The 191,584-nt window shown below is 50.4% G+C and carries 135 protein-coding genes, 2 tRNA genes, 1 rRNA gene and 1 pseudogene (1 of these 139 running past the window's edge); 82 read left to right on the top strand and 57 right to left on the bottom strand.

Going from position 1 to position 191,584, the window contains the following annotated elements; translation table 11 throughout:
* A 5S ribosomal RNA gene (gene rrf, locus EFB08_RS16050) occupies window positions 1-86 on the top strand; the annotation flags it as partial.
* Between the two features lie 266 nt (window positions 87-352).
* Here rrf and EFB08_RS16045 read toward each other — a convergent pair.
* The 6 genes from EFB08_RS16045 to EFB08_RS16020 all read right to left on the bottom strand — a co-directional run bounded on the left by EFB08_RS16045 (window position 353) and on the right by EFB08_RS16020 (window position 8,425).
* A complete protein-coding gene (locus EFB08_RS16045; RefSeq protein ID WP_123127925.1) occupies window positions 353-1,633 on the bottom strand; it encodes a M16 family metallopeptidase in 1,281 nt (426 codons plus the stop codon).
* A 6-nt stretch (window positions 1,634-1,639) separates the two neighbouring features.
* Window positions 1,640-2,830: a type IX secretion system outer membrane channel protein PorV gene (porV, locus tag EFB08_RS16040; protein ID WP_227006362.1), complete on the bottom strand. Its 1,191-nt coding sequence runs from the start codon at window positions 2,828-2,830 to the stop codon at window positions 1,640-1,642.
* 5 nt (window positions 2,831-2,835) lie between these two features.
* A complete protein-coding gene (gene porU / locus EFB08_RS16035) occupies window positions 2,836-6,693 on the bottom strand; it encodes a type IX secretion system sortase PorU (RefSeq protein ID WP_123127923.1) in 3,858 nt (1,285 codons plus the stop codon).
* A gap of 89 nt (window positions 6,694-6,782) precedes the next feature.
* A complete protein-coding gene (gene purS, locus EFB08_RS16030; protein WP_123127922.1) occupies window positions 6,783-7,034 on the bottom strand; it encodes a phosphoribosylformylglycinamidine synthase subunit PurS in 252 nt (83 codons plus the stop codon).
* Complete coding sequence (locus EFB08_RS16025) at window positions 7,031-7,735, bottom strand: CDP-alcohol phosphatidyltransferase family protein (protein WP_123127921.1); 705 nt, start codon at window positions 7,733-7,735, stop codon at window positions 7,031-7,033. Before EFB08_RS16025 ends, purS begins: the two co-directional genes overlap by 4 nt.
* 39 nt (window positions 7,736-7,774) lie before the next feature.
* Window positions 7,775-8,425, bottom strand: a complete 651-nt coding sequence (locus EFB08_RS16020; protein ID WP_123127920.1) for an MBL fold metallo-hydrolase — start codon at window positions 8,423-8,425, stop codon at window positions 7,775-7,777.
* A gap of 65 nt (window positions 8,426-8,490) precedes the next feature.
* Here EFB08_RS16020 and EFB08_RS23805 point away from each other — a divergent pair, with 65 nt between their 5' ends.
* Window positions 8,491-9,567 (top strand): NAD(P)/FAD-dependent oxidoreductase, encoded by a 1,077-nt coding sequence (locus tag EFB08_RS23805; protein ID WP_227006361.1) that lies wholly within the window; start codon window positions 8,491-8,493, stop codon window positions 9,565-9,567.
* A complete protein-coding gene (locus EFB08_RS16015; protein WP_227006360.1) occupies window positions 9,564-12,782 on the top strand; it encodes a hypothetical protein in 3,219 nt (1,072 codons plus the stop codon). The genes EFB08_RS23805 and EFB08_RS16015 overlap by 4 nt, the downstream gene beginning before the upstream one ends.
* A gap of 242 nt (window positions 12,783-13,024) precedes the next feature.
* Here the strand turns inward: EFB08_RS16015 and purQ are convergent, their stop codons facing one another.
* Window positions 13,025-13,717: a phosphoribosylformylglycinamidine synthase subunit PurQ gene (gene purQ / locus EFB08_RS16005; protein ID WP_123127918.1), complete on the bottom strand. Its 693-nt coding sequence runs from the start codon at window positions 13,715-13,717 to the stop codon at window positions 13,025-13,027.
* Window positions 13,718-13,849: 132 nt separating this feature from the next.
* Between purQ and EFB08_RS16000 the strand changes: the two genes are divergently transcribed.
* Window positions 13,850-14,734 (top strand): YicC/YloC family endoribonuclease, encoded by an 885-nt coding sequence (locus EFB08_RS16000; protein WP_123127917.1) that lies wholly within the window; start codon window positions 13,850-13,852, stop codon window positions 14,732-14,734.
* A 134-nt stretch (window positions 14,735-14,868) separates the two neighbouring features.
* A complete protein-coding gene (locus EFB08_RS15995; RefSeq protein ID WP_165864922.1) occupies window positions 14,869-16,893 on the top strand; it encodes a T9SS-dependent choice-of-anchor J family protein in 2,025 nt (674 codons plus the stop codon).
* 212 nt (window positions 16,894-17,105) lie between these two features.
* On the opposite strand, the gene EFB08_RS15990 is transcribed toward EFB08_RS15995, so the two are convergent.
* The 9 genes from EFB08_RS15990 to EFB08_RS23995 all read right to left on the bottom strand — a co-directional run bounded on the left by EFB08_RS15990 (window position 17,106) and on the right by EFB08_RS23995 (window position 33,056).
* Window positions 17,106-18,380, bottom strand: coding sequence for a M28 family metallopeptidase (locus tag EFB08_RS15990; RefSeq protein ID WP_123127915.1), 1,275 nt, complete (start codon window positions 18,378-18,380; stop codon window positions 17,106-17,108).
* Window positions 18,381-18,387: 7 nt separating this feature from the next.
* Window positions 18,388-18,786 carry a VanZ family protein gene (locus tag EFB08_RS15985; protein ID WP_165864921.1) on the bottom strand — a complete coding sequence of 133 codons (399 nt, stop codon included), beginning with the start codon at window positions 18,784-18,786 and terminating at the stop codon, window positions 18,388-18,390.
* Window positions 18,787-18,798: 12 nt separating this feature from the next.
* Window positions 18,799-19,179 carry a glycine cleavage system protein GcvH gene (gene gcvH / locus EFB08_RS15980; RefSeq protein WP_123127913.1) on the bottom strand — a complete coding sequence of 127 codons (381 nt, stop codon included), beginning with the start codon at window positions 19,177-19,179 and terminating at the stop codon, window positions 18,799-18,801.
* A gap of 58 nt (window positions 19,180-19,237) precedes the next feature.
* Window positions 19,238-26,302, bottom strand: a complete 7,065-nt coding sequence (gene sov, locus EFB08_RS15975; RefSeq protein ID WP_227006359.1) for a T9SS outer membrane translocon Sov/SprA — start codon at window positions 26,300-26,302, stop codon at window positions 19,238-19,240.
* A 103-nt stretch (window positions 26,303-26,405) separates the two neighbouring features.
* Window positions 26,406-26,999 (bottom strand): Holliday junction branch migration protein RuvA, encoded by a 594-nt coding sequence (gene ruvA, locus EFB08_RS15970; protein ID WP_123127912.1) that lies wholly within the window; start codon window positions 26,997-26,999, stop codon window positions 26,406-26,408.
* Between the two features lie 156 nt (window positions 27,000-27,155).
* Window positions 27,156-29,426, bottom strand: coding sequence for an NADP-dependent malic enzyme (locus EFB08_RS15965; RefSeq protein ID WP_193553976.1), 2,271 nt, complete (start codon window positions 29,424-29,426; stop codon window positions 27,156-27,158).
* Window positions 29,427-29,649: 223 nt separating this feature from the next.
* A complete protein-coding gene (locus EFB08_RS15960; protein ID WP_123127911.1) occupies window positions 29,650-31,230 on the bottom strand; it encodes a lytic transglycosylase domain-containing protein in 1,581 nt (526 codons plus the stop codon).
* Window positions 31,230-32,666 carry an Asp-tRNA(Asn)/Glu-tRNA(Gln) amidotransferase subunit GatA gene (gatA, locus tag EFB08_RS15955; RefSeq protein ID WP_123127910.1) on the bottom strand — a complete coding sequence of 479 codons (1,437 nt, stop codon included), beginning with the start codon at window positions 32,664-32,666 and terminating at the stop codon, window positions 31,230-31,232. The genes EFB08_RS15960 and gatA overlap by 1 nt, the downstream gene beginning before the upstream one ends.
* Window positions 32,667-32,669: 3 nt before the next feature.
* Window positions 32,670-33,056 (bottom strand): Sec-independent protein translocase subunit TatA/TatB, encoded by a 387-nt coding sequence (locus EFB08_RS23995; protein WP_123127909.1) that lies wholly within the window; start codon window positions 33,054-33,056, stop codon window positions 32,670-32,672.
* Window positions 33,057-33,293: 237 nt separating this feature from the next.
* On the opposite strand from EFB08_RS23995, the gene EFB08_RS15945 reads away from it, so the two are divergent.
* From EFB08_RS15945 to EFB08_RS15935, 3 genes are all read left to right on the top strand, one after another.
* The gene (locus EFB08_RS15945) at window positions 33,294-34,400 is read left to right on the top strand and encodes an endonuclease/exonuclease/phosphatase family protein (protein WP_165864920.1); all 1,107 of its coding nucleotides are present in this window, start codon (window positions 33,294-33,296) and stop codon (window positions 34,398-34,400) included.
* 645 nt (window positions 34,401-35,045) lie between these two features.
* Window positions 35,046-36,539 (top strand): cysteine--tRNA ligase, encoded by a 1,494-nt coding sequence (cysS, locus tag EFB08_RS15940; RefSeq protein ID WP_123127907.1) that lies wholly within the window; start codon window positions 35,046-35,048, stop codon window positions 36,537-36,539.
* Window positions 36,529-37,539, top strand: a complete 1,011-nt coding sequence (locus EFB08_RS15935; protein ID WP_165864919.1) for a M28 family peptidase — start codon at window positions 36,529-36,531, stop codon at window positions 37,537-37,539. Before cysS ends, EFB08_RS15935 begins: the two co-directional genes overlap by 11 nt.
* 115 nt (window positions 37,540-37,654) lie before the next feature.
* Here EFB08_RS15935 and EFB08_RS15930 read toward each other — a convergent pair whose 3' ends face one another.
* Entirely contained in the window at window positions 37,655-38,644 is a 990-nt protein-coding gene (locus EFB08_RS15930) for a S66 peptidase family protein (RefSeq protein ID WP_227006358.1), read from the bottom strand.
* A gap of 246 nt (window positions 38,645-38,890) precedes the next feature.
* Here EFB08_RS15930 and EFB08_RS15925 point away from each other — a divergent pair, with 246 nt between their 5' ends.
* From EFB08_RS15925 to rlmN, 3 genes are all read left to right on the top strand, one after another.
* Window positions 38,891-40,312, top strand: coding sequence for a T9SS type A sorting domain-containing protein (locus EFB08_RS15925; protein ID WP_165864918.1), 1,422 nt, complete (start codon window positions 38,891-38,893; stop codon window positions 40,310-40,312).
* Between the two features lie 153 nt (window positions 40,313-40,465).
* The gene (locus EFB08_RS15920) at window positions 40,466-40,894 is read left to right on the top strand and encodes an acyl-CoA thioesterase (protein WP_123127905.1); all 429 of its coding nucleotides are present in this window, start codon (window positions 40,466-40,468) and stop codon (window positions 40,892-40,894) included.
* Window positions 40,895-40,915: 21 nt separating this feature from the next.
* Window positions 40,916-41,998 (top strand): 23S rRNA (adenine(2503)-C(2))-methyltransferase RlmN, encoded by a 1,083-nt coding sequence (gene rlmN, locus EFB08_RS15915; RefSeq protein WP_123127904.1) that lies wholly within the window; start codon window positions 40,916-40,918, stop codon window positions 41,996-41,998.
* 94 nt (window positions 41,999-42,092) lie between these two features.
* Here the strand turns inward: rlmN and mscL are convergent, their stop codons facing one another.
* The 6 genes from mscL to EFB08_RS15885 all read right to left on the bottom strand — a co-directional run bounded on the left by mscL (window position 42,093) and on the right by EFB08_RS15885 (window position 51,325).
* On the bottom strand, window positions 42,093-42,518 hold the full coding sequence (gene mscL / locus EFB08_RS15910; protein ID WP_123127903.1) for a large-conductance mechanosensitive channel protein MscL: 426 nt from the start codon (window positions 42,516-42,518) through the stop codon (window positions 42,093-42,095).
* Between the two features lie 48 nt (window positions 42,519-42,566).
* Window positions 42,567-43,058, bottom strand: coding sequence for an RDD family protein (locus tag EFB08_RS15905; protein WP_123127902.1), 492 nt, complete (start codon window positions 43,056-43,058; stop codon window positions 42,567-42,569).
* Between the two features lie 230 nt (window positions 43,059-43,288).
* Window positions 43,289-46,477 (bottom strand): WD40/YVTN/BNR-like repeat-containing protein, encoded by a 3,189-nt coding sequence (locus EFB08_RS15900; protein WP_123127901.1) that lies wholly within the window; start codon window positions 46,475-46,477, stop codon window positions 43,289-43,291.
* 129 nt (window positions 46,478-46,606) lie between these two features.
* Window positions 46,607-47,857, bottom strand: a complete 1,251-nt coding sequence (locus EFB08_RS15895) for a DUF3999 family protein (protein ID WP_123127900.1) — start codon at window positions 47,855-47,857, stop codon at window positions 46,607-46,609.
* Window positions 47,847-50,315, bottom strand: a complete 2,469-nt coding sequence (locus EFB08_RS15890) for a DUF2339 domain-containing protein (protein WP_227006357.1) — start codon at window positions 50,313-50,315, stop codon at window positions 47,847-47,849. Before EFB08_RS15890 ends, EFB08_RS15895 begins: the two co-directional genes overlap by 11 nt.
* Window positions 50,316-50,416: 101 nt before the next feature.
* Window positions 50,417-51,325 carry an NAD(P)/FAD-dependent oxidoreductase gene (locus tag EFB08_RS15885; RefSeq protein ID WP_123127899.1) on the bottom strand — a complete coding sequence of 303 codons (909 nt, stop codon included), beginning with the start codon at window positions 51,323-51,325 and terminating at the stop codon, window positions 50,417-50,419.
* 157 nt (window positions 51,326-51,482) lie between these two features.
* Between EFB08_RS15885 and EFB08_RS15880 the strand changes: the two genes are divergently transcribed.
* Window positions 51,483-51,860, top strand: a complete 378-nt coding sequence (locus EFB08_RS15880) for a Fur family transcriptional regulator (RefSeq protein WP_123127898.1) — start codon at window positions 51,483-51,485, stop codon at window positions 51,858-51,860.
* A gap of 343 nt (window positions 51,861-52,203) precedes the next feature.
* Here the strand turns inward: EFB08_RS15880 and EFB08_RS15875 are convergent, their stop codons facing one another.
* The 4 genes from EFB08_RS15875 to EFB08_RS15860 all read right to left on the bottom strand — a co-directional run bounded on the left by EFB08_RS15875 (window position 52,204) and on the right by EFB08_RS15860 (window position 55,094).
* Window positions 52,204-53,013, bottom strand: coding sequence for a hypothetical protein (locus EFB08_RS15875; RefSeq protein ID WP_125077757.1), 810 nt, complete (start codon window positions 53,011-53,013; stop codon window positions 52,204-52,206).
* A gap of 260 nt (window positions 53,014-53,273) precedes the next feature.
* Window positions 53,274-53,885: a superoxide dismutase gene (locus EFB08_RS15870; protein WP_123127896.1), complete on the bottom strand. Its 612-nt coding sequence runs from the start codon at window positions 53,883-53,885 to the stop codon at window positions 53,274-53,276.
* Window positions 53,886-53,953: 68 nt separating this feature from the next.
* Window positions 53,954-54,400, bottom strand: a complete 447-nt coding sequence (locus tag EFB08_RS15865) for a nucleoside deaminase (RefSeq protein WP_227006356.1) — start codon at window positions 54,398-54,400, stop codon at window positions 53,954-53,956.
* A gap of 142 nt (window positions 54,401-54,542) precedes the next feature.
* Window positions 54,543-55,094: a hypothetical protein gene (locus EFB08_RS15860; RefSeq protein WP_125077756.1), complete on the bottom strand. Its 552-nt coding sequence runs from the start codon at window positions 55,092-55,094 to the stop codon at window positions 54,543-54,545.
* Between the two features lie 455 nt (window positions 55,095-55,549).
* On the opposite strand from EFB08_RS15860, the gene EFB08_RS15855 reads away from it, so the two are divergent.
* The 16 genes from EFB08_RS15855 (at window position 55,550) to EFB08_RS15780 (ending at window position 69,749) form a co-directional block, all read left to right on the top strand.
* The gene (locus tag EFB08_RS15855) at window positions 55,550-55,933 is read left to right on the top strand and encodes an NADH-quinone oxidoreductase subunit A (protein ID WP_123127893.1); all 384 of its coding nucleotides are present in this window, start codon (window positions 55,550-55,552) and stop codon (window positions 55,931-55,933) included.
* 104 nt (window positions 55,934-56,037) lie between these two features.
* A complete protein-coding gene (locus EFB08_RS15850; RefSeq protein WP_062543819.1) occupies window positions 56,038-56,592 on the top strand; it encodes an NADH-quinone oxidoreductase subunit B in 555 nt (184 codons plus the stop codon).
* A gap of 3 nt (window positions 56,593-56,595) precedes the next feature.
* Window positions 56,596-57,102 carry an NADH-quinone oxidoreductase subunit C gene (locus EFB08_RS15845; RefSeq protein WP_123127892.1) on the top strand — a complete coding sequence of 169 codons (507 nt, stop codon included), beginning with the start codon at window positions 56,596-56,598 and terminating at the stop codon, window positions 57,100-57,102.
* 72 nt (window positions 57,103-57,174) lie between these two features.
* The gene (nuoD, locus tag EFB08_RS15840) at window positions 57,175-58,389 is read left to right on the top strand and encodes an NADH dehydrogenase (quinone) subunit D (protein ID WP_123127891.1); all 1,215 of its coding nucleotides are present in this window, start codon (window positions 57,175-57,177) and stop codon (window positions 58,387-58,389) included.
* A 72-nt stretch (window positions 58,390-58,461) separates the two neighbouring features.
* Window positions 58,462-59,001 carry an NADH-quinone oxidoreductase subunit NuoE family protein gene (locus EFB08_RS15835; RefSeq protein ID WP_123127890.1) on the top strand — a complete coding sequence of 180 codons (540 nt, stop codon included), beginning with the start codon at window positions 58,462-58,464 and terminating at the stop codon, window positions 58,999-59,001.
* Entirely contained in the window at window positions 58,983-60,326 is a 1,344-nt protein-coding gene (gene nuoF / locus EFB08_RS15830) for an NADH-quinone oxidoreductase subunit NuoF (protein WP_062543823.1), read from the top strand. The genes EFB08_RS15835 and nuoF overlap by 19 nt, the downstream gene beginning before the upstream one ends.
* A gap of 116 nt (window positions 60,327-60,442) precedes the next feature.
* A complete protein-coding gene (locus EFB08_RS15825) occupies window positions 60,443-61,447 on the top strand; it encodes a 2Fe-2S iron-sulfur cluster-binding protein (RefSeq protein WP_123127889.1) in 1,005 nt (334 codons plus the stop codon).
* The gene (nuoH, locus tag EFB08_RS15820; RefSeq protein WP_123127888.1) at window positions 61,447-62,502 is read left to right on the top strand and encodes an NADH-quinone oxidoreductase subunit NuoH; all 1,056 of its coding nucleotides are present in this window, start codon (window positions 61,447-61,449) and stop codon (window positions 62,500-62,502) included. The genes EFB08_RS15825 and nuoH overlap by 1 nt, the downstream gene beginning before the upstream one ends.
* Window positions 62,503-62,610: 108 nt before the next feature.
* Window positions 62,611-63,072: a NuoI/complex I 23 kDa subunit family protein gene (locus EFB08_RS15815; protein ID WP_227006355.1), complete on the top strand. Its 462-nt coding sequence runs from the start codon at window positions 62,611-62,613 to the stop codon at window positions 63,070-63,072.
* A gap of 33 nt (window positions 63,073-63,105) precedes the next feature.
* The gene (locus EFB08_RS15810) at window positions 63,106-63,621 is read left to right on the top strand and encodes an NADH-quinone oxidoreductase subunit J family protein (RefSeq protein ID WP_123127886.1); all 516 of its coding nucleotides are present in this window, start codon (window positions 63,106-63,108) and stop codon (window positions 63,619-63,621) included.
* Window positions 63,622-63,718: 97 nt separating this feature from the next.
* Window positions 63,719-63,943 (top strand): DUF433 domain-containing protein, encoded by a 225-nt coding sequence (locus EFB08_RS15805; protein WP_123127987.1) that lies wholly within the window; start codon window positions 63,719-63,721, stop codon window positions 63,941-63,943.
* On the top strand, window positions 63,940-64,281 hold the full coding sequence (locus EFB08_RS15800) for a DUF5615 family PIN-like protein (protein ID WP_123127885.1): 342 nt from the start codon (window positions 63,940-63,942) through the stop codon (window positions 64,279-64,281). Before EFB08_RS15805 ends, EFB08_RS15800 begins: the two co-directional genes overlap by 4 nt.
* A 248-nt stretch (window positions 64,282-64,529) precedes the next feature.
* Entirely contained in the window at window positions 64,530-64,859 is a 330-nt protein-coding gene (nuoK, locus tag EFB08_RS15795; protein WP_123127884.1) for an NADH-quinone oxidoreductase subunit NuoK, read from the top strand.
* A 58-nt stretch (window positions 64,860-64,917) separates the two neighbouring features.
* A complete protein-coding gene (gene nuoL / locus EFB08_RS15790) occupies window positions 64,918-66,873 on the top strand; it encodes an NADH-quinone oxidoreductase subunit L (RefSeq protein WP_123127883.1) in 1,956 nt (651 codons plus the stop codon).
* An 11-nt stretch (window positions 66,874-66,884) separates the two neighbouring features.
* Window positions 66,885-68,333 (top strand): complex I subunit 4 family protein, encoded by a 1,449-nt coding sequence (locus EFB08_RS15785; protein ID WP_123127882.1) that lies wholly within the window; start codon window positions 66,885-66,887, stop codon window positions 68,331-68,333.
* 39 nt (window positions 68,334-68,372) lie between these two features.
* A complete protein-coding gene (locus tag EFB08_RS15780) occupies window positions 68,373-69,749 on the top strand; it encodes an NADH-quinone oxidoreductase subunit N (RefSeq protein WP_123127881.1) in 1,377 nt (458 codons plus the stop codon).
* A 125-nt stretch (window positions 69,750-69,874) separates the two neighbouring features.
* Here the strand turns inward: EFB08_RS15780 and EFB08_RS15775 are convergent.
* From EFB08_RS15775 to aspS, 5 genes and pseudogenes are all read right to left on the bottom strand, one after another.
* Window positions 69,875-70,483, bottom strand: a pseudogene (locus EFB08_RS15775) (DUF2625 family protein).
* A 197-nt stretch (window positions 70,484-70,680) separates the two neighbouring features.
* A complete protein-coding gene (locus tag EFB08_RS15770) occupies window positions 70,681-71,397 on the bottom strand; it encodes a LytR/AlgR family response regulator transcription factor (RefSeq protein ID WP_123127880.1) in 717 nt (238 codons plus the stop codon).
* Window positions 71,378-72,436 (bottom strand): sensor histidine kinase, encoded by a 1,059-nt coding sequence (locus EFB08_RS15765; RefSeq protein ID WP_123127879.1) that lies wholly within the window; start codon window positions 72,434-72,436, stop codon window positions 71,378-71,380. Before EFB08_RS15765 ends, EFB08_RS15770 begins: the two co-directional genes overlap by 20 nt.
* 14 nt (window positions 72,437-72,450) lie before the next feature.
* The gene (locus EFB08_RS15760) at window positions 72,451-73,317 is read right to left on the bottom strand and encodes an alpha/beta fold hydrolase (RefSeq protein ID WP_123127878.1); all 867 of its coding nucleotides are present in this window, start codon (window positions 73,315-73,317) and stop codon (window positions 72,451-72,453) included.
* A 392-nt stretch (window positions 73,318-73,709) separates the two neighbouring features.
* Window positions 73,710-75,464: an aspartate--tRNA ligase gene (gene aspS / locus EFB08_RS15755; RefSeq protein ID WP_123127877.1), complete on the bottom strand. Its 1,755-nt coding sequence runs from the start codon at window positions 75,462-75,464 to the stop codon at window positions 73,710-73,712.
* A 432-nt stretch (window positions 75,465-75,896) separates the two neighbouring features.
* On the opposite strand from aspS, the gene EFB08_RS15750 reads away from it, so the two are divergent.
* From EFB08_RS15750 to EFB08_RS15725, 6 genes are all read left to right on the top strand, one after another.
* A complete protein-coding gene (locus tag EFB08_RS15750) occupies window positions 75,897-78,371 on the top strand; it encodes a TonB-dependent receptor (protein WP_123127876.1) in 2,475 nt (824 codons plus the stop codon).
* 499 nt (window positions 78,372-78,870) lie between these two features.
* A complete protein-coding gene (locus tag EFB08_RS15745; protein WP_123127875.1) occupies window positions 78,871-79,434 on the top strand; it encodes a hypothetical protein in 564 nt (187 codons plus the stop codon).
* A gap of 265 nt (window positions 79,435-79,699) precedes the next feature.
* A complete protein-coding gene (locus EFB08_RS15740; RefSeq protein ID WP_123127874.1) occupies window positions 79,700-80,608 on the top strand; it encodes an ABC transporter ATP-binding protein in 909 nt (302 codons plus the stop codon).
* A 49-nt stretch (window positions 80,609-80,657) separates the two neighbouring features.
* Complete coding sequence (locus EFB08_RS15735) at window positions 80,658-84,287, top strand: M1 family aminopeptidase (RefSeq protein ID WP_123127873.1); 3,630 nt, start codon at window positions 80,658-80,660, stop codon at window positions 84,285-84,287.
* 793 nt (window positions 84,288-85,080) lie between these two features.
* On the top strand, window positions 85,081-85,710 hold the full coding sequence (locus EFB08_RS15730; RefSeq protein ID WP_165864917.1) for a tetratricopeptide repeat protein: 630 nt from the start codon (window positions 85,081-85,083) through the stop codon (window positions 85,708-85,710).
* A gap of 90 nt (window positions 85,711-85,800) precedes the next feature.
* On the top strand, window positions 85,801-86,193 hold the full coding sequence (locus EFB08_RS15725; RefSeq protein WP_123127871.1) for a hypothetical protein: 393 nt from the start codon (window positions 85,801-85,803) through the stop codon (window positions 86,191-86,193).
* Between the two features lie 103 nt (window positions 86,194-86,296).
* On the opposite strand, the gene EFB08_RS15720 is transcribed toward EFB08_RS15725, so the two are convergent.
* The gene (locus EFB08_RS15720; protein ID WP_123127870.1) at window positions 86,297-86,842 is read right to left on the bottom strand and encodes an RNA methyltransferase; all 546 of its coding nucleotides are present in this window, start codon (window positions 86,840-86,842) and stop codon (window positions 86,297-86,299) included.
* A 295-nt stretch (window positions 86,843-87,137) separates the two neighbouring features.
* Between EFB08_RS15720 and mutS the strand changes: the two genes are divergently transcribed.
* From mutS to EFB08_RS15705, 3 genes are all read left to right on the top strand, one after another.
* Window positions 87,138-89,735, top strand: coding sequence for a DNA mismatch repair protein MutS (gene mutS / locus EFB08_RS15715; RefSeq protein ID WP_123127986.1), 2,598 nt, complete (start codon window positions 87,138-87,140; stop codon window positions 89,733-89,735).
* Window positions 89,736-90,233: 498 nt separating this feature from the next.
* A tRNA-Gly gene (locus tag EFB08_RS15710) sits at window positions 90,234-90,306 on the top strand.
* 74 nt (window positions 90,307-90,380) lie between these two features.
* Window positions 90,381-90,464 (top strand) — tRNA-Leu (locus tag EFB08_RS15705).
* 155 nt (window positions 90,465-90,619) lie between these two features.
* Here EFB08_RS15705 and EFB08_RS15700 read toward each other — a convergent pair.
* From EFB08_RS15700 to EFB08_RS15685, 4 genes are all read right to left on the bottom strand, one after another.
* Complete coding sequence (locus EFB08_RS15700; protein ID WP_123127869.1) at window positions 90,620-91,765, bottom strand: hypothetical protein; 1,146 nt, start codon at window positions 91,763-91,765, stop codon at window positions 90,620-90,622.
* On the bottom strand, window positions 91,737-92,168 hold the full coding sequence (locus EFB08_RS15695; RefSeq protein ID WP_125077755.1) for a hypothetical protein: 432 nt from the start codon (window positions 92,166-92,168) through the stop codon (window positions 91,737-91,739). Before EFB08_RS15695 ends, EFB08_RS15700 begins: the two co-directional genes overlap by 29 nt.
* 741 nt (window positions 92,169-92,909) lie before the next feature.
* Window positions 92,910-93,770 carry a hypothetical protein gene (locus EFB08_RS15690; RefSeq protein ID WP_125077754.1) on the bottom strand — a complete coding sequence of 287 codons (861 nt, stop codon included), beginning with the start codon at window positions 93,768-93,770 and terminating at the stop codon, window positions 92,910-92,912.
* Between the two features lie 417 nt (window positions 93,771-94,187).
* Window positions 94,188-97,109 (bottom strand): PAS domain S-box protein, encoded by a 2,922-nt coding sequence (locus EFB08_RS15685; RefSeq protein ID WP_123127866.1) that lies wholly within the window; start codon window positions 97,107-97,109, stop codon window positions 94,188-94,190.
* A 364-nt stretch (window positions 97,110-97,473) separates the two neighbouring features.
* Here EFB08_RS15685 and EFB08_RS15680 point away from each other — a divergent pair, with 364 nt between their 5' ends.
* Window positions 97,474-98,232, top strand: a complete 759-nt coding sequence (locus tag EFB08_RS15680) for a sterol desaturase family protein (protein WP_123127865.1) — start codon at window positions 97,474-97,476, stop codon at window positions 98,230-98,232.
* 108 nt (window positions 98,233-98,340) lie between these two features.
* Here EFB08_RS15680 and EFB08_RS15675 read toward each other — a convergent pair whose 3' ends face one another.
* A complete protein-coding gene (locus tag EFB08_RS15675; RefSeq protein WP_123127864.1) occupies window positions 98,341-99,354 on the bottom strand; it encodes a glycoside hydrolase family 43 protein in 1,014 nt (337 codons plus the stop codon).
* Window positions 99,355-99,576: 222 nt separating this feature from the next.
* Window positions 99,577-101,118 carry an alpha-N-arabinofuranosidase gene (locus EFB08_RS15670; RefSeq protein ID WP_123127863.1) on the bottom strand — a complete coding sequence of 514 codons (1,542 nt, stop codon included), beginning with the start codon at window positions 101,116-101,118 and terminating at the stop codon, window positions 99,577-99,579.
* A gap of 625 nt (window positions 101,119-101,743) precedes the next feature.
* On the opposite strand from EFB08_RS15670, the gene EFB08_RS15665 reads away from it, so the two are divergent.
* From EFB08_RS15665 to EFB08_RS15600, 14 genes are all read left to right on the top strand, one after another.
* Window positions 101,744-104,812 (top strand): SusC/RagA family TonB-linked outer membrane protein, encoded by a 3,069-nt coding sequence (locus tag EFB08_RS15665; RefSeq protein WP_123127862.1) that lies wholly within the window; start codon window positions 101,744-101,746, stop codon window positions 104,810-104,812.
* Window positions 104,813-104,850: 38 nt separating this feature from the next.
* Entirely contained in the window at window positions 104,851-106,401 is a 1,551-nt protein-coding gene (locus EFB08_RS15660) for a RagB/SusD family nutrient uptake outer membrane protein (protein WP_123127861.1), read from the top strand.
* 175 nt (window positions 106,402-106,576) lie between these two features.
* Window positions 106,577-108,151, top strand: a complete 1,575-nt coding sequence (locus EFB08_RS15655) for an arabinan endo-1,5-alpha-L-arabinosidase (RefSeq protein WP_123127860.1) — start codon at window positions 106,577-106,579, stop codon at window positions 108,149-108,151.
* A 66-nt stretch (window positions 108,152-108,217) separates the two neighbouring features.
* Window positions 108,218-110,590 (top strand): glycoside hydrolase family 127 protein, encoded by a 2,373-nt coding sequence (locus EFB08_RS15650; protein WP_123127859.1) that lies wholly within the window; start codon window positions 108,218-108,220, stop codon window positions 110,588-110,590.
* A gap of 84 nt (window positions 110,591-110,674) precedes the next feature.
* Complete coding sequence (locus EFB08_RS15645) at window positions 110,675-112,720, top strand: alpha-L-arabinofuranosidase C-terminal domain-containing protein (RefSeq protein ID WP_227006354.1); 2,046 nt, start codon at window positions 110,675-110,677, stop codon at window positions 112,718-112,720.
* A 486-nt stretch (window positions 112,721-113,206) separates the two neighbouring features.
* Window positions 113,207-114,268: an arabinan endo-1,5-alpha-L-arabinosidase gene (locus EFB08_RS15640; RefSeq protein ID WP_227006353.1), complete on the top strand. Its 1,062-nt coding sequence runs from the start codon at window positions 113,207-113,209 to the stop codon at window positions 114,266-114,268.
* A gap of 81 nt (window positions 114,269-114,349) precedes the next feature.
* Entirely contained in the window at window positions 114,350-115,537 is a 1,188-nt protein-coding gene (locus tag EFB08_RS15635; protein WP_123127858.1) for an aldose epimerase family protein, read from the top strand.
* A 388-nt stretch (window positions 115,538-115,925) separates the two neighbouring features.
* A complete protein-coding gene (locus EFB08_RS15630) occupies window positions 115,926-116,633 on the top strand; it encodes an NUDIX hydrolase (RefSeq protein ID WP_123127857.1) in 708 nt (235 codons plus the stop codon).
* Between the two features lie 365 nt (window positions 116,634-116,998).
* Window positions 116,999-118,786 carry a ribulokinase gene (locus tag EFB08_RS15625; protein ID WP_123127856.1) on the top strand — a complete coding sequence of 596 codons (1,788 nt, stop codon included), beginning with the start codon at window positions 116,999-117,001 and terminating at the stop codon, window positions 118,784-118,786.
* Window positions 118,787-118,792: 6 nt separating this feature from the next.
* The gene (locus tag EFB08_RS15620) at window positions 118,793-119,491 is read left to right on the top strand and encodes an L-ribulose-5-phosphate 4-epimerase (protein WP_123127855.1); all 699 of its coding nucleotides are present in this window, start codon (window positions 118,793-118,795) and stop codon (window positions 119,489-119,491) included.
* Between the two features lie 77 nt (window positions 119,492-119,568).
* A complete protein-coding gene (gene araA, locus EFB08_RS15615; RefSeq protein WP_123127854.1) occupies window positions 119,569-121,068 on the top strand; it encodes an L-arabinose isomerase in 1,500 nt (499 codons plus the stop codon).
* An 84-nt stretch (window positions 121,069-121,152) separates the two neighbouring features.
* Entirely contained in the window at window positions 121,153-122,847 is a 1,695-nt protein-coding gene (locus EFB08_RS15610) for a sodium:solute symporter family transporter (RefSeq protein WP_123127853.1), read from the top strand.
* Window positions 122,848-123,118: 271 nt separating this feature from the next.
* Complete coding sequence (locus EFB08_RS15605; RefSeq protein WP_123127852.1) at window positions 123,119-123,835, top strand: 3'-5' exonuclease; 717 nt, start codon at window positions 123,119-123,121, stop codon at window positions 123,833-123,835.
* Window positions 123,832-125,739: a DUF294 nucleotidyltransferase-like domain-containing protein gene (locus EFB08_RS15600; protein ID WP_123127851.1), complete on the top strand. Its 1,908-nt coding sequence runs from the start codon at window positions 123,832-123,834 to the stop codon at window positions 125,737-125,739. Before EFB08_RS15605 ends, EFB08_RS15600 begins: the two co-directional genes overlap by 4 nt.
* Window positions 125,740-125,797: 58 nt before the next feature.
* Here EFB08_RS15600 and EFB08_RS15595 read toward each other — a convergent pair whose 3' ends face one another.
* The 3 genes from EFB08_RS15595 to EFB08_RS15585 form a co-directional block, all read right to left on the bottom strand.
* Entirely contained in the window at window positions 125,798-126,478 is a 681-nt protein-coding gene (locus EFB08_RS15595) for an HAD family hydrolase (protein WP_123127850.1), read from the bottom strand.
* A gap of 128 nt (window positions 126,479-126,606) precedes the next feature.
* On the bottom strand, window positions 126,607-127,575 hold the full coding sequence (locus tag EFB08_RS15590; protein ID WP_123127849.1) for a transketolase family protein: 969 nt from the start codon (window positions 127,573-127,575) through the stop codon (window positions 126,607-126,609).
* A gap of 100 nt (window positions 127,576-127,675) precedes the next feature.
* The gene (locus EFB08_RS15585) at window positions 127,676-128,539 is read right to left on the bottom strand and encodes a transketolase (RefSeq protein WP_123127848.1); all 864 of its coding nucleotides are present in this window, start codon (window positions 128,537-128,539) and stop codon (window positions 127,676-127,678) included.
* Window positions 128,540-128,814: 275 nt separating this feature from the next.
* Between EFB08_RS15585 and EFB08_RS15580 the strand changes: the two genes are divergently transcribed.
* Window positions 128,815-129,270, top strand: coding sequence for a GNAT family N-acetyltransferase (locus EFB08_RS15580; protein WP_123127847.1), 456 nt, complete (start codon window positions 128,815-128,817; stop codon window positions 129,268-129,270).
* 66 nt (window positions 129,271-129,336) lie between these two features.
* Here the strand turns inward: EFB08_RS15580 and EFB08_RS15575 are convergent, their stop codons facing one another.
* On the bottom strand, window positions 129,337-130,725 hold the full coding sequence (locus EFB08_RS15575) for an aldehyde dehydrogenase (RefSeq protein WP_123127846.1): 1,389 nt from the start codon (window positions 130,723-130,725) through the stop codon (window positions 129,337-129,339).
* A 278-nt stretch (window positions 130,726-131,003) separates the two neighbouring features.
* On the opposite strand from EFB08_RS15575, the gene EFB08_RS15570 reads away from it, so the two are divergent.
* Window positions 131,004-131,480, top strand: coding sequence for a hypothetical protein (locus tag EFB08_RS15570; RefSeq protein ID WP_123127845.1), 477 nt, complete (start codon window positions 131,004-131,006; stop codon window positions 131,478-131,480).
* Between the two features lie 213 nt (window positions 131,481-131,693).
* Here EFB08_RS15570 and EFB08_RS15565 read toward each other — a convergent pair whose 3' ends face one another.
* The gene (locus EFB08_RS15565; RefSeq protein ID WP_123127844.1) at window positions 131,694-138,035 is read right to left on the bottom strand and encodes a T9SS type A sorting domain-containing protein; all 6,342 of its coding nucleotides are present in this window, start codon (window positions 138,033-138,035) and stop codon (window positions 131,694-131,696) included.
* Between the two features lie 621 nt (window positions 138,036-138,656).
* On the opposite strand from EFB08_RS15565, the gene EFB08_RS15560 reads away from it, so the two are divergent.
* Window positions 138,657-139,028: a DMT family protein gene (locus EFB08_RS15560; RefSeq protein WP_123127843.1), complete on the top strand. Its 372-nt coding sequence runs from the start codon at window positions 138,657-138,659 to the stop codon at window positions 139,026-139,028.
* Between the two features lie 55 nt (window positions 139,029-139,083).
* Window positions 139,084-140,076, top strand: coding sequence for an AAA family ATPase (locus EFB08_RS15555; RefSeq protein ID WP_123127842.1), 993 nt, complete (start codon window positions 139,084-139,086; stop codon window positions 140,074-140,076).
* Window positions 140,077-140,312: 236 nt separating this feature from the next.
* Here EFB08_RS15555 and EFB08_RS15550 read toward each other — a convergent pair whose 3' ends face one another.
* Window positions 140,313-141,647 (bottom strand): T9SS C-terminal target domain-containing protein, encoded by a 1,335-nt coding sequence (locus tag EFB08_RS15550; RefSeq protein ID WP_123127841.1) that lies wholly within the window; start codon window positions 141,645-141,647, stop codon window positions 140,313-140,315.
* Between the two features lie 46 nt (window positions 141,648-141,693).
* Window positions 141,694-144,510, bottom strand: a complete 2,817-nt coding sequence (locus EFB08_RS15545) for a TonB-dependent receptor (protein ID WP_123127840.1) — start codon at window positions 144,508-144,510, stop codon at window positions 141,694-141,696.
* A gap of 485 nt (window positions 144,511-144,995) precedes the next feature.
* Here EFB08_RS15545 and EFB08_RS15535 point away from each other — a divergent pair, with 485 nt between their 5' ends.
* The 13 genes from EFB08_RS15535 (at window position 144,996) to recO (ending at window position 156,753) form a co-directional block, all read left to right on the top strand.
* Window positions 144,996-145,637 (top strand): heme exporter protein CcmB, encoded by a 642-nt coding sequence (locus EFB08_RS15535; RefSeq protein ID WP_123127983.1) that lies wholly within the window; start codon window positions 144,996-144,998, stop codon window positions 145,635-145,637.
* A 32-nt stretch (window positions 145,638-145,669) separates the two neighbouring features.
* Window positions 145,670-146,335 carry a cytochrome c biogenesis protein CcsA gene (gene ccsA, locus EFB08_RS15530; protein ID WP_123127838.1) on the top strand — a complete coding sequence of 222 codons (666 nt, stop codon included), beginning with the start codon at window positions 145,670-145,672 and terminating at the stop codon, window positions 146,333-146,335.
* Window positions 146,322-146,600 (top strand): CcmD family protein, encoded by a 279-nt coding sequence (locus EFB08_RS15525; RefSeq protein WP_123127837.1) that lies wholly within the window; start codon window positions 146,322-146,324, stop codon window positions 146,598-146,600. The genes ccsA (EFB08_RS15530) and EFB08_RS15525 overlap by 14 nt, the downstream gene beginning before the upstream one ends.
* A 139-nt stretch (window positions 146,601-146,739) precedes the next feature.
* Entirely contained in the window at window positions 146,740-147,165 is a 426-nt protein-coding gene (locus tag EFB08_RS15520; RefSeq protein WP_123127836.1) for a cytochrome c maturation protein CcmE domain-containing protein, read from the top strand.
* Window positions 147,166-147,307: 142 nt separating this feature from the next.
* Window positions 147,308-149,905, top strand: a complete 2,598-nt coding sequence (ccsA, locus tag EFB08_RS15515; RefSeq protein WP_123127835.1) for a cytochrome c biogenesis protein CcsA — start codon at window positions 147,308-147,310, stop codon at window positions 149,903-149,905.
* Window positions 149,906-150,101: 196 nt separating this feature from the next.
* Window positions 150,102-150,905 (top strand): Rossmann-like and DUF2520 domain-containing protein, encoded by an 804-nt coding sequence (locus EFB08_RS15510; protein WP_123127834.1) that lies wholly within the window; start codon window positions 150,102-150,104, stop codon window positions 150,903-150,905.
* Between the two features lie 95 nt (window positions 150,906-151,000).
* Window positions 151,001-151,330, top strand: a complete 330-nt coding sequence (locus tag EFB08_RS15505; RefSeq protein WP_123127833.1) for a 2Fe-2S iron-sulfur cluster-binding protein — start codon at window positions 151,001-151,003, stop codon at window positions 151,328-151,330.
* Between the two features lie 130 nt (window positions 151,331-151,460).
* Entirely contained in the window at window positions 151,461-151,700 is a 240-nt protein-coding gene (gene iscX / locus EFB08_RS15500; RefSeq protein ID WP_123127832.1) for a Fe-S cluster assembly protein IscX, read from the top strand.
* An 81-nt stretch (window positions 151,701-151,781) separates the two neighbouring features.
* Window positions 151,782-152,276: a KdsC family phosphatase gene (locus EFB08_RS15495; RefSeq protein ID WP_062543873.1), complete on the top strand. Its 495-nt coding sequence runs from the start codon at window positions 151,782-151,784 to the stop codon at window positions 152,274-152,276.
* A gap of 111 nt (window positions 152,277-152,387) precedes the next feature.
* The gene (locus EFB08_RS15490; RefSeq protein ID WP_062543874.1) at window positions 152,388-152,582 is read left to right on the top strand and encodes a cold-shock protein; all 195 of its coding nucleotides are present in this window, start codon (window positions 152,388-152,390) and stop codon (window positions 152,580-152,582) included.
* A 112-nt stretch (window positions 152,583-152,694) separates the two neighbouring features.
* On the top strand, window positions 152,695-153,540 hold the full coding sequence (locus EFB08_RS15485) for a geranylgeranylglycerol-phosphate geranylgeranyltransferase (protein ID WP_123127830.1): 846 nt from the start codon (window positions 152,695-152,697) through the stop codon (window positions 153,538-153,540).
* A gap of 101 nt (window positions 153,541-153,641) precedes the next feature.
* The gene (porZ, locus tag EFB08_RS15480) at window positions 153,642-155,957 is read left to right on the top strand and encodes a type IX secretion system anionic LPS delivery protein PorZ (RefSeq protein WP_123127829.1); all 2,316 of its coding nucleotides are present in this window, start codon (window positions 153,642-153,644) and stop codon (window positions 155,955-155,957) included.
* A gap of 85 nt (window positions 155,958-156,042) precedes the next feature.
* Window positions 156,043-156,753 (top strand): DNA repair protein RecO, encoded by a 711-nt coding sequence (gene recO, locus EFB08_RS15475; RefSeq protein WP_123127828.1) that lies wholly within the window; start codon window positions 156,043-156,045, stop codon window positions 156,751-156,753.
* 117 nt (window positions 156,754-156,870) lie between these two features.
* On the opposite strand, the gene EFB08_RS15470 is transcribed toward recO, so the two are convergent.
* Genes EFB08_RS15470 through EFB08_RS15460 form a run of 3 tightly spaced genes read right to left on the bottom strand, consistent with a single transcriptional unit; the run spans window position 156,871 to window position 159,461 of the window.
* Window positions 156,871-157,392: an FKBP-type peptidyl-prolyl cis-trans isomerase gene (locus tag EFB08_RS15470; protein ID WP_123127827.1), complete on the bottom strand. Its 522-nt coding sequence runs from the start codon at window positions 157,390-157,392 to the stop codon at window positions 156,871-156,873.
* Between the two features lie 11 nt (window positions 157,393-157,403).
* Window positions 157,404-158,417, bottom strand: coding sequence for an FKBP-type peptidyl-prolyl cis-trans isomerase (locus tag EFB08_RS15465; protein WP_123127826.1), 1,014 nt, complete (start codon window positions 158,415-158,417; stop codon window positions 157,404-157,406).
* A gap of 33 nt (window positions 158,418-158,450) precedes the next feature.
* A complete protein-coding gene (locus EFB08_RS15460; protein ID WP_123127825.1) occupies window positions 158,451-159,461 on the bottom strand; it encodes a DHH family phosphoesterase in 1,011 nt (336 codons plus the stop codon).
* A 190-nt stretch (window positions 159,462-159,651) separates the two neighbouring features.
* On the opposite strand from EFB08_RS15460, the gene EFB08_RS15455 reads away from it, so the two are divergent.
* Window positions 159,652-160,071 (top strand): nucleoside-diphosphate kinase, encoded by a 420-nt coding sequence (locus EFB08_RS15455; protein ID WP_123127824.1) that lies wholly within the window; start codon window positions 159,652-159,654, stop codon window positions 160,069-160,071.
* A 140-nt stretch (window positions 160,072-160,211) separates the two neighbouring features.
* On the opposite strand, the gene EFB08_RS15450 is transcribed toward EFB08_RS15455, so the two are convergent.
* Window positions 160,212-160,688, bottom strand: coding sequence for a hypothetical protein (locus EFB08_RS15450; protein ID WP_123127823.1), 477 nt, complete (start codon window positions 160,686-160,688; stop codon window positions 160,212-160,214).
* Window positions 160,689-161,130: 442 nt separating this feature from the next.
* Here EFB08_RS15450 and EFB08_RS15445 point away from each other — a divergent pair, with 442 nt between their 5' ends.
* Window positions 161,131-162,267, top strand: a complete 1,137-nt coding sequence (locus tag EFB08_RS15445) for a TonB family protein (protein ID WP_123127822.1) — start codon at window positions 161,131-161,133, stop codon at window positions 162,265-162,267.
* 34 nt (window positions 162,268-162,301) lie between these two features.
* Window positions 162,302-163,264: a TonB family protein gene (locus EFB08_RS15440; protein ID WP_123127821.1), complete on the top strand. Its 963-nt coding sequence runs from the start codon at window positions 162,302-162,304 to the stop codon at window positions 163,262-163,264.
* A gap of 95 nt (window positions 163,265-163,359) precedes the next feature.
* Here EFB08_RS15440 and EFB08_RS15435 read toward each other — a convergent pair whose 3' ends face one another.
* Genes EFB08_RS15435 through EFB08_RS15425 form a run of 3 tightly spaced genes read right to left on the bottom strand, consistent with a single transcriptional unit; the run spans window position 163,360 to window position 165,852 of the window.
* Complete coding sequence (locus EFB08_RS15435) at window positions 163,360-163,920, bottom strand: hypothetical protein (protein ID WP_125077753.1); 561 nt, start codon at window positions 163,918-163,920, stop codon at window positions 163,360-163,362.
* A 59-nt stretch (window positions 163,921-163,979) separates the two neighbouring features.
* Window positions 163,980-165,092 carry a lysylphosphatidylglycerol synthase transmembrane domain-containing protein gene (locus EFB08_RS15430; RefSeq protein WP_123127819.1) on the bottom strand — a complete coding sequence of 371 codons (1,113 nt, stop codon included), beginning with the start codon at window positions 165,090-165,092 and terminating at the stop codon, window positions 163,980-163,982.
* Entirely contained in the window at window positions 165,076-165,852 is a 777-nt protein-coding gene (locus EFB08_RS15425) for a segregation and condensation protein A (protein WP_193553975.1), read from the bottom strand. Before EFB08_RS15425 ends, EFB08_RS15430 begins: the two co-directional genes overlap by 17 nt.
* Window positions 165,853-166,245: 393 nt before the next feature.
* Between EFB08_RS15425 and dxs the strand changes: the two genes are divergently transcribed.
* The 4 genes from dxs to EFB08_RS15405 all read left to right on the top strand — a co-directional run bounded on the left by dxs (window position 166,246) and on the right by EFB08_RS15405 (window position 172,616).
* On the top strand, window positions 166,246-168,162 hold the full coding sequence (gene dxs, locus EFB08_RS15420; RefSeq protein ID WP_123127818.1) for a 1-deoxy-D-xylulose-5-phosphate synthase: 1,917 nt from the start codon (window positions 166,246-166,248) through the stop codon (window positions 168,160-168,162).
* 61 nt (window positions 168,163-168,223) lie between these two features.
* Window positions 168,224-168,604, top strand: coding sequence for a hypothetical protein (locus EFB08_RS15415; RefSeq protein WP_123127817.1), 381 nt, complete (start codon window positions 168,224-168,226; stop codon window positions 168,602-168,604).
* A gap of 55 nt (window positions 168,605-168,659) precedes the next feature.
* On the top strand, window positions 168,660-169,472 hold the full coding sequence (locus tag EFB08_RS15410; RefSeq protein ID WP_123127816.1) for an alpha/beta fold hydrolase: 813 nt from the start codon (window positions 168,660-168,662) through the stop codon (window positions 169,470-169,472).
* Between the two features lie 222 nt (window positions 169,473-169,694).
* Window positions 169,695-172,616: a VPS10 domain-containing protein gene (locus tag EFB08_RS15405; protein WP_227006352.1), complete on the top strand. Its 2,922-nt coding sequence runs from the start codon at window positions 169,695-169,697 to the stop codon at window positions 172,614-172,616.
* 117 nt (window positions 172,617-172,733) lie between these two features.
* On the opposite strand, the gene EFB08_RS15400 is transcribed toward EFB08_RS15405, so the two are convergent.
* The gene (locus EFB08_RS15400; RefSeq protein WP_123127815.1) at window positions 172,734-173,174 is read right to left on the bottom strand and encodes a response regulator; all 441 of its coding nucleotides are present in this window, start codon (window positions 173,172-173,174) and stop codon (window positions 172,734-172,736) included.
* 228 nt (window positions 173,175-173,402) lie between these two features.
* Here EFB08_RS15400 and EFB08_RS15395 point away from each other — a divergent pair, with 228 nt between their 5' ends.
* Window positions 173,403-174,533: a hypothetical protein gene (locus EFB08_RS15395; RefSeq protein ID WP_227006351.1), complete on the top strand. Its 1,131-nt coding sequence runs from the start codon at window positions 173,403-173,405 to the stop codon at window positions 174,531-174,533.
* 76 nt (window positions 174,534-174,609) lie between these two features.
* Window positions 174,610-180,099, top strand: a complete 5,490-nt coding sequence (locus EFB08_RS15390; RefSeq protein WP_123127814.1) for a phosphodiester glycosidase family protein — start codon at window positions 174,610-174,612, stop codon at window positions 180,097-180,099.
* A gap of 833 nt (window positions 180,100-180,932) precedes the next feature.
* Here EFB08_RS15390 and EFB08_RS15385 read toward each other — a convergent pair.
* Complete coding sequence (locus EFB08_RS15385) at window positions 180,933-182,450, bottom strand: RagB/SusD family nutrient uptake outer membrane protein (RefSeq protein ID WP_123127813.1); 1,518 nt, start codon at window positions 182,448-182,450, stop codon at window positions 180,933-180,935.
* Between the two features lie 18 nt (window positions 182,451-182,468).
* Entirely contained in the window at window positions 182,469-185,597 is a 3,129-nt protein-coding gene (locus tag EFB08_RS15380) for a SusC/RagA family TonB-linked outer membrane protein (RefSeq protein WP_123127812.1), read from the bottom strand.
* A 394-nt stretch (window positions 185,598-185,991) separates the two neighbouring features.
* Here EFB08_RS15380 and EFB08_RS15375 point away from each other — a divergent pair, with 394 nt between their 5' ends.
* A complete protein-coding gene (locus EFB08_RS15375) occupies window positions 185,992-186,339 on the top strand; it encodes a DUF6970 domain-containing protein (protein ID WP_123127811.1) in 348 nt (115 codons plus the stop codon).
* 84 nt (window positions 186,340-186,423) lie between these two features.
* On the opposite strand, the gene EFB08_RS15370 is transcribed toward EFB08_RS15375, so the two are convergent.
* Entirely contained in the window at window positions 186,424-187,413 is a 990-nt protein-coding gene (locus tag EFB08_RS15370; RefSeq protein ID WP_123127810.1) for an aspartate-semialdehyde dehydrogenase, read from the bottom strand.
* Between the two features lie 175 nt (window positions 187,414-187,588).
* On the opposite strand from EFB08_RS15370, the gene EFB08_RS15365 reads away from it, so the two are divergent.
* The 3 genes from EFB08_RS15365 to EFB08_RS15355 all read left to right on the top strand — a co-directional run.
* Window positions 187,589-190,159 (top strand): lamin tail domain-containing protein, encoded by a 2,571-nt coding sequence (locus EFB08_RS15365; protein WP_123127809.1) that lies wholly within the window; start codon window positions 187,589-187,591, stop codon window positions 190,157-190,159.
* Window positions 190,160-190,277: 118 nt separating this feature from the next.
* Window positions 190,278-191,045, top strand: a complete 768-nt coding sequence (locus EFB08_RS15360) for a sulfite exporter TauE/SafE family protein (protein ID WP_123127979.1) — start codon at window positions 190,278-190,280, stop codon at window positions 191,043-191,045.
* Window positions 191,046-191,181: 136 nt separating this feature from the next.
* Window positions 191,182-191,584 carry the 5' portion of a DUF6588 family protein gene (locus EFB08_RS15355; RefSeq protein WP_125077751.1) on the top strand. 701 nt of this gene lie beyond the right edge of the window, so the window shows 403 of its 1,104 coding nt (coding positions 1-403); its start codon is at window positions 191,182-191,184; the stop codon falls past the right edge of the window.

Below are 191,584 nucleotides of genomic sequence, written 5' to 3'. Positions count from 1 at the left end.
CCTCTTCCCATTCCGAACAGAGAAGTTAAGCCCCGCCGAGCCGATGGTACTGCGGTCACACGCGGGAGAGTAGGTAGCCGCCAACCCCCTTTTTTTAGCAAGAACCCCTCCCTGCAGCAGTGTAGCGAGGGGTTCTTCGCGTGGTAGAAGGAGGGAACCGGGGGAGGGGTTTAGATGGAACGGAACCGAGGAGGGAGATGGTTGCCGGGGCTTTAAGCTCAATTATAAGGAGTCCCTATTTGCTTAGACTAGAATTTTCTTTTTTGTTAGTTAATGGCTCTACAAAAATCATAGGCATAAAAAAGGCCGGCTAATTCTAAAATTAGCCGGCCTTTTTTATGCCTGTATCTACTTATTCCATCTTACCTCCGGTGACTACCTTCAGTAAGGTATCTTCTGGTAGGTGTTTATTGGCTGCTCTTGTAACTTCTTCAGGGGAGAGTTCCTGTACAGAAGCAAGCAACTGGCTGTAGAAGTCTGGCGGTAGACCTAGTAAGACATTAGACTTGTATTTGTCCATCTTGTCAAAGATTGTAGCATGGTCAGAGAGGAATTTTCCTGCCAGGTGTTTCTTAGCCGTCGCAAACTCTTCCTCATGAACCTCTTCAACCTTCAAGAGGTGAATCTCTTTGGAAATCTCCTCCAGAGTTTCCCTTATTTTGTCTCCTTTGATATCTGCCCCTATAAAGAACAGAGAATCTCGTTCTTTGTGGGAAAGAGAAGAGTAAATTCCATAAGTGAAACCTTTATCCTCCCGAATGTTCTTCATCAACCTTGAGCCAAAATAACCCCCAAGGATATGGTTTAATAAATAAAGAGCGGGATAATCAAGATGGATAGGCCGTATGATAGGTTTCCCCACCCGGATGGATGCTTGCATCTGGTTCTGAGTAGTTACGGGTAGTAAACCAACCTGAGGAATAGTATTGGATATGGTAGGTGATGGAGCGGCTGAAGTTCCATCTCCTGATAGCCCTGCAAGGATTGTGTTGATACCAGATTGATCAATATCACCAGTGATAAATACTTCGGCAGACGAGAAGGAATAAGCCTCATTATGAAAGCTAATAAGGTCTTTTACCTGTAATGCTGCAATCTCTTCCTCTGAGATTGAGGAAACGTACGGATGGTCTTTTCCATAGACCGCAATAGTAAAGGATTCGGTAGCTAAATAGCTGTTCTTTTGTTTGTCTACCGCCAAAGTTTGGATTACCCGTTGCTTCATGAGGGCGAACTCAGTCTCCGGGAAAGAAGGCTGCTGTATTATCTCGAAGGCAAGGGGGAGCAAGGAAGGAAGGAATTTTGATAAGCAATACAAGGTAACCGTAGCCCGATCAAACCCATGGTTCACTTCCAGCGAGGCACCATGGAAATCTATGGCATCGGCTAGTTCTTTAGCAGAGTTCAGTCGGGTGCCTTCCTTAAGCATTTTAGCCGTCAAGGATGCTACTCCTGGCTTTGTTTGAAACCACTTACCGGCTTTAAAAACAAATTCAACCCGTACTACAGGTTGAATGTTGTTTTCAAAGATATGTAAGCGGGCTCCTGAGGGGGTTATCTTTACTTCTGGAGTAATAGATAAATCTGATGAGAGTTCTGCTATGGCAGGAGCAATGGTGCGGTTTAAAAGCATATTGTTTTATTCGGCGGCGGGTTCGTCTAATCTGAAATGAAGCGAGAAACGGAAAGTTTGTGCTAAAGGGTTGTTTTGATCATTTGGGATCATGTAGGCACCGTCAAAACCGAATTTCTGATATCTGATACCCAGACCCATAGTGAAGTACTGACGGCCTCCTTTCAGCTCGTTTTCGTAAAAGTAGCCTGCACGGGCAGCAAACATATTGTCATACCAGTATTCTAGACCAGAGGATACCGTGATTTCTTTCACTTCTTCAGTACCGCCACCAGGAGCATCTGTGAAGGATTTGAAGATTCCTGAGAAGACGTTGGTTTGGTCATTGGCCGCCGGATCGTTTGATTGGGTGTAAGGCACCAAAAGTTTATTCCCGTCAACGGCAAGGGTAATCTTGTTATATGGATCCAGCTCCATAGTGAAGGCAGTGCCCAGTCTTAGGTTAGTTGGTAAAAAGTCTTTTCTGCCAGCAGTAGTATAGGAGATCTTGGCACCAATGTTAGACACGTTCCCGCCGAATGACAGATTGTAGTTTTTGCCTCCCATCGCTAAGTCTTTGGTGTAATACACACCTAAATCAACGGCAACAGAGTTGCCTGGCTGCGATTCCCCTATCACGTTTCCTCCGGAGCCTACGTTTACATTCCCTGAAAGATTAGAATGGATAAACCGAGCGCCAACTCCTAAGCTCAAATTTTCACTAAGTTTCTGACCATATCCTAAGCTGATAGCGTACTCTTTCGGGTTGAAGTTCTGAATGGCGTTTCCTGAAGCATCGGTGAAGTTCAACTCTCCCAAGTCAAAGTAGAGCAAGGATAAAGCGATAGAAGAGTTTTGCGTTACTTTCTTGTGCGCTGAAAGCTGGCTTAGGGACATGTCATTCACAATCTTCGACAGCCATGGAGTATAAGATAATGATACCCCCAGGTCATCTTCTATGAACCCAAGTTTTGCCGAATTCCAGAATAAGGTATTAGCATCTGGAGTAGTAGCTACCCCAGCGTCACCCATCCCGGCTGCGCGGGCATCTGGGGAAACCGATAAAAAGGGCACCGCCGTAGTGATAGGTCTATACTCTGTACTTTGCCCAATAGTGGTTTGGGCATTTGAGGAAAGACTAGCCCCGGAGACTAGAAACAGAACAAAGAGGGTAGATCTGAAGAAGGTGCAGTTCATGCGGTAGAGTTTGTGTATCAAGTGTGTTATTTAAGTAAAACTAGCTTTTCGTAACGAGATGTACTAGCTCCATCTAGACGAGAACGTACATTCACTTTATATATATATACGCCTTTGGCTAAAATATCATTGCTGTCATCCCGGCCATCCCAGGTAAGGTCAGAAAAATGCGCCTTCCCGTCGCTAAATCCGTGCATGGACTTCACCAGTTTCCCTGATACGGTAAAAACCTGAATAAGTATATCCAATTCCTGCCCCGGTCGATTATGGTCAAAGTGAAAGGTGGTTTTATTGATAAAAGGGTTAGGGATATTGAAGACATGGTCTAACGCTAATTTTTCAGTAGAAGCCACTATGAACTCAATTTTAGTGGTACTGGAGTTATTATGCGTGTCCCAGGCTTTTAAAGACAGGGTATGTGGTCCCAGTGCTACATCCTTTAAGGAGTACCGCACCTTACCTGATTGGTAGGAATCTACATCAGCGGTGTAGAACTCATTCAAAATGATGGGCTCAGAAGATTTCTCATCCAGAATGGCGGTAATCTCGTGTCCAATGCCTGCGCCTGCGGTATTAATGCCATTATCATCAAATAAGTGAGCCAGCAAGGTAGCATCGGTGCCGGTAGTGCCCCCAGACACAAAAGACTCATCGTTCATGTAAAGCGTCAATTGCGGAGGGGTATTATCGGCGGCTATATCTGTGTTGGCGCCTCCTACGGGAACAGTCGTTGCCCCGTGGCCATCCTGCGAAGAAGAGGAGGCATACAGATGAATGCTGCCAGCCCCAATCTGGTAGTTGATATCTTTCGGGATTACCAAGGTCACTTCAAAAACGCCATTCTTCACACTGGCTAGGCCATCATAAAGCACGTTGCTGCGGTTCAAGACCTGGCGCTTAGCATTCTGATCACCCAAAGTAGTAAGCGTTGCCTGTTTGTCATAAACGGTGATGTGGATCTGGCCCTGGAAATCTGCGACTATCTGTTGCTGATTGTTTTGCACGAATCCTTCTAATTTTACCTTGGAAAGCGCTTTAAGGGTATCTGTGGCTGCAACCGCAACAGGTTTCCCGTTCAGTTTGGAGAGTACCACCTGCAGAGCCGGGTACGCCAGTCGCATAGCGGGGTCACCTAACAGAGCGAAGTTCCGGTTATTGACCCCGAAAAGGCTCGCATTTTTGGTCTGTTGGGTAAGGTCACCTAACGTAGGCATGGAACCATCAGAAAGGGGAGTGAAAAGGAAATTGAAGAAGTTGGTATTCAAGGCTCGGTTCCCATCTGAGTACACCGGTCTCGTGGTCGTCAAGAGCCCGATGGCTCCTCCGTCTGGGTGGAACAAAGCAGTTTCTGCGCCTGAGTTACGTCTTGGGTCATCGTAGCGGCCAATCTCACAGGTCGCGGTTAGAAAGAACGTAAGCTTGTTCTGGTTTTTCCAGCTCTGGATTTCGTTGATGGTTAAGATCTGTTCATCGGCGAGGCTCAGGGCATTGCCATGACCCGTATAATTGGTCACCAAGGCACCTTTTTCAATGGCTTCCCGCAAAGCCCGGTTTGTTTCTGGCGAGCGCTGACCATTAGGCACCGAGATCTGCGGATACAAATCCAGGTAAATCTTCTGGGGTAAGTAGTTGGGGTTGTTGCGTTCCACATACTCGGCAAGGTAGTCTGCGTCGTTCAAGTGCTCGTTGGAATCGCCATCATCTGCTAGGAAAATAAGCCGTTTACGCCAGTTTCCCAGTGATTGCTCACCCTCGTACCGGATGATCTTATCAATCATCAAATCGGCTTCTGAACTTGTTTTAACAGGCAGTCTGCCAATGCCTACGTCTAGTAGATGAGCCAGCGAGAAATCTACCTCAGACCACTCACCTTCCTCTTCATCCAGAAACCCGATGTAGTCATCTGAAGAGTAAGACAGAATGGGGTCAAGCGATTGGCGCGACTCGTAAATCGGGATGAAGTTGGTGTTCTGCTGGAGCCTTCGTTTAGGGTCAAAGGAAGCATCTCCCAGCAACACTACCTGAATCAGGTCATCTCCTTGTTTGGCGCTGCGCTCATACAGCATCCTCAGTAAATCCCGAATGGCCGTAATGTCCTGCTTGCCGGAGGAGAACTCCTCGTAGATCTTGGGCAGCTCTATGACTTCTGCTTCCAGTCCGGAGAGCGTGCGCCGGTGCGCCGCCAACCGTTGAGCCTGCGGCAGAAAAGAGGTTGGGGTAATGACGACCAAATCCAGCTTGCCATCCAGATTAAGGCTGTGCAGGTTTTGATTTGCTACTTTTCCCAAGATGGCCGGTACAGGGAAAGAAGAGCCTTGAAAGGCAAGGTACTCGCGGAGTTGCTGACTGTTGGCCGAGAAACGGGCCGTTCCATTACTAAGGGAGAGAAGCTGTTTAACCGGTTTTAACGGATCCGTGATGTCCCAAACCTGTGCATCAGGAGCAGTAATTCCCCCCACCAGGAAAGTAGTGACTGCGTTCTGTTTACTGGCCAAAGATCGGAAACTGGTTTGGTTCTCGTACAGTTTCAACTGCCGCTGGGCAGACAAGGTGAAATAATTGAGATATCCTGCCGCCGAAGAACTGTTCCCAGGCTGGTAGGTGTAGGAGATATTCAATTCATTGGTATAGGCCAACGACGCAAGCTTGGGGGAAAAGTACAACACGTTGGTGACGCCTTCCGGATGATAATTGTAAGACCCTCGGCCCGGAACAAAGTGCGTGCCCTGCGCCGTGTTGTTCAACCGCACCGAGAAAGAACTGTTATCTGGCGAGTTGGCCATTACCGCCGAGGTAAACCAAACGGTGCTGTTGGGCACCAGGTCAGAGGCGGGCACGGCGAAGTTCTGCTGCAGCGCAAACGAGTTGAATTCTTCGCCAAACCATTCCCGGCCGGAGTTCACCATGTTGCGGAGGTCTACTTCATGGAACCAGCGCTCATCATAGGTATTTACCTCTGGAAAAGAACCGGGCAGAGGAGCCTGCTGATTGACTCTAAGTCCCGCTGAGGTGCCTACGGTGAGGTAGTAATAAGTGGTGTCTGAATACAGGTTAAGGGAATGGACAAACGGGGATTGCCCAATAATGAGGTTCTCGGACCAGGTGTGGGGGCCTTGGCCGTAGAAAAGGAGAAAGTCGTTGTTGTCAAAGGAGCCGTCCTGCTCGCCCTCTACCCAGACCGCGTTTTCTACCAGGTCATCATGGCGCGGTGCCGCATTGGCCTGCGGAAGCATTCCGCCGCCGTTCCCGAATAGCTGAAGTTTGCGTGGATCAAGGTTCTGCAGGTTCACGCCCATGGACTGCAGAGCGGCACGGTCCAGTTTGTACATGCCCGAGGCCGGAATCCCAATCTTAAACCAATCGCCGGAAGCCAGCACGGAGCGGGAAGCGTAGGCGCGGCGAACCGAAGATTGGCCCGGGCCTTTTCTGAGGTTGTTTCCGGAAATAGAACGAAAACTGAACTTGAGCAGTTTCTCTACGGCACCCGTCTGCGGGTTCAGCCGAAAGGGCTGGAAGGCCACCACCGAAGTGGGCACCCGGTTGGCCGTACCCGTACTGATAGAAGTCTGCAGTTCTGTTTTAAGGCCCTTTTTAGGAAAAGAGCGCATTTCTGCCTCGGTGAGTGGTCCAAACTCTAAGTTGGTAAACTCAAAGGAGGAAACCCGCGCATTGGGGAGAGACAAAATGTAGTAGGGAATCTCCTCGCGGCCAAGAAACGCAGCTTCTTCAAAACCCGGGAGGGCAGCCGCAGCCGTAGTCCCCGTAGAAGGACTAGCCGGTGCCGAACGCCAAGTGATGGTGCGCGTTTCAGGGGTTTGGGCCCAACCGGTAAAGGCTGCCACCCAAAGGCCCGCGGCCAGAAGAAGCTTTCTTACAAGATGCATGTACGCGGGTAAAATATTACGCCGCAACACAGTCCTTCTCTCATAGGTTCAGCTCAGGAAACGGAGAGGAGAACCTGCATGCAAGATGCTTAGTTGGCTGTGAGACGGTAAGAAAAAGACTCCATAATCATGTTGGCCAGTAACTTCTTACAAGCCTCTTCTACTTTCTGGGCAGCGGCAGTTTCATCTTCCGCTTCTAACTGTAAACGAATGTGCTTGCCAATTCTTACATCAGAAACCTGCTCCAGGCCTAAATGCTCCAAGCCCAACATCACGGCCTTTCCTTGAGGATCTAACAGTTCTGTGTGCGGCATGATGTCTATTTCGGCAGTGAATTTCATAAGGAAGAAGATTTATTGAAAAAGGATAAAATAATGTAAATCGCGAGATTTAAAGGAACTGCGGTAAAGTTAAGGATTGCCAGGAAAAGAATGGAAAGCCCCATGAAAATAAACCGCACCTCATTGCCTTTCCAAGAGGCGTTTTTGAATTTAAGCGCAAAAAGCGGCAACTCGGCAATGAGCAGATATGAAAACAGAACTGTAATCGCCAGCAGCACAAAAGGATTCATGATAATTGGCGATAAACCGAAATCATCATTTGCCAAAATCAACGGCAATGACATGATGAACAGCGTACAGGCCGGGGTGGGCACGCCAATGAAAGAAGAAATCTGACGCGTGTCAATGTTAAACTTCGCTAACCTGATGCAGGAAAAAATGGTGATCAAGAATCCAGAGTAAGGCAGGAATCCCGGTAAGTCATACCCGCCGGTTTCAATGGCCTGGGCGATCATCTGCACCATGGCTGCGCCGGGCACCACACCAAACGAAACCATATCGGCCAAAGAATCTAATTGCTTGCCGATCTCAGAATAGGTGTTGAGCACGCGGGCCACCATGCCGTCCATGAAATCCAGAGCGGCGGCAGCTACAATCCAGCCGGCAGCCGTGATCAGCTCCTGCTGAAAAACCGCTACCAGAGCAAGGCATCCACACAATAAGTTAAGGCAGGTGATGAAGTTAGGAATGTGTTTCTTCATAGAATTGTAAAGGTCTGTTTTGAGCCTGTTTTAAGAGAATTAGCTCAAAAACGGATTGCTGGCTTTTTCTTCCCCAATGGTAGTAGAAGGGCCATGGCCAGGGTATACGGTTACATCCTCGGGAAGGGAGAATAATTTGGTGCGGATGCTCTGGATAAGGGTGGCGTAATCACCTCCGGGTAAATCGGTGCGCCCAATGCTGCGCTGGAAAAGGACATCGCCGCCAATCAGGTTTTTGCTTTGTGGGTGGTAAAATACCACGTGACCGGGGGCGTGGCCGGGCGTGAACAACACCTCCAACTCGGTTTCCCCGAAGGTTACGTTTTCGCCCTCTTTCAGGAATTTCTCCGGTAAAACCTCCTGGTACTGCGGAAAGCCATAGGCAGCAGAATAGGTGGGCACGGCACGCAGCACAGCCAGATCTTCCTCATGAATCTCCAGCGGCACGCCATAGGTATCGGCTACGAATTTGTTTCCCAGCACGTGGTCAATGTGGCAATGCGTGTTCAGCAGACGCACCACTTTCAGGCCTTCTGTTTGTATAAATTGCTGTAGTTCCTGCTGTTCCTCTTTATCGGCGCAGCCGGGGTCAATGATCACGCACTCTTTGGTAGAATCATAAAGCACGTAGGTATTTTCCTGGAACGGGTTGAACGTGAAGAATTTTACTTGCAGACCAGTGGCAGCCATGGATCACATCTTATTTTGCAGGCTCTAAGTTACAGATTTCAGCGGCACAAGCCGTACCTTGGGACATGATTTATGATTATCTGGTAGTGGGGCACGGCCTGGCCGGCGCGATTTTGACGTGTTTTCTGGAAAAAGCCGGTAAAACGGTTCTGGTGATAGATGCCCGCAAAGAGAACTCGGCGTCACGGGTGGCGGCCGGCCTGATCAACCCCGTGGCCGGAAAGCGGTTCGCGAAAAGCTGGCAGGTAGACAACTTTCTGCCCGCTGCCGCGGCCTTTTACCAGGAGATGGAGGAGCGCTACCACGCAGAATTGTTCTTCCGGAAGCCTATTTTAAAGCTGTTTTCCACACCCGAGGAACAAAACAACTGGATGGGCAAAAGTGCCGATGCTTCCTGGGAAGGCTACATCGAGACCACGCACCTGCAACTCCCTCCGTCTGAATCCGTTCACCAGGAATTGGGTGGTTTGCTCATCCGGCAGGGCGGGTACGTGGCCCTTAAACTCTTTCTGGACGCTCGTCAGGTAGACCTCCAAAGCCGTGGTTTTTTCTTGCAGGAAGCTTTTGACCAAACGCAACTAGAATTGTTGCCAGACGGGGTGCGCTACGGTCAGGTACAGGCCCAGAAAATCATTTTCTGCGAAGGTGCGCAGGGGGCGAAGAACCCGTTTTTCAGCTGGCTGCCTTTCTCCTTGAACAAGGGCGAGATTTTAGACATAAATGTGCCTGATTTCGAGGCTTCATATATCTATAATAAAGCCGTTTACGTTGTGCCTTTAGGGAAATACCAATATCGGGTGGGCGCCACGTACAACTGGCGGAACCCAGATGAAGAACTTACCCCCGAGGCCAGGGAAGAACTGGAAACCAAGGCGCAGGACATCCTCAAAAAACCATTTGCCGTGGAAAAGCAGTATGTGGGAATAAGGCCGGCGGTACGAGACCGGAAACCTTTGATTGGGCAGCACCCAGCGCATGCACAGGTAGGAATTTTCAACGGCATGGGGTCTAAAGGAGTGTTGATGGCGCCGCTGCTGGCCCAGCAGTTCATTTCTTCCCTGGAGCAGGGCGCGGCTTTGTGGCCAGAGGTGAATATTACCCGGTATTTATCGTTATATTTAGCATCTACGTCAAACACATGAGTCAACTCTCTACTCGCTTCTTACATGTGTGCCGGTTTCTTGTGTTGCTCCTTTGCTTAGGAGTACCTAGCATGACCTTCGGACAGGCAACTGCCCCAGATGATTTCGGGCAGAACCGGATCCAGTACAAGCGGTTTAACTGGCAATACTACAGTACCCAGAACTTCAACATCTACTTCTCGCAGGACGGCCGCGAACTGGCCCGCCACGCCGCCGAGCACGCCGAGCGGGAACTGAAGCGCATTACCTCGCTCATCGGGTACTATCCTTACTCCAAAATCACCATCATCATGTACAACTCTGTCTCAGACATGAAGCAGAGCAATGTAGGGTTGATAGATGATCCGTATAAAGGCGGGAACGATGCCTTGTTTGTGAAAAGCAAGATTGAGGTGGCCTTTGAAGGCTCCCAGACTGAGCTGAAGCGCCAGATGACCTACCGTATCTCTGAGTTGCTGCTTTCAGACATGATGTACGGCGGTAGCCTTAAGGAAGTAATTCAAAGCAATTACCTGCTGCGCCTGCCCGAGTGGTTTGTGTCTGGTTGCGCCGCTTACCTGGCTGAAGGTTGGAGCGTGGAGATGGACGACTACATGCGCGACATGATTCAGAAAACGGGCGGAAGACGTCCCGATCCTCTGTTTGCCCGCAACCAGCGCGTCACCGGACAATCCATCTGGAACTACATCACTGAGCGCCACGGCACCGCAGCCATCCAGAACATCCTGAACCTTACCCGCATCACCCGCGACATTGAAGTTGGGATTGCCAGTAGCCTGAACATGCCCTACAAGCGGTTCATGCGCGACTGGTTTGCCTACTACACCCAGATGAACACCTTTGCCGAAGGCTCCATGGCTTCACCGAGCAAAGACAATAAGATCAAGAAAAGCAACGCCCGGCAGTTCCTGTACTCAGAGCCGGCCTTAAGCCCCAGCGGCCAAAAACTGGCTTTTGTTATTTATGACCGGGGTGCCTACAAAGTATACATCCGTGACCTGGCTTCTAAAAACCAACGCATGGTGTACCGGGGCGGCTATAAAATGCCCAACCAGGAAATTGACCCCACCGTGCCGCTGTTGTCCTGGCGAGCAGAGTCCCAGTTGGGTATTTCTGATGTGCGGCGCGGCAAACTGCAACTCAAATTGCAGGAGGCGGGCAAACGCTACATTCCGGGCGTAGCCACCGTGAAGAGTCTGTTGGGGAAATCCAACGATGTGCTTTCGCTAAACGCCTACAGTCAGGTAGCCGGGCTGGACTTCTCCGAAGACGGTCAACTGATGGTCTTGAGTGCTGTCAAGAATGGCCAGAGTGACCTGTTCCTGTACCGCAACGGTCGGTTGGTGCGCCAGTTGACCAATGATATATTCGATGACCTGAACCCTTCGTTTTTACCGGGAGCCAGCAATCAGATTGTGTTCAGCTCTAACCGGCTTGCAGATTCCTTGCAGTCCAGCCGGGCCAAGTTCACGGCAGTTACCAACAATTTCGATATTTACCTTTTTGACCCGAACAACACCCAAAGCCGTTTCTGGCAATTGACGTACACACCTTCCAACGAACTCATGCCCATCGGGATTTCCGAGGAAGAGATTATGTACCTAGGCGAGGAAACCGGTATCCGGTCGTTGTATCGGCATAATGTCAAAACCGGTGTCATCTCTAGGGTAACCGATTTCCGGCAAAACATCAAGACCTATGACTACAACGTGCGTACGGGCAACCTCACGTTTGTGGCCAATGACCGAGCCAAAGAATACCTGTATTGGTACCCTAACTCGCCATTGCCGCTCATCGGGCAGCAAGCCTTCAAAACGAAACGGCAACAAGTACTGGAAGGCCATCTGCAGCGCCGCATCCAGCAGGAGAACGCCCGGATAGCCGCGGCCCTTGCCGCCAGAGCCACCGCCGACTCTCTGGCGGCCGTACAGGCAAACCAAGTAGCCGGGGTTTCCACCGACAGTACTGCCACGGATAGTACCGTTGTTGCTACCGCACCCACCAAGCCGGCAACAACCCCTAAGCCTAAGACCATCATGGCCATGAACACACCAGACTCCCTGGTGTTGAATTACCCACGGCCTTATGATCTTCGGTTCAGCGTAAATAATCTCATTACCTCTATTCACGCAGATCCGCTGCTGGGCTTCGGGTTTGTGATGGAAGTGGGCATGGCCGATTTGTTTGAGGATTACCGCATAAGAGGTGGGGTGTTCGCCTTAACCGATCTCCAGACCACCAACTTCTACGCCGAGTACTCCAACCTAAAAAACCGCTATGATTACCGCATTGGTTATCAGAAGCAGAGTGTGTATCTGGCCAGCGGGGCTACCATCCGGCGGTTAGGCAAGCATGAGATTCTACCGGCCTTCAGCTATCCGCTGACCAATGCCCTGAGCGTGAAAATCCTGCCCCGTTATTCTAACATCCGCTATACTGTCATCGAGAACTTCTCTGAGCCAGATTTAGTGATGGACTTCGCCGGGATAGGAGGAGAGTTGGTATTTGATAACTCAGTGGTGACCGGCATGAACATGCGCGAAGGAACCCGCATGAAAGTAGGCATTACCCGCATGTACGGTATTGGGGAAAAGCAAAACGGATTCGGGAAATTCTACGTGGACTTACGCCACTACCAAAAAATCCACCGTGAGTTTGTGTGGGCGAACCGGTTAAGCTACGGTCATTCCTTCGGTCCGTCCCCAAAGAAATACTTGTTGGGTGGGGTAGACAACTGGATCAATGCGTCTGAGGACAGCACCGTGGTCTATGACAACAACTCCACCCCGGCCGATTTCTTCTACCTTGATTTCTCTACCCCGTTGCGCGGGTTCAACTACAACGCCCGTAACGGAACGCGTTATGTGCTCTGGAACTCAGAACTCCGCCTGCCGCTGTTCCAGTACCTGTTTGAAGGACCGATCAACTCGGGCTTCTTCCGGAACCTGGAAATGGTAGGCTTCTTCGATGCCGGAACCGCCTACAACAGCGGAAACCCGTTCAGTGACGATAACTCGGTGAATACGCAACCGGTACCTAGACCTCCGTTTGAGGTGATTGTACGCAACTTCCGGAACCCGTTCATGTACGGCTACGGTTTCGGGGCCAGAACTACTTTGTTGGGCGTCTACGGTCGTTTTGATATGGCCTGGGGTGAGCGTAACCTACGGCGCGAAGGACCTAAGTTCTACTTCTCCATGGGCTATGACTTCTAATGATCGACATCAATAACCAGAAAGCATTTCAGGGCTGATTTCCAGAAAACACCTATAAAACAGAAGGCCTCCTTGGAAACAGGGAGGCCTTCTGTTTTATAGTTAGAAATGCTTTTATTGAGGGCAAAAGCGTTTAGGGGCCGTTTTCCCCAAAGTAGCCTAAAAATAAGAATGCCTCCCTGTTTCCAGAGAGGCATCGTATTAGTTAACCGACCAATCGGGTTTCTCCGAAAAAGAATAGGTTATGCTTGTACGGCCTGTAAAAGTGACTCGAACAGGAGACGTCCATCGGTGTTGTTCAGGTCTGCGTCTACTGCCCGCTCTGGGTGCGGCATCATGCCGAATACGTTTTTGTTTTTGTTGCTGACCCCGGCAATGTTAAGCAAGCTTCCATTACAGTTACAGTACTCGTTTACCTCACCGTTGGCATCGCAGTAGCGGAACATAATCTGGCCATTGTCCTCCAGTTGCTTGAGGGTATCGGCATCGGCGTGAAACCGGCCTTCTCCGTGGGCAATCGGAATTTTGTAGGCTTTGCCAGGTTCTAACAAAGCCGTAGGCAGGGCTTCGTTGTTCTCAGGGGTAATGTACACGTTCTGGCAGATGAACTGCTGGCTGGTGTTGCGCAACAGAGCGCCTGGCAACAGGCCAGCCTCCGTCAAGATCTGGAAACCATTGCAGATTCCCCAAACGTACCCGCCGGAATTGGCGAATTTCACCACTTCCTGCATGATAGGCGAGAAACGGGCAATTGCGCCCGACCGCAGATAATCACCATAAGAGAAACCTCCTGGCAGCACTATGAAATCACAGTTCTGCAAATCATGGTCTTTGTGCCACAGCCTGACAACTTCCTTTTGGGTAGTGTGTTGCAACGCATCAATGACATCCTGGTCACAGTTGGACCCCGGGAAAACGACAACTCCAAATTTCATAGCGCAAAGATAAAGAAAATACCTGAGCTTCATAAAGGAAAGCCCCTCAGAAACCGCAGTTGGCAAGATAGGGAGAGAGTGGCACTTTTTTCATAAATTTACTTTTCAACACTTTACCTTACACACGTATTTATGCTTTTATCCATGACCGGGTTTGGGGCTGCCCACCTAGAGACAGAAGGTTCTATGGTCAGCATTGAGCTGAAATCGCTAAACTCAAAATCCATGGACCTGAGCCTGCGCATCCCGCGCAGTTTGTCTGACAAAGAACTGGAGATCAGGAATCTGATAGGGAAAAGCCTGGTGCGCGGCAAGATCAATCTTACCATTGAGGTCAGCCGAAACAAAGCCAACGCCTCACGCAGCAGAATCAACACCGAGCTCCTGACGCAGTACTACCGCGAGATTGAACAAGCAGCCCTTGCGCTGGGCGCCCAGTCGCCGGATCTGTTTAGGTTGGCCCTGCATATGCCTGACGTTTTACAGGCAGAAACCGCAGAAGACCCCAAAACCGAGGAAATTGCCTGGGAGCAGGTGCAGCCGTTGTTGCAGGAAGCCATTGACAAGTTCAACACCTTCCGGGCCGATGAAGGCAAGGCGCTCACCACCGAGATTATCTCTTACATTGACCGCATCCGCATACTGTTGGCCGAGGTAGACAAACACGATCCTACGCGGGTGGAGCAGATAAAGCAACGCATCCAAGGGCATTTGAGCGAGATCAGTTCGTCTGAGAGTTTCAACCAGAACCGGTTTGAGCAGGAGATGATCTACTACATTGAGAAACTGGACATTGCCGAAGAAAAGGTGCGCCTGGTCAATCACCTGCATTATTTTACCGAGACCGTCTATCTGCCTGAACCAACCGGTAAGAAACTGGCGTTCATTTCTCAGGAAATAGGGAGGGAGATCAACACCATCGGTTCCAAAGCCAATGACGCCACCATCCAGCACTTGGTGGTAGAGATGAAAGAAGAACTGGAGAAGATCAAAGAACAACTGAACAACATTCTGTAAGAGACTGTTTTGGGCCTGTTTTCCTGAAAATCATCTCAAAGCGTACATCCATGGCCCGAAAACTACTCGCTGTTTTTCTTCTTTTTGTTTCAAGCCTTAGCATAGCCCTTGGCCAGACCCGCACTTGCGGAACCATGGAGAATGTGAAGCGCCTGGAACGCGAGCGGCCCAACCTGCGTGCCCAGTTGCAGCAGCAGGCCAAGGCAGCAGGCTCCGGCGTGAAAAACCCTTTCGAGAAACGGGTTTTGGGCGGAGTGGTCACTATTCCGGTGGTAGTGCACGTAGTCTATAACACCGATGCGCAGAATATTTCAGACGCCCAGATCAAATCCCAGATCGCGGTCCTGAACAAAGACTTCCGGCGGTTGAACACCGATACTGACAAAACGCCCAATGCCTTCAAAGGGGTGGCCGCCGATGCCGAGATTGAGTTTTGCCTGGCCCAGCGCACTCCTGACGGGGAACCTACCACCGGCATCACCCGCACCAAAACCAACAACACCACTTTCAAGGTTGACGACGCCATGAAGTTTGCCGCCAGCGGCGGAAAGGCGGCCTGGAACACAAGCCAGTACCTGAACATTTGGGTGGTGAGATTTGCCGCCAGTGAATCGGTGCTGGGGTATAGCCAATTCCCTAACTCTGGTTCTCCTACCACCGATGGCGTAGTCATTGATTACCGGTACTTCGGGACCACAGGGACAGTATCCAAGCCTTTCAACCTGGGGCGTACCACCACCCATGAAGTAGGCCACTGGCTTAACCTTTTCCACATCTGGGGCGATGAAGAATGCGGCGACGACCAGATCAGCGATACGCCCACCCAGGAAGCGGAGAACACCGGCTGCCCGGTTTTCCCCAGCGCCAGTTGCAACAACACCAGTGATATGTTCATGAACTTCATGGACTACACCAACGATGCGTGCATGAACCTGTTTACCACCGGGCAGAAAGATGTAATGCAAAAGGCGATTTCCACCTATCGGCCGGGCCTTCTTTCCTCACCGGGCTGCACCGCGGTTCAGGTCCCTGATTTAGATGCTGCTCTAATTGAAGTGACCTCGCCGGGCAAGATTCTGTGTGCTACTTCCTTCACCCCAACCGTGGTGTTGCGTAACCGCGGAAGCCAGCCGCTTACCTCGGCGCAGATTCAGTACAGCGTAGACAACGGCCCTGCCCAAACCTACAACTGGACCGGTTCCGTGGCTTCCTTCCAGAATGCGACGGTTACCATTCCCGCGCTTACCGTTTTGTCTGGTGCGCACACCGTCACGTTTACCCTAACCTCCAGAAACAACTCCCCGACAGACGCAAACGCCGCCAACGATGCCCTCTCTACTTCCTTCCAGGTACAAGGCACCGCTCTGCCGCTGCAGGAAGGTTTTGAAAGCGCTACTTTTCCACCCGCCGGTTGGACTATCCATAACCCGAACGCAGACCTTACCTGGCAACGTACCACCAAAGCAGCCAAAATAGGCACCGCCTCGGCCTTCATGCAGAACATCCAATATCCGGCGAATGGAGCAGTGGATGAGTTGATTTTGCCTCCTTTGGATTTAACTGGCCGCGCCATGCCTAAATTAACGTTCCAGCTGGCGTACTCCCTGCTTTCAGAAACTGATTTCTCAGATACCCTTGAAGTCTGGGCCTCTACTGACTGCGGAGCCACGTATCAACGCCTCTACCAGAAATTCGACAAAGCGTTGACCACGGTCACACCGTATTACACCGATGAGGAGTTTGTTCCTACCGCTTCGCAGTGGCGGCAGGAGACGGTTGACTTGGCCAGCTTTGCCTCTTCCAAAACCATCCTCCTCAAGTTCCGGCACATCACTGATTTTGAGAATAACCTGTACCTGGATGATGTCAGGGTAGACGGATACCCGTTGGGAGCCGAGGAAGAACGGGCCCAACAAGCCTTAAAAGTTTCGCCTAACCCTACCACCGGTATGCTTTCCATCAACTCACCAGAAGCTTCTATCTCTAGCATCCAGGTGTGTAACGCGGTAGGCAAGGTGCTGCAGGAAGTTAGAACGCCTCGGCACGTGAGAAACCAGCCGCTGCAGCTTTCCCTCCAGAACCAGGCAAACGGCCTCTACCTCATCCGGCTCCAAACCGACAAAGGTGTGGTGGTCCGGAAAGTAGTCCTCCTGCAGTAATCATCCTACAACAGATACTCAAAGCGCCTCGGTGGTTTCTCCTTTGAAGGAAATCCACCGAGGCGCTTCTGTGTGGTAGCACTGCAAAAAGTTGGTTTTAGAAAGCTGCTTGTTTTAAAGGCCAATTTAAAAGCAGTTGATACGTGTAAAAGTTTAGAAACGCTTTTAAGCCGATTTCAGAAAAGAGGGCCAGAAACAGAATTCGCTTCAGGCTATAGCGCTTTGATGAAGCCTTGGATCAAAGCCATGACCTCTTTGAATTTGGTTAGCGGAAGCGTTTCGGCTTTGTCGTTGGGGTGGTGGTACTCGGTGGTGGTGCCGCCCAGCGTGTAGAAGAAAAAAGCGGGTACACCTTTCTCTGAGAAAAAATAATGGTCTGAGTTGGCTGCTTTGCCGCGGCTCTTGATTTGGGAAAGATACCCGTGCTGTTGATTCAGGCTTTGTAGAAGCGCAAATTGCTTAGGATAGACACTGCCGTTCACCACCATCATTCCTTCCTCGCCGGTGCTCATCAAGTCTAGGTTCAGCAGGAATTTGATTTTGTTCAAGGGGAAAAGTGGGTTTTCGGTGTAAAAACGGGAACCCACCAGACCTGCCTCTTCCCCGGCGAAGGCCATGAAAGCGATGGAGAAATCCGGGGCATTCTGGGGTTGGGCGTAGTGGCGGGCGAGTTCCAGTAACATGGCCGTGCCGCTGGCATTGTCGTGCGCGCCAGGGAAATACAGGCTTTTCCCTTGGTGGCCTAGATGGTCATAATGAGCCGTCACTACTACAAACGAATCTGGTTTCACTTTGCCCGGTACAAACCCGATGATGTTCTGGCTTTGGTACTGGGGCTCTAGCCGGGCATCTACCGCGAAGGTGACTTTCTTCGCTTTTTTAGGCCAGGATTTCTCCAGCACCTCCAGGACCGGGAAGGGCAGTTGCTCGCCGCGTACAGTGCCCATCAGCTTAGGGCCGGGTTGGCGTACAATCACGGCGGCTACGCTTTTGAGTTGCGGCTGGAACGGTTCAGGCAACGAAAGTAGCTCCTGCAAATGCCGCTGGTAGACCACCAGTACTTTGTTGCGCAGGTTATTGGTCAGGAACTGCTGGGCCACGTCTACATCTTTCAAGATTAACGTGTCAATGTCGTAGACTCTTCCTTCACCGGAGCCTGCCCCGGTGGCGGCGTGGGCTATGAAATCAACGCCGGGTACCAGGGCTTTGCCGTCTATCTCTAGTTGAAGGCGGTTTTCCAGAATATTGACCGGAAGCGTAAACGACTGTTTGTAGTTGGGTGTGAAGGAGCGCAGGCCAATGGACTCAAACTGTTTTTGCAGGTAATTGGCCGCCAGGCTATCGCCCTTGAAGGCGTACCCACGGCCGTGCAGCGCAGGAGCGGAGAGATCGGAGATGGTTTGGCGAACCCGCGCCAGATCCTGGGCATTCGCTGTAACAGAAATCAGTAGGAGAAGAAAGGAAAGCCAGCGGGTGAAGGTCATCATTTCGTTTTTAGCCCGATTTACGGAAACCAGCCGCAAAACGCCGCACAAACAGAAACCAGAGCCCCAAGCCTATAACTCCGCCGATGGAGTTACTGAGGGCATCCACAGGATCTGCGGCCCTACCCAAACCCATGGAACCCTGCAGAATTTCCACCAGAATCCCGAAGGCTACTACCGCTAAAAACGAACCCGTGAGCAGGCGTTTGTTTAACCTAACCGCTGGGTCACGCTGTAACCCGAAGAGAAGGAGAAGCAACTGCACCCCAAACAGGAGGGCATGCACCAGGGAATCAACAGTGAAAAAGTCCCACTGTGGGGCAGGGGGTAAAAGAGGAGCGGGCAGTAACGTCAACACAAGAATGACGACTGCCCACCCCAGTGCCAGTGCATAATAGGAGAAACGCACGGCAGAAATATGTTAAGCGCCTACCAACTCGCGGTATGCACCGGCAGAAAGAAGCTCGTCTAGTTCAGCTTGGTCAGAGATAGACATTTTGATCATCCAGCCATCGCCGTAAGGATCAGAATTCACCAGTTCAGGGCTGCCGTCCAGTTTATCGTTGATTTCCAAAACCTGGCCTGAAAGCGGGCTGAACAGATCAGAAACGGTTTTAACCGCTTCAACGGTACCAAATACTTCTTCTTTGGCTACGTCTTTGTCCAGGGTGTCAATGTCTACATACACAATGTCACCCAATTCGCGCTGGGCGAAATCAGTGATACCTACGTACGCTACATCGCCTTCAATCCGGATCCACTCGTGGTCTTTGGTGTATTTCAGCTCCTCAGGGAAGTTCATAAGAGATTAAATTAAGTTTGATTCAAAAATACGTTCTTTTTAGTACGTGCCGCAAGCCTTATTCAGATAAACTGAACCGAAGCTGGATGCCGCCCTCGGTCACGGTGTTGCGGAACGCGTTGGCCACTTTAGGCTCGTTGATGTTCTGCGTGTAGTAGAACTGCAGGTTCAGGCGCTGGCTTACCACGTAATCAATGGTTGGCCTGATCTGCACCTGCAAGGCGCCGGCGGTGGTCAGGTTGTTCTGGTACTCGTTTCCGTTGTTGTCTACCGCAATGGTGCGCTGAATGGTTTCATTGTCACGGAAAGTAAAGTCCAGGCGCATGGTAAGCTCGTTCTCCAGCGTTCGGCGCGAGCCGCCCAGGCGGAACGGAATCTTGAAGTTGGTGGTGGTATAGCCAAGGCCTATCACTACGTCTTTGATGCCGTTCTCGGTTACCTGCGCGTTGGTCATGTTCAGCAACAGGTTGCGTTGGGTTCTGTACTCTACGCGGCCGGTTACCTGGCCTTTCGTCCGGAAGTTAATACCTACCAGCGGCGCCATGCTTTCGGTGATGGCCACCTGGCTCACGATGTAGTACGGAATCACTTCGCCTTTCTCGTTCGCCCTGTCTGGGAAGCCGGCAGGCTTAAAGCTGTAGTCCAGCGCCGTGCTAAAGTTCTCCACCGAGTACGTAGACTGGTAGGCGTGGTTTAACGTGAACGAACTGAAATACTGTTGGAAGAAAGGCAATGTAGACAAGCCGTTGTACACCACGTTCCAGTTAGGCAGCGGAAGGGCATCGAAGGGAGTGGTTGCTTTGGCTTTAAAACCATTGATATCCTTGCCCTGGTACGCGTTCAGGAACGCCGGAATGAGCACATCCTGTGAGTTGACCCCGTACAGGCCCGGTCCGTTTTTGGCAGAGTTCATACGGCTGGCCACCTCGGCCCGGTACCGGATAAAGTTCTCGAAAGCCGGTGAGTTGTTTCCCTGGCCAGACTCAAACAAGGTTTGTAACGAGATAAAGGACACCCGGTAAGAACCGGTGGTAAACGGCGTTTGGCGCTGCACTACCAACGCAGAATCCCGGCGGTAGTACACCTCGTCAATCTCAGACCGGTTCATAATTCCATCCACGGTGATAATGAAGTTCTTGAATGGTTCAATGGTGGCTCGGGCCGTGAGGTTCGTGGAGGTGAGCGAGCTTAACGGCGTGTTTAGGTACTGGCTGCTGTCAGTGTACCAGCCTTCGCGGTTCGCGCGCTGATACAGGTCATCCAGCTCAAACTGCTTACCCAGCACAAAGTCCAGACCGGGTGCTCCAAACCCATCGGCGAGCCCGAAGTTCTTGGCCGTAGGCAGGAAGCCCGGAAGCAAGGTTCCCTGGGTTTGGGCGTACGTGAAGTTAACAGACCTCGCTGACATCAGGGCCCGCAGAATGCCATTCACTACCTTCATGCCTCCCTGCCGGGTAGTGTCAGCGGCGGCGGCCTGGCCATTTACCGTGGCCGGTTGCTGGCGCACGCTTGGTTGCGGGGATGCCTCGTTGGCGGCTTTCAGGAACTTCACTTTGTTGTACAGGCGAACCAGGTCAAGCTTACCGCTCAGACTGGTTTCGGTGCTGTTCTCAATAGTGTTTCCTAATTGCAGGGTGTCGTTTCGGCTGAGGGCGGTAGACGCCGAGGTCCACGTGAAGCCCGCTTGGTAACGCGCATCGGCAGAAACCCAGTCAGTGAGAGGGAACTTATCCAGCGGCAACCGGTAGGTGAGTGCTACTACCTGGTTGAAGTTGGTGTTACGGCCAAAACGTCTCAGGTTATGCCAGATTTCCTCGTTTTTCCAGCGTAAGGTATCTATCTCCTCATTGATCCGCCCGTTAGGCTCGTCTACCACTGCCCGGTTAGTGGCGGTATAATCCAGCGTCAGGCTCTTGGTCAAATCCCACTTCACGTCATAGATGCGGTTGAAGAAGAACGATTTCTGGAAAGTAGGCAGGAAACCGGCGGTGTCTGGCAGACTGTACGGCGATGTACGGCCCTGTAGGAACGTCTCGTTGTAGCGGCGGTCCAGATCGGCCCTTACCGATATTCTGCTAGGCTGCAGGGTAAAGTTGAAATCCTTCAGCCAGCGCAGGTACGGCGACTGGAACGCTTTGACATTGGCAAACGGCGTATAGTTTTTAGGGGTATTGTTGAAATTGTAAGCAATACCGCCGGTGTAGGTTTTAGAGTAATTCCGATCGGTGGAAATGTCGGTGTGCAAGACTTCGGTGTAAGCATAAGAGAAGGAGAGGTTCTCTATGTCATACACGCGGCTCTTGGCCTCCGGATCGGTTTTCTCTTTCCGAACGTTGAGCAGGTTCACACTCTTGGTGGTGGTCTGGCTTACAACTTCCTTGCGGTACCTTTCCTTTTCTGAGCCGTTTTCGAATTTCTGCAGCGAAAGGTCCAACTCGGTGTCCCGGTCCAGTGGGTCATAACGCGGTTCACTCATGGTGGTTCCGTACTGTACAGACAAAGGAACAACCAAGCCTAAGCCCGAAGGCAGAAGCTTTTCGGCGGCTACGTTGGCGGTGATGTCAAACTGTCCGGTGGTCTCACGGGCTCTTTGGGCCGCGCGTTGCTGAATGCCGCCAAAGCCTACGGTGGTGTAAGAACCAGTGGCGGTGATATTCGCGAAGTCAGCTAATTTCACGTTGGCGCGGGCAGTAGCGGCCCAACCAGCGGTACGGTCAAAGTCAGACACACGCAGCTCGTTCACCCACAAGGTCACCGAATGCGCGGCTTTGTCTGGCGAGGCTGGGTTTTCTAACCCTATCATGAGGCTCTGCACGTCACTGAAATCCGGGTTACCAATCACTCTGAATACCTTGCCGTCATCGCGGGCCTCGGTAAACACCTGGTTCAGCGGGAAGCTGGCTTGGTTCCGTCTTGATTTCAATCGCACAAACTCATCAAAGGCCACGTCAATGAAGTTCTGCTCGTTCCAGATCTGGTAAGGATCACGACTGCCCTGCGGCGTCATTTTCAGCGGTATAGAGAACTCGTAGTAGTTTTGGGTGAAGTCTGTACCTATTCTGATGAACGCGTTTACTTCGTTGTCCTGGGTGCCGCTTGGGCTCTGCGCATGCACGTACATTTTCAGGCGCTTGTAGATAAGCATGTCCTGCGATACGTTCTTGTACACGGCCTTGCTGAAAGAGTCACGCAGGTTCTCAACGGTGAGCTGCAATGACTGCTCGTTTTGGCGGCGGTTGTTTGCCGAGGAGTAATCCCGCTGGCGTTCTACCCCCGGTGGCACTACGTACGGAATGGTACCGGCATCTACCTCACCGTTTTCCTCAATACTTACCGAAGACACCGCAAAAGAAGAGGCATCAGAGTCACAGTCGCCTACGCAGGGTGCCCCGTTAGAAAGAATGGAATTGTAGGTACGCCACTGGTTTGAAACAAACTGCATCTGGGCAAAGCGCAAAACCACCGGCTCAGCAAACTGGGTGGTATACATCCGCATGAACCGGATAGACTTAAAGCCCTGCATGTTGTTCACGTTGCCGGTAGGTTTTCTTACCGGAATCCGGAACTGGTACCAGCTTATTCTATTGCCGTTGGCGTCTGTGGAGTCTACTTTGTCTACAATGTAGTTGTCACCTACGGCCAAGCGGTTTGGCCTCAGGTCAATGTTGTATTCGTAGTATTGCTCTGAGTCACTGATGACGTTGTCTTTGTTGAGGTCTTCTTTGTCTGGAAAGGCGTTGGACGAAAGCTCACTGTTCACCGGAGAGTTACCCTGCATGCCGTTGAAGTTCTTGTAACGGCCCAATACCCCGGCGTTAGCAGCATCATAAGACCCGTCTAAGTGGTGGCGGAAGTTATCGGCGGAAGGGTCATCAAGGGTGCTGTAGATGCCCTGGAAGAAGGCACGCTCGTCATTGTCGTTCAAGCCATCCAAACCAATGTCCTGGAAGGGGCGGGAGCCGGGTTCATTGTCAAAGGCATCGGTCAGGAACTGGTTGCGGGTTACCCGACCCCAGGCGGTTGGCTCCGTGGCCTGCAGGTTTCCGTCAGTGGGCAAGCCGTTCTCAAATTCGTAGAGTTGGTCTTTCAGGAGGTCTTCAGAGATGTTTCCTAAATTGAAGACCAGTTTGCCGTTTTCGTCCTGGCTGTTGCGCGCATCATCTAAGCCGGTGATGATCTTCCGTCCTTGTTCCCCCTTGATGAAGGGATCCAGCATCCAGAACTCCAGGTACTCAATGTTGGCGTTGTCAAAGTTGTTGTCAAAGGAAATCTCCCGGCTGATACCGGCCCAGTTGCTGCGGGGATCATTTTGCAGGAACCGGCCATCTGACGAAACACTTGGGTTGTAGTTGTACTGCCCGCGCTCCTTGGGGTAATAAGCCAGGTCAAAGGTGTATTCAAACGAGTTGTTGGTCTCAGGGTCACGGTTCGGGAAGATCTCGCGGCGTTGGATTCCCCGCACGTAGTGGTTCTCCAGTTCTTCGCGGGTGATGTTGTTAGGCCGAAGTCCGTTGGCCGTGTAGTAAATCTGGTCAATGGTATACCAGGCCAGTTTAGCCCGGTTATAGGCGTAGGCCAGACCAGAGGTACCGTTGAGGAGTGGGGCAGGAGTAGCCGATAAACGCCAGGCATTGGTATTGAAGCCTCCTAAAGAAAAAGGCGTTTTGGCGTTCTCGAAATCATCTATATACGAAACCCCGTCTTCTCCCACAAAAGTTGTTTTCTGCGGGACCAGTTGGGCAATCTCAGCCCCTAAGGTAATGGCAGAAGGCTCTTTTGTCTCCAGGAAGGGCAGTTTGTCTGTGAGGCGGGTAAGCAACCGGGATTCGCGCCGGTAGTTGATGTCAAACCCGTAGATGGTGTTGTTGCTGGGCTCGTCCCCAATGTTCACCCGCTGGATAAATGGCCGTTCGCCCTGGTGCAGCACCGTGGCTCCTAAGATGAGGTCGTTGTCTACCTTGTAATCAAAACGGGCACCCAAAAGCGTTCGGGGTTGCACACTCAGGATATCGGCTTTCTCATAGGTCACGCGCAGGTTGCTGGCGCTATTGAGATAACTTGGGTTCAGGATCTTTACGCGGCCTAAATCATAGAATACCTGGTAATCCTGGCCTTCTACCAGGCGCGTACCGCCCGAGTAAACGGCCACCGATCCTTCAGCAATCCGGATGCCGGGCAGCGTGATTTCATCGGTGCTGGAGGCCTGGTACCGGCCTTGGATAAAGAACTTGTTTTTCTGGGCGAACTGCTGCGCATCGGTCTGGATGGAGTCGTAGAGTTCCTGGAAAACGTATTTGTTGATGTATTGGTCTTCCTGGCCCGGCGTGAAGCGGGAGCGGAGGTAAGACCCAAACGGCTCTACCTGCGGGAAGAAGATACGGCCGCTCTCCGGGTCAATGGTGATGCCAGACAAGAAGTCAAAGTTACCGTCGCGCGGTGGGTCATTGTTGGTGTTCACGTTATCCAGATTGAACACCTGAATCAGCGGAATACCTTTCAAACGGGACTCATCCTGCAGACTGGTCAGGTCGCCGCCGGTGGCATCGTCTTTATAGGCAATGTTCAATTGGAAGTTATTCCGCTCAATTTGGTTTGCGTTAAGGGCATAGACGTTTTTCATCATCAGGTCCCAGGTAGGGGTGTTCAGCCCCGGGTTGGTGCCGCGTAGCAACTTCAGGAAGATGACCTGGTCTTCTGGAACGTTCTGGTAATCTTCCTGCAGTTCACCCACTTTATAGGTACGGCCATTCAAGGTGTACTCAAACGCCACGCCTAACACCTGCTCTGGCAGCAAAGCGGCGTTCAAAGAGATGTACCCTAACTGCGGATTGAATTTATACTCGGTCTGGTCCAGGCGGCGGGCCCGAACGTGCTCAAAGTCATTGTTTTTGCTCAGACCAAAACCCTCCAGGAAATTATCTACCTGATTGTTGATCCGGTTGGTAAGGCTTCCGTACAGGCTGTTCTGGTTGTTCCCGGCGCCGGAGCCTGCGGGCAAGTTGGTGTTGAAACGATTCCGAAACGGCTGTGGCTCGCCCAAGTCCATCAAGGCAACTACGTTCCGGAGGTTCTGGGTAGCGCGGTTATCATTGGTGATATACACCTCCAGACGACGGATGACGATGCCGGAATTCACCAAAGGCAGGTTGCGGAGGGACTGATCATAGCGGCCTCTGAAGAACTGAGCCAGGAAGAAGTGGCGGTCACGGTCATAGTCATCGGCGCGAAGCTCAAACCGTCTGTTTTGGGCCCCGTTTTGGATATCTATCGCATCCATGCTTCCACGTTGGTTTGCGGCGATAGCCGTTACAGACAGTTTCCCTAACTGCAGTTGAGCCTTCAACCCAAAGAGGTTCTGGCCGCCTGAGATAAGGGAGTTGTTCAGCGGCAAGCTTACGTTACCGGCCTCAATTTTTTGGATAATTTCCTCTGGGTAGCCGGTGTATTCCAGCTTCAGGTTGTTCTCGAAGTCAAAGTTGGCCTTGGTGTCCCAGTTGGCGGTGATGCGCATTTTCTCCCCAATGCGGCCGTCAATGTTAAGGGCGATGCTCTGGTCGAACTCAAAATCGCCTATGCGTTGCTGACGCAGCGGAATGGCTGGGTTTTCGTTCTTATTGAAAAGGGCGCCGAATTTTAAAGTAGCCAAACCGTTGGGTCGGATATCTACGGTGTTTCCGCCAAACAAGCGGTCAAACGTGCGGCCCCCTAAGTTAAGCGTGGGTACCAAGCGACGGCTGGGAGCGGCAGGGTTCTGCTCATCCAGACTCGCCGATTTAGAGCGCCAGTAATCCTTGATAGCCTTCTGCTGCTGGTAGCGGGAGTATTCCTCAAAGGTCATGGTGCTGGGATTGCGGTAGTCATACCCGCCAATCTGCTCCGTGATCTCATACCGCTTTAAACTGTCATCGGGGACTACCTGCAACTCCACGTTCTTGGGCACCGGCAGTAAAAGCGGAGACAGGGTAGATCTGTTAGAGAAGGGATCTCCGCGCCGATCATCAAAAATCAGTTTAGGACGCCGGGAAGGAATGTATCCCTGGTTTTTGGTAGTGTCCTGTACTTCAGCATCTCCTTCAGACAACATTAAAAGCGAGGTGCTGGCACCTGCTATATACAAACTCATAGGCTCGGCCTGGGAGAGCCAAGCCATCAACGACACCAACCCTACTGCGGCTGTAAGAATGTGAGGCTTTCTTTTATAAAACACAAATAATGGGGAAGTTTACCTATGATGACTTCAAAGCGAACTTGATCATTTCTTCCACGGTTAGGTTTGTGCCTTCCCGCTTAATGATAGTATCCAGGGTTTTTTCGGCTATATTCTTTGCGAAACCCAATGTCACCAATGCTGATAACGCCTCCTCTCTGGAGGTATTGTGTGCCGCACCAAAAGTGACACTGACGGCATCTGGCCCTAGCCCTTTCCTGAATTTATCGCGGAGTTCCAGAATAATTCGTTGCGCAGTCTTGGCGCCAATTCCTTTTACTTGTTGAATAGTGCGTATGTCTTCCCGCACAATGGCCTGCTGTACTTCCTGCACGGTGAGCGAGGAAAGAATCATGAGGCCGGTATTAGGTCCTACCCCTGAAATAGAAATCAAGTGCAGGAAAGCGCTTTTCTCTGCCAGGGTTGCGAAGCCATACAAGGTGTGGGCATCTTCCTTAATGTGCTGATGCGTGTAAAGACGGCAACGTTCTCCCTCCGGCAATTGCCCGTAGGTGTTAAGCGAAATACGAAGTTCATAGCCTACGCCGCCCACGTCAATGATCACAAACGTAGGGTCTTTCTGAGCCAAGCGGCCATCTAAATATGCGATCATGTGATCAGCGGAATAAGAAGTGAAATCAGAATTAAGATAATAAAAACATTCTGTTTTCAGCCCATTTTAAGGAAACAAGCTAAAAACAGAATGTAGAATAGCAGGACCTTAGAATTGTCCTGCAGTAAAGATAAAGCCACTACGTAGTAGTACTATTTAGAGTTTTGCCTTGCACGTTTGGGCATCTACCACGGCAATGGCCACCATGTTGATGATCTCCCGCACGGAGGAACCTAACTGCAAGATATGCACCGGTTTACGCATGCCCATCAGGATAGGGCCAATGGCTTCGGCACCGCCAATTTCCTGTAAAAGTTTATAAGCGATGTTACCAGCTGCCAGACCTGGGAAGATAAGGGTGTTGGCCCCCACGTTCGCCAGTTCACTGAACGGATAGTGCTCGCGCAGCAAATCACGGTTCAGGGCGGTGTTGGCTTGCATCTCGCCATCTATGATCAGGTCTGGGTAGCGAAGTTTGGCCAGGCGGGTAGCCTCGCGGGTTTTGGTAGGCACTTGCCCGGCGCTGGACCCGAAGTTGGAGTACGAAAGCACTGCGATACGGGGTTCCCGGTCAAAGAAACGTACGTAGCGGGCCGTCAAGCCTATAATATCCACCAGATCGTCGGCGGTGGGTTGCAGGTTGACGGTGGTATCGGCGAAGAAGTAAGGCTCCTTTTTGTTCTGGATAATGTACATGCCCGCCACCTTGTTCACGCCTTCCTCCACGCCAATCACGTGCAGGGCCGGCTTGATGGTAGAAGAGTACTCGCGGGTAAGACCCGAGATCAAGGCATCGGCTTGGCCGGTCTCTACCATCATGCAACCAAAATAGTTTCGGTCGCGCACCAGTTTACGGCAGTCAAAAAGCGTGAGGCCTTTACGTTTCCGTTTCTCATACAACAGGTGCGCAAATTCCTCGCATTTGGCGTCTTCCTCGCGCGGATCAATGATCACGCTTCCGGTCAGATCCATGTTGAACTCGGCAATCATCGCCTCGATACGGGCCCGCTCACCCAATAAAACAGGGTAGGCCAGTTTCTGCTCCAAAACCGTTTGCGCCGCTTTCAAAATCTTGTAATTGTCGGCCTCGGCGAAGACCACTATTTTTGGATTTTGACGAGCCTGGGTAAGCACGCGGTTCATCAGTTTCTGGTCAATGCCAATGCGGGCCTGCAATTCCTGATGGTACCGGTCCCAGTTGGTGATAGGGAAACGGGCTACTCCCGAGTCCATGGCGGCTTTGGCCACGGCTGGACTGATGGTGGTAATCAAGCGCGGGTCCAAGGGTTTCGGGATCAGATACGTCCGTCCGAAAGCAATGGAGTTATCGCCGTAGGCTTTGTGCACGATGTCCGGAACCCCTTCTTTGGCCAGGTCTGCCAGCGCATACACGGCAGCCAGTTTCATGGCTTCATTGATCTCGGTGGCCCGCACGTCAAGAGCTCCCCTGAAAATGTAAGGGAAGCCCAATACGTTGTTCACCTGGTTAGGATGGTCTGACCGGCCGGTAGCCATGATCAGGTCTGGGCGGGTGGCCATGGCGGTTTCGTAGGCAATCTCCGGATCTGGGTTCGCCAGCGCGAAGATGATGGGGTCTTTTGCCATCAGTTTCACCAATTCAGGCGCTAAAACGTTGCCGGCGCTCAAACCTACAAACACATCGGCTCCTTCCATGGCCTCGGCCAGGGTGCTGATTTTGCGCATGGTCACAAACTGGGCACGGTAGATGTCCAGGTCGTTGCGCTCTGGGCTGATGATGCCGTCTTTGTCAAACATGACAATGTTGTCAATGTTCACACCCAACTCCAGGTAGAGTTTGGTACAGGCAATAGCGGCTGCACCGGCTCCGTTCACCACCATCTTGATCTTGTCAATGTCTTTGCCCACTACTTCCAGGGCGTTCAACAGGGCCGCGCTGGAAATAATGGCGGTGCCATGCTGATCATCATGCATGAGCGGAATGTTCATCTGCTCGCGCAGGGCATTCTCAATCTTGAAGCTTTCGGGCGCTTTGATGTCTTCCAGGTTGATGCCGCCAAACGTAGGTTCCAACGACTTCACGATCTGGATGAATTTCTCAGGGTCGGTTTCGTTTATCTCAATGTCAAACACGTCAATGCCCGCGAATTTCTTGAAGAGAACGCCTTTCCCCTCCATCACCGGTTTGGAAGCCTCCGGACCGATGTTGCCCAGGCCCAGAACGGCGGTTCCGTTGGTAATTACGCCCACCAGGTTACCCTTGGCGGTATATTTGTAAACGTCATCTACGTTCGCGGCTATTTCTTTACAAGGCTCTGCCACACCCGGCGAATACGCCAGGGCCAGATCCATCTGCGTGCTCACCAGTTTGGTAGGCACTACCTCTATCTTGCCCGGTTGTCCCTGGCTGTGATAATTCAGCGCGTCTTCCTTGTTGATTTTAATCATGTCCTTTCCTTCAGTTGTCGTGTTTTGATCTATGGGGGTTCTGTTGCCAAACCAACGCTAGGTTGACAGGGATTCAATACAAATTGATAAGTTTTTTTCAATTCGCCAAGTGCGCCCTGTTTTCTGCCTTTTCTGTTTTAGGCCTCTTTTGCCCTAAACACCTTAAAAACAAATAGCATCTCAAGCCGGAGCCAGAGATGCTATCTTTATACTAAGTGCGGTATCAGCCTACAATCAGCTTCATGCCGGGCTTTAATTCGTCACCTTTCAGTTTGTTTGCTTTGCGCAGTTTTTCCACGCTCACGTTATTGTAGCGCTTTGAAATGTTCCAGAGCGTATCACCAGGCTGCACGTGGTGCACGGTCTGCGGTTTCTCAATCTCTGCTTTTTTCTTAGCCGATGCCTGCTTAGATGACACCATCACGATGGCGGCGCTCTCCTTGGGCACGTCATTGGCGTTAGGACCAGCGTTCTTGCCTGTATTAGCCGGAAGTTCCTCTGCCGAGGCCAGCAAAGTAGTCTCCGTTGCCGGGCCTTCTTTCAGTTTCACGTCCTGCGTTGCCGGAGCTTCTGGTTTGAACACCACCAACTTCTGATTAGCCGTCAGCATGTTTCCTGAGATTTTGTTCCAGGCTTTCAGCTGTTCTACCGTTACGTTCTGCTCTTTCGCAATCTTAGACAGGTTATCATTGTTGCGCACTGTGTAGAAAGATTTTTTCAGCGAGCTGTCTGTAGGAACAGGTTCTGCTTTGGCCAGGATGATAGGAGAGGCCTCCTGCAAAGAAGGCAGCTTGGTTCTGGCCGGAGCTTTGTAAGGAGCTCTATAGCGAGACGAGTCCAAAATAGCCATTCGGTTCTCCGCCAGGAACGAACGAACATCAGCCGGAATGCGCAACGGGAAGTTAGAAACGTTCTCCGGGATGTGCTTCAACTTCAACGCCGGGTTCAGGTCCACAATCTGATTTTCAGGCAGATTCAGTTGCTTGGCCAACAGTTTTAAATCCAATGATTGACTGATGAGCAATGTGTCTACCGCGATAGGCATCTGCAACTTGGCAGGATGGAGGTTATGGTCCTCGGCGTGGTTCAGAGCATACACCAAGGCCGTGAAAGACGGAACATAGGCACGCGTTTCCTTAGGCAAATACGGATAAATGCCCCAAAACGTCTTCTTTCCGCCAGAGCGCGTAATCGCTTTCCTAACATTACCCGGACCACAGTTATACGCTGCCAAGGCCATTTCCCAACTCCCGAACATGCGGTACAGCTGCTTCAAAAACTTACAGGCTGCCTCTGTAGATTTCTCCGGGTCCATGCGCTCATCCAGGTAATGGTTCTGCACCAGGCGGAATTCACGACCAGTGAAGTCCATAAACTGCCACAGACCAACCGCTTTCGCCGAAGAAACTGCTTTAGGCAGCAACGCTGATTCTACCACTGCCAAATACTTCAACTCATCGGGCATGTTGTGCTTGGCCAGGTACTTCTCAAACATAGGGAAGTACATGGGTTTGCGCTCTAACACACGCCGGGTGTATTTCCGGTTCCGGATAGTGAAGTAGTCAATCAACCCTCTTACCTGCTTGTTGAACTCCAGGGGGATCTCTTGCTCCAGACAGCTGAGGCGGTCTTGAATCAGTTCATCGGTTTCTACCGGAATGAATTCTACAGAGTCAACAAGTACCTTGGTAGTGTCTTTTACTTGCACGACTGGAGATTCCAGTGTCGGCATTTCCTGGGCGTGCAGGGCAGAGCCCAGGCCTAGTGTAAGTACAAGGCCAGTAAGAAGGGTAGTTTTGCGCATTAGGCGGTTAGGTGTGGTTGATGGTTCATCAGTTGTTTGGAGAAGGCCAGTAACTGTTCTTCGCCAAAAGCTTTGGTCATCAGCTGTACCCCAATTGGGAGCCCTGCGGCGTCTGTGCCAATTGGTAACGAAATAGCCGGAATGCCTGCCAGGTTTGCCTGTACCGTGTAGATATCTTCCAAGTACATGGCCAGCGGGTCCTTGGTGTTTTCCCCTATCTTAAAGGCAGTGGTAGGGGTGGTAGGTAGAATCAGAAAATCGTATTGGCTCAGAAGCTCATCGGTTTTCTCTTTGATGAGGCGGCGTACTTGTTGCGCCTTGGTGTAGTAAGCGTCGTAGTAGTCGGCGGAGAGCACGAAGGTGCCCAGGATAATGCGGCGCTGTACTTCCTTCCCGAAGCCTTCGGAACGGGTTTTCTTGTACATAGAAGCCAAATCCGTCGCGTTCTGGCTCCGGAAACCGTACTTAACCCCATCGTACCGGCCCAGGTTTGAACTGGCCTCGGCGGTGGTCAGGATGTAATAGGTTGGCACAATATAATTTAAAAAATGGAATTCCACCGGTTCAACGGTATGGCCGTCAGCCTGAAGCCCATCCAAGACACCTTGCACGGCTGCTTTTACCTCAGCATTCAAACCCGGACTCTCGAAAGAATCACGGATGAACCCGATGCGGGCAGGGCGGTCAAAGGTCAGGTTTTGGCTGTAGGCAGGAACTGGACGCTGGCTTACGGTGGCGTCAAACTCATCGGCGCCCGCCATCACTTCCAAGAGAAGGGCAGCGTCTTCCACGCTCTGCGTGATAACACCAATCTGGTCAAAAGAAGAAGCGTAGGCGATCAGGCCATAGCGTGAGATACGGGAATAGGTAGGTTTCATGCCCACTACACCGCAATACGCAGCCGGTTGACGCACGGAACCACCGGTGTCTGAGCCAATAGAAGCTAAGCAAAGGTCGGCTTGTACAGCCACGGCAGAACCACCTGAAGAGCCACCCGGCACGCGGGTGTTGTCTACTTCGTTAAGGGCAGGACCAAAAGAGGAGTTCTCGTTGGAACCACCCATGGCAAACTCATCGCAGTTCTGGCGCCCAATGATGATGGCATCCTCGGCCAGCAGGCGCTGCACGGCGGTAGCGGTGTAAAGTGATTTGAAACCGTTCAGGATTTGGCTGGAAGCCTGGAGCGTGTGGCCCTCGTAGGCCAGCACGTCTTTGATGCCAATCACCATTCCGGCCAGTTTGCCGGCCGTGCCGGCTTTCATTTTGGCATCCACTTCTTCGGCTTGCCGAAGGGCTTCCTCTTCAAACACCTCCAGAAACGCGTTCAGATGACGCTTGGTGTTGATGTTCTCCAGGTAACGCTCCACAAGTTGACGGCAGGAGAGTGCGCCTCTGCCTATCTCCTCGCGGATAGCGTCAAGGGATGTATAACGCATGTATTAAACGTTCGGGTTATGGGTAGTAGGGTTTGGGTTGGCATTTGGCGCATTGTCATAAGGCGCATTGCCGTAAGGAGCACCGTTGGTATAAGGTGCGTTGTTGTTGTAATTAGGATTGTTATAACCTGGGTTTGGGTTGGTGTAGCCCGGGCCATTGTTATAATTGTTTCTGTTCTGGGTATTGGAATGCTGGTCATTGGTGCCAGCGTTCTCAATGTCGTTCTTGATCTCTTTGGTGGCGTCTTTGAACTCCCGGATTCCTTTCCCTAAGCCACGGGCCAGGTCTGGAATACGCTTGGCGCCAAACAGCAACAAAACGATTAACACAAGAACGATCATCTCGCCGGTTCCTAAGTTGCCGATAAATAATAAGCTGGATAACAACATAGCTCTACTAATAAGGTGTTAAGAATGTAAAATTAGGGTATAATTTTCAATTACAAGGCACATCTGGGCAAGTTTAAAACGGACAGGTAGATGGGGGTATTTCAAAACACCCAGTATATTTATAATCCATTTTTGGCCTGTTTCCCAGAAAATACCCGCAAAGGAGCCAGAACCTACGTTTTTTCATCTGCTTCCGGTTTTTTGCGTAGGTTTACTTCTGCGATTAAAATTTTCTCTGTGCGCCGCAAGCTTCTTTCTTTTCTTACGTCTTTGTCAACCCTGTGGCTATTACTGGGAGTAGGATGCCAGTACGTGCCGCCGCACGTTTTCTGGCCCGCCGGCTTCATCTCCATGTCTTTGCCCGGAGCTCTGGTCATGAACGGCGTGCTGTTGTTGCTGTGGCTGTGGCATCGCCCGGTGTGGGCGTTATGGCCGGCGTTGCTCATTTTCCTCTTTTGGGGACAGCACACGCGCTACTTCAACCTGAGTGGTACAAACGAAAGCCTCACCCCCGAAGACCGACTAATCAAAGTTCTGAGCTATAACGTGCGCGTCTTCAACGTTTATAAACACCTCCACGAGGCTGACCCGGACTTACCCGAGAAAGAGATGGAGTGGGTAGCCGAGCACCCCGCCGATATTCTCTGCCTGCAAGAGTTCTACAACGAAAAGGGCCACAAAACCTGGGATAGTCGCAAACGGGTAGGCAAGCAGCAGAAGCGGGAAATCTATGTGGGGAAAGCGCTGACCAATAATATTGGGGCCGAGTTTGGCCTGGCGATTTTCTCCAAATACCCCATCGTGAAGAAAGGGACCGTCTCCTTTGACCGGCCTACCAAAAACCAAGTGATTTTCGTGGATGTGAAACTTCCGTCAAAGGACACCCTGCGCGTGTACAACATGCACCTGGAATCCATGGCGATAGAAGAGAAAGATGTGGAGGCCGCCGTGCAGAGCGAGGCAGGCCTAAAAACCAAAGGCCGTAACATTGCCCGTCGTCTCAAAGGTGGGTTCATCGCGAGAAGCCACCAAGTCAACAAACTGTTGGAGCACATCCAGGAAAGCAGACACCCCGTACTCCTCTGCGGCGACCTCAACGATCTGCCCAGTTCCTACACCTACCAACAACTTCGACGCCATCTGAAGAACGGCTTCGAGGAAGGCGGCAACGGCTTTGGATTCACCTACAACGGCAAACTCCCCATCCGGATAGATAACCAATTCTTCAGCGACCGCCTGGAACTACTTCAGTTCGATGTCTTGGACCAAATCCAGTTCACTGACCATTTCCCACTTACCTCTACCTACGTGCTGAATGCTCCTGCCGCAGAGGAAGGAGATTGATGTTTTGAGGCTTTTTTGTTGAAAACAGGTTTTAAACCGTTTTGAGGCGCTCGCCTCACGGCAGTTACAAACTGCCGGTCATTTTGGGTCCAAGTCACAGACCTGAACCATGTAAAAGCAACAGTGCGTGGAAGACGCAAGGTATTGCGTCTCTACAGAAGAGCCCGTCTTGTGCAAAGAAGACCTCGCAGGACCTCCGGACACTGGGAGGTCTGAGGTCCTGCCGGCGAATCCCTTATCCAGCCTTTCGGTTGAGCGCCTTGTCAGGTTCCGGTGCCGTGAGGCATTGCGACTGAAAGGAGCAAAGGAAGCTGGCGCAGCGCGATGCCGGAAGGCGGGGCCCCGCGGCCGTGAGCGCTCGGAGGGAAACGATGCAACAAGAAAGCTTATAAACTCACGCAAACGGCGGAGCCACGCCAGTAAAAAAGGACAATGGTATCAAAATACAAAGGCTCTTTGTAAGCAAAAGCCAATTGCCTCCCTACAACCCCATCCACCCAAAAGAAACCAGCTTTCCGCCCATTTCCCCTAAAACAAGCCCTAAACGCAACACCCCCCTTGCCAAAAGGTAAAGAAAAAAGCAGCGTAAACCCACGAACTCCGTACCGTTACCACAAGTACCAGTAAGTTTTATAATTTTGCCGCATGAACCACCCATTGTCTTTATATAATACCCTCACCCGGACCAAAGAACCGTTTACCCCAATAGAGTCCCCGTTTGTAGGCCTGTACGTCTGCGGACCTACCGTCTACGGCGATGCGCACCTGGGCCACGCTCGGCCGTACATCACCTTTGATGTGATGCGCCGCTACCTGCAGTATCTGGGCTACAAAGTGCGGTACGTACGCAATATCACCGATGTAGGCCACCTGCAGAACGATGCCGACTCAGGCGAAGATAAAATCCAGAAACTAGCCAAAGCCGCGCAGTTGGAGCCCATGGAAGTGGTGGAAAAATACACCAACAGCTTCCACCAGGACATGACCAGCCTGAACGTGTTGCCGCCAGACATTGAGCCCCGCGCCTCAGGCCACATCATTGAACAGATTGAAATGATTCGGGAAATTCTGGAAAACGGATTAGCCTATGAATCCAACGGGTCTATTTATTTCGATGTGCCCGCCTACAACAACCAGCACAACTACGGTAAGCTGTCGGGCCGTGTGATTGAGGATTTGCTGTCCAATACCCGCGACAACCTGGAAGGACAGGAAGAGAAACGCTCACCGTTGGATTTCGCGCTTTGGAAGAAAGCATCGCCCACGCACATCATGCGTTGGCCCTCGCCTTGGTCAGAAGGGTTCCCGGGCTGGCACCTGGAGTGCTCGGCCATGAGCCGGAAGTACTTGGGCAAGCAGTTTGACATCCACGGCGGCGGACTGGATTTGATGTTCCCGCACCACGAGTGCGAGATTGCGCAAAGCCAGGCCAGCCACAACCACACCGATGCCGCGCGCTTTTGGGTGCACAACAACCTCATCACCATCAACGGGAAAAAGATGGGCAAGTCGCTGGGCAATTTTATTACGCTGGGCGAGTTCTTTACAGGTAGTCACGAGGCGTTGCAGCAGGCGTATTCGCCCATGACGGTGCGGTTCTTCATTCTGCAGGCCCATTACCGCAGCACCCTGGACTTCAGCAATGAAGGCTTGCAGGCCGCTCGTAAAGGCTACCTGAAAGTCATCAACGGTCTGCGCATCCTGGATCAACTGCAATACCCTGAAACGGCCGGGACGGTAGACGCCAAAGCCGAAGAGGAAATCAAGAAGCTGACCGCTGAGTTGTTTGAGCCTTTGAACGATGACCTGAACACCGCCAAATCAATTGCGGCCTTGTTCAACCTGCTTAAGAAAATCAACAGCATGCACACTGGCGGCTTCAAGCTGGAGACCATTTCTGCTGAGACCTTTGAGCAGATGCGCACCCAATACCGCAGCTTGGTGCTGGACGTATTAGGCCTGAAAATAGAGCAAACCGCCGATGCACAATCGCTGTTAGACGTAGTGCTGGGCTTTTACAAAGAAGCAAAGGAAAACAAAGATTACGGCAAGGTAGATGTCATCCGGGCGCAGTTGAAAGGGCAGGGCATTGTGATCAAAGACATGAAAACCGGTATTGACTGGGCTTATGAAGAATAACATGAAAGTTCTGGCGTTAGGCCTGCTACTCGCCGCCAGCCTTCCGGCCTGCGACAAAAAGACGAACTCTGAGGCGACCACCACAGCTGAGCAACCCGCCACCGCCGCCAAGGAGAACGTGCCCGCTTTCAACGCCGATTCGGCCTATCAGTTTGTGGCGAAGCAGGTTTCGTTTGGACCTCGGGTGCCTAATACCCCGGCGCACCGAGCCTGCGGCGATTACCTCATTGGCAAGCTGGAAGGATACGGAGGCACCATGCAAGTGCAGTCTTTCACTGCCAAAGCGTATGATGGTACGGCCTTGAGCCTGCGAAATATTATGGCGCAGTTCAACCCCAAGGCCAGCAAGCGTATTTTACTCGCCGCCCATTGGGACACCCGCCACGTCGCTGACAAAGACCCGAACAACCCCACCAAACCCAACGACGGTGCCAATGATGGTGGTAGCGGCGTGGGTGTTCTGCTGGAGATTGCGCGGCAACTTCAGGCCAATCCGCTTACGGGAAATGTGGGCGTAGACCTCATGTTGTTTGACGGCGAAGACTACGGTCAGCCTGATAACACCGGCGAATACAAAGAAGATACCTGGTGTCTGGGGTCGCAGTACTGGGCCAAAAACCTGATGCCAAAAGGCTACTCCCCTAATTATGGCATTCTGCTGGACATGGTAGGGGCGAAGGGTTCCAGATTTGCGCGGGAAGAAACGAGCCGGGCATACGCCGGCGATGTAGTGGAGAAAGTGTGGCGCACGGCCAACCAGATCGGGTACTCAGACTATTTCCCGTTCCAGGATAGCCCCGGTATTACGGATGATCATACCTACATCATCCAGCACGCCAACATCCGGATGGCCGATATCATTGCCTATGACCCTACGAGCCCAGACGGATTCTTCGGGCCGTATCATCACCGGCAGACGGATAACATGGACATCATTGACCGAAATACATTGAAAGCAGTAGGCCAAACTGTTTTGCATGTGGTCATGACCGAACAATAAAATAACTCGGTTATATTTTGAGGCCGTTTTCCGGGAATCAGCCGGGAAACGGCTTTTGTTTTATCCCTGCTTCAGAAAGGAGAAGCTATTTTAAGCCCAGTTTCCTGAAAAGGGGTTAAAAGCGGGTAGGGGTATATTCCAGGGAAACGCCGGTGTTTTCCACGCGCAGCGTAGCCTCACGGCCTACCACCAGCGCCAGATTCCTTGCCACGTGCCCTACCGGGAAATCAAAGCAGATAGGGTAGCCGTAGCCTCCGCAGTGTTCCAGAATAATCTTCGGCACATCTTTCCCGAAGGGAACGGCGGTGTCGTTCATGTCTGAGAATTGGCCCACGATTAATCCCGCTAGTTTTGCAAGTTTTCCTTGGCGGCGCAGGTGCACCAGAACGCGGTCTACATTGTAGTAATATTCACCCACATCTTCCAGAAACAGGATTTTGCCCGTGTAATCCATGTCTGAGGCCGTAGCGGAAATGGTGTCCAACAGAATCAGATTACCGCCTATTATTTGACCGGTGGCGGAGCCTAGAATGTTCTGGGGGTGGGCCGGAAGAGAGTAGGGAAGTGGTTCGTGAAAGAGGATTTGGTAAAGTGTGTCATCGGCTTCCTGCGTATCTGGTTTGCCCATGAGCAGCGGCATGGTACCGTGGACGCTTTCCAGGCCTAATGCGTGCAAATGGCAGAGCATAGCCGTAACATCGCTGAAGCCAATGACCCATTTAGGATTTTTCTGTAAGCTGCTGAAATCTATTTGATCCAGAATGCGGGTGGTGCCGTACCCGCCTCGGGCAGAGAAGATGGCTTTTATCTCGGGGTTGTCCAGCATCTGTTGAAAATCAGTGAGGCGCACGGCATCGGCCCCGCCGAAATAACCGTCTTCCGCTCCAATACTTTGGCCTAGTATTACCCGCAGGCCCCAGGCTTCTAATAAACGAATGCCCTCCTGGATATCTTCTAAACTTACTTTTCGGGCTAAACAGACAATGCTAACGGTATCTCCTTTCTGCAGGGCGGGTATGGTCACGGTGGGTAAATCAATGGAATGAACCCCTAAAGTAAGGAAATCTTCAGGGATGATGGCCAATAGCCGTATTTTTACGTACAAGATGCGGGTCTTTCTTCACCCAGGAAGAAGGGTATTTCTCCGAGAGACATTTTCCAGGTTTCTACTACCATTTTTCAGAATTTTAGGCTGTAGTAATTGTCTAAAGATGAAAAGGTTACGAATATTTACACAAAGCTAGGTATTGAAGATGTGTGGGGCTTGATGTAGGTTTGTGTTCGGGAGCCCAGAGGATTCAACATGTACTTGGTTTCTTGCCTGGGTTTACTGTGCTTTAAACAAACTTCTATGATTAAACTTTACCCTAAGAGCATTATTCCTGTGAACTGGCGCCTGGCTTCGGCGGTGGGGTGCCTTTTGTTGGCGCTCGCTTTCAACGGGGCTGCCCAAGGCAAACGGGAATTCGCTACGGGCCTTAGATCCAGAAAAGCCAGCACTATCTCTAAGGTTTCGTCCCAGGATGCTCGTGCCAAAACCCAGCAGCGGGTCCTCCGGACCGGAGAGAGTGGTGCCACCCAGCCACGCTCCGCGCAAGAATACTCCTGGAACGCAACCACTAACGCCTGGGTGTTGGGGTATAACCATGCCTATACGTACAATACAAACGGCCTGCTGACCGAGGATTTCACCACCCAAGCCGATAACACCAATTTCTCTAGGTTCAACACCACCTATGATACCCACAAGAACGTCACCGAAGACCTGCAATATTACTGGACAGACGATGCCTGGATTCTATCCAACGGTTTCCGAGACGCTTATACCTACACCAATGGCAAGGTAGCCAGCATTGTTTCCCAGTTCCACAAGAACGGAGTCTGGAGCAACTCCACAAAGCAAGTCTTTACCTACAATACAGCCGGCCATCTTACCGACATTACCGCCTATGGCTGGGATACCAATGCTTGGGTAATAGAGGATAGAACCGTACTCGGATACACTGCCGGAAGTGATCGCCCGATTTCAGTGACCTACCAGGAGTGGGAAAACAATGCTTGGAAAGATTTTGAGCGGTACACTGATATCGTCTGGCACAGCTTTGAAAACACCAATTTCTCTGATCCCGAGACGTGGCAACTAGCCAGTTACACCTATCAGGAACGGGAAAATAATGGCTGGGTGAATTTACTGAAGGAAACCAGGACTTACTCGGCCAACGATAGTTATGTGGCAGTGGGCGAGGAGTGGGTAAATAACGCGTGGGTGAATGCGTATCGGTATGCCGATACCTTCGATGAGAAGGGAAATCTGATTCTTGGGGTGGAGGAGAGTTGGGTGAATGGGGCCTGGGTTATTGAGAACGGCTTCAAATACCTCCGCACCTACGACAGCAACGGCAACATGGCCGAGGTTGTCTTCCAACGGTGGGAACCCACGTCTGAGGGATCTGTGGAGGGTGCGTACGTGAACCAGGATCGGTATGTGTACAGCAACTTCCAGGTAGTGCTCTCAGCTAAAGAAGACCTGGAAAAACTAGCCTTGCAGGTGTATCCAAATCCAATGGCTGGCAAATTTTCCATCAGGTTAGACCAAAACCATGGCGCTACCGCCAAAGTAATGAGTCTGGCCGGGCAAGCCTTGTTCACCACCTCCTTGACCAATCCGGCCAAAGGACAGGAAATCAATATCTCTCACCTTCCGGCCGGGACTTATATCTTGCAGATTCAGACTAAAACCGGCGTGCGCAGCCAGAAAATTGTAAAGCTGTAACCGTTCTTCGTAAGAGAACCAGAAAAAGCCCCGACTCTGCAAAGCGCCGGGGCTTTTTTGTGCCTTTTCTAAAAACAGCCTCAAAATGCCCCCATCACTAAGCCGTAACTTATCTTTGATTCAAATTCTACATTCCTAATTCCTAATTAAACAGTGGCCCGTATCAAAATAGACCTTCCCGCCAGTTTCTCTTTCCAGACCGAAATGCCCATCCGGATCACTGATCTCAATTATGGCGGCCATTTGGGCAATGATGCTTTGCTGAGTCTCCTGCACGAGGCGCGCGTTAGATTCCTGAAAGAACATGGCTATTCTGAAATGGATTTTGCCGGGGCTGGGCTCATTATGTCAGACGTGGGAATCGTGTACAAAGGTGAGGGATTTTACGGCGATGTGCTCACCGTGCAGGTGCAGGCCACCGAGTTCAGCAAGTACGGCTTCGATCTGGTTTACCGCCTTTCTACCCAAAACGGCAAGGAAATAGCCCACGCTAAAACCGGGATGCTGTGCTTTGATTACCAGCTGCGTAAGCTAAAAACTATTCCGCAAGAAGCCTTAGACCGTCTGGAAACTAAAGCGTAAGATATTTTGTACCTTTGTAGTATGAGTACCACATTGATCCCAGATATCGAGATTCTGAACCGGCAGGACATCCGGAAACTGTCTCTGGACCAACTGAAGGCCTGGATGACGGAAAATGGCGAGAAGCCGTTCCGCGCCAAACAGGTCTACGAGTGGGTCTGGAAACTTACGGCTACCTCGTTCGCGGAGATGAACAACATCAGTCTGCCGCTGCGCGAGAAACTGGAGCGTTTCTTCACCATCAACAGCGTGGAAGTGAACACCAGCCAGTTGAGTTCAGATTATACCATAAAATCCACGTTCCGGCTCTTTGACGGCAACATTGTGGAAGGCGTGCTGATTCCGCACCCCAAACGCATGACCGCCTGCGTGTCCAGCCAGGTAGGTTGCTCGTTGACCTGCTCTTTCTGCGCCACCGGCAAGATGGACCGCATCCGCAACCTCAACGCTGATGAGATCTATGACCAGGCAGTGCGCATCAAGGAACAGACCGAGAACAACTACAACCGGCCATTGACCAACATCGTGTACATGGGCATGGGCGAACCGCTTTTGAATTATGCCAACGTGATGAAGTCTATTGAGCGGATCACCGCGCCCGATGGACTGAACATGGCAGCCCGCCGCATTACGGTAAGTACCGCCGGCATTGCCAAGATGATCAAGAAAATGGCCGATGACGGCATCAAAGCCAATCTGGCCCTTAGTCTGCACGCCGCCAATGACACCAAGCGCAACGAGATCATGCCCATCAACGAGACCAACTCGCTGGAGGCCTTGAAGGAAGCGTTGGTGTACTACCACCAGAAAACCGGCCGCAAGGTAACGTATGAGTACATCCTGCTCAGCCACTTCAATGATAATATCGAGGATGCCCAGGAATTGCTGCAGTTCTCCAAGATTATCCCTTGCAAGGTGAACATCATTGAATACAATCCTATTGAGGGAGGGCAGTTCAAAAAGTCATCTGATGACCGTCTAGAGCCATTTATGCGCTACTTAGCCGACAGAGGCGTACAGGTGAACGTGCGCCGCAGTCGCGGAAAAGACATTGACGCTGCTTGCGGGCAGTTAGCCATCAAAGACAAGAAAACAGAAGCCTAGGCGTTTGCCAAATGATAGAAACAGAAAGAGCCACCCCTTGAGGTGGCTCTTTCTGTTTTAGGCCTGTTTTTAGGAAAATAAGCTCTAAATAGGTTTACAGTTGCCGCGGCGAGGTACGGAGCGCATCTCTGATCTCAGTGAGCAGAACTTCTTCCTTGGTCGGCGCGGGAGGAACATCAGGCGAGGCCGCCTTTTTACGTTTGAGGGTGTTCATCACCTTCACCACCATGAAAATAGCGAAGGCAATGATGAGGAAGTCAATGATGCTCTGGATGAAATTTCCATAGTTCAGGGTCACGTCCGTTAATTTCCCATCTGGGCCCATGACTCCTTGCCGAAGTATCAGTCTCAGGTCTTTGAAATCTACTCCCCCCACCATGATACCCAACGGAGGCATCAGGATATCTTCCACAAACGAGGTGACTATCTTCCCGAACGCAGCGCCAATAATAATACCAACCGCTAAATCTACTACGTTGCCCCGCATGGCAAACTCTTTGAATTCAGATGTCATGGACATAATGGTATGGTTTAAAGGTTAGGAAAAGAAGAAATACAGAAAGCGTGATTAGCGGTTTTTTACCACCAACGTGCTGGCGATTTTGTCGTGCAGAGCTTGCTTGCGCGATGAAAAGGCTGCCATGATATACCCGATGAACATCACCATGGTAGACAGGATAGAAGCGAAAGACCTTCCCAAAGACCTCCCGAAGGAAATGCGCTGCCCGTGCTCATCGGTTACTTTCAGGTTTAAGGCCCTTTTACCCAAAGTGGCCTGCCAAGACGAGCTTTCCATAATGGACTTGTAGAGGATTTGCAGGATAGAAGTGATGGCGATGGAAGTAGACATGGCTGCTATTATGGCGAAAGGATTAGCGGCGTCTGTCGCTACGGCAGTGCCCCCAATCAAAACAGTGCTGATAATCCAATTGGGAATCATCAGCACGAAGCCATCAATTATAACCGCGACAAACCGGATCCAGAAACCTGCATACGCTACTGTATGGGAAGTGTCATAGATGTCAGAGAAAAATGAATCCTGGGTAGTGGTGTTTTCCATAAGGTAAAGGGTTAGAGTTAGGTTAGTACGTGTTCAAGATAGGATTATTTCAGCAAAAGACAAGACGTATTTCCCTTAAATATCCTGGTAGTGAAGAGTTTTGCTCCCTTGAGAGAGTTGAATTCGATTTAACCTTGATTTTCCTAAAAACAGGCGAGAAACACCAAATAAAGATAAAAGCCCTGCTATACCAGTAATAGCAGGGCTTTAAATGAATGGAAAAGATACCGTTATTTCGTCTCTTTCTTTTCTTTCAGCATAATGGCATCCACGTTCTTGCTCCGGATGAGCTGGTTCAGCGCTGGTAAATCAGTTGCGAAAACCTGGTTCAGCTTTTTCAACTGCTCGTCAATCTGGGCCATTACTTCTTTCTGGAACGCATACATCTGGTCAGTGGGCCGGAAGTCACCTACCGAGGCCTGAGAAGCCAGGTTCGCCAGTTTGTTGTTCAGCCTGATGGGGAAGTTCAACGGGTCCTGACCGCTGCGGTTTTTGGTCTGGTACAACGTTTCCTCCACTTCGGTCATTTTCTTGTTCATGGCCTTTGCGGCATCCAGCACGTCTTTCATGTCGGCACGGCCTTGGAAACGGGCAGTAACGGCATTCATCTGGGTGCGGGCTTCGCGTATTTTGCTGATGGCGTCATGCGTTTCGGTGAGTTTGTCGCGCACGGAGAGCAGGAATGCTTGCTGGGCCTGAAGATCTGCCAGCGGCGTTTGGCTGCGTGGGTCTTGTAAGATCACAAACTCTGTTTCCTGCGGCTGTCCGTTCACCGTTAAACGGGCTTTGTACGTGCCGGGAATGGCTTTTGGCCCTTGCGTGCCACCGCCCCACAGAATCATACCTTCAAAGCGGGATGCCTCGGGGTAGGTCATGTTCCACACAAAGCGGTTCAGGCCGGTTTTCGCCTCCAGTTTGTCAGCGGCTTCTTTGGCGCCGTACGTATATTTCTTGATCAGCTTGCCGTCTTTCTCCAGAAGCTCCAGCGTTATTTTAGAAGTGGTATCTGGGGCAGTAGGCAAATAGAAATGCATCATCACCCCACCCGGATGGTTCTGGCCTTCAAACTTGGTGTTCGCGAAATTGGCGCCCAAGGTTTTGTAGGTAGGCATCGGTTTGAACAGGTGAAACTTACCGTCGGCTAACTGCGGAGTGAGTTGGTGCAGCAACGTTAAATCATCAATGATCCAGAAGCCCCGCCCTTGCGTGGCGGCAATGAGGTTGTCGTTTTTGATGGTCAAATCCGTGATGGGCACCAGCGGCAGATTCAGGCGGAATGGCTTCCAGGAAGTCCCTTCATTAAACGAGATGTACATACCGTATTCCGTACCCGCGTACAGCAAACCGGGTCGTTTAGGATCTGCGCGTACTACGCGGGTAAAGTGCGTGGCCGGAATGCCTGTGGTGATTTTCGTCCAGGTTTTACCGTAATCCGTGGTTTTGAAAAGCAGCGGCTGGAAGTCACCGGTTTTGTAGAGCGTAGCCGCCATGTACATCACACCTTTTTGGGTAGGGTGCGGGTCCACGCTGTTGATCATGCTCCACTCAGGCAGCGCCTTAGGCGTTACATTGGTCCAAGTCTTGCCAGCGTCACGGGTCACGTGTACCAGACCATCATCAGAACCGGTCCAGATCACACCTTCCTCAGCCGGAGATTCCATGGCCGCGAAGATGGTGCCGTAGTACTCCACGCTGGTGTTGTCTTTAGTAATCGGTCCACCGGATGGTCCTAGTTTGGACTTGTCGTTGCGCGTCAGATCCGGGCTGATGACTTCCCAGCTTTGGCCTTCATTGGTGGTCACGTGCACGTGGTTAGACGTGGTGTACAGCCGGTTGGCGTTGTGGGGCGAGAAGAAGATAGGGAAGTTCCACTGAAAACGGTACTTCATGCCCTCGGCACCGTGCCCCATTGGGTTATCTGGCCACACGTTGATGGTGCGCTCAAAGCCGGTCTTGTGGTCCAGACGACCGATGAAGCCGCCGTAGTTTCCGCCGTACACAATCTCGGGGTCTTTGGGGTTCACCGCAATGTGCGCGCTTTCAGAACCCGCAGTTTCTTCCCAGTCGTGCTGACCGATGCTGCGGCCACTGGTCCGGCTGGCAATCCGGACGGCGCTGTTGTCCTGCTGCGCTCCGTAGATGCGGTACGGGAAAGCGTTATCGGTGACTACGCGGTAAAACTGGCCAGTAGGCTGATTGTCTGGCGTGCTCCAGTTTTCGCCGCCGTCAAAGCTCACCTGCGCTCCGCCGTCATCGGCGATGATCATGCGCTTGGGGTCTTCGGGGGCAATCCAAAGGTCGTGGTGGTCAGAGTGCGGGGTGGAAATAGATTTGAAGGTTTTACCGCCGTCAGTAGAGTAATGGTGGCCTACGTTGAGCACGTACACGCCATCTATGTTCTGCGGATCAGCGGTAAGGCGGGTGTAGTACCAAGCGCGTTGGCGCAGGCTGCGGTCTTCGTTTACTTTGGTCCAGCTTTCGCCGCCGTTCTCCGAGCGGAACAATCCGCCGTCTTCGGCTTCCACCAAAGCCCATACGCGCTGGTTGTTTACCGGCGAAACGGTCACGCCGATGATGCCCAACGTGCCTTTCGGTAAACCGGTGGCGCGGGAAATTTCCTTCCAGGTGTCACCGCCGTCGGTGCTTTTCCAGATGCCGGAGCCGGGTCCGCCCGAGGAAAGGCTGTACGGAGTGCGTTGTACTCGCCAGGAGGTAGCATACAGGTTTCTGGGATTCACCGGGTCAATGGTGAGGTCTACTACTCCCACTTCTTTGTTCACGAACAAGACGCGTTCCCAGTTCTTGCCGCCGTCTTTGGAACGGTACACGCCACGCATGTCATTGGGTGCATAGATGTTCCCCATGGCCGCTGCATAAACCAAATCAGGGTTTTTGGGGTGGATGCGCACGCGCGAAATGTGCTTGGAATCTTTCAGCCCGATGTGTTTCCAGGTCAAACCGGCATCTTCAGATTTCCACATCCCGAAACCTGAGGACACGTTTCCGCGCACGGTTTTCTCGCCTTCGCCCACGTAAATCACGTTGGGGTCAGCTTCGCTCACCGCCACCGCGCCAATGGAACCTCCGAAGTACTTGTCAGAGATATTCTCCCAGCTGGCCCCACCGTCTTTGGTGCGCCACACGCCGCCACCTGTAGCCCCAAAGTAATAGAGGTTCGGTTTGCCCGGTACGCCGGTCACGGTAGCCGAACGTCCGCCCCGGTACGGGCCGATGGACCGCCACGTCATGCCATTGTATAATTTTTCAGGATACGGGTCCTGGGCTGCTTTCTTGTCTCTGGAAGTGCTGGACTTCGGCTTTTTCTGAGCCTCAGAAGTGAGGGGAGCTAAAAGGGTTAATCCACCCAGCAGCAGGGGAAGGCACTGCCGGAAGAACTTGGGAGGTAAAGAGTTTTGCATGTACGTCAGTTTGTTTGGGTGGTGTTTGGAATGCAGCTAGTAAGCTACTGAAAAATAGCCAATCAGAAAGAAAGCCTTGCCTGTTTAAGAGGTGTTTTTGAGAAAATGGGCGCAAAAAGCAGCAAAAGGTTATCCCTTTTTCTTCTCCATATCGCGCAGCAATCGCACCGTCATGTAGCCTAATCCTAAGGCTAACGCGGCAATGGCGGCCCAAATCAGAATTTTGGAGCTTTTGGGCTGTTTCCCGGATTTAGGGGGACAAAGGGAAGTGATGTTCTGCACCTGAACGACCGGGGTGCTTAGCGGAATGCTGTCCTGGAAGAACTGCAAGTCATACTCCGGGGCGGTTAGTTTCTCATTCCCGAACTGCAATGTATAGGATTGTCCCGGGTTGAGCTCGGCAATCAGGTAGCGGTTGAGCTGCAACACCCGCACCGAGTCAATGGTCAGAGGTGGATTATCGGCGTTCTCAATTTCAATGACCAATCCTTCCACTTTCTGGCGAGGCAAATCCAGCACAGCAGGGGCGTTGGAGTGGAGCAGTAGCGGAACGGAGATTTCCTGCATGCGAGCCCGCCGGAGTTTTCTTCTGCGGCGTTCATACACTTTCTGTTCGCCCAACACTACTCTTCCGGGCCGATGGTACAACGCCGGGGCCGAAATGTACAAAGCCACCTGCTCGGGGTACACCGGTTGCCCGAAACGGAGCCGCAGATAGGTGATGTGGTTCTCGGCACTGTCCACGCGATTCATTGATTGCACCGGAATGCGGGTGTACTTGCCGGCCTCGGAGTACGTGTCGTAATAGCCGGCCTGCAAAATGTTGAGTGGGGCACTAATGGAATCGTTCAACTGGAGCCGGAAGTACCGGTAATTGCTCAACGGAAAGTCCAGCAGTTTGACCTCATTGGTGCTTTTGGTGTTACGGATGGCGTACAACACATCCTGTTCCTTGAGCACGTACCAATCCTGTTGGTCATCGCTGCCGCTCAATGAAACCTGTTTGCGGACCTCGGCATTACCAATGCGCAAGCTGATGTTGTTTATAGCCCGTTTCTGCGGATTGTGCACCAAAAGCTCTGACGTGCCGCCTGGTTTTCTTGTATAGCTTAGAATCTGGTACGGCTTGAACAAGGTGCGGTATTGAAGAGGCACCTCGGTGCGGACCAGGTACGGCACGGCTTGTCCCTTAGAATCAAATACCCTGAGGTCTTCCAAGTTGGGTTGCAGGTGCCCCATCACCTGAGGCGGAAGCAGGATGCGGTGGTAGCCTGGCTGAGTCACCGGAGCAAGTTGAGCCTGCCAGCCAAAATCCTGCGCTGAGGCAGATAGCGTGGGCCATAGAAATCCGGCTAAAAAGAACAGCAGTTTACTCTTCATTTGGAACAGGGCTAGCCTCCAAAGGCTTGGTTTCGCCTTCTAAAATAAGGTTTTTAAGTTTTTGGTACATAAACGATATCACCAGCAACAGCACACCAAGGCAGATGAAGGCTGCAATCTTGCCTCCCTCCGTCATGTCCCGCACATCAAACAGGAAGAGCTTGAGCAAGGTCAGGAAGAACAAGGTGAGCGAGATGATGCGCAGGGTCTTGATTTTCTTGGACATGCCCACCATCATGAGCACAAACGAAATCACGCCCCAAAGAATAGGAAACCCGATTTTCCGGATGTGCCCCATGGAGTTGTACAGCTCAGCAGAGGTGGGGTGCGACTTCAACAACCACAAGTGCACCAATTCAAAGCTGAGCAGAAAGACACCCGCGGCACTGGCTAGCCACAAGCTGATTTTTCCTAGCCTGCTGCCAAATCCAAACTGCTGCTGCATCTTTCTGAGCACTACGGCCAGTAATATAATCAGCGTGAGCAGCGGCAGATAATGACTTAGAAAGGCTGATAGCGTCTCGGTTTGGTTAAACAGATATCCGTTGCGGATGTAGCTCACTGATGGCTGCAGATTGGTCAAATACCCCAGCAGCGCCACCACCGAAAGGCCCATGACTACTCTGCCGTATACCGGATTGGGTAAACGAGTACTCCACGCCAGCAAGCCCAACAGGAACAGATAATGGTAGAAGCCCAGCAACTGTATCTGTACATCGCTGCTCAAGGTAGAATGGGTAAGTTGGTGTTGCAACTCTAGCAGAAGCACCAGATACAGGAATAGCACTAGCGCCAGACCCACCAGGGTTCTGTACACCTGGAAGAACCTGATGGGTGGAGTGGTGGTTTCGGTCTCCCGTCCCAGCAGAAACCAGGTTCCCGCCAAAGAGGCGACTACGACCAGACCGGTGATAAAGAGCTTGTTCAGCAGTAGCGGCAGTCCTGCGCGGGCAATTGAGTAATCTAGCCAGTCCATGGCCAAGCTGCCAAGCATTAACACCAGCACCAGCACCGAGGCGTGTTTCATCAACTGAATCCCTGACCGTTGCGAGAGCCAAAGCAGCAAGACCGCTTCCAACGCCCAGAACAGGGTAATGTAATTGCCTTCCAGCTGAATAGGTGCCGATAAACTCAGGAACGTCAATACCAGCCCAATGAGCAGGTACACCAAATTGCGGTCTACCCGGTTGCTGCGGTAAAGCCCGTACGCAAACACGAAGTTGAAAAGGCCCAGCAGAATAGTGAACAAGCCTCGGTAACTGCCTCCGGCTATCTGTGACATGACGTACATGCCCACCCCATAATACAGAAACGTGTTGCTCAGCAGCATCATAATCTCGGGGCCGGTAAATCTGCGGCGCTCCTTCACGTTGTAAATAAGGTTCATCAGGAAGAACACCAAGTAAAAGAGCGTGGCAAAGACCAGGGCACCCACGTAAGGGGCATTGGGCACGTCTACCACCCGGGTACCGAACCAGCCACCGTATAGAATGATGGTGAAAACGTAGGCAATCAGGTTCAACAGGTTCCATTTTTTGAAGTAGGCCAGCACCAGAATACCCACGTTCAATAGCAGGATAAAGACAAACAGCACCACGTAATTGCCTTCGCCGGTACTCACCATAAACGGACTCCCGAAACCACCCACCAAGGCCAGCACTGCCAGTTCCATGCGGTCATAAGCAATGGACAGGAAGATGGTAAAGCCCGTAATTGCCATCATCAAGATGAACGCCACTGTCTGACTAAAAATCTGATATTCATGGAAGGCAATGGCAATGGTGAAGTACAGCACCGCCATCCCGCCTCCTATCAGCACGGAGCTGAAGGCTTTGTAGTCTTTCCGAAGCCGGTGCGCGATGCCCAGCAATGTGCCGCCCGCCAGCAACCCAATGGCTACCCGGCCAATCTCGTTTATCCAGTCCTGGTCAATGGCATACTTCACGAAGAACCCAATCCCCAGCACCAGAATCCCAATTCCGAGTTTGTTGATGAGGTTCTCGCCGATGAACTTCTCCCAATCCAGCTTGCGCGAGAAAATGGAAGGTTTGGTGGATTCTGCCTCTTGCGGAACAGAGGCCTCCTCAGTTGAGGTAAAAGCAGCGGTTGGTATTGGTTCAGGAGCCGGAATGTGTTCAGGTTGCGCAACCGGTGTTTCAACCGGAATTGGTGTAGGTGGCGTGAAGACCGGTGGAGGCGTAGGAACAGGTTGTGCTACAGGTGGAGCTGAAGCTTCGGCGGAGGGCGAAGCAGCTGCATGGGCAGCATCTCGTCGTATGGCTTCCTGGGCGGCATCCATTGGTGGGCGCACCGTGGAGCGGCTGAGCTGTTCCCGCAGCCGAGCCAGTTCTTCCCGCATATCCTGCATGTCTCGGTGGTGCTGCACAAAATGCCTCGATACACTGGTTCCAAACCAAAGCGCCAGCCCCACCAACACCATAAGCAGTAATACCTCCATAAAAGCCTTTTATTGTCAAGGCTCTATATTACAATTTTATCTGGTAAAACGTGCGCAGGGAAGTGCTGCGCTTGATTTAAGGCTATTTCCCAGAAATTACCTCAAAAGCGTTCGTCAATCAGCTCTTTGTTGATGGCTGCTCCGGCCATGGTACCAACTGCGACAGCCATAGAAACAGAGCGCATCATGATGGTAGCATCGCCGGCTGCGTAAATGCCGGGCACCGTTGTCCTCTGGAGGATATCCACTTTCAGGTGCCCCGCTGGAGTAAGTTCACACCCTGCTTCCTGTGGCAAGGGGCAGTGTTGGGTAAAGGTGGGTCTGGCAAAGATGGCTTTCAGCGGCAGGGTGGAGCCATCTGTGAACACCACGTTTTGCAGGTATCCCTGTTCATGGCTTAACGAAGCAATTTCCCGTTCCTCCAGGGCAATCTGGTGGTTCTGTAATACCATTAACTGCTCCTGGCTGAACGTGTGCTTTCCGTTCGTGAGCACCGTCAACTTGGGCGACCAGTTAGAGATAAGCTTTGCTAATTCAAACGCCATGTCGCCATTGGCCAGAATACCAAGTTCCTGGTGGTGTACTTCGTAGCCGTGGCAATATGGGCAGTACAGCACCGAGATGCCCCAACACTCCACGAATCCTTTCAATTCAGGCATTTGGTCCTTCACACCAGTCGCGAATAAGAGTTTGCTGCCCTTGAAAGTAGCGCCCGCCTCTGTGGTGACTTCAAAGGCACTGGTCTGCCCGGCTACTTTTACTGCTTTGCCATTTTTAATGATAACGGTAGGATATGCCAATACCTGTTCCCGGGCTTTCTGCGCAATAGCGGCGGGCGTTTCGCCATCCTGGGTAAGAAAGTTATGCGAGTGCGGTGTCTGCCAGTTGCAAGGCTGGCCACTGTCCAGCACCAGTACATGCCGAAGTGACCGGCCCAATGCCATGGCCGCGGAAAGCCCGGCGTAACTTCCGCCAACGATAATCACATCAAATTCGGTTCTGTCTTCCATGATATGGTATAATAAGCGGCATCTTAAAAGGAAGCTTAACTTCAGGAATGACTGCTCTGCGTCCTTGGGATGAGCTTCTTTTGAGGTGCCTGGTGGAAATTGTTTTTGGCAAATGTAAATGAATTTTTTATTATTGCAACATTGTTGCATTAGAGATATGAAGAGACGAAACACACCTTCCCAACAGGCTATACTGGCCATGCTGAAGTCTGCAAACTCAGCCTTAAGCCAGGATATGATTGAACAGCAGCTGAAAGGCGAAGCAGACAGAGTTACTATTTACCGGGTTTTGAATCGCTTCTGTGAAGATGGCCTTACTCACCGCATTGTCTCTGATGATGGGAAGTCTTACTTTGCACTATGCCATGGGTGCCAGGAAAACCACCACACACATGACCATTTCCATTTCAAGTGCCTGAGTTGCCAGAAAGTGGAATGTTTATCTGAGAAAGTGCAGGTGTCCTTGCCACAAGGATATCGGGCCCAAAATGTGAATGCTTGGGTGTCTGGGCACTGTGCTAGTTGTAGTGCCTAATGAGGTAAAGCTGTTTTAAGGGCCTTTTTTGGAAATAGGGCGGCAAACGGGTCCTTTGGTTATGGTTGCCAAACAAGGAGGCTGAACCCCATAAAAAGCATTTTTTGAGTTGAGTTCTTTAGGTGCAAGTGGGAAGGATGGCTTGAATAGACCTTAATTTACCTTTAAAGCCTTTCTTAGGAGAGGAATAGCGGTGCTTATGTATATACTGGAATACACATATCTAGGAATGCAGAAAAGCCCTACAAATGAGACTTGAAGTCATTTGTAGGGCTTTTCTTGTAGAGAGCCTTTTAGTCTTGAAGATTCAGGAAGATACCAATTCTCTTTAGTTTATAAGAACTTAGTTGCAGGTGTAAGTAAACAGGGACTTATACTCGGTTTGACTCCATGAAGCCTTTCTAATAATCTCAGTTACAGCTCCGCTAGTGTTGTACTTATAGGAATAAGTATCCGTGAGGGTTGATTGTCCGTCTGAAGAGGTATACACTTCTTTGGCAGGGTTGTTCCTGCTCTCCCCATTTAAAGGCAATCCTTTCACCATGAAGACAGGGTTAAGTTTATCATCATAATTAGAGTAAACCCTATAGCCAGACACTGCTGTTCCATTTTGAACGTAATATGTTTCTTTGGAAATGTTCTGGCTGTCTCCTGCATACTCGTAGATAAACTTATTAGTAGACCCATCCATTGTCCTCAATTGCTGAATCATGCGTTTGTTGGCATCATAAGTATAGGTAGATACCCAGTAAAGCGTGGTGCCTTTGTAATTTGTCTCTCTGCTGATAGTGCCGTCTGCATTGTATTCAAAAGTGGTATAGCTTTCTTCTTGTCCTTCACCTTTTGTATAATTTATACGCACCAGTAGATTCTGGCCATTGTAGACATAAACTCGCGAAGAGACAGTAGGTGATTGGTTTGCTAAACCTTCTCTTATCTCCATTTTTGTAACATATCCTTGGCTGTTATAGGTGATTTGCGAGAGTCCAATAGACACCCCATTAAGGACCGTTTCATTTGTAACTACTTGACAGCTGTTCTCCTGGGTTTTCTTGGTTTCCAGTGGGTCTTGGTCTTCATCGCCACAGGAAATAAAACAAAGAGGAACTGATATAAGCAGGCTAAGTAATAATCTGGTAAAAGTTGCTTGCATATGATTAAGTAAAAAGGTGAGCAAAAGAAAAAATCAATAGATTGCTCTTGCTATAGACATTGTTTTGTAGAAAATGGAAACGTAAGCTAAGAAATTAGTTTTACAAGCGCATTCAGAATGTCTTTCCCTTTACCAACATAGACAAAGGCCACCGGATAATACAACAATGTTTTGTAGGTTGGGCTATAATTTACAGGGCATAAAAAAGGGTCTCACCGTACTTGGTGAGACCCTTTTTGTAGATGTATAATCTTAAATGCTTAGCCGTTGGCTTGGGCGTAGCGGCGGTTTACTTCGTCCCAGTTGATGAGGTTGAAGAACGCCGTGATGTACTCTGGTCTGCGGTTCTGGTACTTCAGGTAGTACGCGTGCTCCCACACGTCTAAGCCCAGGATTGGAACACCGCCGCATGAGTCAACACCTTCCATCAATGGGTTGTCTTGGTTAGCGGTAGAGCAGATTTGTACAGAACCACCTTCTACGGCGCAAAGCCAAGCCCAACCAGACCCGAAACGGGTAGTAGCGGCTTTGGTGAATTCTTCTTTGAAGGCATCGTAAGAACCGAAGGCTCTGTCAATGGCCTCGGCTACCGGACCAGTTGGGTTTCCGCCGCCATTTGGCGCCAGGATGGTCCAGAACAGGTTGTGGTTGTAGAAACCACCGCCGTTGTTACGCACCGCTGGAGTCTTGGCCGCATCGCGCAGGATCTCCTCAATGGACTGGTTTTCCTTCTCAGTACCCTGGATGGCGTTGTTCAGGTTAGTGGTATACGCCTGGTGGTGCTTGGTATGGTGGATTTCCATTGTCTGACGGTCGATGTGCGGTTCAAGCGCATCGTACGCATACGGAAGTTGCGGAAGTTCAAATGCCATAGTTTTATGTGGTTTTAGGTTAGAAATACTTGTGTTCTGCTATTAATACGGAACGGGCCAAAGATAAACTAAATTCTTTTGGCTCTAAAAAACTCGGTCATCAATTGCGAGCACTCGTTCGCCAGGATGCCGGTCACCAGTTCGGTCTTGGGGTGCAGCAGGTTTACGCCGGTTCTTCGGTAGCCGCGTTTCTCATCGTTGGTGGCGTATACCACGCGTTTCAACTGGGACCAATAACTGGCGCCGGCGCACATGACGCAGGGTTCCACAGTAACATAAAGCGTGCAGTCATGCAGGTATTTATTGCCCAGGTGGTTGGCAGCGGCAGTGAAGGCCAGCATCTCGGCATGGGCCGTGACGTCGTTGAGTTTCTCGGTCTGGTTATAGGCGCGCGCAATGATTTTGTTCTGGCACACCACCACGGCGCCAATGGGGATTTCGCCTTCTTCAAAGGCGTATTGCGCTTGCTTGTAGGCTTCGCGCATGAAATGTTCGTCTGAATGGATGCTTAGCACGGGTTTAGGTTCTAGTAGAAACGGTAACCTCTTTTTACTGGCTACCGGCTCTTTGGTTGTGTATAAAGCGTTTAGGGCCTGTTTTCTGAAAAACAGGCCCTAAACAGAAACGGTCTACTCCTCTCCGGAGGGAAAATCAGAATTACTTCACGGTGGCGCTGGCCATCACGGCGCGGGCGGTTTCCTGCCACTCCTGCTGCAACGCAACCGGTGCGTTAAAGCTGAAAATCAGCATCTGGTCCTTCTGGAACGTGTACTGAATAAGCGTGTACTTTCTAATAGGAGCCATGTTGCGGGTGCGGCGCTCGTCGCGCACGGTGGAGACAAACTCATACACCAGGTATTCGCGGCCGTTAATGGTTTGTTTCTCCTCACGCAGGAACTTCACCTCGGTGAACATGCGCTGGATGGACGCTTTGTAAAAGGGCAGCAGAATGTTGATGTCATCTGCCGGGAAGGTGCTGGGGCGCTGGTTCACGCTGATGTCCACTTGGCCATCGGGGCTGGTGAAGACGCCTAACGGTTTGCGGGCTGCCGGGTACTCGCGGGCGATGCCGTCATCGGGCATTACGTCAAAGTTCTGCGGAATAGACAAGGTCACGTTCTTGGCCACCGTCACCTTCTTCAGTTTGGGCGCGAACGCAAGCAGGAAGGTGAGGGGCAATAGCAACGCAAAAAGGTAGTTTCTCTTCATATTCATAAAAACACGCCTGAAATGACGTAACAGGCCAATGCAAAATCCGGGCCGTTAAGTTCCGAAGGGCAGGCAAAGGTAGGGGAGAAAGTAACTTTTTCAATCTGGGCCCAAACGGAAAAAGCCCAACTAAGATAGATGGGCTTTTATCGGTTTGAAGAAAATTTACTAAAAACATAACTCAAACGAGGGGCAGGAGGGGACCGCTCATCATTTGCTTGGGGGAGAATACAATTACTCTCAGCTATGAGTCATTAAACTTTAAAAATTATTACAAGAATCCCTAGATTTTTCTGAATATTTTAAAATACATCGATTTCATAATGTCTGTTTTGTAAAATAAACAGAACGGTTGTTCGTTAAAGTAGGCTGGGCGTACAAAGCCCATGAGAGAATGTATTTTAGTTTGAATCTTAGGTTTAAGTGCCTACTTTTGCACCAAATAGCTTTGTAATATGGAAACAACTGTCCCTGCACAATATTTACCGGGAGATTATCTTCCAATCGTGATTCAATTTGTGGCGGCTTTGGGTTTTGTGGTGTTCTCAATGGTGGTTACCCACCTGATTGGACCCAAGCGCAAAAGTCAGGTGAAAAATGCTTCCTGGGAGTGTGGTATTGAATCTAAGGGTGATGCCCGTACCCCTATCTCCATTAAGTATTTCTTGATTGCCATCCTGTTTGTACTTTTTGACGTGGAAGTAATCTTCCTGTATCCTTGGGCCGTGAACTTCAGAGCCTTGGGCCTGGACGGCTTTGTCTGGATGCTCATGTTTATGGGACTGCTTTTAACCGGTTTCTACTACGTGATTAAGAAGGGCGTTCTTAAGTGGGAATAGCACCAGAAATCGTCGCGTAGGCGGCAAACTTTTACAAGCGAAAAAGTGTTCAGAAAGAGGCCGGTTCTTGGCCTGATTCTCTGAAAACTAAGCGAAAACGACTCATGAGCGATAACAATAGCAATTTAACCATGGTAGACGCCCCAGAAGGGGTAGAAGGAACCGGCTTTTTCGCCACTTCCCTGGAGAAAGTAGTAGGCTTGGCCCGGAAGCATTCTTTGTGGCCGTTGCCGTTTGCTACCTCTTGCTGCGGTATTGAGTACATGGCTACCATGGGCTCGCACTATGATATTTCCCGTTTCGGGTCTGAGCGCCCAAGCTTCTCGCCTCGTCAGGCCGACCTTCTGATGGTGATGGGTACCATCGCCAAGAAAATGGGTCCGGTGGTGAAACAGGTGTATGAGCAGATGGCCGAGCCGCGCTGGGTAATCGCCGTAGGCGCGTGCGCTACCAGCGGTGGTATCTTTGACTCTTACAGCGTGTTGCAAGGCATTGACCGCATTGTACCGGTAGACGTGTACGTGCCTGGTTGCCCTCCTCGCCCTGAACAGATTCTGGATGGCTTGATGCGTATTCAGGACTTAGCCGAGAACGAGTCGCTCCGTCGCCGGAACTCTCCGGAATATCAAGCATTACTGGCTTCTTACAACATTAAATAAGGCATGGCCGAACTAACCAACGAACTGCTGGTGCAAACGCTGCAAGAAAAATTCGGCGACCAGTTGTTTGATGTGCATGAGCCTTACGGGCTTGTGACCGTTACCACTACCCGGGAAAACATCATTTCTGTTCTGCAGACACTGTATGATGATGCCTTCCTGCAATTCCAGTTCCTAACCACTTTATGCGGTATTCATTACCCAGATAACAAAGGGCAGGAGTTAGGTGTTATCTATCACCTGCACAGTCTGGTGCATAACATCAGGCTACGCATCAAAATCTTCTTTCCAGAAGATGATGCCGTGGTACCTACTGCTACCAACCTGTACGCCACCGCCAACTGGATGGAACGCGAAACCTTTGACTTCTACGGCGTCCGCTTTGAGGGTCACCCTAATCTTATCCGCATTCTCAATGTGGAAGAGATGGAGGCGTTCCCTATGCGCAAAGAGTTTCCGCTGGAAGACCAGACCCGCGAAGACAAGATCAATACCTTCTTCGGAAGATAAACTTTATAAATGCCAACGGCTTTGCTCTACAGGCAAGGCCGCCGGCGTTTCTGCTTACTACTAAGTTCCCACATGGAGTTAGCCAAACAGAACACACAAATAGTTACCCCAGATTCCTACATGCAGGAGCTCACCACTCTGAATTTAGGACCTACGCACCCTGCCACGCACGGTATCTTCCAGAACATCCTGCAAATGGATGGTGAGAAGATTGTGTCTGGCGTGCCAACCATTGGGTACATACACCGCGCCTTCGAGAAAATCGCGGAGCGCCGTAACTTTTACCAGATTACCCCGCTTACCGACCGCATGAACTATTGTTCCTCACCCATCAACAACATGGGCTGGTGGATGACGGTAGAGAAGCTGTTGGGCGTGACCGTTCCAAAACGTGCCGAGTACATCCGGGTAATTGTGATGGAATTAGCTCGTATTGCCGACCACTTGATTTGTAACTCTATCTTGGGTGTAGATACCGGAGCCTTCACCGGCTTCCTGTACGTTTTCCAGGAAAGAGAGAAAATCTACGAAATCTACGAGGAAATCTGCGGTGCCCGCTTAACCACCAACATGGGTAGAGTAGGCGGCATGGAGCGTGATTTATCACCTATAGCTATCCAGAAGATCAGAGATTTCCTGCGTGATTTCCCTAAGGTATTTCGCGAGTTTGAAACCATGTTTAACCGTAACCGGATCTTCATTGACCGCGTGGAGAATGTGGGACCAATCACCGCAGAGCGCGCCTTGAACTACGGCTTTACCGGTCCTAACCTGAGAGCCGCGGGCGTGGATTATGACGTGCGTGTCATGAACCCTTACTCTTCTTACCAGGACTTCGATTTCGAGATTCCGGTAGGTACCAAGGGCGATACGTACGACCGCTTCATGGTGCGTAATGAGGAAATCTGGCAGAGCTTACGCATCATCCAACAAGCCATGGACAACCTTCCTGAAGGTCCGTTCCACGCCGATGCACCAGAGTTCTATTTACCTCCAAAGCAAGACGTGTACCGCAACATGGAAGCGCTTATCTATCACTTCAAAATTGTGATGGGTGAGATTGATGCACCAGCCGGTGAAGTGTATCACTCGGTAGAAGGCGGTAACGGGGAGTTAGGTTTCTATTTAGTGTCTGACGGAGGCCGCACGCCGTACCGTTTGCATTTCAGAAGACCTTGCTTTATCTATTACCAGGCCTATCCAGAAATGGTAGTAGGCACACAGTTGTCAGATGCCATTGTGATCCTGTCTTCCATGAACGTGATTGCCGGTGAGCTGGACGCCTAAGCGATTCCTATTTTAGAAACGATTTTTCCTAAGCCTGCCTAAAACGCAGCTTTTATACCTGCCATTGACCAAATGGAGCAATCAACAAGTTTAAACACATTACAGTTTTCGGATGGGGCTATGGCCGAAATCCGGCGCTACTTATCTCATTATCCGGCTGAACGCCAGAAATCGGCTATTCTGCCTATCCTGCACATCGCGCAAGCGGAGTTTGGCGGTTGGGTAAGCCCTGAGGCAATGGATTTAGTGGCCGAAATCCTGAACATACAACCAATTGAGGTGTACGAGGTTGCTACCTTTTACACTATGTTCAACCTGAAGCCGGTAGGCAAGCACGTGTTGGAAGTTTGCCGCACGGGTCCTTGTATGCTGCGGGGTTCTGACCAACTGATTGAGCACCTGGAGAACCGTCTGGGCTGCAAAGTAGGCGAGACCTCTGCCGATGGAAACTTCACCCTTAAAACAGTAGAATGTTTGGCATCCTGCGGCACCGGACCGATGCTGCAAGTGCGTGAGCAATTCTACGAAGACCTGGACCCTGCCCGCGCAGACCAGATGCTGGAAGACCTGAAAGCCTTAACCGTAAGGAAACCATGGGAAGAAAATTATTAACTGAACATATCAACGTTGAAGGCATTCACACCTTTGACGTTTATCGCAAGCACGGCGGCTACGCCTCCGTTGAGAAAGCTTTGAAAACCATGTCCCCCGAGGAAGTGGTGGAAGAAGTGAAAGCTTCGGGCTTAAGAGGCCGGGGTGGTGCCGGATTCCCTACCGGGATGAAATGGAGCTTTTTGGCTAAGCCAGAAGGCAAGCCGCGCTATTTAGTTTGCAACGCCGATGAATCAGAACCGGGTACTTTCAAAGACCGGTATTTGATGGAAAAACTGCCGCATTTGTTGATTGAAGGCATGATTACCTCTAGCTACGCGCTGGGGGCTCGCACTTCTTATATCTACATCCGGGGCGAGTTATTGTATGTGCTGCGCATTCTAGAGAAAGCCATCGCCGAAGCTTATGCCAACGGTTTCTTAGGTGAAAATATCTTAGGAAGCGGTTATTCACTGGACTTGCACGTGCACCCAGGCGGTGGCGCGTACATCTGCGGTGAGGAAACAGCTTTACTGGAATCTCTGGAAGGCAAGCGTGGTAACCCGCGTAACAAGCCTCCGTTCCCGGCAGTGTGGGGCCTTTACGGCTGCCCAACCGTGGTGAACAACGTGGAGTCTATCGCTACTGTGCCGTGGATTATCACCAACACCGCTGCTGAATACGCAAAGTTCGGGATTGGCCGTAGTGCCGGTACCAAGCTGATTTCTGCTGGTGGTAACATCAACAAGCCAGGCGTGTACGAGATTGAGCTAGGAGTTCCCGTGGAGGAATTCATCTACTCAGACGAGTACTGCGGCGGCATCTGGAAAGGCCGTGATATGAAAGCGGTCATTGCCGGAGGTTCTTCCGTTCCGATTCTGCCGAAGGAGCTAATCCTGAAAACTACCAACGGGGAAGACCGCCTGATGACCTATGAGTCACTTTCTGACGGAGGTTTCGCCACGGGTACCATGTTAGGTTCCGGCGGGTTCTTCGTGATGGATGACCAAACCTGTATCGTGCGCCATACCTGGACCCTGGCCCGTTTCTACCACCACGAGTCTTGCGGCCAATGCAGCCCGTGCCGTGAAGGAACCGGTTGGATGGAAAAAGTATTGCACCGCATTGAGCACGGCCACGGCCATATGCACGACATCGACCTGTTGGTTAGCGTTGCCAAGCAGATAGAAGGAAATACTATCTGTCCGTTGGGTGATGCCGCTGCCTGGCCAGTTGCGGCGGCGGTTCGTCACTTCCGTGAGGAGTTTGAGTGGCACGTGAAACACCCGCAGGCAGCTACGGCTCCAGGCGCGGTGTTCAACAAAGCCGAATCTGTATTAGCATAAGCATTTTTGTTTCAGGCCTGTTTTAAAGAAAGCAGGTCTGAAATAGCTTCTTAAATAAGTATGTCATTGCTGAAGAGTGACGCAAGTAACCATCAGCAATCAACGATAAATTTAACATGGTAAAAATAACGTTTGATGGCATAGAGGTGGAGGTAGAGGAAGGAACTACCATCCTCAACGCAGCCCGTAAAATCGGCGGCGAGGTGGTGCCCCCAGCCATGTGCTACTATACCCCTTTAAAAGGTACCGGCGGAAAATGCCGTGCCTGTATGGTTCGGGTAGCGGCCGGTTCCGCGAAAGACCCGCGCCCGATGCCTAAACTGGTAGCGAGCTGCATTACCCCGGTACAAGACGGCATGGTGGTGGAAAACACCACCAACCCAGATGTACTGGCTGCCCGCAAAGGCGTGGTGGAGATGCTGTTGATCAACCACCCACTGGATTGCCCTATCTGCGACCAGGCCGGGGAGTGTGATTTGCAGAACTTCGCGTACGAGCACGGCACGTCCGGCACCCGTTATGAAGAAGAGCGCCGCACCTTTGATAAAATTGACATCGGTCCGTTGGTGCAGCTGCACATGACGCGTTGCATCCTGTGCTACCGCTGCGTGTACACCGCCGACCAGTTGACCGAGAAGCGTGTGCACGGTGTGTTAGGCCGTGGCGATGCTGCTGAGATTGGAACCTACGTGGAGAACATCATCGATAACGAGTTCTCCGGAAACGTCATTGATGTGTGCCCGGTAGGAGCTTTGACCGATAAGACCTTCCGTTTCAAAAACCGTGTGTGGTTCACCAAGCCGGTTGATGCGCACCGCGATTGCCCTACTTGCTCCGGTAAAGTAGTGTTGTGGATGCGTGGGAACGATGTGTTGCGCGTAACTGCCCGCAAAGACCAGTACAACGAGGTGCAAGAGTTCATCTGCAACACCTGCCGCTTTGACAAGAAAGACGCGAACGACTGGACCATTGAAGGACCGCGCAAGATTTCCCGTACCTCGGTGATTTCTGCTAACCACTATGAGTTGCCGGTGCTGAACGTGAACGTGATTCCGAACTTGCCAGGCTCCACCGAAGAAGACTTACAATCCACTCCTTTTAACCTAGGAAGACAAGTATAATGGAGATCTCCTTATTATTAATCAAAGCGCTTATCATCTTCGCCGTTTTCGGGATAACGTTGCTGATTGCCACTTACTCCACCTACGCTGAGCGGAAAGTGGCAGCCTTCATCCAGGACCGCGTTGGCCCTAACCGTGCCGGTCCTTTTGGTCTGGCGCAGCCTTTGGCCGATGCGGTGAAACTGTTCTTCAAAGAAGAGTTCGTACCGGCTAACGCGAACAAGTTCCTGTTCATTGCGGGTCCATCGCTAGCGATGTTAACGGCTTGTATGTCCAGTGCGGTAATTCCGTTTGGTGGTACCTTGATTATTGGCGGTGAAGCCATTCACTTACAGGCCATTGAGGTGAACATCGGGATTTTGTACGTGTTCGGTATTGTGGCTTTGGGTGTGTATGGCATCATGATTGGGGGCTGGGCTTCCAACAACAAGTTCTCCCTGTTAGGAGCTATCCGGGCGGCTTCCCAGAACATCAGCTACGAGCTGGCCATGGGTATGTCCATCATCGCGTTGTTGCTGGTGACGGGTACGCTTTCCATGCGTGACATCGCGGCGCAACAGGGACAGGAGCTGTTTGGGGTTTCCGGGTTGAACTGGAACATCTTCTATCAGCCGGTAGGCTTCCTGATTTTCATCATTTGTGCCTTCGCCGAGACCAACCGCGTGCCTTTCGACTTACCAGAGTGCGAGACTGAGCTGGTAGGTGGTTACCACACTGAGTATAGCTCTATGGGCATGGGCTTGTACCTGTTCGCAGAGTACGTGAACATCTTCGTGGCATCGGCGGTAATGGCAACGCTTTACTTTGGCGGTTACAACTTCCCGTTCATGCACCAGTTAGGCTTGCCGCACAACGTGGTGACCATCTTGGGAACGGTGGTATTGTTCGCTAAGATTTTCTTCTTCATCTTCTTTTTCATGTGGGTGCGCTGGACCTTGCCGCGTTTCCGCTATGACCAGTTGATGAACCTGGGCTGGAAAATCCTGATTCCGTTGTCTATCCTGAACGTAATCGTGACCGGCGGAGCCATTCTGTTAAAAGCGGAGTTGTTCTAAAGACATTATGAGTAGGAGAGGAGTTTCTGCTCCTCTACCCATCATTTAAAGTTTATAAGAGACATGCAATCACTTAGCAATAGAGCGAAAAAGCTGGAAAAGAAACCCATGAATTTTTCCGAGAGAATGTATCTCCCGGCAATTTTCCAGGGCTTGTCTATCACCATGCGTCACTTCTTCAAGAAGAAAGCTACGATTAAATACCCCGAGGAAACCCGCCCGATGAGCGCGGTGTGGCGTGGTTTGCACGTGTTAAAGCGTGACGAGAAAGGCAGAGAGCGTTGCACGGCCTGTGGTCTTTGCGCCGTGGCTTGCCCGGCCGAGGCCATTACCATGGTAGCCGGTGAGCGCAAGCGGGGTGAGGAGAACCTGTACCGCGAGGAGAAATATGCCATCAGCTACGAGATTAACATGTTGCGTTGCATTTTCTGCGGCCTGTGCGAAGAAGCCTGCCCTAAAGCGGCCATCTTCCTGCAGAACGACAAAGTGGCTCCGGCCCGCTACGAGCGCGATGAGTTCATCTACGGCAAAGACCGTCTAGTAGAGCCCATGCCTATTGAAAACCTATAATCCGCCGAAAACAAGCGTTTATCATCCAAAACTATGACGGGTAATTTCTTTTACTTTCTCACTTTCTTAACCTTGTTCGCGGCCATTGGGGTAGTTGTCTCCAAAAACCCTGTGTACAGCGTTCTGTTCATGATTCTGACGTTCTTCGCCTTAACCGGACACTACATTCTTCTGAATGCCCAGTTCCTGGCGGCGGTAAACTTCATTGTGTACATGGGCGCCATCATGGTACTGTTCCTCTTCGTGATTATGTTCCTGAACATGCGCGAAGACACCGAGCAGCACAAGCCCGTCCTGAGCAAGATTGCCGCAGCCATTGCTGGTGGTATCCTGTTTGTGGTGATGATTGCCGCCTTGAAGGACGTGAACACCCAACTGACCACTACCGCTGTGTTTGACTCGCAGATTGGCATGGTGGAGAACCTGGGGAAAGTGCTTTTCAGAGATTACCTGTTGCCGTTTGAGTTGGCTTCGGTTCTGTTCCTGGCGGCTATGGCTGGTGCCGTAATGCTGGGCAAGCGCGAACCGGGCGAGCAAAATAGATTCTAAGTCTCTTGCGGGAGGCTGAAAAAGGACAGCTTTAGTGTTGTCCTTTTTTATTTGAAAAAATAGGTTGCGTTTCTGGTTCAGTTTAGAGAAAACAGCTATGAAGCATTATTCTGAAATCATCACCATTGAGCCTGAGAAACGGTTTGGCAAGCCTTGTATTAGGGGCATGCGCATTACGGTGTATGATGTGCTGGGCTGGTTAGCTTCCGGCATGAACATATCAGAGATTCTGGAAGATTACCCTGAACTGACGCAGGAAGATATCATGGCTTGTCTAGCGTATGCCGCTGACCGGGAGCACAAGCTGAGAATTGCTTCATGAAACTGCTCTTTGACCAGAATATTTCTTTCAGGATTCTCAAGAGAATTGAAAGTGATTTTCCGGAAGCACAGCAGGTAAGGGCACTCGGACTGGAGAATAAGCCAGACCGTGAAATATGGGAATATGCCAAAGCAAACGGCTATAGCATTGTCACCTTTGATGCAGATTTCTATGATTTGACAGTCTTGAAAGGGCATCCTCCAAAGATTGTCTGGGTGAGGGCCGGTAATACCGCCACTTCTTTTTTGGCAGAACTTCTCATCAGGAATAAAGATACTATTGAAAAGTTCTTGAATTCTGCCGATTGGGCGGAAGTTGGGTGCCTTGAACTGACTTAGATTAGTGAGTTGAACAGAATTTTGTATTTGGCCCGGTTTACAGAAAATAGACTGAAAATGAAATTGCCCTTCTGGCAAGATGCTTTTGTTTTAGAAGCTTTTTCTTGAAAATAGCTCTGAAACGAAAGCAGAAGAATACAAGCTGCCTCGTAGGAAGTAGCTTTTAATATGGTTTTACCAAAAAATGGGAATAACTTTGGGCGCTGTTGTAAAGCGCATCAAACGCTTATTTCACCAACGTATTTATCATGAATGATATTCCTGAGGTCATAAGGACCATCCCGCTGAATTATTACTTGTTCTTCAGCACCGCTCTTTTCTGTATCGGGATTATTGGGGTACTCACCCGCCGCAACGCCATCATTATCTTTATGTGTGTGGAGTTGATGCTCAACTCGGTGAACCTTTTGCTGACTGCTTTCTCCTCTTACCGGTCAGACCCTAACGGACAAATTTTCGTGTTTTTCATTATGGCGGTGGCTGCCGCCGAAGTGGCCGTGGGTTTGGCCATTATTGTGATGATTTACCGCAACGTCCGCACCACAGACATCAACATCCTGAACAAGCTGAAATGGTAAAGCGGTTTTCCGCTCTGCTGCATCTCTAAAGAATACCGTTCCATTTACGTTTTAACAAATGCAAGAATTTATTTTGCCGGCAAACAACGCTGAGATGACCTGGGTGTGTTTGCTGATTCCGCTCCTGCCGCTGATCGGGTTTCTGATTAACGGTTTGGGTAACCGGAAATTGCCGAAAGGGCTGGCGGGACTGGTGGGTTGTGCCACCGTTATCGGTTCATTCCTGCTGTCACTGTACCTGTTCTTCGGGTTTGAAGGCTACGGCAATCGTCCGTACACCACAGACATCTTCAACTGGATTCACGTAGGTGCCTTGCGCATTCCGTTCTCGTTCCAGATTGACCAATTGTCACTGATTATGCTGCTGTTGGTGACGGGCGTAGGTTCAGTGATTCATATTTACTCGGCGGGCTACATGAGCCATGACGAGAACTTGGGTAAATTCTTCTCTTTCCTGAACATGTTCGTGTTCTCCATGCTCCTGTTGGTGATGGGGTCTAACTACGTGATGATGTTTGTGGGTTGGGAAGGCGTAGGGCTTTGCTCGTACCTGCTCATCGGTTTCTGGAACAAGGTCACTCCCTATAACAACGCCGCTAAAAAAGCCTTTATTATCAACCGTATCGGTGACTTAGGTTTCTTATTAGGCATTTTCCTGATATTCCAAACCTACGGCAGCGTGGTTTACGGCGAAGTGTTCAACCAGGCTTCTCAATTGAGCGAGGTAAACGACGGCGTAGTTATCGCTATTACCTTGTTGCTGTTTGTAGGCGCCATGGGTAAATCAGCGCAGCTGCCGCTCTACACCTGGTTACCAGACGCGATGGCGGGTCCAACTCCGGTTTCAGCTTTGATTCACGCGGCTACCATGGTGACCGCCGGTATTTACATGGTGATTCGGTCAAACGTGCTCTACACGCTGGCACCAGATACCTTGGAAATTGTGGCCATTGTTGGTTTGGCTACGGCCTTGTTCGCGGCTACCATCGGTCTTTTCCAAAATGACATCAAAAAAGTATTGGCTTACTCTACCGTGAGCCAGTTAGGATACATGTTCCTGGCGTTGGGCGTAATGGCGTATTCATCTTCGCTGTTCCACGTGTTAACGCATGCCTTCTTCAAAGCCCTTCTATTCCTGGGCGCGGGGAGCGTGATTCACGCCATGAGCGGTGAGCAGGACTTGCGTAAAATGGGGGGATTAAAGAAAGCCTTACCCATCACGTTTATCACCTTCTTAATCGGAACACTGGCTATCTCTGGGATTCCGCCGTTTGCCGGTTTCTTCTCTAAAGACGAGTTGCTGGCGCACGTGTTTGTGCATAGCAAAGTAATGTGGGGATTTGGTCTGTTGACTTCGTTCATGACCGCGTTCTATATGTTCCGTCTGCTGTACCTGGCGTTCTTCGGAACCTTCCGGGGCACCGAGGAACAGCGTCATCACCTGCACGAGTCTCCGGCGGTGATGACCATTCCGTTGATAATTCTTGCTATCCTTTCCACCATTGGTGGTTTTATGGGCTTACCGCCTGTTTTCAGCGAAAACCATTCTTTAGGTAATTTCTTGTCGCCAGTGTATGAACTGGCCAGAAGAGCCGTTCCGAGTGCTTTCGCTGAGCACCACCTGTCGCATGAGATGGAATACATCTTGATGGCGGTTTCCGTGGCCGTGGCAGTCGTAGCTATTATCATGGCTTACTTCATCTACGGGAAGAAAAGAACGGTTCCGGCCGAGGAAGGCACTGCCTTGTCGCCACTGCACAAACTGGTGTACAACAAATACTACGTGGATGAACTCTACAACGGGCTGTTTGTGAAGCCGGTGATGGGCTTGTCTACCGGGCTGTACCGCTTCGTGGAGAAGGGCATCATTGACCCAATTGTGAACGGGTTTGGGAAAGCCACGTTAGGCGGAGGTCGTTCACTGCGCTTTGTGCAAAGTGGAGCTACCGGGTCTTATCTGCTCCTGATGGTGCTAGGCATCACCTTAATCTTATTGCTGAACTTTATTATCTGATACTGCCAAACATGTTAACCGCTTTAATAATCTTATGGCCCGCGTTGGCCGCACTGCTGGTACTGTTGGTAAAAGGTCCTGGAGCCCGGAAGATTGCTTTCGGGGCTGCCTTGGTGGAACTGGTGCTGGGTATTTGGGCCTGGATTAACTTCGTTCCAAACGGAAGTACCCAATTCCTGCTTAATGAACCCTGGATTGCCAATGCCGGCATCATGTTCAAGGTAGGCATTGACGGCATTAGCTTACTCATGGTGTTGTTAACCGTGTTCCTGATTCCGTTGATTATCCTGTCTACGGCCAAGCACACCTACGAGAAACCTTCTTCTTTCTACGCGCTCATCCTGTTCATGCAGACTGGTTTACTGGGTGTTTTCACCGCGTTGGATGCATTTGTGTTTTACTTCTTCTGGGAAGTAGCGCTTATTCCCATCTATTTCATTGCCGGGATTTGGGGCGGTGAGAACCGGATACGGGTAACGTTCAAGTTCTTTATCTATACCGTCTTCGGAAGTTTGTTCATGCTGGCTGCTTTTGTGTATCTGTATTTCCAGACGCCGGGCACGCACAGTTCTGAAGAAGTTGCTTTCTACCAATTAGTGCTGGATGCCGGTACCCAAAGCTGGTTGTTCTGGTTCCTGTTCATTGCCTTCGCCATTAAAATGCCTGTGTTCCCGTTCCATACCTGGCAGCCTGATACCTACACTACGGCTCCGGCCGCCGGTACCATGCTCTTATCTGGTATCATGCTGAAAATGGGTATTTATGGTGCCTTGCGTTGGTTATTGCCAGTTGTGCCTTTAGGTGTAAGCTTATGGGCGAACGTCGCGTTGGTATTAGCCATCATTGGTATTATCTACGGCGCTGTAATCGCCATCCGTCAGCAGGACATGAAACGTCTGGTGGCGTTCTCGTCAATCTCACACGTGGGCCTAATCGCCGCTGGTTTGTTCACCCTGAATCACCACGGTTTGCAGGGAGCCATGATTCAGATGTTGAGCCACGGCGTGAACGTAGTGGGTATGTTCTTTATCATTGACATTATCCAGAGCCGCACCGGTACCCGCGAGATTGCCGCTTTAGGTGGCATTACGCAGAACACGCCGTTCTTGTCTGTGACGTTCCTGGTGCTTCTGTTAGGGACAGTGGCCTTACCGTTGACCAACGGGTTTGTGGGCGAGTTCCTGTTGTTGATGGGCGTCTACCAATACAATGCCTGGATGGGCGCCGTTGCCGGATTGACCATCATTCTAGGTGCCGTGTACATGTTGCGCATGTTCCAACGCGTGATGTTTGGCGAGAAGAACGAAATCACCCAAGGCTTCACCGATTTGACCTTCAACGAAAAAGCCGTGTTAGTGCCGTTGGTGGTTATGGTGTTCTGGATTGGCTTGCACCCAAACACGTTCCTGACCATTTCTGAGCCTGCCGTTTTGAAACTGCTGGACGTGATTAAACGCTAACCCTGACGCTTTTTAAAACCCAGGAGAAATTACCTGCTCATGACCTCAATCATTCTACTTTCCATATTCGGTATCCTGAACCTCTTTGTAGGCTTCATGAAATCCAAAAAGGTGCTCATGCCGGTGGTGCTGCTATTCCTAGCAGTGTCTTTAGGCGCGACCCTGTTTGACTGGAACCAGCCGCAAAGCTATTTCAGCAACATGTTGGCCACCGACAACTTCTCCGTAGGCTTTACCGCGGTGATGGTGCTTTCCACGCTGTTCATCCTGCCGTTTTCCCGCAGCTACGTGGTTGCTCAGAATTCCAACCTGGCAGAATACTACTCGCTGTTGCTGTTCGCGTTGGTGGGCGGCATCATGATGGTGTCCTATGAAAACCTGCTGATTCTGTTTGTGGGCATTGAAATCATGTCCATCAGCATGTACATCATTGCCGGTTCTGACAAGCGCAACATCTTGTCCAATGAAGCATCCATGAAGTATTTCCTGATGGGGTCTTTCTTCACCGGAATCATCTTATTCGGGATTGCCTTGCTGTACGGAGCAACCGGTGCCTTCTACCTGACCGACATTGCCGCTGCTGCCACCAACATGGACCCTGCCACGCAACCGTTGCTGCTGATGGGCTTACTGTTGGTGCTAATAGGTGTTACGTTCAAAATAGGTGCCGCGCCTTTCCACTTCTGGACCCCAGACGTGTACGAAGGAACGCCCACCGTTTTTACCTCTTACATGTCTACCGTAGTGAAAACTGCGGGTATAGCTGCTTTCTATAAATTGATGTCAGCGGCCTTCGGAGGTGTGTATGACCAGTGGTTCCCAACCGTGGTAGCCATTACGGTCTTGACTTTGCTCATCGGGAACATTGGGGCTGTGGCTCAAACCAGCATGAAAAGAATGCTGGCCTACTCCAGTATCTCACACGCCGGTTACCTGATGATTGCCTTAACCGCCTTCAACGACCGCTCTGAGAACGCGCTTTTGTTCTACTCGTTGGCGTACGCTATCGCCACCATAGCTGCTTTTGGTATCCTGAAGTACGTAGGTGATGCCCGTGGTTCTGATGACTACACTGCTTTCAATGGCTTAGGCAAGACCAATCCATTGCTAGCTTTTGTGATGACGGTTTCGATGCTTTCTTTAGCGGGTATTCCGTTAACCGGAGGTTTCTTCGGAAAGCTGTTCCTGTTCTCGGCGGCCCTAGAGCAAGACATGATTTGGCTTATTATCATAGCCGTGCTGATGTCTGCGGTGGGTATCTACTACTACTTTAGAGTGATCATTGCCATGTACATGAGGGACGCAGAAGGAGCCCGTATTGCCGTTGACCCCTTGGCTACCTTCACGTTGATTTCGTTAGTTGTACTGACCGTGCTGATGGGCATTGTGCCAGGCTTGTTCAACGACTTGCTGTAAGACTTACTTCAAAACACTATAAAGCAGAAGAGGCACCCTAGGGTGCCTCTTCTGCTTTATAGTGTTTTGAACTTGTTTTCTAGAAACTAAGCTCTAAACGATAAAAGACACAAGCATTGTTCGTATTACTTTTGTCCGCTATACAGATTCCAAAGTTCCTGGATGGGAATAGCCTTTCTGCTAACCTTGTTGATATCCTTTCCTTCCGATGTCCACAAATAAGGGAAAACATGGAAGCCCTTGTCTCCCGGGAGATTTAGTACATCTGCTTGCCAGCCTTTCCACCGCAGACCATCATAAAAGCCGTCTAGCTTTGCAGAAAAGCAAAACTGGAGAAATTCAGAATAGCCCAACTCCGTTGATTCCCATTCCAGATTGTCGGGAGATAAATAGAATACTTTTCACAAGCTTTTCTCATTGATGCCTCCTGCATTGATAGCAAAAAATCCGCCCAGTACATCATCGGCTATCAACAAAAACGAAGGCTGCTCACCGTCTTGCAGGAAAGACTTTCCTTTGTTCCAAGCCATCAAGCTTCTGGGCAGCCGGGCAGTACCAGAACCAAGTATCCTGATCCAGCCATTGTCAATGAGAATGCCGCCGGTTTCGTAGACTACCGCGCCCATTTGAGAACACGTGGTAACCTGGGCCTGTAGCAAAGCCGCTTCGGCCGTGGCTTGGGTAGCAGGAAGCACATCTACCTTGTTTTTAGCTTCTTTTATCCATTTCAGCACCAAATCTCAACCCGGTTCTTTCGTCTCGATGAGCTCGGTAAGAGAACGCTTCGGGGGAGATTGGGCAAAGCTTTGGAGACTAAAGGTAAATAGGAGGAGTGTGAGCAGGTATTTCATAGGTAGCTATCTGTTAAGCAAGGAAGATACCAGAAAAGCGGTTTTGAACCTATTTTCTTTAAAACCGACTCAAAACAGAACTACAAACTCATCAATTCCTTAAACACCTGCGTCTGTCTTCGGGAAACCTCCACTTCCTCACCGCCTTTCAACTGGATCTTGATGCTGCCGCTGAACCACGGATTTATCTGCTCTATAAAATTGACGTTGATAATCTGCTGGCGGTTGGCTCTAAAGAATACCTTCGGGTCCAGGCGACTTTCCAGATAATTCAGGGTCTTGAGAATGCAGGGGCGCTCGTTCTCGAAGTACAGGAAGGCGTAGTTGCCGTTAGACTCCATCATGCGTACCTGCTTCAGGGCCACAAACCAGCAGCGCTCTCCGTCCTTGACAAACACCCGGTCTTCTTCGCTTAGCAGGGAAGTAGGAGCAGCGTGTTTTGGAGACTCGTACTTTGCCATGGCTTTCTCCACGGCCTGGCGCAGGCGGCTTTCCTCAATGGGTTTCATGAGGTAATCCAGCGCGTTCCGTTCGAAGGCTTTGAGGGCGTATTGGTCGTAAGCAGTGGTGAAGATGACCTGTGGCGTGTACTCCAAGGCTTCCAGCAGTTCAAAGCCGTTTTTCTGGGGCAAATGAATGTCCAGGAAAAGCAAATCGGGCCGAAGGGATTCAATCAATTCAATGCCTTCTTCGGCGTTTTCGGCTTCACCCACTAGTTCCAGCGTAGGGAATTTAGCTAAGAGGTGCTTCAGTTCCAGGCGGGCCAGCCGAGAGTCTTCAACGATGCAGATTTTCATAGTCTTTCCAGGGAAGAGTAAGCGTGGCGGTCACGCTGTTGTCACTAGTTTGAGAGAGGGCAAAGGTGCCGGGTTGGTCTAAGGAATGCGCCACACGCTCCAACAGCCGTTGCAAGCCAATGCCTTTGGAAGCCGAGGACGGGTCCAGTATGCCGGTATTCTCTACCTTTACCCGTAAATGCCCGTTCTGCCGGTGCAGGGACAGCTGAATCTTTCCGCCTTTGGCTTGGGTCCCGATGCCGTGTTTAATGGCGTTCTCCACCAGTAATTGAATGCCCAAAGGCGGAATGGCCGCGTTCTTAACCGATGAATCCACTTGTGAGGAGAAATCGAGTTTGTCTTCAAAGTGAATCTTCTCCAATGCCACGTAATTATCCAGGAAATCCAGCTCCTCGGCCACGCTCACCAGATTATTCCGGTTGTAACCAATCACGTAGCGCATCATGGCCGAAAGGCGGGTAAGCATCTCCCGCGCCTTGGTCTGGTCTACCAGCACCAGAGACCGGATGTTGTTAAGGCTGTTAAACAGAAAGTGCGGGTTCAGCTGCGACCGGATGGCCTGCAGTTCGGCCTCTTTCAAGGACAATTGCAGCTTCCAGGCTTCTACTTCTTTCTCCTTCCAGCGCTGAATGGCCTGGAACGCAAAGTAAATGGTAGACCAGAAACTAAGAATCACCAGTCCGTTCGCCGAGTACATGACCAGATACCCAAAGCTGAATTCCTTTAGCGTGAACATGCCAATGCTCAGCATGAAAAGACAGACCAGCAACTGGCACGTGATAGACGCCACCGCATTGTAGGCTAGCACCATCAAAACCATTTTGCCCAAAGGAAGCTTCAGCCAGCGATGCTTTCGGTTCAAGTACCGTTGCAGGTGGGTGGAGCCGAAGAAAATAGCCGTGCCTATAAACTGCACGGCGTACATGCCCGCTTGCTTTTTGAAGAACAGGAAGCTCATCAGGAGCCCTATAAACAGGTAGCAGGTCCAACCAATTGCTTGGCAGACCCAATACCATCTTTGCTGACGTGAGGCGGTCATTAGCGGGGTGTTCTTTAGTTCTTCAGGAATGCGTCCATTTGCGCGAACATCCAGGTGGGTTCATCATACATGATGAAATGCTTGGCGGTATCGGCTACTTTCACTTGGGCGCCAGGCAATTTAGCAAATTGTGCTTTATACATGTTGGTGGTGATGTCTTTGGTGACGCCGTAATTTTTGTATCCGGCCCAGGCACCCAACACCAACACCGGTGCTTTGATAGTGGCAATGTCTTGGCGCAAATCAGAAAGGTACATTTCATACATGGCCTGACCGGTGGTGATGTAGTCCGATTTTCTGCCCCAGGCAATAATCTTCCTGATGTGCGCTGAGTCGGTGGCCATAGAGACGCCGTAGCTGGCTTCCATCTGTTGTTGCATCTCTGGGCTAAGCTTGCCCATGGATTTCTTCATCTGCTCGGCCATAGGCTTGATGCTTTCTACCGTGGCACCGGGGTTCTGCGCTGCGCCGATGTAAGGCAGCCCATCTACCACCACCGTCTTCCCGAATAACTCAGGGGCTTTCACGTTCAAGGCCAACGCCAGGTAACCGCCCAGGCTATGCCCTACCACCACTGGCTTTTTCAGCTTGTTTTCCTGAACATAGACGATAATCTCATCCCGCACACTGTTCAGGAAGTGGTCAGTGTTCACCGCTGGCTGCCCCGCGAAACCAGGCAAGGTCAATACATAACAGGTGTAGTTTTTCTGGTAATGCGCTACCGTCTCGTCCCACACTTCCCCCGCCGAGTTCAGACCCGGAATCAAAATCATAGCGGGTCCTTTGCCCGATTTCACCACTTTGAACGGTGGCGTTTTGGCCTGTACCTGAATGACGAGGAACAAGAATAGAACAAGGATAGAAGTAATTTTTGCTTTCATGGCTTTATGAGGTTTGGTTGTTTCCGTGATTGATTGAAACAAAGGTGCAGCATGAAAGCAGGTGCGTGAAGTGAAATATGATGAACGGTAAAAGGCCGGGGTGAACGGCGGATGCGTTATTGAAGAGGAACAATAAATGTGCTTCTCAGGGCCATTATAGTAAAAACAGTCCTAAAACATAATCCGAATTGTAGGGGCAATCCCTTGTGGTAGCCCTTTCAGTGCTTCACGATAAAGGGCAACCACAAGGGATTGCCCCTACATACAAAATCAAACGTCATTGCACATGAGCCTTGTTCTTCGCCTACTTTCCGCAAAACAGCCTTAAAAAGAAAAAGCCGGTGAAGCCTCCAAGACCTCACCGGCTTTCTATAGCCATCAGCAATAAACAATCAGCCTTTCAAACGAGTGTCAATCTGCAGCTCATCCAACTGCGCTTGCGCGATAGGAGAGGGAGCGTCAATCATCACATCACGGCCTGAGTTGTTTTTAGGGAACGCGATGAAGTCCCGGATAGAATCGGCGCCACCAAACAAAGAGCACAGACGGTCAAACCCGAAGGCGATACCACCGTGCGGAGGCGCGCCGTACTCGAAAGCATCTAACAGGAACCCGAACTGCGCCTGAGCCTCCTCGGTGGTGAAACCTAGTAAGTCAAACATACGAGACTGCACAGCACGATCATGGATACGGATAGATCCTCCGCCTACTTCCACGCCGTTGATGACCATGTCATAGGCGTTGGCGCGGACGGCACCCGGGTTGGTGTCAATCAGTTCCATGTCCTCAGGCTTAGGTGAGGTGAACGGGTGGTGCATGGCATGGTAGCGGCCGCTTTCCTCATCCCACTCTAGGAGCGGGAAGTCCAGCACCCACAGGGTAGAGAACGTGTCTTTGTCGCGCATACCTAAGCGGGTACCCATCTCCAGACGGAGTTCGTTCAGGGCTTTGCGGGTTTTATCGGCACCGCCGGCTAAGACTAACAGCAAGTCGCCGGGTTGAGCGTTGAAGGCCTGAGCCCATTGCTGCAGATCTTCGGGCGAGTAGAACTTGTCCACGCTTGACTTCACGCTGCCGTCTTCCTGCACGCGGGCGTATACCAAGCCGGTGGCCCCTACCTGCGGACGCTTCACGAAATCAGTGAGTTCATCCAGTTGCTTGCGCGTGAAATGTGCGCTGCCGCTGGCGTTGATACCTACTACTAACTCAGCATCGTCAAATACTTTGAAGCCTTTGTTTTTCACCACCTCATTCAGCTCCACGAACTTCATCCCAAAACGAGTGTCTGGCTTGTCTGAGCCGTAGAGACGCATGGCATCAGCGTAGGTCATGCGCGGGAAGTCTGCCAATTCTATTCCCTTCACGGTACGGAACAGGTGCTTCACCAGGCCTTCAAAGGTATTCAGAATATCTTCCTGCGTCACGAAGGAAAGCTCACAGTCAATCTGGGTGAACTCCGGCTGGCGGTCGGCCCGCAGGTCTTCGTCCCGGAAGCATTTCACAATCTGGAAGTACTTGTCGAAGCCAGATACCATCAACAGCTGTTTGAACGTCTGCGGAGACTGCGGCAGAGCGTAGAACTCACCAGGGTTCATGCGGCTGGGCACCACAAAGTCACGAGCACCTTCAGGCGTGGATTTGATGAGCACTGGGGTTTCTACCTCAATAAAGCCTTGGCCGTCCAGGTACGAGCGGGTTTGCTGAGCCATGCGGTGGCGCAGTTCCAGGCTCTTGCGTACCGGTGAGCGGCGCAGATCAAGGTAGCGGTACTTCATGCGCAAGTCATCGCCGCCGTCGGTCTCGTCCTCAATCAGGAACGGAGGCAGTTTGGCGGGGTTCAGGACCTCCAGCACGGTCACTTTTATCTCTATGTCGCCGGTGGCGATTTTATCATTCTTAGACACGCGCTCAATCACGGTGCCGGTGGCCTTCACCACGAACTCACGACCCAGCGTACGGGCAGTGGTGAGAACCTGTGCATCAGAAACACCTTCCTCCAGGCTCAGCTGCGTGATGCCGTAACGATCGCGCAGGTCAACCCAAAGCATACCGCCTTTGTCGCGTGATTTCTGGACCCATCCGGTCAGGGTCACTTCCTGACCAACATTCTCGAGGCGCAATTCGCCGCAGGTGTGTGAACGAAGCATTGTATTTGTTCTTTAGAAACGAAGCTGTAAAGGTAACGATTGTTCCGTGATCTGCCCAGACCCGTTTTAAGGCAGTTTTAAAGAAAACAGCCCTTAAACGCCTTCTCTTCTTTGATGATTTCCTGACACCCAGAGTTTCCAGCTTACCTAAGCCATAATGGTTGGCCTCCGGACCATCAGGATAGTTCTGAATCAGATGCTGTGCCGCTCCATGACTACAATGTCCGATGTTGGGCAGAAGTGTTCGCTATCGAATAAAATATTGTTCGGAACCGAACATCCATTTAGGGTGAAATAGGTCCAAGTGGCTTATAATCAAACATTTTTATTCTTGGCACTGCCCTTGATAAAGGTGGTGATGTGGAAACAGCCCAACCGAATGGGCATCCGCAGGAAAACCACTGAATCGCATTTGAAAACTCTACAAAAACTATGTTCGCTAAAAAACTACCCTTACTCTTTACCCTTTGGCTTCTCCTCCTTGCTCCCCTGGCTTTGGCGCAGGAAAGTACTTCTTTTGACCTGAAAGGGGTGGTGAAGGGCGCCAAAGGCGAACCTCTGCTGGCCGCCAACCTGCAGTTGGTGAAAGACTCCAGCCAGGTGCTGGTGAAGGTGGAGGTGAGCGGGCAGGACGGGTCTTTCCTGTTCAGCGGCATCCCGGCAGGCAAATACAAACTCATGGTGCTGCACTATGACTATGCTATGTACACCTCGGGGCCCATCCACCTGCAGAAGAATACGGATCTGGGGGTGGTGACCCTGCCGGAGCGGGCGGTGGCCCTGAAGGAGGTGAAGATTGAGGCGCAGAAGCCGTTTGTGGAGCAGCACTTTGACAAAACGGTGCTCAACGTGGAGAACAGCATCTCCGCGGCGGGAAGTAACGTGCTGGAGGTGCTGGAGAAAGCGCCCGGCGTGCGGATAGACCAGAACGATAACCTGAGCATGCGGGGTAAGACAGGCGTGATGGTGATGATCAACGGCAAACGGGTGCCCATGTCCGGTACCGAGCTGGCCACTATGCTGCGGAGCCTGAACGCCAACGAGGTGTCCAAGATTGACCTCATCACCAATCCATCGGCGAAGTATGACGCCGCCGGAAATGCCGGCATCATTGACATTAAACTGAAGAAAGATGACCGGGTGGGCACCAACGGCAGCATCACCTCGTCCTTCGGGCACGGAAAACGCTTCAAGTCCAACCAGGGCTTGCAGCTGAACCACCGAAACAGGAAAATAAACGTGTTTGGCTCCTACAACTACGTGCACCGCAAAGACTTCAGTAAACTGGATATCTACCGTGAGTTTTTCAACCGGAACGAAGCTTACAGCCTGCAGGGGATCAACGACCAGAAGAACCTGTTTTCGCACCAGATCAACAGCCACAACGGCCGCCTGGGCTTTGACTGGAATGTATCGCCCAAGACAATTGTGGGGCTGGTGGCTAACGGTGTTTTCACCGATGTGAACCGGGATACGGAGAATACCTCCCTGTTCTATGACGGCCAGCGCCAGTACGACAAATATACCACCACCGAATCCATCAGCGGGACCAACCGGAATTCAAAGGCTTTGAACTTCAATCTGAAGCACACCATAGACAGCACGGGCCGGGAGATAAGTGCCGATGTGGACTATGCCGCTTTCCGGTCCGGTGACCTCCAGAACTTCACCACCAGCTACTTTGACACCGAGAAACCCATGCCAGACTCTCTCCTGAATGGCGACCTCAACGGGAAACTGACCATAAAATCAGCGAAGGTAGATTATTCCCAACCCCTGAAGGCGATAGCTGCCAACCTGGAGGCCGGCCTTAAGAGCAGCCTGGTAGACGCCGACAACGACCTCAGGTTCTACGACCGCACCAGCAACCGCAACACCCTGGACACAAACCGGAGCAACCATTTTATTTACCGCGAGAACATCAACGCGGCTTACCTCAATGTGAACAAGAAATGGGCTAAGACAAGCTTGCAATTGGGCCTGCGGGTAGAGAACACCATTGCCAAAGGCGACCAGGTGGCAGAATATGCCCAGGTGAAAGGAGAGCGTTCTTTTGACCGGAACTACACCCAGTTGTTTCCCAGTGCCTTTCTAGGATATACCGTGAACAAAACGCATAACCTTGGCCTCTCGGTGAGCCGCCGCATTGACCGGCCTACCTATAACCAACTGAACCCGTTCGTGTACTTCATAGACCCTAGCACCAAATCGGCTGGAAACCCATTTCTGTTGCCTCAGACCACGTACGCGTTTGAATTCACCCATACCCTCAAAGATAAGTTTGTGACCAAACTCAGCTACAGCCACACCACCGATGTCATCATCTCTGTGCTGTCGCCGGAGCCCCAAACTGACCCCGAGCAGATACCCGTAGTGATTCAGCAGGACCGAAACCTGGCCAAGTTACATTATTATGGCGCCAGTCTTTCAGTGCCTGTTTCCGTGGCAAGGTGGTTCACCAGCACTAATAATTTTGAACTCTACTACGGGCTGTACCAGGGGAATCTGGTGGGCACTAACCTGCGCAACGGAAGGCCTACGGTCAATGTCAACTCAAACAATGTGTTCACCTTGCCCAGGAACTGGTCTGCCGAGGTCATTGGGGTGTTTCAGTCCCGGGAGGTTTATGGCTTTCTGGATATCCAACCCATCAGGCACTTGTCGCTGGGCGTGCAGAAACAACTCTGGGACAAGAAGGCCAACATCAAGCTGAACGTGGCAGATGTGTTCTACTCCAATAAAGTCAGGGCAACCACAGAACTCAGCGGTTACTTTGAGCGGTTCTACCAGCGTCGGGATACCAGAGTAGCCACCCTCAGCTTCACCTACAGATTTGGGAAAAACCAGGTAGCGCCTGCCCGTCGTCGCACGGGTGGGGCCGAGGACGAGAAACGCCGCGCCGGATAAGCCTTCTCTGTTAGAACTCTTATGAAAAACAGCCCTGAAGCTTAATCGTTTTGGGGCTGTTTTGTTTAAATGGGGCTTAAAACAGGTTTTGGGTTAGGCTGTAGGTTAAAAGATAATTAAGCCTTCAGAAGATTCTAAATTAGCCTTAGCTACATCAAACAGGACAATTGGATATATCTCTTTTCAGATTGAAGGCTACTCCAAAGGTAGATTAAGGTTTTAGTATTAAAAAGGAAGTTGTTATATTTTTTGAAGAAGTGTTTTGTAGCTGCGCAAAACAGTGGTAAATAGCTTTAAAATAAATGAAAGAAAACCGTTGGTGGTGGATTGCTTTGGAAAGTAGACATAACCAAGAGAAAGTGCGGTTGAAGGGTATTTAAAGCTATATTGTTAAAAAATATTGAAGATGTTTAATTCTGTCTGGAAAACGTTAACATTAAGAAAATCTAAGAACAGGCTAGATTTAGGGAGTTTATCCAAAAAGGATTATTTTGATAGAGTGAATTACGTGCGCACGGTAGCCGGACTGCGGAATGCCTTGTCTGCGCCTAAACAGGTGCAAACCAACACCAACCGCGAGGTGACGTTCAGGGGATTGGCTTTTGGGGCATCGTTGCGGGAAGCAAAGCGTCTGTTGGGCAAACCTGAATTCCACGTGCACCAGGATCTGGACGTAGTGGGCCATGAGGTTCTTTTTTACTTCTCCTCTGTTGGTTCTGCTAAGGTGACCCAGTGCCTGCATTTTCTGCACGGTAAATTCATCTTGTGCCAGAACATCGTGAAGACCCCCAAGCCATCCAGATGCCATGCCATCATCAAATCGGTGCTGGAGAAGTATAACCTGTTGCACGAGGCGCAGGAGACTTTTGACCTAGAGAACATGTTCCCGGTGTGTGATGCCGGCCAGAACCGCATTGAAATGCATTATGCCTTCGACCTGACGTTTACCTATGCCACCGGCGATCCACAGGTGCTGCCCATGGTCCAGAAAGTGCAGGCGGTGGAGAAGAGCAGAGGCCCGTTGTGGAGGAACGTTTTCCAGGAGCAGGTCCGTTACGTGTAGTATCAGCTTAATAACACAACTCGCTTCAACGCCGATGCCCTTTCTCTGCCTGAGAAAGGGCATCGGCGTTTTCAGGTTTAAGTTCAGTGGTTTGTTGTATCAGGTAGGTGGTGTTTTAGGTGCGTTTTGCGAAAAACAGGCTCAAAACGGTTGAAAAGAAATAGAGGACTGAAGGGTTAGGTCTGTAACTTTTTATAACTTCCTACTACTAATCCTTTAGAAATCAACTACTCCGTTCTAACGCAAACCTAAACCCTTTACCACCATGGAACTCAACATCCAAAACCTTTCCAAAACCTACCCCAACGGCGTGCAGGCGCTGAAGAACGTGAACCTCACCATTCCTACGGGCATGTTCGGTTTGCTGGGACCCAACGGGGCCGGGAAATCCTCGCTCATGCGCACCATCGCCACGCTGCAGGAAGCGGATAGCGGCAGCATCAGGTTGGGGGAACTGGATGTGTTCCGGGAGAAGGACGAGATGCGGAAGGTGCTGGGCTACCTGCCGCAGGAATTCGGGGTGTACCCCAAGGTGAGTGCCGAGGAGCTGCTGGACCATTTCGCGGTGCTCAAGGGCATCCATAACAGCAAGGAACGGAAAGAGACGGTGGCCTCGCTGTTGCAGCAGACGAATCTCTACGACGTGCGCAAGAAGAACCTGGGCGGTTATTCCGGCGGGATGAAACAGCGCTTCGGGATTGCGCAGGCGCTGCTGGGCAACCCGAGGATCATCATCGTGGATGAGCCTACGGCCGGCCTGGACCCCGCCGAGCGGAACCGGTTCCATAACCTGCTGAGCGAGATAGGCGAGAACATCATCGTGATCCTGTCCACCCACATTGTGGATGACGTGAGCGACCTGTGCCGGAACATGGCCATCATCAACAAAGGCGAGGTGCTTGCCACCGGCGAGCCGCTGCAGGCCATCGAGCAGATGCAGGGCCAGATCTGGCGGAAGTTCATCAAAAAAGAGGAACTGCCGGAGCACCAGGCCCAGCATTCCGTGATCTCCTCGCGCCTGTTCGCCGGCAAGACCATCATCCACGTGTACGCCGATGCCCAACCCAGCATGGAGTTTGAGCCAGTGCAACCCGATCTGGAGGATGTGTACTTCGCTACTATCAGCGGGGCGGTGAAAAAGACTTCCGCGTCACAGCCAGAGGTAATTGCCTAGGCCGTTTTGAGGCTAATTTTCTAAAAATCAGACTTAAAACGACTTGGCTATGTTCCTGAATATATTTCTCTTTGAGCTGAAATACCGCCTGAAGCGGCCAGCGACCTATATCTATTTCTTTCTCTTCTTTTTGATGGCTTTGCTGTGCGTCTTTGGCGTGAGCGGGGTCTTTGGCGGCACGGTGATCATTGGCGGGGGCAGCAGTGTCTCGGTGAAGGCCAACTCGCCCTACCAGATCAACTGGGTCATCACCATCCTGAGTTGGTTTGGGGTGCTGGTGACCTCGGCCATGATGGGCAATCCCATTTACCGCGATTTCGAGCACAAGACGCATTCGCTGTTCTTTACCACGCCCATCTCCAAGTGGAGCTACCTGGGCGGGCGGTTCTGGGGATCGTTTGTGGTGACGTTGCTGGTGTTTTCGGGGATTGCCTTCGGCTACATCTTCGCCTCGGCGGTGGCGCCGCTGTTCCCTTCGGTGGAGGCGACCAGGTTCGGGCCGTTCAACCTCATGTCCTACGTGCAGCCTTTCTTGCTCATCGTGATCCCGAATTTGCTGCTCACGGGCGCTATCTTCTTCACGCTGGGTACGCTCACCCGCAACATGCTGGCGGTGTACATCGGGAGCGTGCTGGTGCTGGTGCTGTACGGCGTCTCCAGCGCCCTCACCAATGATCTGGACAATGACCTGCTCGCGAACCTGGTGGATCCCTTCGGGGCCTCGGCGGTGTACCAGACCACCCGCTACTGGACGGCGGCCGAGCAGAACACCCTGGTGCTGCCTTTGAGCCAACCCATCATCTGGAACCGATTGCTGTGGGATGGGATCGCCCTGCTTTTGCTGGTTTTCTGTTACTGGCGGTTCAGCTTCTCGTTCTTCTCCTCGGAGGGCAAAGTACGCAAGCTTCGCCGGGAGGAGGCGCCGGGCATCGTGGCCACGGCCCACCGCATCAGCTTGCCCAAGGTAAGCCAGGAGTTCTCGTACGCACGCAGTTTCGGGCAGTTCTGGAAGCTGACCAAGCTGGAGTTCAAAGGCATCGTGCGCAGCGTCTATTTCATCGCCATTGTGGTGGCGGGTATCGTGTTTCTGCTGTCCACGGCCTCCCAGATCGGAAAGATCTATGACACCAACACGTACCCGGTGACCTCAGAGGTGGTCTCCATTCTGGGCGGCACGTTTGCACTGTTCATGCTCATCATCATCACGTTCTACTCCGGGGAGCTGGTGTGGCGCGAGCGTGATGCCCGCATGAACCAGTTGTATGATGCCTTGCCTATTCCTAACTGGGTGCCGTTCACGTCTAAGCTGGTCGCACTCATGGGCATTCAGGTGGTCCTGATGGCGGTGGTGCTGGTGTGCGGCATTGTAATTCAGGCTGCAAAGGGCTACTTCAACTTTGAACTTGGGCTGTATGTGAAAGCCCTGTTCGGGCTACAATTAGTGGATTACCTCTTGATGTGCGCTCTGGCCATGCTGGTGCAGGTGCTGGTGAACAACAAGTACTTGGGGCACTTCATTATGGTGGTGTATTACCTGGCTAACATCTTCAAGGGGCAACTGGGCTTTGAGCACCTGTTGTACTCCTACAGTTCAGATCCGGGCGCGCCGTACTCGGCCATGAACGGCTACGGGCACTTTGTGGGGCCGGTTCTGCTGTTCAAAGTATATTGGGGCGCGTTTGCTATTATTCTGGCCTTGCTGTCTAACCTGCTGTGGGTGCGCGGCACTGAGGCGAACATCAAAGGACGCTTCAAGCTGGCGGCGCTGCAGCTGAACAAATCCACTCTGTTGGTGTTGGCCTCGGCGGCGGCGGTGTTCATTGTCTGCGGCGGCTTCATCTTCTACAACACCAACATCTTGAACGAGTACCGCGACTCAGACGACAACGAGCGTTTACAGGCCGCTTTTGAGAAAACGTACAAGAAATACCAGAACCTGCCGCAGCCCCGCGTAGTGGACGTGTACCTGGAAACCGATTTATACCCCAAAGAGCGCGAGTTCCGCTTCAAAGGCTATTACTGGCTTAAAAACAAAACCAGCGTGGCCATTGACTCGGTGCACCTCATGCTGGACGATAACGCCGTGATCAAGAGACTGGAATTTGCCCGTCCGGCCAAAACCGTGCTGTTTGACAAGACCAATGGCTACCACATCTTCCAACTAGCCCAGCCGCTTCAGCCCGGCGATTCCATCAAGCTGAACATGGATTTGTTGTACCAGACCAAAGGCTTCAAGCAGCGCAGCTACAACACCGGCATTGTCTATAACGGCACGTTCATCAATAGCCAGTTGCTGCCGCATATCGGGTACCAGGAGGCGCTGGAGTTAGGAGACGACGATACTCGCAAGGAAAACGGCCTGAAACCGAAGGAGCGCATGGCCAAAGTCAACGACCTGAAAGCCCGCCAAAACACCTACATCAGCAACGACGCCGACTGGATTACCTTTGAGACGGTGGTGAGCACCGTGCCCGATCAGATTGCCCTGGCGCCTGGGTATTTGCAGAAAGAGTGGACCAAGAACAGTCGCCGCTACTTCCACTACAAAATGGATTCCAAGATCCTGAACTTTTATTCCTTCCTATCCGCAGATTACGAGGTGAAGAAAGACAAGTGGAACGATGTCGCCATTGAGGTCTACTACCAGAAAGGCCACGAGTACAACCTGGATCGCATGATCAAGGGCGTGAAGAAATCGTTGGATTACTACACGGCTAATTTCAGTCCGTACCAGCACCGGCAAGTGCGTATCCTGGAGTTTCCGGGCTACAGTGCCTTTGCGCAGGCGTTCCCCAACACTATCCCGTTCTCCGAGTCCATCGGATTCATTGCCGATGTGGATGACAAAGACCCCGAGGACATCGACTATCCGTTCTACGTGACGGCCCACGAGGTGGCGCACCAGTGGTGGGCGCACCAGGTCATCGGCGGCGATGTGCAGGGTTCCACCCTCATGTCGGAGACCATGAGCCAGTACTCGGCCTTAATGGTGATGAAAAAGGAATACGGCGCCGAGCGGATGAAGAAGTTCCTGAAGTACGAGATGAACAACTACCTCCTGGGCCGGGCTGGCGAGCGCAAAAAAGAACTGCCGCTGGCGTTAGTGGAAAACCAGCAGTACATCCATTACCGCAAAGGATCGGTGGTGATGTACGCCTTAGCGGATTACATCGGCGAAGACAAACTGAACGCGGCCTTGAAAGAGTACGTGCAGAAAGTGGCGTTCCAGCAGGCACCGTACACCAACTCGGTGGAGTTCCTGAGCTACATCCGGAAGGCCACACCAGATTCTTTGCAGTACCTGGTAGATGATATGTTTGAGAACATCACGCTCTACGAAAACAAAGCCACCAAGGCCTCAGCGGTGAAGCAGAAGGATGGATCTTATAAAGTCTCGCTCACCATTGACGCCAAGAAATTCCGCGCCGACAGTTTGGGTAACGAAAGCCCGGCTCAACTGAACGACTTTGTAGATGTGGGGGTGATCACCCGTAAAAAAATTGCCGGTACCTGGCAGGATGTGCCGCTGTATCTGCAGAAGCAACGCATTAAGTCGGGCCAGAACAAGATTGAGGTTATTGTGAAGGAGAAACCCGAGCGCGCGGGAGTAGACCCTCTGAACAAGCTCATTGACCGCAATCCCGATGACAACACCAAGGAGGTGACGGTGAAGTCGTAGAGAAGAAATCCTTTGTAAAAGCAAAAGAGCCCGGCATTACTGCCGGGCTCTTTTGCTTTGATGTCACTGGCGTCTATGAGAAAAAGCTTCTCCATTTCTGCCGAGAATAACACACCCAAAGGCTGCTTTTGGTGAGGTGTGTCTGAATGGCTCAGGAGGGATGGTGAAGACAACCTCCGGTAAGAACAAAAGTGAATTTCCTTGTCCTAAAGATGAGCAAGAATATGGCCGATCCTCATCATGAATACAATCTAAGGTAATTGTTTAAGTAAGTGATGAAAATTATTAGTTATATCTAATTTAGGATGTATTGCTGTGTTCCAGCTTTAAAGCATTGCTTCTTCGGTAAGATGCTGATTTAAAGAAGTATTAAAGTGAATATTAGAATTGTAATAACTATAAGGAGGTAGTTTGTTATCTAAGATTTAAAAGTCTGTGCTTTGAAAAGTATAATTATCATTTGAAAATTGCTATGACAATATGGTTATGTTACTATTGTGATTGCATTATGAGGTATAAAGAGGCCGGTTTCCTCAAAATTGGAGGAAAGTTCCTGAAAAGCAGAAAAAATCTTCATCAAAAAATATGCGTTTAAACGCTTTAAAAGGGGTTTTTACAAAATAATTCATTTTTTAATGTGTTTTTTACCATTAATAGTTGCATGCAACCTCTTTGCCGCTATATATTTGTCACATTCTATTAAACAATTGAAGTATTTCAACCTAGTAATGAGGCCGAAAATTTAGTGGAATGCTGAATGGCTTTTAAGGTAGGATTTAACGCGAAAGGAAAGATGAAACGGGTGAGAGCGATAATATGCATGATGGTTTTGGTAGTGGCTTCTCTGCAAGCATCTGCCTTTGATTTTCCTTCCTCATTGGTCTCCGTTTCTAAAACTAGAATAAAAGAACTGACCCTGCTTATCAGGCAGCAGCCGGGTAATGCGAGGGCTTATGCAGAGCGGGCATCCGCCAGAATGGAAGTGAAAGATGCATACGGTGCCATTAAAGACTATTCCATCGCGCTTGTCTTAGGTGCCGAAGACAGTACCAGCATCCGGGAGGCTAGGGGGAATGCGTTTCTGGAAGTTGGGGCCTATAGAGAAGCCTTGAAAGACTTTGAAGCGGTGCTTACCAACGAAGCCTCTACAGAGTCTTTGTACGGCAGGGCAGTAGCCAGATATTACCTAGACGACCATTTCGGGGCCATCCGCGATCTAGACGAAGTGATTCTGACGGCTCCCACCCATAACAGGGCTCTGTGCAACCGCGGAATCGTGAAGCTGGAGCTGAATAAATTAGAAGAAGCCGTTTCAGACCTGACGCTCTTCCTGACTCATTACCCAGACCATGTAGAAGCTACCTATGCGCTATCGGTGGCAACTAATCGGTTACAGAAGCGTATTGCGAAACGCAGCATGTAAGCACTAAACTTTAAACCGTAATCCTGCACCCTTGAAGGTGCTTATACTTAAAACTAAACTTTTAACAAATTCAAACAAACTCAGACAATCATGAAAAATTCTTTACTTACTCTCGGCTTTTTATTTGTGTTGGTGATGAACGCAGTTGCTCAAAATGGTCCTTCTAACCCCGCGGTGGAGAAGACGAGCAATTCAGTGACGCGCCTTATGGTACAATCCATCGGTTTAAATGAGAGTGAGTACATCACGGTAAAAGCCCTGAACCAGGAGCGCCTGGTGAAAGCTGCCGAAGTCGCTAAAATGTACGGCAGCGATGCCGAGATGCGTGATGCCCGCCTGAAGGAGATTGAAAGCAACTTTGAAAGCGAATTGTTCAAAGTCCTGAACAGCCGCCAGGTAGAAGCCTACTCAGACTTCAAAAACAAGCCAGAAGGAAATTTCTTGTCTATGGTGCAGGAAGTAGCCAAAGCTGGAAAGAACTAAGATAACCCACTTTGCCCATAAAAAAGAGAAGCCCGCTTTCACAGCGGGCTTCTCTTTTTTATGGGTGTTTTTTTTGAAAAAGGCTCTTAAAACCAATGCTGCGTTAAAGTGCCTCAGGCCGGGCTATCGTTTTACTGATCACATCCCATACAACTACGCCCACCGTCACCGAGATGTTGAGCGAGTGCTTCGTCCCGAACTGCGGAATCTCCAGGATGCCATCAGCGGCTCTGATCACCTCATCCTCCACCCCAAAAACCTCATTCCCGAACACAAACGCGTATTTTCCGTCCGCGGCCGGGCTGAAGTCTGACAAAGAGGTACTGCCCTCGGCCTGCTCTACCGCCCAAACCTGATAGCCGCTGCCTTTCAGGCCTTCCACAGCCTCCAGGGTTGACGGCACATGCACCCATTCTACCGATTCTGTGGCGCCCAAGGCGGTTTTATGGATTTCTTTGTTGGGCGGCGTGCCCGTGATGCCGCACAGATAGATCTTCTCCACGGCAAAGGCATCGGCGGTCCTGAAGGCCGAGCCCACATTGTGCAGGCTGCGCACGTTATCCAGCACCAACACCAACGGATTTTTTTGCTTATTTTTGAAGTCCTCCACTGAATCGCGCCGGAGTTCTTCCATGCTCAATTTACGCATAGTTGAAAAGGTAATCGGCCGGGGGCCGGAATGTCCTGCAAAGGTAACACATTGCGGGCATAGGAGTGTTTTTGCCCTACTTTAGGAAAATCAGCCCTAAAACCTGTGCACTAGAAGGAAAGAAGAGAGGAATTCTGTTTTGGAGCCGTTTTCCAGAAAACAGACCAAAAACAAGGCCTCCATACAAAAGGAGGGTGCAGATACTGATTCCTGATCAGCACATCGGCACATTAAAAAAATAGCACATTAGAACGCTTTGGCTAAGACAACCGCAGAGTTCAGCGCTACGCCGCTGATGAAACAATATAACGCCATTAAGGCGAAACACCCCGGGGCGCTGCTGCTGTTCAGGGTAGGGGACTTTTACGAGACCTTTGGCGAAGACGCCATCAAGGCCAGTAAGATCCTGGGCATCATGCTCACCAAGCGAGGCAACGGATCCGCGTCTGAGACCGCTTTGGCAGGATTTCCGTACCACTCGCTGGATACGTACCTGCCCAAACTGGTTCGTGCCGGCCAGCGGGTGGCCATCTGTGACCAGCTGGAAGACCCCAAGACGGTGAAAGGCATTGTGAAGCGAGGCGTGACCGAGTTGGTGACGCCCGGCGTGTCGTTCAACGACCAGGTGCTGGAGCAGAAACGCAACAATTATCTGGCTTCGCTGCATTTTGGGAAAGGCCAGATGGGGATTGCCTTGCTGGATGCTTCTACCGGCGAGTTCCTGCTGGCCCAGGGCGATGAAGGGTACATGGCCAAACTGCTGCAGAACTTCAGTCCGGCCGAGGTGCTTTTCTGCAAAGGCAAAAAAGAATCGTTCTTCCAGACCTTCGGGTCAGATATTTGCCATTTTGCCCTGGATGAATGGGTGTATAACTATGATTTCGCGCTGGAAGGTCTCACTAAGCAGTTCAACACCGCTTCCCTGAAAGGTTTCGGGGTAGAGAACCTGACCGAAGGCATCACTGCTGCCGGAGCCATCCTGCACTACCTGGCCGAAACCCAGCACCATGACTTGCGCCACATCACGGCCCTTGGCCGATTAGAAGAAGATAAATACGTTTGGCTGGATCGTTTCACGGTGCGTAACCTGGAACTGATCTACCCCCAACACCCCGAGGGCGTACCCCTGATTGACGTGCTGGACCATACCATCACACCCATGGGCGGACGCCTGCTCCGTAAGTGGCTGGTGTTGCCCCTCAAGGATTCGGCCCAGATCAAACGCCGGCTAGATACTGTAGAGGCATTACAAGCCCGTCCGGACCTGTTGCAGGACATCCACCATTACCTCAAGCAGATCAATGACCTGGAGCGCCTGATTTCCAAGGTGGCCGTGCGCCGGATAAACCCCCGGGAACTGCTGCAACTGGCGCGGGCACTTGAGGCCACCCTGCCCATCAAAGAGCTGTTGGCGGTGAGTGGTGTGCCCGCCTTGCAGAAACTGTCAGACCAACTGCTGCCTTGCGAATCCATCCGGGACGAAATCCAGAAAACGCTCAAGCCAGATGCGCCCATGCTCACGAACCAGGGCAACATGGTGCAGACCGGCATTGACCAGGAGCTGGATGAACTACGGGCCATTGCTTTCTCGGGTAAAGATTATCTCTTGCAGATTCAGCAGCGCGAGATTCAGAACACAGGTATCTCGTCGCTGAAAATTGCCTTCAATAAGGTGTTTGGCTACTATTTGGAGGTGACGCACGCGCACAAAGATAAAGTACCCAGCTCCTGGATGCGGAAGCAGACCTTAGTGAACGCCGAGCGATACATCACCGAGGAACTGAAAACCTACGAGGAGAAAATCCTTCACGCCGAAGACCGTCTTTACGTGATTGAGCAGCGCATCTTCAACGAACTGGTGCTAAGTGCCGCCGAGTTTGTGCCCCAGATCCAGCAAAACGCCAAAGCGCTGGGCATGCTGGATTGCCTGGCCAACTTCGCACAGCTAGCTACCCAGAACAACTACGTAAAGCCCGAGGTGAACGATAGCACTCTCCTGAACATCACCCAAGGCCGTCATCCGGTGATTGAGAAACAGCTACCCTTGGGAGAACGCTATGTGCCCAATGACATCCGGTTGGACAACGAGGACCAGCAGGTGATCATCATCACGGGACCTAACATGGCGGGTAAAAGCGCGCTGTTGCGGCAAACCGCTTTGATTGTGCTCATGGCGCAGATCGGCTCCTTCGTGCCCGCCGAGGCGGCGCAGATCGGGGTGATTGATAAAATCTTCACCCGGGTAGGTGCTTCAGACAACCTGAGCCGGGGCGAGAGTACGTTCATGGTGGAAATGACCGAAACAGCGAGTATCCTGAACAACCTCTCGGACCGTAGCCTGGTGCTCATGGACGAAATCGGGCGCGGGACCAGCACCTATGACGGTATTTCCATCGCCTGGGCTATTGTGGAACACCTGCACAACGCACCCAAGGGAAGGGCCAAAACGCTTTTCGCCACGCACTACCATGAACTGAACCAACTTACTGAGGATTTTCCCCGTGTGCGCAACTACAACGTGAGCGTGAAGGAAAGTAACGGCAAGATCCTGTTCATGCGCAAACTGGTGGAAGGCGGCAGTGCCCACAGTTTCGGGATTCAGGTGGCGCAGATGGCGGGTATGCCCAACAGCGTTGTGATTCGAGCCAACGAAATCATGCACCACCTGGAGCAGGAGAAGATCGCGCATCCGCACCAAGACCCACAGGAAACCCTGAAAACTTTACCCAAGCAACCGTACCAGCTCAGCATGTTTGAGCTCAACGACCCACAGTTGGTGCGTATCAAAGAGATGTTTGAGAAACTTGACATCAATACCATCACCCCGGTAGAAGCGCTCCTGAAACTGAATGAACTGAAAATGCTGGTTGACGGCAAAAAGGAGAAAGTGTAATAGGGAAGTTCTGAGTCTTGGGATTTGAGTCCGGAGTTAAAGTCTGCTTGAAATCCGTTTAGGGGCTTATTTGTCTAAACCAGCCCCTAAACGGATTCTTCTTTACTATGCGGGTTGGCGGAATTTCATGGTAAGACTTAGGCGCAGCTTCTCAGTTCCTGAGTCTTTCAGCGTAATCAAGAAACGCAATGGTTTATGATCTCTTCGAAGAGCTTACGGGAAAACGGGCCTGGGCAACAAGGTGAGAGGCAAAAAAGGGAATGAGGGCTGTTCTTTTCCTGCTTTCTGCTTCAATTCGTCCAGCGGAAGCAGTGCTCTTTCGGAATTGTTTTCCAGAAAATGGCCTTGAAATGAAAAGAGAGCCTTTTCTTTGAAAAATTTTCTCCCTGATTCTCAGAAAGATTACCTATCAGGAAAGATTTTTTTTAAGCCATTACTTGACTTCGTGATTTTTGTGCTTACCTTTGTATCACTAATTCAAACAGCGAATTAGAAAACGCGAAAGTAGCTCAGTTGGTAGAGCGCGACCTTGCCAAGGTCGAGGTCGCGGGTTCGAACCCCGTCTTTCGCTCAAAGATAAAAGACGTTACCTCGGTAACGTCTTTTCTTTATCTGCCTATTTCATTTCCCTCGGGAGGTGAGGTCGCCGGGATGGTGGAACTGGTAGACACGCAAGACTTAAAATCTTGTGACCATTAGGTCGTGCGGGTTCGATTCCCGCTCCTGGTACTTAAGTAAAAACAAAAGCCCTTGTGAATTAGTATTCACAAGGGCTTTTGTTTTTACAGTCCTTCCGTATTTATGTTTTCGGAAAGGTTTCCTTAAACCAACTAGGGCTATCTGTTTAGAAAGGGCCAATAAACCCAAGTACTTCTTCTGCTATTTCAAAACTGTACTTCCAGAACAGGATCAATCGCTTTCTGAGGTTTTTGTTCTGGAGGGGTTGTCTGGCGGAGGATACTTCTGGCTAGCAAAGTAATAGCAATTGTCCAGAGGAGTAGGCCAAGATAGAGTTTCAGTTCAATCTTGTCAGTGGGGGATAGGTAAGAAGCCGATGGGTTTACGATAAAGGCTTCCTTCGCTCTCATCAGAAACAATACCAGAATGGTGGCCGCCGCTAAGGCTTTCACATAAAGACGGGTAAAGGCGATGGTGAACCTCTCGTATAGCCAGGTGAAGTCTGTAAAGGCCAGGTACACCATGCTATTGGCCATAAAAGGGATGTTGAGCAGGAAGGTATTGGTAACGTGGAAAATGCAGGCAACTAACAACCAGAGTCGCCAGGCTTTTCGGGAGTGTAGGAGAAAAAAGAGAGGAGACAACTCAAAAACCACGGCGGTATAGTCAAAAATTTCCAGTAATGCGGGCGGAAAATAATTGACATAGCGAGCCAGTAAGTAATGCCGGTCAAGGGTGTAATACCCGTCCCTAAACCATCCCATAAAGCCATTTTGGGTAGGGTCAAGGTCAAGCCAACTGATCGCTTTTTCAAATCCTGCCGAAAACATGGCAAAGCAAAGTAAGATGCTGAGCAAAGACAGGCTTTTGGAAGGAGAATCTACCCTCGATTCTTTGTCTGGCCAAAGCGCTAAGTGTTTCCCCCAGCCCGAAAAAGCCATGCAAAGCAGCAAAGCATAAATCAGGATAGAATGGTCTATTTTCCCGAAGGAGAAGTTGAAATTTAAACCCACCAAACACGCGGCTAGGAAAACCAACGTGGAGGCTCTTGCCTTTATCCCCAAGATGACGCAAACCAGACTAAGCAGCACAATGCCATCCAGGACATAAAAGAAGGAATGACCGGGAAACCCATCAAAAAGGGTAGCCAGGCTAAACAGGGGCGGGGTAAAAAGAGCTTGTGGGGCTGCTGCTATCCAACTGAAATTAGGTACATACCCGGCCAGCAGGAAAAAGCCTACTACAATCCGGAAGGCGCTCAAGGATTTTACATTTTCAGGAGTGGTAGACCGGCAGATTCTTTCCCAAAAAAGCGCGTTTACTTTATTGATCCAGGCGTAGAGTGTTTGCATAGATAACAGTTTCGTTAAGTTTCAGGCCATCGGGGATAGAAATGATTTCTTCGGTTTGCACAACCTTAAGCAGCGGCCCATCCAGGTTCTGTTCCTTTAACTTTCCTCTGAGCCATGCCTTTACCTCCTTTTGGTCTTGTTCAGCCACGTCTTTGGCCCACAAAGTGCTAAGTTTGGCGGCTAGATGAGATTGAATTCCGGGCCTGATGGCTCCGGCATTCTCTTTCAGGCCGAATTCCTTGGACAAAATGGGGCTGAGGTATTGGATAGGGATTGGATGAAGCAGACGCACGTTATCTACGGTGCGCCAGTTCCCGGTTGTGTTCCTGGCAAACAAGGTGGTGATCCTTACCTTGGTTTCATGTTTGTTTACATCAACTTTGCCAGAACCAGAGGGGAGCATTACCGCCGGATAAGGTTCTAAAGCAATGCCATATTTTGCCCGAAGGAAATAAGGGACAAGAAGGATGGCTAAGAGAGCAATAGTGAATCTTAAGGAGAACATACAAGTATCTCATCTTATAAGATTGGTATTCTGACGCCGCAGGAAGTGTGAAACAATTCACAAGGAAGCAAAGGACCTTGTAAATGAAGGAAGCGCATGAGGTAATGGACTGGTTTAAGCAAAGGATTGACCTCTGTCTTTGTCTGTTGGGCTCCTAAAGGGGCCGAAAGGTATGGATCTGAAGTTTTTTCATAGCAAGCAGGATTTAGGCTCAGGATAGAATCTGATAGAAAGAACCCAGTAGTATTTTTTGCTTTGAATTATATTGAATCAAGAAGCTTACTCTGTAATATTCAGGATTTGTGTAAGGGTTTTAGGATTGATTATGCGTAAACTTAAATAAAATGTTTTATAAATTCAATTTTAAGTTAAAAAGTTGAAAAACCTCCCAAAAAAATATAAGTTGTAACCTTCTTATTGTAAGGTAAATAGAAAATAAAACATGAGTTTGTCTTGAAATTACAATCCAATAAAGCCAATTAAGGGCTGTTTCTGAGAATCTGCTATAAATGGTGCTAAATAGTATGTACCTTGTATGTTGTGAAAGGTTTAATTGTACTATATATAGATGTTGAAAGATGCTTTTTTCCGGGAGTGAGGAAGCCAAGGCACAAGGAAAGGCTTGAAGATGAAGTAGAGCTAGTTTTTCTTGTAGAAGTAAAGATTCACGGCTGAGGCCAAGCCTTTCTCGCTTAAGGTAAAGTACCCAGAATCTGCCGCCGCGAAAGTTACGGCCTCTCCCTGGGGTTCAATGGAATAAGGCCAGGTCTCAAAATCCTTTAAAAGGTACTCTTCCAGAGGCTCATTTGCTTTTTGGTTGTAATGATAAAGTGCGCCATACGTCTTAACAAGGGCTTCTTTACCGTTAGGAGCAAGGGTTGCACTGACCACATACGAATAAGGGAGGTTGCCCACCAGTTTAGCCGAATTGAGTGAAGTAGAGGAGAAAGGGTGCGTTATTTTGTAGATTCTGGAGAGCGTATCTGTCTTGGTAAAAAGGAGAATATCTTTCGTTTTGGGATCGATGAGAAAAGCCTCAGCGTCATGCGACCCGTCTGGATATTGGAACCGGATAACAGAGACATTCTGAACGGTATCCGTAGCACGGGAGGGTTCCGGGAAATGGTAGATAAAGTATTCCTTAACGGTTCTGTTATTGTCTCCTATGTCAGCGAGGTATACCTGGCCATCGTGCAACGCCATGTCTTCCCAATCGCGGTTTCGGGCCCCTTTTATGAAAACCTTCTTTGAAACGGTGCCGTCATGTTTTAGCAGATACAATTGAGCAGGATTTCCACTGTCTTCCTGTACCCAAAGGTGTCCGGGTATCGTCTTGCTGTCGGCAATGCCGGATGCTTCCGAGATGAGCGGTACAACAGGTTTCTTCACCGGAGCTACCTCCTGGGTAAGATCCGGAGTGATGGTTTCCTCGGTCTTGCCGCAGCCCGCTAATCCCAGTAGTAAGGAGAAGAAGAAATCAAGAAAGAGGAATGTTTTCATGGGAAAGCCTTTGTGGGTAAAAACAAAGAATACCTGCACGGAATCAGCCTCAGGGGAGTTTCGTTTTAAGCCTGAATTTTTGAAATGAGGTGGAAAACCGCTTTATGCTTAGATTTTCCGGGGCAGTTAATAGCAGTGCTTGGGTTGGTAAGTTAAAGCAGATTATCTGAAATCCAATAAACTATAAGAATGATATCAATCTCCACGGTAAGATCTGTGCTACAAGAACGCAGAAAATTGCTTGCCCATACAAGGTTACTTGCCATTATTAAGTAGTAAGTCAAGGGCTTTCCTGTTCTATTCCCTCGCTTGCTCTAAAACAGGGTTGCCAGGCAGTGAGGGTTTTCAGGCCCTTTTTAGAAATAAAGCCTGAAAACAGTCCTACGTTAATAGGCGGCAAGTCAATGTAAGAAGGAATCAGGCGTGTGCTTCGCCAAATTCAATGGAGAATTCGGTGCCCTGGTTCACTTGGCTTTGAACATGTATTCTGCCTCCTAGGGCTTCTACCTGGGTTTTTACCATGAAGAGGCCCATCCCTTTTCCATCGGTATGGAAATGGAAGCGCTTGTAGAGGCCAAAGATCTTGTTCTGGTGTGCTTTCAGGTCAATGCCCAAGCCGTTGTCACGGAAGGTGATGATGCTTTTGCCGTCTTTTTGATGGGCCTGAATCTCGATGGCGGGTACCTGGTGGGCTTGCCTGTACTTAATGCTGTTGGAGATCAGGTTGGTGAAAATGCTGTGTAAATAACTTTTAATGGTGTAGATCTGGTCCAGGTCAGAAAAGTCCGTCCGGATGGTCACGTTTTCCTTGGCCAGTAAGCCCGAGGTCATGGACTTGATGTCCTCTACCAGTTGCTGTAAGTCCACCTGTTCCTTCCGCTCGTTAACCTCCCGCCTGATCTGCAGGACATTGTTCAAGTCATTGATGACGTTGTCCAGCTTGTCTACCGAGATCTTAAGCCCCTGCATGGACTTCTCAAAAAGGGGTGTTTCTGGGGAAACAGTCTTTAAAAGGTCAGAAAGCCCGATGATGTTGGCCACCGGGGCCCGAAGGTTATGCGATACGATGTAGGCGAACTGCTCCAGGTCTTTGTTGCGCTGGAGCAGGTCTGAGGTGATGCGCTCTTTCTCCAACTGAGCCAGCCGTTCTTTGGTGATATCGTGGGTGATGCCCATAAGCTGGTGGGTGTCCCCTTTGGAATCTGGCTTTACCTTGTACTCATTGAGCAGATACCTGATGCTGCCGTCTTCGCGAACCACCCGGCAGGGGAATTGACAAGATCCCTCAAGCGAGAGAAAAGGAGTCTGCACCAGCTCTTCTACCTCGGCTTTGTCTTCTGGGTGCACAAAAGAAAGGAAAGAGGCCAGGCCAGCCTTAGTTTGGGCGGGAGTAGTGCCTAAGATCTGGTACATCTCGTCAGACCATAGTCCCTCCAGCGTGTTATGGTCATAATCCCAGCTTCCCAGGTGAGAAAGGGCCTGGGCTTCCTTAAGGCTGGTGGAGCTTTTCTCCAGTTCCTCAAAAGCCCGTAGCAGTGCGGCTTCGGTGTCTTTCTTGGGGGTAATGTCCCACCGGATGGACAGGCACTGGTGCGGAACCCCGGAAGCGTCCAGAATAGGCACAATGGTGGTCTCGGTCCAGTAGTAAGTGCCGTTTTTCGATTTGGTTTTGAGCTCGCCTTTCCAGATTCTGCCGCTGGCAAGGGTGCGCTCCATCTCTTCAAAGAAAGCCTCTGAATGGTAACCGGCATCGGTGATGCGGTAGTGCTGGCCTATCAGTTCCTCTCGGGTGTAGCCGGAGATAGCGCAGCAGTTGTCGTTAGCGTACAGAAAAATGCCGGCCGTATTCGTGATCGTGACAATGGCAGACTGGTCCAGCGCGTATTTGTAGTCTGAGATTTCCTTGATCCGCTCGGCCACGCTCTTTTTCAGGGAGATGTTGAGGTTCTTGACCAGGTCGTCTGCCTCTTTCTTTTCGGTGATGTCTACCAGGGCCGTGACCAGGCATTCCTTTCCGTCCAGTTTCACCAGGTCGGCGTGGGTGGAGATATGGCGCATTTCCCCGTTTTTGGTTCGGGCTTCCATCTCCAGAGACCTGAGGGCGCCTTTCTCCCGCAGTTGCCTGATCAGAGAGGAACGGTCCTCAGGGTTTTTCCAAAGGTTCAGATCCATGCTGGTTTTGCCAATCAACTCTTCTTTCTCATAGCCGAAGAACTGTGAGTAGTTGTCATTGACTTCCATGTAAATACCGGTATCAGCCTCTGAGATGGATTTCATGACAGGGCTCTTGTAGAAAATCTGAGAGAAGAGGGCTTCATTCTCCTTTAGCTTTTTCTCTGCCAACTTCCGGTCTGTGATGTCTTCAAAGGCCAGCACAAAACATTTTTTGTTGTTCAGGAAAACCTGCTCAATGTTGTACACCACGTTTCTGAGGCCGCCTTCCCCTGTTTTCAGCTGGGTCTCCATGCCTGCCACTTTCTGGTCGCGCTTAAGTTGGTCAAACAAGCGCTGCCGGAAGGTGGAGTCCACAAAGATATCCAGGTCTTCTGCCTTCTTTCCGATGACCTGCTCGCGGGAATGGCCAAAAAACTGAAGGGCCATCTCATTGGCGTCCAAAATTTTTCCGGAGGAAGCCTCTACCAATGACAGCATAATGGGGCTTTTGTAGAAAAGACCCGAAAAGAGCTGTTCTTTTTCCTTCAGGATTTTTGCCGCCTTGGCTCTGTTGGCCAGGTTGCGGTTGATAAACAGGTAGGTAGTGCTGAAAAAGAAGAACATGAACGCAGAGAAGGCCAAAAAAGTGGAAAACATCTGCTCAGACTTAACGGCAGATTCCTCATCGGCGAAATGGAGTTTGCCTCTCTCTTTTTCCTCCACCTGGTGCACCAGCAACCGGATGGAAGCCAATTGGTTTTTCAGTTGCTCGCTTGCCTGGAGCCGAGCAGCGGGAGCGGCGTTAATCTTTCCTATGTTAGTTGCCGCAACCTTGGAGAAAGCTTCTATTTTGGCCGATAATTCCTTTAGTTGACTTTTTTCCTGTGTGTCTGTTACCCCGGCTTGTTGCAGGTCCCTGAGGTGTTGCGGGTAGTGCGGCAAAGCCGATTGGTATTGGAGAAAGGACGCTCGTTGGCCGGTGGATAGATAAGAAGAAGCGCCCTCTTCCATATCCTGGAGGCTGCCGTAAAGTCCTTCAATGGATTTCAAAGCCCGCAAAGAGACTTTCTCCTGCTGGTCAATGGCCGCGGTCTCCTGAAGATTGAAGTAAACCATGGCCGTGAAGAAAACCAGACTCAGAAAAGCGGCAAGAAAAACTCCGAACAGGGTGCGTTGAATAGGCATGGCCGAGAAGCAAATAGGAATTTAATATAGGATAAAATAGAATAAGAGAAGGCGATTTGAATAATTATATTTCTATTCTATCCTGAATAGGTAAAGGCAAAGGTTGTACTTTAATTGAATTATTATCTGGTATAGCCTGGTTTTGGTTAAAGCTAGCTAAGTGTCTGTTTTACAATATCAAAATTAACGCTATTCTTGGTGTAATGGTATATTGTGGCTCCAATACCAGCTGAATGCATTGAAAAAGAAACCAAAATTATATGCTCCTGGGTTCAGACGTAAACTAATTTCCTTCCTTAGAATGTTTTATCAGAAGAAGGACGAATTACATTAACCCTCCGGGATTCACCATTTGCAATCTGATATGAATGCACAGTTTTGGCTTTTTTATGTTGTGTTGGCGGTCCGCTACCTGTTCATTGCGGGGCTCGCGTTCCTGATATTTTATATTTTCTTTCCCCAGAAATTTTCCCGGCGCAAAATACAGGCGCTGTTTCCTAAACGTAAGGATTACGCGCGGGAGGTAGGGTATTCTTTTTTCACGTTTGTGGTGTTTGCCCTGTATGGGGTTGTGCTTTCCTCTGAGTTTGTCTTGCCGCACACGCAGGTCTATACCAATGTCTCAGAGTATGGGTGGGGGTATTTCTTTTTGAGTGTGGTGCTGGCCCTGATCATCCATGATGCCTACTTCTACTGGACACACCGGCTCATGCACCATCCCAGGCTGTTTAAACCGTTTCATTTAACCCACCATAAATCGGTGAATCCCTCGCCTTGGGCAGCGTTCTCGTTCAGTCCGCTGGAGGCCTTGGTAGAGGGCGCGATCATCTTTGTGGTGGCTTTGCTCATTCCCATCCATCCGCTGGCCATTGTGGTGTTCCTGTTCCTGATGACGGTTTACAACGTGTATGGGCACCTGGGCTACGAGATTTACCCCCGCTGGCTTGTCAACAGCGCGGTGGGCAAATGGCTGAACACTTCTACCAACCATAACATGCACCACAAGTACTTCAAAGGCAACTACGGTCTGTATTTTCGGTTTTGGGATGAATGGTTGGGGACCACCCACTTAAAATATGACGAGACCCTGGCTAAACTGGTAAGCCCCGGAAAGCAGCCCTAGGTTTGGGTAGATAGAAAAAGCCTCGCAGTTTACCTGCGAGGCTTTTTTATGCCGTTTTCATGAAAATGGGCTTAAAATGGTTCTTGTTACATCTCAGCCCAAAGGAATCTATTTGGCTTGTTTCACCCCTTCTGAGGTCATGACCACGCGTTTCATGGTTCCGTCTTTGTTGTAATCCAGGTAATCAATGCAGACCGAGCGCCGGAAACTTCCACCGTCTGGTTGAATGGCCCCGTTGTGGTAAATGAAATAGGACCTGCCTTTGAATTCAATGATGGCCTGGTGGTTGGTGTTGGAGTTTCCGGCCAGTTCGTTCAAAATTCCTTTGTACTCCCATGGTCCCTCAGGGCTTTTGCTCATGGCGTAGGCGGTCTTCTCGGGGAACTGGTAGGCGTAGGAAAGATAATACCAGCCATTGTGCTTGTGTACCCAGGGAGCCTCGGTGAAGTTAGGAAGTTTGATGGTCTTGATGGGGCCATCCAGCTCGGTCATGTTCTTCTTAAGCTTGGCATAATGCAGGGTGGTGTTTCCCCAGTAGATATACGCCTGGCCATTGTCATCTATGAACACCGCCGGGTCAATGTCATCCCAACCTATCTTGATATCGGTGGTCATGTCATTGGTGATAAGGGCCGATCCGCGGGCGTCTTTGAAGGGACCAATAGGGCTATCGGCCACCGCTACGCCAATGGCTTTGCCCGGTATTGTGGCGTGCTCCACCGTGGAAAACCAGTAGAACTTGCCGTCACGCTCCACCACATGCGAAGCCCAGGCCTCACCTTTGGCCCAGGTGAAATCCTTCGCGCGTAAGGGAACGGAGTGCTCGGTCCAGGTCACCATATCCGGCGAGGAGAAAACAAGCCAGTCATTCATTACATAGCCTTCGCGCCGGGCCGGAGCCTCGTCAAACCCCGCGTACAGATACACTTTTCCTTGGTGCACAAGAGCCGCCGGGTCAGCGGTGTACTTATGCCGGATAACTGGGTTGCCCGAGGCTTTGAAGGTGGTATCGGCAGGACTTGAGGTTGAGGCCTGTGTTGTGCCCGTCAGGCAGCCAATCAGTGCGGCGCCAAGCCAGGTTGCTTTATTGAAAGAAGGAAGAAAGCTGAGAATGTTTTTCATTCAGATGAAACTCAAGGTGAAGAAAAGCGAAAGGCAATGTTTTAGGCCTGTTTTCCTGAAAGCAAGGCAAAATCGGCGAAGGGAGAAGCGGCGGCTTTGGGTTCGTTTTGAAGAAATCGGTCTAAAACAGCAGAAAGCCCAATTAGTTAGATCAGGGAGAGGCCTGAAAAGAGCAAGCCTGACCAGCACCGTTGATTTGCCGCTGGTCAGGCTTGCTTCTGCTTACTTCATTTCCAGCACCACCACAGAGAACGGCGGAAGCTCTACCTGTAAGGTTTTGCCTTTCAGTTTCGCGCCTTTGAAGGTGGCTGGTTTGATAAGATCAGGTTTTTCAAAGGAGTTGTGGTCCTGTAGGGTTTTGGAGGCCAGCACACGTCCGGAAACCGATTTGTAGGTAGCTCCTTCAATGTCAATGGAAACCTCTTGTTTCTTCTTCGGGTCGATGTTCACCAAAGACACGTGTGTTACCCCATTCTTGTCTCTGGAGGCGGAGCCATTCACCGCAGTCAACTTCTCATTGCCCAGGGTGTAGTCTGTGCTTTTCACGGTAAGCGGCAGGTACGTGGCGTCCTGGTGCACGTTGTACATCTCCATTACGTGGTATGTTGGCGTCAAAATCATCTTCTCCTCATCGGTGAGGATCACGGCCTGCAGCACGTTGATGGCCTGCGCCAAGTTGGCCATGCGCACACGGTCTGAGTGGTTGTTGAAGATGTTTAGCGTAGAACCGGCAATCATGGCGTCGCGCATGGTATTCTGTTGGTACAGGAAGCCTGGGTTGGTGCCTGGTTCCACCTCGTACCAGCCGCCCCACTCATCTACTACTAAGGCCACCTTTTTCTCTGGATCGTACTTGTCCATAATGGCAGAGTGCTTCTGGATCAATTCATCCATAAACAGGGCGCTCTTCATGGTGGAGAAATACTGCTGCTCATTGAACTTCACAGATGGGCCTTTCTTGTCCCAGTTGATGACGGAATAGTGGTGCAGGGCAACCCCCTCAATCAGGTTCTTAGGGATAACCTTCATCAGAGTCTCAGTCCAGTTGTAGTCAGCGGAGTTAGCGCCGGAGGCAATCCGGAACAAGCCACCGGAGTTGGTCCAGTCAGACACGAAGGTGGCGTATTTACGGTATTCATTGGCGTAATACTCGGCGGTCATGTTGCCACCGCAACCCCAGGCCTCATTGCCAATTCCCCAGTACTTCACTTTCCAAGGTTTGTCGCGGCCGTTTTCTCTCCGGAGCTTAGACATAGGGCTTACGCCGGCAAAGTTGGTGTACTGCACCCAGTCGGCCAGTTCTTGCACCTGACCTGTGGCCATGTTTCCGGCCAGGTAAGGCTCGGTGCCCAGCAATTCGCACATGTTCAGGAAATCATGCGTCCCGAAGCTGTTGTTCTCGGTAACGCCTCCCCACCAGGTATTCACAATGGTAGGCCGTTGATCTTTGGGGCCAATACCGTCTTTCCAATGGTAAGTGTCGGCGAAGCAACCGCCTGGCCAACGTAGGTTGGGAACTTTCAATTTCTTTAATGCATCTACCACATCATGTCTTATGCCGGCAGTATTCGGGATTTTGGTGTTGTTCTCGCCCACATAGAAGCCCCCATAAATGCATCTTCCTAAGTGTTCTGCAAAATGCCCATAGATTTGACGGCTAATGATTCTGTCTGACTTGGCGGGCACCGTAAGGGTGGCAGTGTTCTGTCCATAAGAACACACGGTGCTCAAAAGAAGTAAAAAGCTAAAGATTGCGTTCTTCATACTTGAAAGGGGTTTGAGTAGGGCTTTGCTGTGACAATTTGAAAATGAAGGAATTTTAGTCGTTAAATTTGCAATAAATATAAGTGTATTTATTACATTTATACAACCAAAATTTTTAAGTTTACCTAAAATTCTGAAAGCGTCCTCCCAAAAGGAGCATTAGTGAGGAAGTTAAGGCTGAAGTTCTGCCGATAGGATGGAGGAAGAAGGGGTTTTTACCCGGTAAGTAAAGCTTCAGACTAATGTGGGAGTGCTTGATGCTCTATATCTATCATGTATATTGGAGGTATTCCCTCTGAATAGATGTCCATCACCAGTGATTGCCCATGTGCAGTCTCCTTTCAATGATAGAGGGGTAATTGCCTTAATGATGCAAGTTGTCTCCCTAATGATAGCTCCTTTTGGTAGGGTATAAGAACTCCAATTCCCAGTTAAAAGTGCTTTAATTGTCAAAATGGCACTTTAGAAAATAAATTCTCCTTTTTAGTTGCGAAAAAAATATTAGGCTTCTACATTTATGAAAATTTAATAAATGTCAATTTTACATTTACAACGGAAGTTTACCTCATTTTAGAGTCTAGTGAATTTGAACTGAACAATTTTCTCTACCCATAACCTAAATCCTATGCAGCAAAAATTACTTATCAAGAAAGGGTGGATCTTAGTCCTCTTTCTGATATATGGTTCAATGGTGAATGCCGTAGCGCAAAGCACCACTATCAAAGGAAAGGTGACAGATGCCACTGGGGCTGGTTTGCCCGGCGCTTCCGTTCTTTTAAAAGGAACCACAGTTGCTTCTTCCACTGACGTGGACGGAAACTACAGCCTGACCTCGCAAAGTGGCAGCGGAACGTTGGTGGTGTCCTACATTGGTTTTCTAACCAAGGAAGTAGCTATCAACAACCAAACTACTATCAACGTAGCGTTGCAGTCAGATGCTGAGTCTTTAGATGAAGTAGTGGTGGTGGGGTACGGTACCCAGCGCAAGTCTGATATAACGGGGTCAGTGGCAGTTGTAGATGCTGAGGAAACAAAGAAGTTTGCTACCAGTGATGTTTCTCAGTTACTACAGGGGCGTGCCTCTGGGGTGGCTGTTACAACAGATGGGCAGCCAGGTGCGGCTCCTAGTGTGCGTATCAGGGGGGTAAGTACATTTGGTGCTGCAGGGCCTCTTTATGTGATAGACGGTGTGCCTGTAGGAACTTCGCCACGAGACTTCAACCCTAACGATGTGGAATCTATTCAGGTGCTGAAAGATGCATCAGCAGCCGCTATTTATGGTTCACGTGCCGCAAACGGTGTAGTTATCATCACTACCAAACAAGGTAGAAAGAACACTCCTTTGCGAGTGGAGTACAGTGGTTACTATGGAGTTGATAAGGTGTGGAAGCGAATTCCAGTAGCCGATAGGGTGGGGTACCAAACCTTGAACAATGAGTCTCAGTTGAACGGCGGCCAGACGGTGGCTCCTGGTAACGATCCAAATTCTCCAGTGTACATTGATGATGTAGATACTGACTGGCAAAAAGAGGGCCTAAAGACTGGTTCAAGACAAAACCACAACCTGAACTTATCAGGTGGAGGGGAGAACATCACGTACAATGTGGCGCTCGACTACTTTGGGCAAGATGGAACATTTGTGGGAAATGGCCCTTCCTATGACCGTTATTCAGCTCGTATCAATACTACTGGAGAAAAAGGCCGGTTTAGATTTGGAACGAACTTGTATTACACTAGCTCTCATGAAAATACCCTTACCTACAGAACAGATGTGTTAACAGGTAACAGACCTCCCTTGATTGGTGACTTGCTGATGGCTATTCCAACCATGCGTGTGTATGACCCAAGCAGAGAAGGTGGTTTCGGTGGAATCAGATCAGATGTAGAAAGAGCTATTGTTTTGAACGCAGTAGGCGCAAACAAACTATTTGAAAACTACACAGATGTTGACCGTACGTTTGGGGTAGCCTGGGGTGAGGTTGAAATTCTGAAGGGCTTGAAGTATAAACTGAACGTGAGCTATGATAAGACAGTAGCGCAGGATTATGCTTTCCAGCCAACTTTTGACTTTGGTTTCTTCTTTAACTCGTTCAGATCTGCTGGCGGGGTGACGCAAAACGTTTCCAGATTAAGCAATGCCACCAGAAACTTCACTACTGGTTTGGTTGAGAATACCTTAAACTATGAGAAAACATTCGATAAACACAGTGTTGCACTCTTAGTTGGCCAGATGTACCAAAGTGGAACAACTAAAGTGATGGGTGGTTCTTCTGAGCTACTTCCTAAACCTTATTATCCGGTTCTTGACAATGGTACAAATAACTCTTCCTGGGGAAATAAATCTGAGTGGGGCTTGGCTTCTTATCTAGGAAGGTTAAACTACAGCTTCAATGATAAGTATCTGGTAACAGCTACCCTGCGTAGAGATGCTTCTTCAAGATTTGCCCCGCAGAACAGGGTGGGATATTTCCCTTCTGTTGCTTTAGGTTGGAAACTTACAAACGAAGAGTTCTTGAATCTGCCGGAGGCAATTACAGAATTGAAACTAAGAGGAAGTTACGGTAGACTTGGAAATCAAGATATTGGAGACTATCTGTACTATCCGGTAATCAACCCTAACATCGTTTACAACTTCAACGGTTCTAAAGTAGTGGGTGGTTTGCAGACAAGCCTGATATCTGAAGATATCAAGTGGGAAAGCAAAACATCTTCAAACGTTGGTCTTGATGCAACTTTATTTAATGGATTGGTTGATTTCTCCGCTGAATATTACAGTAATAAATCAACCGATGTTCTTGTCGGGGTTCCTATCCCATCTTCAACCGGTTCAGTAAATACCGCTCCTGTCATTAATGCCGCAACGTTAAGAAACACTGGAATAGAGCTTAATGCTACTTACCATGGAAGCAAAGGTGCCTTTACTTATGACATCAACGGTAACTTCAGTACACTTAAGAACAGAGTATTGGCATTAGGTGGTAATAATGAGCCGATTTACGGAGTGGGCTCCAAAACCGAAGTAGGAGGTGAAATTGGCCGTCACTTTGGTTGGGTAACTGATGGCATTTTCCAAACGCAGGAAGAGGTTGCCAACCACGCTTTCCAAAGCGCAGCCACCTCTCCCGGTGATTTGCGATTCAAAGATTTGAATGATGATGGGGTAATCAATGCCGAGGATAGAACTTACCTGGGAAGCGGATTGCCAAGCGTGTATTATGGCATGAATTTCACGGCGGGTTACAAAGGCTTTGATGTAAGCTTGTTCGTCTCAGGCGCTGCAGGTTACCAAATTAACAGCAGAACATACAGAGAACTGATGCACACGCAAGATTACATGAACTACCATGAAGATGCGTTTAACCGTTGGACGCCAACTAATACGAACACCGATGTGCCAAGATTAGCGGGTGGAGATCCGAACGACAACAACCGTGATTCTGATCGGGAAGGTTGGTTGCAGGATGGTAAGCATTTAAGAATAAATACCTTATCAATTGGGTATAATTTACCTGAAGGTTTCCTGAAAGGAATATCAAAAGCCAGAGTGTATGTGACGGGCCAGAACCTGCACACCTTCCAGGCTTACAAATTGTACAACCCTGATTTTACTTCTGGAGTGTTCAACCCTGGCTTTGATGGAAGTTCCTATCCAAGACCTAGAACACTGATGTTGGGAGTACAGGTTGGCTTCTAGTGAAAGAAGTATTGAGTTAACGTACACAAAGAAGGATCATGAAAAAGATAAAATATTTAGCATTCTTGTTGCCCTTGTTAGGTGCATGTGACGATAAGTTGGAACTTACAAACCCCAATAGACAAACAGCAAATGAGTACTGGTTGACATCAGACCAAGCTGTGGGAGGGGTGACGGCAATCTACAATAGCTTAATCCTGGATGGCACTTATATGCGGATGTATCCTGCCCTTACTGATGGTAGAGGGGATGATTTAAGAGGGGATAGTCCATGGGGAGACTTAGTGCAAGTGGGGAATTTTACCATTCCTACCACATCCGGTCCTGTGCAGTGGCTATGGGGGGCACACTATCAATTAGTGTTCAGAGCAAACCAAGCGTTGGAAAAGCTGCCCGCCATTGAAATGGATGAAGAGCTTAGAAACCGGTTGATAGGTCAAGCGCACTTTTTAAGAGGACTAGCTTATTTTAACCTGGCTAACTCTTTCAAAGCAGTTCCGGTTATAACTTCCACTCCAAAGTCAACGGCAGAGTATTACCCGGCAACCGCAACGGAGGAAGTGCTTTGGAACCAGATATTCTCAGATTTCCAACAGGCCAAACAAATGTTACCTGTTTCTTACAGTAATGTCACAGGACCAGACGCAAGACAGACTGGTAGAGCTACCAAGGGTGCCGCTACAGGCATGCTTGGGAAAGCGTACCTGTACAGAAAGCAATGGCAGCAAGCAGCTACACAATTTGAGGAGTTGATGGCAGCTCCTTATAATTACCGCCTCATGCCTGAATACCGCGATAACTTCAAACCAGGGGTAGCTTTTGAAAATAACGCTGAATCTTTGTTTGAGGTGCAGTTTGCAACACCTGATGAAGTGGGAGGAACGGTTATGAACTACGGTGGAGATCCTTCCGCTAACTGGAGACAAGTTTCTTCTCAGGCGTCCACCTATGCCATGGATGGGAAAGGCTACTCAGACTTCTTGCCTACCCGTGGGGTTTATAATGAATATAAGCAGGAGAAAACGGTAGACGGGAAAAGCGATCCTAGATTGCTGGCCACCATTGCCTCCTATGAGCCGCAGGACAATTCTGTTTCAGCTTACGGACAACCTTGGCCACATGCGCTGGACGCGCTGTATCCAAGAAAATACACCCATGATGGGTTAGGTGCTGCCAATGATAACGGGGAGAACTCTGGTATCAACTACAGAGTGCTACGCTACGCAGATATTCTCTTAATGCATGCAGAGGCATTGAATGAGTTAGGAAGAACTGCAGAAGCTTATCCTTATATTCAGCAGGTGCGGTCAAGGGCGAATCTGCCAGATTTAGCAACCGCAAAGCCTAATATGACGCAGCAGCAAATGCGGGATCAGATTGGGCATGAGCGTTTCTTGGAATTTGCCATTGAGACCCAACGCATCCATGATATCATCCGCTGGGGTTGGTTGTATGATCCTGATAAATTAGCCATGTTGAAGGCGAATGATCCTGATTTCAACACCTGGACTCCTGGAAATGAATATTTGCCAATACCTCAGACAGAATTGGATGTAAATAAAAACCTACTTCCAAATCCGGCAAACTAAGAGGGTAAATGTCATGGGTTGTGCTTGCCTTGGTTACCATGGGAGTGCAACTCATGACATCACTTTTTAATCAAGTGAGTGGACAAATCTTGCTGTAAGTGGAGGTTGCTCTAATCAGTAGTTGTGAAATAGCTATGCCTGTGAACGTTCTCTTTAACATCTGATTAGCATACCAATGAAGAATATATTACTTACCCTTGTTGTCTGTTCCGTGTTTTTACTGGCAGGTTGCCAAGATAAAGAGGAGGAAAATATAACACCTGTAGACCCTTTGGTGAGTTCCTTTGAAGGTCCTACCTACTCAGATAACTACACTTCAATTGCAGCATGGGCAAGTCGCTCACAGTGGAATCTAGCGAATGTGCATGATCCTACCGTTGCTAAAAGTGGCGAGTATTATTACATGTATCAAACAGATGCCTCCTACGGTAATGCCCATGCAAGCCAGGGACATTATCCTTTTAGGCGGTCCAAAGATCTGGTGAACTGGGAATTCATGGGAATGGCTTTTAAAAACCCGCCAGCTTGGGTAAAGGATACCTTAAATAGTAAGAGGGCCAGAATTAACCTGCCACCCATTGAAAACCCCACATATGGGTTTTGGGCTCCCTGCATAAGAAAAGTAGGGAATACATACCGGCTGTATTATAGTGTAGTGGTAGATGACCCCATCGTTGGGTCTGATAGAAATACTTCCTGGACCGAACGCGCCTTTATTGGTCTGGCGGAATCTGAAGATTTAGCTAGTAATGTTTGGGTTGACAAAGGGATGGTTGTAAGTTCCGAACCTGACGGTGTAGTGGACTATGTTCGGGAAGGTGGGAATGATTGGAATGGCTATTATAGATTCAATGCAATAGATCCAAGCTTTATTGTCACCCCTGCTGGAGAGCATTGGCTCATATATGGATCATGGCACTCCGGAATAGCCGCCTTAAAACTTAACCCTACTTCAGGTAAACCAGATAAACTGGAAAAGCTTGAAGATTATGGCGTTCGAATAGCAGGAAGAGGTAATGTCAATACAAACCGTTGGCAAGCCTTAGAAGCACCGGAGATAATCTATAATGAAGAAACAGGCTATTACTACCTTTTTCTGGCGTATGATGAGCTTTCAGTAGCTTATAACACACGGGTAGCCCGTTCAAGAAATATAACAGGGCCATACATTGGAATTGATGGGGGGAATGTAACCTCCGGAGCAGAGTGCTGGCCCATGTTAACGCATCCTTATGGGTTTGCAAACCATACCGGATGGGTAGGCATCTCCCACTGTGCTATCTTCCAAGATCCTAATACTAAAGAATGGTTTTACTCTTCCCAAGGCCGTTTGCCAAACAATGTATCAGGGATCAATGCCTCCAACGCGGTTATGATGGGGCAAGTCAGAGAGATACAATGGACGGAAGATGGTTGGCCGGCTGTTATGCCGGAGAGATACGCCGCTGTTCCTGAGACTACTATCACGGAGCAATCATTGGTGGGTACATGGGAGCATATTGCCATGCAGTATCAGTTTCAGGCCATACAGAAGTCAGTAAGAGTGGTGTTGACGTCTGATAAGAAAGTCAGCGGTGCTGTTAGTGGAACATGGTCGTATGATGCTGCTAAAGGTGTGCTTTCTATAAATGGAAATAAACTCTATGTAAAGGATGCATGGGACTGGGAGGCCTCACCCAGGAGGACAACAATTTCCTATTCAGGCTTCACTGCAACCGGGCAACCAATATGGGGTAAAAAAATGCCCTAACAACTACATTACCTTTAATAAGCAGACGTGCTAAATTTTGACCCCTTCACTTCAAAAAGTTTTCCAATGAATGCAAAAGTTTTAAGCCTCTGTATTTGTTTGTCTTCTTTGACTTCGTTTTCTGTTTTTAGCCAGAAAACGGAATTAAAGGCCTTTCCATTAGCGTCGGTGCGCCTGTTAGAGAGCCCGTTTCAGCAAGCGCAGCAAACGGATCTGAGATACATGCTGTCCCTGAACCCAGACCGTTTATTGGCTCCTTTCCAGAAAGAGGCCGGAATCCAGCCCAAAGCAGAAAACTACGGCAACTGGGAAAATACCGGTCTGGACGGGCACATTGGCGGACACTACCTCTCAGCGTTGGCGCTCATGTACGCTTCTACCGGTAATAAAGAGGTGTTGCAGCGGCTGAACTACATGGTGGATCAACTGGAAGCCTGTCAGCAAAAGAGCGGTAATGGCTACCTGGGAAGCACCCCCGGAGGCAAGCAGATGTGGCAAGAGATCAAGGCCGGAAAGATAGACGCCGGTAGTTTCTCGCTTAACAAGAAGTGGGTGCCCCTGTACAACATCCACAAAACCTATTCGGGGCTGCGGGATGCTTACCTGTTTGCCGGAAACGAGAAGGCCAAAGATATGCTCATCAAGCTCACGGATTGGTGCCTTGATCTTACCGCCAACCTCACCGATGCCCAGATCCAGGACATGTTACGTAGCGAGCACGGCGGTATGAACGAGGTGTTTGCCGATGTGGCCGAAATCACCGGGGACCAAAAGTACCTGACCTTGGCCAAGCGGTTTTCCCAGACATCGGTGCTTACGCCTTTGCTGCAGGGCAAAGATCAACTGAACGGCATGCACGCCAACACCCAAATCCCGAAGGTGATCGGGTACCAGCGGGTGGCCGAGGTGTCTGGAGACAAAACCTGGACGAACGCCGCTGATTTCTTCTGGAAAACGGTGGTCAACCATCGCACGGTTTCCATTGGAGGCAATAGTGTGAGCGAACACTTCCACCCAGCCAACAATTTCTCTTCCATGATAGAAGGCAAGGAGGGACCCGAGACCTGTAACACCTACAACATGCTCAAACTCTCCAAACAGCTGTACCTCAACAGCGCTTCGACGAGTTACCTTGACTATTACGAACGGGCCATGTACAACCACATTCTCTCCTCGCAGCATCCTGAGAGAGGCGGCTTTGTGTATTTCACGCCCATGCGGCCCCGGCATTACCGGGTGTACTCGCAACCACAGCTGGATTTCTGGTGCTGCGTTGGCTCAGGCCTGGAAAACCACGGGAAATACGGCGAACTCATCTACGCGCACACAGACCAGGACCTTTATTTAAACCTGTTCCTGCCTTCTGAACTGACCTGGAAAGAAAAAGGAGTAACCCTGACCCAAAGCACCACTTTCCCTTTCGAGGAAAAATCAGAGGTGAAACTGAAGCTCAAAAAAGCGCAGAAGTTTACTTTGTTTATCCGGAAGCCGGAGTGGGTGAAGGAAGGGCAGTTCCAGGTGAAAGTCAACGGCAAAGAAATCAGCCCGGCATCTACCTCGGGCGGCTACGCAGGCATTGCGCGGAAGTGGAAATCAGGTGATGTGGTAACGGTTTCCCTGCCTATGGAAACGAAAGCCGAGTACCTGCCAGATAACTCCCCGTGGGTTTCCTTTGTGCACGGCCCCATTGTGCTTGCCGCCGTGACCGACACCACCGATCTGCGTGGCTTACTAGCCGATGGTAGCCGCATGGGCCACGTGGCCAATGGTCCCAGCTATTCCATAGAGGAGGCTCCGCTGCTGGTGAGTTCCAGCAAAGATGTGACCAATGCCTTGCAGCGGATTCCAGGTAAGCCTTTTGCGTTTACAGTGGCTGGCCTCACAGGAGCGCCCAAATACAGCCAAGTAGAGTTGGTGCCTTTTTACCAGATACATGATGCACGGTACATGGTCTATTGGCCGGTCACTACCCCAGAAGGCCTGGAAGCCAGGAAAGCTGCCATCAAGGAAAAAGAAAATGCCCGGCTGGCGCTGGAGGCCAGAACCGTAGACCAGGTAGCTCCCGGCGAACAGCAACCCGAATCTGACCACGGATTCCAGGGCGAGCAAACCGAAACCGGCGTGTACAAAGACCGGCACTGGCGTCATGCCCGCGGCTGGTTTAGCTATAACCTCAAAAACAAGGGGCAAGGGCCCCGCACCCTGCAGGTTACCTATAACGGGCAAGACCGCGGCCGGAGCTTCCAGATTCTGGTGAATGGCCAATTACTGAAAACGGTCACCACAGACGGCTCCGGCGGAGACAAATTTGTGGATGCGGAATATGAGATCCCTGCCCAAATCTTAGCCAAGGCTCCGCAGAATATCTTGAACATAAAATTCGTGGCCAAAGAAGGTTCTTCTACGGCTGGCATCTACGGAGTCCGGTTGTTGAAGTAAATCGCTAGGCCGGGTGAGTACAGGCTCAGACCCTGTAGCCTGCTTGTAGTGAAATCAATTGTAGTACCTGTTTTAAAAAACACCATGACCCATAAACCCTTTTCCTTTGCTGCCCTGACTGCCGGGTGCCTGATGGCGCTTACCGTGTCTGGGCAAACCACTGGCACTAAAACCTTCCAGGTAAAAGCAGACCAGGTGTACGGCGAAATCGCGCCCACCATGTACGGCGTCTTCTTTGAAGATATCAATCTGGGCGCAGACGGCGGTATATACGCTGAGCTGGTGAAAAACCGTTCCTTTGAGTTTGAGACCCCGCTGATGGGGTGGAAAGAGCTGAAACAAAACAATGCCGAAGGCAGCCTGCTGGTACATAACCGGGGAGAGCTAAACGGAGCAAACCCTAGATTCCTGCGTCTTACGTCCAAATCAGACAACGGGGGCTATGGCATATTGAATGAAGGCTTCCGGGGCATGGGCATTAAGAAAGGGGAGCAGTACAACTTCACGGTGATGGCCCGCCAACAGCCCGGCAGCAACTTGCCAATGGTTGTTGAGTTGCTTAGCGCCAAAGGCGAAAAGCTGGGCTCTGCCACCGTCACTCCCACTGGTACCGATTGGAAAAAATACGAAGCCAGCATCACAGCTTCGGGTACAGATCCCAAAGCCCAGCTGCAAGTAATAGCCAAAGGAAAAGGTGCCTTGGATTTGGACATGATTTCCCTGTTTCCTAAAAACACCTGGAAAAACCGCCCCAACGGTCTCCGGGCCGACATGGTACAACTACTGGCTGACATGAAACCCGGTTTCCTGCGTTTCCCGGGCGGTTGTATCGTGGAAGGTCGCACGTTGGATGAGCGTTTCCAGTGGAAGAAAACCATAGGCGAAGTAGCCAATCGGGCCACTTTGGTGAACCGCTGGAACACTGAGTTCAAGCACCGCCACACGCCAGATTACTTCCAGACCTTCGGGTTAGGCTTCTTTGAGTACTTCCAGTTGGCCGAGGACATCGGGGCTGCCCCGCTTCCTATCTTAAACTGCGGCATGGCCTGTCAGTTCAATACCGGCGAAGTGGTTCCTTTGGATCAAATGGACCCGTACATCCAGGATGCCTTGGATCTGATCGAGTTTGCCAATGGTCCTGCCACTTCTGAGTGGGGCAAGATTCGGGCGCAGATGGGCCATCCGGCGCCGTTTAACATGAAATATCTGGGCGTGGGCAATGAGCAGTGGGGAGAGCAGTACGTAGAGCGCTACAAAATCTTTGAGAAAGCGCTTAAAGCCAAGTACCCAGACGTAAAGCTGATCACCACCACCGGCCCCTTCCCGGATGGCCCGGAATTCGATTACCTGAACAAAACCATGCGCAGCCTCAACGCCGACATCATTGACGAGCACTATTATCGTGCCCCGGAATGGTTCCAGCAGAATGCCACGCGCTATGACAACTATGACCGCAAAGGTCCTAAAATCTTTGCCGGAGAATATGCGTCCCAGACGGTAGCCATCGCCAGCCCGGAAAACAAGAACAACTGGAAAGGCGCCCTTTCAGAGGCCGCTTTCATGACCGGTTTGGAGCGCAACGCCGATGTGGTGGTGATGGCTTCGTACGCTCCGCTGTTCGCCCACGAAGAAGGCTGGCAGTGGACCCCAGACATGATTTGGGTAAACAACCTGCAATCCTTCGGTACGCCCAACTACTACGTGCAGAAACTTTTCTCTACGAACGTAGGTACGCACCTGGTGCCTATCCAACGCAACAACGCCAACGTGACCGGGCAAGACAATCTGTTTGCCTCTGCCAGCATCAACAAGAAAACAAACGAACTCATCCTGAAAGTGGTGAACACGTCAGACAAGGCGCAGGACGGCGAGTTTGTGTTGACGGGCGTGAAGAATCCGCAGAGCAAAGGAACTGTGCAGAAAATGAGAAGCAGCAACCTGGGGCAGATGAACTCCTTCGCCGATCCAAAAGCCCTCAGCCCGGTGCAGGAGTCTATTTCGGTGAAGAACAACAGGGTGAAGCTTTCCCTGGAGCCATACTCTGTGAATGTGATCAAGGTGAAGGCTTCTTCCCTGGCGAACAACACGGCCACGAGCTCCTCTAAAGGAGGTTCTACCCAGGGAAGATAAAGAACGGAATCGGTTTGTTTTGGGGCTGGTTTGGTGAAAATAGCCCCGAAATAAACCGCTTCTTTCTGGCGAATGCCAGCCTTCTTTTCCTTAGAAGGTGATTCCTTAAACCACGTTTTGTTTCTACTTCTATGGGCCGCCTTTCCCGGGTGTTTTACCGAAAACAGGCCCAAAACCCTCGCTCAAAGTTGATTTCACGGTGTCTCACGTGCAGAAACGGTTCATAGACCACGCCGCCTGCATGAACTGGTCCTACACCCTAATTGGCACCGATTGGGATAAGAAAATAGGCTACGCTGTTGCTTTGGAACAACTTAGTGGAGCCTTGGAACAGTGCGCCTTATACGCCAAGAGACAAAATGCGCACGCATGAACAGGAAATCGTCCGGAAGGAAACAGCGATGCCTTTAGCTTAACGCTGGGGAGGAGTGTTTCCGGTTCATTTTGGCCAAAACAGCTACAAAACGAAAGATAACCAAAATTGATATGATGGTAAGAAGCTTCATCTTCAGTATACTCTTGCTCACGGGCATTGGTTCTGCACAGGCCCAGCAGCCGCAAGGCCAACAGGTAGGGGAGGTCCGGCCTATGGACAACATGACCGTGCACGATCCGGTTATGGCCAAGCAGGGCAACACGTATTACCTGTTCAGTACGGGGCACGGCATTTCGGTGTGGTCTTCTACGGACATGCAGAACTGGAAAAAGGAAAACCCTATTTTCGCCTCGGCGCCGGAGTGGGCCACCAAAGCGGTGGCTGGCTTCAAAGACAACCACATCTGGGCTCCGGACATCAGTTTTTACAACGGGAAATATTACCTGTATTACTCCATCTCGGCCTTCGGGAAAAACACGTCGGCTATTGGGTTGGCGACCAACACGACTTTAGATTCGCAGGACAAGAATTTCAAGTGGGTGGACCATGGCAAGATCATCGAGTCAATTCCGGGGCAAACCAACTGGAATGCCATCGACCCGAACATTGTCACCGATAACAAGGGAACCCCGTGGATGACCTTCGGGTCTTTCTGGGGCGGCCTGAAACTGGTGAAGATGAACAAGGACCGGATGAGCGTGGCCGAGGACGTTTCTAAAATCCCGACCATCGCGAGCCGCAAAAAAGGCTTGACGATACAGACGAATCCGGCCCCATTGCCAGGCAATCCGGCCGAAGCGGGTGGAAATGCGATTGAAGCACCTTTTGTTTTCAAGAAAAACGGCTATTATTACCTGTTCGCTTCTATTGACTATTGCTGCAAAGGAGCCAAAAGTGATTACAAGATGATTGTGGGACGGTCTAAGAAGGTGCAGGGGCCTTATGTAGATAAAAGCGGGGTAGCCATGGATGCCGGCGGAGGCACGATCTTACTGGAAGGAAACGAGAAATGGAATGGGGTAGGGCACAACTCGGTGTACACGTTTGACAACACTGATTATATCATCTTCCATGGGTATGACGCTGCCCAAAACGGCAGGCCTAAACTCAGGGTGGAGAAACTTACCTGGGACAAAGACCAGTGGCCAGTGGTAGCGGTGGCGCAGCCTTGAAACCAGAGGAGGTGCACAATAGAAATTGTCTGAAAAGTCTTACATTCAAAAAAATAAACCGCTAAAACCTATAACTCGTCTATGAAATACGTACTAAGACCTGTTTCCACGTTGTTGGTAAGTTCTATGCTCCTGGTGAGCGCCTGTAATCAGAACTCCGGCAAACAGGAAACAGCTGACACCGAAACCTCCACTACAACCACGGCCAACGAAGTGAAACTACCTGCCCGCGCAAATTTCCAGAAAACCATAGACGGCAAACAGACCGATCTGTTTATACTCAAAAACAAGAACAACGTACAGGCCGCCATCACCAATTACGGTGGACGCGTGGTGAGCCTTTTGGTGCCCGACAAAACCGGAAAGCTGACCGATATCTCCATCGGGTTTGACAACGTGGAAGATTACACCGAAGGCGCCGATACGTTCTTCGGGGCAACCATTGGCCGGTACGGTAACCGTATTGCTAAAGGCAAGTTCAAGCTGGAAGGAAAAGAGTACACGCTGGCCACCAACAACGGCGCGAACCACCTGCACGGCGGAAACAAAGGATTCTCTCGCGTAGTATGGGATGCCAAGCAGGTAGACGATAAAACCCTGGAACTAACCTATGTGTCCAAGGACATGGAAGAAGGCTACCCCGGCAACCTGACCACCAAGGTTACCTACACCCTCACCGACGAGAACGAACTGACGGTGAATTACCAGGCCACCACCGACAAAACCACCATCGTTAACCTTACCAACCACACCTTCTTCAACCTGAACGGCGAGGGTAGCGGCGACATTCTGGGACACACCCTGCAGATTAACGCTGACCGCTACAACCCGGTAGATTCCACCTTGATCCCGACGGGTATTGAGCCAGTGACTAACACGCCGTTTGATTTCCAACAGCCAACGGCCATTGGGGCCAGAATCAAAGACCAGAACCAGCAGCTGCAATACGGCAATGGCTATGACCATAACTATGTGCTGACCGGCGGTAACGCTGGCAAAGAGATGAAGCTGGCGGCCACAGTGACCGGAGACAAGAGCGGCATCACCATGGAAATCAGGACCCAGGAGCCAGGTATCCAATTCTACAGCGGCAACTTCATGGAAGGTGGCCACACCCTTAAAGTCGGTAAAGATGAATTCAGAACGGCCTTCTGTTTAGAGACCCAGCACTTCCCGGATTCTCCTAATCAGCCAGCTTTCCCAACTACGGTGTTAAAGCCAGGCCAAACCTACAACACCACCACGGTGCATAAATTCTCTGCGAAATAGGCCAGCGCCTGCTCGCTTGTAAAATCCCCGGAATCAATCTCCGGGGATTTTCTTTTCCTGATTTTCTCCTTTTGAACTGTTTTCCTGAAAACGGCCCATAAATCCCTTTTGTGATCAGAGGAAAGGCTTTGTTATATTCCATTTTAGAAATATATCGCGTGGTCTTCTGCCGCAAAGCTTGAAAGTCGCTGACTATTCTTTTATTTGCTAAGTTATTGGATAGTTGATAAACTTTCCGGCAGGCTTACACAACTGAATTGGAGGCAAAGCGGAGCGGAGACTTCCTGAACCGTGTTTTAGCAACGGCTTTTAGAAATTACACCCAAAACGCCCTTTGGCTCTTGAATTACCAATCTTGGAAACACAGGCAATAAAAAGTATTAGCGGCATGATGAAGTATTCAGGGCAGACCAGGGTCCTTGTTGCGGTGGATTGTATCATCTTTGGCTTTGACGGAGAGAACTTCAAACTCTTGTTGATTCAGCGGGGATTTGCGCCTCAAAAGCAGAAATGGAGCCTCATGGGTGGTTTCATTCAACCAACGGAAAGCCTGGAAGTAGGAGCCCAGCGGGTTTTGAAGCAGCTCACCGGTTTGGAGGGTGTGTACCTGGAGCAGATTCCGGCGTTCAGTGAACCCAACCGCGATCCCGTGGAGCGGACCATTGCCGTGCCTTACTTTGCCCTTATTGACATCCAGAAATACGAGGCCCAGCTCAGCACTGAATACCACGCCGAGTGGTTTCTGCTGACCGAAATGCCCAACCTAATTTTTGACCACCAGCGCATGGTAGAGATGGCCAAAATGCGGCTTCGCTACAAAGCAGCCCTGCACCCTATTTTGTTTGAGTTGCTGCCCGAGAAATTCACCCTGCCCAAGCTGCAGACCCTCTACGAGAAGCTGTACGAGACCACCTTTGACAAACGCAACTTCAGCCGGAAAGTCCTGTCCACGGGTTTACTGGTGCGGCAAGAGGAGAAAGACAAGGAAAGCTCCAGAAAAGGCGCCTTCTACTACAAGCTAGACAAAGAGAAGTACTATGATAACTTTGAGGCTTTCCTCAAGTTCATCCCCAACCCAGAGAAGTTCCTGATCTAAGGCTGCCTTATAAGTAACCTAAATAAGAATCTACCCAGGTAAGGTATGCTAGGGGGGCATGCTGGAACAAGCAGAATCATAGAACTCCCGTTTAGAGGCTGTTTTCAGAAAACCAACCTCTAAACGGGAGTTCCTGCTTTTGAGAGGGTTAGTTTGGGATTTTAGGCTTAACAAGAAAGCTGCAGTCTGGAGGAGGTATCTTTAAAATTAAATTAAGTGTCATATTAACAATTTTAAAAAACTTATTGCTATACTTGTAAAGAAAAGGGTTCCTGTAGTAAGGTAATTTTAAATTCCCTAAAAGTTGACGAAAAATTCTTTGGCAATAGCCACATAAGCGTTAATTTGACATCAATAAAATAGTTATGGCGCAAGATGTATTTGTAATTGGTGTAGACTACGGATCTGACTCAGTGCGGTCTGTCCTGGTAAATGCCCGGAACGGTGAGGAAGTAGCTTCTTCTGTGTTCAACTACCCCCGCTGGAACAGAGGCGATTATTGTGAGCCGGCCGCAAACCAGTTCCGGCAACACCCCCTCGACTACATAGAAGGGCTGGAGAAAACCATCAAAGAGTGTCTTCAGAAAGCCGGTGGAGCCGCCATCGCAGCCAATGTGAAAGGTATTTCTGTAGATACTACCGGCTCTACTCCCGTAGCCGTGAACCAGCAAGGCACGCCCCTGGCGCTGTTGCCGGGTTTTGAGGAAAACCCCAACGCCATGTTCGTGCTCTGGAAAGACCATACAGGCGTGCAGGAAGCTGCCGAGATCAACGCCCACGCCACCAAATTCGATACCAATTACCTGCAGTTTGTAGGCGGAATTTACTCGTCTGAGTGGTTCTGGGCCAAGTTGCTGCATGTGTTGCGCGAAGATGCTCAGGTGCGCGAAGCCACCTACTCCTGGGTAGAGCACTGTGACTGGATTCCGTTCCTGCTTACCGGCGGCACCAGCGCCGATGCCATGAAGCGCGGGGTCTGCTCTGCGGGCCATAAATCCCTTTGGGCGGCTGAGTTCGGTGGACTTCCTCCCAATGACTTTTTTGCGTCCTTAGATCCGGTTCTGGACGGCTTCACTTCCCGGCTGTTTGATGTAACCTATACCTCAGATCAGGCGGCTGGTCAACTAAGCGCCGAGTGGGCCGAGCGTCTGGGCTTGTCTACCGATGTAGTAGTGGGCGTAGGAGCCTTTGATTGCCATATGGGTGCCGTAGGAGGACAGATTGAACCCTACCACCTGAGCAAAGTAATGGGAACCTCTACCTGTGACATGCTGGTAGCGCCCGTAGATGAAATAGGAGAAACGTTGGTGAACGGAATCTGTGGCCAGGTGCCCGGTTCCATCATTCCGGGTATGATGGGCCTGGAAGCCGGTCAATCTGCCTTCGGCGATACCTACGCTTGGTTCAAGCGGATTTTATTATGGCCTTTGCAGAATCTGTTGGCTAACTCCCAGGTCATTGACGCGGCTACCGCTGAGAAACTGGTAGAAGAGGTTTCCGCCAGAATCATACCGGAGCTGAGCATTGCCGCAGATCAGATACCACTGTCAGAAAACAATGAGTTCGCCATTGACTGGTTCAATGGTCGCCGTACGCCAGACGCGAACCAAGTATTGAAAGGTGCTATCTCCGGCTTAGGCTTGGGTAGTGACGCTCCACGCGTGTTCCGGGCATTGGTAGAAGCCACATGCTTCGGGGCGAAAAAGATTGTAGACCGTTTCAATGAGCAAGGGGTGCCGGTGAAAGGCCTGATAGGTTTGGGAGGTGTGGCCCGTAAATCACCGTTCATCATGCAGATGATGGCCGATGTTATGAACATGCCCATCCGGATTCATAAATCAGAGCAGACCTGCGCTATTGGAGCTGCCATGTTCGCGGCAACGGCTGCAGGTCTTTATGCCAAAGTAGAAGATGCCATGGAAGCCATGGGGCAGGGGTTTGACCTGGAGTATTTCCCTAACTCAGAGCGGGTAGAACTTTACGCTAAGCGTTACCAGAAATACACAGAGTTGGGCGGCTTCCTGGAAGTCCACAGCGCGCCGGCCAAGTTGACCACCCTTTCCGATCTTCCTGAAACAGGTAGCCCGGCCCAGGATGGACAAACCAGAAACGAAAACCAAGAGCAGGAAGAACTGCAAGGCCTTACCAGATAAGCATCCATGAGTTCTTTCCAACACATCAAAGAAGAGGCTTACCAAGCCAATATGCAATTGCCCAAACTGGGCCTGGTTTTATTCACCTTCGGGAACGTAAGTGCCGTAGACCGCTCACAAGGCGTTTTCGCTATCAAGCCCAGCGGGGTGCCGTACGAGGACCTGTCCCCGGAGAAGATGGTGATCGTAGACTTTGACGGCAATACCGTGGAAGGCTCGCTGCGTCCTTCCTCTGATACCAAAACCCACGCGGTGTTGTACAAACACTGGGAAAATATTGGCGGCATTGTGCACACGCACTCTACCTACGCCACTGCTTGGGCCCAGGCCCAACGCGACATTCCCATCTACGGCACCACCCACGCCGACCACCTCACCACTGACGTACCTTGCGCGCCTCCTATGGACGATGCCATGATCCAGGGAAATTACGAATACGAGACGGGTTTCCAGATTATGAACTACCTGCAGGAGAAAGGCATGAGCTATGAAGAGGTGGAGATGGTACTGGTAGGAAACCACGCGCCGTTTACCTGGGGCAAAGACGCCAAGAAAGCGGTGTACAACAGTGCCGTGGTAGAAGAGATTGCGCGTATGGCATTTCTCACAGAACAGATCAGGCCACAGGTGCCAAGGTTGCAAGATTCGCTCATTAAAAAACACTTTGAAAGAAAACACGGCCCAGATTCCTATTACGGCCAGTAACCTCCATACAAAAAGAATCAACCAGTTGGTAAATTCCGTTGGCCTGCCAACTATTACCTCCCCTAACCCTCAAACGCATGATTGATTTAAAACAATTCGAAGTCTGGTTCATCACTGGCAGCCAGCACCTATACGGCGAAGAAACCCTTAACCAGGTGGCCGCCCACTCCCAAGAAATAGTAAAAGGATTAGACGGCGCTGAGCAGATTCCGGTGCGGATTGTCTTCAAACCTACCGTGAAAACCACCGAGGAGATCTTCAAAGTCTGCCAAGATGCCAACGTTGCCGAAAACTGTATTGGAGTGATCACCTGGATGCACACGTTCTCGCCCGCTAAAATGTGGATCAGAGGCTTGTCTATTCTGAAGAAGCCGTTGTTGCACCTGCACACCCAATTCAACCGCGACATTCCGTGGAATTCTATTGACATGGATTTCATGAACCTGAACCAAAGTGCCCACGGCGACCGTGAGTTCGGGTTTATGGTGTCACGCATGCGCATTGAGCGTAAAGTAGTGGTAGGGCACTGGCAAGACCCTGAAGTAATCCAGGAAATCAATAACTGGTGCCGCGTGGCCGCCGGTTGGTTTGACTGGCAAGGTGCCAAGTTCGTGCGTTTCGGGGACAACATGCGCTACGTAGCCGTGACCGAGGGTGACAAAGTAGAGGCCGAGCTGAAATTTGGTTTCGCGGTGAACACCCATGGCATCGGTGACCTGGTAGCTGTGATTAACGAGGTGTCTGACCAAGCCATCGACCAGCTAGTTCAGGAGTACGAGACCAAATATAACGTTGCCGAAGGCTTACGCGAAGGCGGTGCCCAACGTGCTTCCTTAAGAGAGGCCGCTAAAATTGAGATTGGTTTACGCACCTTTTTGGAAAAAGGGGGCTATAAAGGCTTCTCAGATACGTTTGAAGATCTGCACGGCATGGTACAGTTACCGGGTATTGCGGTGCAGCGTCTCATGGCCGATGGCTACGGGTTTGCCGGCGAAGGTGACTGGAAGACCGCCGCATTGGTACGCGCCATGAAAGTGATGGGAAGTGGTTTACCGGGGGCCAACGCCTTCATGGAAGACTACACCTACCACTTCGACCCGAACAACTCCTTGGTGTTGGGTTCGCACATGCTGGAGGTAGACGAAGCCTTGGCCATAGACAAACCTTCCTGCGAGGTACACCCACTGGGTATTGGCGGCAAAGCCGATCCGGTACGGTTGGTGTTCAACGCGGGGGCGGGTCCGGCCTTGAATGCTTCGGTAGTAGACATGGGCAATCGCTTCAGACTTATCGTGAACGAGGTGGAGGCCGTGGAGCCGCAGAACGAGTTGCCGAACTTGCCTGTAGCACGCGTGCTATGGAAACCACTGCCTGATATGAAAACCGGTTGTGCCGCCTGGATTTTGGCCGGTGGAGCCCATCACACTTGCTACAGCCAGAACATCAGCGCCGAGCAACTGCAGGATTTCGCCGAAATGGCCGGTATTGAGTGCGTGGTAATTGGCCGTGACACCAAGTTGAGCCAGTTGAAAAATGAACTGCGCTGGAGTGAGATGTATTATCAGAAGAATAGTTAACTTGAAGGGCCTCTCGCTTATTTTAGCAAGAGGCCCTTTCCCTTCCATCAACTAAACCTTTCCAACTTTCAGGCTTATTTTTCTATGAGCAAATTTACCGCCATTGACTATACCATCTTTATAGTCTATTTCATCATCGTATCTGGGTACGGGTACTGGATTTACCGCAAAAAGCAAACGAAGTCTGATAGTAAGGATTACTTCCTGGCCGAGGGTTCTTTGACCTGGTGGGCCATTGGCGCTTCCCTGATTGCCTCCAACATCTCGGCGGAGCAGTTCATTGGAATGAGCGGGAATGGCTTCGTGGTTGGGGTAGCCGTGGCAGCCTACGAGTGGATCGCTGCCGTAGCCCTGATCATTGTGGCCGTCTGGTTTATCCCGGTGTACTTGAAGAACAAGATCTTCACCATGCCGCAGTTCCTCCAGACCCGGTACAACCAGACCACTAGTTTGATCATGGCCATTTTCTGGCTGTTCCTGTACGTGTTCGTGAACCTGACGTCTATTCTGTTCCTGGGAGCCCTGGCGATCAGCAACCTGGCCGGTGGCGAGAACTTCCACCTGATTATGGTGTTATTGGCCGTCTTCGCAATTATTATCACCCTGGGTGGTATGAAGGTAATCGGGTTTACGGACGTAATTCAGGTAACGGTATTGATCCTGGGAGGTTTGGCGACCACATACACGGCCTTGACTCTGGTGAGCAGTCACTTTGGGATGGGCAATGACGTGATAGCCGGTTTTAACAAACTATTGCAGGATTCCCCTGATCACTTCCACCTGATCTTTGACAAACCCGGTCCGGGGGCCACTCAGCAGGAAATAAACAAATACCTCATGGTGCCCGGCATCGCGATGTATTTCGGTGGGATGTGGATTGTGAACCTGAACTACTGGGGTTGTAACCAGTACATCACTCAGCGCGCCTTAGGTGCCGACCTGCACACCGCCCGTACGGGTATCCTTTTCGCCGGTATCCTGAAACTCCTGATGCCTGTGATTGTGATGTTGCCCGGTATTGCGGCGTATGTGCTTTATAAGAACGGTGCCCTGCAGGAAGAAATGGCCCCAGGCGGAAACTTCAACGCCGATAACGCTTACTCGGCCATTCTGGGCTTTCTACCGACTGGTATGAAAGGTCTTTCTTTGGCCGCTTTGACGGCTGCCATTGTAGCTTCTCTGGCTGGTAAAGCCAATAGTATCTCCACCATTTTTACCCTGGACATTTACAACAAGTACATCAACAAAGACGCCAGTGAGACGAAGTTGATCTGGGTGGGTAAACTCACGATTGTCGCTTCCATGGTTTTCTCCATTTTCCTGACCTGGGATGACTTGTTGGGCATAGGCGGCGAGGGTGGATTTACCTTTATCCAGAAATACACCGGTTTCATTAGCCCGGGTGTGTTTGCCATGTTCTTCCTGGGCATGTTCTGGAAGCGTACCACCGGGGCAGCAGCCATTGCGGGTCTGTTTACCGGTTTCCTTTTATCTGTGGTATTCAATAACTACGCGCCAACCTGGTTCGGGAATGAGACGTTCCTGTACACGGCCTATCCAAACGGCAAAGGCGGCTATGAGATTCCGTTCCTGATCTGTATGGGACTGGCATTCATGTTCACCATGATAGTGATGATCCTGATGAGCTTGGCCGGACCTAAGGTGAACCCTAAGGCCTTTGAACTGGATACCTCTATGTTCAAGGTGTCGAACTCCACGTTGGGCCTGATTGTGATTACGCTCTTGATGGTTACGGCTCTGTACGTTAGGTTCTGGTAAAAACAGAGATACCTTTCTAAACATAAAAAGCGGACACCAGTAGGTCCGCTTTTTATGTTTTACAGCCCTTTTGCAGTACCTTTTCAACCTCGGTGACGAACAGGATCCGGCGTGGTAGCATTTTTATGCGTTCTTCAATATTGGAGAGGATGCATTCCATCTGTAAACCAACCAAATTGAGAACTTGGTCTGTTTTAGGCCTGATTTACCGAAAACACCCCTAAAAGACCGCTTGAAACTGATCTGCCTGCGTCTAAGTATACCCTAACAAGTGAAAGATTACCTGCTGTTTATAGACATTGAAGCCTCGGGGTTGCCAAAAGACTGGGAAGCCCCGTACTCTGAGGAGGGAAACTGGCCGCACACGGTGCAGGTGGCCTGGTTTGTCTATACCCAGGACGGGCAGGAAGTAAAACAGCAAAACCACTACATCCGGCCCGATGGTTTCCAGGTCAGTCCTGAGTCCATTGGGGTCCATTCGCTTACCCCTGAGTTTCTAAACGCCAACGGCGAAAACCGGGAGCAGGTGTTGCTGCGGCTGCAGGAAGATCTGCAACATTACCGACCCATGGTCGTCGGGCATTTCATGCAGTTTGATTTCCATGTCCTGAGTGCCGATTTTTACCGGGCGGGTTTACCCAGTCCTTTTGAGAAACTACCTGTTTTCTGCACCATGATTGCTTCTTCTGGCCTCACGCACCTTCCGCGCAAGAAGTTCCTGAGGCTGGGGGAGTTGTACAGCAACCTGTTTCACCTTTCCCTGGAAAACCAGCATAACGCCGTGGTAGATGCCCGCGCCGCCGCCCAATGCTATTTTGAGCTGCGTAAACGTCGCGTGATTACCGATGCCACTATCCAGAGGCAGCAGGAAAACCGATACACCACCCAAAAGAAACCGAAACCTGGCTTCAAATCCTCGTATTCCATTTGGCTGGTAGCAGGGTTGGGAGCTATTCTTTTCATCTTACTTCTTTTTTACTGGCTATGACCGACCGTCTGCAATTTCTGAAGAGCGTAAAGCCATTCCATCTCTTAGGGGAAGATGTGTTGCTGGGGGTGATTGACCTGCTGCAGGAAGTCACCTACGCCAAAGACACCCTCATCTATCACCAGGAAGCCACCAAACTCAGGGGCGTGGACCTCATTGCCGAGGGCGAATATGAATCGTTTTTCTATGACTCGGCCCAAAACAAGCGGGTCTTAGAACGGCATCAGCCGGGCTATTGCTACGGCGGCATTTCCATGCTGCTTAACCGCAAGAAATCCCTCCGGACGGTCATTGCAAAGAAAGGCACCGTGGTGTACCATCTGCCCAAGAAGGATTTCCGGGCCTTGGCCAAATCCAGCGAAGGCTTTCTGCACTACTTTACCCAGGAGTTCGGGATGCGGATGCTCAACGAGGAGTTTGCACATTTTGTGAAACGGCCCACCTCCTTTGAGGAAAACTACATTGCCACTGATCAGCTCTATTCCCGCCGCATTGAAAGTGTGGAGTACCGAGACATTGTCACCTGCACCAGCACCACGCCCATTTACACGGCGGCCCGCATCATGGCCGAGCACAAGACCAGCTGCCTTTTCGTGAAGAACGAGGTAGGGAAGATTGCCGGCTACATCACCGACATCACGCTGCGCGATAACGTAGTGGCGGCGCAGGAAGACGTGCGCGGGCAGGTGAAGGAAATCATGGACAACCCCATTGTGTCTATCCGGAAAGATGCCTACGTGTATGAGGCCATTCTGCTCATGTTCCGGACCAAGACGCGCTACTTGCTCATTGAGGAAAACGGCCAGTACGTGGGCATGATCAGCCGTAGCAAGCTGCTGAGTGACCAGGCGCAGTCGCCGTTCGTGTTCATCCAGTCGGTGAAGCTGGCCCGGTCCGTGAACGAACTGCGCGACCGCTGGCAGCGGGTTCCTGAGATTGTCATGCAACTGCTGCTGCGCGGCGCCAAACCAGAGATCATCAACCAGGTGATCACCACCGTAGCTGATACCATCGCCCAGAAAGTAATTGAGGAGGTAATTGCCATCTGCGGACCGGCCCCGGCCAAATTCGTGTTCATGGTGCTGGGCAGCGAGGGCCGCAAAGAACAGACCCTGAAAACCGACCAAGACAACGCCATCGTCTACGAAGACAAGGCCAACGAACAGCGCGAACTGGTGCGCGAGTACTTCCTGAAGTTCGCCGAAATGGTCTCCGAAAAGCTGGACTACATTGGCTTCAGTTTCTGCACCGGCGGCTACATGGCCAAAAACCCCAAATGGACGCATTCGGTCTCGCACTGGAAACGCAACTACCATGAATGGATGCAGGAGATTGTGCCTGAAAACGCGATCCAGTTCTCCACGTTTTTTGATTGTCGTTACATTTACGGTGACGGTGCCATCATGAAGGAACTGGTTTCTTTTCTGGACGAGGAACTGCAAAAACCCATGCCGCGTCTCTTCTACCACATGGCCAACAACGCCTTGCAGTACGAACCGCCGCTCACCTTCTTCAAAAATATTCGGACGTTCACAGTAGGCTCCCAGCAGGTTTTCGATGTCAAGAAAGCCATGACGCCCATTGTAGACCTGGTGCGGGTGTACGCCCTGCAGAACCGCATCTTCAAGACCAATACCGGCGAGCGCATTGAAGCTTTGGCAGAGATCGGCGTCTTCAACGAAAAGCAATGCCAGGAGCTCATGCAATCCTATTACTACCTCATGGGGCTGCGACTTCGCAAACAAGCCAGCCAAATCATGCAAGACAAAAGCACCCCAGAAAACTACCTTGATCTTCAGAGCCTCACCAAAATTGAGCAAGTCACCCTCAAGGAAATCTTCAAAACCATCAGCGATTTCCAGCTAGGTATCAAGGTGCAGTTTACCAATAGCCTGTTCGGGTAAAAGGGAAGCCCCTGCTTTAGGCCAGTTTTTATGGAAACAGGTCCAAAGCAGGTGGAGCCTATTGCTTCTTCCCGCTCAAAAGCTTTTCCAGCTGAGGATCGGTGTAGTCTTCTACAAACCCGATGATGTTGGTGTATTGGGCAAACTCTTCTTTTCCGTGCATGGTGGTGATGACCAGGCAGTCCATGCCGGCATTCTGGGCCGCTTCCACCCCTTTGGGTGCATCCTCAAACACCAGGCAGTCTTTCGGGTTGATTCCAAGTTCTTCCGCTGATTTCAGGAAAGTCTCAGGGTGAGGCTTGCTTTTGGTCACGTCATCGGCACTCACCAAGGCTTGGAAGTAGGAACGGATGTCCAGGTTGTCCACCACAAAGTCTATGTTAAAGGTGATGGCGGCCGTGGCAATGGCCATCTTGATATCTTGTTCCTTGGCCCGGGCCAGGCAAGTATCCAGACCGTTGATGAGCTTGAGGTGGGAGATGTATTCTTTCTGGTAGATTTTCTCCTTCTCAATGGAAAGATGATCGGCTTCCTCCTGAGTGAACCGGTCTTCCCCGAAGAAGCGGGCCAGTACCTCGCTGTTCTTGCCGTACATCTGTTCTTTGACCTCGCTCAAGCTGAAAGAGCCTTGTAAGTCATTGTTCAGGATCTGGTGCCAGGCTTTGGTGTGGTAGTCCATGTCATCAATCATGGTACCGTTCATGTCAAAAAGGAATGCTTTATAGGGGAGGGTATTCATGTGCAAAATCTTTACGTCTAAGGAAGGGATACGGAGGAAATAAAAAAGCGGGCCTCAATAAAGCCCGCCTTTCCCTTAATCCTATTTTTATTTTCTGCGGAGCTGAGCACAACGGCCCAGAAAGGAGGCTATTTGGCCAATGCTTTCTTGCGCTCCAATACTTTCTGCACGGCTTGTACAATGTGCTCATCGTCTAAGCCGTATTTTTTCATGAGTTGCTCTGGGGTACCGCTCTCACCAAAAGAGTCGTTCACAGCCACGTATTCCATGGGCAGCGGTGTGGTCTTGGCCAGAAGCTGCGCAATGCTGTCGCCCAAGCCGCCCAAACGGTTATGTTCCTCGGCGCTAACTACGCAACCCGTTTTCGCTACAGATTTCAGAATAGCTTCTTCATCTAGCGGTTTGATGGTGTGGATATTGATGATCTCCGCGGAGATGCCTAGTTCGGCCAGTTTCTCCCCGGCTTTAATGGCTTCCCACACTAGGTGACCCGTCGCGAAGATGCTCACGTCTGTTCCTTCGTTCACCATCCAGGCTTTCCCGATCACAAACTCCTGGTCTGCCGGCGTGAACACCGGAATCACGGGGCGCCCGAAGCGCAGGTATACCGGGCCTTCGTACTCAGCGATGGCCATGGTAGCGGCTTTGGTCTGGTTGTAATCACACGGGTTGATCACCGTCATGCCCGGAAGCATCTTCATCATCCCGATGTCTTCCAGAATCTGGTGCGTGGCACCGTCTTCGCCCAAGGTCAATCCGGCGTGCGAAGCACAGATCTTCACGTTTTTGTCTGAGTAGGCAATGGACTGCCGGATTTGGTCATACACGCGACCCGTGGAGAAGTTCGCGAACGTGCCGGTGAACGGAATCTTTCCGCCAATGGTCATGCCCGCGGCAATGCCCATCATGTTGGCCTCGGCAATACCCACCTGCACAAACCGCTCAGGGAATTCTTTGATGAAATCGCCCATCTTAAGGGAGCCTACTAAATCAGCGCAGAGCGCCACTACGTCTTTGTTTTTACGGCCGGCTTCCACCAGCCCCGCACCAAACCCAGAGCGAGTATCTTTTGATTCTGTATAAGTATATTTTTTCATTTTGATGTTTCCGATTTGATGCCCTCCTGAAGGGAAAGGCAGATTTTAAACAGTGCTTTTTAAGGCTGTTTTCAGGAAAATAGCCTTAAATCAGCGCCTCTTAGTAATCTTGTAAGCCGCTGGTGAGTTGGTTCAGGGCCAGGGACAATTGTTCATCGTTGGGTGCCACACCGTGCCATTTGTGCGAACCCATCATGAAATCTACACCGTGGCCCATGTTCGTCTGCATCAGGATCATGATAGGCTTCCCTTTGCGCGTCTTGGCTTTTGCCAGTTCCAGGGTTTGGATGACATTGGCCAGGTCGTTGCCATTCATCTCCAACACATCCCACCCGAAGGCTTCCCATTTGGCCCGCAGGTTGCCCAGCGCCAAAACCTTGTCTGTTGGGCCATCAATCTGCTGGCCGTTCACGTCAATGGTAGAGATGAGGTTGTCTACTTTGTTGTGCGGCGCGAAAAGAGCCGCTTCCCAGATCTGGCCTTCCTGCAACTCGCCGTCGCCGTGCAGGGTGAATACCAAACCGGGGTCATTGTTCAGTTTCTTGGTCAACGCTGCGCCAATGGCCACCGATAACCCTTGGCCCAAGGAGCCGGAGGCGATGCGCACGCCCGGAAGTTCCTCGTGGGTGGTAGGGTGGCCTTGCAGGCGGGAATCCAGTTTCCGGAAGGTCTTCAGCTCGGCCACATCAAAATAACCGGCTCTGGCCAGCACGCTGTACCACACCGGGGAAATATGCCCGTTGGAGAGAAAGAATAGATCCTCGCCCTCGCCGTTCATGTTAAAATCGGTGGAGTGGGTCATGATCCGGAAATAAAGGGCCACCAAATAATCGGTGCAACCCAATGAGCCGCCCGGGTGCCCAGACTGGCAACCGTGTACCATGCGTACAATGTCTCGGCGTACCTGCTTGGCCACCTGCTCCAGCTCCTCTAGCTGTAAAGTCTCTTTTACTTCTGTTTGCATATTACTTCCAATGGTCTGATTCTGTGAAAATGATTTTGAAGGAGGAAAGTCAGCAGTTTTGATAGAGTTAGCAACGCTTTCTTCGCTTTATCTTGTTAATAAGTGTAAAACTAACAATTAAATTAAGGCATTAAATTCTGGATCGCAAATTAAATATAATGAACTTTATGCAAACGTTGGCATAAAAGTAAAGGATTATGGAAGAGAAATTGAAAAATGGCTGAAGAAAAGGTTTTATTGGTGCTCTTGCCCTTTAAGGCTAGTTTTGCAGAACTATGGAGTTTAAAGTAATCACCAAGGCCTTTGCCGATCTTTCGGCCCAGGAGCTATACGACCTGCTGCAATTACGGAGTGCCGTGTTTGTGGTAGAACAGAACTGCGTTTTCCTGGACCCCGATGGGCTGGATGACCAATGCCACCATCTGCTATTCTACAAAGGAAATACCTTAGAGGCGTATGCCAGATTGCTGCCGGCGGGAGTTTCTTATCCGGAACTATCCATCGGGCGAATCATCACCAGTGCCGCTTCCCGAGGTACCGGGTTGGGACAGCAGTTGGTGCAAAAAGCCATTGACGAAACGTACCGGCTTTTTGGGCCGGGTGCCATTAAGATAGGAGCCCAACTGTACGCCAAGAAGTTCTATGAGCGATTTGGGTTTGTGCAGTCCAGCGAAGTCTATGACGAAGACGGTATTGACCACATCAAGATGATCAAGCCGGTAGAAAAGTAAAGATTCAATGAATTGCGTTTAGGAGCCGTTTTCCGGGAACAAGCCTTTAAACGCCACATTCCTTTTCTAAAACCACTTGAATGCTCTCTTCATCCAGGTCATCTTCTCCCCGTACGGCGGATAACGCAGGGGCAAGTCTGGTCTGGCTGGTTTCATGAGAATGCTTTTCTGGTGCGAGAAAGCCAGAAAACTGGCTTTGCCGTGGTAATTTCCCTGACCGCTGGTACCCACTCCGCCGAATGGCAGAAAGGGATTAGCCAGGTGCGAGAGCGTGTCATTGATGCACATGCCGCCGGAGGATGTCTGGGTCAGGACCATTTCCTTTGCTTTTCCGTCTTGGGAGAAAAAGTACAGCGCCAACGGTTTTGGTCGGGCGTTTACCTGGGAAATGGCCTCGGGCAAGGTCTTAAAGGTAAGCACTGGCAGCAACGGCCCGAAGATCTCTTCCTGCATGATGGGGTGTTCCCAAGTGATTCCCGAAAGGAGGGTAGGGCTAATAAACCGGGTGGCTGCATTGGTCTCTCCGCCGGCGTAAATCTTTTCCGGGTCCAGTAAGTTCTTCAGCCTTTCAAAGTGCCGCTCGTTGATGATGCGGGCGAAGTCTGGGCTCTGGGCAGGTGAAGTGCTGTAGAACTCGGTGATGGTTTGGGCGAGCTGTTCCAGCAGAGGAGCCGCCACGCTTTCCTGCACCAACAAGTAGTCAGGCGCCACGCACGTTTGCCCCGCATTCAGGAATTTCCCCCACACAATGCGCTTGGCGGTCACGGCCAGGTCGGCGGTCTCGTCTACCAGGCACGGGCTTTTACCCCCCAGTTCCAGCGTAACCGGAATCAGTTGTTTGGCCGCGGCCTGCGCTACAATCCTGCCTACCGGTACGCTGCCCGTGAAAAAAATCTTATCGAAAGGCAATTCCAACAACGCCTGACTCACCTCTGGGCCGCCCTGTACCACGGTGAGGTATTGCGGCGGAAAATGTTCCTGGATCATACGGGCGGTAAGCTGGCTGGTGGCCGATGTCAGTTCGGAGGGTTTCAGGATAGCGCAACAGCCTGCGGCAATCACCCCGAGCATTGGTGACAACGTTAGTTGAAACGGATAATTCCAAGCCCCGATGACCAATGAAACGCCATACGGTTCGGCATAGATGGCATCAGAAGAAGGGAAATTCAGGAAGCTTGATTTCACCCGCTTCATTTTGGCCCATTTAGGCAGATGACGCAGCATGAACTTGATCTCGGCCTGCAGAATGGCAATTTCAGTGGCATAGGTTTCAAAAGGCGGCTTGCCGAAATCCTCGGCCAAGGCCACCATAATGGCTTCCTCTTCCTGCTGGATTGCCTTTTGCAGCCGGCGCAGCATCTCCATTCTAAAGTCCAGCGGACGGGTTTGCCCTGATCCGAAAAAGGTTTTCTGTTGGTGTACAAGCTTTTCCAGTGGGTGCTGCAAGGTCGTCATAGGAAGGGTTTTGGGTTACTAATTCGTATACTCTGCTTGGCAAATTTTGGCTGTGGCAAAGGTGTATATGCCTGCTGAATTTCCTCCGGACTTTGACAGGCCACAAAAGAATAGCTAAAATTCGTTTTTACCCTATTTTTGCGGAAACAGGCCCAAAGCGGAAACAAACGGGAAAGTTTTACTTTTTTGTCGGACACTTTTTAAAACAGTCTCGTAAAAAGGAGACCAACGAAGAACAGGGCAGACAACAATTTTTGACAGCTTAAAGAAAAAACTATATGGCACCACGCGGCAGTTTCGATGATGAATATGGTTACGATGAGGATGACCTCAACAACAGCCATTTTGACGATGAATTCTCTTTAGACGATGATGATGACGATGTTTTAGGAGGAAAAGGAGGATTTGGCGCGGACGATGACGAGGAGGTGAACCTTCCGTACGAGGGGGAGCTGTTCAACGAGATGCTCAGCAAGCTGCACGGCACGCTGATCATGTACGGGGAGGACGACCCCAAACTGATGGACCTGCAGACCGAGTTGCTGCAGGTGGACGCCGACAAGCTGGGCACGGCCACTGAGGACATGTTCTACCTGGAGGAGGCCAGCAACATCGCCAAGGTGCTCAAGCGGCACGTGGGCGAGTCGCCCAAGATCAAGCAGATCCACGACAACTTCATGAAGGACATCGTGCGCTTCTCCGACGAGTCGGCCGAGGGGCACCCGGGCGACTACTACCTCGACGACGAGGAGTAGGCCTATTGGAAAGTAAGTAAAAGGAGCAGCAAAAAGGGAGAGGCTACACAAGATGGCCTCTCCCTTTTTGTTGATTACAAATATACTCCGTTTACAAGACGTCCGTTTTTGGCCTATTTTCGGGAATGTAGCCCAGAAACGCTAGGGCACCTAACAAAAGAGAAGGGGCACCATTTGGCGCCCCTTCTCTTTTTGCAGATTTTCGTTATAATGTTATTGCTTCACTACTCGGGTGACGGTCTCAAAGTTTGTACCTGTTATCTTCAGCAGGTAGGTTCCTACCGCGATGTTAGTTAGATCAACTTTCTGCACCGATCCGCCCGATACCTCTTGTGTCTGAATAAGACGTCCATCAAGGGCAATTACTCTAATGGTTACTAATGAAGCGGCTACTCTGGTTAAGTCCAGGTTTACAGCATCGGTAGTTGGGTTCGGGTAGGCTTTCAGGGTTACCTGAGCTGAAGCAATCGCTTTCGTTTGCAAGGCGATGGTTTTACTATACTCAAACTTGACTTCGAAGTCCACTTGCTTGAGGCGGTAGTACACGGTTCCGGTTGGCGCGGCGGCGTCAAGGAAGCCGTAGTTCACCAACGCGTTGCTGTTGCCGTTGCCCTTCACCTGGCCGATGGCGCTGAAGTCCTTGCCGTTAAGGCTGCGCTCCACCTGGAAGAAGTCGTTATCCTTCTCAGCGGCTGTGGCCCAGGTCAGGGACACTCCATTCTTCTGCGCCTTGCCTGTGAAGCTCACCAACGTTACCGGTAGCGGAGTAATAACTGAGCCTGAACGGAAGGAGTACTCGCCATTGGTGGTTTGTAACGAAGCTGGGCGGCCACCGTTCTCCGTGTCAAATAAATCAACTAAGCCGTCATTGTCGGTGTCATGGTAATACGCGCTGGTTTTAGTTAGATAAGCAGGAATGCCATTGGTCAGCTTCAACCAGTAAGGCGTTCCGGAGGCGTCTTTGTTTGAATTTACGTACCAGCCTTTGTTGTTGGTTTCCTCAAAGATGCGAGCCCGCTCTAATAAGTCATCCATGGACACACCATTGTTGTTGTCATCAAACGCCTCTACAAAGTCAGGAGTGAAATCGTTGTCACTGTCCATATCAAGGTAATCTGGTTTGCCGTCTTTGTCTGTGTCTACCGGAATAATTGCGATGCCGCCTGAGTTGGGATCATATCCGTCGTTCAGACCATCAAAATCACTGTCGGTGCCTAAGCCGTTGATGAAGGTTTGGGTTGCCTGGGCCTCGTACATGTCCAGAATGCCGTCATTGTCTGAATCAATGTCCTGGAAGTCTGGGAAACCATCTCCATCGGTATCTGGGTTAGGAAGTTTTACCTTTCCATTGGCATCTAGAATGGCCAGAGGAATGCCAAATTGATTTACTCCGCCCGTGAAGGTGCCTGTTAAAGGGTTGTAACCTTCCGGGGTTTTCCCTCCGTTCGCTTCAATGGCATTAGGAATTCCGTCACCGTCAATGTCAATGTCATATCCTCTGATCAAGCCATCTAAATCTATGTCAAAGGCGTCATGGATGTCATCGCCGTTTTTGTCCTGGAAAGCTCCGTATATAGGATGAACAAAGTCTTTGTCCAGGTAATTGTAAATTCCATCCCTGTCATGATCGCCGGTTGGGTTCACAGCACCGGGTTCTGTGATGATGCCGTCATTGTTGTCATCCAGATCATCTACATCCTCCACTCCATCTCTATCCCAGTCGCCCGAGATCTTATACGTGATGGTGTTTTCAGAAACGTCTCCCTGGGCATCGGTTGTTTCAATGGTCAGCGTATAGGTGCCAGGTACCAAGGCAAACTTAGAAGCTACTTCCAGGGTCCCGTCATTTACCAGACGTACGCCAGCAGGTAGAGTGCCATTCACGATTCTGGCATTTTCAATCTGGCCATCCGGATCAGTAATTTCAGCGATATGGTCCCCTGTTTTGAAGAAGAACATGTGTTTGTCTGTGAGTAGGACCTGAGCCGTAGCGGGTCTGTCTTTCACCATAAAGGTGATTACCGTGCTGTTGTTGCCGTTCTGGGTAGTGCCACCGTTCGGGTCAAATTCATTTTCGGCTGATTTGTATCCTAAACTGTTAAGGGTACCCGTGGTAAGCGGTTCTACTAAAAAGGTAAGGGTTTTGGTTTCATTCACGCCAATGGTACCAATGGTCCAGGTGCCAGTAGCCGCGTTGATGGTGCCTCCGTTTGTCGCTCCGCTGCCCGGTATTAGGTTCAAACCAGGTGCCACGCTGGCTGAGACAACCACTCCAGTGGCGGGATCAGGACCAGCGTTGGTGGCAGTAATGGATACTTCATATCTACCTCCTACATAATAAGGACCCGCGGCAATGGAACTGCCCAAAACAATGTCAGCGGTTTTCATTACCGTAATCTGGGCGGTAGAACTGTTGTTGGTAGTAATGTTGTCATATTCATTCACTGCCTTTACAGAAGCTGTAGTGGTATAAGAAGTGCCCGTAGTAGGTTTCACTGTGATCACGAGCGACTGAGATGCCCCTGCGAGTAAGTCAGAACCTAACGTCCAGATTCCAGAAGAAGCATTATAAGAACCTGAAGTCGCTGTAGCACTTACAAAGGTTAAGCCGGCTGGTATCACATCTTCAATCTTTACTCCCGTGGCCGGATCAGTGCTGTTGTTCTTTACCGTAACCGTGAAGGTTGTGTTCTCTCCATTATAATATGGGCCTGGAGCTGGGGTGTTGGTTACTTGCAAGTCAGCCACCGGCACCACGTTGATTAAGGCTACTGCCTTGTTGTTTTCAGGGTTCAGGTCTTTCTGGTCTGCAGAAAGAATCTCTCCGCCCAGGTTCAGACGCCCTGTGGTGTTTGGAATACCTTTTACCACTAACGTAACAGATTGACCAGGCTCTAAAGCGTCAATAATCCAGTCCCCAGTAAATGGATTGTACCCTTTGCCGGACTCGGCGAAGGTGATGTCAAGAGTGCCGGTGCGAGTGTCTAAGCCTTTTAAGTTGGTGATTTTATCTGGACCGTTGTTTGTTACTTTCAACGTGAAGGTGGCTTCAGTTACGCCTTTGTAGAAAACCCCATTCACATCACCTGTAACGGCTACGCTAACGGAGGCATCGGCTGTCTTTAGAACCGGGAAGGTAGTAGAGGCCGTGTTGTTGTCTGTATTCGGGTCGAATTCCTTCTCCGTAAGTTTGGCAACGGTAAAGGTGTAGTCCTTGCTGCCAGTCACAGTATTGTCAGCGGTTGGGACTACTACCAGGTTCATGCCGGTATAACTGCCCGCTGCCAGGTTGCCCAAGGTCCAGATGCCGGTAGCCGGATCATAGGTACCCGCTTTAGGGGCAGCACTTATTAAGGTGAATCCAGCGGGGACTAACGCGTTGATGGAAACTCCCGTTGCGGCATCAGGGCCAATGTTGTCTACCCGTATCCCCAGCGTAAGTTGCTTGCCGGTGTAATACGGACCAGCGGACATGCCAGTCGTTACTTTGATATCGGCCGATATGGTTCCGGAACCGGAGGTAATGGAGTTAGAGGCGCTATTGTTTCCGTTGGTGTTGTCGTACTCAGTATGCGACTGGGTAGCGGTGGTGGTGATGATGGCGCTTTGATTTACCCTTCCTACCAAGGTAAGGGTAGCAGAGGCACCATTGGCCAGGGTTCCTACAGACCAAGTACCCGCTTCGGCATTGTAGGTTCCGGTACCAGTAGAATTGGTTGCGCTCACAAAGGTAAGCGAAGTCGGTAGCTTATCGGTCACCACTACATTAGTAGCTGCGCTTGGCCCGATGTTGGTAACCGTAACGGTGTACGTTACCTCATCGCCGTTGGCATAGGTGGTCTTGGCCGGTGAGGTAATCACGTTGGTGACAGCTACATCGGCGGTGGGTTTAACACTTATGGTGCTGGAAGCAGTGTTATTGTTGCTTACGGCATCATATTCTGTATGTGATTGTGTAGAGGTAAGCGTTGCATTGCCGATTGTTGCTGCTTTGGCGGTAATGGTCAGCGTCTGGGAGCCATTAGTAACAATATTCCCTACAGTCCAGGTACCGGAAGCGGCATCAAAAGTGCCAGAGCTGGCATTGTACCCTGTGATGGTCAACCCAGCGGGTAATTGGTTCGCTACTGATACGTTGGTGGCGTTATTAGGCCCTTTGTTCACAGCCTGAATGGTGTACGTAAATGTTTCGCCCTGGGCAGGTGTTGCATTGGATACCCTGTTGGTTACTTCAACATCCGCGGCCGGCAGTATGGTGATAGTATTGGAAACAGTGTTGTTGTTGGGGTTCAGGTCTAGTTCATTGTTTGTTCTGCTGCCCAAAGTGGCGGTAGTGGTAAGGTTCCCTAACTGAGAAGCTTTTGCCGTTAACGTCAGCGTTTTGGTCTCGTTTAAAGCCAGGTTGCCTACTGTCCATGTGCCGGTAGCGGCATCATAACCAGAAGGAATGCTGCTTGACACAAAGGTAAGCCCGGTAGGGAGCTTATCGGTTACGGTTACGCCAGTGGCGACATTTGGGCCAAAGTTTTGGGCAGTGATCGTGTAGGTAACAATATCGCCGTTGTAAAAGCTGGTTTTGGAAACTGTGTTGTTGACGGCTATGTCAGCCGAGGCCTGTACCGTAACAGAAGCGCTGGCGCTGTTGTTAGAAGCAACATTGTCTGTTTCGGTGTGGGTTTGAGAAGCGGTGGAGGTTAAAGTGCCAATTACCAGCGGCTTCACGGTAAGAGTTAGTGTTCTGGAGGCACCATTTGCTAAGTTGCCTATGTTCCAAACTCCGGTACTGCTGTTATAGGCGGCATCTGACGAACTTACAAACTGAAACTGAGCTGCATCCAGTTTATCAGTAACCACTACATTGGTAGCCGGCAAAGGACCGTTGTTGGTAGCCGTAATGGTGTACGTGAATTCCTTTCCAATGGCGTAAGGCCCGGCAGATGCAACATTGGTTACCGCCACGTCGGCGCTACAATCATAATTGAAGGACGCGGTCTGGGTAGATGAACCTGTATAGCCATAGGTCCAGGTGTTCACGGTCTTCAAGTCGCCAGCGGTAGTAGTGGCAGAGCCCCAGGTATGCACGCCGGTGCTGGAGGATACCCCAAAAAGCTCAGTCCGGACAGGGAAAGAAGCGGAGGGTAAGTTGTTGTCATCCCAGAAAAGAAGAGAATAGCCAGCCGGAGTATTAGCCGCGAGCGGACGTACATCCATCACCCTGAAGCCGTCATTCCACTCTGCATCCCAAACCGGGAAATGTATCGGCGCACTGCCGTTCCGGAAGAAGTAATTAAGAGTGGTGTTTTTCGCCACAGCTTTTCCCAAGCCATCCAAGCCATTCCATTCCACGGCACGGGTTCCTTTTCCTCCGGTAGATTCCAGGAGCACATCGGCGGTTCCTGCCTGGTAGCCATCTGTTCCGTTCAAATTGATGAGTACTAAGAAGGTGCTGTTCTCTGTGGTGTTTAAGTTGAATAAGGTTTTGCCACCGCCTGTGGTTGTATTGCAGGAGTTGGAAAGAGAGACAGAAAAGGTTGGGGCGTCTGCACTAGGCCAGATAACAGGATCTGGGTCATTCACAAAGTTGAAGTACTCTGGATAGTCAGTTTGAGAAGCCTGGCTTTTCCGTCTTTCCGTTTCGGTGGTTCCGGCGGAAGTGGTGGATCCAAAGCTGTTGGTCACGAACCGGAAGAAGTTCTGGGGAGCAATACCCGCCAGTTCAATCTTTTTCACGAAAAATTTCCCGGTTTGGTCTTTACTAGGCACCAGGGGAAACATGTTGAAGTCTTTTGAGAAGACGTTGGCTGTGCCGCCCGCTGAGAAAGACCAAAGCTTGCTGCGCATACGGCCCTGTCTTTCAGCTCCACTGGCATCAATAACTGTAAAGTCCCAAAGATCATACACCGAGAAACGCCGTCCGTCATCGGTCCAGCTGCTTTCCCCGGTTTGGGTGAATTCTACATAGTAGTCGTAGTCTTCTGTGGTGTTATTGGTGATTGACAAAGGCGCATAACCTGCTGTAACAGCAGCATAGCCTCCTTTTGCGACCCTATTTGGACCGTTATTCGCTTCTGTGGCATTTTCTATTACGCCATTCTGATTTGTGGCTAACAGCATATCCCTGGTGGAGTTGGTATTAGCCTTCAAAAGGTTTGCGGCAGAATAACTAGCATCATCCAGACCGGTAGCAACATTGGTACGGCGCAGGGTGATCGTCAAATCTGCTTGATTAGCAGAGGTTTGGTCATGAACAGCCCGACGTACTCCGTAATACAAGGTTTCGCCCGCTTTTACTCTAATATAAAGACGGTGGTCTTTGGAGTACGTAGCTCCGTTACGGCTAAACCCAGCAGGTTTCAAAAAACTGAGGGAAGTGATGGCAACCCCTGAGGCGCTGGGCAAGTTGGCATCATGTGCTAAATATCCAGCCTTGTCATTGAGAGGGCTGGTAAGAGCAGAAGAAGATCTGTTGGGGGTTAGCTGCTTGGATCCTTCCCCGTAGGTGATGAAAGGAAAGAGAAGAAAAGCAAGCAACAGATAGCGTAAAGTCTTAGCCATAAGTAAGAAGGGGGTTATTTGAATAATTCTTATTTGTTACTATGGTTTTGGTAAGAAACAAATTAAACAAAGCGTAGAATTTAGTAGCTTGTTAACTTTGTTTAACTAATTGATGGTTCAAAATTATTCAATTTTATGTTGTTCTGGTTTTTATTCGATGAACACGTTTAAATAACCGATGAATGAGTTCAAAGTTAGATAGATAAAGGGTGAGCAGTGTTTAAGGCTGATTATGAAGTATTTTTTGAGATACAGGTTCATGTACTACCGGTTGAAAAGCATGGTTTATCTGAAAGGAGGTAAAGTTTTTATAATATTGTTGTTGAAAAAGTCATATTTATTATTCGAATTTAAATTATATAAATAAATATATATTGGTTTAAGTTTAAGAATTTGCATAAGCGTAGCGGTGCTTATAGGAATGCAGACCTAAAAGAGTCCTAAAGCAGAGCTAAGCTTTAAGAGCATCTTTCTGCTTTAGGCTTGTTTTAGGAAAATGGGCCTGGAAACGGAAGTAGAACAGGAGGGGATAGCCAAACCTTCGAGACATCGAACTACCTGGTATTTGTCAGGAGCGCGAAAGGCTCTTACCTTGTAAGCCGTTCGTAATCTTGCCTCAGTATGAAAGTCTTTTACACCATTTTCCTGCTTTTCCTTTCCAACCTCTTCATGACCTTTGCCTGGTACGGGCACCTGTATTTCAAGCGGTTCACGGCCTTGCAGAAACTGGGGTTGGTAAGCGTTATACTCATTGGCTGGGGATTGGCGTTCTTTGAGTACATTTTTCAAGTTCCGGCGAACAAGATAGGCTATCAGGAGAACGGAGGTCTCTTTTCTTTGTTTGAGCTGAAGACTTTGCAGGAGGTGATTTCGCTTTCCGTTTTCACGCTGGTGACGGTCTATGTCTTCAAATCAGAGAAGCTGGCGTGGAACCATTTAGTGGGATTCGGCTTATTGGTACTGGCGGTTTTCTTTGTCTTCAAGAAGTGGTAGACAAAGAGTGTCCCCCAGAATGGTTACCTTAGCCTATTCGTAATTAAAAGAGCAAATGCAGACCGAAGAACTTTCATACCAGGAAAAAGTACGCGAGCACCAGCTGAAGATAAAGCAGGTGTTCAGGGAGATGGGGAAAGTAGTGGTAGGGCAACATTATATGGTGAACCGGCTGTTGATAGGTCTTTTCACCAACGGGCACATTTTATTGGAGGGCGTACCCGGCCTGGCCAAAACCCTTACCATCAATACGCTGGCCAAAGTGCTGCACCTTGATTTCCAGCGGATACAGTTTACCCCCGACTTATTGCCGTCAGACCTGATCGGCACCATGATCTATAACCAAAGCTCCTCTGCCTTCGAGGTAAAGAAAGGTCCCATTTTCGCCAATCTTATCTTAGCCGATGAAGTGAACCGATCTCCCGCCAAGGTGCAGTCGGCCTTGTTAGAGGCCATGCAGGAAAAGCAGGTGACCATTGGGGAGAAGACCTACCGCCTTGATCTGCCGTTTCTGGTACTAGCCACCCAAAACCCTGTGGAGCAGGAGGGAACCTACCCGCTACCCGAGGCTCAGGTAGACCGTTTCATGATGAAGGTCTACGTAGACTACCTCTCCAAATCCGATGAGCTGGAGGTGATGCGCCGCATGTCAAACTTGTCTTACAGCAGCACGGTAAACACCATCCTCACCAAACAGGATATCTTCGACATCCGGAACGAGATAAACCAGGTGCAGATCTCGGAGACCCTGGAGCGCTACATCATTGAACTGGTGTTCGCCACCCGCCGCCCGGGTGATTATGACCTGCCAGATTTTGCCCAGTACCTGCAGTACGGGGTTTCGCCCAGAGCCAGCATCGCGTTGAACCTGGCCGCCAAAGCCGTGGCCTTCTTTGACGAACGCGACTACGTGCTGCCCGAAGACATCAAAGAAATCGCCTCTGATGTGCTCAGCCACCGCGTCATCCTCAACTATGAAGCCGAAGCCGACAACGTGCAGACCAAGGACTTCGTGGAAGCCATCCTCCGGAAAGTACCCATCAGCTAAAAGGAGATTATTTCAGGTGTTGTTTCGCTTAAACAGCCCCAAAACAGAAGGGCAGCTCTTGTCCGGGCTGCTCTTCTGTTTTGGGGCTGTTTTCTACAAAAGGGGCTTAAAACAAAGAAGCCCGCCATTACTGGCGGGCCCTTTGCGCACGGGAGACTAAGCCGTGCGCAAAGTGATTGTACCATCTTTATTTCTCACCCATAATGATGGACAATCTTTTCTTTAATGGTGGGGGATTAATAATCTGTGTTCTGTGGATCCCAGTTCGTCCAGCCGGTGGTCCAGTCAGTAGAACCGAAGGCGCCGATATGGGCAGTGCTCTCAAAGCCGATAATGCCCGCGAAAGAAGCGCCGCTCAACGCCATGGAGCCTGACTGCGGCAGGTAAGGAGCAGCCGCGGCCAAACCAAGTTCGTTCACTGCCTTGATGCTGTTGCCGTTTCCGGCTGTGCTGAACCAAGTGGAAGCGTTGAACGCGGAGGCAGAAGAAGTGGCTTTGTTGACGGCTGTGTTCTCGGCAGCGCCGGCTACTACGGTGTTCATGATCTTGATGCCACCATTCTGGGCGTATCCTTCCACCACGTTACCATCCAAGGTGATGCCTTTTGCATAGCCGCTGATGATAGAGTTACGGATAGAAAGGCTGGTGCCTTTTTTCAGGTGGGCACCTTGTCCGAACTGAGCGCCGGTTGGCAGGTTGTTGCCTGGTCCTACAATGGTCACGTTAGAGAAAGTAGCAGTAGTCAAGGGAGTCCTTACAGAACCGGCACCGTCATTGTCAGACTCAAAGCCGTTAGAGGCTCCGCCGGTAGCCACGTCCCACATGTTGGGGTCGCTCACGCCAAGGGCATACTGCACTCTTCCGCTGTAGCCGAAGTCGGTGTCAAACATATCGTCGGTGGTTTTGTAGGCCACCAGGTGCGATGCGTTCACCGTGCCGCCAAACCATTCAAAAGCATCGTCCCCGCCGAAGGAAACTTGTACGTGGTTAATCTTAGTGCCTGAACCTACTGATCCCATGGTAAGCCCATTCAGCTCTTTGTTTGGCTGCAGCGGGTAACCGGCAAACTCAATCCGTACGTAGCTGAAAACCCCGGAATTGTCGGCATCATCGGTACCGCCATAATAGGCTATTGGACCGCCTTCTACAATAGGGTCTTCGGCCTGGTTGTGCTTGGCTCTTCCCAAGATAACCACCCCGCCCCAGTCACCAGGAGCACGGCTGCCTTTTGGCTGGTTTGATGTGAATACAATGGGTTTCTCGGCAGAACCTTGCGCCATGATCTTGGCGCCACGCTGGATCAAAAGCGTGCCTTGAGTGGCTTTTTCGCCTTTGATGATGGTACCTGGTTCTATGGTTAGGGTAGCGTTGTTATCTACATACACAAAGCCTTTCAAGGTGTACACGGTGTCTGCGTCCAGCGTTCTGTTGGCAGTGATGGTGCCTTGCAGGTTGGCGTTGCCTTTCACGGTTGGGGTGGGAGTGTCGTCATCCTCGCTGTCAGAGCAGGAGGTGAAACCCAGTGCCAGACCCGCCAAAAGCATTAATGATAATTTACCTAAGTCTTTCATACTCGTTTTAAAAATGGTTTAGTTTTAATGGTAGGTATGTCTGTTTTTAGAAAGTGTACCCTAAGGTGATGGTGCTGTACATGCCTCGGTTGAAGAGATAGATGGGAAGGTCAGCAGAACCTATGTCGCCATCTTGGTTGGTGTCTTCCTTGAAGCGAAATTTCTGGTTCAACAGGTCGGTCACCCCGGCTTTCACCTGCATTCTGTTTTTGAAGTTCTTGGTGAAAGTCACGTCTACCACGTGGCGGGGCAGTTCATAGATGGTAGGGTTTTGATCATCGCCCACGCGGTACACCCGGGTGCCTAGTACATTGTACATGATAGAGTATTGCCAGCCGGTTTCTTCATCCTGGTAGTACAAGCCGGTATTCACGATGTAAGGCGATTGGCCCATCATAGGTCTGTCCGTTGCTTCGCCGGAAGCTTCGTCTCCCAGGTTTACCCGGCTGTGGATGAGCGAGGCATTCAGAACCAGGGAGTGGTTTTGCAGGAATTTGCTTCCGAACACCTCTCTGAACGACTTGCGGGCCTCTGCCTCTACCCCGATGCTGTTGGCGTACTTTCCGTTCACGAAGGTGTAGTTGGTGCCTGTGCCTGCTTCCAGTTTGGTCTCAATGGGGTTTATGAACCGTTTGTAGAAAACACCCAAAGAAAGAAGCTCAGCTGAGGATGGGTAGAATTCATAGCGCATGTCCAGGTTGTGGATGGTGGCGGTCTTCAGTTCGTTGTTTCCCCGCACCGAGGCGTTTTCGTTGAAATCATAGAAGCTGAAACGGGCCTGCTCTCGGAATTCTGGGCGGTTCACAGTCATGCCGTAAGCCACGCGCAACAGGGAGCGCAAGCTGAAGTTATACGCCACGTTCACCGAGGGCAGGATGTAGAGTTTCTTCTCGTCTACCTCATAAGTGCCCGACTGGTCAGCAGTGGTTACCTGGCGCCAGTTGTATTCAGTCCGAACGCCGCCGTAGAAGTTCACCTTGTCGAAGAATTTCTTAGAGATACCAGCGTACGCAGCACCCAGGGTATTGGAGGCATCATACTTATCGGCGATGGTGGTTCCTTCGTCGAAGATCAAGCCGTTGGGGAACGACAGGTTACCTGGGGCAAAGATTTGGTCCAAGGGTTGGTTCAGGATGTTCTCGTCGGTTCTGCCGCCGCCAATACCGGCATTCCGCTTGTAGTTAAGGGTGCGGGCGTTAAAGTCACGGTCTTTCCGCTCGGCGTAGAACCCGATGTTCAGTTTAGGGGCATTCTCCACATCAGTTGAATCTGCGGCGTTGAAGAGGTGCTGCCACTGGCCTTCGGCAATGTAGGCGCTCTCGTTCAGGTCAGAGAAGAAGCGGGCGGCATCATACGGCGTAGACAAGGTGGATACCTGTACCCGGAACGGACCTTCTGAACCGGCATCGCGCTGGGTGCGCACTCTTCTTAGATCTGGCTCCTGACGGTTGATGAAGTTATAGCCCGTTGACCATGTGAAAGTGTTCTTTTGATCTGGCGTAGAGTGTGTGCCTTGCAATTGGCCAGTATAAATGCTGCGGCTCTCGTAGCGCAGGGCGTAGTTCTGTTCTTCTTTAATGGAGCCAGTCTCATAGTTGAAACCTTGGCGAACGGTGGTCTGGGTAATCCCGATCTGGTTGAAAAGGTTGCGGAACTCTATTTTGTTGTTTTCATTCAGGCGAAGCGAAAAGTTCTGCAGCAACCCTACCCGTACGGTGTTGCCGGAGAGTTGGTCGGTGTAATTCCAGTTGGTATCCACGTCGCCATTTGCCTGTTGCTGCTGATAATCGCTCCGGATGGTGTTTTGGCGCAGCCGGGCGTTGCTGTACGTTACCGCTGTGATGCTGGAAACCCGATTTCCGGCTACGTCAAAGACGCGGTTCAACCCGAAGTTCAATCGCAGGTCTGGGGCGGCGGTGGCTTTCTCAGGTTTCCAGGTGTTTGGTAAATCCAGGTTCTGGCCGTACTGCGCCCGCTCGGTGTAGCTTAAGCTCTGGAATTTGGCGGTAGAAGGGAAGTTGCCGGGCAATTGGCGGGTGCCGCTGTCAAATCCCAGGAAATCGGTCTTGCTGCCTTTGTAGGAATAATAGTTGTTGTTGAAGGTGGTGCCGGTGCGGTACCCCATTCCTATGTTGAAGGTAGCGCTGTTCTCGGTGACGGCATTCCGGGTGGTGACTTTGATGGCCCCACCAGCAAAATCGCCGGGTAATTCGGGAGCCGGAGATTTATAGATCAGGATCCTGTCTATAACGCTGGTGGGCAACACGTCAAAAGAGAAGGCGCGCACGTCTACCTCAGAACTGGGCGTGAGCACGTTATTCAGCATCACTGAGTTGTAGCGCTCGCTCAAACCGCGAACAATGATGAAACGGTTGTCTTGGATGGTCACGCCCGGGATTCTGCGCACCGCTTCGGCGGCATCACGGTCCTGAGCCTTTACAATCTGCTCGTTAGACATTCCGCTCACCACAATATTGCTTTGCTTGATGTCTTTGATCAGGGAAACGTCATTGTTCACCTGGCGCTCGGCTACCACCGTGACTTCGCCTAGGCTGTGGGCATCGTCCTCTAAGGCAGAGTTGAGGGTAGTTGTTTTGCCAGCCTCAATGGTGACGGTTTCAAAGGTGAGCGGTTTATAAGAAACGTAGGTGATGGTTACTTTGTAGGTGCCGGGTGCTAAGGAAAGGGAGTAGTTTCCCTCAAGGTCGGTGGCAGCTACGTTAGACGTAGTGGCCGATACGGTGGCTCCAATGATGGCTTCGCCGGTTTTCTTGTCTTTTACTTTTCCGGTGAGCGTTCCTGTTTGCGCAAAGCCAACCAAGGCCATGCAGATAAAAGAAAGGGTGAGTAAAAATGATCTCATGTCAATAGTATTAGTCTCGCTGCAAAACTATACCCGTCACTTTACCCCATGATTAACCGCTTATTACCCTATTGTTAAGATGGCCCAAGGAATGTTAAGAAGAAGTTACCGGCCTCAAGTCTCCTGTCCATAAACTGGTTTTAGATAAGCTAAAGGTTGTTTTTGCTACCCTTTCCTGAAAACAGGGTCAAAACGGAAGCTTTCTTAAGCAGAGAAGAGCAAGGCGAGCGGGCCTGGCAGAAAAGGGAAAATCAGGAATCTGGAGGCGAAGCGTTTTCTGGAGAAGGAGGCAACGGATTGAAGCTCTGGCACCGTCTTGATAAGGACCGGTTCGGCTTTCGTTTTAGGTCTGATTTCCTGAAAGTAACTCTAAAACAGAGTTTGCCTAGCGGGAATAATGACGGAAATCATCCATCAGCATTCATTTGTGTTGTACCTTTGCCGAAAACAAGGAATAAGTGCTGCTGAAAGAGGTTATCTACCTGATGCAAAAGGATTTTGTGCTGGAATGGCGGCAGAAGTATGCGTTCAACGGCATGCTGCTGTACGTGGGCAGCACGGTTTTCATCTGCTACCTCAGCTTCAGCTTACGCTTCGGAGGGCTGGAAGTGCCGGTCTGGAACGCCTTGTACTGGATCATCCTGCTCTTCACGGCAGTGAATGCCATCGCGAAGGGATTTGCCCAGGAAAGCCGCGGACGCCTGCTCTATTATTATAGTGTGGTGAGTCCGCAGGGGGTGATTCTGGCCAAGATGATCTACAACGCGGCCTTGATGCTGGTACTGTCGCTGCTGTGTTTTGCGTTCTATGCGGTAGTGATCGGGAATCCGGTGCAGGACGTGGGCATGTTCCTGGTGACTATTGTCTTGGGAGCGATTGGATTCGCCTCGTCGCTGACCATGATTTCGGGCATTGCGGCTAAGGCGGCGAACACGGGCACGCTCATGGCGGTGCTGAGCTTTCCGGTGATGGTGCCCATGCTGCTCATGCTCATGAAGATGTCCAAGAATGCCATTGACGGGCTGGACCCTTCGGTGAGTCTGGACGAGGCGCTGGTTCTCCTGGCGATTAATATGATTGTAGTCACCGTGTCTTATATTCTGTTCCCGTATCTGTGGCGCAGTTAAGGCATGAGTTTTAAAAAACAAGCGTAAAACGAATGAAACTAACCTGGTGGAAATGGCTGACGGTTGCCTTGCTGCTGTACACAGTGGTAGGAGGCATGCTGAGCGATGTGCCCCGTCTGGCTATTCTGAACGAGACCATCCGGAACCTGTTCTTCCACGTGCCCATGTGGTTCGGGATGATTTTGATTCTGCTGATCTCCGTGATTTATTCTATTAAATACCTGCGCAACCCGCTTTCCCGCAACGACATCATCGCGTACGAGGCTGCCAAAGTGGGAATCCTGTTCGGGGTGCTGGGTATTGTGACCGGCATGGAGTGGGCACGTTTCACGTGGGGCGAATTTTGGAGCAACGACCCCAAGCAGAACGCCTCGGCCATCGGTCTCCTGATCTATTTCGCTTATTTGATTCTGCGCGGTTCTTTTCAGGACCACCAGCAGCGCGCGCGCATCAGTGCCGTGTACAACATCTTCGCGTTTGCGGCGCTTATCCCGCTATTGTTCATTCTGCCGCGCCTCACAGATTCCCTGCACCCGGGCAACGGCGGAAACCCCGGTTTCAACTCCTATGACCTGGACAGCCGCCTGCGGGCCGTGTTCTATCCGTCCGTCATCGGCTGGACGCTCTTAGGGGTTTGGGTGGTGCACCTGCGCACCCGTTTGGAAGTTTTAAAGCAACGATTCTATGAAAATGCATAAATGGCTCCTGGTGCTGTTCCTGATGTGGACGGCTGGCTTCTCCCTTACCGCTTCGGCGCAAAACGCTGCCGAGGAAGGCTCCACCATTGAATATACCTCCGCAGACAAAGTCGCCTCTGACCCGGAAATGGCTGATGCCATGCGCCGCGACGGCAAGATTTACATTGTGGTGGCGGTGTTGGTGAGCGTGCTGTTGGGTGTGTTGTTCTACCTCATCAGCCTGGACAAGAAGATCAGCAAGTTGGAAAGGGAACTTAGGCAGTAGGCGTTTCAGGGCCGTTTTTCAGAAAACAGGCTCTAAACGGAAGTGATAAAACAGGGGCAGAAAAAGCGCCTCCAGCGGATTTAATTTGAAATAAGTGGTGTTAAAGAGGCGGGCAATCTCGCCTATGCTTGCATAACCTATGAAAAGAATACACATCATCGGGATTTTAGTGATTGCGGTGGCCATCATGATCATCATGTCAACGGCCTCGGACGCCAGTGTTTACGTGCCGTTCTCTGAGGCACAGGCTCGCGCCAAGGAAGGCGATGACACCAAGGTACACGTGGTAGGCCGTCTGAAGAAAGACGCCAAAGGCCACATTGTGGGGATGAAATATGACCCAACGCTGGACCCCAACTACTTCTCCTTCGTGCTGGTTGATACTAACCGCGTAGAGCAGCAGGTAGTGTACTACAGCCCCAAACCCCAGGATTTTGACCGCTCTGAGCAGGTGGTGATCACCGGCAACATGAAAGAGAACGTCTTCGTGGCCGACAAGATTTTGCTCAAATGCCCTTCTAAATACACCGAGAACGAGGTGAAGGTAGAAACGGCAAGCCTCTAATTAGTTCTGAGTTCTGAGTTTTGAGTTGATTATTCAAGGCGGAGTCAAGTCTCTCATAGTTGTTATCATTTATAAGAGTTTTAGGGAGGTGTCTTGAGTTTTTGACTCAGGACTCAGAACTCAAGACTCATAACTATTTGAAATGGTTAATACTTTAATCGGTGATTTAGGTCATTACAGTGTCATCCTCGCTTTCGTGACAGCGTTGGTTTCGGCTATTGCGTTTGCGTTTGCTTCCAATGCCAAAGAGCTTACCCCTGAGCAGAAAGACTGGAAGAGCCTGGCCAGAGGTGCCTTCTTTGTGCACGTAGCGGCGGTTTTCGGCATCATCTTCTGTCTTTTCAACATCATTTACGCGCACCGCTACGAGTACCACTACGCGTGGAGCCACTCGTCTAATCACCTGCCGGTGCATTACATGATTTCCTGCTTCTGGGAAGGTCAGGAGGGCTCGTTCCTGCTCTGGATTTTCTGGCATGCGCTGCTGGGCTTGGTGCTCATCAAGTTTGCCGGTAAGAAGTGGGAAAGCCCGGTGATGGCGGTTTTCTCCTTCGTGCAGCTGTTTTTAACGTCTATGATTCTGGGTGTGGTGATCGGTGACCTGAAAATCGGTTCTTCGCCGTTCATCCTGATGCGCGATTTCATGACCGATGCCCCGGTATTCCAGATGGACCCGAACTTCGTGCCGAAAGATGGTACTGGTTTGAACCCGCTCCTGCAGAACTACTGGATGGTGATTCACCCGCCGGTGTTGTTCCTGGGCTTCGCCGCTACCCTGGTGCCGTTTGCCTTCGCGATTGCCGGTCTCTGGAAAAAAGACTTTTCTGCCTGGACCAAACCAGCCTTGCCTTGGGGCTTGTTCGCTGCCGTAGTGTTGGGCGTGGGTATCATGATGGGTGCCTACTGGGCCTATGAAACCCTGAACTTCGGGGGTTACTGGAACTGGGACCCGGTTGAGAACGCCGTGTACATTCCGTGGTTGGTGCTGGTGGGGGCTATCCACACCTTACTGGCGTATCGCAAGAGCAGAACTGCTTTGCGTGCTACCTTTATCCTGTTCATCACCTCGTTCCTATTAGTCCTTTACGCGACCTTCTTAACGCGTAGCGGTATCTTAGGAAACGCCTCCGTGCACTCCTTCACTGACTTAGGTTTATCCGGACAGTTGTTCACGTATCTGGCAGCTTTCGTGGTATTGGCTATCGGTTTGCTGGTAGTGCGCTGGAAAAACATTCCGGCCACAGAGAAAGAGATTGCGACGTACTCTGGTGAGTTCTGGGTATTTATCGGCGCGGCTGTATTGTGCTTGGGTGCATTCCAGGTGTTGGTGACCACGTCTATTCCGGTGTACAATGCCTTTATGGGCTTCATCGGGGTGAAAACGAACGTAGCCTTACCGGCCGATCAGATTGCGCACTATACCAAGTTCCAGATGTGGATGGGTATTGCCATCGCGATGCTCTCCGGGACTGGTCAATTGCTATGGTGGCGCAAACAGAACGGTGAAACGAAACTGTCTGAAGTGTTCATGTTGCCGCTCATCTTTACCGCTTTGTTTACTGCCCTTATCCTGCTGGTGAGCAAAATGGGAGTCATCGAGCGCATTGATAACCCAGTGTATATTCTGTTGCTGCTGACGTCTCTGTATGCGGTGTTCAGTAACCTGGCCATTCTGCTAGGCGTGCTCCGGAAAAACGTATCCATTGCCGGCGGTGCAGTGGCGCACATTGGGGTGGCCCTGATGCTGATTGGGGTTCTGTTCTCCTCGGGTTACTCCAACATCATCTCCAAGAACATGTCTGGGATGGTGTATGCCCGCGAGTTCGGCGATGACATCAACCGTGACAACGTACTTCTGTGGCGCAACGCTGCCACTGATATGGGACCTTACAAGGTGACGTACAAAGGCCAGTACTTAGAGGTTAACGGTTTACCGGATTATGTGAACAAACAACAGTTGTTCCGGATCGAAGACGAGTTCAGAGCCATTGCCCGCGGTCCGCTGAAAGACGGAGACAAAGTTGTTTATACTTCCGGTGACACCGTAGACATTTCTCCTGAGAACACCTATTACGAGGTTGAATTCAAAAACCGTGAGACTGGTAAAGTGTTCACGTTATATCCAAGAGCACAGGTGAACCCGCAGATGGGCTTGCTGGCTTCTCCGGATATCAAGATGTTTGGCACCAAAGACCTCTACACCCACGTGTCTACTATTCCAGATCCGAATGAGGAGAAGGAGTGGGGCGAGCTGAAAGAGTATCAGGTGAAAATTGGGGACACCATTTTCGTGAATGATTATGTAGCGGTACTGCACGGCATTGAACAAGCCAAAGACACCCTGCTCCTCAACCTGAAGCCCGGCGACGTAGCCGTACAGGCTGACATGCAGGTGTTGGGCGAGCGCCGTACCTACCATGCCCACCCGATCTACGCCATCAGAGACCGAATGGTAGGTCGCGTGCCCGAAGAGATTGAAGACCTAGGTCTCCGGATTATGCTCATGAGCATTGACCCAGAGAAAGGTGCCTTTATCATCGGGATCAACACTACCCAGAAAGACTACATTATCCTGAAAGCGATGGAGAAACCCTTCATCAGCATTCTCTGGATCGGGACGTTGGTAATGAGCCTCGGGTTTGTGATGGCCATTGTGCGCCACTACAAAGACGGGAAAGGCGGCAACGCGAAAGGTCCGGTAGGAAAAGTAAATGTGAAACGCGAAAAACAAATGGCATAACGCCTATCCTCTCATCAAAGCCGCTTGTCTGGTTCTGTAACCGGCAAGCGGCTTTTTTGTGGGTGCGGTTTTAGGCACGATTTACAGAAAACAGGCCAAAAGAAGGGGCATCAAGCATTCTGGTGTCATTCCTGACCAGACAAAGCAGAACCAAAGAAAGCTGCTAACTTAGTTCATAGAAAAGAAGAACAGGCACATGAAAGTAGGAATAGTTGGCGCGGGTAACGTGGCCACCCATTTGGTCAAAGGTCTGGCAAAAGCAGGTGTAGAAGTGCCCGTGATCTACAGCAGAACGGTTGCCTCCGCGGAAGTACTTGCTATGGAAGCCACAGGTGCCATTGCCACCAATTCTCCAGATTTTAAAGCGTTGCCTTTCTGCGACGTGTATCTGTTGGCTGTACCGGACCAAGCGCTTCCGGAGTTGCTGCAGACCCTGAGTTTTCCGGAAGGAACTATCGTTGCCCATACCTCGGGGACACAGCCTTTAGAGCTTTTGGTGAATTTAGCTGGAGTACAAACAGGGGTGTTTTATCCTTTGCAGACCTTTAGCAAAGAGAAAGAACTGGATTGGCGGCAGATCCCCATCTGCGTGGAAGCATCGAGCCAACGGGTTGAAGATACTTTATTGGAATTAGGAAAGATCTTGAGTGAGCAGGTGGTGCTCATGAAAGGAGAAGACCGGAAGAAACTGCACGTGGCGGCGGTGTTTGCCTGTAATTTCACCAACCACCTCTGGGGAGTGGCACAGGAACTGCTGAAGAAAGCTGAGCTGCCGGTTTCTTTGCTGGAGCCCTTGGTGCAGGAGACGGTGCAGAAGGCGTTCCAGTTTCCCCCTTTTTCGGTACAGACCGGCCCGGCGGTGCGCAAAGATGCCAATACGATCCAAGCCCATGCCCAACTCCTGCAAGAAGAGCCCCACTACCTCAAACTGTATCAGACCCTCACAGAAAGTATTCAGGCAGTGCAAGAAAACCCGACGTTTTCTGGAAAACAGGCGTAAAACGACTGGTGTCTTAGAAGGAACTAGCCAAAGCCCATCGGGTTTTGATTAGGGCGGTTGTATGCCTACCTTTGCACCTTTATAAATTCACAGGAATGAAAGTCGTTAACATCACATATAAGTTCATGGACGGCAAGCCCGACGAAACCCATTTAGGGGCCGAAGGCGAGTCTGTTCTGGACGTTGCCCTAAACAACGGGATCCAATTACAGCATAACTGCGGCGGCGTTTGCGGTTGCAGCACCTGCCACGTGTACGTAGAAACCGGAATGGACGACCTTCCCGAAATCACCGACAAAGAGGAAGATTACATTGACCGCGCCGTGAACCCTCGCATCAACTCGCGCCTGGCCTGCCAGTGTGTGGTGCAAGGCGGACAGGATCTGGTCATCACCATTCCTAAGCAAGATTTCCTGGGTCACTAGTTATCAGTGATTCGTTGTTAGTTCTTAGGCCAGAAAGTAAACCGCAAGAGGTCTTACTCACTGCCCTACAACCTACCAACCTTCAAGAGAAACTAAAGGCCAACAACTAAAAATATCAACTGGTTTAGAGATGAAGAATTTATACGAGCCCCCTATGAAGTGGGGCGACCATGAAGACATTGCCATGGCGCTATATGAGAAATTTGGCGATGACTTCAGTGAGAACAAGATCTACCGGATTCGGTTCACTGATCTGCTGGAGTGGGTACTGAGCCTGCCCAACTTTGAAGGTACCCGCGAACAAGCCACCGAGGGGCATCTGGAGCAGATTCAGGCCAAGTGGGTGTACGAGTGGCGCGATAACCAATAATCTTTTCAGGCGTTTCAGGGCTGCTTTTTAGAAAACAGTCCTGAAACGTTTTTTGCGTGTAAACTCCTGATGTCTTCCACCATGCAAGCACTTCCTGATTTCAAGAATATCACCACCTTCATTTTCGATGTAGATGGTGTTTTGACAGACGGCACCCTGTTGTGCTTTTCCACCGGAGAGCAGGCCAGGGCGTTCAACATCAAAGACGGTTACGCCATTAGGCATGCCCTGAAGAAAGGCTACCGCGTGGCCATCATCTCGGGCCGCAACGAGCCCGGGGTGCGCAAACGCCTGGAGTCGCTGGATGTGAAAGATATTTACCTGGGGTCAGAGAACAAGCTGGACACGTTCCAGAACTATGTCTACTACTATGGCATTGACCCCGAGACGGTGGTGTTCATGGGCGACGACATGCCCGATCTGGAAGTAATGCAACACTGCGGCATCTCGGCCTGCCCTGCCGATGCCGCCATTGACATCTGCGACATCTCGCAATACGTGGCTACCGCCGAAGGAGGCAAGGGAGCTGTGCGCGAATTGATAGAGATGGTCATGAAACTGCAGAAACGTTGGTAGAAGAAATGCCACAAAATTCCTTGGTTTTCAATTTTTTATAAATAAAGTTTGGTTTTTGTATAATAATCATATATTTACAGAATCATTCATTATTTCAATTTTTAAATTTTTATGAAAACAGGAACTGTTAAATTCTTCAACGAATCCAAAGGCTACGGCTTTATCACAGAAGAAGCCACCAATGAGGATTTCTTTGTACACATTACAGGCCTCAACGGTATCCAGATCCAACAGCACGACAAAGTGGAGTTCGACACCAAAGAAGGTAAAAAAGGCATCAACGCGGTTAACGTGAAGAAGATCTAACACTTCTACGCATCATACTCATTTTGCATTCTCATCAAAAAAAGCCCCTGCCACAGGGGCTTTTTTCATAGGTGGATTTTAAAGCGTAACTTCCGTTTTCCTTTAAATCCCCGTGAAGAAGTTCCTGGCCCTTATCCGGTTCCCTAACCTTGTCATCATGCTGTTGGCGCAGCTCATGGTGCGTAAGTTCCTGGTTTTTCCGGAGCGTTCGTTTCTGGAGGCGCTTTCCTGGCCTTTTGCCATTTTGGTAATCGCTACGCTGTGCATCGCGGCGGCGGGATACATTATCAATGATTACTATGATGTCAAGATAGACCGCATCAACAAGCCCGAGCGGGTGGTAGTAGGCAAGTCGCTTACCCGGCGCAAGGCCATGATGATTCACCTCTACCTGTCGGCTTCGGGCGTGTTGTTGGGGCTGTTGCTGGGCTGGCGGATAGGCGCGGTTCTGTTGGGAGTAGCTTTGCTCTTGTGGGGTTATTCTGCGCAGTTCAAGAAACGTCCGTTTGTGGGCAACTTAACCATCGCGCTGCTATCGGCGGTGATGGTGTTGGTAGTGCCTTTGCAGGCGGGGCAACCTTCGCTGGCGGCCTGGGCCTACGGCGTGTTTGCCTTCCTGATTTCCTTGGTGCGCGAGATCATCAAAGACATGGAAGACGTACAGGGCGATGCCTCATTCCGGTGCCGTACCCTGCCCATTGTGCTGGGCCTTCCCCAAACCAAATGGATCCTGTACTTACTTGTAGGCTTGTTCTTGATCTATACCGGTTTTGTGATGCTGAAACGCCTGCAGGAGCCGGTGTTTGTGGGGTACCTGTTCATTGGGGTAGTGTTGCCTACCCTGGTGCTGGTAAGGCAGATAATCTTCGCCGATAGGAAGAAGGAATACGCGCAGTTAAGCTGGCTTTGCAAGGCTATTATGTTAGCGGGCATCTGTTCTATGATGGTGTTGCGTTAGGGGTTGATAGGCCTTTGTGAAATGAAATCCTTGAACGTGCGTTTAGAGGCTGTTTAGCACAAACCAAGCCTGAAACAACCTGAATCTGTGTATCTTTGAGTATGGCGTTTTCCCGTGTAAGTAGGTGGGCTTTGGTGCTTGGGTTTCTTCTTTGGAACCTGGTGGCTGATGCCCAAACTAACCAACTGCCCTTGGGCGGATGGCAGGTGCATGTGCCTAACCATCGGGCGAAAGCCGTAGCGGAAACCCCAACCTCGGTGTACTGCGCCACCGAAGACGGCTTTTTCCGGTACCTCAAAGAAGACCAAACCCTCCAGAAGCTCTCCCGCACCGACGGGTTCAGTGATGTGAACCTGAGCACCCTCCGCTACGATTCTGCCTCGGCTACCTTGGTGGTGGCCTACGAGAACACCAACCTTGACCTGGTCACCGACGGCAAGGTTCACAACTTGACCGAGCTCCTGCGTAAATCCATGACGGGCGCCAAGATCATCCACCATCTCTCTACCCACAACAAAAAAGCCTACGTGTCCACGTCCTTCGGGCTGGTGGTGGTGGACCTGGTGAAGCGGGAAATCAAAGACACCTACAGCAATCTGGGTACGCAGGGTGAGGCTGTGCAGGTCTACGCCTCAACGGTCTGGAAAGACAGTCTGTACATTGTCTCTTCGGGCGGAGTGATGGCCGCGAACCTCAACCACCCCAATCTCCTGGATTTCAGAAGCTGGCGCCGATTCGGTTCTTCTGATGGACTTCCGTTTGGGGTAAACCCCGATGCGCTGAAAACTATTTCGTCCTTCGCGGGCGAAGTGTATGTAGGCATCAACGGAGACGGGGTGTATCATTTTGACGGTATTTCCTGGAAAAGAGCCCCTTTCTCCACGCAAGACAACCAGTTCAGGTCCATAGAAACCAACGGCAAAAGGCTGTTGATCACGGGTTCCCAGGAAGTGCTGGAGGTAACCTCCTCTGGTCAAGCTTCCCGATTAACAGACCCTCTGTTCCAGGATCTTCGCATGGCTATTCCCGCCCGGGAAGGAGGACTGTGGGCTGCCAGCTATGAGAGGGGCTTGGTGCAGGTCACCACCGCGGGATCTATTTCCCTGGTGCCCAACGGCCCTGCCTTTGTAGACGTGTTTGGAGTGTATGCTGAGAAAGGAATGTTTACCGTTTTAGGCGGAGGGTTCAGCCAAAGCTATCTTCAGCGTTCCTCAGGAGCCGGATTCTACCAGTACCGAAACGGGCAATGGACCAGCTACAACTTTGCCAGCGGCGGGCAGTTCCCGGCACATGCCCGTGACTTGGTTATGGCCCGCCGGAACCCGGTAAACGGAAAGCTCTACATTGCCAGCTACGGCGCCGGCCTGATTGAATGGGATGGCCTGGAGAAAGTAACCTTGTACAACAACACCAATAGTCCCCTGCTCAGCGCCATTGATGCCAATGACCGAAACTTCATAAGGGTGCCGGGCTTGGCCATTGATGCCGCCGGAAGTGTGTGGGTCACCAACCGAAACCAGTTCGCCAACTCACCGGGGCTGTATGAACTGAAGATCGATGGTACCTGGAAAGCGCACCCGTTTAACGGTTACGGTTTAGGTAGTGGTTTGCACAAAGTGGTGGTAGACGAGAGTGGCTATAAATGGGTAACCATTAGTACAAACGGGAATGATGCCGGCATGATTGTCTACGATGATCTCTCGGGTCAGTACGCGTATATTGGCGGAGAAGGCCAGGGAGGCTTGCCGGGCAAGCAGGTGTTCACTCTGGCGGTTGACCTGCAAGGCGAAGTTTGGGCGGGAACCAACAACGGTGTGGCGGTTTTCAGCAGTACCCCCGATATTTTTAGCTCTTCCTACGCCGGGGCTTATCTGCCTATCTACGAACGACGGCCCTTGCTGCAGGGGCAGGTAATCAGGAGCATTGCCGTGGACGGCGGAAACCGAAAATGGATTGGCACCGACACGGGTTTGTGGCTGTTCAATGAAACCGGCGAGGAGATGATCCATCACTTCACCACCGGCAACAGCCCCTTGCCCTCAGATAAAATCCTTGACATCTCAGTGGAGCCTTCTACCGGAGAAGTGCTCATTGGTACTGAAGGCGGAATTGCTGTTTTCAGGGGTTCTGCTACCCGCACCGAGAAAGTGAACACTAACTGCTTGCAGGTGTTTCCTAATCCCGTACGCGTAGGTTTTACCGGTTCAATCGGGATCTCTGGCGTGCCGGATAACGGGTGGGTGAAAATTACGGACGCGGCCGGTTTCCTGGTGTTTGAAGGCAAAGCCGCTGGGGGCACCTTTGCCTGGCACGGGCGCGATTATAACGGCCGCAAAGCGAAGCCGGGCGTGTACCTGGTGTTGGCTTCCTCAGCAGATGGAAGTCAGACGTGCATGACCAAAATAGCCGTTCAATAAGAGCCACCTCCGCTAGATGGAAACACAGCTTGGCTATCAAGAACAGCTCATATATCGTATGCGTTTTTGACCTTACATTCCCTTTATGCTTGTAAAAACCCGGGGCATTGTCCTGAACTACATCAAATTCAAAGAGTCTTCCATCATCGTACGCATCTATACCGAGGAGTTGGGCCTGCAGAGTTACATTGTGAACAGTGTCCGGAAGAAGGGGAGTGCCTCACGTATTGCCTTGTTTCAGCCCTTCACTCTGCTGGACATGGTGGTGTACCCATCGGGGAAAGGTGGCTTGACTCGCATCTCGGAATATAAGTGCAGCCATCCGTTTATGACTGTGCCCTATGACATCCGGAAAAGCAGCATTCTGCTGTTCCTTTCCGAGATGGTGTCTAGAACGGTGCGGGAAGAGGAAGAGAACCGGCCTTTGTTTGTGTTCTTGCACAACGCTATCCTCCTGTTTGATGAACTGCAGACCGGCTTCGAGAACTTCCATCTGGCGTTCCTGATCCAATTGGCCAATTACCTGGGCTTTGGGGTGCCCTCCGCTGATGAAGTCATCACGCAAGTGGCTTTTGAGATGGGCGGCTCTGCTTCCCTGGGCAACAGCCTCATGCAGTTACAGCAACTGGAGCCTTACCTGGCAGAGGTGATCAAAGACGCGGAGAATGCTAAATTGCCCAACGGGAAAGTGCGCCGCGAGCTGCTACAGTTGCTGGTGCGCTATTTCCAGCTGCACGTAGACCAATTGGGGGAAATCAAGTCACTGCCGGTGCTGTCTGAAGTGTTGAGTGACTAAAGGCAACGTTTCTCGCGGGTTACTGCCGCATTTAAGGGCTCTTTTTAGAAAACAAGGGCAAAAAGAAAGGGCCTCCTGTTTAGGAGGCCCTTTCTTTTTGATGGATTAAGGCAACAATTAGAAGTTGATCAGGTGGATGTCGAACATGATGGGCGTGTTAGGAGGGATGCCTCCTGATCCGTAAAGCCCATATGCCAAACGAGACGGAACCAAAAGCAGGGCTTTTTCGCCTTTTTGCATCAAAGCCACGCCTTCATCCCAGCCAGCAATCACTTTTTTCTGACCTAAAACAAACTTGAAGGTTTGTGCCCGGTCATACGAAGAGTCAAACTTCTGACCTCCCTGAATGAACTTGCCTACATAGTTTACCTCCACTAAGTTTCCGGCTACCGGTTTGTCTCCGGTACCAGCTTCTTTCTTCACGTAGTAAAGGCCAGAAGCGGTCTTGGTGTAATCAGTGATATTGTTGTCAGTGAGATACTTTTGGATTAACGTTTCCTCCAGGGCTGCTTGTGCCGCGTGGTCAAAGTTCGCATATGGGTCATATGGATCTTTGTCATTACAGGAGTTAAACACGAAAAGCACACACAGGGCAAGTAACCACTGCCACAGAGAGTTCCTTTTCACTGATTGTTGCATAGTTGTAAGAATTATAAACCTGGGGCTCCCGGACCTGCTGGGCCAACTGGACCTGCTGGAGCAGCCGGAGCATCTTTAATGTCCACCAGTTCCACATCAAACCGCAGGATAGAGTTAGCTGGTAACTCAGCACCACGGGCCATAGAGCCATATCCTTGAGGAGAAGGAATCAACAGAGTGCCTTTGCTGCCTTTGTTGAATTGCTTGATGCCTTCTTCCCAGCCTTTGATTACCTGGTTCTGACCTAACGGGAATTCAATTGGCTTACCGCCGTTTGATTTGTCTGAAGAGTCAAACTCTTTTCCGTTCAACAGGGTGCCTTTGTATTTTACGCTCACTACTTTGCCGTCAGTTGCGTTAGGGCCGGCACCTGGCTGAGTGATCACGTAGTAAATACCAGAAGCGGTTTTCTGCACTTGCAGGTTGTTTTTCTTCACATACTCCTGGATGAGTTTATCATCAATAGGACCTTGTTTGGCAGCACGCGCTTCCATCTCTTTCTGCTGACGCTCCATCATTTTAGGATAGTCGGCCATGGCTTCCTGCTCAGTCTGCAGGTTGATCGCTTTCACGAAGAAAGTAAGGAAGCTGCCTTTCTCAATGAAGGGAGGAAGCGGGCTTCTGAAGGTTTTGGCGAACAGGGTATCGGCGTTGATTCTGAACACGGCGCTATCACCTTTGTCCAGCATCAGGAATGCTTCTTCAATGCTGCCTTTGTTTGGAGAGGCCACCATTTTGATCTGGATGGGCATGGCGTTGTCTTTGGTGCTGAACAGCAAAGAGTCTTTCGCGTTGCGGTACTCCATCTCAAAGCTCATCACTTTGTCAAGCTTGGCTTTGTAAGCGGCAGAGTCAGTTTTGGTAGCGTCTTTGATCTCGTATTCTCCCTCTTTGCTTTGGGTGTAGAGTTTGTATTCCAATCCAGAAGGTGCTTTCACAAACTCATCCTTGCCCAGGTTTTTGCAAGAATAAGAGAAAAGGGTCACTGCCACGGCGGGCAGCAGGTACAATGATTTTTTGAACATCGGTTTTAGGTTAATTAAGCGTCTTTTAAGGGTTTAGTTTACCAGTTGTTCCGCGTACTGCGGTAATAGACTCACAAATAAATCTACGGTTTCGTTCAGGGGAAGCGGGGAGATTCCGCCTGCGGCATTCTTGTGTCCGCCGCCGTTGAAATGCGCCCGCGCGAACTCATTCACCGAGATGTCGCCCACTGACCGGAAAGAGATTTTCACAGCCTCTGAGCGCTCAATGAACAAGGCTGCAAAGCGTACGCCTTCAATGGAGAGAGCAAAGTTCACCAGTCCTTCGGTGTCACCGGTCTGGGAGTTATAGTCTTTCAGTTCCTCGGCGGTTACGGCAATGAAAGCCGTGTTAAACTCGCGCACCACTGTGAGCTTGTCTTTGAGCACGTAGCCCAGGAACCGCAGGCGCGACTCTGAGTAGCTGTCATAGATGTTGCGGTGCACCTTGCAGATGTCAATGCCGTTGTGCAGCAGGTCTGCGATGATCATGTGCACGTTGCGGGTGGTGCTGGAGTGCCGGAAAGAGCCTGTATCGGTCATGATGCCGGCGTACAGGCATTCGCCAATGGCCACATCCACCAGGGCCTCGTCGCCCAGTTCGCGAATCACCTCGTACACGATCTCGGCGGTAGCCGCGGCGTTGGTGTCAGAGAACATGATGTCGGCGAATTCCTCGGGCTGAAGGTGGTGGTCAATGAGCACTTTGGTGCCGGTGGCCTCCTTGATGTAGTTGCCCAGCTCGTTGATGCGGCTGAGGGCACTGAAGTCCAGACAGAAAATGGCTTCTGCCTCTTTGATGATGGCCTGGGCCTGGGCATCGGTTTTAGGGCTATAGACCAGAACGTCTTCGTTGCCACTCATCCAATTAAGGAAAGAGGGGTAGTCTGACGGCGTGATCACCTGTACCTGATGCCCTTTTTTCTTAAGGTAGCCAGCCAGTCCTAGTGAAGAACCCAAAGCGTCCGCATCCGGTTTATGGTGCGTCGTGATCATGATCTTCTTCGGAGACTCTAACAGCTCCTTTAGCGCGTTGATTTGCTGCATTGTATACTCACAGTCCGCTTTAAAAAACAGCGGATACAAGCTGCAAAATTCTAAAGAATTAAAGTACAAACCAAATAAAATCAGTCAACTGCTAAACGGACGGGTAATTTTGCCGTACAAAATGGATTTTGGCTCAAAGTCTGCTAGTTTTGCGGGCAAATTCTACTTAAACCGATAACGAAAAAGAAAAATGGCTGGAAACGTAACGTTCACCATGATTAAACCAGATGCCGTGCAAGACAACCACATTGGCGGTATCACTAAAATGATGGAAGAGGCTGGCTTTAGAGTAGTGGCCCTCAAAAAGACCCGCCTTACCGAAGAGCGTGCCGGTCAGTTCTACGAAGTGCACAAGGAGCGTCCTTTCTACGGCGACCTGGTGAAATACATGAGCTCTGGACCAATCGTGGCCATGATCCTGGAGAAAGACAACGCCGTGCTTGATTTCCGTACCCTTATTGGCGCTACAAACCCAGCCCAGGCTGAGGAAGGAACCATCCGGAAAATATACGCCAAGTCTGTGGAGGCCAACGCCGTACACGGTTCTGACTCTGATGAGAACGCCCAGATTGAAGGTGACTTCTTCTTTGGCGCTGACGAGCGCTTCTAAGCTCTTTTCCAGAAAAGATAGCAAAACCGCCCACTGAAAGGTTGGGCGGTTTTTTTGTGCCTCTTTGCTTTAGGCCTGCTTTGGTGAAAATGGGCTACAATCCCAAAATATACCCTTGGCGTTAATCTGAAGCTTAAAAACTAGTATTCTGCCTGGCCAGTGCGGCTCCCAGAATTGTCAAAAGCCATCATGAGAATGTAACTGGTCATCGCGCCAACGGCTGTGCCCAGAATCACCACGGAGCCCAGCACCATTAACAGCGGCAACCGGAAACCAAAGTAGTCTTGGTTCTGAAGTACCCCGGCATACCCAGGATTGAGGAAAATAGCATGGAAAAGGATGAAGCCGGCGTACAGCCCGGCGCCTACTAAGCCCACCAGAAACCCGATTGCCAGGCCAGGTAGATAAGGAGGCTGCCTATGCAGGGCTTCATAATTTCTCTTGAGGGTGTTAATAGCCAGTATCACTGCTATGAAGATGAAGACATTGCTGGCAAAACGAATAATTTCGCTGTTTTGTAAGCCAATGAAGTTAATGACCAAATAATAGACAATCATCGCCACGGCGGAGATGATGCCATACATAATACCAATGCGTTGGGCTGAATTTGTTGCCATTGTTCCATTCTTATGTTGGAGTTTGCAAATACCTAAGGAGCTGAACGGACGCTTTTTCCGGAGAACGAAAAAGTACGATGGGCACTAATAAATACGTAAAGATTTGTGTTTCGTCAACGGCACTTGAGGAAAGCAGCGGTCTTCCACGGAAATCTGTACTGGTAACCAGCCTCCTTGCTGAAATGTTTACCTAAATTTACCTCCAGCACCTTTTCATTTCGGGAGGAACTACTTTATCTTATAAAAAAATAAAACGCTTGCCTTTTAAGGCTACTTTCATAGAAATGGCCTGAAAACAAACGATGGCAGTTTACTTCTCTACACGAACGTGGGTGGGAATCGGTTGCCTCGCATTTGGCAGTAGTTTTAAGCCTTCTTTCCCTAAAGTATATTAAAAATCAGATCATATAATTTATAAAGCCAAAAATCATCTTTTGCCCCTATGCAACCCCGTGCCCCATTCTCTTTGCTTTTGTTGATTCTTGTTGGTGTGCTTCAATGGTCAGGTGCTTTTGCGCAGGTAGTGCCGGTTACTATTTTCTATGACCTGAACAAAGTCGTTACCATTAAGCAGAATGCCGCTGTCATTCGCGTGGCGTCTTTTGATACGGTCTCTTTTAAGTTCAAAGGCAAGGTCACTGACTATTATGCCAACGGGCAGGCGTTTCAGCAATTTACCTATGGAGATGCCGGCAAAGAAGGGGTTTTCCAGTTGTTGCATCCAAACAAGAAGCTTGACCGGGATGGGTTTTTCAAAGCAAACCAACCCGTTGGAAAATGGAAGTTCTATTACCCAGACGGAAAACCCCTGCAAACCGTAGAGTTTCTGCCTAACCAAGACTACAAAGTGCTGGAGTTCTACAACTTTTTAGGCCAGCAATTAATTAAAGACGGTACCGGTCCCTGGGAAACCACCAGCAGAATCAGGGTAGGGTTTAATTACTATGACCTGCTGCTGAACGGACAGTGGAAAGACGGGGTGAGAACCGGTCAATGGCAGTTCCTGAAGCCAGACGGAAAGAAAGTTCTGGTAAAAGAGTATGAAAACGGGGTAGTCAAGAAGAGGAAGCTGTATGACCCCAATAACGGCAGAGTAGTGGAAACCAAGTTGCCTCAGGAAGATGAACTCTGGCCTTTCCTGATCTCCCTGGAAGACATGGAACAGATGAGATTTGACCCAGATATATTTGGAGGTAAAGAAAGGGCATTGCAATATATCTTAAGGAAAGAACATCTGTTGCCCTTAGATTCACTTAAGCAAGCAGGCAGCCTGAAGATTGAAAAGGGACCTGAGTTTCCAGGCGGGCAAGAGGCTATGTTTAGGTTTATGGGTACCAATTTTAGAATACCCCCTGTTGATGCAAGAAGCAGAGTGTCTGGTACTGTAGTGGTCTCATTTGTGGTGGAAGTAGATGGGTCAGTGTCTGATCCCAAAGTGGTAAAATCCCTGTCACCAGGGCTTGATGGGGAAGCGCTAAGAGTCATTAAATTGATGCCCAGGTGGAAACCTGCCACCCGCAACGGAGAACCAGTGCCTTTTACCTACACCGTTCCTTACCAGATTATTATTGGGAACTGATAAACCAACGAAAAGTATTTGAAAATAGACCCATATGTTCCCGAAAACGTTTGCCACTTGTTTCCTGCTTTTGCTCTTACTTCCAATGCTAAGCTTAGGGCAGCAAGTATCCCCGCCGGATTACAGGGCAGAGATCGCCAGACACCGTGCCCATGAAGACAGCATATTTAAGTTCGATGAGCACTCTCCCCTGAAAGCAGAGGCGAAGGCAAGTTTCAAAGGTTTAGAGTACTTTCCAGTAGACGAAAGTTACCGCGTCAAGGCCAGGTTTGTCAGAAACACGCAGGAAACGGTTTTCATCATGCCCACCACCGGCACCCGCAACCCTGAATACGTGAAGTACGGCGAGCTGCATTTCAGACTGAAAGGCCAGCCCCTCAAACTGAGCGTGTACCAGAACCAGGAGCTCAAGAAGCAGCCCAAGTACATGACCTACCTGTTCATTCCCTTCACCGATGCCACCACCGGACAGGAAACCTATGAAACTGGCCGCTACCTGGACTTCACCATTCCCATGGGCACTGACAGCGTGTGGCTGGATTTCAACAAAGCCTATAACCCATATTGCGCCTACGGCGAAGGGTATTCCTGTCCCATTCCGCCCAAAGAAAACAAACTGCCCGTGGGAATTGAGGCAGGGGTGAGGAATTACGAGAGAGTAACAAGCAAGGCGGTTCCTACCGAAGTAGGTCTAGGGGAAGAAGCAATGCCTGAGTTTCCGGGAGGATTGTCAGCCTTGATGAAGTTCATGAACAGCAAGTTTGAAATGCCGGCAATGGCTAAGAAGGCGGGCGTAACTGGTACCGTAGAGTTTTCCTTTGTGGTGAAAGCCGATGGCACCCTGGACAACTTTCAGATCGTAAAATCCCTGCGACCAGACGTAGACGTGATGGTGCTCCATGCGGCAAAGCAAATGCCTCTCTGGAAACCCGGAATGCAAAACGGAAGAGCTGTGAATGTTAAATACAACATGCCCTTCAAAGTGACTTCCCGCTAAGCATCTTCAAAGAGAAAGCCCCAGGATGATACTTGTGAAAGTATCATCCTGGGGCTTTCTCTTTAAACAAAAAATAATCAATAGGGGTGAGGGGGCTACAACACTTTGATCGTGGAAAGCATTCTGGAGTAGGCATTGTCTGTCTTCAGGTTATCCATCCCGAAAACACTTAAGATATACACCTTGCCTTTCAGGTCAGAATAGGCGTAGCCTTTCACCACCATTTTATCTGTGCCCCGATTGAACCTGCCGGTAGCCAGGTAAGAGCTTTTCTGGTTATTTTGCTCCATGAAATCGACCTGGAAATCAGTACCCTCTAATTGGGTGACGGCGTTCTGGATGGCTCCCTGTAAGCTCCCCTGTACATTTCCGGTTCCATTTTTTATGTGCATGAACATGCCATAAATGATAACCTGGTCTGTTCTTCCCATGTACGATTCCATGCTATGCAGGAGCGCTTTCTGCTCCGCAGGCAGGGCGAAGTCTAATTTCTCCAAAGCCACAGGCGTAGAAACCGAGAAGCCCTGAAAAGAGCTTTGTACCCAAGGCTTTTGCTCTGTTGCTGCGGTAGAAGCTTTAGCAGGTGTTTGGGCGTAAAGGGAGGAAACGGGGAGCAGGGTTAAGGCTAGGCCCAACGAGAATAGAGATAGCTTCATTTAAAAGAATAAGGGTAACAGATACAAAAGGTGGAAGTGCTTGAAAGCAGGAAGGGAGATTAAAAACTTCCCGTTTTTCGACCTTTTTCTTCAGAAACAGGCTTTAAACGCAGCTCCTCTTCCTCCTCCTCTGGGTGTTCGCCGAAGACGCGCAGCACCCAGCGAGGCAGGAAGAAAGAACCCAGGATCAGGTACAGGTAATAGGTCACCACGCGGTACAGCAGAATAATCACCGTAGTGAAACGGCCCAGGAACTGCCCGAAGAACGTTGGGAAAGCGACCTCGGCAATGCCGGCACCGCCCGGAGTTACCGCCACCAGCAGCACAATCTTGTAGATCATGTTGCGGGAGAAAATGAGTACGTGGTCATGGAAACTGATATCAGTGAAGGCGGCAATCAGGCAGTTGATGACAAAATAACGGGCAGTCCAGACGAAGGCGGTGCTCAGGGCTGCGTTGGCCCAATAACTGAACGTGCTGCCTTTCAGTTGCTGCGAGGCCCACACCAGTTCATTCCCGTTTTTGTAAGCGGCAGGCCGCCACCGGCGCGTCAGCCGGAACGAAGTGGCCCGTAAGAAGATCCGTTTCACGGCCGTAGGGTTGATCAGGAGACCATAAGCCATCAAAAACGCATAGAAAGCAATGAGCAGGTAACTGATACCAAAAGCGATTTCCAGACTGCTGGTCACCGAGAATTCCATGGCAGAAACTTCCGGGAAGATGTTACCGGCCGTAATCAGGAAAACCAGCGGTACGGCAATAATGAAGTAGAGGTTGTCCATCATGGCGGTGACCATCACGTACGCCAATGATTTCCCCAGACTCAGGCCTTCCTTGTTCAAGATAAAAGCCGCCACGGTAGAACCGCCCACCACTGAGGGCATCACGCAGGAGGCAAACTCCCAGAGCATAATCACGTCCACGCTTTTTCGCCAGCTCAGGAACTTCTCGGTCACATATCGTATGCGGTAAATGTACCCCAGGTCACGCACCATGAGCACTACCACGGTCATCACCAGCCAGAAAGGCTTGGCGTTGTAAAGCGGCGTGAGATCCATTTCGGCGCTGTCGCGGTAGAACATGTACCCAATTGCGCCTAACCCAATTACCACGGGAATCAGAATCCGTTGCGGCGTGAAATACGAGAGAAGTTTCTTACGATTCAGATCCATGGTCGGTGATGGTCAGGTGCTGGTGTTCAGAATAAGGCACAATACGGAAATTATTAAAACCATCGCCAATCTCCAAACCAATCTCGTTGAGCTGGAGCAAGTCTAAGATAGCCAGAAAGTTAAAGATTAATCCAATTTTGTCAGGGAAGGCCTCTACCAGATCGGTAAACTGCACCATTCCTTGTGCACTTACCCGGTGCTTGATATAGTTGCGTTGCTGGTCAATGGTGTACGGATAGGTGTATACCGTATGTTTCGGCCGATTCTGCTCTTCCTCGTAGCGCTGCATGGCCTTGTGGAACGACTGCATGAGATGGTACAGGTTCAAGTCTTTGAGCTCGTACTCCAACTGGTGCTTGGAGGCAATCTTGCCTAACTCCTCGTCAGTATTGCCGCGTAATTCCTGCTGCAGGCGCACGTCTTCCAGCAAACTAAGGTCGCCCAGTACCTCTTTGAACCGCTTGTATTCCAGCAGGTGCTGCACCAATTCCTGGCGTGGGTCAATCTCGTTGCCTTCTTCGTCCTTTTCAAAACGGGGCAGGAGCATTTTGGCCTTGATGCGCATGAGCGTGGCCGCCGTGAGGATGAATTCGCTGGCCACTTCCATGTTCATCGTCTCCAACTGCCGGATGTAACCCACAAAATCATTGGTGATCTTGAAAATGGGAATGTCATGGATGTCCAACTCATCGCGCTCAATGAAGAAAAGCAACAAGTCAAACGGGCCTTCAAACAGCGACAGCTTTATCTCGAAACTCACGTGTGGCGGTGCAGCATTGGTTGAAATTCAAAATTACGTATAAGTAACGCCATCCGCCAACGTTTAGCCTAGAAGAACCTGTTTTTGAGCTGTTTTCTGGAAATTAGACCCAAAACCGCACTCTGGCAAAAGTTTTGCGGGTAAACGGAACCTGTAACGTGCTCTGTTTCTTTGAATAAGCCAAAACAAAAGACCAAAACAAACCATTGGAATTGCGCGTTTTTAAGGGTACTTTTCAGAATTCAGGCTAAAAAGGTAAGGGGAGAGGCGCCCTCGAAAATGACCTCTGAGAAAAATTGCGTAATTTTACCGTTTGACTGGATGCCGCTACGTATATGCTAAAACTTTCAGCCTCTTACCCTGTTGCATCTACATCCACCCAAGTGCACCCCTATGATAATTGAACCCGGAGAACTGCTGGCCAAAATAAACTCGCCGGCAGATTTGCGCCAACTGTCTGAAGACCAGCTGCTACAGGTCTGCCAGGAATTGCGCCAATTCATCATTGACAACGTGTCTATCTACGGAGGGCACTTCGGGGCGAGTCTGGGTGTGGTGGAGATGACGGTGGCCTTGCATTACGTGTTCAATACGCCCTATGACCAACTGGTTTGGGACGTGGGCCACCAAGCCTACGGACACAAAATCCTAACTGGTCGCCGCGATAATTTCCACACTAACCGAAAACTCAACGGCATCTCGGGTTTCCCTAAAAGGAAAGAAAGCGAGTACGATGCCTTCGGGGTAGGGCACTCCAGCACGTCCATCTCGGCGGCGCTGGGCATGGCCGTGGCCTCGCAGTACAAGAAAGAATTTGACCGGCACCACATTGCGGTGATCGGCGACGGCTCCATGACTGCAGGCATGGCTTTTGAAGCCATGAACCACGGCGGTGCCTCAGACGCTGATCTGTTGGTGGTGCTCAACGATAACTGCATGAGCATTGACCCCAACGTGGGCGCGCTCAAAGAATATCTAACCGATATCACCACCTCCCGCACCTATAACAAAGTGCGCGACGAGATCTGGAATATCTTGGGCAAGATCAGCAAGTTCGGCCCGAACGCCCAGCAGATCGTTGCTAAAGTTGAAAGCGGCATCAAAGCCACGATCCTGAAGCAGAGCAACCTGTTTGAGAGCCTGAACTTCCGCTATTTCGGCCCGATTGACGGCCACGATGTGAATCATCTGGCGTTGGTGTTGAAAGACCTCAAAAAGATACCTGGCCCTAAAATCCTGCACTGCGTGACCGTGAAAGGCAAGGGCTTTGCCCTTGCCGAGAAAGAGCAAACCAAGTGGCATGCGCCCGGCTTGTTTGACAAAGTCACCGGCGAGATCTACAAAGTACACCACACCACGCCTCAGCCACCCAAGTACCAGGATGTCTTTGGACATACGTTGCTGGAGATGGCTCAGCAGAACAAAAAAATCATGGGCGTAACTCCGGCCATGCCGAGCGGTTCTTCCATGAACATCATGATGGCCGCCATGCCTGACCGTGCTCTTGACGTAGGAATCGCGGAGCAGCACGCCGTGACGTTCTCTGCCGGATTGGCCACCCAAGGATTGGTGCCGTTCTGTAACATTTACTCCAGTTTCATGCAGCGCGGCTATGACCAGGTGGTGCACGATGTCTGCCTCCAGAACCTACACGTGGTTTTCTGCCTGGACCGCGCCGGTTTTGCCGGGGCCGATGGCCAGACCCACCACGGTTCCTATGACATTGCCTTCATGCGCTGCATCCCCAACATGGTGGTGTCTTCGCCCATGAACGAGCAGGAACTGCGTAATTTGATGTTCACCGCCAGCCAGGACGGCATGGGGCCCTTCACCATCCGCTACCCACGTGGCGAAGGTGTGATGCCCGAGTGGCGCACTCCGCTGGAACTGATTGAAGTAGGCAAAGGCCGCGTCATCCAGGAAGGCGAGGAAGTAGCTATTCTGACTATCGGGCACATTGGGAATTATGCCGTAGATGTTTGCAAGAACCTGAAAATGGACGGGCTGCGCCCAGGGCACTTTGACATGCGCTTCGCCAAGCCGCTGGATGAGAAAATGCTGCACCACATCTTCCAGACCTACGACAAGGTGGTGACCGTGGAAGATGGCTGCCTGCAAGGTGGTTTCGGAAGTGCCGTGCTGGAGTTTATGGCGGACCATGGCTACAACGCCCAGGTAAAACGCCTCGGCATCCCCGATATGATTGTAGAGCACGGTTCCCAAATGGAACTGCACCGCCTTTGCGGCTTCGACCCAGACGGCATTGAACGCGCCGTGAGAGAATTGATGGATGTGACGGTTCGGGTGTAAGAACCTTTAAAGCACAAGACCAGGCCTCACAGGTTTCGAAAACCTGTGAGGCCTTTCTGTTTTGGGCCTGTTTTTAGGAAAACAGGCCCAAAACGACTTACAGAAAATTAAGTACCTTCACCTTATGACAAGTCCCCTTCACGCGCCTGTTCCCACTCTATCTTTAAAAGAGAAGCTGATCATCATTGGTAAGGCTTTGCTGCTGGGCCTGGTTATATACACGGTAATAGATTTGTATGTGCCTCTCAAAAGGCTGCTGTCTGGGGATGGAATCACTTTTGCAGAAGCGCTATCCTACATAGAGACGCATAAAAAACTCCATATAATTGCCCTTATCACGTTTTTTATGGCCAGAAGCAGTATCAAGAAAAGGAACAAAGCGCTGCAAGAGGCACAAGTTTCGCTGGTAGAGCCTGCGGAGGGAGCAACGACAGATAAATAATCTTCTTCGTTTTGGGGCTGTTTTCCGTAAAACAGGTCTTAAACATTCTTGTCCCATGACCAACACCCTTGCCTATACCGAGGCCGGCACCGGCCCCGCCCTTGTTTTCCTGCACGGCTTCTGCGAAAGCAAAGACGTCTGGACCGATTTTATTAAGCCCCTCGTCCACCAGTTCCGGGTAATTGCCCTTGACTTGCCTGGCCATGGCGAGAGCCCTGCCACCCAGGATTTCTCCATGGAAAGCCAGGCCCGGCAGGTGCAGGAAACCTTGAAAGAACTGCAGGTAGAGAAATGCCTCCTGATCGGGCACTCCATGGGCGGCTACGTGAGTTTGGCCATTGCAGAGCTGTTCCCCGAGTTGCTGTACGGACTGTGCCTGTTCCACTCCAGCGCTTTGCCAGATACCGAGGAGAAAAAGGATAGCCGGAACAAAACCGCCGAGTTCGTGCAGAAACACGGGATAGACAAGTTCATGGATTCGTTTGTGGCGCCGCTGTTCGCGGAGAGCAACCGGGTTTCCTGTGCAGACGCTATTGAGAAAATGCAGGCCATTGGGAAAGCCACGCCCCAGGAAACGGTGCTGGGTTGCCTTCAAGCCATGCGCGACCGCCCCGACAGAACCGAGGTCCTGAAGACCACCGCAGCGCCGGTCTTTTTCATAGCCGGAAAAGAAGACCCGGCGGTACCGCTGGAGGCTACTTTGCAGCAGTGCCACCTCCCCGAGAACAGCATGACGTACTTTCTGGGGCACGTGGGCCACATGGGCATGTTTGAGAATACCGCCCTCACCCGCCAGGCCTTGCTCAAGTTCGCCGAGACCCTGTACCCCGCTGATTCCCAGAAGTACCGGGCCGCCAATTCGTTCTAAGATTAACCAATGCCACCTTTTTACCGCCGTTCTGGGGCTGTTTTTCATAAAACAGCCCCAGAACGGCGGTTCTTTTTTAAGGCAAGCATGTTTTGATGCTAGGGGCGAGACAAAACCCAGCGACGGCTTCTTTAACTCCCGAATTTCCTCTACTTTCAGATTTTAAAACTACTTCTAACGCGAACAATTCTACTCCCTGTGCACTTTCCTTTCCCCAAACCCTTGTACCCCCTCATGCTGATGGGGCTTTTGAGCCTTCCGGCGGTGGCCCAGAAAAAAGAAAAGCAACCCGCCGCTACCCCGGCCAAAGCAAGGCTGGAAGGTTACCAGCAGCGGCTGCAACTGCAGAAGAACTCCTTGGTGAGCAACCTGCCGTTCCGCAACGTGGGGCCTACTGTCATGAGCGGGCGCGTGGTAGACGTGGACGTGAACCCGGCTGACCCCACCAACTTTTACGTGGCCTATGCCTCCGGCGGATTGTGGCACACCACCAACAACGGCATCTCCTTTGAACCACTCTTCAGCAACGAAACCGTCATCACCATCGGGGACATCAGCGTAGACTGGAAAACCAATACCATTTACCTGGGAACCGGTGAGGCCAACTCCAGCCGTTCTTCCTATTCTGGCGTGGGTATTTATAAAAGCACCGATGGCGGCAAGACCTGGCAGTACAAAGGTCTGCCGGAATCGCACCATATCGGCCGAATCTTACAGCACCCTACAGATCCAAACACGGCCTGGGTAGCGGCTTTGGGCCACCTGTATTCACCCAACCCGGAGCGCGGCGTTTACAAAACCACCGATGGCGGTAATACCTGGAAACACGTTCTGAAAGGCGGCGATGACAACACCGGAGCTGTGGATTTGGTCATTGACCCGTCTAACCCCAATGTATTGTACACCAGCATGTGGCACCGCGAGCGCCGCGCCTGGAATTTCGTGGAAAGCGGCAGCACCTCAGGCGTGTTCAAAAGCACCGATGGCGGTAACACCTGGCAGCGCATCACGGGCGGTACAAGCGGCTTCCCAGCCACCGAGGGCATCGGGCGGATTGGCCTGAGCATTTTCCCGCAGAACCCCAACATCATCTACGCCAGCGTAGACAACCAGGACCTGCGCAAAGATGTGAAACCCGCCGTGGCCACGGGCAACAAACTGCGCAAAGAGCAATTCAAGGATTTCACCAAGGAGGATTTCCTGAAGATGGATGATGCCGCTATCAATACCTTCCTGGAGGAAAACAACTTCCCGCGCCAGTACACGGCCAAGACCGTGAAGGAGATGGTGAGCTCAGACAAAATCAGGCCGGTGGCTTTGTCCGATTTTCTGGTTGATGCTAACTCCATGATGATTGAGACACCGGTGACCGGAGCGCAGGTGTACCGCTCAGACGATGCCGGCAAAACCTGGAAGAAAACCCACGAGGGCTACATAGATGACCTGTACTACACCTACGGCTATTACTTTGGGGTGATCCGGGTGTCGCCGTTGAACGCGAACCACGTGTATATTTTGGGCGTGCCTTTGCTGAAATCCGAAGATGCTGGCAAGACATGGAAAGAGATCGGCGGAGCCAACGTGCATTCAGACCACCAGGATCTGTGGGTGAGCCCCACCCGTCCGGGCCATTTGGTGAACGGGAACGATGGTGGTATCAACATCACCTATGACGACGGTAAAACCTGGTTCAAGGCTAACTCTCCGGCGGTGGGCCAGTTCTACTCCGTGACGGTAGACATGGCGCAGCCGTACAACGTGTACGGCGGCTTGCAGGACAACGGTGTGTGGGGCGGTCCCAGCACCTATCAGGCTAGCGCCGCCTGGACTGATAACGGACGGTACCCCTATCAGCGTTTGGGCGGCGGCGACGGGATGATGGTGCAGGTTGACTACCGCGACAACAACACCGTGTACACCGGCTCTCAGTACGGCGCCTATTACCGCCTGAACAAAGCCACGGGTCAAAGACTTTCTATTCAACCCAAGCACCAATTAGGCGAGCGCCCGCTGCGCTTCAACTGGGAAAGCCCGATTCTCTTGTCGCGCCACAACCAGGATATCCTGTACTTTGGGTCAAACAAATTCCACCGCTCGTTGAACAAAGGCGAGAACATGGAAGCGCTTTCGGGTGATTTGACCAAAGGCGGCCGCAAAGGCGATGTAGGTTACGGCACTTTGACAACCATCGAGGAATCACCCAAGCGGTTTGGATTGCTGTACACCGGTTCAGACGATGGCCTCATCCACGTGAGCCGCGACGGCGGGTACACCTGGACCAAAATCTCCGATAAACTTCCGCAAGACATGTGGATTAGCGGTTTGGCGGCCTCGGTGGAAAATGAAGGTACGGTTTACGCAACCCTCAACGGCTACCGTTGGGATGACTTTACGCCTTACCTGTACGTGTCCCAGGATTACGGAAAGACCTGGAAGCAAATCGGCAAGGATTTACCAAAAGAGCCGCTAAACGTGGTGAGGGAAGACCCCCGAAACCCGAACCTGCTGTACGTAGGCTCCGATAACGGCTTGTACGTGTCGCTGGACAAGGGACAAACCTTCCAGGCGCTGGGCGGTGATGTGTTGCCGGCGGTGGCGGTGCATGACTTGGCCATCCACCCGAGGGAGAATGACCTGGTAGTGGGTACGCACGGCCGCTCGCTGTATATAGGCAACGTGTGGCATCTGCAGCAACTCACGCCAGCCGTGCAGAAGAAACCGGTGTACGCGTTCCAGATCGTTGTTCCGCCCTACTCAGAGCGTTGGGGCCAGAAGTTCGGGGCCTGGGATGAGCCTGTATCTCCTACATTGACTATCCCTTTCTATGTGAATGCCGCTGGCACTACCACCGTGCGCGTAAAAACCGACAAAGGCCAGGTGCTGAAGGAGCTGAAAGACCAGAGCGAGCGCGGCCTGAATTACGTGGCCTATGACCTTACGTTGGAAGCTGCCGGTCTCAGTGCCTATGAGCAAACCCTGAACGAAGGCCGCAAAGGCGGTGATGCCGTGAAGGTGACGCCATCATCGGGGAACCAGCAACTGTACCTGCGCCCAGGAAAATACGTGGTGGAGATTGAAGCCAACGGAGGCAAGACATCGCAGGAGTTCACTTTGAAAGCGCCGGAGCGCCGCGGAAGGGAATAAGCAACTTCTTCTATCTTAAAAAAGAACTTCCGCTTTTGGCTTGTTTTGAAGAAAACAGGCTAAAAGCGGAAGTTCTTTTTTTAGGCAAATTGCTGGTGAAATTGTTTAAGGCTAGTTCTAAAAATCTTCCCTGGAGGTCGAGCTTTCTTCAGAAGACCCAAAGTGTTCTTTGATCAGGTGAAGGGCATCGGCTTGGGTGAGGGGCTTGGAGAGGTGTCCGTCTACGTCTGGGAACTCCTTGAGGCGGTGCAGGTCATAGAAACTGGCCGAGGAAGACAAGGCAAACAGCTTCTTCGCTTTCCGTTCAGGAGCCAGGTGCTGGTAGCGTTCCAGGAAGTCAAACCCATCCATCACCGACATCTTTATATCCACTAAGATTAAATCCAGGGGAAAGGAGGCTTCCAGGTGCTCGGGGCTGCTCAGGTAGGTAAGGGCAGCCTGGCCATCGGTGACTACGTCAATCTGTTGCGCCACCTGTGCTTTGTTGAGTACGCGCTGGTTCATGTAATTGGTGATATCATCGTCGTCAATCAGCAAGACACGGTTGATCTTTTCCATGGTGGAGGCGCTTTGTTTTCGGTAAAGCTACAGTATACGCAGAAAAGAGTGCCAGGTAAGAAAGAAAATCTTTCATCGGTCAAGGCCTCCAGGGAGTGCGAACAAGTCTTGTGGCTAATGATGGAGGTGGTAGGGCTTCACTGCGGTGGATTGGCTCTGTAAGGGTAACCTTTAAGGCGGGAACTTCGATTTAAACCGGGTAAGTGCGTTATCGCTGTGGTGAAGCAAATGAAAAAGAGTATCTTCCCGAACGATAACGTGAGCGTCCGCGCATTTGATAAATCCATTCAGTACCACATGAACTTTAAATCGATGAAACGAGGCCACAGCCTGCTGGTGTGTGCCTTGAGCATGAGTTTGCTTACCGCTTGCAATTCTAGGGAAACCAAAAAAGAGGCTACCGGCGCCCAAGCCGCACCGGCTACTACCAGCCATGACGCAGCCCTGGCCGCTGATACTACCAAAAAAGTACCGGTCGTAGCTGCGGCCTTGAAAGACTCCACCGCCGGGAAAGATTCTACCGCAGCCGCCCCGGCCGAAGTACCCGTAAAAGACGAAGCCGCCGATAACCCAGGGGCCATTCTGCCGCACAAACGGATTGTGGCCTATTACGGAAATCCGCTCTCAAAACGCATGGGCATTCTGGGCGAAATTCCCCGGGACCAAATGTTGGCTAAGCTTGACGGCGAAGTAAAGGCCTGGCAAGCCGCTGACCCCAGCACGCCTGTGCAGCCGGCTCTTCACCTGGTATTTGTGACCGCCCAGGGAGCTCCTGGAAAAAGCGGGACCTACCGGATGCGCATGAGCGATCACCTGGCTGACACCGTCATTGCCTGGGCCGCCAAACGAAACGCCATTGTGTTCCTGGATATCCAGATTGGGCGCAGCACCGTGGAGGCTGAGTTGCCCCGCCTGGAGCAGTGGCTGAAATTACCTCAGGTACACCTGGGCATTGACCCTGAGTTCGCGATGAAGAACGGAGCCATCCCGGGTAAGAAAATAGGCACCCTTGATGCGAGTGAAATCAACTACGCCACCAATTTCCTGAATGATATTGCCGTGAAATATAACCTGCCGCCTAAGATCCTGGTGGTTCACCGGTTCACGCAGCGCATGGTAACCAATTATAAGAACATCCAGCTACGACCTAACGTCCAGTTTGTGATGCACATGGACGGTTGGGGCGACCGCGTTCTGAAAAAGAGCACTTACCTGGCTTACATCAAGAAGGAGCCCGTTCAGTACACCGGTTTCAAGATCTTCTACTACAACGATACCAAGAAGAAGGGCTCCAAGCTTTACACGCCTAAAGAAGTGCTGGCGCTTACGCCAAAGCCTATGTACATCCAGTATCAGTAACTTAAAGTAGGCTTTAAGTTGCTTAAAGCCTACTTTAAAATCTTTTATTATTTATTCTCTTAATTTTTATTTTTAAATGAAAACAAAAGTACTCTCTTTCAGAGTTCTATTGCTGGCGTGTGCGTGGTTGTTGCTATTGAAGCAGCCGCTTCATGCTCAACTACAGCTCAATTGGACAAAACCAGCAGAATTTAATACTGGATTGCCTCCTTCTGTACAGGTTTTCTATTCTACTTCTTCAGTTACTCCTGGAGTTCCCTTAAGAATGTATTATACCCTCATAGACTTGAATGATCCAAATTTGGAGCTCAAGGTTGAATATGGTATTGGTGGTTTGGGAGCAAGTAAAACACCATCTAAATGGGCCGATACATACAAAGAAACAGTGTACGCAGTAATAAACGGCGGTTTTTTTGATACCAATACCTATGCAGCAATTGGTACCGTGGTGAAGGATGGAAAAATTTTAGCAATAAACCCCAAATCTAATGGCCCTGCTTATCCGACCATGAGTGCTTTTGGGATTTTGCCAGGTAATAAAACCGATTTAGCCTGGATCTACCACGTGGGTGCTGAGAATACAATGTTCAGCTATCCTAACCCCAATCCAGTGAATCAGTTAACCCAGCAGCCAACTGCTACTTACCCAGAAGGGGCTACATCATGGCCAGCCGGAACTGCATTGGGAGCGGGACCCATGTTAGTGCAGAATGGAGAAGTCAGAATGACTGGAGAGGAGGAGTTAATGTGGCCTGAAGGTGACAGTCGGCAACCCCGCTCTGCCATCGGCCGAACTGCAGACAACAAAGTAATTCTGCTTGCAGTGGAAGGTCGTAATGATGGCATCAGCATGGGACTTTCTTTTCCTCAGATGGCGCAAGTGCTGGTGAGTATTGGTGCTGAAGAAGCAATGAATCTAGATGGTGGCGGTTCTTCCGCTATGATTGTCAACGGCAAGAATACAATTCGTCCTTCTGATGGGGGAGTTCAACGGAATGTCCCAAATGCATTTCTATTGAAACGCCGGACTCATGTATATGATACAGAAAACTCATTGGTTTACTCTGAACGCGGAGGTTCTTGGATGGAATCTGTTAATGAGGGTTTTTACGGCTTGTCTAAAGCTCGCATTATACCAACAGGGGATGGTTCCAAATTCGCTACTTATAAGCTGACAGGTATTGCTCCTGCCAGATATGAACTGAGTGCTTGGTGGGAAGCATCTAGTAACGGAAGTAGTAACACTCCCTATACTATTTATAGGAACGGGGCTGCCTCACCTGAGACAATCCAAATAAACCAAAGTATTAATGGGGGTAAGTTCAATGTAATTGGCACCTTTGACTTAGGACCTAATGATTCCCTCGTTATCAGCAATAAGGCTAATGGTCAATATGTAACAGCTGATGCTATTAGTCTGGTGAAAGTAGGGGAAAGTATGCCCTCTATTACCTTCTCTCATAAATTGGAACGGGATGAGGTAGTTCAAGATAGAACGGGGACTTTCAATGTCCTGCTTTCAAGCCCTAATTCAGGTTTTACTGTTCAGAAATTGAGGGTTTTCAAAAAAGTAGGAGAAGGCTCAGAAGAAAAGGTAGGTAATGATATCTCTCTGGATGGGAAATACAATTACTCGTATGCATTTAGCTACCAAGCCACTGATCCGTTAGGTAGTAGGGTCACTTTCCGTTTTGAGTTGGAAGATAGCTTTGGGCGAGCAGTTTCTAAAAGCTTTGTTTACAACGTTGTATCTCTCACTTACATTTCCTTAAAGAATGGTGCTGAGTTTGGGAAGCATCCCGTTGGTCACCACTTGAGTTTGGAAATGAGCTTAGGATCAAAGGCTGAGAACACTACTTTGAAGGAGCTAAGGGTATTTAAGTCTGTAGATGGTTCAGAGGAGCAACAGTTAGGTACAACTCTTTCTCTCCAAACGCAAACCCAACAGGATTATACTTTTAATTATAAAGTAACTGATGCTGTCAATAGCAAGGTGAACTTCAGGTTTGAATTGACAGATTCTAAGGATGTAAAAGCTAACAGGACTTATCAGGCCCATGTGGTTCCTGCCCGTGGCGACTTCCGATTGGCCGTAATCAGTGATTTGAACTCGTCATTTGGGGCGGTAACTTATGAGTGGCAAGTAGATAGTATCATGCAGCGTATCCCGCGCTTGTGGAAGCCTGACATGGTAGTAGCCGGAGGTGACCAGATTGCCGGGCAATCCGCTTCGCTTACGCCTACCCAAGTAGAAGCAATGTGGAACGGTTTTGATGCCAAAATAGCAAAACCGTTGAGAGATGCCAATATCCCTTATGCCTTTACCATGGGTAACCATGATGCGGCCATTGAAGTGGATAGGGTAGAGGCTAAAAAGTATTGGAGCAGACCAGAGAATGCTCCTAAATGGCACCCGGTTGACATTACCCATTATCCCTTCTACTTCTCTTATAAGCCTTCTGCCAATTCAGACATCTTCTTCGTTTCTTGGGAAGCTAGTAGCGCAAATATATCTGCTGAGCAGTTAGAGTGGGTGCGGGCACAGTTCTCCAGTAAACAAGCTAAAGCAGCCAAATTCCGGTTTCTTGTAGGGCACCTTCCTCTTTACGGAGTGGCGCAAGAGTACAATTCAGCCGGCAATATCCTTAGCAATGCTGCTGCCTTACAAGCTATGATGGAGGAATTGGATGTGCATACCTACATTAGTGGACACCACCATGCCTACTATCCTGGCAAACACGGGGGAGTGGAGTTCTTGAACGCAGGTGCTGCAGGCTCAGGGCCTCGCAAATACTTGGGTTATGATGCCGTTGCCCCTAATACCGTTACTTTAATGGATGTATTTCTGGAGCAGGATACAATCATTTATACAACGTTTGACATCAAACACACTGAAGCAGATGCCATGCCAGTGTTCAATGAGAAGCAATTACCTGAGGTGATTGTTGGAGCTAATGGTCACCTTTTACGCCGGGATGTGCCGATTAGTGGTGCCGGAGTAGGAGCTCTGTCTGCCTATAATAAAATCAATACAAGTAACATAGCGGCCTCCGGTGCTGTACAGGCAACAGATATGGGCGCTACTATTTTGATCTCAGGCTCTTTTGCCAACTTACAAGGAACCATCCTGCCAGACCGGAGTTCGGTTGCCTTGTATCAAGGATTATATCCAGAGCAGGGAGCATTGAAGCTGCCTCTAATGGTGGAATCTACTGATGGACGGAATGGAACTTTCAGCGGAAGTTTGCCTGCTGGCCTGAAGGTGAAAGAGTTGATGAGTATGGGAGCTCTTTACGTGTCTATCAAGACAAATGCGTTTCAAGATGGAGAATTGCGGACCCAATTGTATAAGTCCACAAACCAAGGCCCTGCACTACCAGTAATTAAATCACATCAGGCAGGGACTGTTTACCCTATCAGGGATATCAAGGGCTTTTTCTCTGTACAGTGGGGCGCAGAAAAAGACCCGGAAGGTAATACTATTACCTATACCTACCAATTGGCGAAGGATGCTCAATTCAGCGAGATGGTGCTACACAAGCCTGTGGGTAATAACCTGGAATATAGCGTTCCGCAGGAAGAGTGGTTTAAACTGTTAGGAGAGGCTCGGGCAGACCAGACAGTTTCATTCTTCCACCGGGTCATTGCCTCAGACGGTAAGACCGTAAGTATGGGAGTTCCGGTGGAGCTGCAGGTTGCTAAAAGCACGCAGCCAGTAACTGGCCCAGTTGAAATTCCTGCTCCTGCCTTTGTTTACGATTGCAAAGAGAAAGATCCTGATGGCAACTGTATTGCTGCCTTTGCTCCGGCCCCTACAACTAATGCTCATGGAGTTACAGTAGACAAAAAAGGAAAAGTGTGGGCCGTAGGTTACGCCAGAGGGGTTCAGGTGCACAATCCAGATGCTACTAAGTGGGAGTTTACAAGTGATAAGCTTGAGTTCTACCAGGGAAATAAGTCCTACATCCAGTTCATTAATTTCAAAGGATTCAGAGACGAGGTGCGTCTGGTAACGGGAATTGGCTTATCCCATGATGGAAACATTTTGGTCGCTTTCAACACAATCCTGTACAAACTTGATGTAAATACAGGGGAACCACTTGCCAGAGAGGATACTGATATTTCACTTACAAACCCTACCTCAGATAAAAATGGAAATATCTTTGTGACGTCTGTTACCGGCAACAAAAGCTATATTTTCAGACAGAGCGTAACGGATCCTACCGTTTTTGAAAATGTGGCTACCTATGCAGATGCCACTGCTTTGGCAGCACGTACATCCGGTGCAATCACCAGAGCTTCCGCTATTTCTCCGGAAGGCAACATAATATATGTTCCTTACATTTCCGGGAATAAAATTGATAAGTACACAAGTACAGATGGCGTTACCTGGACACCAGAAGAACCAATAAGCATCGTCTCTAATTCTAAGTCAATCTATGCGGCCACTAATAGCCGCATGTATGCAGTAGTAGATGCCAGTGGTGATCAGCCGGCCAAGCTTATCTTCCGTGACGATAGCAATCCTGAGCAGAAACTATCGTGGACTTTACCGTTGCCTGAAATACATGGAACAGACCTGCGTGGTTTAACCCTGAGCCCAGGCCTTGACACTGCCTACATTGTTTCTTCTGCAGTAGGAACAGTTTACAGATATGTTCTGCCAAGCAGCGAAAAGCCTCAGGAAACAAAAGTAACCTTGCAAGACTATACCATTGCTCAGGCTAGGACGGTGAATGAAAGTGGGGTCGCTGACCACCTTGGAAAGTACGTACGTCTAAAAGGGGTAGTGAATAGCTTAAATCTTTCTCGTGCAGATTATGACTTTGCCATAGTAGATGAAGACAAGGGCATCCAGGTGTACAAGCTTTCTAAAGGAGATATGAACTATACGCCTCGTTTAGGAGATAAGATTGCCGCTATTGGGTTGTTAAGACAATACAACGGGTTTCTGCGTTTAGAGATTGACTCCGTGCGATTGATTGAGACAAACCATGCCATAACTACTCCGTTGCTAGTAACAGCTTTGGAGGAGGGATTGGAGTCTTTCCCAGTAGAATTGCAAGGTGTTTCTTTGGTTGATCAAAGCCAATGGAGGCAAAATGTGGGTTACCATGGGTTTAGTGCGCAGCTTCAGACAAGTCAAGGTATTATTGAGGCGTTTGTTCCTAGCAACTCTGAACTATTTGCCAGACAAGTGCCTAAAGGCAGCATGTTGGTAAAGGGCTTTGTGCATCAATTTAAAGCTGAAGCACCTTATACTTCAGGTTACTACCTGACGCTGACTTTTGTAGGTAATGTTACCGGATCTCGTGAGGAGCTTTTAGCAAAGGAGGTGCAGGTGTACCCTGTGCCAACAAATGGTAAACTGTACTTGAAGGTGCCGGAAAACCTAAAGAAGAAGGCAGAGGTGCAAGTGGTAGATTTGACCGGTAAAACAGTCGTGGGTAAATCTAAACTAACCGAATCAGATTCCTTAGACCTTACTCATCTGCCATCTGGAATGTATATTGTTATGATTCATACTTCAGAAGGAAAAATTTTTAGACGTATTGTCAGGAATTGATTCTTCTTTGCCTTGGCATACAAAAAAGAGCTCCTATAAATAGGAGCTCTTTTTTGTATGCCAAGGCAAAGAAGAATATCATTGGAATATAGACCTTGGCTAATCTGAAAATAATAAGCTTTTCTTTCTCTTTGAATACTGAGGTTAGGTCTTGTGAAAAGTGTTATAAGGAATTGGTGGTCAAAAGTAGGTTGATGAAACAATAATGACAACTTAGGCACCTTCCCTCAAATGCACACCTATGAGAATTCTGTACTTCTTCTATTTATTTTGCTATTTCTTCCTCTGAAAATGAAAGGTCTACCAGACCTGCGTAGCCGCCCAACCCTGTACAGGCAACTGGATGGGTTTAGGTAAATGTGCAGGAAGTAAAGGAATTCCAAAACATCCGTTTTGTGCGGAGGGGATGCTGAGGAGGCAGTCTCGTTTTTGGATTATGTATTTTGGGGTCAAGATCAACTTTGTCAGCTCCGTCTATGGCTGTGACTAGCACCTGCTTTGCTACGGCAGGGATGTAAACTAATCTGATTTCTTTAAAGAATTAAAAGGCCTAAAATAATCTGGACTAACGGGAAATAAGGTAAGCTATTTCCACACTGCTATTTAATAATAAAGGCCACTTCTTTAAGTGGCCTTTATTATTAAAATGGGCCTTCTGGCCTAGATTATACCAATCTGTGTTCCACAAGATAATGGCTTGTAAGCCGATGAGTCTTTAATAGCCACTTTGAGAAAAATCAATCATAAAGGAAGGGAACCCAAACTCATGGGCTCTCTCCCTTTTGGCTCGTTCTCCTCTTGTAGAAGAGCAAAGGAGGAAAGGAGCATTTCTGTTAGAACGCTGGGTTCGTCAGAATCTCTGTAGTTGGAACCGGGATCAGGTAACGGGTATCTGTGGGAGCAATAGTGGCCAATGCGGTAGCACTGCCTGCGCCTCTGGACATGATAGGTTGTCCGGTTCTGAAAAGATCATTCGACCTGAATCCTTCACCCAGTAATTCAATTCTTCTCTCGGTCAGGATGGTGTTGATAAGGTCGTCCTGGCTGGTTGGAGCATACACCCAGGTTGGATCTGAGCGGTGGTGTACCGCCAAAAGCAAAGCCAAGGCACGGGCCTGATCTCCTACTCTTGCTTCGGCCTCAGCTAGATTAAGCAAAACTTCTGAATACCGGATAAGGGGCACCCAGCTGGTGTAAGGAGAAACCGCTGACCATTTGGTAAGGATAGGCACATTGTTAGGAGCCGCGGCACTACCAATGTTAGACATTCCTGTAAGAGCCGTTTTACGGGCATCGGTTGCTGTGAATTGCGGATTGCCATAGATACCGGTAGTAGCATTCAGGTAATACTCTACGTTACCGGCATTGTAGTAGTACCCTAACTGGTTCTGGGTGCCAGGCGCATCCGTATCAGTGAAAGGAGCCGATAAGATGGACTCACTGGTAGTGAAGGTGGTAAATACAGTAGCAATGTTAGGTTGTAACTGGTGTGGAACCGAAGCAACGCCTCCAATGGTAGCCGGTGCGGTGAAAGGGGCCGTGGCAGAAACGATTTTATTGGCTTCTGTGATCACATTGGCATACCGGCCCATTGCCAGGTAAACCCGGCTCTTCAGGGCAATAGCAGTGCTTTTATGGGCACGGGTAGTGTTTAAAGTTCCGGCTGCGGCGGCAGTACCGGTGTAAGCTCCCGGTAAGCCAGCTTCTGCGTCATCCAGGTCTTTCAGGATCTGAGTATAGACTTCGGCAACTGAGCTTCTTTTTAAGGCATTGTTTGCGCTGGAAGTCTCGGCCTGAAGTCTCAACGGCAGGCCCGGTGAAGCCCCGTTATCTGCCACGTATGGTTTGGCAAACATCTGGACCATGGAAAAGTACGCCAACGCTCTTACAAACTTGGCCTCTGCGGCATACATGGTGGCATCAGCCGCGGCAACCTTGTCGGTATTTTCTGCCAGCCCTTTTAAGAAGATATTCGCCCGGTTAATGGTGGAATATCCTCTTGTCCATAGATCTGCGATGTAGGAATCATCGGCCCCAACGGTGAAGTTATACACCGGTAAAGCGGTAACCCCGTTTGAGGTGCGGTTTACAAATTCCTCGGTACGTACGTCATTATAGATCTGATAGCGTCCGCCCAGGATACGGGCATGTTTCAGGGTGGCGTACAAGCCGTTTACTTGTGCCACCACCAGAGCCGGGGTGTCAAAATTGCTTCCTTCAAAAACAGAGGTTTCAGGAACGGCGTCCAGGAAATCGTCTCCGCAGGATGACAGGATAGAAGCCAGAGGCATGCTGAATAACGCAAGCCGGATAAGGTACTTCTTGCTTGGGTTTGAGTTGAATATTTTCATTTCTAGATAGCGAATTAATTAGAAGCCTAGGTTAACACCAAATGTGAACATTCTGCCTTGCGGCACTGAGTTACGCTCAACACCTGGCGCAATGTTAGACGAACCATTGGTGGAAATCTCTGGGTCAGAACCCTTGTAGTCTGTGATAAGAAAAGCATTGTCAACCTGGGCATACACTCTCAAAGAGCTGATACCTGATTTCCCGAACAGGGCAGTAGGCAATCTGTAGCCTAAGACCGCATTCTGCAGGCGAAGGAAATCTCCTTTTTGTATGTTGGCATCAATAGGGAAGGAAGAACCATTGGAAACGTTATCACCATAAACCGCGCGCGGAATGTCTGTGTTAGGGTTCTCTGGGGTCCAGGCGCGCAGAACATCAGTAGAGTTGTTCCAGATACGCTGATCTCTTAAGCCAGCCTGAGTACCGTTGTAGATGTAGTTGCCACCAGAATAAGTAAGCAACAGGCTCAGGTCAAACCCGCCGTAAGAAAGGTTGTTGGTGAAGCCTCCGTACCATTTTGGCAAGGTGTTGCCGGCAAGTTGCGCATCAGCACCAGAAACGGCAGGGGCGCGGGTCCCATCAAGGTACGTCCATGGAATAGCGGCTCCGTGTGAATACTGAACCTCACGGCCATCTTTGTTGATGAAAATTCTGCGACCATTCTCAGCATTCACACCACCTGTTTTCACCGCATAAAGGCTACCCACCGGTTGCCCGATTCTGGTGATGTTGGTGGTTTCTGTATCACTGGTGAGGCCTAAGAGTGGTGTCGTCTCATCTACCAGAGAAGTTACTTCGTTCTTGTTTAAGGTGAAGTTGAAGTTCGTGCTCCATTTGAATTTCCCTGACTCTATTGGAGTCGCGTTAATGGTGAACTCCCAGCCCTTGTTGTACATAGAGCCTACGTTCTGCAGGATAGAATTGCCCGGGATGCCTTTTGACGGCGCCTGTGGCACGCCTAAGATCAGACCATTGATGTCATTCTTGTAGTAGTTAACTTCCAGGCTTACTCTGTTGTTTAAGACACCTACCTCAACCCCGATGTTGGTTTGATTACTGGTTTCCCAGGCTAACTCCTCATTTCCTGCCTGCGTGAACTGCAAGCTTGGAGCTGTGGCATACAAACCGGGTGAGTAGAGCGTGTAAGGGGCGTAATCAGAGTTCAGGTTTCCATTACCAACCCGGCCCCAGCTTCCTTTTAATTTAAGGTTAGAGATGGTATTGGCAATAGTGGAGTTTTTGAAGAAATCTTCCTCTGCGACAGCCCATCCAACAGATGCACCGCCAAAGTCACCCCAACGAACCCTGTTGGCAAGGGCAGAGTTTCCGTCTCTTCTGTAATTGGCACTGAAGAAATACTTATTGGCGTAGTTGTAAGAAACGCTGCTCAAATAAGCTTCATAAACTCTTTTGCCAATGCCTCCTCCGGCAGTATTGGTGCCATACGATGCTTGAAAGTCGTTCAAGGTAGCAACTGAAAGGCCTTGTCTGGTTGCCCACCAGTAGTTGTCATCTTGTTGCTGAGCATCTGACCCTACCAGTATGGAGATGTTATGCTTGTCAGCGATTGAGGTCTGGTATTGCAGGGTATTGATCCAGTTCCAGTTTTCTCTTCTGTAATTAGAGTTGGTTGCTAGACCACCCTGGTTGAATCCATCCCCGTTGATAGGGTTGTAAAACAGTTTACTTTCAGTGCTGCTTAAATCATAAGAGTAGGTGGTTTTGAAGGTTAACCCTTTGAAAAGGGAGAAATTGCCTCCAATGTTAGCCACCATTCTATTTGTCTCAGAAGTCTGAAGGTCTTTGTCCAGAAGAACCATTGGGTTATAGTAGGTCTGCACATAAGGGCTGATGTTAGCCCCGTTGCCCAAAGCATTTCCGCTGAGGTTATAACTTCCATCGGCGTTGTATGGAGAAACGTTAGGTGCTAATACGAATCCAATCCGTCCCAGACCAGCCACCGAGAATCCTGAACCAGGAAGTGAGCCGCTGTTAGGGGCTTGGTTAAAGCCATTGGTATAGTTGATGTTCCCGGTAAGGCTTAACCAGTCGGTCACTTTCTGGGTAAGGTTTAACCGGGCAGATTTACGCTGAAACTCATTTTTCTTGATAAATCCTTCCTGGTCTGAGTAACCAGTAGAAAAGTAATACGTGGTTTTGTCTGTACCTCCCGAAACTGACAAGGCGTGGTTATGGGAAACTGCTTTACGGTAGATAAGATCTAACCAATCAGTATCCACCATAGAGCCATCTGGGTTGGTAGAAGGGAAGAAGCCCGGAGCACTCGGAGTAGCGGTATTTCTTAAGGCGCCGTTTTTGTGGTCAATGTATTGTTGGGCATTTAGAAGGTCTGGCAATCTGGTGGCTTGGTTTATCCCTACCCAGCCGTCATAGTTTACTCGTACACTTCCTTTTTTGCCTTTTTTCGTGGTGATCACCAAAACCCCGTTTGCCGCTCTTGAACCATAAATAGAGGTAGAAGCAGCATCTTTCAAGATATCAATAGACTCAATGTCTGAAGGGTTGATGGTAGACAATACGTTGTTGGCCGCACTGTTATCTCCAATTTCGTCACTAGAAATTGGAATACCGTCCAATACAATAAGCGGGAAAGAGCTCAACGAAATAGAGTTGACCCCGCGAACCCGGATAATAGGAGGGTTGTTTAGCAAGCCGTTTGGCTGAATGATGTTCACCCCGGAGGCTTTACCCGTCAAGGCTTGGCCAAAACTCTGTACCGGACGGTCCTGGATTTCACTTCCCGTTACGGTTGAAGCCGCACCCGTAAATTCCTGGCGTGATTGCTGAACTCCATAACCTGTTACCACTACCTCGCTGATGGTGCGTGCATCAGTAGTGAGACGTACGTTAATGGATGATTGTGATCCAATGGCTACTTCCTGGTTAGCGTACCCAATGAAAGTGAAGATCAAGGATCCTCCAGTGGCAGGAACGGCAATGGAGTAGGCTCCGTTGACATCCGTTGGTGTAGCAGTGCTGGTACCTTTTAGCTGGACTGTCACGCCAGGCATGGTCTCGCCTGTTGCTGCGTCAGTCACCCGCCCTGTCACCGTTCGTTCTTGTGCCCACACCTGCCCAGCAAGTGTCAGCATCAGCACGAAGCTGAATAGTAAAGATTTCATCATGTGGTTTTTGGTTTGTTAGTGAATAGGTTTGTTCCTTAAATATAATTGTAAAGAATTACCAACCAAGATGAGGGAACGGTAAGGGGCTAGGGAGATATATGCCTGAAAATCAATAAAACTCTATTATTTAAAAATTTAATATACCAAAAATGGAATTTTAACAAATCTTATAAATAGCAAGGGGGTTTAGTTAAGTAAATGTTAAGAAAATATTTTTCAACAATTTTGTGTAGTTACATTAAAAACCCAGAAGGTATCCTCTTGGTTTAACGAGCGTTAGGTAGCTTGCCTGAATTATAAGTGAAAAGGGATTTTATGAAATGAGGAAAAGAAGGGGAGTAATGCAACCTCTCAAGCGGTTTAGGTATCTATCTATCAACAAAGACCCAATCATATGAAAGCACTTTACACCCTTTGTTTGCTCTGCCTCTTTGTCCTGACCTCCTGTGAAGAGGAAACAATATGCAAAACCTGCGAGGTTGGGAACCCGGTACAGGAGATTGGGTGGCTCAACGCCAAAGCACAGCAACTAGAACAATCTGACTACTGCCAGTTTGTGCAGACCGGCAACTGGGAAGGCCGTACCGTGTTTGTGTTAGGCAATTGTGATCCTCTTATCAACTCCATCAGCTCGGTTTATGACTGTGACGGAAACCTGCTGTGCTACGGCGGAGACGAAACCTGCCCCGATTTCTCTAAAGAAGTGAAAGACCTGAAATTGGTCTGGACAAACGGAAAATAAAAAGCCGCTCTTGGATGCACTTAACCATAAAACAGAAAGGCCACCCGCAAAGGTGGCCTTTCTGTTTTATGGTTAAAGCGGATGTTACACCAGTTTGTGCTCCACCAGATACTCAGCAATCTGAACTGCGTTGGTAGCGGCTCCCTTGCGGAGGTTATCGGCGACTATCCACATGTTGATGGTCCTGTCCTGCGTTTCATCGCGGCGGATACGGCCTACCAGCACTTCGTCTTTCCCGTGGGCATCTTTGGGCATGGGGTATTTGAGGTTGGCAACGTCATCTACCACCACTACACCTGGGGTTTCCTGCAACAGACGGTACACTTCCTCCAGGGTGAAATCCTTCTCAAACTCCACATTTACTGACTCTGAGTGGCCCCCGATCACCGGAATACGTACCGTGGTCGCGGTCACTCTGATAGAGTCATCGCCCATGATCTTCTTGGTCTCGTTCACCATCTTCATCTCTTCCTTGGTGTACCCGTTGGCCTCAAACACATCAATGTGCGGAATCACGTTCAGGTCAATGGGGTAGGCGTACGCTTTCTCGCCTTCTTTGCCGGCGCGCTCGTTCATTAACTGGTCCACTGCCTTCTTACCCGTTCCGGTCACTGACTGGTAGGTGCTCACCACAATGCGCTTGGCTTTTAAAGTCTTGTGCAGGTTGTTGAGCGCCACCACCATCTGGATGGTAGAACAGTTAGGGTTGGCGATGATTTTATCTTCAGGGGTGAGTTCAGAGGCATTGATCTCTGGAACCACCAATTTCTTGGACGGGTCCATGCGCCAGGCCGAGGAATTGTCAACCACGGTGGTGCCGGCCGCCGCAAACTTAGGAGCCATCTCCTTGCTCACGCTACCGCCCGCCGAGAAAATCGCGATCTGGGGTTTCTGCGCAATGGCTTCTTCCATCCCGATCACGGTATATTCCTTGCCCTGGAACTCCATCTTCTGGCCCACAGATTTCTCAGAGGCTACTAACAACAATTCGTCAACCGGGAAGTTACGCTCCGCCAGGACCTTCAGCATCTCGCCACCCACTAGGCCGGTGGCGCCTACTACAGCTACTTTCATGTATAAGGGTGTGTAAATTAAATTAAGCATTGGTGGCCCACTCAAAACACAACGCATTTCTCCTAGGCAAAAGGGAGCGCGTTTTTCACTTGTTTTCTGAGAATCAGGCAGAAAACGCACATCACCTACTACAAAGTAAGCCAACTTTTAACGTAAAATAAAGTACAGGCTTATCATGAGGCAATTCTTTCTTGCTTTTCTTCTATGGATAGCAGTTTTACCTACTCTTGAGGCGCAGATAATAGAATCCTTCTCTGACGGAGACGTCACGCGGGCACCTGTTTGGGTAGGGGACGTCAGTTTTTTTCAGGTGAACAGCGCGGGCCAACTGCAAAGCCAGGGGCCTGCGGTTACCGGAACCACGCTGCATCTGGCCACCGCAAACCATTTAGGCACGGCTACCCAATGGGAGTTCTACCTTCAACTGGGCTTCGCGACGTCTTCCGGAAATTTCGCCGAGGTGTACCTGGTCTCAGATGTTCCTGACCTGAAAGGGGCTGTACAGGGATACTTTGTGCGGGTAGGCGGCACCGAGGACGAGGTAAGCCTTTTCCGCAGAGACGGCAGCATTGCCACCAAGATCATTGACGGGCCCGACAAAACTGTTGCCGCCTCTAATAACCGACTATGGGTAAAAGTTACCCGCTCCGCCGCTCACGGCTGGACTTTGGAACTGGACGCCTCCGGTGCCAAAAGGGAGTACCAGGTGCAGGGCACCGCCCAAGATGCGCGGTATACCACATCTTCTTACGCAGGCATCCTTTTCCGGTATTCACAGGCCAACGCCCAGCGGTTTTACTTCGATGATTTCACGGTCAAGGAATTAGAAGGTACCAGTCTGGTCAGCGCCGAAGCCTCCAATGCCAAAACCCTTACCCTCACATTTTCAAAGCCGATTTTAGGAAAAGAGGCCCAAAACGTAACGCATTACCGGTTGAACGGAAATCTTATTCCTGAAAAGGTCCTCTGGCAAACCGATCATCCGCAGGTAGTCCAACTACAGTTCAGCCAGGATTTCATCACCGGCCAAAACCAAATCGAAGTCCTGCAAACGACTGATGCTGCCGGCAACTTGACGCAGAACCTGAAAGGAACGTTCTCTTACAGCCCGAAGGCGCAACCAGGCGACGTTCGTATCACCGAAATCTATGCCGATGTCAATCCTTTACAAGACTTGCCCGCCGCTGAGTTTATCGAAATCTATAATCGCAGTGATAAAGCCTTCAACCTACAAGGCTGGAAGTATTCAGATGCCACCAACGCTTCGGGTACTTTCACTCCTTATATAATAAGGCCCGGTGAATACCTGATTGTCTGCGCTGCCGCAGATACCGCACTTTATAAATCCTTTGGTCCGGTAAAGGGGCTTTCCACCTTTCCCTCGCTCAATGACAGTGGTGATGCCGTAGAACTGTTCAATCCCGAAGGCGAGTTGATTGATGTGGTCAGGTATTCCTCCGCCTGGTACCGCGATGCAGATAAAAGAAATGGCGGCTGGAGTTTGGAACTGACGGATGTGAACAGCCGGTGCGCCGGAGCCTCTCAATGGAAAGCCTCGGTGCATCTGCAAGGCGGTACTCCCGGGCAGGTCAACTCGGTGCGGGAAGTGGATCAGACACCGCCCGTGTTGCAGCAGATAGTGGCTACTACTCCTGATAAACTTCTGCTTTCCTTCAGTGAGCCTCTGGACAGTGTGCAGGCCGGGCAGGTAAGCCTGTACACTATATCTAATGCGATCTCAATACAACAGGTGCGGGTTTTATCACCCGATTACCGGGAAGTAGAGTTGACATTGGCCACACCTTTGCAGGAAAGCTTGCGCTATACGGTAACAGTGCAAGAACTGACTGATTGTGCCGGCAACAAAGCGGCTGCCCAGGTGCAAACGGTTCTTCTTCCGGCTACCCCGCACAAAGGCGATGTGGTCATCAATGAAATTCTGTTCAATCCTCGGTCTGGCGGGGTAGACTTTGTGGAGGTTGTCAACAGGTCAGGAAAGTGGCTGAGCCTGCAGGATTGGCAACTCGCCAATCGGCAGGATGGCTCTGTGGCCAGTGCCCGAAAGATCAGCAGTCGGCAACTCTTGCTTGGCCCCGGCGAGTACCTGGTGCTCACCACTGATTCCGCCACTTTGCAAACCGAATATCCTAACGGGCGCTCTGATCGGTTCTTCGCCATGCCTTCCATTCCGTCTTTCCCGGATGAGGCCGGAAACGTGGTCCTGCTTTCCCCCGATAACACCCTAATGGACGAGGTAAGCTACCAAAGCACCCAGCATTTCAAGTTGATCTCCGATTCCGAAGGCATTTCGCTGGAACGCATCTCATTGGCTGATCCTTCCAGCCCTTCTAATTTCCACTCGGCTGCTACCCACGTGAAAGCCACCCCTGGCCACGAAAACTCCCAGGCCCGCAGAGCCCTTACTTCCACCGAACGGTTAACCCTTCAGCCCAAAACCATCACGCCAGACGGAGACGGGATTGATGATGCTTTGCTCTTGAAGTTCCTATTGCCGCAGGCCGGGTTTGTGGCAAAAGTCACTATCTTCGATGCCCAGGGCCGCTACATCCGCAAACTTTCCGCTAATACCTTGCTAGGTGCCGAAAGCGTGCTCCAGTGGGACGGCCTGACGGATGGTGGGTCCAAAGCCGCCATTGGCTACTATGTGGTGTTGGTGGAGTTGTTTAACCTGCAGGGGCAGAAGGAGGTTCTGAAAAAGACCGCTGTAGTGGGCGGGCGTTTCTAGGCTGTTTTTGGGGAAACAGGCAAAAAGCGCTTCTTAGCCGGGGGCAGGTTTGATTAACCCGCACAATTTCAGAATATTTGCGGTTTCATTTGCCGCACACCGGCGTAACGCTTTCAAGTTGGATATTCTGTACCTGTGCCTGTTCGCTTTTCTGGCAGGCTTGATTGATTCTGTGGTAGGAGGAGGGGGGCTTATCCAGTTGCCGGCGCTGTTTGTGTTTTTGCCCCACGTGGCGGTTCCTACTGTCTTTGGAACGGGCAAGCTTTCCAGCATTGCGGGTACCACAGTGTCTATGTGGCGCTATTCCAGAAACGTGGAGATCAACTGGAAGGCTCTTTTGCCGGCCGCAATTACCGCGTTCGTGTTCTCGTTTCTGGGTGCCCGCGCCCTCAGCCACTTCAACGCCGATCTGCTTCGTCCGTTGATTCTGGTGCTGCTGATTTCGGTGGCCGTGTACACCTTCTTCCGGAAAGACTTCGGGTCTATCCATGCGCCCCGGTTGGCTCCGGCTAAGGAACTCTGGTACGGAATAGGGGTGGGGTTGGTGATTGGGTTCTATGACGGGTTCTTCGGGCCGGGTACCGGCTCGTTTCTCATGTTCATTTTCGTGGGTATTTTCGGGTTTAACTTTCTGACGTCCTCGGCTTCTGCTAAAGTGGTGAACGTGGCCACGAACCTATCGGCTTTGTTATATTTCGGCTACAAGGGATATATCCTGTACCACATTGGTATTCCCATGGCCATCTGTAGTGTTTTGGGTTCGGTGGTGGGTACCCGCATTGCGCTGGCCAAAGGCTCTGGTTTCGTGCGGAAGTTGTTTCTGGTGGTGGTTTCCGGCATCATCCTGAAGTTTGCCTATGACACGTTCAAGCAGTATCTGTTTTAAGCCTTGTTTCTGAAAACATCTCCCAAACCGGATACTCACTTCTAAGTAAAGTTTTTGCCCCTATTTGAAAACTTCCGGATTTTGTAGAAGTTCGCACGCTATTTAACTAACTGGATTGATTTTGTTTAACTATTCTATGAAGCAAGCTCTTCGTAAACTCTCATTGGCGGCTTTGCCAGTGCTTGGTCTTTTTCTGTCTTCCCCAGCTGCCCATGCCCAGCAGGAGGTAGGTGAATTTGTAAGGGCAGGAAGAGCCGATGCAAACAAATTGCTGCGGGCTTACATTGAGCCGGCTAGTAAGGCTTTCGGTCACAGCTTAAACGGAGGTTGGTTTAACTCCGGAAAAGCGATGAAGCTGGGTCGTTTCGACGTGCGGGTTTTCGCCACGGCCGCTTTCGCCCCGGAAGAGGACAGAACATTTGATCTTGCCAAACTTGGGTTAAGCTCACAGGTTCGGTATGACAACAGCAAGTCTACCCTCACCCCCACCATTTTCGGCGATGACCAGGAAGGCCCTGAACTGAACCTCTACATCACAA

This window comes from Rufibacter latericius (assembly GCF_003721515.1).
Lineage (GTDB): Bacteria > Bacteroidota > Bacteroidia > Cytophagales > Hymenobacteraceae > Nibribacter > Nibribacter latericius.
The sequence above is the reverse complement of the archived record's forward strand: the minus strand, read 5'-3'. Positions and strand labels throughout refer to the sequence as shown.

Excerpts from the sequence above, each read along its gene's own strand:
- EFB08_RS16045 (WP_123127925.1), bottom strand. The coding sequence starts at position 1,633 with ATGCTTTTAAACCGCACCATTGCTCCTGCCATAGCAGAACTCTCATCA.
- porU (WP_123127923.1), bottom strand. The coding sequence starts at position 6,693 with ATGCATCTTGTAAGAAAGCTTCTTCTGGCCGCGGGCCTTTGGGTGGCA.
- purS (WP_123127922.1), bottom strand. The coding sequence starts at position 7,034 with ATGAAATTCACTGCCGAAATAGACATCATGCCGCACACAGAACTGTTA.
- EFB08_RS16025 (WP_123127921.1), bottom strand. The coding sequence starts at position 7,735 with ATGAAGAAACACATTCCTAACTTCATCACCTGCCTTAACTTATTGTGT.
- EFB08_RS16020 (WP_123127920.1), bottom strand. The coding sequence starts at position 8,425 with ATGGCTGCCACTGGTCTGCAAGTAAAATTCTTCACGTTCAACCCGTTC.
- EFB08_RS23805 (WP_227006361.1), top strand. The coding sequence starts at position 8,491 with ATGATTTATGATTATCTGGTAGTGGGGCACGGCCTGGCCGGCGCGATT.
- EFB08_RS16015 (WP_227006360.1), top strand. The coding sequence starts at position 9,564 with ATGAGTCAACTCTCTACTCGCTTCTTACATGTGTGCCGGTTTCTTGTG.
- purQ (WP_123127918.1), bottom strand. The coding sequence starts at position 13,717 with ATGAAATTTGGAGTTGTCGTTTTCCCGGGGTCCAACTGTGACCAGGAT.
- EFB08_RS16000 (WP_123127917.1), top strand. The coding sequence starts at position 13,850 with ATGCTTTTATCCATGACCGGGTTTGGGGCTGCCCACCTAGAGACAGAA.
- EFB08_RS15995 (WP_165864922.1), top strand. The coding sequence starts at position 14,869 with ATGGAGAATGTGAAGCGCCTGGAACGCGAGCGGCCCAACCTGCGTGCC.
- EFB08_RS15990 (WP_123127915.1), bottom strand. The coding sequence starts at position 18,380 with ATGATGACCTTCACCCGCTGGCTTTCCTTTCTTCTCCTACTGATTTCT.
- gcvH (WP_123127913.1), bottom strand. The coding sequence starts at position 19,179 with ATGAACTTCCCTGAGGAGCTGAAATACACCAAAGACCACGAGTGGATC.
- sov (WP_227006359.1), bottom strand. The coding sequence starts at position 26,302 with ATGAGTTTGTATATAGCAGGTGCCAGCACCTCGCTTTTAATGTTGTCT.
- ruvA (WP_123127912.1), bottom strand. The coding sequence starts at position 26,999 with ATGATCGCATATTTAGATGGCCGCTTGGCTCAGAAAGACCCTACGTTT.
- EFB08_RS15965 (WP_193553976.1), bottom strand. The coding sequence starts at position 29,426 with ATGATTAAAATCAACAAGGAAGACGCGCTGAATTATCACAGCCAGGGA.
- EFB08_RS15960 (WP_123127911.1), bottom strand. The coding sequence starts at position 31,230 with ATGCGCAAAACTACCCTTCTTACTGGCCTTGTACTTACACTAGGCCTG.
- gatA (WP_123127910.1), bottom strand. The coding sequence starts at position 32,666 with ATGCGTTATACATCCCTTGACGCTATCCGCGAGGAGATAGGCAGAGGC.
- EFB08_RS23995 (WP_123127909.1), bottom strand. The coding sequence starts at position 33,056 with ATGTTGTTATCCAGCTTATTATTTATCGGCAACTTAGGAACCGGCGAG.
- cysS (WP_123127907.1), top strand. The coding sequence starts at position 35,046 with ATGAACCACCCATTGTCTTTATATAATACCCTCACCCGGACCAAAGAA.
- EFB08_RS15935 (WP_165864919.1), top strand. The coding sequence starts at position 36,529 with ATGAAGAATAACATGAAAGTTCTGGCGTTAGGCCTGCTACTCGCCGCC.
- EFB08_RS15925 (WP_165864918.1), top strand. The coding sequence starts at position 38,891 with ATGATTAAACTTTACCCTAAGAGCATTATTCCTGTGAACTGGCGCCTG.
- rlmN (WP_123127904.1), top strand. The coding sequence starts at position 40,916 with ATGAGTACCACATTGATCCCAGATATCGAGATTCTGAACCGGCAGGAC.
- mscL (WP_123127903.1), bottom strand. The coding sequence starts at position 42,518 with ATGTCCATGACATCTGAATTCAAAGAGTTTGCCATGCGGGGCAACGTA.
- EFB08_RS15905 (WP_123127902.1), bottom strand. The coding sequence starts at position 43,058 with ATGGAAAACACCACTACCCAGGATTCATTTTTCTCTGACATCTATGAC.
- EFB08_RS15900 (WP_123127901.1), bottom strand. The coding sequence starts at position 46,477 with ATGCAAAACTCTTTACCTCCCAAGTTCTTCCGGCAGTGCCTTCCCCTG.
- EFB08_RS15895 (WP_123127900.1), bottom strand. The coding sequence starts at position 47,857 with ATGAAGAGTAAACTGCTGTTCTTTTTAGCCGGATTTCTATGGCCCACG.
- EFB08_RS15890 (WP_227006357.1), bottom strand. The coding sequence starts at position 50,315 with ATGGAGGTATTACTGCTTATGGTGTTGGTGGGGCTGGCGCTTTGGTTT.
- EFB08_RS15885 (WP_123127899.1), bottom strand. The coding sequence starts at position 51,325 with ATGGAAGACAGAACCGAATTTGATGTGATTATCGTTGGCGGAAGTTAC.
- EFB08_RS15880 (WP_123127898.1), top strand. The coding sequence starts at position 51,483 with ATGAAGAGACGAAACACACCTTCCCAACAGGCTATACTGGCCATGCTG.
- EFB08_RS15875 (WP_125077757.1), bottom strand. The coding sequence starts at position 53,013 with ATGCAAGCAACTTTTACCAGATTATTACTTAGCCTGCTTATATCAGTT.
- EFB08_RS15870 (WP_123127896.1), bottom strand. The coding sequence starts at position 53,885 with ATGGCATTTGAACTTCCGCAACTTCCGTATGCGTACGATGCGCTTGAA.
- EFB08_RS15860 (WP_125077756.1), bottom strand. The coding sequence starts at position 55,094 with ATGAAGAGAAACTACCTTTTTGCGTTGCTATTGCCCCTCACCTTCCTG.
- EFB08_RS15855 (WP_123127893.1), top strand. The coding sequence starts at position 55,550 with ATGGAAACAACTGTCCCTGCACAATATTTACCGGGAGATTATCTTCCA.
- EFB08_RS15850 (WP_062543819.1), top strand. The coding sequence starts at position 56,038 with ATGAGCGATAACAATAGCAATTTAACCATGGTAGACGCCCCAGAAGGG.
- EFB08_RS15845 (WP_123127892.1), top strand. The coding sequence starts at position 56,596 with ATGGCCGAACTAACCAACGAACTGCTGGTGCAAACGCTGCAAGAAAAA.
- nuoD (WP_123127891.1), top strand. The coding sequence starts at position 57,175 with ATGGAGTTAGCCAAACAGAACACACAAATAGTTACCCCAGATTCCTAC.
- EFB08_RS15835 (WP_123127890.1), top strand. The coding sequence starts at position 58,462 with ATGGAGCAATCAACAAGTTTAAACACATTACAGTTTTCGGATGGGGCT.
- nuoF (WP_062543823.1), top strand. The coding sequence starts at position 58,983 with ATGGGAAGAAAATTATTAACTGAACATATCAACGTTGAAGGCATTCAC.
- EFB08_RS15825 (WP_123127889.1), top strand. The coding sequence starts at position 60,443 with ATGGTAAAAATAACGTTTGATGGCATAGAGGTGGAGGTAGAGGAAGGA.
- nuoH (WP_123127888.1), top strand. The coding sequence starts at position 61,447 with ATGGAGATCTCCTTATTATTAATCAAAGCGCTTATCATCTTCGCCGTT.
- EFB08_RS15815 (WP_227006355.1), top strand. The coding sequence starts at position 62,611 with ATGAATTTTTCCGAGAGAATGTATCTCCCGGCAATTTTCCAGGGCTTG.
- EFB08_RS15810 (WP_123127886.1), top strand. The coding sequence starts at position 63,106 with ATGACGGGTAATTTCTTTTACTTTCTCACTTTCTTAACCTTGTTCGCG.
- EFB08_RS15805 (WP_123127987.1), top strand. The coding sequence starts at position 63,719 with ATGAAGCATTATTCTGAAATCATCACCATTGAGCCTGAGAAACGGTTT.
- EFB08_RS15800 (WP_123127885.1), top strand. The coding sequence starts at position 63,940 with ATGAAACTGCTCTTTGACCAGAATATTTCTTTCAGGATTCTCAAGAGA.
- nuoK (WP_123127884.1), top strand. The coding sequence starts at position 64,530 with ATGAATGATATTCCTGAGGTCATAAGGACCATCCCGCTGAATTATTAC.
- nuoL (WP_123127883.1), top strand. The coding sequence starts at position 64,918 with ATGCAAGAATTTATTTTGCCGGCAAACAACGCTGAGATGACCTGGGTG.
- EFB08_RS15785 (WP_123127882.1), top strand. The coding sequence starts at position 66,885 with ATGTTAACCGCTTTAATAATCTTATGGCCCGCGTTGGCCGCACTGCTG.
- EFB08_RS15780 (WP_123127881.1), top strand. The coding sequence starts at position 68,373 with ATGACCTCAATCATTCTACTTTCCATATTCGGTATCCTGAACCTCTTT.
- EFB08_RS15770 (WP_123127880.1), bottom strand. The coding sequence starts at position 71,397 with ATGAAAATCTGCATCGTTGAAGACTCTCGGCTGGCCCGCCTGGAACTG.
- EFB08_RS15765 (WP_123127879.1), bottom strand. The coding sequence starts at position 72,436 with ATGACCGCCTCACGTCAGCAAAGATGGTATTGGGTCTGCCAAGCAATT.
- EFB08_RS15760 (WP_123127878.1), bottom strand. The coding sequence starts at position 73,317 with ATGAAAGCAAAAATTACTTCTATCCTTGTTCTATTCTTGTTCCTCGTC.
- aspS (WP_123127877.1), bottom strand. The coding sequence starts at position 75,464 with ATGCTTCGTTCACACACCTGCGGCGAATTGCGCCTCGAGAATGTTGGT.
- EFB08_RS15750 (WP_123127876.1), top strand. The coding sequence starts at position 75,897 with ATGTTCGCTAAAAAACTACCCTTACTCTTTACCCTTTGGCTTCTCCTC.
- EFB08_RS15740 (WP_123127874.1), top strand. The coding sequence starts at position 79,700 with ATGGAACTCAACATCCAAAACCTTTCCAAAACCTACCCCAACGGCGTG.
- EFB08_RS15735 (WP_123127873.1), top strand. The coding sequence starts at position 80,658 with ATGTTCCTGAATATATTTCTCTTTGAGCTGAAATACCGCCTGAAGCGG.
- EFB08_RS15730 (WP_165864917.1), top strand. The coding sequence starts at position 85,081 with ATGAAACGGGTGAGAGCGATAATATGCATGATGGTTTTGGTAGTGGCT.
- EFB08_RS15725 (WP_123127871.1), top strand. The coding sequence starts at position 85,801 with ATGAAAAATTCTTTACTTACTCTCGGCTTTTTATTTGTGTTGGTGATG.
- EFB08_RS15720 (WP_123127870.1), bottom strand. The coding sequence starts at position 86,842 with ATGCGTAAATTGAGCATGGAAGAACTCCGGCGCGATTCAGTGGAGGAC.
- mutS (WP_123127986.1), top strand. The coding sequence starts at position 87,138 with ATGAAACAATATAACGCCATTAAGGCGAAACACCCCGGGGCGCTGCTG.
- EFB08_RS15700 (WP_123127869.1), bottom strand. The coding sequence starts at position 91,765 with ATGCAAACACTCTACGCCTGGATCAATAAAGTAAACGCGCTTTTTTGG.
- EFB08_RS15695 (WP_125077755.1), bottom strand. The coding sequence starts at position 92,168 with ATGCTCCCCTCTGGTTCTGGCAAAGTTGATGTAAACAAACATGAAACC.
- EFB08_RS15690 (WP_125077754.1), bottom strand. The coding sequence starts at position 93,770 with ATGAAAACATTCCTCTTTCTTGATTTCTTCTTCTCCTTACTACTGGGA.
- EFB08_RS15685 (WP_123127866.1), bottom strand. The coding sequence starts at position 97,109 with ATGCCTATTCAACGCACCCTGTTCGGAGTTTTTCTTGCCGCTTTTCTG.
- EFB08_RS15680 (WP_123127865.1), top strand. The coding sequence starts at position 97,474 with ATGAATGCACAGTTTTGGCTTTTTTATGTTGTGTTGGCGGTCCGCTAC.
- EFB08_RS15675 (WP_123127864.1), bottom strand. The coding sequence starts at position 99,354 with ATGAAAAACATTCTCAGCTTTCTTCCTTCTTTCAATAAAGCAACCTGG.
- EFB08_RS15670 (WP_123127863.1), bottom strand. The coding sequence starts at position 101,118 with ATGAAGAACGCAATCTTTAGCTTTTTACTTCTTTTGAGCACCGTGTGT.
- EFB08_RS15665 (WP_123127862.1), top strand. The coding sequence starts at position 101,744 with ATGCAGCAAAAATTACTTATCAAGAAAGGGTGGATCTTAGTCCTCTTT.
- EFB08_RS15660 (WP_123127861.1), top strand. The coding sequence starts at position 104,851 with ATGAAAAAGATAAAATATTTAGCATTCTTGTTGCCCTTGTTAGGTGCA.
- EFB08_RS15655 (WP_123127860.1), top strand. The coding sequence starts at position 106,577 with ATGAAGAATATATTACTTACCCTTGTTGTCTGTTCCGTGTTTTTACTG.
- EFB08_RS15650 (WP_123127859.1), top strand. The coding sequence starts at position 108,218 with ATGAATGCAAAAGTTTTAAGCCTCTGTATTTGTTTGTCTTCTTTGACT.
- EFB08_RS15645 (WP_227006354.1), top strand. The coding sequence starts at position 110,675 with ATGACCCATAAACCCTTTTCCTTTGCTGCCCTGACTGCCGGGTGCCTG.
- EFB08_RS15640 (WP_227006353.1), top strand. The coding sequence starts at position 113,207 with ATGATGGTAAGAAGCTTCATCTTCAGTATACTCTTGCTCACGGGCATT.
- EFB08_RS15635 (WP_123127858.1), top strand. The coding sequence starts at position 114,350 with ATGAAATACGTACTAAGACCTGTTTCCACGTTGTTGGTAAGTTCTATG.
- EFB08_RS15630 (WP_123127857.1), top strand. The coding sequence starts at position 115,926 with ATGATGAAGTATTCAGGGCAGACCAGGGTCCTTGTTGCGGTGGATTGT.
- EFB08_RS15625 (WP_123127856.1), top strand. The coding sequence starts at position 116,999 with ATGGCGCAAGATGTATTTGTAATTGGTGTAGACTACGGATCTGACTCA.
- EFB08_RS15620 (WP_123127855.1), top strand. The coding sequence starts at position 118,793 with ATGAGTTCTTTCCAACACATCAAAGAAGAGGCTTACCAAGCCAATATG.
- araA (WP_123127854.1), top strand. The coding sequence starts at position 119,569 with ATGATTGATTTAAAACAATTCGAAGTCTGGTTCATCACTGGCAGCCAG.
- EFB08_RS15610 (WP_123127853.1), top strand. The coding sequence starts at position 121,153 with ATGAGCAAATTTACCGCCATTGACTATACCATCTTTATAGTCTATTTC.
- EFB08_RS15600 (WP_123127851.1), top strand. The coding sequence starts at position 123,832 with ATGACCGACCGTCTGCAATTTCTGAAGAGCGTAAAGCCATTCCATCTC.
- EFB08_RS15595 (WP_123127850.1), bottom strand. The coding sequence starts at position 126,478 with ATGAATACCCTCCCCTATAAAGCATTCCTTTTTGACATGAACGGTACC.
- EFB08_RS15590 (WP_123127849.1), bottom strand. The coding sequence starts at position 127,575 with ATGAAAAAATATACTTATACAGAATCAAAAGATACTCGCTCTGGGTTT.
- EFB08_RS15585 (WP_123127848.1), bottom strand. The coding sequence starts at position 128,539 with ATGCAAACAGAAGTAAAAGAGACTTTACAGCTAGAGGAGCTGGAGCAG.
- EFB08_RS15580 (WP_123127847.1), top strand. The coding sequence starts at position 128,815 with ATGGAGTTTAAAGTAATCACCAAGGCCTTTGCCGATCTTTCGGCCCAG.
- EFB08_RS15575 (WP_123127846.1), bottom strand. The coding sequence starts at position 130,725 with ATGACGACCTTGCAGCACCCACTGGAAAAGCTTGTACACCAACAGAAA.
- EFB08_RS15570 (WP_123127845.1), top strand. The coding sequence starts at position 131,004 with ATGGCACCACGCGGCAGTTTCGATGATGAATATGGTTACGATGAGGAT.
- EFB08_RS15565 (WP_123127844.1), bottom strand. The coding sequence starts at position 138,035 with ATGGCTAAGACTTTACGCTATCTGTTGCTTGCTTTTCTTCTCTTTCCT.
- EFB08_RS15560 (WP_123127843.1), top strand. The coding sequence starts at position 138,657 with ATGAAAGTCTTTTACACCATTTTCCTGCTTTTCCTTTCCAACCTCTTC.
- EFB08_RS15555 (WP_123127842.1), top strand. The coding sequence starts at position 139,084 with ATGCAGACCGAAGAACTTTCATACCAGGAAAAAGTACGCGAGCACCAG.
- EFB08_RS15550 (WP_123127841.1), bottom strand. The coding sequence starts at position 141,647 with ATGAAAGACTTAGGTAAATTATCATTAATGCTTTTGGCGGGTCTGGCA.
- EFB08_RS15545 (WP_123127840.1), bottom strand. The coding sequence starts at position 144,510 with ATGAGATCATTTTTACTCACCCTTTCTTTTATCTGCATGGCCTTGGTT.
- EFB08_RS15535 (WP_123127983.1), top strand. The coding sequence starts at position 144,996 with ATGCAAAAGGATTTTGTGCTGGAATGGCGGCAGAAGTATGCGTTCAAC.
- ccsA (WP_123127838.1), top strand. The coding sequence starts at position 145,670 with ATGAAACTAACCTGGTGGAAATGGCTGACGGTTGCCTTGCTGCTGTAC.
- EFB08_RS15525 (WP_123127837.1), top strand. The coding sequence starts at position 146,322 with ATGAAAATGCATAAATGGCTCCTGGTGCTGTTCCTGATGTGGACGGCT.
- EFB08_RS15520 (WP_123127836.1), top strand. The coding sequence starts at position 146,740 with ATGAAAAGAATACACATCATCGGGATTTTAGTGATTGCGGTGGCCATC.
- ccsA (WP_123127835.1), top strand. The coding sequence starts at position 147,308 with ATGGTTAATACTTTAATCGGTGATTTAGGTCATTACAGTGTCATCCTC.
- EFB08_RS15510 (WP_123127834.1), top strand. The coding sequence starts at position 150,102 with ATGAAAGTAGGAATAGTTGGCGCGGGTAACGTGGCCACCCATTTGGTC.
- EFB08_RS15505 (WP_123127833.1), top strand. The coding sequence starts at position 151,001 with ATGAAAGTCGTTAACATCACATATAAGTTCATGGACGGCAAGCCCGAC.
- iscX (WP_123127832.1), top strand. The coding sequence starts at position 151,461 with ATGAAGAATTTATACGAGCCCCCTATGAAGTGGGGCGACCATGAAGAC.
- EFB08_RS15495 (WP_062543873.1), top strand. The coding sequence starts at position 151,782 with ATGCAAGCACTTCCTGATTTCAAGAATATCACCACCTTCATTTTCGAT.
- EFB08_RS15490 (WP_062543874.1), top strand. The coding sequence starts at position 152,388 with ATGAAAACAGGAACTGTTAAATTCTTCAACGAATCCAAAGGCTACGGC.
- porZ (WP_123127829.1), top strand. The coding sequence starts at position 153,642 with ATGGCGTTTTCCCGTGTAAGTAGGTGGGCTTTGGTGCTTGGGTTTCTT.
- recO (WP_123127828.1), top strand. The coding sequence starts at position 156,043 with ATGCTTGTAAAAACCCGGGGCATTGTCCTGAACTACATCAAATTCAAA.
- EFB08_RS15470 (WP_123127827.1), bottom strand. The coding sequence starts at position 157,392 with ATGCAACAATCAGTGAAAAGGAACTCTCTGTGGCAGTGGTTACTTGCC.
- EFB08_RS15465 (WP_123127826.1), bottom strand. The coding sequence starts at position 158,417 with ATGTTCAAAAAATCATTGTACCTGCTGCCCGCCGTGGCAGTGACCCTT.
- EFB08_RS15460 (WP_123127825.1), bottom strand. The coding sequence starts at position 159,461 with ATGCAGCAAATCAACGCGCTAAAGGAGCTGTTAGAGTCTCCGAAGAAG.
- EFB08_RS15455 (WP_123127824.1), top strand. The coding sequence starts at position 159,652 with ATGGCTGGAAACGTAACGTTCACCATGATTAAACCAGATGCCGTGCAA.
- EFB08_RS15450 (WP_123127823.1), bottom strand. The coding sequence starts at position 160,688 with ATGGCAACAAATTCAGCCCAACGCATTGGTATTATGTATGGCATCATC.
- EFB08_RS15445 (WP_123127822.1), top strand. The coding sequence starts at position 161,131 with ATGCAACCCCGTGCCCCATTCTCTTTGCTTTTGTTGATTCTTGTTGGT.
- EFB08_RS15440 (WP_123127821.1), top strand. The coding sequence starts at position 162,302 with ATGTTCCCGAAAACGTTTGCCACTTGTTTCCTGCTTTTGCTCTTACTT.
- EFB08_RS15435 (WP_125077753.1), bottom strand. The coding sequence starts at position 163,920 with ATGAAGCTATCTCTATTCTCGTTGGGCCTAGCCTTAACCCTGCTCCCC.
- EFB08_RS15430 (WP_123127819.1), bottom strand. The coding sequence starts at position 165,092 with ATGGATCTGAATCGTAAGAAACTTCTCTCGTATTTCACGCCGCAACGG.
- dxs (WP_123127818.1), top strand. The coding sequence starts at position 166,246 with ATGATAATTGAACCCGGAGAACTGCTGGCCAAAATAAACTCGCCGGCA.
- EFB08_RS15410 (WP_123127816.1), top strand. The coding sequence starts at position 168,660 with ATGACCAACACCCTTGCCTATACCGAGGCCGGCACCGGCCCCGCCCTT.
- EFB08_RS15400 (WP_123127815.1), bottom strand. The coding sequence starts at position 173,174 with ATGGAAAAGATCAACCGTGTCTTGCTGATTGACGACGATGATATCACC.
- EFB08_RS15395 (WP_227006351.1), top strand. The coding sequence starts at position 173,403 with ATGAAAAAGAGTATCTTCCCGAACGATAACGTGAGCGTCCGCGCATTT.
- EFB08_RS15390 (WP_123127814.1), top strand. The coding sequence starts at position 174,610 with ATGAAAACAAAAGTACTCTCTTTCAGAGTTCTATTGCTGGCGTGTGCG.
- EFB08_RS15385 (WP_123127813.1), bottom strand. The coding sequence starts at position 182,450 with ATGAAAATATTCAACTCAAACCCAAGCAAGAAGTACCTTATCCGGCTT.
- EFB08_RS15380 (WP_123127812.1), bottom strand. The coding sequence starts at position 185,597 with ATGATGAAATCTTTACTATTCAGCTTCGTGCTGATGCTGACACTTGCT.
- EFB08_RS15375 (WP_123127811.1), top strand. The coding sequence starts at position 185,992 with ATGAAAGCACTTTACACCCTTTGTTTGCTCTGCCTCTTTGTCCTGACC.
- EFB08_RS15370 (WP_123127810.1), bottom strand. The coding sequence starts at position 187,413 with ATGAAAGTAGCTGTAGTAGGCGCCACCGGCCTAGTGGGTGGCGAGATG.
- EFB08_RS15365 (WP_123127809.1), top strand. The coding sequence starts at position 187,589 with ATGAGGCAATTCTTTCTTGCTTTTCTTCTATGGATAGCAGTTTTACCT.